The sequence below is a fragment of the Pseudomonas siliginis genome, from assembly GCF_019145195.1.
In the GTDB taxonomy this organism is placed as follows: domain Bacteria; phylum Pseudomonadota; class Gammaproteobacteria; order Pseudomonadales; family Pseudomonadaceae; genus Aquipseudomonas; species Aquipseudomonas siliginis.
Window position 1 is genome coordinate 172,616 of the sequence record NZ_JAHSTW010000006.1, and the last position, 209,156, is coordinate 381,771.

Consider the following 209,156-nt stretch of genomic DNA (forward strand, 5'->3'; position numbering starts at 1 on the left):
CAGGAAGAGGCCGAGAAACCATGGTCACTCGTCAGGGTCGACCCCAAAAAGAACATCCTTGAGAAAGAGGGCCTTACCGGCTTGCTTGAAAAGGCCGAAACCTTCATGCAGCACATTGAGGCGGGTAACTCCCCGACGTCTTCTGCAGCGCTGATTCATGCCAAATACACGCCCATGCATGGTCCATCCGGCTCAGCATCAAAGCCGATGCATCTCTATCTGTCGCAAGGAGACCGAATATATATGACCGAAAACGCCAAGGAGCGGATCGCGGTCATCAACCAGCTGGGTGGTCATTTAAAGGAAAAAAAGTAAGTCGGAGCACGCAACGAAACGATACAAGGCGAAAGCAGGAGCACTCAAGGTCCGGCTACGATTTGAACAGTGCGCTTGCCGGTTTTGCGAGCGCGCGGTGGGCGTGCTGTTCCAGTGCCCACTCGACATGTTCCCTGACCAACTCTGACGGATAATCACGTCGCGCCTTCAACGCTTCCAGCACAGGAATCGATGAAGGCGCATTTCCCAGTCCCACCGCCAGATTGCGTAACCAGCGCTCGTACCCGGCACGCCGCAACGGTGAACCTTCGGTGCTGCTCAAGAACTTTTCTTCATCCCACATGAACAGTTCAGCCAGCTCGGCATTATCGAGATTGTGCCGTGGCTTGAAATCGCTTTCTCCAGTCGGCCGGGCGAAGCGGTTCCATGGGCAGACGATCTGGCAGTCATCGCAGCCAAATACCCGATTGCCTATCAACGCCCGCAATTCTTCGGGAATCGCGGTTTTCAGTTCTATGGTCAGATAGGAAATGCAGCGCCGAGCGTCCAGCACGTATGGGCCGACAAAGGCGTTGGTCGGGCAGATATCCAGGCATGCGGTGCAACGCCCGCAATGTTCGCTGCTGTGCGGTTCGTCCACCGGTAGCGGCAGGTCGACGAACAGTTCGCTCAGGAAAAAATAACTCCCGGCCTTGCGGTTCAATACCAAGGTATTTTTACCGATCCAGCCCAATCCAGCCTGTTCGGCGATGGCTTTTTCCAGCACCGGTGCGCTGTCGACAAACGCACGAAAGCCGAACGGGCCGATCTGCGCCTGAATCCTGTCGGCCAATTGTTGAACACGTTTACGGATCAATTTGTGGTAATCGCGGCCCAAGGCATAACGCGACACGTAAGCCTTCTCCGGCTCAGCCAGGCGTTTGGCCATTTCCGTATCGCCTGGCAAGTAGTCCATGCGCAGGGAAACCACGCGCAACGTGCCCGGCACCAGCTCTTCCGGGTGCGAACGTTTGCTGCCATGGGCGCCCATGTAATCCATGTCGCCGTGGTAGCCGGCCTCGAGCCAGCGCTGCAGATGCTGCTCGTGTTCGGCCAGGTCCAGACCGCTGATGCCGACTTGCTGGAAGCCCAGCTCGCGGCCCCAATCCTTGATCGATTGGGCGAGGGCGGGCAGGTCTGTGGTGATGGCGGACATGAGGCGAGAGAAACCGGAGCTGAGGTGCGTATAATTCTGCCAGACATCGGAGCCCGAAGACGCATGCCGCAGACGAAAGATGAATTACCCGACGCGCTGTACCGCGCCGCGCAGGTGCGCGAAGTCGACGCGCGGCTGATCGCCGCCGGCACGCCGGGCTTCGAATTGATGCAACGTGCCGCCCGTGCGACATGGCGTGCACTGGTGCGCAAATGGCCGGGCGCGAACGAGCTGACCGTGCTCGCCGGCCATGGCAACAATGCCGGCGACGGTTATCTGGTGGCCGGGTTGGCGCTGCGGGCCGGCTGGACCGTGCGCGTTCTCGCCGTCGGCGAACCGCAGCGTTTGCAGGGCGATGCCGCACTGGCCCATGCCGAATCGGTGGCTGCTGGTGTTGTGGTGCAAGGCTGGCAGGCGCAAAGCGAGCTGCGTGGTGTCGTCCTCGATGCGTTGCTCGGCACTGGCCTGAGCGGCGAAGTGCGTGAGCCCTATGCATCGGCGATCAAGGCGATCAACGCCGGCGGTTTGCCGGTAGCAGCGGTCGATATTCCTTCCGGGCTGTGTGCCGATACCGGGTGTGAACTGGGTGTCGCGGTATGCGCCGATCTAACGGTGACCTTCATTGCTATGAAGGTCGGGCTGTTGACCGGTGATGCTGCGGATCATATCGGTGAGCTGGTCTTCAGCGACCTGCAAGCCCTCGACGAAATTTTCAGTGACATTCCTGTCTGCGCTCAGCGTCTGAGCGCCGCTAATCTTCCAGCACTTGCACCGCGTGCGCCGACCTCGCACAAGGGCCGCTTTGGCCATGTGTTGCTGATCGGCGGCGATCACGGTTTCGGCGGAGCGATTCTGCTCAGCACTGAAATGGCCTTGCGCGGCGGCGCAGGCATGGTTTCGCTGGCGACTCGCCCAGAGCATATGCCGGCAGCGCTGACTCGGGTGCCGGAGGCGATGGCGCTCGGCACCTCGTCAGCCAATCAACTGATGGGTCTGCTGGAAAAGGTTTCGGTATTGGTGGTCGGGCCGGGCCTCGGTCAGGCCAGTTGGGGTCGTGCCCTGTTGTCGGCGGCCGCCAATGCTGCGTTGCCGCAAGTGTGGGACGCTGATGCGTTGAACCTGCTGGCCAGCGATTTTGTCCAGTTGCCCAATGATTGCGTGATCACCCCGCATCCGGGTGAAGCGGCGCGCTTGCTTGGCATCAGTACCGCCGAAGTGCAGGCCGATCGCCCGGCCGCTGCTCTGGCGTTGAGCAAAAAGTATTCAGCGGTAGTGGTTCTGAAAGGGGCCGGCAGTCTGATCGCCCATCCAGACGGGCGTCTGGCCCTGTGTCATCAGGGCCATCCGGCGATGGCCACGGGCGGTTTGGGGGATGTGCTGGCCGGTCTCACCGGCGCATTGCTGGCCCAGGACATGGACGCGTTCGATGCGGCATGCCTGGCCGTCTGGCTGCACGCCAACGCGGGTATGCAACAAGGCAAATTCGGCCGTGGGCTGGCGGCCAGTGATCTGATTCCAGCCATTCGTCAGTTGTTGGAGGAGCAAGCACCGTGTCTGAAGTAACCCTGTACCTGGCCGATGAACAGGCAATGAGCGACTTTGGCGCACGGATCGCCCGCGTCACCCAGGGCCATGGCCTGATTTTTCTTGAAGGTAATCTGGGTATGGGCAAAACCACCCTGTCACGGGGCATCATTCGCGGTTTGGGCCATGTTGGCGCGGTAAAAAGTCCCACCTTCACTCTGGTCGAGCCCTACGAGATCGGTGACATACGTGCCTTCCACTTCGACCTCTATCGTCTGGTCGATCCCGAGGAGCTGGAGTTTCTCGGCATCCGCGACTACTTCGAAGACGATGCCCTGTGCCTGATCGAGTGGCCCGATAAAGGTGCAGGCTTTTTGCCAAAGCCTGACCTGACCATTACCATTAGCCCGCAAGACAGCGGGCGTTCGCTGAAAATTTTAGCCCAGGGCTCGCGTGGCGAGGCCTGGTGTGCCGCTTTGGCATTGGAATCCAATTAAATGATGGGGTTTGGTATGCGCTTTCGCGCGTTGGTGGCTGCCGCTGGACTGATGTTGATGGCAGTAACCGTCAACGCTGTGGCCGATTCAAAGGTCAACAGCGTGCGCCTGTGGCGGGCGCCGGACAACACGCGACTGGTCTTTGACCTCAGCGGCCCGGTGCAGCACAGCGTTTTCACCCTGACAGCCCCTGATCGGCTGGTGATCGACATCAACGGCGCCACCCTCGGCGCGCCGTTGAACGTGCAGACCGCGAACACGCCGATCACTGCGATGCGCTCGGCCCAGCGCACCCCGACCGACCTGCGGGTGGTCATCGACCTGAAAAAAGCCGTCACTCCGAAAAGCTTCTCGCTGGCGCCGAACGCGCAATACGGCAACCGTCTGGTGGTCGATCTGTTCGACAACCCGGCCGATGCCGCGCCGCCGCCAGCCCCGACGCCATCGGTGGCGACCGTGCCGGCGGTGCCGGTGACTCCGACTGAACCGGCGATCAAGTTGCCGCCAGCCCCGGCCGGCAAGCGCGACATTATCGTTGTCATCGACGCCGGCCACGGTGGCGAAGATCCGGGCGCGTCAGGCTCGCGCGGCCAGCGTGAAAAAGACGTGGTGCTGCAGATCGCCCGCGAATTGCAGCGTCAGGTCAACGGCATGAAAGGCTTCCGCGCCGAGCTGACCCGTACCGGCGACTACTTCATTCCATTGCGCGGGCGTACCGAAATCGCCCGCAAGAAGGGCGCCGACCTGTTCGTCTCGATCCACGCCGACGCTGCGCCGTCCGCGGCCGCTTTCGGTGCGTCGGTGTTCGCCCTGTCCGATCGTGGCGCTACGTCCGAGACCGCCCGTTGGCTGGCCGATAGTGAAAACCGATCCGACCTGATCGGTGGTGCCGGCAACGTCAGCCTCGACGACAAGGACCGCATGCTCGCCGGCGTGTTGCTCGACCTGTCGATGACCGCGTCGCTGACCTCCAGCCTCAACGTCGGGCAAAAGGTGCTGACCAACATCGGTCGCGTTACGCCGCTGCACAAACAGCGTGTGGAACAAGCCGGGTTCATGGTGCTGAAGTCGCCGGACATCCCGTCGATCTTGGTCGAAACCGGCTTTATCTCCAACGCCAACGAAGCGAACAAGCTGTCCGCATCGAGCCACCAGCAAGCGCTGGCCCGTTCGATCAGCAGCGGCGTGCGCCAGTTCTTCCAGCAGAATCCGCCGCCGGGCACCTACATCGCCTGGCTGCGTGACTCCGGCAAGATTGCCCAAGGCCCGCGCGACCACCGTGTCGGCCCGGGGGAAACCCTGGCGATGATCGGCGTGCGCTATCAGGTTTCGCCGGCCACCTTGCGCGCCGCCAACAATCTGAAAAGCGATGAGCTGAAAGTCGGTCAGCACCTGACCATTCCAGGCACCGAACTGGCGTCGAAAGAATGAGCCAGGTAATGAACACGGCGCGCATCGAGCTGCTCAGTCCACGGCTGGCGAACCAGATCGCTGCCGGTGAGGTGGTCGAGCGCCCGGCTTCGGTGATCAAGGAGTTGCTGGAAAACAGTCTCGACTCTGGCGCCAAGCGTATTGACGTCGATGTCGAGCAGGGCGGCGTCAAGTTGCTGCGCGTGCGCGATGACGGCAGCGGTATTTCCGCCGATGACCTGCCGCTCGCCCTGGCCCGTCACGCCACCAGCAAGATTCGCAATCTTGAGGATCTCGAACAGGTGATGAGCCTGGGTTTCCGTGGCGAGGCGCTGGCGTCGATCAGCTCCGTGGCGCGTCTGACCCTGACCTCGCGCACCCGCGATGCCGATCAGGCCTGGCAGGTCGAGACCGAAGGCCGGGACATGGCGCCGCGCGTGCAGCCGGCGGCGCATCCGGTCGGCACTTCGGTGGAAGTCCGCGACCTGTTCTTCAACACCCCGGCCCGGCGCAAATTTCTCAAGACCGAAAAAACCGAATTCGATCACCTGCAGGAAGTGATCAAGCGTCTGGCGCTGGCGCGCTTCGACGTGGCTTTTCATCTGCGCCACAACGGCAAGACCATCCTCAGCCTGCACGAGGCCCACGATGATGCGGCCCGTGCGCGGCGTGTGGCGGCGATTTGCGGTTCGGGTTTCCTTGAGCAGGCGTTGCCGATCGAGATCGAACGCAATGGCTTGCACCTGTGGGGCTGGGTCGGTTTGCCGACCTTCAACCGCAGTCAGGCGGATTTGCAGTATTTCTTCGTAAACGGCCGTGCGGTGCGCGACAAACTGGTGGCCCACGCGGTACGCCAGGCTTATCGCGACGTACTGTTCAACGGTCGGCACCCGACCTTCGCGCTGTTTTTCGAGGTCGATCCTGCAGCGGTAGATGTCAACGTGCACCCGACCAAGCACGAAGTGCGCTTCCGTGACGGGCGCATGGTCCACGATTTCCTGTACGGCACGCTGCACCGTGCGCTGGGCGATGTGCGTCCGGAAGATCAATTGGCCGGCTCGGTCACCACGGCGATCGTTCGGCCGAGCGGGATCGAGGCGGGCGAATTCGGCCCGCAAGGCGAGATGCGTCTGGCCGCCAATGCGCTGCTGGAGCAGCCGCAGGCGCAACCGGCGTTCAACAAGTCATCCGGGGCCAGCGCTGGCGGCGCTTATCAGTATCAATACACGCCGCGTCCGCAATCGGCGCTGCCTGCTGCCGAGGCGCAAGCCGCATACAAGGAATTTTTCGCGCCGCTGCCTGAAGCCAATGCCAGCGCACTGCCGACCGGTCAGGAAGATATTCCGCCGCTCGGCTATGCACTGGCGCAGCTAAAAGGCATCTATATCTTGTCCGAAAACGCCCATGGCCTGGTGCTGGTGGACATGCATGCCGCCCACGAGCGAATCATGTACGAGCGCCTGAAGATCGCCATGGCCAGCGAAGGTCTCAGTGGCCAGCCGTTGCTGGTGCCGGAGTCGCTGGCGGTCAGTCAGCGCGAGGCCGATTGTGCTGAAGAACACGCCGCTTGGTTTCAGCGTCTTGGTTTTGAATTGCAGCGGCTGGGGCCGGAAACCCTGGCGATCCGGCAGATTCCCGCTTTGCTCAAGCAGGCCGAAGCCAATCGACTGGTCGGCGACGTGCTTTCGGATTTGATGGAGTACGGCACCACCGACCGTATCCAGGCGCACCTCAACGAACTGCTCGGCACCATGGCCTGCCACGGCGCGATCCGCGCCAACCGGCGCTTGGCCCTGCCGGAAATGAACGGTCTGCTGCGCGACATGGAAAACACCGAGCGCAGCGGTCAATGCAACCATGGCCGACCGACCTGGACCCAATTGGGCCTGGACGATCTGGACAAACTGTTCCTGCGCGGTCGCTGATGAGCCAGCTTCCTCCAGCGATTTTCCTGATGGGCCCGACCGCTGCGGGCAAGACCGATCTGGCCATCGAGCTGACCAAGGTGCTGCCGTGCGAATTGATCAGTGTCGATTCGGCGCTGGTCTACCGCGGCATGGACATCGGCACGGCCAAACCTTCGAAAGAACTGCTCGCCGAATATCCGCACCGGCTGATCGACATTCTCGATCCTGCCGAAGCGTATTCCGCTGCTGATTTTCGTCGCGACGCGTTGCAGGCCATGGCCGAAATCACTGGGCGAGGAAAGATCCCGCTGCTGGTCGGCGGCACCATGCTCTATTACAAGGCTCTGGTCGAAGGTCTGGCGGACATGCCGGCGGCCGATCCCGAGGTGCGTGCGCAGATCGAGGAAGAAGCTGCACGCCTCGGCTGGCAAGCCCTGCACGATCAACTGGCGCAAATCGATCCGGTGTCGGCGGCGCGCATTCATCCCAATGATCCGCAGCGCTTGAGTCGGGCACTGGAAGTATATCGAGTCAGCGGGCAGAGCATGACCGCCCTGCGCGAGCAACAATCTGCGCTAAGTACTGAAGCAGCCGCTTCGGGACGCCAACAATTGCCCTATACTGTCGCGAACCTGGCCATTGCTCCGGCGAATCGTCAGGTTCTGCACCAGCGAATTGAACAAAGATTCACAAATATGTTGGAACAGGGATTCATCGACGAGGTCGTAGCCCTGCGTAAAAGAAGTGACCTGCATTCCGGGTTGCCGTCTATACGTGCGGTAGGCTACCGCCAAGTCTGGGATTACCTGGACGGCAAGCTGACATTGGCCCATATGCAGGAGCGGGGCATCATCGCCACGCGCCAATTGGCCAAACGCCAGTTTACCTGGCTGCGCAGCTGGGACGATTTGCACTGGCTGGACAGTCTTGATTGCGACAATCTGCCACGCGCCTTGAAATACCTTGGGACCATCTCCATATTGAGCTGAGTCCTTGCAATTGCCGTCTATCCTTGGGGGTGTGACGGCCGAAGCCATCTGAATTTACCTGTTTTTATTATTGAATCCTTAAAGGAGTGCGGCACATGTCAAAAGGGCATTCGCTACAAGACCCTTACCTGAACACTTTACGTAAAGAGAAAGTCGGGGTTTCCATCTATCTGGTCAACGGTATCAAGCTGCAAGGGACGATCGAGTCGTTCGACCAGTTCGTGATCCTGCTGAAAAACACCGTAAGCCAGATGGTCTACAAACACGCTATCTCGACCGTCGTGCCGGTTCGTCCAATTCGTCTGCCTAGCGCAACCGAAAACGAACAGGGCGATGCCGATGCAGCGCCGGGTAACGCCTGATAGGAGTCTCCTTTGTTCTTTGAGCGCCACGGTGGTGGTGAGCGAGTCATCCTCGTTCACTTGGATGGACAGGACCCTGAGGCGCGCGAAGATCCGCAGGAGTTTCAGGAGTTGGCAAATTCGGCTGGCGCCGAGACCGTCGCGTTTTTTAACGTGCCGCGTCATCGGCCAACCGCCAAATATCTGATCGGCAGCGGCAAGGTCGAGGAGCTGCGCGACCTGGTCAAGGCTGAAGAAGCCGATCTGGTGATTTTCAATCACATCCTCACGCCCAGTCAGGAACGCAACCTCGAACGTGTCTTCGAGTGTCGCGTGATCGACCGCACCGGGCTGATTCTCGATATTTTCGCCCAACGCGCACGCACCCATGAGGGCAAGCTGCAGGTCGAACTGGCCCAGCTTGACCACATGAGCACGCGGCTGGTTCGCGGCTGGACTCACCTTGAGCGTCAGGGTGGCGGTATCGGTATGCGCGGCCCGGGTGAAACCCAGCTGGAAACCGACCGCCGTCTGCTGCGGGTTCGCCTGCGCCAGATCAAGGGGCGGCTGGAGAAGGTGCGCAGTCAGCGCGAGCAGTCGCGCCGTGGCCGATCCCGTGCGGACATCCCTACCGTTTCGCTGGTGGGATACACCAACGCCGGCAAATCGACACTCTTCAACAACGTGACGAAGTCCGAGGTGTACGCGGCCGATCAGTTGTTCGCCACGCTCGACCCGACCCTGCGCCGGCTGGAGCTTGACGATCTCGGTCCGATTGTCCTAGCCGATACCGTGGGCTTCATTCGTCACCTGCCACACAAGCTGGTCGAGGCATTTCGGTCTACGCTCGAAGAGTCGAGCAATTCCGACCTGCTGTTGCACGTGATCGATGCGGCCGAACCGGATCGCATGTTGCAGATTGAGCAGGTGATGGTGGTGCTGGGCGAGATTGGTGCCCAGGACTTGCCGATCCTCGAGGTCTATAACAAACTCGATTTGCTCGAAGGCGTCGAGCCGCAGATCCAGCGCGATGCCGATGGCAAGCCGCAACGGGTCTGGCTCTCGGCGCGTGATGGCAGCGGTCTGGAATTGCTTGAACAGGCCATCGCCGAGTTGCTCGGCAGTGATCTGTTCGTCGGTACCTTGCGCTTGCCGCAACGCTTCGCTCGGCTGCGTGCGCAGTTCTTCGAACTCGGGGCGGTGCAGAAAGAAGAATACGATGATGAAGGTGTCAGCCTGCTGGCCGTTCGTTTGCCCCGGATCGAGCTGAATCGATTGGTAAGCCGCGAAGGATTGCAGCCGATGGAATTCATCGAGCAACACACTTTGCAATAAAAGCCTGACAAAGCGGTTGTGCCGCAACGGCAGGCATTCTGTAGCATTGGTCGGCGCGCCGTGGGTGCGTCTTTGCTTTATCAGATGGAGAGCGCTATGGCTTGGAATGAGCCGGGTGGCAACTCGAATAATCAGGATCCCTGGGGTGGCAAGCGCCGCAATAACGGCGACCGCAAGGGACCACCGGATCTCGACGAGGCCTTCCGAAAGCTGCAGGAAAGCCTGAACGGGTTGTTCGGTGGTGGTAAGAAACGCGGTGATGACGGCGGCGGGTCGGGGCGCAGCAGTGGCGGCTTCGGCGGTCTGCTCGGCATCGGCCTGGTCGTGCTGGCGGCTGTCTGGCTGTACAGCGCGGTCTACGTGGTGGACGAGCAGGAGCAAGCCGTGGTGCTGCGCTTCGGCAAGTACTACGAGACTGTCGGCCCGGGTCTGAACATCTACTTCCCGCCGATCGACAAGAAGTACATGGAGAACGTGACGCGTGAGCGTGCGTACACCAAGCAGGGCCAGATGCTGACTGAAGACGAGAACATCGTCGAAGTGCCGCTGACCGTGCAGTACAAGATCAGCAACCTGCAGGACTTCGTGCTGAACGTCGATCAGCCGGAAATCAGTCTGCAGCACGCGACCGAAAGTGCACTGCGTCACGTGGTCGGTTCCACCGCCATGGACCAGGTGCTGACCGAAGGTCGTGAATTGATGGCCAGCGAAATCAAGGAGCGTCTGCAACGTTTCCTCGATACCTATCGCACCGGTATCACCGTGACTCAGGTCAACGTACAGAGCGCAGCGGCACCGCGTGAAGTGCAGGAAGCCTTCGATGACGTGATCCGCGCCCGTGAAGACGAGCAGCGTTCGCGCAACCAGGCTGAAACATACGCCAACGGCGTTGTGCCGGAAGCCCGTGGTCAGGCCCAGCGCATCATCGAAGATGCCAACGGTTACCGCGACGAGACCATCTCGCGCGCCAAGGGTGAGGCCGATCGTTTCACCAAGCTGGTCGCCGAGTATCGCAAGGCACCTGAAGTCACCCGCGAGCGTCTGTACCTGGACACCATGCAGGAAGTCTTCAGCAATACCAGCAAGGTACTCGTGACCGGCAACAAGAACGGCCAGAGCAATCTGCTTTACCTGCCGTTGGACAAAATGATCCAGAACAGCTCGGGCAACGCACCGGTGACCGGTTCGGCCGCCAGCAACAACACGGACGTCACGCCGCATGTCACTGACGTGCCGCAGACGCGTACAAGGGAGACCCGCTGATGAGCAATAAATCGCTGATCGCCCTGATCGTTGGCGTCGTTGTGGTACTGGTGGGCTGGAATTGCTTCTACATCGTCGCTCAGACCGAGCGCGCGGTGCTGCTGCAATTCGGTCGCGTGGTTCAGGCCGATGTCCAGCCGGGTCTGCATGTGAAAGTGCCTTACGTCAACCAGGTGCGCAAATTCGACGCGCGTCTGCTGACGCTGGATGCACCGACGCAGCGCTTCCTGACCCTGGAAAAGAAAGCCGTGATGGTCGATGCCTACGCCAAGTGGCGGGTGAAAGATGCCGAGCGCTTCTACACCGCGACTTCGGGTCTGAAGCAGATTGCCGACGAACGTCTGTCCCGTCGTCTCGAATCGGGCCTGCGTGACCAGTTCGGCAAGCGCACCCTGCACGAAGTGGTGTCGGGTGAGCGTGATGCGCTGATGGCTGACATCACTGCATCGCTGAACAAAATGGCGGAAAAAGAGCTGGGTATCGAAGTGGTCGATGTCCGGGTCAAGGCCATCGATCTGCCGAAAGAAGTGAACCGCAGCGTGTTCGAGCGTATGAGCACCGAGCGTGAGCGTGAAGCTCGCGAGCACCGCGCCAAGGGTAACGAGCTGGCCGAAGGCATCCGTGCCGACGCCGATCGTCAACGCCGCGTGCTGCTGGCCGAAGCCTATCGTGAATCCGAAGAGGTTCGCGGTGACGGTGACGCCCAGGCTGCTGCGATCTACTCCAAGGCCTACGGTCAGGATCAGGAGTTCTACGGTTTCTACCGTAGCCTGCGTGCCTACCGTGAAAGCTTCGCGAACAAATCCGACGTCCTGGTCCTCGACCCAAGCAGCGACTTCTTCCGTTACCTGGAAAAAGCCAAACCTTGATACGACGTTGACCTGAATCATTCCGCCCGGCGGCTAAAACCTCGGGCGGGGTGATCCTTTCGGAAAACGTGTGTATGATGCGGCAGCCGGGAAATTCCCGGCTTTTTTGCGTCTGCACGTTTGATTGCTGTTTTTGTTGCAGGCATCGGGTTTGAATAGCCCGAGCGTTTTTCGAGGAAAGTGATGGGCGAAGCCGCCAGCCGGCCTTTCGCTGCGTCGTTCATGCGCGTGCGTTTTGAACGACCCGGTCATTTTCTGCTTCACTCAAGGCTCGCCCTCGTGCTGGCCGCCCGGATCAAAGGGGAATGGCGTAATGGCAACGGTAGACCGCTGGCTGCTGCCAGATGGCATCGAAGAAGTACTGCCACCGGAGGCGGCGCGCATTGAAGTCGCGCGTCGTCAGGTGTTGGATCTGTTCCAGAGCTGGGGTTACGAGTTCGTCGTGACTCCCCATATCGAGTACCTGGAATCCCTGCTGACCGGCGCGGGCCAGGACCTGGATCTGCGTACCTTCAAGGTCATCGACCCGCAATCGGGCCGGCAGATGGGTTTCCGTGCCGACATCACGCCGCAGGTCGCGCGCATCGATGCGCACACCCTGCGTCGCGAAGGCCCGAGCCGTCTGTGCTACGCCGGCAGCGTTCTGCACGCTCAGCCGCGTGCATTGTCGTCCTCGCGCAGCCCGATCCAGCTGGGCGCCGAGCTGTACGGCGACGCCAGCCCGAGCAGCGACGTCGAAGTCATCAGCCTGATGCTGGCCATGCTGCAACTGGCCGATGTGCCGGACGTGCACATGGACCTCGGCCATGTCGGCATCTATCGTGGTCTGGCTCGCGCCGCCGGTCTGTCCGGTGAAGTCGAACAGCAGTTGTTCGATGCCCTGCAGCGCAAGGCCATCGATGAAGTGATTACCCTCACCGAAGGCCTGCCGGCCGATCTGTCGGGCATGCTCCGCGCACTGGTTGATCTGTGCGGCGGCCGTGAAGTGTTGAGCGCTGCCCGCGAGCGTCTGGCCAATGCGCCGGCGCCGGTGCTGGCGGCGCTGGAAGACCTGCTGGCGATCGCCGAGCGTCTTTCCGTGCGCTTCCCGCAGCTGCCGCTGTATTTCGACCTCGGCGAGTTGCGCGGCTACCACTACCACACCGGTGTAGTGTTCGCGGTGTTCGTACCGGGCGTTGGCCAGTCCATCGCTCAGGGCGGTCGTTACGATGACATCGGCGCTGACTTCGGCCGCGCGCGTCCGGCGACCGGTTTCTCTACCGATTTGAAAACCCTGGTGACCCTGGGGCGTGCTGAGATCGAGCTACCGTCTGGCGGTATCTGGATGCCTGACAGTACGGATGCGGCACTCTGGCAGCAGGTTTGCCAGTTGCGCAGTGAGGGTCAGCGTGTCGTTCAGGCCTTGCCTGGACAACCTTTGGCCGCCGCCCGTGATGCGGACTGCGACCGGCAATTGATTCAGCAGAACGGGCTTTGGCAAGTATCGCCACTGGCTTCTTGAGTTTTCCTGCCGGCCATCGCCGGCACCAAGTTTGCGCGAATGAGGACAAGTGTTATGGGTAAGAATGTCGTAGTCCTGGGCACCCAGTGGGGTGATGAGGGCAAAGGCAAGATCGTTGATCTGCTGACCGAACATGCTGCCGCCGTAGTGCGCTACCAGGGTGGCCACAACGCGGGTCACACGCTGGTGATCGACGGCGAGAAAACCGTCTTGCACCTGATTCCGTCGGGCGTGCTGCGCGAAGGCGTGCAATGCCTGATCGGCAACGGCGTGGTGGTTGCACCTGACGCCCTGCTGCGCGAGATCACCAAGCTGGAAGAGAAAGGCGTACCAGTGCGCGAGCGCCTGCGTATCAGCCCGTCCTGCCCGCTGATCCTGTCCTTCCACGTTGCGCTGGACCAGGCCCGTGAAAAGGCCCGTGGCGAGCTGAAGATCGGCACCACCGGTCGCGGCATCGGCCCGGCTTACGAAGACAAGGTTGCCCGTCGTGGCTTGCGTGTCGGCGATCTGCTGAACATGCCGCGCTTCGAAGACAAGCTGCGTGAACTGGTGGATTACCACAACTTCATGCTGGTCGGTTACTACAAAGAGCCAGCCATCGAATTCGAAAAGACCCTGGCCGAGTGCAAGGAATACGCTGAGCTGCTCAAGCCGCTGATGCTCGACGTGACTGCCGAGCTGCACGATCTGCGTCGTGCCGGCAAGGACATCATGTTCGAAGGCGCGCAAGGTTCGTTGCTCGACATCGACCACGGCACCTACCCGTACGTGACCAGCTCCAACACCACCGCAGGTGGCGTGGCGACCGGTTCGGGCGTTGGTCCGATGTTCCTCGACTACATCCTGGGCATCACCAAGGCCTACACCACTCGCGTCGGTTCCGGCCCGTTCCCGACCGAGCTGTTTGACGAAGTCGGTGCGCACCTGGCCAAGCAAGGTCACGAGTTCGGCGCTACCACTGGCCGCGCCCGTCGTTGCGGCTGGTTCGACGCCGTCATCCTGCGTCGCGCTATCGATGTGAACAGCATCTCGGGCATCTGCCTGACCAAGCTGGACGTACTCGATGGTCTGGAAACCATCAACATCTGCGTCGGCTACAAAGACGCGCAAGGCAATGCCGTTGCCCCGACCGATGCTGACAGCTACGTCGGCCTGCAGCCGGTGTACGAAGAAGTGCCGGGCTGGAGCGAATCGACCGTGGGTGCCAAGACCCTGGAAGAGCTGCCGGCCAATGCTCGTGCCTACATCAAACGCGTTGAAGAGTTGATCGGCGCGCCGATCGACATTATTTCGACGGGCCCGGACCGCAACGAAACCATCGTTCTGCGTCATCCGTTCGCTTGATAAGTCGTTGATGTAAAAAACAAAGGCCCCTTAATCGGGGCCTTTGTCGTTTATGCCTGTTGGACGGCATGACCTTTGCTGTGAATCTGTCTACAAGAGTGCCATCAAATTAATGGCGTCAGAAGTAGAGGGATTTAAAGTGTCAGCCGTTCTCTCACTGTTACAAAGCCGTTTGTTGCGGCCGGTGTTCGTTACCCTTGGTATCGCCCTTTTGGTGCAGGTGTTGGTGGCGGTTGCCCTGACGCGGAGCACGGTCACGGCGCTGGAAGCCGATCTGGCCGTGCGCCTGGGTGCCGACAGCCAGAAACTCTCCGGTGAACTGGAGCAGGCCGGGCGTGAAGTCACTTCAAGTCTTGATGCGTTATCGGCCAGCACTCGTCAGCGCCTGACGGTCGGCCTGTCCGCGCGTCTGAAAGAAGAGCAGGCGCAGCTGCGAGCGACGCTGGAAAAGGACCTGAAGGATTCGGCCAACGACATGGCGCAGTTGCTTGCATCCGTAGCGCCGCGTGCGATGTGGGACAGCGACGTGCCGACGCTGTCGGAGTTCGCCCGCCGCGCCCAGCGCAATCCCAACGTGCTGTTCGTGGTGTATGACGACGCCACTGGCCAGCATCTGACCCGTTATCTCAACCGTGAAAACCCGATCAACAAGGCCTTGCTCGAAAAAGGTCAGGGTGAGCGTGCGCTGGATAAAGTGCTGGATGCGGCGAAGAACGATCCCTCAGTCTATTACCTCGAAGCCTCGATCAATCCCAATGGCGTGGAGATCGGCAAAGTGCTGATGGGCGTTTCCACAGCCTCGGTGGAAACCGATCTGGCCGAGCTCGACAAGCGCTTCCTGGCGCTGATTGCCAGCAGCGATCAATTGGTCGGTGACAGCCTCAAAGGCGCAGCGGCGGACAGTGCCAAAGCGATGCAGGCGCGTCTGCAATCGGCGCAGGGCACCGCTGGCGAAATGAAAGCCAACACCGCACAAACCGTTCAAGATGCTGCCGCGACACTGCGCTGGCGTATCGGCCTTGGCCTGGCACTGGTTGGTTGCGGCGTGCTGCTGTTGCTGGCCGTGGTGCTCGGTCATCGTGTGGTCAATCGTCTGAAAATGCTCAATGCGGCAATGGACGATCTGGCAGCGGGCGAGGGCGATCTGACCAAGCGTGTGCAGATCAACAGCAAGGATGAAATCGGCGACATGGCCTCGGCGGTCAATCGCTTTGTGGATAAATTGCAGCCGATCGTGCGCGAGGCGGGCGATGTCGCGCAGCGCACTGGTGTGGAAATCGGCGCGATGACTTTGCGCAACGCTGGCGCCGATGCGGCTGCCGGAATGCAGCGCGATGAAGTTGCAGAAAGCCTGCGCGCGCTGTCGCAAATGGCAGACGAGGCGCAGTCGGAAAGTCAGGCGATGCAGGCGGCGCTGAAGCAGGTTGTCGATATTCGTCAGGCCACCGATGAGAACACCCGGACTTCGGCGAAGGTTGGCAGCCTGATCGAAGCGCTGGCCGGGCAGGTCGATACCGGGGCGAAGGTTATCGAGCGACTGGCGCAGCAGAGCGAGCAGATCGAGGTGGTGCTGACGGTGATTCATGGCATCGCCGAACAGACCAACCTGCTGGCGTTGAACGCTGCGATCGAGGCGGCGCGGGCCGGTGAAACCGGGCGTGGGTTTGCCGTGGTGGCGGATGAAGTGCGTGCACTGGCGAGCAAAACGCAGAGCTCGACGGGTGATATCCAAGCGCACATCGTCGCTCTGCAGCAGGGCGCACGTGAGGCAGTCGAGGCGATTGGCCAGGCCGGACGGCAGGCCAGCGAAGGTTTGCTGGTCTTGCGCGACAGTGCGCGCTTGCAGCAATCAGTGCAGGCTTCGGTCGAGCAGGTGCATGCGGCGATAGGTCTGGCGACGCAAGCAGCAGCACATCAGGCGCAGGGTGCGCAGGCAGTGCGTGGGCGCGTCGAGACGATTCATGCACAGGCCGAGAAAGCGGCGCAGGCAGTGGTGGAAACCACGGCCAGTGGCAAGGTGCTGGATGGTCTGGCGGCGCAATTGAAAGCTAGCCTGGGGCAGTTCCGCGCTTAGTGGTATCCGGGCTGGCCTCTTCGCGAGCAGGCTCGCTCCCACAGGGAAACTCAATCCATCGTGGGAGCGAGCCTGCTCGCGAAAACGGTATCAGCGGCTCAGATACATCCGTGTCGTCAGCAAGTACACAGGCAGCCCGGACACTACAATCAACAACGCCGCATAAGGTGCCGCCGCCGCAAACTCGACATTCGCTGTATGCGCCCAGACCTCGGTCGCTAATGTATTGAGTCCGGTAGGGCTGAGCAGCAACGTTGCCGTCAGTTCCTTCATCGCATCAAGAAACACCAGCGCAAACGCCGCGCCCAGTGCCGGGAAAATGATCGGTAATGTCACCCGGCAAAACGCCGTGAACGACGATGCGCCCAAGGTCCGCGCCGCTTCTTCCAGCTGCGGTGCAGCCTTGTTCAGCGCCGTACGGATCGGCGCCTGCGCCAGTGGCAGAAACAGCAGCGCATAGGCGATCAGCAGCAAGCCCGACGTCTGATACAGCACCGGCACGTAATGCAGGGCGAAATACACCAGCGTCAACGCAATCACCAGCCCCGGCAGCGCGTGCAGCAGATAAGGCAGGCGTTCGGCCCAGATTGCCAATTGGCCTTTATAGCGCACTACCAGCAGTCCGACCGGGACGGCCAGCACCAGACACAGCGCCGCGCCGCCCAACGACAGTGCCAGCGAAGACAGCAGCGCCTCAGTGATCGCAGCTATCGGGAACGCCGCCGATGAGCCGACCGCCAGCCAGTAGGCCAACATGCCCAGCGGAACGCCGCTGCCGATAATCGCCAGCAACAGGCAATACAACTGACCGAGCGCCGCCCACGGTCCAAGCTTTACCTGTTCAGCCTGTCGCGCTGCACCCTGTCCGGTGCGCACATGCCGGCCCTTGCCACGCACCCGCAGTTCCAGCCACAACAGCAGCAGACACAGCGCCAGCAACACCGCCGAAAGCATCGCTGCGTTAGCGTTACTGAATTCCAGTTCGAATTGCTGGTAGATCGCCGTGGTAAAGGTCTGCAGGCCGATGATCGACAGCGCGCCGAATTCCACCAGCATGTGCAGGGCAATCAGCAGCGAACCGGCCAGCAGCGATGGCCACAGCAGCGGCAGGGTGACGCGGAAAAACACGCCCCAGCGATTCTGTCCCAGCGTGCGGGCGGATTCTTCGAGAGAGGGATCGAGATTGCGCAGGGTCGCCGCGACTGGCAGGAAGATCAGCGGATACTTCGACAGGCTCATCACCAGAATCGCTCCGCCGAGACCTTCGAACTGCGCACTCAGCGAGACCCAGGTGAAGCTGCTGACAAACGCCGGCACCGCAAACGGCAGGCACAGGATCACGCCCCACAGGCGTCGCCCCGGCAGATTGCTGCGCTCCAGCAGCCATGCCAGCGACAGACCGATCACGGCGCAGGTGATCGTCACGCCGACCATCAGTGCCAAGGTGTTGCGCAACAGGCCAAACACATACGGGCGCCACAGCAAATGCAGCGCCTCGGCCCAGCCGGCCTGCCAGGCTTTCAGTCCGACATAGGCCAGTGGCAGCAGGCTCAGTACCACCAGTAGCAATACCGGCAGCACCAGCCAGATTGACGGCCGTTTGCGTCTTGGTACGTAACCCCCGCGCGCGGCGGGGGCCGATAACGATGCTGCCATCAGTTCAGGCCAACTTCGCGTTCCAGTTCCAGCGCTTCTTCAGCGTTGCCCAGATCCGCCGGGGTGACGTTCGGCGCTTCCAGTTCGCTGAACGGCTTGAGGCCGCGATCCGATTCCATGCCTTTGTGCAGCGGGTATTCAGCGGTGGTCTGAGTGATCACGCGCTGACCTTCTTCGCTGGCCATGAAGGCGAGGAATTGCTGGGCTTCTTTTGGATGTTTGCTGGATTTCAGCACGGCAGCGCTGGACACGGTGATCAAGCCGCCAGCGTCGCCGCCGGTGAAGTAATGCAGTTTGGAATCGAGCTTGCCTTTCTCGCGTTGCAGGGCGAACCAGTAGTAGTTGTTCACCAGCACGGTAGCGACTTCGCCGTTTTCCACCGCTTTGAGCGCGACCATGTTGTTGCTGTAGGTCTTGCCGAACGCGCGCAGGCCGGTCAGCCATTCTTCGGCGGCGTCACGACCGTGCAGCTTGATGATCGCTACGGCCTGCTCCTGGAAGGCGCCGCTGGTCGGAACGAAGCCGACCTTGCCCTGCCACTGCGGCTCGGAGAATTCCATCACCGATTTCGGCAGGTCTTTTTCATCGATCAGTTTCGGATTGAACGCGACCACGCGGACGCGGGCGGTAACGCCGATCCAGGTGCCATTGGCGGCGACGTATTTTTCCGGCAGAACTGCCAGCGTGGCGTCATCGGCCTTGGCCAGCAGACCCTGTTCGCCGAGGTTATTCAGCGGCGGCGACTCTTCGGTGTAGATCACATCGGCGGGCGAGCGGTCGCCCTCTTCGATGATCTGGCTGGCGAGCTGGTTGCTGCTGCCTTTGCGCACGTTGACGTGGATGCCGGTCTTGGCTTCGAAAGCCTTGGCAATCGCGTCGCCGACTTCCTTGTGCTGGCCGTTGTAGAGAGTCAGGGAAACCGCATCGGCAGCCTGGGTGAGGGGAGTGGCGAGTGCCAGGCCGAGGAGGGTAAAGGTCAGGCCTCGGCGCAGGGTATTTCGAAACGTCATTCGCAGGGTTCCTCACTGTCGCATTGCAAAAACTTGCAACAATGATAAACGATATTGTTTCTCAAGTGCGCCTTGTGGGGCGACTGGCGATCCTGTAGGGATGGCGAAATTCAGGAAGCCAGAAACGCAAAAACCCGCTTTCGCGGGTTTTTGGGAAATCCAAGGCCTGAACCTTGAATTTGAATTGGTGCCCAGAAGAAGACTCGAACTTCCACGACCGTAAGGTCACCAGCACCTGAAGCTGGCGTGTCTACCAATTTCACCATCTGGGCAATCATCGCAAGCGTTGCCGCTGTTGATGTGGCGCACTATACGGAGGCCTTTTTGATCTGTAAACCCCTGATTTGGTTTTAATAAATCAGTGTGAGCAAAAGCTTTCCTGCAAACGCAAAAAACCCGCTTTCGCGGGTTTTGTGTGAGTCTTGAAACTGATCTAGTCTCAAACTCGAAATTGGTGCCCAGGAGAAGACTCGAACTTCCACGACCGTAAGGTCACCAGCACCTGAAGCTGGCGTGTCTACCAATTTCACCACCTGGGCATCATCGAAAGCGCTTGTGCGTCGTCGATGGCGCGCACTATACGGAGCGTCTTTTTAACTGTAAACCCCTGCCGCAGAAAAAACTGAATTTTTTTACCAGTGGCGTTCAAAACGGTATCGGAGCGTCGATACAGGGCCTTGTCAGGCCCTTATAGAGTCGGAAATTTCCCGTTTCCCGGCGCCTATGCCAAACTAACCCGCATATAGACAAGGTGAAAACTCTCTAATGGCCGATTGGCAGTCCCTCGATCCCGAGGCCGCTCGTGAAGCGGAAAAATACGAAAACCCTATTCCCAGCCGCGAACTGATCCTGGCGCACCTCGCCGATCGGGGTTCGCCTGCTGCCCGCGAGCAACTGGTCGAAGAGTTTGGTCTGACCACAGAAGACCAGATCGAGGCCCTGCGCCGCCGCTTGCGCGCCATGGAGCGCGACGCTCAACTGATCTACACCCGCCGTGGCACTTACGCGCCGGTAGACAAGCTCGACCTGATCCTCGGCCGCATCAGCGGTCACCGTGACGGTTTCGGCTTCCTGGTGCCGGACGACGGCAGCGACGACCTGTTCATGAGCCCGGCGCAAATGCGTCTGGTGTTCGACGGTGACCGTGCGCTGGCCCGGGTTTCCGGGCTCGACCGTCGTGGTCGCCGTGAAGGCGTGATCGTCGAAGTGGTTTCCCGCGCTCACGAAACCATCGTCGGCCGCTACTTCGAAGAAGGCGGCATCGGTTTCGTCGTTGCCGACAATCCGAAGATCCAGCAGGAAGTGCTGGTCACCCCGGGCCGCAACGCCAATGCGCAGATCGGTCAGTTCGTCGAGGTGAAAATCACCCACTGGCCAACGCCGCGCTTCCAGCCGCAAGGCGATGTGGTCGAAGTGGTCGGCAACTATATGGCGCCGGGCATGGAAATCGACGTTGCCCTGCGCACGTACGATATTCCGCACGTCTGGCCTGAGGCGGTTGTGAAAGAAGCCGCCAAGCTCAAGCCGGAAGTTGAAGAAAAAGACAAAGAAAAGCGCATCGACCTGCGTCATCTGCCGTTCGTCACCATCGACGGCGAAGACGCCCGCGACTTCGACGATGCGGTCTACTGCGAAGCCAAACCGGGCAAGCTGCGTCTGTTCTCCGGTGGCTGGAAGTTGTATGTGGCGATTGCCGACGTTTCCAGTTACGTGAAGATCGGCTCGGCGCTGGACAACGAAGCTCAGGTTCGCGGCAACTCGGTGTACTTCCCCGAGCGCGTGATTCCGATGCTGCCGGAGCAACTGTCCAACGGCCTGTGCTCGCTGAACCCGCAAGTCGATCGTCTGGCCATGGTTTGCGAGATGACCATCTCCAAGTCCGGCGAAATGACCGACTACTGCTTCTATGAGGCGGTGATCCATTCCCACGCTCGTCTGACCTATAACAAGGTCAGCGCGATGCTGGAAACGCCGAAGGCTACCGAAGCGCGCAAATTGCGCGGCGAGTACACCGACGTCGTGCCGCACCTCAAGCAGCTCTACGCGTTGTACAAGGTATTGCTGGCCGCCCGTCACGTGCGTGGCGCGATCGATTTCGAAACCCAGGAAACCCGGATCATCTTCGGCTCCGAGCGCAAGATCGCCGAAATCCGTCCGACGGTGCGCAACGATGCGCACAAGCTGATCGAAGAGTGCATGCTGGCGGCCAACGTGGCCACTGCCGAATTCCTCAAGAAGCACGAAATCCCTGCGCTGTATCGCGTTCACGCTGGTCCGCCGCCAGAGCGTCTGGAAAAACTGCGCGCGTTCCTCGGTGAGCTCGGCCTGTCCCTGCACAAAGGCAAGGACGGTCCGTCGCCGAAGGATTATCAGGCTTTGCTCGCGAGCATCAAGGATCGTCCGGATTTCCACCTGATCCAGACTGTGATGCTACGTTCGTTGAGTCAGGCGGTGTACAGCGCTGAAAACGATGGCCACTTCGGCCTGAATTACGAAGCCTATACCCACTTCACTTCGCCGATCCGTCGTTATCCGGACCTGCTCACGCACCGCGCGATCCGCAGCGTGATCCATTCGAAACAGGACACCCCGCACGTTCGTCGTGCCGGTGCGATGACCATTCCGAAAGCGCGCATCTATCCGTACGACGAGGCGGCGCTGGAGCAGCTTGGCGAGCAGTGCTCGATGAGCGAGCGTCGTGCCGACGAAGCGACCCGTGACGTGGTGAACTGGCTCAAGTGCGAGTTCATGAAGGATCGCGTCGGCGAATCGTTCCCGGGCGTGATTACCGCCGTTACCGGCTTTGGTCTGTTCGTCGAACTGACCGATATCTACGTCGAAGGCCTGGTGCATGTCACCGCGCTGCCGGGCGATTACTATCACTTCGATCCTGTGCATCACCGCTTGGCGGGCGAGCGCACCGGTCGCAGTTTCCGTCTTGGCGACACCGTTGAAGTGCGGGTCATGCGCGTCGACCTCGATGAGCGCAAGATCGACTTCGAGATGGCCGAGAAAACCATCAGCGCGCCGATCGGTCGCAAGAAACGTGGCGCCGAACCCGCTGCGCCTGCTGCCAAAGCTGCGGAAGAAAAGGCTCCAGCGAAAACCGCCAGCCGTCGTCCGGCCAAGGAAAAGGTCGCCGAAGCCTATCGCCCGAGCGATGCCGTGGCGAAAAACGCCGAGCTGCGCAAAAGCCGTGAATTGAAGAAGGCCTTGCTGGCCGATGCGAAAAACGGTGGTAAAGCGGCGTCCGGGGGAAAGACCGGACGGTCGGCGCCTGACAGGGCGACCGACGGCAAGCCAGCCAAGCCGAGCAAACACCGTAAGGGCCCGCCAAAAGCGGGTTCCGCTCCAGCCAAAAGTGGCGGGGCGCGTAAACCGAAGGCGAAGTCATGAGTCAGTTGGAAAAGATCTACGGCGTTCACGCGGTAGAAGCGTTGCTGCGTCACCACCCCAAGCGCGTCAAACAGATCTGGCTGGCGGAAAGCCGCAACGATCCGCGCGTGCAGACGCTGGTCGAGCTGGCCAACGAAAACCGTGTTCAGGTCGGCCAGGCCGAGCGTCGCGAAATGGACGCCTGGGTTGAAGGCGTGCATCAGGGCGTTGTCGCTGAAGTCAGCCCGAGTCAGGTCTGGGGCGAGGCAATGCTCGACGAGTTGCTCGATCGCACCGAAGGCGCGCCGCTGTTGCTGGTGCTCGACGGCGTGACCGATCCGCACAACCTCGGCGCCTGCCTGCGTTCGGCCGATGCGGCCGGTGCGCTGGCGGTGATCGTGCCGAAAGACAAGTCGGCCACGCTGACCCCGGTGGTGCGTAAAGTCGCCTGCGGCGCGGCGGAAGTGATTCCGCTTGTGGCCGTGACCAACCTGGCGCGCACGTTGGAAAAACTCCAGCAGCGCGGTTTGTGGGTAGTCGGCACCGCTGGTGAAGCCGAGGTCAGCATCTATGACCAGGACCTGACCGGCCCGACCATCCTGATCATGGGCGCCGAAGGCAAAGGCATGCGCCGCCTGACCCGCGAGCATTGCGACTATCTGGTGAACCTGCCGATGGCCGGCAGCGTCAGCAGCCTCAACGTATCGGTTGCCACTGGCGTGTGTCTGTTCGAAGCCCAGCGCCAGCGCGGTGCAAAAGCCAAGGCTGCCGCGAAGAAATAAGCTTCACGCAATCAACTGTGGGAGCGAGCCTGCTCGCGAAGAGGGAGTGTCAGTCGACGTCATTGTTGGCTGGCAGGCCGCATTCGCGAGCAGGCTCGCTCCCACATTCGTTTACGGTGTCTTGAAGATCGGTGATTGTTCAAATATTCACCAATTGCCTTGCGCGCCCGCAGTCCCTTCTCTACAATTGCGCCCCTTGCTGTGACGGCAGGCACGCATGTGCCCCGCGCCAGCAAGTCCATAAGTGTCATTCACTCCTTGTCTGACCGTTTTTGAGCGGCAGGCTACAACCCGTAAGGAGCATTCATGCGTCATTACGAAATCATCTTTCTGGTCCACCCGGATCAGAGCGAGCAAGTCGGCGGCATGGTTGAGCGTTACACCAAGCTGATCGAAGAAGACGGCGGCAAAATCCACCGTCTGGAAGACTGGGGCCGTCGTCAACTGGCCTACGCAATCAACAATGTTCACAAGGCTCACTACGTGATGCTGAACGTTGAGTGCACTGGCAAGGCCCTGGCCGAGCTGGAAGACAACTTCCGCTACAACGATGCAGTGATCCGTAACCTGGTCATCCGTCGCGACGAAGCCGTTACCGGCCAGTCCGAGATGCTCAAGGCTGAAGAAAACCGCAGTGAGCGCCGTGAGCGTCGCGACCGTCCTGAGCACGAAGGCGCCGAAGGCACCGACAGTGATGACAGCGACAACAGCGATAACGCTGACGAGTAATCCACGGACCTTATTAAGGAGCCTATCAAATGGCACGTTTCTTCCGTCGTCGTAAATTCTGCCGCTTCACCGCTGAAGACGTGAAAGAGATCGATTACAAAGATCTCAACACTCTGAAAGCCTACGTATCCGAGACCGGCAAAATCGTTCCAAGCCGCATCACCGGTACCAAAGCTCGTTATCAGCGTCAGCTGGCCACCGCTATCAAGCGCGCCCGCTTCCTGGCCCTGCTGGCCTACACCGACAGCCACGGCCGCTGAGACCGGGCAGTCGACAAGTAGCAAAGGATTGAATGCATGCGCGCCTTAGCTGAGTTCATCATGCGAGGCCGAATGCAGGCCACTCTCGTGGTGGCCGGATGTGCAACATTGCCGTTGTTGTATTGGTTGGGTGCTGCCGCCGGGAGCCTTGTGCTGCTGCGGCGCGGATTGACGGACGCCCTTGGCGTTCTGTCGCTGGGACTGCTGCCGGCCTTGATCTGGTGGCTGTATGCCGACGACCCACGGGCACTTCTGGTGCTGCTGGGGTCTTCGGGGCTCGCGTTGGTTTTGCGCGCAAGCGAATCCTGGGTCCGCACGCTGCTGGTCAGCGTAGTGATCGGAGTGGTGTTTTCAGTGGTGCTCGGGGTCGCGTTTGCGGCCCAGATCGAGATGCTTGCACAGGCCCTTATAAAGGTCATGCCGGCACTTCTCGGTGAGACCTACAAGCAATTGTCGGTCGATGAGCAAGCGCGTTTCGCGTCCCTGATTGCACCGGTCCTGACCGGACTGATTGCGGCCTTGTTGCAGATCGTCAGCGTGCTGAGCCTGATTGTCGGGCGGCATTGGCAGGCGTTGTTGTACAACCCGGGTGGTTTCGGTCGCGAGTTTCGCGCCATCCGCATCCCGCTGGGGCCGGCGATGTTACTGCTGGCGTTGATGCTTCTGGGCCCGAATCTCGGTGCACAGATGGCCATGTTGACGCCGTTGTGCAGTGTACCGCTGGTGTTCGCCGGGCTGGCCCTGATTCACGGGCTGGTCGGGCAGAAGCGACTGGCCGGTTTCTGGCTGGTGGGGTTGTACGTCACGCTGCTGTTGTTCATGCAGCTGATCTATCCGTTGCTCGTGGTTCTGGCCATTGTCGACAGCCTGATTGATTTTCGCGGTCGTCACGTGTCGAAAGACACCGACAGCGCGAACGGTGAAGGTTAAAAGTTAGAGGATTTTCACATGCAACTGATCCTTCTGGAAAAAATCGCCAACCTGGGCAACCTGGGCGACAAAGTAAACGTTAAGGCCGGTTACGGCCGTAACTACCTGCTGCCTTTCGGCAAGGCTACCGCTGCGACCGCTGCCAACCTGGCTGCGTTCGAAGAGCGTCGCGCCGAGCTGGAAAAAGCCGCCGCAGACCGTAAGGCATCGGCTGAAAGCCGTGCTGCCCAACTGGCCGAGCTGGAAGTGACCATCACTGCCACCGCTGGCGACGAAGGCAAGCTGTTCGGTTCGATCGGTACTCACGACATCGCTGACGCACTGACCGCCTCCGGCGTTGAAGTGCAGAAGAGCGAAGTTCGTCTGCCGAACGGCACCATCCGCAACGTGGGTGAATTCGACGTGGCCGTGCACCTGCACGCCGAAGTTGAAGCCACCGTACGCGTTGTCGTGGTAGCAGCTTAAGCAACACGGATCGGCTGGCGGCTTGTCCGTCAGACGGTTAACATCGGGCACGATCCTGTTTACAGGTCGTGCCCTTTGTCTTTCTGAATTCCCTGCTTTTCACTAATACTCAAGTGGCCATGAACGATATCTCCGCTCCCGAGCAATACGATCTGCAAACCGCTGCCCTGAAGGTGCCGCCGCATTCCATCGAGGCTGAACAGGCTGTACTCGGTGGTCTGATGCTGGACAACAACGCCTGGGAACGCGTGCTCGATCAAGTCTCCGATGGCGATTTCTATCGACATGACCACCGTCTGATCTTCCGAGCGATCGCCAAACTGGCCGATCAGAACTCGCCGATCGACGTCGTGACCCTTGCCGAACAGCTGGACAAGGAAGGTCAGACGTCGCAAGTCGGCGGCCTCGGCTATCTTGGCGAACTGGCGAAAAACACCCCGTCCGTCGCCAACATCAAGGCCTATGCGCAGATCGTCCGCCAGCGTGCGACGTTGCGCCAACTGATCGGCATCAGCACCGAGATCGCCGACAGCGCCTTCAACCCCGAAGGCCGCACCGCCGAAGAGATCCTCGATGAAGCTGAACGGCAGATCTTCCAGATCGCCGAAGCGCGGCCGAAGACCGGCGGCCCGGTCGGCGTCAACGAGCTGCTGACCAAGGCCATCGACCGGATCGATACCTTGTTCAACACCGCCGACGCCATCACCGGCCTGTCTACGGGTTACACCGACCTCGACGAGAAGACCAGCGGCTTGCAGCCGTCCGACCTGATTATCGTCGCCGGCCGTCCGTCGATGGGTAAAACCACCTTCGCGATGAACCTGGTGGAAAACGCCGTGTTGCGCAGCGAGAAGGCTGTTCTGGTTTACTCGCTTGAGATGCCAGGCGAATCGCTGATCATGCGTATGCTTTCTTCGCTCGGCCGAATCGACCAGACCAAGGTGCGTTCCGGCCAGCTCGAAGATGACGACTGGCCGCGCCTGACGTCAGCGGTCAACCTGCTCAATGATCGCAAACTGTTCATCGATGACACCGCCGGTATCAGCCCTTCGGAAATGCGCGCGCGGACCCGGCGTCTGGTGCGTGAGCACGGCGATGTAGGCTTGATCATGATCGACTACCTGCAACTGATGCAGATCCCCGGTTCCAGCGGTGACAACCGCACCAACGAGATTTCCGAGATCTCGCGATCGCTGAAAGCGCTGGCCAAGGAATTCAACTGCCCGGTAGTCGCCCTGTCGCAGCTCAACCGTTCCCTTGAACAACGCCCGAACAAACGCCCGGTCAACTCCGACTTGCGCGAATCCGGAGCGATCGAGCAGGACGCCGACGTGATCATGTTCGTTTATCGCGACGAGGTGTATCACCCGGAAACCGAGCACAAGGGCATCGCCGAAATCATCATCGGCAAGCAGCGTAACGGCCCGATCGGGTTTATTCGGCTGGCGTTCATCGGCAAGTACACGCGCTTCGAAAACCTCGCGCCGGGCAGTTACAACTTCGACGACGACGAGTAACAGCAGACCGGATCATCCGGCCTGCTGTCGTGGTCGGCTTCAATCGGCCAAAACTGCCGTCTCGCTGCTTGCGGTTGTTTCGACTCCGTCACCGGGGCGAATTTCCTCGCGGGTCAGTGCCTGGATCAGCGTCGCTTCGCTGATGGCCAGCTGTGCTGTGACGTCATTGGTTTGCGCCTCATATTCGATTTGGGTCAGGGCTTTTGTCGCAGACTGCGCGTCCAGTGCGGCCTGTTGCTGTTGATAGGGCTGACGTGCGACGTCGAACCGGGACGAGTATTTGTGCGTGATGAAGTCCTGCCAGAAGTCCATCGATACCAGAGCCTGAAACTCTTCAGGGGAGTCGTTCAAGGCGATGACCTTTCGGTAGGCCACTTCCAGCATCGGCGATGTAACTCTGGCCATGCCGATAAAGGACAGTGTCTGCGGCTGAAACGGTAACTGCAGCCGATCCTTGAGCCCAAAGCGGTAGGCCATCGTCATCTCGTGCGGGTCGCGCAAGCGCAGCTGATGGATATTGCGCTCGCTCGCTGAAGTTTGCGGATCGTCGACGATTGCCCTGCTCGCAGCGATTTCGGCTGCGGCCAGATCATCGACCTGTCTGAGTCTGAACAGGCTTCTGGACAGGTCCACCAATCGAGCACCATCGCCGTCTTGCCTCGCCTGCATGCGCGCCTTGTGCGTCATGGTCAGTACTTGCATGTCTGTAAACGTGGCTGCGGCAAGGTCAGTGCAGCCAGCCTCGCAGGCGCGATCAAAAACGTCTCTGCGCAGAGCGCGTGTCTGCACGCTGTTCTCGCTGATCGCATCGACCACGTCCCAGATCTGTCGGCGGAAATCGGCATGGTGGGCGAGCTTGGAAATGATGTTGAAAAAGCCATCTGAGCCCTCCTGTGCTTTAAGCCTGTTCAATTGCTCGGCGCGGATCATCGCCTCGTTTGCCGTCATGCCGACGGTCAACTGCGGATAGACCGAAACAGAGTTCGTTACCACTGCTTGCGGGCGGGCTGCCGAAACAGAAGTCGTCAGCAGGTTCAATGGATTGTAGAGCGATGCGGAGGAGCGGTTCAGCCATTCACCATAGACGGCCAGGCGTTCTCGTGTGTATGCGCTCAGGGGATTACCGCTTATCTGAGTGCCACTGTTGACCTGGATCGAATGCGTCAGGCGATCCGCTGCCGGTGCGACGACGAAGTCGGGCAGGCTGGTGATCCGGTTGTTGTTCAGATGGATCTTGCCCAGCAGAGGCTGATCGAACAGTCCGGTTGGCCAGCTTTCGATGCCGGTATTGGACATGTCGACCTCGCGCATGTCAGTGATCGCACTGAAATCCGGACTCACGCTCAAGTGCGGGTTGTCGTGAATCCACAAGGCCCTCAGAGTGGTTCTCCCGGCCAGTATCTGCGCGGTCTCGGCGGTGAGTTCCAGTTGATTACCCTGCAGGAACAACCGCGTCATCCCGTGCATCTCGCCGATCGCCGGAGGGAGATCCCTGAGTCGATTGTTCGCCATGTTCAGCCAGCGCAAATGCCGGAAGCGGGTCAGGAAACCTTCCGGGGATTCGGTGAGATTCATGTTGTTGAGTCTGAGTGAGCCGACATGGCTGAAGTCGCTGCTCAGATCCGGCAGGGTTGGCAGTGTCAAACCGCTCAAATCCAGTTCAAGACCTATCGGCGTGCCGTCGAAGGCGTGTTGCTCGGGCGTTTCACGTCGCCAGCAACTGATGATCCGGTCCCGTGCCTCGATGCGCTCATTGCGGGTTTGAGTGTTGGCGTGCAATTGATTGACGCGGATATAGCGCAGGCGATTGCTGCCTCCGGAAAATACCCAGTCATCCAACTGGTTTTTCAGCACGGCGAAATCCTGCTCGAGCACCAACAGCCTGGTCGCGACAGTGCCCTTGTCATGGCTCCAGATAAAATCCCGGCAGGCCTTGATGCTTTTGCCGGGAAACAGTCTTCGGTAGCGTTGCGCTCGCGAGTTCTCAGTATCGAATACGGCGGGGTGGGCTGGAGTCATCAACTCGGGATGCAGTTCATTGAGTCTTCGCCAGTAGCCATCGAACTTTCTCCAGTAAGGCGAAGGGAAGTCGTTGCCCTCAATCAGCGTGCGGTTGTTGATCCGCGCGACCACGGCCAATTGATCGGCAGGCGGGTTGATATGCGCGTCGGGGACGTTGCGCAGTTTATTGTTGCTGAGGTCGACGCCGGTCAAGTTGGTCTTGTCAGCCAGCCCGAGGGGCCATTCGCTGATTCCGGTGTTCCTCAGCTCCAGTGTCTGCAGCCCGGACATTGCGCTGAAATCGGGCGGTATCTGCAGTGGGTTGTCAGACAGTTTGACGGTAACCAGCTGATGCAATGCACTCAATGCACCAGCGCTGTGCTCATCGAGTTTTATCTGGTTTTCAGTCAGATTGAGGTGGGCGAGCCGGCTCATCCCGCTGATGGCTGCGGGCAATTTTTTCAGGCCGGAGCGGGTGATCGTCAGAATGTCCAGATCAGGCAACCGCGACAGGAACGTGTCGGCAGTGTCGGACCAGACGACGTTATTGAGGATGAGCATTTTCAACCGACTGAAGTCGGCAGTCAGTGACGGTAGCGGTCCGTTCACTGCTGGCAGCATGAGCGACGTCGATTCCTGGAGCCAGCAGTCCTTGATAGTCCGGGCAATGTTTTCTGCCCGAAGCTTTTCCTGGCCGGCGGCGCTGGATGCTGCCGACGTGCTGTCGGCGACGTAAGCCTGCAGCTGTGCGTCGAGCACTTTGAACTCCTCGAAACGCTGGCTGACCGTGGCTTGCGCACCATCCCCCAGACCGATCAGGTATTCCCGGGTAGTTTGCGGGGTTCTCTCTGGATGCATCTGCAGCAGCATGGCGACTTCTGGAATGTCGCCATCAATCCGGAATGCATCCGTGCGTGCGCCGGTATTCAGTGCCGGGTATTCGGCCGTAACCCGCTGCCAATAGACTTCCAGCCGCCGCCAATAATCGCTGGCGAAGGGATTGCCTTCGATCAGGGTGACGCGGTTGATATTGGCGATGGCGAGCAACTGATCACTCGCCGGATTGATGATCGCCTGCGGAATTTCGCGCAATCGGTTGTCGCGCAGATCGATTGACTCTATCGCTAGCTGATCTCGCAGCCCCGTTGGCCATTCATCCAGCCCGGTGTTGCGCAGATTCACGGTCTTGAGCTGGAGCATGCCGCTGAAGTCCAGGGTCTTGCCCAGCGGGTTGTCCGACAGATCAAGGTTTTCCAGTTGGCTGAGCGAAGCCAGCTCGCCGGCGGTTTGCTCGCTCAGTTCAATGCGGTTCGCTCGCAGGTTCAATTCCTTGAGGCCGGGCATCTGCGTGAGGTTCGCCGGCGGTGTATCGAGCGCCGAAGCGTTGATTTTCAAGCGCTCAAGGGCTGTGAACCGCTTGAGAAAAGTTTCGCACCCCGCCGACCATGCCACTGCCTGCAAGTGCAGCGTACGTACATGGCTGAAATCTGCCGAGAGCGCAGCGATGCCAGCGCCGCCAAGATCCAGCTGCAGCGTTGTTCCCGTCTGCCGTTTCCAGCAACGCTTGATCTCTTGCGCGGCGCGCTCCACCGAGGGATGGGCCGCCCCGCCGGCCAGCGTACTGGTCTTCAGCCACGTCGCGAGTTCCAGCTTCAAGGTCTTGTATTCAGTCTCGACACGGGTCAAGAAGCCTTGTACATCGTCGCTGTGGGGGCTCAGCAGCGTGCGGATCTGCTCGCTGTCCAGAGAGGGATAAAGTTTTCGCAGTCGCGATTGTGGCGTGCGCAGTCGGTTGATCGCGGTGTTGAGTCGTTCCCGCAGCCCCGGTGAAGCCGGTTGGTCGGGACTGCCACGCTGCATTCCGCCGGCTCCGCCGACTACGATGCCTTGCCAGCCCTGACGGGCATCGAACACCACAGGCTCTGATCTGCCAGGGCGCGTAGCGCTGTAGATGTTGTCGACGTCGGCGGCGACAGGATCTTGCGGGCGAACGATGCGCATCACGTCGGCCAGAGGCGTCGATGCATCGGAATCGTACAGGACCTGATAGCCGTGATTATCGATCACTGCATAGAGCTTGCCGTCATGGCGGTGCAGCCCGTCGCTGTCGGGTGAGCTGGTGCTGAAGTCGAGCGGCGTACGAAACGCCTGCAGACGCGCCCCCGATAAAGCGAAGGTGCTTGGTTGCGAAAACTCCAGCGCATGCCATCGCCCATTCTCGGGGTCGTGCAGCATCAGCGGTCCGGAGGGTGTCGATTCACTGGCCAGCCTGGCGCGCCAGAGGCCGCTCTGCGCATCCTTGCCCACCTGCACGAAGCCACCATCGGTCATTTCCACGTAATGGCGGCCCTTGAATGTTCTCAGGCCTTCAGCGTCGGCATCGGGCAAGCCGATCGTTGCACTGAGCCGGTAATGCTCAGGCGGATGGCCCACATGAGCGAAGGCGTCATGCATTGAAGCAATCGCCTGCACCGTGACATTGGGAGCAGGAACGATCGCATCAGGATCGATACCGTCTGTGAGCCTGTTCGCGCGGATTGACGGGCCGTTCAACGTGGTCGGATCCAGGCCGGGGCGCGGGGTCAGGTTGAGGCGTGGCGGGGGCGTATCCATGGATGTGTCCGGTCGAATATGTGAATGACCGGGAAGCGTCACTTTCGACGGCGGTTTGCTTGGCATGTCTTACATTCCTTGTAGTCGTTGCACGGTAGCTTCTTCAGCGGAAGCTGCCGGCCTGTTCGGCGTCATTGCCTGAGGCTGTGTCATCGGGTGAGCGGAGGCGGCGGCCAGGTCGAAGATTTTCTGCGCTGTGCGTCCATCGAGATATTCGCGCCAGACAGGTTGATGCGGCCGCTGCGCCAGTTCTTCCCTGCGCTGCGATTGAATACCCCTGCTGCTTTGTTCAAGGGTTTTCAGATGCGCGCCGCGCACGTTGAAATTCAAGTCCGGGGAATCCTGTCTCGCATAATGAAAATGTGCGTGCCAGAGGGGATCGTGGGTATGTGCATCGGTGACTAGATAGATGTCGAGATATTGCCGGTCCGAACCCTTGCCACGTTTCAATCGGCTCTCGATTTTCCGGGCATTCACGTGGCCCTTGTCGATCAGGTACAGCAGTCGGTCGACGTTCAGAACATGCTTGTCCTTATAGATTCGCAGGCGGATGTTTTCGCCCTCATTGCGCAGACGTTCACTGGCGTCCTGCAGGCGCCGAATCAGCGCGGCGTTCTCATCATGGGCCAGTTCCGCCCGCTGCAACTGCAATACGGTGTCATCCATTGCCCCGGCGCTGCTTTCGAGCATCTCGACAATGTTGTCCGGATGGTTTCTTTGTCGTTCTTCGTGGAGGGCAGCGCGGACATGCGCGTCGACACGGTCAAGGTGCCGAGTGGCTTCGGCAACCAATGACGGCAAGCTCCTCTGCGGCGTTGTCCGCGGCGAACGCCATTCACCGCGTCCTCGGTCATAGGTCTGTGACGGCTGCCTGGGATTGTGGAGGTTGCGAACCTCAATCACCTCTTCGTTTTGCGCGGTGCGTCGAGACTCGCCGACATTGAGCTTGTAGACGCCGTTTTTCTTTGCCCGAAAGATGAGCTTGGGCGGCGGTTGGAGACCGCTTCTGTCCTGGGCCGGAATGAACTCGAAATCAATGTTCTGCTGGTCGAACGTCAGCACCGGACGGTCAGCCTGATGGAGGAGCTGGTTCAAGCGGCCTACCAGCGTCTGCTCGAATATTTCGATTTCCGCAGTGATCTCCCTGCGTGAAGTGGCGTGCTGCTCCCCCGGTGCCAGATCAAGGCGTTCGAACCAGTGGCGGATGGCTGTGCATTCCTGGAACAGGTTATTCAATACGGCAGGGTGGGAAACCTCGGGAACTGCGCCAAGCGCTCCGTAAACAAAGGTCAACTGACCAAAGCGGGTGGCCAGTTCCGATGCCAGAGGGGCGTTGCCGGCCGATTGTGGGTTATCCAGCATCAGACTTTTGGTCAGGACCCAGGAGGCAACAACGTTATGGGTGTCCATTGGTGAAAGAACATCCGCGCTGAACTCGTCTGGAGAGACCCGCCATTTGTTCACCAGATTGTCGGCGATTTGCTGGCGCTCTTTCAGATGACTCAGCATCCTGCCCAGAACGTTGACTGTTCGCGGAAGCCGCTCCGGGTCGAGGTCGATCATCGGACCCTCCAGGGCGTGGCGCGTCAAGCCGCATTCGATCAGTTGCTGATAGGCGAGCATCTGTTTTTTTTGCAGCCTGATTATGTTTTCCAGATAAGCGTCCTGCTTCATGAAGCGCTTGATCGAGGATTTTTGCTCCTCGTAGTATTTCAGCGCCTTTCCAAGGTGTTTCAGTTCTTTGTGGCAGTGAACCTCGCGATCAAGCAGCGCAATTGTTTCGCGTCGAACGGTTTGCGCATGCTCTCCCTGCGCGTTACTCGCCTCCAGCCAAGCGTTTATCAGCTGTTCACGTTTATCCTGATCCTGCTTGATCCGCTTGTTGATACCCTCGAGTGCGACTGTCACCTCCAGGTGCAGCCATAAGTCTGAGGGTCGCGCCGCTGCGCCTCTCGGCATTCCGGCTACACCTGTCAAGGAGGTTCCGCGCCAGCCGGATTGAGCATTGAAAGTAATCGCTTCCGACCTGCCGGGACGTGATGCGACGTAAACGTTTGTCGCATCGGCAGCGATCGGATCTTCAGGACGAACGATGCGCATCACCGCTCTGTGCGGTGTCGAGGCGTCGAGATCATGCAGAACCTGATAGGCGTAGCTCTCGATCTGCACATAGAGTTTGCCGTTGAAGCGCAACAGGCCATCGCCGTCCGGCTCGACCGTGCTGAAATCCAGATCGGTGCGAAACGCCTCCAGCCGGGTCGTGGACAAGGGGTAGGTGGAGGGCGCCGAGGTGTCGATGGGCTGCCAGAGACGGCTGTCGGTATCGAAGCGCAATAGCGGTCCCGACGCGTGCAATTCGCTGGGCAATTTTGCCCGGTAGAAACCGCTGGCCGAGTCCAGACTCACCTGTACGGTGCCACCCTCCGGTACCTGGACATACTGGCGTCCATTGAGCGTCGACATGCCTTCGGCATCGGCCGCCGGCAGCACAACCAGCGAAGTGATCCAGTAATCCTTCAAAGGGCGGTCGTGCACAAATGCAACAGATTGCGCTACCGCCGCCGTTCTGACCGCCGCCCGCGCAGGCATGGGGATAATGTGGTTGAGCACGTGATCGATCGCTGTTGCGATCGTTGTCGTCGGGCGCGTGGGAATCCTGAGCCCCGACGTGCCATCGAAGGACAGGGGGAAACCAGGCCGGGTTAGCGAATAATCGGGTCGCGGATTATGGACCGAGACGGTAGTGATGCCTCTGATTGGCGGTTTGGGTGACATTGCCTGTCTTCCTTTACGTTGAATGCCCCGCTACTCCCGAGGGAGTGCTGCGGGCGGGCGGCTTCCTTGCCGTTTTGGTGCGTCGTACGCTCAGCGAAAACGCGTGATGTGTCGCGGGCTGGCTGCGCGAGACCAGCTCGCAGAGAAACCGACCACCGTCGTCGGAATTGGTCAAAATTTGTGCTATATTCCGCGCCCGCGATTTTTCACTTCAACACCGGTCGTCGACATGCAAGCAGCCAAGCCGTTATTTGACTATCCAAAATATTGGGCCGAATGTTTCGGGCCAGCGCCATTCCTGCCGATGAGCAGGGAGGAGATGGATCAGCTCGGCTGGGATTCTTGCGACATCATCATTGTTACCGGTGATGCCTACGTCGATCATCCGTCGTTCGGCATGGCGATCATCGGCCGGCTGCTGGAGTCGCAAGGCTTCCGCGTCGGGATCATCGCGCAGCCGAACTGGCAGTCCAAAGACGACTTCATGAAGCTCGGCGAGCCGAACCTGTTCTTCGGCGTCGCGGCGGGCAACATGGACTCGATGATCAATCGTTACACCGCGGACAAGAAAATCCGTTCCGATGACGCGTACACCCCCGGCGGCATGGCCGGCAAGCGTCCGGATCGCGCCAGCCTGGTTTACAGCCAGCGCTGCAAGGAAGCCTACAAGCACGTGCCGATCGTGCTCGGCGGCATCGAAGCCTCGCTGCGCCGCATCGCCCACTATGACTATTGGCAGGATCGTGTGCGCAACTCGATCCTGATCGACGCCAGCGCCGACATTCTGCTGTACGGCAACGCCGAGCGCGCGATTGTCGAAGTTGCCCAGCGCCTGTCGTGGGGCCACAAGATCGAAGACATCACCGATGTGCGCGGCACCGCGTTCATCCGTCGCGACACGCCACAGGGCTGGTACGAAGTCGACTCCACGCGCATCGACCGTCCGGGCAAGGTCGACAAAATCATCAACCCGTACGTGAATACCCAAGACACCCAGGCCTGCGCCATCGAGCAGGAAAAAGGCCCGGTCGAAGATCCGCAGGAAGCCAAGGTCGTGCAGATCCTGGCCAGCCCGCGCATGACCCGTGACAAGACCGTGATTCGTCTGCCGTCGATGGAGAAGGTGCGAAACGACCCGGTTCTGTACGCCCACGCCAACCGCGTGTTGCACCTTGAAACCAACCCGGGCAACGCCCGTGCGCTGGTGCAGAAGCATGGCGAGCTCGATGTCTGGTTCAACCCGCCGCCGATTCCGATGACCACCGAAGAAATGGACTACGTCTTCGGCATGCCTTACGCCCGTGTGCCGCACCCGGCGTACGGCAAGGAGAAGATCCCGGCGTACGACATGATCCGTTTCTCGGTGAACATCATGCGTGGCTGTTTTGGTGGCTGCACCTTCTGCTCGATCACCGAGCACGAAGGCCGCATCATCCAGAACCGTTCCGAAGAGTCGATCATTCGTGAAATCGAAGAGATCCGCGACAAGGTGCCGGGCTTCACCGGGGTCATTTCCGACCTCGGCGGCCCGACTGCGAACATGTACCGCATCGCCTGCAAGAGCCCGGAAATCGAATCCGCCTGCCGCAAGCCGTCGTGCGTGTTCCCCGGTATCTGCCCGAACCTGAACACCGACCACTCGTCGCTGATCCAGCTGTATCGCAGCGCCCGTGCCCTGCCGGGTGTGAAGAAGATTCTGATCGCTTCCGGCCTGCGTTACGACCTCGCCGTCGAGTCGCCGGAATACGTCAAGGAGCTGGTGACTCACCACGTCGGCGGTTATCTGAAGATCGCCCCGGAGCACACCGAGGAAGGTCCGCTCAACCAGATGATGAAGCCGGGCATCGGCAGCTATGATAAGTTCAAGCGCATGTTCGAGAAGTACACCAAGGAAGCGGGCAAGGAGCAGTACCTGATTCCGTACTTCATCGCCGCCCACCCGGGCACCACCGACGAAGACATGATGAACCTTGCTCTGTGGCTCAAGGGCAATGGCTTCCGCGCCGACCAGGTGCAGGCGTTCTACCCGTCGCCAATGGCCACCGCCACGGCGATGTACCATTCGGGCAAGAACCCGCTGCGCAAGGTGACGTACAAGAGCGACGGCGTGACCATCGTCAAGAGCGAAGATCAGCGTCGTCTGCACAAGGCGTTCTTGCGTTATCACGACCCGAAAGGCTGGCCGATGCTGCGTGAAGCGCTGATCCGCATGGGCCGCGCCGATCTGATCGGCCCGGGCAAGGATCAACTGATCCCGGCGCATCAGCCGGCCACCGACAGCTACCAGAGCGCCCGTCGCAAGAACTCGACGCCGGCCGGCAGCCACAAGGTCGCCAAAGAGAAAACCACCAAGATTCTCACCCAGCACACCGGTCTGCCGCCGCGTGCCAGTGATGGCGGTAATCCGTGGGACAAGCGTGAACAGGCCAAGGCTGCGGCATTCGCCCGCAACCAGCAGGCGGCCAAGGAGCGCAAGGATGCGGCGAAAGGCAAAGGGCCGAAGCCGACACGCAAGCCGGTCGTGCCGCGCTAAACACTGCTTGAGCTGAACAGAACGCCAACCTTCGGGTTGGCGTTTTGCTGATCGTTCCCACGCTCCGCGTGGGAATGCCTCTCGGGACGCTCCGCGTTCCAGCCGTTACTCGCAGTATTGTCGAACATGGTCGTGACGCGGAGCGTCACGGGCTGCATTCCCACGCAGAGCGTGGGAACGATCAAGTTGCTGCCGCTGGCCTCTTCGCGAGCAGGCTCGCTTCCACAGGGGGAACGCATTCCAAATGTGGGAGCGAGCCTGCTCGCGAAAGCATCCGATCAAACACAGCAAGAATCAGCGTCCGCAACATTTGCGTGCAACTGAGCCAAACCATTTCCTCGCATCGCCCGGTTTTGGTGCTGTACTGCCTTGAGCATTTCGCGAAAGCGCGCAAGCCTGTGCATGGCATAAGTCTTGCGCGCTTTCCCATACGCCCAAGGCTCGCAGGAGGCACGCCGTGTCGATTCATGTCGCATTGCATCACGTCACGCATTATCGCTACGACCGCGCTGTCGAACTCGGCCCGCAGATCGTCCGCCTGCGCCCGGCGCCCCACAGCCGCACGCGAATTCTTTCCTATGCGCTGAAAGTCTCGCCCGAGCAGCATTTCATCAACTGGCAGCAAGACCCCCAGGGCAATTACCTGGCACGTCTGGTGTTCCCGGAAAAAACCGCAGAGCTGCGCATCGAAGTCGATCTGGTCGCGGAAATGGCGGTGTTCAATCCGTTCGACTTCTTCCTCGAACCGTACGCCGAGAGAATTCCGTTCAGCTACGCCGCCGATGAACGCAAGGAGCTGGCGCCGTACCTCGAAACCCTGCCGCTGACGCCAACGTTCAAGGCTTACCTGGACAGCATCGACCGCACGCCGCTGCCTGCGGTGGATTTTCTGGTGGCGCTCAACCAGCGCCTCAGCGAAGACATCGGCTACCTGATCCGCATGGAGCCCGGCGTGCAGACTCCGGAGCACACACTGCAACACGCCTCCGGTTCTTGCCGTGATTCGGCATGGTTGCTGGTGCAGCTGTTGCGCAATCTCGGTCTGGCGGCGCGGTTTGTTTCCGGTTACCTGATTCAACTGACCGCCGACGTGAAAAGCCTCGACGGCCCGTCCGGCACCGAAGTCGACTTCACCGACCTGCATGCCTGGTGCGAGGTGTATTTGCCGGGTGCCGGCTGGATCGGCCTTGATGCCACGTCCGGGTTGTTCGCCGGGGAAGGGCATATCCCGCTGGCGTGCAGTCCCGATCCGTCCTCGGCGGCGCCGATCAGTGGTCTGGTCGAACCTTGCGAGACACAGTTCAGCCACGAAATGTCGGTCGAGCGAATCTGGGAAGCGCCACGTGTCACCAAGCCCTACAGCGATGAACAGTGGCGGGCGATCCAGGCGCTGGGCCGACAGATCGATGCCGACCTGCTCGAAGGCGATGTGCGCCTGACCATGGGCGGCGAACCGACCTTCGTGTCCATCGACGATCCCGATGGCGCCGAATGGAACACCGCCGCGCTGGGGCCGGACAAGCGCCGGCTGTCCGCCGAACTGTTTCAGCGCATGCGCAAGCAATACGCACCACAGGGGCTGGTGCATTTCGGCCAGGGCAAGTGGTATCCCGGCGAGCAGTTGCCGCGCTGGTCGCTCAATTGTTACTGGCGCCGCGACGGTCAGCCGATCTGGCACAACGACGCATTGATCGCCGACGAACAGCAGGACTATGGCGCCGACGGCGAACTGGCCGGACGCTTTCTCGCCAGCGTCGCCGAGCGCCTGAAGTTGCCGGCACGCTTCGTCTTCCCGGCTTACGAGGATCATCTCTATTACCTCTGGCGCGAGGGTGCGTTGCCCGGCAACGTCAGCGCCGAAGATTCGCGCCTGGAAGATCCGCTGGAGCGCGCGCGGTTGCGCACGGTCTTCAGTCAGGGCCTGAACAAGGTGGTCGGCCAGGTGCTGCCGCTGGCGCGCACGGCCAAGGGAGATCAATGGCAGAGCGGGCGCTGGTATCTGCGCGATGAGCTCTGTCGCTTGGTGCCCGGGGATTCGCCGCTGGGTTATCGCTTGCCGCTGGCGTCGCAGCCGTGGGTGAAAGCGGCGGAATATCCGTTCATCCATCCCAACGATCCGAATCAGGACTTCGCTGAACTGCCGGATCCTGCGCAGCTTGGTGTTCACGGCGAACCTGCTGCGCTGGATGAGCGGGTGCCGAAAATCGATGAGTCCGCCGACTGGCTGACCCGCACCGCATTCTGCGCCGAGGCCCGCGAAGGGCGGCTGTATCTGTTCATGCCGCCGCTGGAGCGGGTCGAGGATTATCTGGAACTGGTTTCGGCCATTGAGGCCACCGCTGAAGAACTGCATTGCCCGGTGCTGCTGGAAGGCTATGAACCACCAAGTGATCCGCGCCTGAGCAACTTCCGTGTCACTCCGGACCCCGGCGTGATCGAGGTCAACGTGCAGCCATCGGCAAGCTGGGACGAGTTGGTCGAGCGCACCGAGTTTCTCTATGAACAGGCACGGCAAACCCGCCTGACCACCGAAAAGTTCATGATCGACGGGCGCCACACCGGCACCGGCGGCGGCAACCATTTCGTCCTCGGCGGCGCGACACCGGCGGACTCACCGTTTCTGCGGCGGCCGGATCTGCTGCGCAGTCTGATCAGCTACTGGCACAACCATCCTTCGCTGTCGTACCTGTTTTCCGGGTTGTTCATTGGCCCTACTTCCCAGGCTCCACGGGTTGACGAGGCGCGCAATGACGCCTTGTATGAACTGGAAATCGCCTTTGCGCAAATGCCGGAACCGGGCGAGGAATGTGCACCGTGGCTGGTCGATCGACTGCTGCGCAATTTGCTGATCGATGTCACCGGCAATACTCATCGCGCCGAATTCTGCATCGACAAACTGTACTCACCGGACGGCGCCACCGGGCGTCTTGGCTTGCTGGAACTGCGCGCTTTTGAAATGCCGCCCCATGCGCGCATGAGTCTGGCTCAGCAGTTGTTGCTGCGGGCGCTGGTCGCGCGGTTCTGGCGCGAGCCTTACGCGCCGGCGAAACTGGCACGCTGGGGCACCGAGCTGCACGACCGCTTTCTGCTGCCGCACTTTATCGAGCAGGATGTCGCCGACGTTATCGTCGAACTCAACAACGCCGGCTACCCGTTGCGCGCGGAGTGGTTCGCGGCGCATCTGGAGTTTCGTTTTCCCAAGGTCGGCGACTACGCCGTCAATGGCATCGAGCTGGAACTGCGCCAAGCCCTCGAGCCCTGGCATGTGCTGGGCGAGGAGGGCTCGGCGGGCGGCACGGTGCGCTACGTCGATTCTTCGCTGGAGCGCTTGCAGGTCAAGCTCAACGGCCTGCCGCCACAGCGCTATCTGCTGACTTGCAATGGCGTCGCGGTACCGTTGCACTCGACCGGGCGGGTGGGTGAGTTTGTCGCCGGGGTGCGCTTTCGGGCCTGGCAACCAGCCAACTGTCTGCATCCGACCATAGCGGTGCACGCACCATTGGTATTCGACCTGCTCGATACCTGGATGGGGCGTTCGCTGGGCGGTTGCCAGTATCACGTGGCCCATCCCGGCGGGCGCAATTACGAGACCTTGCCGGTCAATGCCAATGAAGCGGAGAGCCGGCGCATGGCGCGGTTTTTCCGCCTCGGACACACGCCGGGGAAACTTCCCGTACCCAAAGTAGAAATCAATGACGAGCTACCGATGACCATCGATCTGCGCCGTTTCTAGAGCCTACGCAACACGCGGATTTTTCGTATATCCGCGTGTCATGTGCCTGCGTTAGTCTGACCGTTCCCTGCTGTCTGCCGAGCTTTCCATGCCTGACCTGCTAGACCGCTACCCGCTGACCGCGGGCACCTATCACGAACTGCTCGACGACAGCGGCGCGGTGCGCCCGCATTGGCAGCGCCTGTTCGATCAGTTGCAGCGCAGCAGTCCAGCGCAACTGGTGCAGCGCCAAGCCTTGCTGGCGCGGCAGATTCAGGAAAACGGCGTCACCTACAACGTCTATGCCGATCCCAAGGGCGCTGACCGGCCGTGGGAGCTGGATCTGCTGCCCCATGTGATCGCGGCAGATGAATGGCAGCAATTGTCCGCAGGCATCGCTCAGCGTGCGCGCTTGCTCAACGCAGTGCTGGCGGATCTGTACGGTCCGCAGCGGTTGATCAGCGAGGGCCTGCTACCCGCCGAGCTGGTATTCGGACACAACAATTTTCTCTGGCCCTGTCAGGGCATTGCCCCGCCCGAGTCAGCCTTTTTGCATTTGTATGCCGTGGATCTGGCGCGCACACCGGATGGTCGCTGGTGGGTCACTGCCGATCGCACCCAGGCGCCGTCCGGGGCCGGCTATGCGCTGGAAAACCGCACCATCGTCTCCCGCGCCTTTCCCGATTTGTACCGGGATCTTAAGGTCCAGCATCTGGCCGGTTTCTTCCGCACCTTGCAGGAAACTTTGGCCCGTCAGGCACCGGAGGGCGATGACGCACCGCTGGTGGTGCTGCTGACACCGGGGCGGTTCAATGAAAGTTATTTCGAGCACCTGTATCTGGCGCGCCAGCTCGGCTATCCGCTGGTCGAGGGCGGCGATCTGACGGTGCGCAATGCCACCGTTTACCTGAAAACCCTCAGTGGCCTGCGCCGGGTGCACGCGATTATGCGCCGCCTCGACGATGATTTCTGCGACCCGCTGGAACTGCGTACCGACTCGGCGCTTGGCGTCCCCGGTCTGCTTGAGGCGGTGCGGCAGGGGCGGGTGCTGGTCGCCAATGCGCTCGGCAGCGGCGTGCTGGAATCGCCGGGCCTGCTGGGGTTTCTGCCGAAGATCAATCAGTACCTGTTCGGCGAAGAACTGATCCTGCCGTCGATCGCCACCTGGTGGTGCGGTGAGGCGCCGGTGCTGGCGCAGGCGCTGGAAAAACTCCCGGAGCTGTTGATCAAACCGGCGTTCCCGTCGCAAAGCTTCGCCCCGGTGTTCGGCCGTGACTTGAATGAAAGCCAGCGCCTGGAACTGGCGCAGCGTATGCAGGCACGGCCTTATGCCTACGTCGCGCAAGAGCTTGCGCAATTGTCGCAGGCGCCGGTCTGGCAAGCCGAAGACGGTCATCTGCAACCCCGCGCGATCGGCATGCGCATGTATGCGGTGGCCAGCCACGATGGCTACCGCGTGTTGCCGGGTGGTCTGACCCGAGTGGCGGCCGACGCCGATGCCGAGGTGGTGTCGATGCAGCGTGGCGGGGCGAGCAAGGACACCTGGGTGCTCAGCGATCGTGCGCCAAGTGGCGAGCAGTGGAAGGCGCAACGCAGTGTCGGCGTGCACGATCTGGTCCGCCGCGATCCATATCTGCCGTCGCGGGTGGTGGAAAATCTGTTCTGGTTCGGTCGCTACTGCGAGCGCTGTGACGACAGCGCGCGGCTGCTGCGCATCATGCTCACGCGTTACGTCGATGGCGATGATCCGCAGGCGTTGCAGGCGGCGGTCGATCTCGGCGAGCGGCTGGCGCTGTTGCCGGATGAGGGCGAACTGCCGGAGCGCCTGCTCGCTGCGTTGCTGGGCGAGGATTGGTCGTTCAGCCTGCGCTCCAACTTGCAACGCCTGCAATGGGCCGCCTCGCAAGTGCGCGGCAAGCTGTCCCGGGAAAACTGGCAGGCGCTGGTCGAATTGCAGCGCGAGGCGCTGGAGCTGGAAGTCGATGAACCGGACTTCGGCGAACTGCTGGATTTCCTCAACCGTCTGGTGATGTCGCTGGCAGCGCTGTCGGGGTTTGCCCTGGATGACATGACCCGCGACGAAGGCTGGCGTTTTCTGATGATTGGCCGGCGCATCGAACGCCTGCAATTTCTCAGCAGCAGTCTGGCGGCGTTTCTGCGCGGCGCGGGTGCGTTCGATCAGGCGGGGCTGGAGTGGTTGCTGGAGTTGGGTAACAGCAGTATCACCTACCGCTCGCGCTATCTGGCGGTGGCGCAATTGATTCCGGTGCTGGATTTGCTGCTGCTGGATGAGCAGAACCCCCACGCGGTGCTGTTTCAGCTGAAACTGGTCACCCGCACGCTGAAACGTCTGAACGACGATTTCGCCGCGCCTCGGGAAACCGCGCTGCCGCAACTGGTCGAACGCCTGTCGCGGTTTGATCTCGGTTGTCTGGAAAATCCGTTGTTCGGCAAATCCAGCGTACGTGCCGCGCTGGATGGTCTGGCCGATCTGTTGCAGGAAATCGCCGAGGCCAGCGGCCAGGTATCGGATCGTCTGGCCCTGCGCCATTTCGCCCATGTCGATGATGTCAGCCAGCGAACGGTGTCCGTGTGATGAGCGCTCAATATCAGATCTTCCACGACACCTGTTATCACTACGACAGCCCGGTCTCCCTCGCGCAGCAACTGGCGCACTTGTGGCCGCGCGAATGCAGCTGGCAGCGCTGCACCGAGCAGCAGTTGCTGATCAGCCCCGAGCCGACCATGCGCCGTGATGAACTGGACGTATTCGGCAATCCGTTGACGCGTCTGGCATTTGAACGGCCCCATGACCAATTGCAGGTCAACGCCCGGCTGACGGTCGAGGTGCTGGCGCGGCCGGCGCTGGATTTCAACCAGTCGCCAGCGTGGGAGCAGACCCGCGATGCGCTGACCTACAGCAGTCAGCCGTTGTCCGCCGACTTGCTCGAAGCCTGTCGCTACCGGTTCCAGTCACCTTATGTGCATTTGAAGCGCAGCTTCGTCGAGTTCTCGCAAAGCTGTTTTCCGCCAGGGCGACCGTTGCTGCTCGGGGTGCAGGCGCTGATGCAGAAGATCTTCAGCGAATTCACCTTCGATGCCGAAGCCACCCAGGTGGCGACGCCGCTGGTGGAAGTGCTGGAGCGTCGACGCGGCGTGTGTCAGGACTTCGCTCATCTGATGCTGGCCTGTGTGCGCTCGCGCGGTCTGGCGGCGCGTTATGTCAGCGGCTACCTGCTGACCCAGCCGCCGCCGGGGCAGCCACGCCTGATTGGCGCCGACGCCTCGCACGCGTGGGTATCGGTGTTCTGTCCGGTATCGGGCTGGGTGGATTTCGATCCGACCAACAATGTGCAGCCGGCGCTGGAACACATCACGCTGGCGTGGGGAAGGGATTTCTCCGATGTGTCGCCGCTGCGTGGGGTGATTCTCGGTGGCGGTAATCACGACCCTGAAGTGCGGGTTACGGTGATGCCTCAGAATTGATGAGTCTTCAAATGTGGGAGCGAGCCTGCTCGCGAAAGCGTCAGGTCAGCCAATAGATTTGTAACAGATATATCGCATTCGCGAGCAGGCTCGCTCCCACAAGGGATTTTGGTGTGTCAGAGAAAGCAGGGCTGTGAGGGCCGGCAGCAAAACCGCCAGCCCCGTCACAAATCCGCAGGGTCTGATTCGATCATCAAACCCGGTGGGGCTCAGGCGTCGGGCGTCTGATCTTTCGGTGCATCGGATGCATCAACATCATCATCGGTCGCCACTTCACCGTCAGGGTTCAGTGCCGCTTCTTCAGCGGTTTGCTTCTTGCGCTGAAGCTTTTCCTCTTTCTTCTGTTCCTTTGCCAGGTCTCGTTGACGTTTGGCGAAGGAGTAATTGGGTTTGGCCATGGGCGATCCTCTGGGGTCGAAGGTGAGGTTGAGCGGCGCGTATTCTGCCCTGTATCGGTGTCCGGGGGTTAACCGGGTTTTTGGTCGACCCACTTGGGCGTGACGGTCGGCTGCCACTGATCGAGGGCGTCGAGCAGGGAATCTGGCGATTCGCTCACTTGCAGCATGTCACGGTGTGGCGCGCGAACGAAGCCTTCGCCGACGATATGATCGAGAAAAGCCGTGAGTTTGCTGTAGAAACCGTTCACTTCCAGCAGGCCCAAAGGCTTGCCGTGATAGCCGAGCTGGCCCCAGGTCCAGACTTCGAACAGCTCTTCCAGCGTGCCAAGGCCGCCGGGCAGGGCGATGAACGCGTCGCTTAGCTCAGCCATCCGCGCCTTGCGCGCATGCATGCCGTCGACCACTTCCAGGCGCGTCAGGCTCTTGTGGCCGATCTCCTTGTCCATCAGGCTTTGCGGAATGATGCCGATCACTTCGCCGCCAGCGGCCAGCGCGGCATCAGCCACAATCCCCATCAAGCCGACCGCGCCGCCGCCGTAGACCAGCGTCAGATTTCGCTCGGCCAATGCCCGGCCAAGGGCCACGGCAGCTTCAGTGTAGGCCGGCACGGTACCGGCGTTGGCACCGCAAAACACACAAACGGATTTCAGCGACATGCGTTACTCCTGAGTCGATCAGTCGCACAGGGTAACGGCTGGCACGCTGCGCTCCAAGGACTAGACTTCGCGTTCGGGTGATTCAAAAGTACCGCTGGCGCCACAGGCGTAGGCGGCGAGCAAGCTGCACAACAGACCGTTAAAGAACATGACTGGCACTCCGTTTCAGTAGGTGGGCCGATCATAGGGTTGGCCGTACAAAATGGCCGTTAGATTGTGTCGATGAGTGTCATAGCCTGAAAGTTGTATACAATTTTTGACTCAAGTCATATGAACTTGCGATGATTTCAGGCAGTCTTTCCACCACTAGTGTTTTTGTTAACCCTGCCTTGGAGATTCACCATGTTTTCCAAAGTTGTTGCGGTATCCCTGCTGGCGCTGGCCAGCAGCCAATTGATGGCTGCCGAGTGCAAAACCACCGTTGATTCCACCGATCAGATGACCTTCAACACCAAGGAAATCGTGATCGACAAGAGCTGCAAGACCTTCACCGTCGAACTGACCCACTCCGGCAGCCTGCCGAAGAACGTCATGGGCCATAACCTGGTGATCAGCAAAGAAGCTGACATGCAGCCGATCGCTACCGACGGCCTGGCGGCCGGTATCGACAAGAACTACCTGAAGGACGGCGACGCCCGCATCATCGCCCACACCAAGATCATCGGCGCCAAGGAAACCGATTCGGTAACCTTTGACGTTGCCAAGGTGGCTGACGGTGGCTACGGCTTCTTCTGCTCGTTCCCTGGCCACATCTCGATGATGAAAGGCACTATCGTCGTCAAGTAATCAGGGCCAATGTGGGAGCGAGCCTGCTCGCGAAGAGGCCATCTGCTTCACCGAAAGACTGATGGCCAAAGAAAAAGCCCGCTGAGGATCACTCCTCAGCGGGCTTTTTCATGCCTTTGAAAAATCAAGGCGCAAACGGCATGACCCGCTTGTGATGAGTCTTGTTGTACGTATCGACAATGATCTTCGCCGCCTCGTCCCGCACCGTTTCACCGTGCAGGAACGCATCGATCTCGGCATAGGTCACGCCGTGCGCCGCTTCGTCCGGCTTGCCCGGCGACAAGTCTTCCAGGTCTGCCGTCGGCACTTTCTCGACCAGCGATTCCGGCGCACCAAAGCTGCGGGCAATCGCACGCACCTGATTTTTCACCAGGCCACTGAGCGGGGCGAGGTCGCAGGCGCCATCGCCGAATTTGGTGAAGAAACCCATCACCGCTTCTGCCGCATGGTCGGTGCCAATCACCAGACCGCTTGCCACCCCGGCAATCGTGTACTGCGCCACCATGCGCATCCGCGCCTTGGTATTGCCCAGCACGAAATCCACCGACGCAGCCGGTTTGCCTTCGAACGCCGACACCTGAGCTGCCAGCGCCTTGACCGCCGGGCCGATGTTCACGGTGTGGATTTCGTCAGGGGCGATGCAGTCGAGCGAGGCCTTGGCGTCGTGCTCGTCGAACTGGGTTTCGTAGGGCAGGCGCACGGCGATGAATTTGTAGCGGTCGTCACCGGTTTTTTCGCGCAGTTCACGTACCGCGCGCTGGGCCAGGAGGCCGGCGGTCAGTGAATCGACGCCGCCGCTGATGCCCAACACCAGGGTCTTGAGCCCGGAATTGACCAGACAATCCTGAATGAACGTCAGGCGCCGGGCGACTTCGGCCTGCAGGGCCTGATCGTCGGCGAACGGTGGTTGCACCTTGAGCTGCTCAGCAATCTCACGCTGTACGGCTTGCATGAATTCACTCCTTGCTAGATAGACTGGATTCGGCAGGAACCTTGAACACATGTCGCAAATAGGCGACGAAATTCGGATCTTTGCAGTGGGTCTTGCCAGGCTCGTCGGAGATCTTCGCCACCGGCTGGCCGTTGCAGGCGGTCATTTTAAGCACGATGCTCATCGGTTCGACACCCGGGATATCACAAGTGAGGTTGGTACCGATGCCGAAGCTCACATTGATGCGACCGTGCAGCGCGCGGAAAATCTCCAGCGATTTGGGCAGGGTCAGACTGTCGGAAAACACCAGGGTCTTGCTCATCGGGTCGATGCCGAGCTTGTGATAGTGCGCGATGCACTTTTCACCCCACGCCACCGGGTCCCCGGAATCGTGGCGCAGGCCATCGAAGAGTTTGGCGAAGAACAGATCGAAATCGCCAAGAAACGCATCGGTGGTGATGCAATCGGTGAGGGCAATGCCGAGCAGGCCACGGTACTCGCGAACCCAGCAATCGAGCGCGGCGATCTGGCTGTCGATCAGGCGCGGGCCGAGTTGCTGATGGGCCATGATCCACTCGTGGGCCATGGTGCCCAGCGGTTTCATGTCCAGCTCGCGGGACAGGTGCACATTGCTGGTACCGACGAAACGACCCGGGAAGTCGTGCTTGAGCACGTTGACCACTTCGGCCTGCACGCCAAAGGAAAAGCGCCGGCGCGTGCCGAAATCGGCAACCTGCAATTGCGACAGCTCATCGGCCGAGGCATTGGCGGTCAGCCAGTCGAACTTGCGATACAGCTGTTCGCGTGCCTGCTCCAGCGAAGTCTCCCGGTAGCGATAGCGATTGCGCACTTCACTGACGATCGCCAGCAGCGGCACTTCGTAGAGGATTACGTGCAGCCAGGGTCCGCGCAGGCGGATAAACAACTCGCCGTTTTCGATGCCGGTGTGCAGGTAGCGCAGATTGAAGCGAAACAGGCCGAGGAAGCGCAGAAAATCCGGTTTCAGGAAGGTGATGCGCTCGAGAAAACTCAACTGATCGGCACTCAGGCTCAGCTCGGCCAGACGTTCGATCTGATGGCGGATTTCGGCCAGATAGGGACGCAGATCCTCGGCATTGCGGCAGCGGAACTCCCATTCGACTTCGACGTTGGGGTAGTTGTGCAGCACCGCCTGCATCATCGTCAGCTTGTAGAAGTCGGTGTCGAGCAGGTTCTGCACGATGCGATCGGCAAACACACTCTCGCTCATAAACGGGTCTCCAGTTGCGCCGCGCCTGGCGCGGTCTATATCGATGGCGCTAGTGGCGCATATCGGCGGTGGGGATTGCCAGCATTTTTTCAGAGCGCCGCAGATCCACTGTGGGAGCGAGCCTGCTCGCGAATGCGGTGTGTGTCAGTTAAAGATGATGTGGCTGACCCGACGCTTTCGCGAGCAGGCTCGCTCCCACAGGGATCCCGGTTGACCTCACACCGGACTATCGATTTGTTCAAGCATCCATTTGACAAAATCCCGCACCTTCGGCACTTCCGCCGCGTGCTCCGGGTAGGCCAGGTAATAGGCATCGCTGCTGGGCATCGCATGCTGCCAGGGTATGACCAGTTTGCCTTCGGCCAATTCCTCTTCCACCAGAAACCGCGGCAGCAGCGCCACGCCACAACCGACCTGGGCGGCGCGGATGCACATGTAAAAGGTTTCGAAACGCGGCCCGTGGTAGCTGTGTTCGGTGTGGTAGCCCTGGCTGTCGAACCAGTCGTGCCAGGCTTGCGGTCGCGAGGCATTTTGCAGCAGCACCAGGTCGGTGAGTTGCGTCGGGTCAGTGAATGGCGTGTCCGGCAGGCTGCCCGGGGCGCACACCGGCACCAGTTGTTCGCCGAACAATTTCAGGCATTCGGTGCCCGGTCGCGAAGCCTGGCCGAAATAGAAGGCTAGATCGCTGCGCCCCTGCAACAGATCGTCGGCCTCCTGCTCGTTGCACAGATCCAGATGAATCGACGGATGGCGCAGGCGCCAGCCTTTCAGGCGCGGCACCAGCCAACGGGCGCCGAAAGTCGAAGGGGTGGAGACACGCAGGACTTCGGTCTCGCCGCCGTAGGAACGCAGGTAATGCGTCGACATCTCCACTTGGCTGAGGATTTTTCTGACCTCGACCAGATACAAATCCCCGGCCGGCGTCATCTGCAAGCGCCGACGCACGCGGCGGAACAGCAAGTGCTGCAACAGCTCTTCAAGCTGTGCGACCTGTTTGCTCACTGCGCTCTGGGTCAGGTTCAGCTCTTCGGCGGCGCGGGTAAAACTCAGGTGCCGGGTCACGGCCTCGAAGCATTGCAGCGCGGTGATCGAGGGCAAGTGGCGTTTGTTCAGCATGGCCAGTCCTTTTTCTTGTCTTTCTCAAGGCAGCATGAATAAACGGAATGATATCTGGCGTAAAGGTCGTTTGTTGCATCGCCGCAGTGAGGCTACAACTAAAGGCCTGCCCGGCCATGCAAAGGATGGCCGCACACATTCTGTTTTTGCTTGAGGAGAGACCGATGGTAGCCGCATTGCTTGATCGTCTGGGAGTCAACCCGACCCTGTACCAGAACGGCAAAGTGCCGGTGCATTCGCCCATCGATGGCAGCGTAATTGCCTCGGTGAACTGGGAAGGCGCGGCCGAAGTCGAGCAGCACATCAGTCGCGCAGATCATGCATTCGAGCACTGGCGCAAGGTGCCGGCGCCGCGTCGCGGCGAACTGGTGCGCCAGTTCGGCGAAGTGTTGCGCGAGTACAAGGCCGACCTCGGCGAGCTGGTGTCGTGGGAGGCTGGCAAGATCACTCAGGAAGGTCTGGGTGAAGTGCAGGAGATGATCGACATCTGCGACTTCGCCGTCGGCCTGTCGCGCCAGTTGTACGGTCTGACCATCGCCTCCGAGCGCCCGGGCCACCATATGCGTGAAACCTGGCATCCGCTTGGCGTGGTCGGGGTGATCAGCGCGTTCAACTTCCCGGTCGCGGTGTGGGCGTGGAACACCACCCTGGCGCTGGTCTGCGGCAACCCGGTGGTGTGGAAGCCGTCGGAGAAAACCCCGTTGACTGCGCTGGCCTGTCAGGCGCTGTTTGATCGCGTAGTGAAAAATTTCAGTGATGCCCCACCGAGCCTGTGCCAGGTTGTGATCGGCGGTCGCGATGCCGGCGAAGCGCTGGTCGATGACCCGCGTGTTGCGCTGATCAGCGCCACCGGCAGCACGCGGATGGGGCGCGAAGTGGCGCCGAAAGTCGCCGCGCGTTTCGCCCGCAGCATTCTTGAGCTGGGCGGCAACAACGCGATGATCCTCGGCCCGAGCGCCGATCTGGACATGGCGGTGCGCGCGATTCTGTTCAGCGCCGTCGGCACCGCCGGGCAACGCTGCACGACTTTACGCCGTCTGATCGCCCATGAATCGGTCAAGGAAGAAATCGTCACTCGCCTCAAGGCTGCCTATTCGAAAGTACGCATCGGCCATCCGCTTGAAGGCAATCTGGTCGGCCCGCTGATCGACAAGCACAGCTTCGAAAACATGCAGGATGCGCTGGAACAGGCACTGAGCGAAGGCGGCCGGGTGTTCGGTGGCAAGCGCCAACTGGAAGAGCAATTCCCCAACGCCTACTACGTGTCGCCGGCCATCGTGGAAATGCCCGAGCAGAGCGACGTGGTCTGCAGCGAAACCTTCGCGCCGATTCTCTACGTGGTCGGCTACAGCGATTTCGAGGAAGCGCTGCGCCTGAACAATGCCGTGCCGCAAGGCCTGTCATCGTGCATCTTCACCACCGACGTGCGCGAGGCCGAGCGGTTCATGTCGGCGGTCGGCAGTGACTGCGGCATCGCCAACGTCAACATCGGCCCGAGCGGCGCGGAAATCGGCGGCGCGTTTGGTGGCGAGAAAGAAACCGGCGGCGGCCGTGAGTCCGGCTCCGATGCCTGGCGCGCGTACATGCGTCGGCAGACCAACACCGTCAACTACTCGCTGGAATTGCCGTTGGCGCAGGGCATTACATTCGATTAAGCAGCTACAAGCTTCAAGCTACAAGCGTCAAGCAGACCGGCTTGCAGCTTGTAGCTTGTGGCTTGCGGCTGCTCCGACAGGAGCTTGGCAATGCCGTTACGCGAAGAATGTCTGTGGGAAACGCTCACGCCACAACGCCCGGATAACGCCGCGCTCAGTGGCGAGGTCAAGGTCGATGTCTGTGTGATCGGCGCCGGGTTCACCGGGTTGTCAGCGGCGTTGCATCTGTTGGAAAAAGGCAAAAGCGTCTGCGTGCTGGAAGCGCATCGCGCAGGGCACGGTGGCTCCGGGCGCAATGTCGGGCTGGTCAACGCCGGCATGTGGATTCCTCCGGACGAGATCGAAGCCGGGTTCGGCGAGGCGGTCGGCAGTCAGCTCAACCGCATGCTTGGTGCAGCGCCGGCGCTGGTGTTCAGGCTTGTGGATAAATACAACATCGATTGCCAGTTGCGCCGCGAAGGCACTTTGCACATGGCCCATAACGCCAAGGGCGAGGCGGATTTGCGCAGTCGCGAGCAGCAATGGAAACGTCGTGGCGCGCCGGTCGAACTGCTGACAGGCAAGGCCTGCGAGCAAGCCACCGGCACGCAGAAAATCGCCGCCGCGTTGCTGGACCGCCGCGCCGGCACGCTCAATCCGATGGCCTATGTCACCGGGCTGGCCAATGCCGTGCGCGGGCTCGGCGGGCAGATGTTCGATCATTCGCCAGTGGCTCGCCTCGAGCGCATCGGGCAGAACTGGTCGGTGCAAACCGCCCAGGGTTCGGTACTCGCCGAACAAGTGGTCATCGCCTCCAACGCCTATACCGAAGGCGACTGGACCGAGCTCAAGCGCAATTTCTTTCCCGGTTATTACTACCAGGTCGCCTCGGTGCCACTTACCGAAGACGCTGCGCAAGAAATTCTCCCGGGCGGGCAGGGCTCGTGGGACACCCGTCAGGTATTGAGCAGCATCCGCCGTGACAAGGACGGGCGCCTGTTGCTCGGCAGCCTCGGCAATGGCAACCAGAAACCGACTTGGTTTCTCAAAGCCTGGGCTGATCGGGTGCAGCAGCATTACTTCCCCAATCTGAAGCCGGTCGAGTGGGAATGCACCTGGACCGGGCGCATCGCGTTTACCCCTGATCACCTGATGCGCCTGTTCGAACCGGCGCCGGGACTGGTGGCCGTCACCGGTTATAACGGTCGCGGCGTCACCACCGGCACGGTGGTCGGCAAAGCCTTTGCCGATTACCTGTGCAACGGCGATCCGCAGGCACTGCCGATTCCCTTCGCACCGATGCAGCCCCTGGCCGGTGTGGGCTTGCGCAGTTGCCTGTACGAGGCCGGATTTTCTCTGTATCACGCGGGCCAGTGCCTGCGCATCGTCATTTGAGTGTTGAAATTTGTTGCCGCAAGCGGCGCTTTTGCATCCAGCGACTAGCCTGTAATGGTGCGGGTTGTAGCAGTCCCGCACCAGCAGTGTGCAGTTCGGTGACGCGGGCTGTTACAGGCTGGTTGCACGTCGTTTGTCGCTGCGGTTGCAATGATGGCGCGTGCGGGTTGCGCCTGAAAAAACAAATGGTTTCACCTTCCGCGGTTTAGACGGTTGCACGCCCAATGAAAATGGGACCGAAACAGTCGAAATAACAACAACGCAGCGACTTTTTGAAGAATAAAAAACCGATGGCACGGGCCTTGCTCTGAGCTTTGAGTGAAGTGAAGTCGCAGTGCCAACTAAAAAAAACCTTGGAGCACCACCTCATGTCCCAGACGTTTTACAAGAAAGGCTTTCTGGCCCTCGCAGTCGCTACTGCGCTGGGTGTTTCTGCGTTTGCTCAAGCTGATATCAAGATCGGTGTAGCGGGTCCTATGACCGGTGCCAACGCGGCATTCGGCGAGCAGTACATGAAGGGTGCACAGGCGGCGGCCGATGCGGTCAACGCGGCGGGTGGCGTCAACGGGGAAAAAATCGTCCTGGTCAAAGGCGACGACGCCTGCGAACCGAAGCAGGCAGTGACGGTCGCCAAGGACCTCACCAACCAGAAAGTCGCCGGCGTGGTCGGTCACTTCTGCTCCTCGTCGACCATTCCAGCCTCGGAAATCTACGACGAAGCCGGGATCATCGCGATCACTCCGGGCTCGACCAACCCGCAAGTTACCGAACGCGGTCTCAGCGCCATGTTCCGTATGTGCGGACGTGACGACCAGCAAGGCATCGTTGCCGGCGACTACATCGTCGACATGCTCAAGGGCAAGAAAGTCGTCGTGCTGCACGACAAGGACACCTACGGCCAAGGCCTGGCGGACGCCACCAAGGCTCAGCTGGAAAAACGCGGCGTCAAGCCTGTGCTGTACGAAGGCCTGACCCGTGGCGAGAAAGACTTCAGCACCATCGTCACCAAGATCCGTGGCGCCGGCGCCGATGTCGTCTACTTCGGCGGCCTGCATCCGGAAGCCGGTCCACTGGTTCGCCAGCTGCGTGAACAAGGCCTGAAAGACGTCAAGTTCATGTCCGACGACGGCATCGTGACAGACGAGCTGGTGACCACCGCTGGCGGCCCACAATTCACTGACGGCGTGCTGATGACTTTCGGCGCCGACCCGCGCCTGTTGCCTGAAAGCAAGACCGTAGTGGACGCGTTCCGCAAGGCCGGCACCGAGCCTGAAGGCTACACCCTGTACGCCTACGCCTCGGTTCAGACCCTGGCGGCAGCGTTCAACGGTGCGAAGAAAAACGACGGCGAAGCCGCTGCCAAGTGGCTGAAAGCCAACCCGGTGAAAACCGTGATGGGCGAGAAGACCTGGGACGCCAAAGGCGACCTGAAAGTCTCCGACTACGTGGTTTACCAGTGGGACAAGGACGGCAAATACCACCAGCTGGAAAAGCAGAAGTAAGGGCTGAAGCGATCACTCGGCTCACTTGAAACCCTGTGGGAGCGGGCTTGCCCGCGATGGCGTCAGGTCAATCGACACACGAGTTGGCTGATCCACCGCTATCGCTGGCAAGCCAGCTCCCACAGGATTCAGTGGCGATCGGGCTGATCACGCTCCGACATTGCTCCGACGTACATCTGTATTTTTCCTAGAAGAACCGCGCGTCATGGGCGCGCAGGTTCTCACTGCGTGAGATTGCGTTATGGATGGTATTTTCCTGCAGCAACTGGTCAATGGCCTGACCCTCGGGTCGGTCTATGGCCTGATCGCCATCGGCTACACAATGGTCTACGGCATCATCGGCATGATCAACTTCGCCCACGGCGAGGTTTACATGATTTCCGCTTACCTGGCGGCAATCAGTCTGGCTCTGCTGGCTTACTTCGGTATCGAATCCTTCCCGCTGCTGATGCTCGGTACGCTGATCTTCACCATCGTCGTCACGGCGGTGTATGGCTGGGTCATCGAGCGTGTCGCCTACAAACCCCTGCGTAACTCGACCCGCCTGGCGCCGCTGATCAGCGCCATCGGTATTTCGCTGATTCTGCAGAACTACGCACAGATCGCTCAGGGCGCCAAACAACAGGGCGTGCCTACGCTGCTGACCGGTGCCTGGCGTGTTGAAGTCGGCACCGGCTTCGTGCAACTGACCTACACCAAAGTCTTCATCCTGATCGCCGCGTTTGTCGGCATGGGGCTGCTGACCTACATCATCAAATACACCAAGCTCGGCCGCATGTGCCGTGCGACCCAGCAAGACCGCAAGATGGCCTCGATCCTGGGGATCAACACCGACCGGGTGATTTCCTACGTGTTCATCATCGGTGCAGCCATGGCGGCACTGGCCGGTGTGCTGATCACCATGAACTACGGCACGTTCGACTTCTATGCCGGCTTCATCATCGGCATCAAGGCGTTCACCGCAGCGGTTCTGGGCGGCATCGGTTCACTGCCCGGCGCGATGCTCGGCGGGATCATCCTCGGCATCTCCGAGTCGCTGTTCTCCGGTCTGGTCAACTCCGACTACAAAGACGTGTTCAGTTTCTCGCTGCTCGTCCTCGTACTGGTCTTCCGGCCGCAGGGCCTGTTGGGCCGTCCTCTTGTGTCGAAGGTGTAAGCGATGTCTGCAACCACTGAAAAATCCATCGATATCAAAAAAAGTCTGGTCGAGGCGATTCTTGCCGGCCTGATCGCGCTGATCGTGTTCGGGCCGATTGTCGGCGTGGTCCTCGACGGCTACAGCTTCAACCTCGAAGCAACCCGCGTGGCGTGGATCATTGCCATCGTCATGGCCGGGCGCTTTGCCCTCAGCCTGTTCCTGCAAACACCCAAAGGCCTGAAGATCCTCGACGGGTTCGAGAGCAGCGGTTCCGGCGTGCACGTGCTGCCGGCGGACCACAAATCACGGCTGCGCTGGATCATCCCGCTGATTATCGTGCTGGCGATCATCGTGCCGTTTGTTTCCAACTCCTATCTGCTGGGCGTGGTCATCCTCGGTTTGATCTACGTGCTGCTGGGGCTGGGGCTGAACATTGTGGTCGGTCTGGCCGGGCTGCTCGATCTCGGTTACGTGGCGTTTTACGCCATCGGCGCCTACGGTCTGGCACTGGGTTATCAATATCTGGGTCTGGGTTTCTGGACCGTGCTGCCGCTGGCGGCGATCACCGCAGGCCTGGCTGGCTGCATTCTCGGTTTCCCGGTGTTGCGTCTGCACGGTGACTATCTGGCGATCGTGACCCTGGGCTTCGGCGAAATCATTCGTCTGGTGCTCAACAACTGGCTGTCGCTGACTGGCGGCCCGAACGGCATGCCGGCGCCACTGCCGACGTTCTTCGGTCTGGAGTTCGGCAAGCGGGCGAAGGATGGCGGGGTGCCGTTTCACGAGTTCTTCGGCCTGACCTACAACCCGGACGTGAAGTATTACTTCATCTACGCGGTGCTGTTCCTGGTGGTGCTGGCGGTGCTGTACGTCAAGCATCGGCTGGTGAAGATGCCGGTCGGTCGCGCCTGGGAAGCCCTGCGTGAAGATGAAATCGCCTGCCGTTCGATGGGCCTCAACCACGTACTGGTCAAGCTCTCGGCGTTCACCATCGGTGCGTCGACGGCGGGTCTGGCCGGGGTGTTCTTCGCCACCTATCAAGGCTTCGTCAACCCGACCTCGTTCACCTTCTTCGAATCGGCGCTGATCCTCGCCATCGTCGTGCTCGGCGGCATGGGCTCGACCATCGGCGTGGTCATCGCCGCATTCGTGCTCACCGTCGCCCCGGAACTGCTGCGTGGCTTCGCTGAATACCGCGTGCTGCTGTTCGGCATCCTGATGGTGTTGATGATGATCTGGCGACCACGCGGGCTGATCCGCATCAGCCGCACTGGGGTCAAACCACGCAAAGGTGCCATTCACTACGAGAGGACTGCGCCATGAGTGAAGTCGTACTCTCTGTTGAAAAACTGATGATGCATTTCGGTGGCATCAAGGCTTTGAGCGATGTCAGCCTGAAGGTCAAACGCAATTCGATCTTCGCCCTGATCGGCCCCAACGGTGCTGGCAAGACCACGGTGTTCAACTGCCTGACCGGTTTCTACAAGGCCACGGGCGGCAAGATCGAACTCAATGTGCGTGGCCAGCAGACGAACGTCATCCAGTTGCTGGGCGAGTCATTCAAACCGACCGATTTCGTCTCGCCGAAATCCTTCCTCAGCCGCATGTACTACAAAATGTTCGGCGGTACTCATCTGGTGAACCGTGCCGGTCTCGCCCGGACGTTCCAGAACATTCGCCTGTTCAAGGAAATGTCGGTGCTGGAAAACCTGCTGGTGGCGCAGCACATGTGGGTCAACCGCAACATGCTCGCCGGCATTCTCAACACCAAGGGCTATCGCAAGGCCGAGAGCGATGCGTTGGATGTCGCGTTCTACTGGCTGGAAGTGGTCGATCTGGTCGACTGCGCCAACCGTCTGGCCGGTGAACTCTCGTACGGCCAACAACGCCGTCTGGAGATCGCTCGGGCCATGTGCACGCGGCCGCAGATCATCTGCCTCGACGAACCGGCCGCCGGCCTCAATCCTCAGGAAACCGAAGCGCTCAGCGCGATGATCCGGCTGCTGCGTGACGAGCACGATCTGACCGTGGTGCTGATCGAACACGACATGGGCATGGTCATGAGCATTTCCGATCACATCGTGGTTCTCGACCACGGCATCGTCATCGCCGAAGGCGGGCCGGAAGCGATCCGCAACGATCCGAAAGTGATCGCGGCCTATCTGGGCGCCGACGAAGAGGAGCTGGTATGAGTCAACCGATCCTCGAACTACGCAATCTGGACGTGTTCTACGGCCCCATCCAGGCGCTCAAAGGCGTATCCCTGCAGATCAACGAAGGCGAGACCGTCAGCCTGATCGGCTCCAACGGCGCCGGCAAGTCGACCTTGCTGATGTCGATCTTCGGCCAGCCGAGAGCGGCGGGCGGGCAGATTCTCTATCAGGGCGTCGACATCACGCAGAAGTCCTCGCACTACATCGCCTCCAACGGCATCGCGCAGTCGCCGGAAGGGCGGCGGGTGTTCCCCGACATGACCGTCGAGGAGAACCTGCTGATGGGCACCATCCCGATTGGCGACAAGTACGCCAAAGAGGACATGCAGCGCATGTTCGAATTGTTCCCACGGCTTGAAGAGCGGCGCAATCAACGGGCGATGACCATGTCTGGCGGTGAACAGCAGATGCTCGCCATCGCCCGTGCGCTGATGAGCCGGCCGAAGCTGTTGCTGCTCGATGAGCCGAGCCTGGGTCTGGCACCGATCGTGGTGAAGCAGATTTTCGCCACGCTGCGCGAGCTGGCGAAAACCGGGATGACGATTTTCCTCGTCGAGCAGAACGCCAACCATGCGCTGAAGCTGTCGGACCGGGCGTATGTGATGGTCAACGGCGAAATCCGTCTGACCGGCACCGGTAAAGAGCTTTTGGTGAATGAGGAGGTGCGTAACGCCTATCTGGGCGGGCACTGATTCTTCTCGCGGTTGTACACAGCCCCGGCGACGAGAGTCCCGGGGCTTTTTTATTTTTTGGAATCCACCACAGGTAAGTTGGCTAATTCCCAAAATTGTGGAAAACAAATTCCCCAAGCTGCCAAAGCGCGACATATAGACGCTGCAAATGGCTGTTTTTCCACAGTTTTGACTTGTCCCCGGTTACTGTGGAGCTGGCTGTGAATAACGTGGGTGTATATGGTTGCAGGCCTTGTAAAACGTGGCCTCCAGGCTTGTGATTATTTTTTGATCAGTCAATTTCAGGCAGGCGTGAGGCGCCATTGTCAACCTTTTTATAGCGAATCCAGGTCGGGTAGTTTCTTGTGTAAAAGCCTGTGGATAAGTCTGTGACTAAACTCTGGAAAGACCTCGCGGAGCGCCGTAATTGCTGGCCTCGCGCAATCACCCGGTGACACCGCCCGTCGTGCAAAATGCCCTGTCCCGCACATCCCCCGCATCACGGTCAAGCAAAAAACTTTCCATTTCGCCCGCAAAGCCTTGTGTGGCGCGGCTTTGCGCGTTTGCACTTGCCCCCGGAAACTGTGGAGCAGACTGTGGATAACATGCGTGCACATGGCTACAGGCCACGCTGGCTGTGGTCTTGGCAGGTCTGGTTGTTTTTTGTACAGCTGGCAAGTGTTGCCCGTATTCGCGAGGGCGGGCATGCTGCCTGCTGATTTTCTATTCCAAGGGCTGCCGTGGCGGCCGAAGCAAGGAGAACACGATGTCCGACACCCTGTTTATCACCGGCGCGACGTCCGGTTTTGGTGAAGCCTGTGCCCGTCGTTTTGCCGAGGCTGGCTGGAAGCTGGTCCTGACCGGCCGTCGTGAAGAACGCCTCAATGCCCTGTGCGCTGAACTGTCGAAGCAGACCGAAGTGCATGGTCTGGTCCTCGATGTGCGCGATCGCAAAGCGATGGAGGAGGCGATCGCCAACCTGCCGCCGTCGTTCGCCAAACTCCGTGGCCTGATCAACAACGCTGGCCTGGCGCTCGGCGTCGACCCGGCGCCGAAGTGCGATCTGGATGACTGGGACACCATGGTCGACACCAACGTCAAAGGCCTGATGTACGCCACCCGCCTGCTGCTGCCACGGCTGATTGCTCACGGCCGTGGCGCCGGTATCGTCAACCTCGGTTCCATCGCCGGTAACTACCCGTACCCGGGCAGCCACGTGTACGGCGCGAGCAAAGCCTTCGTCAAACAGTTCTCGCTGAACCTGCGTTGCGACCTGCAGGGTACTGGCGTGCGGGTCAGCAACATCGAACCCGGCCTGTGCGAAAGCGAATTCTCGCTAGTACGTTTCGCCGGTGATCAGGAACGCTACAACGCCACTTACGCCGGCGCCGAGCCGATCCAGCCGCAGGACATCGCCGAGACCATTTTCTGGGTGATGAACACCCCGGCGCACATCAACATCAACAGCCTGGAACTGATGCCGGTGAGCCAGACCTGGGCTGGGTTTGCCATCGAGCGAAACAAGGCTTGATACCGCGCTGAGGCCATTCGCGAGCAGGCAAAACAGGACGATAAGCTAAACTCCGCACTCAACCAGCCCACTGCATTCGGCGGTGTGCAAGGTCTCATGAGGAGTTCAAGTGAGTAACCGAGGTGAGCAGGCACTGCTCAAACAGTCGACGCTGCTGATGCTGGCGGTGTCGATTGCCGGGATCGTCACCGGTTTTGTTTCAGGTTCGCAATCCATCCTGTTCGATGGCTTTTTTTCGCTGATCGCGACATTCATCAAAATTCTGATGCTGATCACCGCCCGGCTGATTGCCAAGCAAAGCAATCAGCGTTTCCAGTTCGGCTTCTGGCATCTGGAGCCGATGGTGCTGCTGATCGAAGGCAGCTTCCTGCTGTTGATCGCGATCTATGCGTTTCTCAACGGTGTGTTCGGCATCATCAATGGTGGCCGTGATATCGAGTTGGGTCTGGTGATCGTCTACGCGGCGGTATTCACCGTCGTCGAGTTCGCCTACTTCTTCTACGTGCGTCAGCGTAATCGCACGCTCAAATCCAGCCTGATCCAGTTCGACAACATCAGTTGGCTGGTCGACGCGATGCTCTCGGTGGGGTTGTTGATCAGTTTCCTCGCCGCGCTGCTGCTCAAGTCCCAGGGCTATGGCGAGTGGGCGGTGTATGTCGACCCGCTGATCCTGATCGTGCTGGCGCTGACCATGCTGCCCCCGGCGTTGAAGATCCTCGGCCCGGCATTGCGTGATGTGCTGGGAATCGCCCCGGATACTCTGGATGAGCAGGTCAGGCAGGTCATGGAGGTGGCGAAGGTCGAGCATGGTTTCGACGATTACGTGTCCTACGTGCAAAAGCACGGTCGGGCGCGGTTCATCGAAATTCATGTGGTGTTGCCGGCGGATTATCCGCTGCGCAATGTCGCGCAGCTGGACGCGCTACGTGAGCAGATATCGGCGCAGTTGGGCGAGCCGGATGCGGCGCGCTGGTTGACGATCAGCTTCACCGGGGACAAAAAGTGGATTGCCTGATGACCGCGTAACGGCCATTCGCGAGCAGGCTCGCTCCCACAGGAGAATGCATTCCAAAATGTGGGAGCGAGCCTGCTCGCGAAAGCAATTGTTCGGTCAACGCAGATATTCAGCCAAACCGTGATAACAAGTCGCCAAATGATAAGGCGTGGTCGAAGGCATGTCCTTGCGACTGACCTCTCCATTCTCATCGCGACACTCATGCCAGCCGCCGGCATGCAGAAACCGCTGCTGCAACGCCTGCAACTGGCGCAGTACTACCGCTTCGCTGTCCGCCCGCAAGGTCAGCGCGCGCAGGTATTCGGCCTGAGCCCAGATCCGTTGGGTGGAATCCCTGGGCCGACCATTACTTTCCAGATCAAGCATCGCCCGCACCGCGCCGCAGGACTCCAGCACGCCATACTGCTCGGTAAAAGCAAACGCCCGATCCAGCGCCCGGTGCAGTTTCGAATCGCGCAACAGCGCCGACGATTCGAGCAGGAAATACCATTCGAACTGGTGTCCCGGCTCGTACCAGTTATCCACAGCACCCAGCGGCTTCTCCATCAACACGCCGTATTGCGGATCGACGAACTGCTTGTGCATGGCTGTGCATAACTCAAGCAGGGCCTTCTGCGTTTGCGGGTCTTCACGCACGGCGAGGGTCGCCAGAAAAGCTTCGGCCAGATGCATCAGCGGATTTTGCAGTGGCCCGGTTTGCAGGGTGAGCCAATCACGCTCAAGGCAGGCTTCGTACAAACCGTCGCCGGTGGCGAATCGGCGGCCAATGATTTCCAGCGCGGCGTTCAATGTCGACTCGGCCAGCGAATCCCGGGACTTGTCCCAGTAATGCGCGCAGGCGAACAGGATGAAGGCGTGGGTGTAGAGATCCTTGCGCTGGTCCAGCGGCTTGCCTTGCGCATCGATGCTGTAAAACCAGCCGCCGTGCTCGGCATCATGGAAATGCCGTTGCAGCGAACGGAACAACGCGGCGGCGCGGACTTCGGCGTTATCCACAACCCCGATCAGGCTGGAGAACAGATACAGCTGCCGTGCGCAGGCCATCGCCCGATAGCGCTGCACTGGCAACGGCTGGTGTGTAGCGTCCAGCGCCTCATAGGGCAACGCCATGTCGGCATTCCAGCCCGGGCCTTGCCACAGCGGCACGATCACGTCGAGGAAGTGCTGCTGCACTTGGCCAAACAGGGCGGTCAATTCGGGCAGGGCGGTGGAGCGGGAAGCGTGGGGCATGGGCGGGCGTCACGGGCTGGGGCGATTGCGCGACATGGTAGCAGAGAGCACTGCTTGAGAGAGGCGGTGTCTGTCAGGCCGTCCTTCGCGAGCAGGCTCGCTCCCACAGTGGATTTGCAGCGTACACAAAACCTGTGGGAGCGAGCCTGCTCGCGAAGAGGCCAGTTCAGGCAATAAAAAATCAGCCTGCGAGCAACCACACCCCGGTCGCCGCCGAAGCCGCACCCGCCAACCGCACCAGCGGCGCCGCTGCCTGCGGAAGAACTCGCACCACGCCATAACCGAGTGCATGCAACACCGCCGTCGCGGCCACAAACCCGGCCGCATACGCCCACGGGCTGCTCATGTCCGGCAGCTCCAGTCCATGCGCCACGCCATGGAACAGCGCAAACAGCGCCGTCGCTGCCACCGCCATCACCAGCGGCGGGCGCACCGCCAGTGCCACGGCCAGGCCCAGCGCCAAGACCGAGGCGGCAATCCCGCTTTCCAGCGCCGGCAACTCCAGCCCTTCAAAACCGAGCAGGCCGCCCAGCAGCATGGTGCCGACAAACGTGCACGGCAGCGCCCAGCGCGCCACGCCTTGTTGCTGCGCCGCCCACAAACCAACGGCGAGCATTGCCAGCAAGTGGTCGAGCCCGCCGATCGGGTGGCTGATGCCCGCGACGAGGCCGCTGTCGCCATGCCCAGGGTGCGCGAAGGCCAGTGCCGGTGTCAGCAGCAGCGCCACGGCGCCAAGAATGCGTTTGAGTGTCATGGATAAGCTTCCTTGTTGATAAGTGGTTCAGGCGGCGCTCAGCAGGCCCTGGCGTTCGATGAAGGCGATGATTTCTTCAAGGCCCTGACCGGTTTTCTGGTTGCTGAAAACGAACGGCTTGCCGTTGCGCATGCGTTTGGTGTCGCTGTCCATCATTTCCAGCGAGGCGCCCACCAGTGGCGCGAGGTCGATCTTGTTGATCACCAGCAGGTCGGACTTGCAGATCCCCGGGCCGCCCTTGCGCGGCAGCTTGTCGCCGGCGGAGACGTCGATCACGTAGATGGTCAGATCCGACAGCTCCGGGCTGAAGGTCGCCGAGAGGTTGTCGCCGCCGGACTCCACCAGAATCAGATCCAGCCCGGGAAAGCGCCGGTTCAGTTGATCGACCGCTTCGAGGTTGATCGAGGCGTCTTCACGGATCGCCGTGTGCGGGCAGCCGCCGGTTTCCACGCCGATGATCCGCTCCGGCGCGAGGGCTTCGTTGCGTACCAGGAAATCGGCGTCTTCGCGGGTGTAGATATCGTTGGTGACCACGGCGAGGTTGTAACGCTCACGCAGGGCCAAGCACAGGGCCAGGGTCAACGCGGTCTTGCCGGACCCGACCGGGCCGCCGATGCCGACGCGCAGAGGTTGTGTATCCATTTCATTCTCCAAAATAAACAGCCCTAAGAGCGGAAGAGACGGCTGTACTGGCGCTCGTGGGCCATGCACGCCAGGGACAGGCCAAAGGCGGCGCTGCCGATGTGTTCGGGATTTATGCGGGTTGCATCGTGCTGCGCCTGTTGCAGCAGCGGCAGCAGTTCGCTGGTCAGGCGCTGGGCGGCTTGCTGGCCCAGCGGCAGGGTTTTCATCAACACGGCGAGCTGGTTTTCCAGCCAGCTCCACAGCCACGCGGCAAGAGCGTCCTGCGGGCTGATGCCCCAGGCGCGTGCCGCCAGTGCCCAGCACAGGGCGAGATGCGGTTCTGTGGTCTGTTCAAGAAAGTCGCGGGCGGGCGCATCGAGTTCCGGCAAACCGTTCAACAACTGCTGCAGGGAGTAGCCCATCTGCCGGCTCTCCAGATGCAGCTCACGGGTTTCGCGACTGGCGCGGTGGCTCTCGCAGAGTTGTCGTAATTCGGCCCAGTTTTCATTTGCTGCGGCTTGGCAATGCGCCAACAGCAGCGGCGCTTCGAAGCGGGCGAGATTGAGCAGCAGTTGATCGCTGATCCAGCGGCGGGCGGCGTCAGGGTTGTGGACCCGGCCGTTATCCACCGCCATTTCCAGACCCTGGGAATAGCTGTAGCCGCCAATCGGCAGTTGCGGACTGGCCAGACGCAGCAGCGCCCAGGCCGGATTCACAGGCGCACGCCGAACTGATGGAGTTTCGGCGCGTAGTTGAAGTCTTCGTCACCGTGCCGGGAATGATGATGGCCGCTGCCGTAGGCGCCGTGTTCCGGCTGAAACGGCGCTTCAATTGCTTCGACTTGTGCGCCGAGCTGTTCGAGCATGGCCTTGAGTACGTAATCGTCGAGCAGGCGCAGCCAGCCATCGCCGACTTGCAGGGCGACATGGCGGTTGCCGAGGTGATAGGCCGCGCGCGTCAGTTCGAACGCATTGGCGCACGTGACGTGGAGCAGTTGTTCGGGGCGGGCGCAGACGCGCACGACACGGCCGTCTTCGGCCTGCAGACATTCGCCGTCATACAGCGGTGGCTGGCCGCGCTCCAAAAACAACCCGACGTCTTCGCCTTCGGCACTGAAACAGCGCAAACGGCTTTTGCTGCGCGCTTCGAAGGTCAGGTGCAGCTCGGCGGCCCAGACGGGTTGAGGGTCGATTCTGCGATGAATCACCAGCATCGGAAAGCTTCCAGCAATGAACGTTGAATGGGCTAGAGCAAGCGCCGCGCCAATCGGGCGATCTGTAGGAAATAGCTGTCGGCGCGTGCCTGATCTTTCAACAGGCGCGGCGATTCTGGAAGGTTTTGGTGCATGAAGGATTTGTCATGCACCAAAGCGAGGCTGTGGCGGATGTTCAATGTGGGAGCGAGCCTGCTCGCGAATGCGCCGTGTCAGACAGATGTATTCAGCTGACCCAGCGCTTTCGCGAGCAGGCTCGCTCCCACAGGGGCTTTGCGCTGTGTCAGATGGAGAAGGGATTACTCAGTACTGCCCAGCCCTTGCCAGTGCTTGAGACCGATGAAGATGAAGCGCAGTTGCTGGGTGATCTTCGCCTGTGGGGTCAGATGCTCCGGCAAGGCTTCGGCGGGCGGGTCGATGATGTCGGGGAGGGTGGCGAACACCGATTTGACGATCAGGTCGGCGATCACGCTCAGACCGGCGATGTCCAGATGTTGCAGCTTGGGCATCAGCGCCAGGTCCGCCGCGAGGTCGGCGCTGATGTTCTCCCGCAGGCGTCCGATTGCCTGACGCACCGGCAGCGAGCCGCCATATTGTTCGCGGGCGAGAAACAGGAATTGCGAGCGGTTGGCGTTGACCACATCAAGGAAGATGCGCACCGAGGCGTCGATGATGCCGCCCATGACGAATTCATTGTGCCGCACCAGGCGGATGGTTTCGCGGAAGGTCTGGCCGACTTCGCTGACCAGCACCAGCCCCAACTCGTCCATATCGGCGAAGTGCCGGTAGAAACCGGTGGGCACGATGCCGGCGGTCTTGCTCACTTCGCGCAGGCTCAGGCTGCCGAATCCTCGGCCGCTTTCCATCAGGTGGCGGGCAGCGTCCATCAGGGCGTTGCGGGTCTGTTGTTTCTGTTCGGCGCGGGGCAGCATCGCAGGGTGTGTTCTTCGGCAGGACAAGCGCCGCACTCTAGCAAATCGGCTTTGTCGGCGTCGAACGGGGAGTCATGCAGCGAGGGATTCACAGAAGCTGAAAAGTCAAAAGCCCAATCCGCTGATTGGGCTTTTTCGCTGGGCCGTCATAGGCTCAGCTCACGGCGCTGTTGCGTTCGATCACACGATCACCACCACCTTCGGCGAGGGCTTGACCTTGGGGAGTCTTGTCGTAGCCGTCTTCCACCAGACCTTTTTCTTCAAGACGATTGCGGCCGTTTTCAGCCAGGGTCTGGCCCTGTGGGGTTTTGTCATAGCCATCTTCAGCCAGAGTCTGACCTTGAGGGGTTTTGTCATAGCCGTCTTCAGCCAGAGTCTGGCCTTGTGGGGTTTTGTCGTAGCCGTCTTCAGCGAGCGTCTGGCTGAACACCGAGTGGCTGTCTTTGACTTGCGGAGTGGCCTGATCGGCAGCGGGCAGGGCGAAAGCAGTGCTGGCTAGCATCGACAGGGTAAGGCTGAGCAGTAATTGGCGTTTCATGATAGTGGCTCCTTGGGAGGGCGATAAAGTGGGTACGAGGGCAATGCTACTCTCGATAAGTCGATATAAAAGTTCATAAACGCAATGGTAATAATCAACAGAATTGATTGTTCAGCGCGAAGGCTCTAGATCGGGCCTTTGCGGGCGACGGTTTTGCACCGTCGTGGGTATTTTCGACTCACTCGTGCCTCGCAAAAGTGCGGGTCGCGGTAACACTGCTCGACCGATCGGTCAGTTTTGCCGGGCTTTTTATGGCTTAAACTGCCTTTCGATTAAACCTGCGGGCCTTTCGCCAGTCACAGACTGCATAGGGGCCGCTTAGGTCTGCCGTTTCAGCTGTGCGTCGGGTAATCGGCGTGCGGTCGTGATCAGGAGCTTTGTGCATGACGCGCACTGGAAAAATCTTCAGCTGGACCTTCGCCATCCTCGCGCTGCTGCTGGCAGCCTTGATTCTGATCATCGTGTTCTTCGACTGGAACCGGATCAAACCCACGATCAACGCCAAAGTTTCGGAAGAATTGCACCGGGCGTTTGCCATCAATGGCAACCTCGCGGTGATCTGGCAGCGCGAGCCGGAAGAAGGCGGCTGGCGCTCTTGGGTGCCGTGGCCGCACGTGGTCGCCGAGGATCTGAGCCTGGGCAACCCGGACTGGTCGAAGCAGCCGCAGATGGTCACCCTCAAACGCGTCGAGCTGCGCATTTCGCCGCTGGCCCTGCTGGCCCAGCGCGTGGTGATTCCGCGCATCGACCTGACCGAGCCGAATGCCGAGCTGCAACGTCTGGCCGATGGCCGCGCCAACTGGACGTTCAAATTCGATCCCAAGGACCCGAACGCCGAGCCGTCGAGCTGGGTGGTCGATATCGGCTCGATCGGTTTCGACAAGGGCCACGTGACCCTCGACGACCAGACCCTGAAGACCAACCTCGATGTGTTGATCGACCCGCTCGGCAAGCCGATTCCCTTCAGCGAGATTGTCGGCGACAAAGCGGCGAAAACCGCTCAGGACAAGGGCGGCGCACCGCAGGACTATGCCTTTGCACTCAAGGTCAAAGGCCAGTACCACGCGCAGAACCTCACCGGGCAGGGCAAGATCGGCGGGCTGCTGGCCTTGCAGGACGCGAGCAAGCCGTTCCCGTTGCAGGCCCAGGCGAAGATCGGCGACACCCGTATCGAACTGGCCGGCACCCTGACTGACCCGCTGAATCTCGGCGCCCTGGACCTGCGCTTGAAGCTCGCTGGCGACAGCCTCGGCAATCTTTACCCGCTGACCGGCGTGACCCTGCCGGACACCCCACCGTATTCCACCGACGGCCACCTGATCGCCAAGCTGCATGACGAGGCCGGGGCGAAATTCACTTATGAAAAATTCAACGGCAAGATCGGCGACAGCGACATCCACGGCGACCTGACCTACGTGGCCAGTCAGCCACGGCCGAAACTCACGGGTGCGTTGCTCTCCAATCAACTGCTGTTCGCCGACCTTGCACCGTTGATCGGGGCTGATTCCAACACCGAGCAAAAGGCCCGTGGCGGCGCGAGCAAGCAGCCGGCCGATAAAGTCCTGCCGGTCGAAGAATTCAAGACTGATCGCTGGCGCGCCATGGACGCCGATGTCGAGTTCACCGGCAAGCGCATCGTCCATAGCGAGAAGCTGCCGTTCAACGACCTCTATACCCATCTGAAACTCAACGACGGCGAACTCAGCCTGGAACCGCTGCGCTTTGGCGTCGCCGGCGGCACCCTGGATGCGCTGATCCGCCTGAATGGCCGCACCGAGCCGCTGGAAGGCCGGGCGCGTTTGACCGCACGCAAATTCAAACTCAAAGAGCTGTTCCCGACCTTCGAACCGATGAAAACCAGTTTCGGTGAGCTCAATGGCGATGCCGACATCAGTGGCCGAGGCAACTCCGTGGCCAAGCTCCTCGGTGGCGCCAACGGCAATCTGAAGATGCTGATCAACGACGGTGCGATCAGCCGCGAGCTGATGGAACTGGCCGGGCTCAACGTCGGCAACTACGTGGTCGGCAAGATCTTTGGCGACAAGGAAGTGAAGATCAATTGCGCGGCGGCGGACTTCGACATCAAGACCGGCCTGGCCACGACACGGCTGTTTGTCTTCGATACCGAGAACGCAATCATCTACATCGATGGCACGGCGAACATGGCCACCGAGCAACTCGATCTGACCGTGACCCCGGAATCCAAAGGCTGGCGTCTGATCTCCCTGCGCTCGCCGCTATATGTGCGCGGCAAGTTCATCAAACCGGATGCCGGCGTCAAAGCCGTACCGTTGATGCTGCGCGGGGCGGGAATGGTTGCGCTGGGCGTGATAGCCGCACCGGCGGCGGGATTGCTGGCGCTGGTGGCGCCCAGCGGTGGCGAGCCGAATCAGTGCGCGCCGTTGTTGGAGCAGATGAAGCAGGGCAAGGCACCGGTGACCGTTAAACCCAGCAAGTAATGCGGCGTCTCTGAGGGCGCCTTCGCGAGCTGGCTCGCTCCCACATCCGAACGCATTCCTTCAATTGAAATGCGATCCGGTGGGAGCGAGCCTGCTCGCGAATGCGGCCTGACTGTGATTACAGGTCGTTGAGGATATCCGCCATGTCGTCGGCGTGTTCTTCTTCCTGGGCGAGGATGTCTTCGAAGATGCGGCGAGTGGTCGGGTCTTTGTCACCGATGTACTGGATGATTTCGCGGTAGCTGTCGATGGCGATGCGCTCGGCCACCAGATCTTCGTAAACCATTTCCTTGAGCGTATTGCCGGCCACGTATTGCGCGTGGGACATCTTGCTCAGCAGGTCGGGGTTGAATTCGGGCTCACCGCCCAGTTGCACGATGCGTTCGGCGAGGCGATCGGCGTGCTCGGCTTCCTGGTTGGCGTGCTCGAGAAATTCGTCGGCGGCGACGTTGGCTTTCAAGCCGTTGGCCATGAAGTAGTGGCGCTTGTAGCGCAAGGTGCACACCAGCTCGGTGGCCAGCGACTCATTGAGCAAACGCAGTATTTCCTCACGGTTGGCGTTGTAGCCCTCGGTGACCGCGCCGTTTTCCACGTGTTGCCGCGCGCGTTCGCGCAGGGTTTGAACATCAGACAAATGCACGTCACTCATTTCATTCTCCTGGAGGCTAATCCGATAGGCGCCACGTTCTGAAGACGCGGTCGCTACCCAGGTTGTGAGTCTTGAGCGAAGCGAAAAGTTTTATGCGATTTACGCCGGACGCGCTGCAGGAACTGCTGAAGACTGCGATGTCGGGAGAGTCAGACCGGTTCGGTGGAGCGGGTGCTGGCGGACTGGAATAGGCTTATCGTTGAGTTGTCATCGCCGAGGTGGATGCTTGGCGGGCGTCTTGCAGGTCTGGCATCCACTCACGCGCACAAGGAAGTAACCCATGTCGACACGTTATCCATTGCTGCTGGTGCCGGGCATGCTCGGCTTTATCCGGCTGGTGCTTTACCCGTATTGGTTCGGCATCATCAAGGCCTTGCGCCGTGGTGGTGCGACGGTGGTCGCGGTGCAGGTTTCGCCACTCAATTCCACGGAAGTGCGCGGCGAGCAATTGCTGGTGCGGATCGACGAAATTCTCCGCGAGACGGGGGCGCAGAAGGTCAACCTGTTCGGTCACAGCCAAGGCGCTTTGACCGCGCGGTATGCGGCGGCGAAGCGCCCGGATCTGGTCGCCTCGGTAACATCGGTGGCCGGGCCGAATCACGGCTCCGAACTGGCCGATTATCTGGAAAAGCACTATCCCGCCAACAGCGCCAAGGGGCGCTCGCTCGAAGCGTTGCTGCGCTTGATCGGCTGGGTCATGGCATTGCTCGACACGGGTTATCACGGGCCGAAACTGCCGGTGGATATCCACGCTTCCCACCAATCGCTGACGACGGCGGGCGTCGCATTATTCAATCAGCGTTATCCACAAGGGCTGCCGGAAGTCTGGGGCGGCCAAGGGCCGGAAGAGGTCAACGGTGTGCGCTATTACTCCTGGTCAGGGACGCTGCAACCGGGCAAGACTGATCGTGGCGGCAACCTTTTCGACGGCACCAATCGCAGTTGTCGCCTGTTCGCCAAGACCTTCGTCCGTGAGCCGGGGCAGTGCGATGGCATGGTCGGCCGTTACAGCTCGCATCTGGGCACGGTGATCGGTGATGACTATCCGCTGGATCATTTCGACATCGTCAATCAGTCGCTGGGACTGGTGGGCAAGGGCGCGGATCCGGTAAGGCTGTTTGTCGAGCATGCGGCGCGGCTGGAGGCTGCAGGGTTATAGCCAAACAGACCGCGTCATCGTTCTTCGCGAGCAGGCTCGCTCCCACAGGTGTCTGCATTTCAATGTGGGAGCGAGCCTGCTCGCGAAGGGGTCTTATCAGGCAACGCTGACCCGGCGGCCCAAAACGGTGGTCCAGCGCTCCGACAAAACCACCCCACCCAAGGTCAGCAAACCGCCCACCAGGTGATACATCGCCAACTGTTCCTTCAGCACCAGCGCTGCGATCAACGCGGTAATCAGCGGCAGCAGATTGAAGAACAACGTCGTCCGGCTCGGTCCCAGCCGCTGCACCGCTTGCATCCACGCCAGCGGCGCGACCATCGAAGCCAGCAGGCATGCATAGAGCACCAGCGGCACGTTCTGCGGATTCAAACCGGTCTTCGGCGAAACAGCGAACAACGGAAACAACACCACAATCGCCACCAGCACCTGCAAGTACAGCAGCACCAGCGGCGGCAGGCGCAGTTGCCACTTTTTCAGCAGCGTGCTGTAAACCGCATAAGCCAGCGTCGCGACCAGCATCATCGCATCGCCCAGATTGACCCCGTGTTGCAGCAGCGCACCGAGGCTGCCGGATGACACCACCACCAGCACGCCAGCGAACGACAGCACCGCACCGACCAGCGCACCAGCCGTCAGGCGCTGGCCGAGGCTGATGATCGCCATGGCCAGCGACATCAATGGCATCAACGACAGGATGATGCCCATGTTGGTCGCGGTGGTCAGTGTTGCAGCGAAATAGGCGAGGCTCTGATACACCGCCATGCCGAGTACGCCGAGGATGAAAATCCGCCCCAGGTTCGGCCGAATCTGCGGCCAGTGCGCGATCACTTTCGTAAGCATGAATGGCGTGAACAGCACGCCGGCGAGCAGCCAGCGATAGAAACCGATCTCGGCGGGGAAGATCGCGCCGACCGCCAGTTTGTTGATCACGGTGTTGCCGGCCCAGATGAAAATCGCCAGCAGGGGAAACGCGTATTGCATGGGACAAAACCAGAACGTTGATGAAGGGCGATTATCGCCTGTCTGGATGCAGGCCTATACTGCGAACCGGACAACCTGCCTCTGCATCCGGACAGCATGAACAGCAAACACATCGATCTGCTCGATTTCAGCGAACTGCCGTCAGCGGTGTATTTCCGCTACGCCGATTTCAATGCCCACGAATATGCCGCGCCGCATCGCCATCCGTGGGGCACGCTCGAGTATGCCGCCCATGGCGTGTTGCACATGGATGTCGACGGCAGCCGCTTCATGTCGCCGCCGCAGTACGCGGTGTGGGTGCCGCCCGAGGTCGAGCACAGTTTCTACAGCCATCAGCCGGTCAACTATCGCGCGGTGTGTCTTGATCCAAGTGTTTGCACACGGTTGCCGGCGCGGGCCTGCACCTTGGCGATCAGTGACATTCTCAAGGCGATTCTCAAGGACTTCGCCGCCCGCGATGTGAAGATTCCGGAGCATGAGGCCGATCAGCGTCTGGCCCAGGTATTGGTCGATCAACTGCAACAGGCACCGGTGCAGGAATGTTATCTGCCGTACGCAAGCAGCCCGGGCTTGCTGACGATTCTCGACGCCTTGCAGGCCGCGCCGGGCGACAACCAACCGTTGGCGCATTGGGCCGCGCAAGTGCATGTCAGCGAGCGCACTCTGGCGCGGCAGTTCGTTCGTGAGCTGGGCATGAGCTTTGGCGAGTGGCGTCAGCGCTTGCGTTATCTGGCGGCGATCGAGGCGCTGGAAACCTCGCGTTCGGTGCAGGAAATCGCTTTCGACCTCGGCTACAGCAGCGGCTCGGCCTTCATCGCCATGTTCGCCCGCCAGGCCGGGTGCACGCCGGAGCAGTATCGGCGCAGCCACCTCGAGGGCAGGAAGGTGTAACAAGCTTTGACTACACTGCGACAGAGGCCGCATCCATCGGTGCGGCAACAAGGAGAAAACTCCATGAAGATGTTGCGTGTGCCGTTGTTGATGATCGGGCTGCTTGTGTGTTCCCAGGGTTTCGCCGCCACGGCGCAACAGAACAAGATGACCACCTGCAATGCCGATGCGACCGCCAAAAGCCTGAAGGGCGACGAGCGCAAGGCGTTCATGAGCACCTGCCTGAAAGCGGCACCAGCGGCCAACGATGGCAAGGAGCTGACCCCGCAGCAGCAGAAGATGACCACCTGCAATGCCGATGCGAAAACCAAGGCGCTGACCGGCGATGCGCGCAAGGCGTTCATGAGTGAGTGTCTGAAGAAAAAGTGAAACGGTAAATAATGTGGTGAGCTTGCCGGCCTCTTCGCGAGCAGGCTCGCTCCCACATTTGAAATGCTTCCCCTGTGGGAGCGAGCCTGCTCGCGAAAGCGTCGCTGAATGCACCGCCATTCCCATGCCCCGCATATCCCTAGTGCTAACCCCGGATCGCTGGCAGACTGCCCGTCCTTTCACGCCGTTCGTTTTGAGGCTGTATGCCAACGTTTTCTCAGCGTCATGTTGTGTTCTGGGTCAGTTGCATCATCATTTTTGGCGGTTTGCTGTTGGTGCTGCCGCTGCGCCTGTTGCCGAGCCTGCTGGCCGGGTTGCTGGTGTTCGAGCTGGTCAACATGCTCACCCCGCAACTGCAACGGCTGATCGAAGGGCGGCGTGCGCGCTGGTTGGCGGTGGCGCTGCTCGGCACGCTGGTAGTAAGTGCGCTGGCGCTGATCTTCGCTGGCGCCATCAGTTTCCTCCTGCATGAAGCGGAAAACCCCGGCGCCTCGCTCGATAAATTCATGGGTGTGGTCGATCGCGCGCGCGGGCAGTTGCCGCCGTTCATCGATGCCTACCTGCCGGCGAGTGCGGCGGAATTTCGCGTGGCGATCGGCGAGTGGGCGAGCAAGCATCTGGCCGACCTGCAACTGGTCGGCAAGGACGCCGCGCACATGTTCGTCACCCTGCTGATTGGCATGGTGCTTGGCGCGATCATCGCCCTGCAGCGCATTCCCGACGTGACCAAGCGCAAGCCGCTGGCCGCCGCTTTGTTCGACCGTTTGCATCTGCTGGTGCAGGCGTTTCGCAATATCGTCTTCGCGCAGATCAAGATTTCCCTGCTCAACACCGTGTTCACCGGGATCTTCCTCGCGGTGATCCTGCCGATGTTCGGCATCAAGCTGCCGCTGACCAAAACCCTGATCGTGCTGACCTTCCTGCTCGGGCTGCTGCCGGTGATCGGCAACCTGATGTCGAACACGCTGATAACCATCGTCGGCCTGTCGCTGTCGATCTGGGTGGCGATCGCCGCGCTGGGCTATCTGATCGTTATCCACAAGCTCGAATACTTCCTCAACGCGCGCATCGTCGGCGGGCAGATCAGTGCCAAGTCGTGGGAGTTGCTCCTGGCGATGCTGGTGTTCGAAGCCGCGTTCGGCCTGCCGGGGGTGGTGGCGGGGCCGATTTATTACGCGTATCTGAAGAGTGAGTTGAAGCTGGGCGGGATGGTCTAAGGCCAGGCAACTAAATTGAATGCATCTGTGGCGAGGGGATTTATCCCCGTTGGCCTGCGCAGCAGGCCCCTGCTTTCATAAGGCGGGGGCCGCTTCGCGACCCAACGGGGATAAATCCCCTCGCCACAAAGGCTCTTCGCCACAGAGATTGTGATCAGGCCATCGAACCGTAACGCTTCATCGCTTCAATCGCCAAACCGCTACCAATGCTGCCGAAGATGTTCCCTTCCACATGCCGCGCGTTCGGCAGCATCGCCGAGACGCTGTTGCGCAGGGCCGGGATGCCGCTCGATCCACCAGTGAAGAACACCGTGTCGACCTGATCGACCGCCACGCCGGCGTCATTCAACAACTGCGTAACACTGCCACGCACGCGCTCGAGCAAGGCTTCGATCGCCGATTCGAACAGCGCGCGGCTCAGCTCGACGCTCAGCCCGGCTTCGATGCGGTCCAGCGGCACGTGGCGGCTGTCGGCGTGGGTCAGCTGGATCTTGGTTTCTTCCACTTCCATCGCCAGCCAGTGCCCGGCGCGCTGTTCGATCAGCTTGAACAGGCGATCGATGCCGCCGGTGTCTTCAATGTCGTAACGCATGCTGCCCAGCGCCAGCGTGGATTTCTGCGAGTACACCGAGTTGATCGTGTGCCAGGTCGCCAGGTTCATGTGGTGGCTGGTTGGCATGTAGGCGCCGCTCTTCATGCGGCTGCCGTAGCCGAACAGCGGCATCAGGCCTTGCAGACTCAGCTGTTTGTCGAAGTCGGTACCACCGATGTGCACACCGCCGGTGGCGAGGATGTCATCGTGACGGTTGTCGACACCGCGACGCTCGGGCGACAGGCGCACCAGCGAGAAGTCGGAGGTACCACCGCCGATGTCGACGATCAGTACCAGCTCTTCTTTCTCGATGGTCGACTCGTAGTCGAACGCTGCCGCGATCGGTTCGTACTGGAACGACACGTCCTTGAAACCGATTTTGCGCGCCACTTCGACCAGCGTGTCTTCGGCCTCCTGGTCGGCGAGCGGATCGTCGTCGACGAAGAACACCGGACGGCCCAGCACCACTTGCTCGAATTCCCGACCGGCGGCGGTTTCGGCGCGGCTCTTGAGCTGGCCGATGAACAGCCCGAGCAGGTCCTTGAACGGCATCGCCGTGCCGAGGACGCTGGTATCGTGTTTGATCAGCTTGGAGCCGAGCAGGCTTTTCAACGAGCGCATCAGCCGGCCTTCGTAGCCTTCCAGATACTCGTGCAGGGCCAGGCGACCGTAGACCGGGCGACGTTCCTCGATGTTGAAGAAGACCACCGACGGCAGGGTGATCTTGTCGTCTTCCAGCGCGATCATGGTGTCCATGCCGGGGCGCAGCCAGCCGACGGTGGAGTTGGACGTGCCGAAGTCGATGCCGCAGGCACGGGCTGGAGAGGCGTCTTTCATGTCTTTCGGTTTCCGGTCAAAAAAACGGCCGCGCAGTGTATGTCAGTGCGCGGCAGATTCGAAGGCCGGTCATCCGCTATTTCGCCCCCAGACAGTTGAAAACCACCGCATCGCCCCAAACTTGCTGGCATGGGCCGGCAGACACACCGGCGGTCGCAAGAACCGCCGTCCACTGCCGATAAACTTCTGCGGCGCCACCCGGTCACAAACTTGAGATCGGTCAACCCGGCACGTGCCAATCGGCGCATGCTGGTCTCGGCGCGAAATCGATAACGGATGGTGATCCTTCCATGGACTTCAAAGACTATTACAAGATACTCGGCGTGGAGCCGACAGCCGACGACAAGGCCATCAAGGCGGCCTATCGCAAGCTGGCGCGCAAATACCACCCCGATGTCAGCAAGGAAAAAGACGCCGAGGCCAAGTTCAAGGACGCCTCGGAAGCCTATGAAGCACTGAAAAGTGCCGACAAGCGCGCCGAATATGACGAACTGCGCCGTTATGGCCAGCACGGTCAGCCGTTCCAGGGCCCACCGGGCTGGCAGAGCCGTGGCGGCTTCGGTGGCGGCGGTGGCGACACAGGCGACTTCTCGGACTTCTTCAGTTCGATCTTCGGCAATCGCGGCCCCGGTTTCGGTGGCGCCGAGAGCCGCCAATCACGCGGACGCCGAGGGCAAGACGTGGAAATGGAACTGCCGGTCTTCCTCGAAGAAACCCTGTCGAACGAATCGAAAAAAGTCACCTTTCAGGTGCCGCAATACAACGCGCACGGCCAACACGTCAGCAACACCAGCAAGAGCCTGAACGTGAAGATTCCGGCCGGCGTGACCGATGGCGAGCGAATTCGCTTGAAGGGCCAGGGCGCACCGGGCATCGGTGGCGGGGCGAATGGCGACCTGTACCTGACCATTCGTTTTGCGCCGCACCCGAAATTCGATGTCGAAGGCGAAAACCTGATCATCACCTTGCCCCTGGCTCCGTGGGAATTGGCATTGGGCACTGAAGTGGCCGTGCCGACCCTGACCGGCAAGATCAACCTCAAGGTGCCGGCCGGCAGCCAGAATGGCCAGCGCATGCGCGCCAAGGGCCATGGCCTGCTGAACAAGGCCGGCGAACGCGGTTACCTGTTCGTGCAGCTCAAGGCCGTGATGCCCAAAGCGTCCGACGATGAGGTCAAGGCGCTGTGGCAGGAACTGGCGAAGAAAGCCGCCTTCAATCCGCGAGAGAACTTCTGAACCCGACGACGGAGTAGCCCATCATGAGCAGCCCCCTGATCGTTCAACTGGACCTGGCAGAATTCTGTGAGGCGGCCGACTTGTCGGACGTCTACGTGATCGAAATCGTCGAGCACGGCATCCTCGAACCTCAGGGCGCGCAGCCCCGGGAATGGCGTTTCACCGACTACGAATTGGCCTTGGCCAAGCGTGCGGCGAAGCTGCGCCGTGATCTGGAACTGGAGTGGGAAGGCGTGGCGCTGGCGCTGGATCTGCTGGATGAGGTGAAGCAGTTGCGCGCCGAGAACCGCATGTTGCGCCAGCGGTTGGGGCGGTTGGTGGTCGAATAAGTTGTTTGAGGCGATGAGGTCTGATCCGGCCTCATCGCGAGTCGGCCCGCTTGTGCCGGTTTAGTGTTTGCGAGTGTTTCACCCGGTATGAACCGGCAGGATGGTCTGATAGTTTTCCGGGCACATGTTGGCAATGGATGCCGACGGTCGTAGCGCCAGCCAGGCCGGCCAGCGCTGCGCAATCTTTGCAAGGAAGCCTGTCAATGCCAGTCAGACCCAAGCCGCCCAAGCCGGGCGCAGTCGATATCGCCACCCCTGGGCGCACATCCCGGGATTCCGCCACGCACGGTATCGAATCACCGCACCTGACCCCCGGTCCGTTCATTCGCAAGACCCCGCCCGATACCAGCGAACCCGGCAATAGCACGCAGCAAATGGAAACTGCAGTTGCCCCGCACAGCGTGCACGTCGACCCGACGCCGTCTACATCTGGTCCCGTCCCGAAGCTTAAAACCTCGGCTCTGGAGCGTTACCTGATTGCCTCGACAGCCCCTCTACCGCAAGCGGACATTGACGGGTTTCGCGTATTCAAAGGACGCCAATACGCGGACCTGCAGGGTGGTGGTACGGTGCTGATCGGCGTCGATGCCGAGACCGGTCTGCATCGGGCCAGATTGTCCAGCGAGCTGCAGCCGTCCGGCCCTGTGCTTGCCTACGATCCGTTGAACAAGCACTGGTACGCGCTTGAAGAGTCCAGCGCGTCGCCGGACGCTGCCGCTGTCCCGGGCAAAAGCCGCAGGGTGGCGCGCCAGAGCGATGAAGACTACGAGTCTGCCGTTGAAGAGCTGTCCGACGATGTCGGTGCGGCGCAGGAACATTTTTATCTGGCGTCCGAGTCGATGCCCGTCAAACCCTTCACCGCTGACGAATTGCGTGCGATGCGCAGCGAAACGCGGTTTTCGTTCCTTGCCAATCGGCCCGGGGTCTACGACCGTGCCAATAACGGCAAATACCCATTCCGGGACATGGCCGGCCGGCCTGTCAGGATAAAGAAGCTCCAGACCCTGGCGCGTTTCGAAGACGGCAGCCGTTATACCTCCGAGCAGATCAAGCCTTACATCAAGTTTGGCGCCTACGAGCATGTCGCGCGGTTGTATGAAGAAAAGCTGCAATGGCGATTGTTCACCGAGGCCGACATGACGGTGCCCGGAGAGCGGGCCCTGGTCGGCCAGTCAATGGTGGTCGCCAACCGGCGCATCACCCGAGGCGAGGTGGTCGGTGTCTATGCTGGCGCGATCATGCCGGGACGCCTTGTGCCGCTGCCCCAGCAGTCATACACCATGAAGGTCGGCGTCCGTTATCAGCCGGGACCTGGATATTTGATCCCCTACGAATTCGCGCTGGTCGGTGACACGATTATTTCCCGGATCAACACGCGCTTTTGGTATGACGCAACGGGCAAGCCGGTTCGTCAGGCTACGGAGGGTTACAACGTCGAGTTCGTACCGTTCGATGTCGAAGCGCAACAGTGGATAGGCAAGGAACTGGTCACCCGCGACTTCATTCTCAACGCCATCTTCGCTACTGAAGACATTCCGGCGGGAACCGAGTTACGCATCGATTACAACTACAGCGATGCGGACATCGCGAAACTGTTCCCGTGATTGCCTGAGCGATCGCGACTGAATACGGACCTGCGCGTCCGTATTCAGCGCACGCCTTCATCAGAACAGAAAATAGCGCTGCGCCATCGGCAGCGTTTCCGCCGGTTCGCACCACAGCAACACGCCATCGGCTTTGACCTGATAGGTCTGTGGATCGACATCGATGTTCGGCAGATAGTCGTTGTGGATCAGGTCGGTTTTCTGCACGTCGCGGCAGCCCTTCACCACAGCGATCTGCTTCTTCAATCCCAAGGCTTCTGGCAATCCGGCCTCCTGCGCCGCCTGGCTGATAAAGGTCAGGCTGGTGGCGTGCAGCGAGCCGCCGTAGCTGGCAAACATCGGGCGGTAATGCACCGGTTGCGGTGTTGGAATCGAAGCGTTGGCGTCGCCCATCAGGCTGGCGGCAATCGCGCCGCCCTTGAGAATCAGCGTCGGCTTGACACCAAAGAACGCCGGGCGCCAGAGCACCAGATCGGCCCACTTGCCGACTTCGATCGAGCCGACTTCATGGCTGATGCCATGGGTGATCGCCGGGTTGATGGTGTACTTGGCGATGTAGCGTTTGGCGCGGAAGTTATCGTTGCCTGCGCCGTCCTGTGGCAGCGGGCCGCGCTGTTTTTTCATCTTGTCGGCGGTCTGCCAGGTGCGCGTGATGACTTCGCCGACGCGGCCCATGGCCTGACTGTCGGAGCTGATCATCGAGAACGCGCCGAGGTCGTGGAGGATGTCTTCGGCGGCTATGGTTTCGCGGCGGATGCGGCTTTCGGCGAAGGCGACGTCTTCGGCAATGCTCGGGTCGAGGTGGTGGCAGACCATCAGCATGTCGAGGTGTTCGTCGATGGTGTTGCGGGTGAACGGCCGGGTCGGGTTGGTCGAACTCGGCAGCACGTTGGGGAAACCGCAGGCCTTGATGATGTCCGGCGCGTGGCCGCCACCGGCACCTTCGGTGTGATAGGTGTGGATGGTGCGGCCCTTGAACGCGCCGAGGGTGGTTTCGACGAAACCGGATTCGTTGAGGGTGTCGGTGTGGATCGCCACCTGCACATCGTACTGGTCGGCGACGTTGAGGCAGTTGTCGATGCTCGCCGGAGTGGTGCCCCAGTCCTCGTGCAGTTTGAGGCCGATGGCACCGGCCTTGACCTGTTCGATCAACGGCTCCGGCAGGCTGGCGTTGCCCTTGCCGGTCAGACCGATGTTCATCGGGAAAGCATCGGCGGCCTGGAGCATGCGCGCCAGATGCCACGGGCCGGAGGTGCAGGTGGTGGCGTTGGTGCCGGTGGCCGGCCCGGTGCCGCCGCCGATCATGGTGGTGACGCCGCTCATCAGCGCTTCTTCGATCTGCTGCGGGCAGATGAAGTGGATATGCGTGTCGATGCCGCCAGCGGTGAGGATCATGCCTTCACCGGCAATCACTTCGGTGCCGGCGCCGATGGCGATGGTCACATTGGGCTGCACGTCAGGGTTGCCGGCCTTGCCGATCGCGGCGATGCGCCCGTCCTTGAGGCCGACGTCGGCCTTGACGATGCCCCAGTGGTCGATGATCAGTGCGTTGGTGATCAGCGTGTCGACCACTTCGGCGGCGAGCAATTGGCTCTGGCCCTGGCCGTCGCGGATGACTTTGCCGCCACCGAATTTCACTTCCTCGCCGTAGGTGGTGAAGTCCTTCTCGACTTCGATCCACAGCTCGGTATCGGCCAGGCGCACCTTGTCGCCGACGGTGGGGCCGAACATGTCGGCGTAGGCTTGTCTGGAGATTTTCATGGGCATGCCTTGAGATTCAATTGGGTCTGAAATCGCTCGCATTACTCGCTTTCGCGAGCAGGCTCGCTCCCACATTTGATCGCGTTCTCATGTGGGAGCGAGCCTGCTCGCGAAGGGGCCAGAGCGGGCACCGTGTTGTTTAGAGATCACCCATGATGCGGCCGGCAAAGCCGAACACCCGGCGATGCCCGGCGTAATCGACCAGCTCGACTTCACGGCTTTGCCCTGGCTCGAAGCGCACCGCCGTGCCCGCCGGAATATTCAGGCGCATACCGCGACTGGCGGCGCGATCGAAGGTCAGCGCGTCGTTGGTTTCAAAAAAGTGGAAATGCGAGCCGACCTGAATCGGCCGGTCGCCGCTGTTGGCGACTTTCAGGCTGACGGTGCGACGGCCGACGTTGAGTTCGATGTCGCCGGGCTGGATCTGGTATTGGCCAGGAATCATCGCTGGGCTCCTTGCAGGACTTTGTAATAGAGAGCGGTCGGGCGATAGGTGCCGTTGGGATCGCAGGCGTAATCAGGGATTTCGCCGGCGCGCACGTAGCCCAGCGCCTTGTAGAAATCTTCCGCCGGCGAGCCGGCCTCGGTGTCGAGATAGAGCATGCCGCGCTTGTGCTTGGGCGCTTCGAGTTCCAGCGCCTGCATCAGTTGCTGACCGAGACCGCGCCGACGCGCGTGTTCGCGCACCAGCAGTTTCTGCACTTCGGCGCGGTTCAGACCATTGGCCTTCTGGCACAGGCCCAGTTGCACGCTGGCCAGCACCTGCTCGTCCTTCACCACCACCCAGAGCAGCGTGCTGCCCTTGTTGATGTTGTCCTGCACCTCATCGAAATACGCGCGCGCCTGCGCGGCATCGAGGTCGGCCATAAAACCGACGCTGGCGCCGTAACCGACGGCGTCGAGCAGCAGATCGATCAGGCCCTGGCGATAGTGGGCAAAGCTCTCAGCGTTGACGCGGCGCAACTGGGCGGCGTTCATCGACATCACTCCTTGTGGGCACCCGGCGGCTGTGCGCCGGGATTGAGGGTCAACTGCATGAAGGTCAGATCGAGCCAGCGGCCGAACTTGGTGCCCACTTGCGGCATCTGCCCGGTGACGCTGAAACCGGCGCGCTCGTGCAGGCCGATCGACGCGGCGTTGCCACTCTCGATGGCAGCGACCATGACGTGTTTACCGCAGGCGCGGGCGCGTTCGATCAACGCGGTCATCAGTTGCGGGCCGAGGCCGTTGCCGCGTTGATCGCTGCGCACGTACACCGAGTGCTCGACGGTGTGGCGGAAACCGTCGAACGGCCGCCAGTCGCCGAACGAGGCGTAACCCAGCACCGCGTTGTGGCTGTCGACGATCACCAGAATCGGATACGCCTGCAACTGACGCGCGTCGAACCATGCCTGGCGATTGCCGAGGTCGACCGCTTGTTCGTTCCAGATCGCCGTGGTGTTGAGCACGGCGTCGTTGTAGATGTCGCGGATCGCCGGCAGGTCGGCCCGGCTCGCATCGCGAATGCTGTAAGTCATGGCGCGGCCTCAGACGATCGGCTGGTGAACGGTGACCAGTTTGGTGCCGTCGGGGAACGTCGCCTCGACCTGGATCTCCGGGATCATTTCCGGGATGCCTTCCATCACTTGTTCGCGGCTGAGCAGGGTGGTGCCGTAATGCATCAGCTCGGCCACGGTCTGGCCGTCGCGGGCACCCTCCAGCAGCGCGGCGGAGATGTAGGCCATGGCTTCCGGGTAGTTGAGTTTCACGCCACGGGCCAGCCGCCGCTCGGCGACGAGGCCGGCGGTGAAGATCAGCAGCTTGTCTTTTTCGCGTGGGGTCAGGTCCATGGTTCGGGTTCCATCAGGGCAGATTGAAAAATTATCTGATTGCGCACATCCCCTGTGGGAGCGAGCCTGCTCGCGAATACGGTTTCATATTCAGCGTATGGGGTGGCTGACATGACGCTTTCGCGAGCAGGCTCGCTCCCACAGTTGGAATGCATTTCAGGTGTTCCAGATTCGGGGGGGCATAGCTTCGCGGCCCAGCATCACAGGTCTTAGCAGTCGCCATAAATCAATCAACCAGGCGCGCGCGAGCAACGCCTCGCTGGCCAGGCACCGCGCCACCAGCAACCCCGGCAACTGGGTCAAATCCCCACGTACCTCATGCCCCAGCGAGCGGCAACGCTCCAGCAACTCGGCATCTATCTCACCGGTCACCAGCATCGTCGCAAACACCGGTTGCCCGTCCAGGCCGATCGGCGAATCGAGTAAACCGTCCGCACCGACAATGCGCTGCCGTTCGTGCCAGAGCAACCGACCGTCGCGGCGGATGTCCAGGTGCGCCTGAAAATGCCCGAGGTCAAAACGCTCGCCGCTGGCCGGGCGGCCCAGCGCCACCACGTCCCAGTAGAACAGCCGCGCATCGCCTTCAAGCTCGATCGTTGTGGTCAACTCGGCTTGCGCGGCGCTGTAGACGATGGTTTCCTGCGGCAGCCATTCCAGAGTCGCGCCGGCAGCGACTTGCAAGTCGAGCTGTTGATACGCCGGCCCACCCGCGCGATACCACTTGGCGGCGCCGGGGCTGGTGATTTGCGCCCAGGCGTTGTGTTCGACGCGGGCGCTGATATCGAGCCGATCACCACCGGCAATTCCGCCCGGCGGATGGACGATGATGTGCTGGCAGACTTGCGGGCCTTCGGCGTACAGATGCTTTTGCACGCGCAGCGGGCCGAGGTGACGGCGCATGACCGGACGCGTGCAATCGCCGAAACGCGCGTACGCCAGTTCCAGCTCGGCGTGCCAGCTCGGGGTAAACAGGGCAGGTGCAACAATCGAATTCATGGTTTGTGATTATCGTTAGGAAGCTACAGATTAGACCGGCGCGTTAGATCGTGACCAGCCCGCGTACACCCTCGGCCTCCATATTTTCACCGCGACCCTGCTGAACGATCTCGCCCCGCGACATCACCAGGTATTGATCGGCCAGTTCTGCAGCAAAGTCGTAGAACTGCTCGACCAGCAGAATCGCCATGTCACCGCGCGCCGCGAGCTGCTTGATCACCGCGCCGATTTCCTTGATCACCGACGGTTGAATGCCTTCGGTGGGCTCATCAAGAATCAGCAGGCGCGGGCGGCTGGCCAATGCCCGGCCGATCGCCAGTTGCTGTTGCTGACCACCGGACAGATCGCCGCCACGGCGCTGCTTCATTTGTAGCAGCACCGGGAACAATTCGTAGATGAAACCTGGAACTTCCTTGGCTTCTGAGCCTGGAAAGCGCGACAGGCCCATCAGCAGATTTTCTTCTACCGTCAGGCGCCCGAAGATCTCACGGCCCTGCGGCACGTAGGCGATACCGGCATGCACACGCTGATGCGGTTTGAACGTGGTGATCGGTTTGCCTTCCCAGTTCACCGCGCCTTCCTTGGCCGGCAGCAGGCCCATCAGACATTTGAGCAGAGTGGTCTTGCCCACGCCGTTACGCCCGAGCAGGCACGTGACTTCGCCGACTTTCACCTCGAAGCTGAGGCCGCGCAGGATGTGGCTACCGCCGTAGTACTGATGCAGCTTGTCGACTTGCAGCATGTTCGAATTCTCCCCCGGTGATCGTTCCCACGCTCTGCGTGGGAACGCATCCCGTGACGCTCCGCGTCACATAACGGCGGACGCAGAGCGTCCATGGCGGCATTCCCACGCAGAGCGTGGGAACGATCTAGGTCTTCAGCGGCCGAGGTAGACCTCGATCACCCGCTCGTTGTCCTGCACTTGCTCAAGCGAGCCCTCGGCCAGCACGCTGCCCTGGTGCAGCACGGTGACGTGGTCGGCAATCGAGCCGACAAAGCCCATGTCGTGCTCGACCACCATCAACGAATGCTTGCCCGCCAGCGATTTGAACAGCTCGGCAGTGAACTCGGTTTCGGCGTCGGTCATGCCCGCCACCGGTTCGTCGAGCAGGAGCAGTTGTGGGTCCTGCATCAGCAGCATGCCGATCTCGAGGAACTGCTTCTGGCCGTGGGACAGTAGGCCGGCCTGGCGATTGACCGAGGTGGTCAGGCGAATCGTCTCGAGCACTTCGCTGATGCGGTCCTTCTGTTCGCCGCTCAGGCGTGCACGCAAACTGGCCCACACCGACTTGTCGGTCTTCTGCGCCAGCTCAAGGTTTTCGAACACGCTCAAGGCTTCGAACACCGTTGGCTTCTGAAACTTGCGGCCGATGCCGGACTGGGCAATCTGCACTTCGCTCATCTGCGTCAGGTCCAGGGTTTCGCCGAACCAGGCCTTGCCGTGGCTGGGCCGGGTCTTGCCGGTGATCACGTCCATCAGCGTGGTCTTGCCCGCGCCGTTGGGGCCGATGATGCAGCGCAGTTCGCCGACGCCGATGTACAGGTTGAGATTGTTCAGCGCACGGAAGCCGTCGAAGCTGACGCTGATGTCTTCCAAAGTCAGGATCGTGCCGTGACGCGTATCGAGGCCCGGGCCGACGCGCTGGCCGAGGCCGATCGAGTCGCGGCTGGTGCCTTCGTCCTTGTTCGGTTCCACGGGGAAAAACGCCGGCTCCAGCATGAATTCAGCACTCGCTGTGACTCTCATTGTTCACCTCGTTTCTTCAGCAGACCGATCACGCCCTTGGGCAGGTACAACGTCACGACGATGAACAGCGCGCCGAGGAAGAACAGCCAGTATTCCGGGAAGGCCACGGTGAACCAGCTCTTCATGCCGTTGACCACGCCGGCACCGAGCAGCGGCCCGATCAGCGTGCCGCGCCCGCCAAGGGCGACCCACACCGCCGCTTCGATCGAGTTGGTCGGCGACATTTCGCTGGGGTTGATGATGCCGACCTGCGGCACATAAAGCGCTCCGGCCAGACCGCACAGCACCGCACTCAGCACCCAGACGAACAGCTTGAAACCGCGCGGGTCGTAGCCGCAAAACATCAAACGGTTTTCCGCATCGCGCAACGCCGTCAGCACCCGACCGAACTTGCTTTGCGCCAGGCGCCAGCCGATGAACAGGCTCGCCACCAGCAGCAACACCGTGGCCAGAAACAGCACCGCGCGGGTGCCCGGTTCGGTGATGCCGAAGCCGAGGATCGTGCGGAAATTGGTGAAGCCGTTGTTGCCACCGAAACCGGTCTCGTTGCGGAAAAACAGGAGCATGCCGGCGAAGGTCAGGGCCTGAGTCATGATCGAGAAATACACGCCCTTGATCCGCGAACGGAAGGCGAAGAAGCCGAACACCAGCGCCAGCAATCCCGGCGCCAGCACCACCAGACACATGGCCCAGAGGAAGCTGCTGGTGCCGGTCCAGTACCACGGCAATTCGCTCCACGACAGGAAAGTCATGAACGCTGGCAAGCCATCGCCGGCCGCCTGGCGCATCAGGTACATGCCCATCGCGTACCCGCCGAGGGCGAAGAACAGGCCGTGGCCCAGCGACAGCAGGCCGGCATAGCCCCAAACCAGATCCAGCGCCAGGGCGACGATGGCGTAGCAGAGGATTTTGCCGACCAGGGTCAGCGTGTAGGCCGAGACGTGCAGGGCATTGTCTGGCGACAACAACGAGAGCAGCGGCAGAACGATCAGCAGCGCGAGGATCACCCCGCCGACCGCGAGCGTGACTTTTGGCCCGGCCTTTTGTGTGGCCGTGACTAACAGAGGCTGGTTCATCAGTCGATCACCCGTCCTTTCAGTGCGAAGAGGCCTTGCGGACGTTTCTGAATGAACAGAATGATCAGCGCGAGGATCAGGATCTTGCCGAGCACCGCACCGATCTGCGGTTCGAGAATCTTGTTGGCGATGCCTAAGCCAAATGCGGCGAGCACGCTACCGGCCAGTTGGCCGACGCCGCCGAGCACCACCACCAGGAACGAGTCGATGATGTAGCTCTGGCCAAGGTCGGGACCGACGTTGCCGATCTGGCTCAGCGCCACGCCGCCCAAGCCGGCGATGCCCGAACCGAGGCCGAAGGCGAGCATGTCGACGCGCCCGGTCGGCACGCCGCAGCAGGCGGCCATGTTGCGGTTCTGAGTGACGGCGCGGACGTTGAGGCCGAGGCGGGTCTTGTTCAGCAGCAGCCAGGTCAGCACCACCACGAACAATGCGAAAGCGATGATGACGATGCGGTTGTACGGCAGCACCAGATTGGGCAGCACTTGGATGCCGCCGGACAGCCACGCCGGGTTGGCCACTTCAACGTTCTGCGCGCCGAACACCAGACGAACAAGCTGAATCAGCATCAGGCTGATGCCCCAGGTCGCGAGCAGGGTTTCCAGCGGCCGCCCATAGAGATGGCGGATGACCGTACGCTCCAGCGCCATGCCGATGGCGGCAGTGACGAAAAACGCCACTGGCAGCGCAATCAGCGGATAGAACTCGATGGCCTGCGGCGCGTAGCGCTGGAACATCAACTGCACGACGTAGGTCGAGTAGGCACCGAGCATCAGCATCTCGCCGTGGGCCATGTTGATCACCCCGAGCAGGCCGAAGGTGATCGCCAGACCGAGGGCGGCGAGCAGCAGAATCGAGCCCAGCGACATGCCGCTGAACGCCTGGCCGAGCACTTCGCCGATCAGCAGTTTGCGTTTGACCTGAGCGAGGCTGGTTTCGGCGGCGGTGCGCACCCCGGCATCGCTTTCCACGCCCGGTTCGAGCAGACCTTCAAGGCGCGTGCGTGCCAGCGGGTCGCCGGTTTCACCGAGCAACCGCACCGCTGCAAGGCGCACCGCCGGGTCGCTGTCGACCAGTTGCAGATTGGCCAGCGCCAGGCTCAGGGCGGCATGCACGCTTTGATCTTTTTCCCCAGCGAGTTGCCGGTCGAGAAATTTCAGCTGCGCGGGTTTCGCGCTTTTCTGCAATTGCTGCGCGGCGCTCAGACGGATCTTGCTGTCAGCGGCGAGCAATTGATGGCTGGCCATTGCGGTGTCGATCAGACCCCGCAGGCGATTGTTCAGGCGCAGGGTTTTCACTTGGCCGTCGATCGTCAGCTCGCCTTGTTGCAAGGCGTTGAGCAATTCAATACGCGCCGGATCGGGCTGCGCGGCCCAGGCTTCCAGCAGTTTGGCCTGTTGCATCGGGTTGGCCGCGACAAAGTCTTCGGCGTCGCCGGCGTGGGCCAGGAGTGGCAAAAGCAGTGCAATGGCACAGATAAATCGGTAAAGGGCAGTGGGCATAGTCAGTCGCCTTGACGCGGACATTGTGGGAGCGAGCCTTTGTGGCGAGGGGATTTATCCCCGTTCGGCTGCGAAGCAGTCGTGATATCGGTCGACGCGATCGATCTGATACACCGCGACTGATGGCTTTGGGGCTGCTTCGCAACCCATCGGGGATAAATCCCCTCACCACAAAGGCTCGCTCCCACAGGGAATTGCATCAGCCTCACGCCAGGCGCGAGACTGACATCCGGTGACTCAGTTGCTCTTCACCGCATAATCCGGCTTCTTGTCGTTGCCCTGAATGTACGGGCTCCACGGTTGCGCGCGGATCGGGCCTTCGGTCTGCCACACGACGTTGAACTGCCCGTCGCTCTGGATTTCGCCGATCATCACTGGCTTGTGCAGGTGGTGATTGGTCTTGTCCATGGTCAGGGTGTAGCCCGATGGCGCAGCAAACGTCTGCCCGGCCAGCGCTTCACGCACCTTGTCGACGTCAGTTGATTTGGCTTTCTCGACCGCCTGCGCCCACATGTGGATACCGACGTAGGTGGCTTCCATCGGGTCGTTGGTCACGGCTTTATCGGCGCCCGGCAGGTTGTGTTTCTTCGCGTAGGCTTTCCAGTCCGCGACGAATTTCTTGTTCGCAGGGTTCTCCACCGACTCGAAGTAGTTCCACGCCGCGAGGTTGCCCACCAGCGGTTTGGTGTCGATGCCGCGCAGTTCTTCTTCGCCGACCGAGAACGCCACCACCGGTACATCGGTAGCCTTCAGGCCCTGGTTGGCCAGCTCTTTGTAGAACGGCACGTTGGAGTCGCCGTTGACGGTGGAGATGACGGCAGTCTTGCCACCGGCGGAGAATTTTTTGATGTTGGCAACGATGGTCTGGTAATCGCTGTGCCCGAACGGCGTGTAGACCTCTTCGATGTCCTTGTCGGCCACGCCTTTGGAGTGCAGGAACGCGCGCAGGATCTTGTTGGTGGTGCGCGGGTAGACGTAGTCGGTGCCGAGCAGGAAGTAGCGCTTGGCGCTGCCGCCTTCTTCGCTCATCAGGTATTCAACGGCGGGGATCGCTTGCTGGTTCGGCGCGGCGCCGGTGTAGAAGACGTTCGGCGACATCTCTTCGCCCTCGTACTGCACCGGGTAGAACAGCAGACCGTTGAGCTCTTCGAACACCGGCAATACCGATTTACGCGATACCGAGGTCCAGCAGCCGAACACCACCGCGACCTTGTCCTGGGTCAGCAGCTGCCGGCCTTTTTCGGCGAACAGCGGCCAGTTCGATGCAGGGTCAACGACGACAGGTTCAAGCATCTTGCCGTTCACGCCGCCCTTGGCGTTGATTTCGTCGATGGTCATCAGCGCCATGTCCTTGAGCGACGTTTCGGAGATCGCCATGGTCCCGGACAACGAATGCAGAATCCCGACCTTGATGGTCTCGGCGGCCTGGACAGTCCAGGTCATGCCCATCGCGGCAATGGATGCCGTGAGTGTGAAAGCCTTGATCAAACTGCGACGCTTCATTGTGCGATCTCCATGAACATTCGATTTTTTCTGGTTGGCAGATGCGGACGACTGAAGGTGTGTTTTGCAAAGGCTGTGCCCGGTCGCGTTCAGGCAAGAAAATGTCGTGCCAGAGCGCTTGCGCGCTGAATGCGTGCACCAGGAGGGGACGGCAGGTGGGCGATGGTGCGTGGAGTTGCGCCAGATTGGGGCGCCCGCTGGCGCTCAGATGCGGATACAAAAGCGATAACCCTGTACCACAGCTCGAGAAAACCGAAGGGCCACACTCAGTTGCTCATCCGATTCTCAGCGCAGGTTTTTATGAGTCATGTCTCAGGCCGATCCGGTCGTACCGCCAGTTCTTCAGCAACGTTCAAGCTGCCCCCACTGAGCCCGGCTTTTCTGACTGAAGAAGACGCCGCCTATTGGGTGCACACACGAATTCCACTCAACCCGGACAAAGAGTACGGCAGCGTGGTCCTGCTGCGACCGGACGGGAAATTCCTCGCCACCTCTCCCATCGCAGGTGAAGCCACCCACTTCGACTTCGGCACGATTGTGCAGACCGATGCCCTTGGCGGCATGCTCCATCCCTTGGGCTACCGATGTATCGCCAGCGTACACAGCCATCCGCCGATACATGACCAGTTCCGCAATGGCAATCGGCGTCAGGATGAAACCCTGCTCAGGCTGTTCATGAGCTTCTATTCAGGCGGCGACTTCATTGGCGATGTGTCGGCGCGGGATTTTTTCCGCAGCGCTTACCTTTCAGGCCCGGATGGCAGCTTGCTCAAATACGTCTCGAGCGGCTCGCCCGAGGAACGCGACTACTTCCTCTGGCAGCAGTCCGGCGGGCCGTCGGGCCATCCGGCTGGGGCCTATGACGTGATGGCGGTGATCAACAGGCTGGCGACCGTGGGTGAGCTCAAAGTCATTGTTTCGAATGCCGACTGGGGCTACTCGGTGGGGCGCGTACCCGCGGACTGGAAGGTCGGCGCGTCGTTCTCCGCGGGTGCGGTCACCGAACTGCCGCTGATGACCCGTGTATGCGTCAATGCCGAACGCGCCGTGCTTGCCGCCTTGAAATCAAGAGGCGCGCAGACGACAGGCCTGATCTTGAAAAAACTGACCGGCGAGGAGTATGTCGCCACCCATGCGCGCCCGGCCGGACTGGCGGCATGGGATCCTGAGCGACTATTTCCGGTTGATGCCCAGGGGCAATTGCAGCTGCCCAGGGGTTATTTGCTGGAGGGCTTTTACTTCGCCTCGCGGCCCGACCCTGCACAGTTTCCGCCCGCTCAGCCGTGGCTCTACGAGAACTTCTTCACGCCCCGAGAGATCGCCGTCGCTATCGAAGCGAATGCCCGCAGCAAACATCTGGCGAAAGCGGGACATGCGTTGTCGCTGTACATGCGGGCGCAGGATCATGCGATGTTGAAGTACCGCTTCAGCGGCGATTCGATCGAAGCGGCACTGAGCGTTACGCAGTCGGACGGCACGGTCGGTGACAATGGAGTGCAGGCAAGGCTGTTGGCCGGCACACTGGATACCCGCGCATTTGTCTCGATGCTGGTACTGGCTGGCACCCTGGAGGTCGTGCGCGGCAGTGCGCTGTGGGCGCATCTGGGGCCGGTGGATCTGCAATGGCAACCCTTCGCGAACTTCCCCTGGCCGCGATTGAGCGGCGCTTTTCTGTGCGCCGATGATGCCGCTCGTCATGCCCATGAACTCGCCGGCCTGCGCCGTGACAAACCGTACGCCGGGTATGTTTTTCAGCGCAGCGACAAGCGTTTCGTGGTGACCGAACCGTTGCCGGGAGATATCGACACGCTCAGTCAGGGCAGGCTTTATCCGATGGACAATCATGGGCGTCCGGTCTTTCCCGACGACCATGCGCTGCACGCCCGTTACGTCTCACACACGGCGCTGTCACAACTTTTGCCGGTGGATGCAGAGCTTTTTGGCTGGGCGTATCAGGAAGCGGCTGTGAGCTTGCAGATGTTGAGTGTGGCGGAGGTCAGGCAAGTCCTGCTCGACGAGATTGCCTTGTATGTCAGCGCGGCGCCGGACAGTCTCGTCAGGTATGAGGTCAACGGATCTGCGGGCTCCGCGGAATTGGCCCGGCGCCTGGGCACGCGCCAGCATCCTGGCACCCTGGCGCTGGAGTTGGACAGCGGCCGTAAACGCCCGCAGGACTTCATTCGTGAACAGGCAGCGGCCGGACGTTTAACGGTTCTGATCGATAATGAATTGTGGGGCTATCGCGGGCGGGTGCCGCCCGCCTGGTCGCTGCGCACCACGCCCGCGCCTTTGCCCGTGCCGCAGTTGCCGGTGGTGCAACTGCCGCCGCTTCTGTATCCCCAGCCGGACAGAGACAAGCCGATCCTGCCCAAACCCACGCCACTCCCGCAGCCGCAAGTCCCGTTGCCGCCGCTGACGTTGCCGTTGCCCTGGAAACGCTTGGAAGGCGTGGCATTCGGCGCGATTTTTCCCTCGGCGGATGAGGCTGCACGGGATCGATGCATGGGGGACTTTCGTCCACAGGGCGAAGCGCGCGCTTACTTCGGCTTTATTCTCAGGCACAAGAACCGGCCAGAGTATGTGGCTACCGAGCTGGTGCCCGTCAGTGATCAAGGCAAAAATCTGTTCAGGCTCGATGCGGTATTCGCCGACCTGCCCTCTGAGCCCTGGCATGCGTTGCCCGAGGGCTTTGAACTGCACGGCAATTTCTACGCATCGCACCGAGCCGGTGATCCGACGAAAAGCCCGGATGACTGGCTGGCGCATTACTTCATTTCGCCGGACCACCTGACAGCCTCGATGTATTACGGCGGCCGGCGCCCGGTCATGGTGCCGGACGTTCCCGCAGCGCTTTATCTCGCCGTGCGCGATGGTGCTTTGCTCAAATATGTGTGGAGCAAGTCCAGCAAACTGTTTCATGACGCCTCGTCAGAGCGCACGCTTGAACAGATCAAAAGCGATCTGGCCGCTGGAGTCCGCCGACCGACCGACTTTATCCATGAGGTCGCCAGCAGCGGCGAGCTGTCCGTCATGCGCACCGGTCTGTGCTGGGACCGAGCGGGGCTGGTGCCAGCCACTTGGCAACCGTACGCAAATCTCGAACGGCGCCGGCTCGGTCCGGTTTTTCTGACGGCTGACGACGCGGCCGTCCACGCCAGGACACTCGTGCCTCTGGTGACCGACAGGGTGCATGGCGGGCTGATTCTGGAGACGGTCGACAAGCGCTACGTTGCCACAGTGCCCGTTGAAGTCAGCCATGAGGATTTCGATTTCACCGATATCTGCCCTGAGGAAAGTCGCGCAGCCGGATTGTTTCCTGCGGGTTGTCGCATCGCAGCGCGATACCGATCGCGCGTTGCCCAAGAGGTATCGTTGGTCTTGGCGCCTGTGCAAAGGCAGGTGTACCAGAACGTGTTTTCGGTCGAGGTGCTGGAGTCGGCGTTCGACAAACGCGGCATCAAAGAGGAATACCGGGTGGCGGCGGACGGTTCGCTGGTTCGCTATACACCCGCCCCACGGGATGAGTACCTGTTCTGTCCGGATGGCGCGGTGATTGGCTATCGGCCGCAAGCCGAACTGCTTTCGCAACTGCTTGATCAGGGCGAGCGGCTGTCCGTCGTCGATGCAAAAGCGATAAGACAGCGCCTGCGCGATCGGCAATTGAAACCCGTCGAATGGGTGAACGATCTGGCCAGGGCCGGACGTCTGTGGGTGGTCGCCGCAAGCGCAATCTGGGGGCAACCGCGCCAGATAGTCCAGTGGGCACCTTATTCCGGGGATCTGTTGCCGGCCGCAGATTGTGACAAGGCGTTGAGCAGCCCGGTCTGCAGCCCGCTGTTCATCCAGGCAGACGCTGCCGCGCGTTACGCTCATCAACTCTCCTTGAGCAGGGGGACGCAGACCTTCGGTTACCTCTTGAACGGCCCCGAGGGCCTGTTCGTGTCCACTCTGCCAGTTGCGGTGCAGCGTTCGGGGTTGGCGCTGGATCGGGTTTTCGAGCAGGACAAGCTGCCGTCAGGTTTCAGTCTGAACGCCATTTACTTGCGAGCAGCGCTGCCACCGCTGGGCGCGCGGCCGGACGACGTACGGCACTTTTTTCTGCTGCCCAACGATGTCCAGGCAGCCTGCGCCTGGGCCAACACGCCCCAGGGTTACCGGCCGATCTACTTCTCCTGCGCCGATGGCGCGTTGTTGAAATTGCAACTGCATGCATTCGAGCCCGGCACTTTCTACGATCAGTTCGGGCAGGTGCAACTGCGCCCCAATGCCTTTGTGTCGAAGGTGGAAGCGGCGGTCGATGAGCGGGGCATTGCCAGCGGTACGTTCAGATTTGTCGACTATGTCCAACGGATGGCTCATGCCGGCCGACTTGAGGTAATTGAAACCAGTGAATACTGGTCGCGGCATGGTCAGGTGGATGAACACTGGCAGCCACGGCTGACCGAGGTGTCCAGTGAGCAACGCTGGCGCGAGCATCCGGCGCCAGCGCTGGGACCTGTCTTTCATCATCCCGATGATGCCGCCTGCCATGTTCATGGGCGGGTAGCCGGCCAGGCGGTAATAGGCACCGGTTATGAGAGTGCGATTCTGGCGAACCCGTCCAGCCTTCGATTCGTTCCGCTTGAGCCGATCGTGTATCTGGCCAACGAGGACAATCCGCTGTTGCGCATACTGCGTACCGCTGCAGATCCTGCTGTCAGTTGGCGCGATCCGGCGCCGCGTTATCCCGAGGGTTACTCGGTGATGGCCACCCATCAATTGCATGTCTCGGGCAACACCACGCTGGCGGCGGACGTGGATCAGGTCTATGCCAATTACGCTGCGCCTTCGCTGGTGCATGCGCACACCCATGCACCCACGGAAAAAGGCCTGCATATCCTGCACTACTACTATTCAACGCCGCACGATGTGCTGCTCAAGTACACACCTGTGTATTCAAGGGCGGAAAGAGATCTGTTGCTGACCCGCTCAGCCACTTTCGAGGGCGGACGCTGGATCAGCCTGCTGAGCCCTGGAGAGTTTCTTTCGCGGCTTATGGCGCTGGGTGAGTTTCGGGTGCTGATCGGCGGTTATTACTGGCGCCAGACCGGCCGCATGAACACTACCTGGCGAAGCCGTCGTCAGCAGTCCACGACACCCGGAACCGTGCGCTTGCGCGACGAGTTGTAAATGAAATGAATGAACAGGCGCGGGCCGCCGAAACGGCCCGCGCCCGTCACATCAACGCTGCACCTGCGCGGCGCGCTGGCCAAGTCGGGGCACGAGAAACCGGTCGAGCAACCAGACCACCACCAGCGACGCCCCCACCAGTGGAAACACCACCGCCAGCACCAGCATGATCGCCACGCCGGTTTTCCACTTCGGCAGGTCATGGCGCAGCGGCGGCACACCGAATTTGCCTTCAGGCCGACGCTTCCACCAGATCACCACGCCGCTGACGGCGCTGAGCAGAATCATCAGGCAGATCAGCAGCACGACAATCTGGTTGAAGGTGCCGAACATCTTGCCTTCGTGCAGCATCACGCCAATTTCCGTGGCGCGCGCGACGGTGCCGTAGTGCTCGAAGCGGACATCGGCGAGGACTTTGCCGGTGTACTGATCGACGTGCAGGGTGGCGTCGTTGCGCGGGTCATCGGCGAACACGGCAATGGTGAACACGCCGGTGGCGGTGGTCGGCAGGGTGATGCTGTAGCCCGGTTCAACCTTGCGTTCACTGGCGATGTTCTGCACGTCCTGCAGGCTGATCGCGGGTGCTGCGGGGCCGGCATGGGCATTGCCGTGATTCATGTGTTCGGCGTGGTCGCCGGACATCGGCATCGGCGTATTTTCCATCGCCCATGGCACGGTCTGGCGGGTGGCGCTGTTGAGGCTGCGTGCCTCGATGTCGGAGGTCGGTACGTTGTCCCACATCGCTGCCGGAAACACATTCCACACTTGCGCGTATTGCTTGCCCCAGAAACCGGTCCAGGTCATGCCACTGAGCAACATCACCAGCAACAATGTCGCGCCCCAGAACCCGGTGACCGCATGCAGGTCGCGCCACAACACTCGACCGCGACTGCTCAGGCGCGGCCATAGAATCCCCGCCGCCTGACCGCGCGGCCACCACAGAAACAGCCCCGAGACCACCAGCACCACGCCCCACCCGGCGGCCATTTCGATCAGGCGATCGCCGACCGTGCCGATCATCAATTCGCCGTGGATCGCACGGGCGATGGCTTGCAGGTTTTGCTTGGCATCCTGCTCGCCGAGAATGTCACCGTGATACGGATCGACGAATACGTTGAGTTCGTGACCGGCGTTTTTCACCACGAATTGCGCGCTGCGTTCGGCATTCACCGGCGGCAGGTACTGGGTGACCTGGCCTTGTGGGTAAGCGCTTTTCACCCGTTGCAGCAAGTCATCGGCCGGCACCGTGTGGTGCCCGGCCGGTACTTCGAGCAGGCTGCTGTACATCATCGAATCGAGCTGCGGTTTGAACAGATAAATGATCCCGGTCAGGGCCAGCATCACCATGAACGGCGCGACGAACAGCCCGGCATAGAAATGCCAGCGCCAGGCCAGGTTGTAGAAATTGGGTTGAGGCTTTTGCATCACGTGTGCTCCGCTTGGCTTGGTTCTTTTCGTTGTCTGTTTACCTGTGGGAGCGAGCCTGCTCGCGAAGCGGTTGTTCAGTCGATATCAATGCCGACCGTGGCGCCGTCTTCGCGAGCAGGCTCGCTCCCACATGGGTGGGTGTCAGAAACTCATATCCACTTCGGTCCAGAGCGTGCGCCCCGGTTCATTGAGCGCTTGCGGGTCGTTGGCCGGATAGCCGAACCCGGCATTGCCGGCCAGATTCAGGTGTTCGGCGTAGGCTTTGCCGAACAGGTTGTCGACGCCGCTGCTGACCTTCCAGTGCTGGTTGATGCGGTACGCGCCGTTGAGCGAGAACACGCCGAAGCCCGAGCTCTGGGCGTAGTCCTTGCCGACCACGTTGCCCTTGTTCGCGTCGATGCGGTGCTGCGCGGCGACCACTCGCCACAATGCGCCGGCGCTCCACTTGGCCTCGCTGTAGGTCAGGCCGAAGCGCGCATCCAGCGGCGGCATCTGCGGTAATGCCGAGCCGTCACTGCTGTTCTTGCCCCAGGCGTAGGCCAGGGTCGCATCGGCTTTCCAGTTGTCGGTCAGGTTGTAGGCAGCTCCGAGTTCGCCACCCATGATCCGCGCGTCGATGTTCTCCGCGCGTGAAGTGCTCATGCCCATCATTCCCGGCGTGTAGTCGAACAGGATGTAATCGCGTACCACACCGATGTAACCCGAGGCCCAGGCTTCGAGGTCGGCGCTCTTGTAGTTCACGCCGAAGTCGAACTGCGTGGTCTTTTCCGGTTTGATCGAGTCGAACGCATTGACCGATCCTGCCGGGCCGGACTTGGGCGAAAACAACTCCCAGTAATCCGGGAAGCGTTGCGCGTGGCCGAGGCCTGCATAGAGCGTGGTCGGGCTGTCGGCGAGGTCATGCTCGTAACGGATGAAGCCGCTGGGCAGGGTGTCGGCGCGGGTGTCGTCGGCGGTCGGGTTGGGGCGGGACATCATCCCCGACCCGGTGGTCTGCCGGTAATCCTTGGCCGAGGCGCGATCCACCCGTGCGCCAGTGATCAAGCGATCACGCTCGGCGGCGTACCAGGTCATTTCGCTGAACACGCCGTAATTGTGGAAATCGGCGTCCTTGCTGTACGGCAGGTCCTTGTAGGTATCGATGCCCATTGAGCTGCGCTGACGGTGCTCGTTGGTCTGTGCGTCGAGGCCGGTGATCAGCTGAACATCAACCCAGCGCCAGGTTGCTTTGATCCGTGCACCGAGGGTACGACGGTCGACGTTTGACGCCATCGGTCCCGCCATCATGCCGGTGCCGGACGGCGTGCGCAGGGTGTAGTTATCCATCACATGGTCGGCGTAGTTGTAGTAGACCTGTGCCTCGAGTTTTTCCAGCACCTCGCTGATGTTGGATTTCTCGAATCGCAGGCCGAGGCTTTCACGCAGGAATTGCGAACCGTCCATCCCGCGCCCGGCATACCGTGCCTCGCCATCGCCCTTGCCGGCGGTGAGTTCGATCAGAGTGTCGGCATCCGGCGTCCAGCCCAGTGCGACATCGCCGTTCCACTTGTCGTAGCGCGAGGCGACGAGGTCGTTGTTGCCATCGCGGTAATCATCCGAATGCGCGGTGTTGCCGATGACTCGCACGTAGCCCAGAGGGCCGCCGGCAGCGGCGTCGACAACCTTGTCGAAACGCCCATGCGAGCCGGCCAGGATGCTGGCGTTGACGCGCGTGCCGAGTTCGCCGAAGTTCTCCGGTTCTCGGTCGAACAGCACCGTACCGGCCGATGCGCCCGGCCCCCACAGGACAGTCTGCGGACCTTTGATCACCGTGAGCTTGTCGTAGGTTTCCGGCGATATGTACGAAGTCGGCGCGTCCATCCGGCCAGGGCAAGCGCCGAGCATCATGCTGCCGTTGGTGAGGATGTTCAGCCGCGAACCGAACATGCCGCGCAGCACCGGATCGCCATTGGTGCCGCCATTGCGCACCAGAGCGAAGCCGGGAATGGTCTTCAGGTAATCGCCGCCGTCACTGGCCGGCACCGGTTGGCGCGGATCCTTGGGGTTGGTGACGATCGTCAGTGGCGAGCTTGTGGCGACGGCAGTGATCACCGTCGGGCTCAGTTCATTTTCGTGGCCAGCGTGATCGTCGGCCAGCGCCAGCGGAGTCAGCAGTACGCCGCAAAGGACGGCAATAGCGTGCCTGCAACGAATCGGCCATTCGTTCAGGGCAAAGTGCGCGCGGGCAGATTCCGCGCAGGGGACAGCAGTAAACCTGGACATGACAATTTCCATCGAACAGTCGTAAACACCACGGTCGGCAGCGTGGAGCTGTCTTCTCAACCGTGTGCAATCAGAGGTGTGTGTTTACGCGGCGATGGGCGGGGCGCGGGTGCGGGCGCCGGGGAAGAAGGGTTGGCGGGCATGGCCCAGACGCGGCGAGGGTGGGGTGAAGGTGTTGGGTGGCGGGATGTTGAAAGCGACGAAATCGCCGCCGCCGGTCAGTGCCGGGCAATTGAACAGCAGGCTGCAATAGCCGCATTTTTCCCACAGCACGTGATGCGAAGATTGCGGCGGGCAATGCTCGGCAGCAGGCTGGGCGTCATGGCCGCTGTGATCCATGCCGGGCATGTCCATCGACATGTCCATGCTCATTGGCATCGACGTCGAGGCGTTTTGATCCATCGGCATCGACTGAGAAATCAGTGGACCGATGAAGATCATCAACATGGCGAACAGGGCGATCCAGCTGCCACGCGTCAGCGCTTGAGTCTGACGGTGATGCGGGACGGGCCTGGCGCGCAACGGACGCATGGGCGAAGTCAGCCGAAACGGTTACTGAGCGTGCACGTGGCCCTGGGCGGATTCCGGCGCTTTCTTCTGCACGGCAACTTCAACGCTGACGTCACCTGCTTTTTCGAAATGCAGGGTCATCGGGAAGCGCTTGCCGTCGCTGAGCAGACTGCGATCGCTCGGGTTGAGCAGCATCACGTGATAAGCCATCGGCGCGAAGGTCACGGTGCCGCCGGCGGGGATTTGCACGCTTGGCACTTGCTGCATCTTCATCAGATCGCCCTGCATGACGTGCTCGTGCAACTGCGCTTGTGCAGCGATGGGCGAGTCGACGCTGAGCAGGCGATCGGCGCTTTTGCCGGTGTTGTGAATGATGAAGTAGGCGGCGACGGTCGGCGCATTCGGCGGCAGTTCCTGCGACCACGGATGGGCGATTTCCAGCGCACCCACCTTGTATTCGTGGGCATGGGCGAAGCACGCCGGCAAAAGCAGCGCAGCTAGGACGAAGAGTTTCTTCAACATGGCAGTTCTCCAGAACGATTTGAAACGCGGATTCAGGGCGCGAACCAATCAGACCAGAGGGGAGGCACGGGGATTGAGACTCGGCCATTGCTGGCGCGGCGTCGGGGTTTGCAGGGAGACGGGCGCAACGCTGCGGTTGCTTTCAAATTGCGCGAAATACAGCTGCGGCGAATGCCCCGGCAGCGCCAGCAATGGCGCCCCGCCTGAGCAACACCAGCAGTGCTGCATGTTCGAATGGTTGTCGTTTTGCGGGGCCTTCTGATCCGTGGCACCGATGTCGATCGCCACCATCTTCATGCCGCTGCCGGTGCAGAAACTGCTCCACAGTATCTGCTCGGCCGGTGAACTGGCCGCCTGCGCCATCGCCCCGCTCAGCGGCATGGCGAGCATGTTGAACAGCACTGCAAAGCAGGCGATCCAGGCAAATGCTAACCGGCGTCGGTTCATGGGACAGGTCCGTTGGGTGGGCGATCAGGCGCGGCCCATTTAGCCTGATCAGGGCCGATAAGTAAAAAAGCGTCGTGCGGTTTGGTGTCGCAGTGAGCTGTTAAAGGAGTGTAGCTACTTGAATTTGCAGTGCCAGATCTGACGCCTTCGCGGGCAAGCCCGCTCCCACAAAGGGCTGTGCCGATTCAGCGGGAGAGGGCTGAGAGGATGTCGCCGACAGATCCAAATTCCCGATCAACCCCCGGCAACCCCGGCCGCTTCAACACCAGCACCGGCACGCCACGCTCGCGCGCCACTTCGAGCTTCGGCTCGGTGGCGCTGCTGCCGCTGTTCTTGCTGATCAGCACATCGATCTGCCTGCGCTCGAACAGCGCGCGCTCGTCGTCCAGCAAAAACGGCCCGCGTGCGCCGATCACTTCGCAGCGCGGGTTGCCGGGATAGACGTCGAGGGCGCGCAGGGTCCAGAACTGGTGTGCCGGGATTTCGTCGAGGTGTTGCAGCGGTTCGCGGCCGAGGGTGAACAGCGGGCGGTGAAACGGTTCGAGGGCTGTGATCAGTTCGGCCCAGTCACTGACCTCGCGCCAGTCATCGCCTGCTTGCGGCTGCCAGGCGGGGCGGCGCAAGGCCCAGCAGGGAATGCCGGCGAGCTGTGCTGCGCGGGCGGCGTTGGCGCTGATTTGTGCGGCGTACGGGTGCGTGGCGTCGAGCAGCAGATCGACACCTTCATTTGCGATGAACTGCGCCAGTCCCTCCGCGCCGCCATAGCCGCCGACCCGAACCTGGCAGCGCAAATCGCTCGGCACCCGGCCAACGCCAGCGAGGCTGTAAATATGTTGCGGCCCCAACGTGCGGGCAATCGCCAGCGCTTCAGTCACGCCGCCGAGCAACAGGATCCGCTTCATACAAAACCTCCGGCATGCCCGACAATCCCGCCTTGACGATCAATGGCAAACACCTCGACCTGCACCTGCGCCGGCACTACGCTGCGAGCGAAATTCAACGCATGGCGACAAACCTCATCCCCCAAAGCAATGCCCGCCGCACTGGCCATGGCCAGGGCTTGTTGGCTGGTATTGGCTTCGCGAATGCCTTGTTGCAATGCCGCATCCGCGCCAATCGCCGCCGCCCACTCGGCCAGTTGCGGCAAGTCGATGCTCGAATGCCGTGAGTGCAGATCCATATGCCCGGCGGCAAGTTTGCTGATCTTGCCGAAGCCGCCGCACAGGCTGAGTTTATCCACAGGTACTTTGCGCAGATGCTTGAGCACCGCGCCGACAAAGTCACCCATTTCGATCAAGGCGATTTCCGGCAGGTCATAGACCCGGCGCATGGTGTCTTCGCTGGCGTTGCCGGTGCACGCGGCGATGTGCAGATAACCGTTGGTTTTCGCCACGTCGATGCCCTGATGGATCGAGGCGATGTAGGCGGCGCAGGAAAACGGTCGGACGATGCCGCTGGTACCGAGGATCGACAGGCCGCCAAGAATGCCCAGCCGTGGATTCATGGTTTTCAGCGCCAGTTCTGCGCCGCCCTCGACATTGACTGTGACTTCGAAGCCGCCGCCGTAACCGGTTTCGGCGGCGAGCAAGGCCAGGTGATCGCTGATCATTTTGCGCGGCACCGGATTGATCGCCGGCTCGCCGACGGCCAATACCAGACCGGGTCGGGTCACCGTGCCGACGCCGACACCGGCGTTGAAGTGGATTCCCGGTTCGGCAGACAGTCGCACCTGTGAATAGAGCAGGGCGCCGTGAGTGACGTCAGGGTCATCTCCGGCATCCTTGATCGTACCGGCCTCGGCGCCGCCCTCGCTCAGGCGACAGAACTCCAGGCGCATCTGCACCTGTTTGCCCTTGGGCAGCGTGATCTGCACCGCGTCGGCGCTGATGCCGGTGAGCAACAGGCGCGCGGCGGCGAGGCTGGTGGCGGTGGCGCAGCTGCCGGTGGTGAGGCCGCTGCGCAGGGGCGCGGGTTGTTCGGCGGTTTCGTCACGCATCGATGGGTTTGACCAGTTCCAGCAGGGTGATCGGCAAGGCCTGACGCCAGGTGTCGAACTCGCCGAGCGGCTGCGCCTGGGCGACATGGATGCGCGTCAGCTCACCGCCGTATTGTTCGCGCCAGTGCATCAGGGTGACTTCGCTTTGCAGGGTCACGGCGTTGGCCACCAATCGGCCGCCGGGCTTGAGCTGTTCCCAGCAGGTCTCGAATACACCCTCACGGGTGACGCCGCCGCCGATGAAAATCGCTTCCGGACGTTCAAGGCCATTGAGCGCTTGCGGCGCCTTGCCACGAATCAGTTGCAGGCCGGGTACGCCCAGCGCATCGCGGTTGTGTTCGATCAATTGCTGACGGCCCTCGTCGGCCTCGACCGCCATGGCACGACAGCTCGGGTGCGCACGCATCCACTCGATGCCGATCGAGCCGCTGCCGGCGCCGACATCCCAGAGCAGTTCGCCGGGCTTCGGCGCCAGGCGGGCGAGGGTGATGGCGCGCACGTCGCGCTTGGTCAGCTGGCCGTCGTGACGGAACGCCGAATCGGGCAGACCAGCGAGGCGCGACAGGCCGGTAACACCGGGTTCGGCCAGACACTCGACAGCGATAACGTTGAGATCGGCAATCGGCGCATTTTCCCAGTCACTGGCGCGGCGCTCGATACGCCGTTCGGCGTCGCCGCCCAAATGCTCCAGAACAGTCATGCGACTTGGGCCGAAACCACGTTCGCAGAGCAATTGCGCAACGGCAGCCGGGCTGCTGCCGTCATTGCTCAGCAACAACAGACGCACGCCGCTGAACAGATGCGCATTGAGCGCCGCCAACGGACGCGCCACCAGCGACACAATCGTCACCTCCTGCAACGGCCAGCCCAGGCGCGCCGCCGCCAGTGCGCAGGACGAAGGGGCGGGGATGATCGCCATCTCGGCGCTCGGCACCTGACGCGCCAGACTGGCACCGACGCCGTAAAACATCGGATCACCGCTGGCCAGCACGCAGACCGGCTCGCCACGCGACTCGAGCACCGGCGCGAGGGAAAAAGGACTCGGCCACAATTGCCGCTCGCCGCCGATGCACGGCGGCAGCAGATCCAGCTGACGCTGGCCGCCGACGATCCGCGAAGCGCCCATCAGAGCACGCCGGGCGTTCTTGCCCAGGCCTTTGAAGCCGTCTTCACCAATACCCACAACGGTCAGCCAATCGCCCATTTCATACTCCAGATCCTGCGTCCAGCGAAGCGGGCGACATGATAACGCGACAATCGATAACTGGCTGCTGTCCTTTTTTGAGGAGCGCCGACATTGAATGTTTACATTGTCTTTTGTGATTTTTCGAGTTCTTCGCAAGTATTGAATTGGCGTTCCGCTGGAAGTGCTAGTGGCTATCCGGAAGGTGCTTTTTTAGTAAATTGAATAATCGAATGGATAATTGAAATGAGCGATGTTTTGAACAGTATCTCAGCACTGCCCAACCAAGGCAGTGCGACGGTGATGGGGAATAATCTGTTGTCCTACTTTTCCGGGTTGACTGCGGAAGACAAACGATTCGTCAAAGACAGTATGCGCTGGGCAGAATACAGAGCCGATTTGCGTCATAACAGAAACAGTGAGCCAGCTGCTTGGTTCGAATATTATTCTGGGGTGCTCTGGTCTGTCGGCTGGAGCCTTGAGCAAGCTCCGGTAATCCATGTTGACAAGAACTTTACCGGCAATGCGCTGGAAGTCTGGGCGCGATCCTTGTCGCAACAACTAAGTCGGGAGAAAGTCGGGCTAATGAAGGAGGCGTTCCATATGCTTGAGACACATTCGGACGCCATAGACGTATTTAGAGGCAGCGCTCGGGAATGGAGCGATTTTCGTTTTTCTCCTGCTCAGTACAATTTCAATAGGGAGTTGGAGATTGTCGTCAGTAATGTTCGCTTGCTTGATGCGAAGTGGTCCTCTACCTATTTGTTCTGGACTATTCAGCATACGGGTTCGGAGCTTGATATCCGCTCCAGGCGCTTTTTGATCAGGTCTGCCGCGATAAATGAAAATCGGCTTCAGTTGGCTGCTGCAGTACTTGATATGCGCACGCGTGAAATTGAGTTGGCTCAGGGCGCTTGATGTTAGTTGGAGAGCTTTGTTTGCTGGTTTGTATGATGGTCTGAAATTAAATGCATGGATTTTCGATTTGATTAACTTCGGTGCTGTGGTTAGTTTGTTTTCCACACCAAGTCGGTGTTTTAATCAAGAAAGGAATCCATTTATGACTGAGCTGAATAAAGATGTAGTCTCCGCTGTTGAGCGGTTTAGTTTGATTGCACAAACCAATGAGTTTATCGCTGCGCAGCCAGTGCTGCGCTCGCGTTCGGCAAGTGTTGGCAGTAGCTTGCCGATTGATAAAGATGAACTGAATGCTGCAATCATGGGCTCGGGTATTGCAGGCTTTGATGCAAGCATGTCCAAGCGCAGCAAGCGAATCGTTAAAAACACCTACATGTATGCCGATCTGGTTGCCTTGCTCAAATATCCGGCGGCCAACCAAAAAGAACAGCGCTATAACGAGTTTATGCGATTGATGAAACTGGCTGGCTGGTTTGCTTTCAGCCAGCCTTATAATCGATATACCGCTACTTCGCAAAAGCTGACCATGGACAATGTTGTCCTGTCTGTTCTGCATACCGCTGTTGGTGCTGCGGTCGGGCAGGGCCAGGCAGCCCTTAAAGTATTGTCCTCTGTGGCAGATGCGACCATGGATGCGCTGAAAAATGAACCACAGGCCCTGACGCTGTTCGAGAACAACTCGAAGAAAGCCGAAGGTGGCAACTTTTGCATGAGTGCGGCTTCGCAGGATGATGAGGGCGGTATCACGTTGGCAATCGCTGCTGTGCAATATCTGGCTTCGGCTCAACCTACCAAAGTACTGTTTGTAGAATGGGCAACATCTGCTGTGGAGATTTATAACGCCGGTGCCACGATGTATATGGATGAGGAAGACTATGCAATGGTTGAACCGTTGATTGTCAAGGCTCTGACTGAGCAGCGTGAGAAAGCGCTCAGCTACGAATTTGGCCAGTCGGTCTGAAAGTAATCAATGCCAGAGGCGCAAGCCTCTGGTTTTTTTGTGGGAGATGCAAATGTTCGCGATTTCGAAGATTTTCGTATGCGCAGGGGCATTAGTGCTGGTGAGTAAAGAGCTGTCGGCATCTGACATTGATGACAGTCTCGATGCGCTGCTTTATTCACAAACGGTCGCCTCGCATAAAGTTCCCGATGCTGTTGAATACGAGGCATGGAATGATGCCAATAAATCGGCTTTGAAGGTCACCGGTGCTTTGTTTTTTGACGATCCGGTTATCAGCGCGCCTGTCACTACGCCCGATACTTTTACTTTGCTGGAGTTGACTCAAGAACTCTTGCAAGGTTGGGCGCCGGCAGTTTTGAACCAACAGGTGATTGCCAATCTGACCTCGCAACTGGAGAGCAACGGTGCTGCCCTTGAGTTGCTTCAGCGAAATATTCTGCAAGAGGGCAAGTCGATTCGCTTCATGCTTGGCAGCGTATCTGCGGAATCAACGATTACGATGGTCGTCATTTCGTTTGCCGTCAAAGAGCCTGTTCCGGGCAATGTGCTTGAGCGACGCTTCAATGCTGATCAGATAGTGGGCAACCTTGCTGTTGATTGCTACAGGGCTCTTATAGATGCCGATGATTACTGTTTCTCGAGAGCCAGGATTATTGCGTTATTGGGTGAGCGGCGCGAAAAGCAGATTATCGCCCTGACCTGAGAGCGCGGCAGAGGCAACAACTGAAGCCTGCCTGCCCCACCGGTCGAGACAGAGGGCAGACTTTTCATACCGGTGGGCAAAGCAGGCATAATACTGCGCCTTCGCCCGCGAAACACTTCTGCCACACAACCGGTCAGCCCCTTGAACGAACGCCCGATGTCCACTGCCTTACGCCCCTCGGCCTGCCCGGGGTTGCTGCGTATCGTCCAGGCACTGGACGGCGGTATCTGTCGGATCAAGCTTGATGGCGGTTCGATCAATGCCGATCAGGCCGATGCGGTGGCCGCTGCCGCCGAAGCGTTTGCGAGCGGTGCGATCGAAGCGACCAATCGCGGCAACCTGCAGATTCGCGGCATCGGTGCGCAATCCGCAGCGCTGATCGCGCGCTTGCTGGCCGCCGGCCTTGGGCCGAAGAACGCCGCCGGCGACGATGTGCGCAATCTGATGCTCAGCCCGGCCGCCGGAATCGATCGGCAGATGCGTATCGATACACGCCCGCTCGCCGGGCAAATCCTCGACACGCTGCAATGCCATCCACGTTTCCATGAGTTGAGCGCCAAGTTCGCCGTGCAACTCGATGGTGGCGAAGCGCTGGTGATGCTCGAACATCCGCATGATCTGTGGCTGTCGGCATTCGAGCGTGACGGCGAAATCCTCTGGGCATTCGGTCTGGCCGGTTGCCCGACCGATCGCCCGCTCGGCGCTGTGAGCCTGGACAATGCTCACGCACTGGTGGTCGCCGCGCTGGAGTTGTTCCTCGACCTGGCCCGGCCAGAGCAAACACGGATGCGCCATCTGCTCGACGAGTTGCCCAGGCTCGCCTTTCTTGAAGCCTTGCGGGAGCGCGTATCGCTCAAGGCGATCAGCAATTGGCAGCGCCCGACGTCGGCAGACGCGCTGCACATCGGCGCTCATCAGCAAATCACGCAAGGTCGCTGCTACGTCGGCGCGGTGCCGCCACTGGGCCGACTTGATCCGGCGATGCTGCGTGGCGCGGCACAACTGGCCCGTCAATTTGGCGATGGCACTCTGCGCTTCACGCCGTGGCAGAGCCTGCTGCTGCCGAACGTGAAGGCCACTGATACCGACAACGTACTTGAGCAGTTACGGGCGTTGGGCCTGTTGACGACCGAGGCCGAACCACTGGCTCGACTGATCGCCTGCACCGGCGCCGATGGCTGCGGCAAAGGCCTTGCCGACACTAAACAGGATGCCCGGCAACTGGCACCTTTGCTGCCCGCAGGTCTCAGCGTGCACCTGTCGGGTTGCTCGCGCTCCTGCGCCGCCGCCCACTGCGCGCCAGCCACGCTGCTGGCCGTTGCTCCCGGTCATTACGACCTCTATTTTCGCGATGCAGCACAGCCCGGATTCGGCACGCTGCACGCCTGCAATCTTACTATTGAAGCGGCCGCGACCCTGCTCGACGCCCGCTCCCGGAGCCCCCTTGATGCTTGATTACATCCGCGACGGTCAGGAGATCTATCGCAACTCCTTCGCGATCATTCGCCGCGAGGCCAATCTGGCGCGCATTCCCGCCGATCTGGAAAAACTTGCGGTGCGAGTGATCCACGCCTGCGGCATGGTCGAGGCCGTCGACGGTCTGCAATTCTCCGAGGGCGCGGGCAAGGCCGGGCGCGATGCTCTGGCGGCCGGTGCGCCGATTCTCTGCGACGCGCGGATGGTCTCCGAAGGCGTGACCCGCACGCGCCTGCCAGCCAATAACAAAGTGATCTGCACTTTGCGCGACGACAGCGTGCCGGAGCTCGCCCGCGAGTTGGGCAACACCCGCTCGGCCGCCGCGCTGGAGCTGTGGCGCCCGCACCTCGAAGGCAGTGTGGTGGTGATCGGCAACGCACCGACCGCGCTGTTCTATTTGCTGGAAATGCTCGACGCCGGCGCGCCAAAACCGGCACTGATCCTCGGCTTCCCCGTGGGTTTTGTCGGCGCTGCCGAATCGAAAGCGGCGCTGGCCGCCGACAGTCGCGGCGTGCCGTTCGTGATCATGCAAGGCCGGCTGGGCGGCAGTGCCATGGCTGCCGCCGCCGTCAATGCCCTCGCCACGGAGATTGAATGATGCAGGCCAAAGGACGTCTGATCGGCCTCGGTGTCGGCCCCGGTGATCCGGAACTGATCACCGTCAAAGCCTTGCGCCTGCTGCGCGGATCGCCGGTGGTCGCGTATTTCGTGGCCAAGGGCAAGAAGGGCAATGCGTTCGGGATCATCGAGGCGCATCTGGTCGAGGCGCAGAATCTGCTGCCACTGGTGTACCCGGTGACCACCGAGGCGTTGCCGGCGCCGCTGTCGTATGAGCAGGTGATCAGCGATTTCTACGACGAAGCCGCTGTGGCGGTCGCCGAGCATCTGGATGCCGGCCGCGACGTGGCGGTGATCTGCGAAGGCGACCCGTTCTTCTACGGCTCCTACATGTATTTGCATGATCGTCTCGCCAGCCGTTACGAGGCCGAAGTCGTGCCCGGGGTGTGCTCGATGCTCGGCGGCGCTTCGGTGCTCGGCGCGCCGCTGGTGTATCGCAATCAGAGCCTGTCGGTGCTTTCCGGCGTGCTGCCCCACGAAGAACTGAGACGGCGTCTGGCCGATGCCGATGCGGCGGTGATCATGAAACTGGGGCGCAACTTTCCCAAGGTCCGTCAGGTGCTGGAAGAACTCGGCCTCGCCGAGCGTGCGTTGTATGTCGAGCGCGCGACCATGGCCAATCAGAAGATCGTGCCGATGGATCAGGTCGAGCCGATGTCCTCGCCGTACTTCTCGCTGATCATCGTCCCGGGCGAACGGTGGCAAGGTTGATGAGCCAAGCGACTCCCGCCATCGTCATTCTCGGCCAGGGCAGCCTCGCGACGGCGCGGCGCATTCAGCAGGTCTACCCGGCGGCGCAAATCCATGGCCTTGCCGGACGGGTTGAAGGCGCCGACAGCAGCTATCAGGAATTCGGCGCGACCCTGCGCGCGTTGTATCAACAGGACACGCCGATCATTGCCCTGTGCGCGGCCGGCATTGTCATTCGCACCTTGGCGCCGCTGTTGCTGGAGAAAGGCGCCGAACCGGCGGTGCTGGCGGTGGCCGAAGACGGCAGCGCGGTGGTGCCACTGCTCGGCGGCCTCGGCGGGGTCAACGTCATGGCCCGGGAGATCGCGGCGGCGCTGCAAGTGGCGCCGGCGATCACCACCAGCGGCGAATTGCGCTTTGGCACCTGCCTGCTCAATCCACCGAGCGGCTATGCGCTGGCGGATCTGGAATCGGGCAAACGCTTCGTTTCCGATCTGCTCGCCGGGCACAGCGTGCGCATCGAAGGCGCGGCGCCATGGCTGGATCAGGCGCAGTTGCCGCAGGATCCGCAGGCGCAGCGGTCGATTCATGTGAGCAGTGTGCAGCGGGTGGCCAGCGCCGATGAATTGCTGATTTACCCGCGCAGTGTGGCGGTGGCAGTGAGCGCTGACGTGGCAGATCTGCCGAACGCCATTCGCGCTGCGTTGCAACAGGCCAGCGTCGCCGTGCCGGCACTGGCGTGTCTGGTGGCAGCAGAGGCTGAAATGGCCTCATCGACTTTGCGCGAGGCTGCGCTCGAGTTGGGCGTGCCACTGCGCTTCGTGGCAGCACAAAGCGATCTTCAGACGTTGGCCCGGGTTGCAGTGCCTGCGGCGAAGGTGATCAGCGCAGAACATCTGGCGATCGCGATTGCCGAGCAACCGCTGGACGTCGCGCAGATCGGCCGTCCGCGTGGTCGCCTCGCGGTCATTGGTCTTGGCCCCGGCGCCGCTGAACTGATGGTGCCAGCGGTGAAAGCCGAACTGGCCCGCGCCACCGATGTGCTGGGCTATGAGACCTACGTGCGCATGGCCGGCCCGTTCCGCGACGATCAGGTGCAGCACTGCACCGACAATCGTGAAGAAATGCAGCGTGCCCGCCATGCCTTCAGGCTCGCCGCCGCAGGCCGCTCGGTGATCGTGGTTTCCTCGGGCGACCCGGGCGTATTCGCCATGGCCGCTGCGGTGCTCGAAGCCCTGCACGAATCGGACGATCCGGAGTGGCACAGCGTTGATCTGGAAATCCTCCCCGGCGTCTCCGCCTCGCTTGCCACTGCGGCTCAGGCCGGTGCGCCGCTGGGCCACGACTTCTGCGTGATGTCACTGTCGGACAACCTCAAGCCCTGGGCGATCATCGAGAAACGTCTGGATCTGGCCGCCGAAGCGGATCTGGCCCTGGCGTTCTACAACCCGATTTCCCGGGCGCGCCCGTGGCAACTGGGCCGCGCACTGGAGATCGTTGCGCAGCACCGCTCGCCTGAAACACCGGTGGTGCTCGGTCGGGACATCGGCCGGCCGGGGCAGACGCTGCGCACCACGACCCTGGGCGCATTGACACCGGAACAGGTGGACATGCGCACCATGGTGCTGATCGGTTCTTCGACCACCTGCACCTTCGCCCGTGCCGGAGGCGGTGAGTGGGTTTACACGCCGCGTTGGTATGGTGAAAAACCGCTGTCCTGAAAAAACTTCCGCTCATTCAATTTTCAGCCTTGGGAAAGTTTGAGCGGTTGTAAGTCCGATTGAAGTTTCAATTGTTTTCCACCAGCAATAAACAATGGTCATGCCCCACAGGGCAGGGCCATTTTTTATGCCCATCGGTCGCGCCGGTCCGCTAATTATTTCGCTGCCGTTACAGCGTAGTGCTCCGGTGTTATCAGATATTGCCGGGGACAAGCTTTGTATTCCTTGTTGTTTGTGTGGCGCGTATTCGCCCACTAGGGTGCTGTGTTCATAGCACTTGTCGAGTGTCGTTCAAATCAATCTACCGCTCTGCAGCGGCGCGAAAGTGCGCGCGGTCAACGAGCCATTTAATAAACAAGGAGTGTGTAATGGCTTTGAAAAACGATTATTCGTTCGGGCGAGCGTTCATATCTGCGCAAGAGTATTCCGTACTCTCAAAAGCATTGCGGGAGCTTTCTGCTACCCCCCAATATCAAGCGCTGAACGACTGTTACCAGCAAGCCGGTCAAACGACGGACCCGGTGTCGTTGCTGAGCCTGGCGAGCTTGTTTCAAGAGCAACTTGCAGCGCTGTTGAAACGCAAGAAAACCCCTGTTCCGGTGGCTGTCGATGACATTGCGCGCGGGCTGCAAAGTTATCTGGCACGGCTTTCGACGACTGTGGAAATGTTGTCGGGGCTGACCCGGCCGGTGCCGAAAGTCATCCATTTCGTCTGGGTTGGCGGAAGCGAAGTCGGGGTCAATCAGCGCGATTACATGAATATCTGGCGCCAGGTGATGGCGGCGGAGGGTTACCGCTTCAACCTTTGGTACGACAGCGATGCGTTGCTGGCTTTCGAGATGAACCGGGTCATCCTCGACAGTGCCAGGGCTGATGTCATGACGACCGGTGGCTCACAGCTCAACCATGCCGCGCAACTGGCGACGATGATTGAAGACCGCGCACGGGTGTTGAAACAGCAGATGTTCGACTACCTCAGCCAGCCGAGGTGGAAGGGGCGGACCGATGAAGCGCGCATCGATCTGATGGTGCGTGCTTATGGCAAGGACCGCGCGACGCTGCAGGATTTTCGTCAGCGCTGCCTCGACAGCCATCTGGCGATGGTGGGTCCGGATCTGCAATTGCGCGATGTCACTCACGCCTTTGCCGATGACTTGCTGGCGGACGTCTACCGCCGCGAAGTGTCGATGCGCGGCAACTTCGCTGCGGCGAGCGATGTGGTGCGTTTGCAGGCCGAACTTCGTGAGGGCGGGCGTTATACCGACATGGATTATCTGCCGCCATTGCTCGACAAGTTGGGCGGTGTCGATATCAGCGATTACAGCCAGACGCAGAAAATCGCAGTTCTGCAACTTCTGTTGAACAACAATCCGCAGTTGATGCCGGGGCGCGATCCGCAGCATTACCCCGACAGGACCGACAGTCTTTTAGAACAACATAAACAACTTCTCGAGGATTTTGCTCGCAGCAAACCGGACGTGCTTGAACTGTTCGTGCCGCCACAAACCGTGGAGGCCGGCGAGAACGGCTTTCGCATGGGGCTGCAAATCAATGAAGAAATGAACGCTCATTTCATCGCCCAGCCGGGCAGCGGCATGACGATGTCGATCATGCAAGTCATTCGGCTTAATTACGACGTGCTCGCTGAAGTTGAAAAGCGCATGGCCAACTCGGCATCTGGATGGGCCGACGGTGAGACCCTGACCACGGTCGCGGCGACAGTCATTGAAGAGATGTTGGTCAGGTCGAACTTCACCAGCTGGAATGAAGCTTATGCCTACCAATTGCTCAAAGCGGTTGTCACCTATTACCAGGATGGCATTCGTAATGACGCGGGGGGTACGGTAACGCTCACCGGCCCGGGCGCGGCCCTCGCCGGATTGCATGAATACGTCGAAGCCAATTGCGATCCGTTTTTCACTCGTCAGGTGTTGGCGCAACAGCGTTTGCGCGAGGGTTATAACGTCAATACCGAAGAAGAGACCATTTCCGGCTGGATCGTCAGGGGCACGGAAAAAGACTGGCTGGAGATGGAACACGCCCGCTGGGCCGAGGGCAAGCTCAAATCCCGTTATGCCGGACGCTTGTCCGACCTGCTCAGTGATCGAAGCCTGACCTTCGAACGCGGCTGGCCCGTTGTCGAAGGCAAACAGGTGCTGTTGACCGCGGTGCTGCAGCGCTTGATGGATGATCTGGGCGAGCCGTTCATTCGAGCGATGCGAGACAAGCTGAGCGGGGAGGTTACCTTCGATCAAGCCGTGGTCATCGACTTCGACACCCGCCAACAGGTGCTGGCGCAAGGGCCTGTCGTGGTGCCGAGTTCCCGTGGCGCGGATTCCGTCAGCCATCTCAACGAACTGTTCAGCCGCATCGCCCACGGTACGCTGCCGCTGGAACAACTGAGCCCCGCGATGCGAGTCGTGCTCGGGGGGATTTTCGGCGCGACGAGCGTGGACGATGGCGGGTTCGCCGATACCTGGCAACAGGTGCGCGACCTGGCCATCGCCACCGACCGCGACGGCACTTTTGCGCGCTACGATGCGATTGAAAAAGCCGTGCGCCAGCGCCGCTCGGCGGCGTTCGAGAACGGACTGGAACGCGACCTGCCGACGGCCACATCGACGACCCGCGAGCTCAAGGTTCAAGCCATGTCCGAGCCGCTGACGCTGCGCCAGTGGGGCGAACGTATCGGCCAGATCAAGCGCAGCGCCCGGCAGGAGTTTCGCACGCAGATCCTGCAGCGCAGCGGACAAGTGCGTGACACCTTTTTCAAGGCTGGCGCGGTGTCGGTCAAGCAGTTGCCGCAGGATCTGTTGCAGCACAACGCAGGCGACCCGGGGCGCCGCTGTTATCCGCTGGCGCTGCTGATGGGCGCCGCCATTGCCGCCGGCGAGACGGCGGAACGGGCGTTGGTCGGGCATGTCGCCAGCGCCAGCGTGAGTCCCGACGAACTTGGCTCGCGGGCGTTGCGCAGTGCGCTGGACGAACTGCGCGCCTTGCCCACCGGCAAGGTTGGCTGCGTTCGCGGCGTGCAACGCCTGGACGGCATCATGGCTGCGCTGGACGCTAGCGCCGTGCCTGCGGTGCTGCTGCTCGACACTGGCGACCACGCCCTGCTGCTGGCCAAAGTGCGAACCGGTGAGCACGCGGCCTATCGCTTCTACGACCCCAACTTTGCTCTCTATGGTTTTGCCGATGGTGCGCAGTTGCAGCGTGGCGTAGAGCGTTATCTGAGCGCGGACGATAACGCGCTGGCGAAGCTTTATGGTCTGGGTGAGATGGCCACGGCGCAGTTCACCGTCACTGAGCTGGACACTGCGGCGATCGCCGAACGCAGGCTGTCATCGGATCTGCGTGTGGACAGTTTTCTGCACAACGTTGCACTGGCCGATCCGCAGGGAGCCTCGATCTGGCAAAAGCAAGCGCTGGCCCGTACCCGATCTCTTGGGGAAAACGCTCGGCTGGGCACCAGCCTGGCGCAACTGGACGCACGCTACTGGGCCAGCGAGTTCGAGCAGGCGACCGAGCGCTTGCGCCGTGAGCACAAGGTGGCGCGTGATTACGTGCCGTTGCTCGATACCCTCGGCAACAACGCCGACGGCGGCCACAGCATTACCCTGATCGATCCGCGCAATGCGCAAAACACCCTGACGGTGATCACCCGCGATTCGCGCTTTCAGAAACTCAGGCAATACGTCGAACGAGTCGTGCAGGGCGGTGCGGCCAGGCCCGGGCAGACGGCTGATCACGACGGGGGCAGCCGGCTGAGTTTTGCCTTTGCGATCCAGACGCTGATCAGTGAAATGCGCCAGCGCGATTACCGCGCTGGCGATACCGTGCCGGCGCTGACCGTTGCTCTGCAGATCCAGGTGTACGTCAGTTATGCACAGCTGGGCTTTGGTGTCGCCAGCGATGCTGTGCAGATCGTCCAGCTGGTGCGTCAGGTAGCAGCGGCCGAGCGGGCGTTGCAGCAGGGCTCATTCGCCGCACGCCTGGCAGGACAGGCCGCCACGGGCGTTGGTGTGGCATTTTCCGTGGCCAATATCGGCTTCGACATCTCCAACCTGACGCAGGCAGAGAATTATGAGCAGCGAGCGCGGTTCTCCACGTCCCTGGCGTTCAACACGGCGGCCCTGAGTCTGGATATTGTCGCCCTGGCGGCGGGCGGAACGGTGGGCGCGTTCGCCGCAGCGCTATCCGTGCCGCTACTGGGCGTGGGTATCGGGGTGACCGCGATTGCCAGCAATCTCGGGCAGATAATGGACAAGGCTGCGGCCATCGGCGAGCACCTCTCGCAGATTCACGACGCTTATCAGCAGTCTTACGAAAGCGTTGGTGCGGTCTTGCAGTTCCCCGCTCTGGCCGTGATTACCGAGCTGGATCTGCACAGCAGAAGGGTGGCGTTCGAAGGGCAGAAGTTTTACCCCTGGAAGGGCAGTGCACTGGAATTGCCGCAGTACGACGATGATCCTGCCAGGCGGCATGCTGCGATCAATATCCCCATAGCCTTTCAACGGCCTGCTGTCGGCAGCGTCTGGGGGACCTTGCCCGAGGAGCTGGTGCTGCCCTGTTCACCCATCTGTTACTACGGCTACGAATATCAGCTCGGCAGCGCCGGGACTGCGCCTTTCTCCACGACCCGCTATCCGCAGTTGCATGACCGCCTGGCATATCAGCTGGAATATGACGCGCTCGGTAACCGGGTGTTTTACCTGTTCAGCACGCCGTTTGCGCCACACCTCCTCTACAAGCTGCATCCGGTATTCATGGCCACGACGATCAAGGTGCAGTTGAGCGTAGAGGTCAGCCAACTGGTGGTTCCGGACCTGCCACCAGAGTGGCGCGAGAAGATTGCCTACCGGATCACCGCACCGCAGGGGCAATACCGCATTCGGTTGGTACCGGGCCTGCTGGCGGTGAATTTCGAGCAAGCGCAGGGCTGGGAACGGGTGACGTGGACGGTGCAAGCGTCTTGGGCCCGGGTGGAACAGGTCAGCTTTCGGGAAAAGCCACGGGACAGCATCGACAGCGCACCTGACATGCTGGTCGATGGCCTGGTGTTGAATCGTTTCGATGGCGCCATCGAACTCGCCGAGGGGCTGTTCCGGATCGACTGGACGGGCCGCAGCCTGCATCTGATCGCCGTTGTCCTCGACTACGAAAACAACGCTGCGACTCAACTGCGTAGCGCCAACATGACCGCCAGCGGCATCCCGGCGCCGGTGCAGCGCTATTTGCGCGCTCAGGTCGCAAGCGGACAACTGACCGCAGCCTATTTGCCGTTGCGTAACTTCAGAGTGCCGTTCGATTCGCCGAACCGGCCAGTGGTGACTACCGGCTATTACGACACTGCGCGGGATCGGGTGCTGTTCGCACGTAACCTGCCGCAGGAGGTCAACGAGGGCGTGGTTCTGGCAGGCGTCAGCGCCCGCCATGCGTGGTTCTACCATCCCGATCATCCATCGCTATGGCGGGTCGATGTGCTGACCGGTACTGTCCAGCATCGCTACCGTCTGAAAAATCCGCGGATGGGATCGACCATCATCGGCTGCCGACAACAAGCCGATGGAGCGCTGCGGATTGCGCAGAAGCTGACGGCAGAAGCGTTGCATGGCACTACCACCATCGAGTATCGGATCACCGGTCAGCATGTGGAACTGACGGCTTGCCAGATTGCTTTTGCCGCCGAGGACTATCGGTTCGAGCCGCGTGAAGCGCTTCGACAAACCGATGCCCCGGACAAGGGCGTCTCGTCAGACATGGCCGCCAGCAGCAGTGATTGGTCTTGTGCTCCGTTCATTGTTGTCGAGGGCTATGCCGGGTCGCAGTTGCGCGACAGGGCTTGGCTGAACAAGACGACGGGCAAGTGCATTGAGGCCAGGCACGACCTGTCCTGGCCCGAAGACTTGTTGATGCTGATGCCGTCCAGCCCTGAAAACAACGCGGTGCTGTTCTATAGCCAGCAGGAGCGGACGATCAGCCGCGGCATCGAACCCCGTGTCGGTCATTGGCAGAATGTGGTGATCGAACACGATGTGGTCGAAATCAACCTGGCGGACCAGCGCTACCTTGCAACCAAGGATGACGGCCGTCTGTTCGAGGTCGATATCGTCGACGTGCCGGCAGCGGCAGCGATCGACGACATGATTGTGTTTCAGTACGGGGTACCTTCCCTTGCGCACAGAAGCGATGAGGCATGGCTCGATCAGGCCGATAAACCCTCGATTCTGCGGTTCGTCGGTGTCGGGCAGCGTTGGCTGCAGCGAAATCCCGATTGGTTGAGCGCATTGCATTCGCTGGCCACGGTCGCAGCGTTGCTGCCGTTGCCGGTCTTCGGTTTACGTGATGGGGCAGGTCAGGCTTTCCTGACGGCATGGTGTGTCGATGGCAAAGTCGCTGTGGCCGATATCGGTCAGGGCAGGGAGCTGGCGCTGCTCGGTCTGACCCCGGATCAAAGCGCTGTCTGGTTGCTTGAGGTCAGCGCCGGACAACTTTACCGCCAGCCGCTGATGGCGATCGAAGCACTGCGGGGAGCTTTTTCAGCCGAGCATCGTCTGGTGAAGCCGCAGTTGCTGGCCAAGGCGGAAAAAGTCTGGACGTCATGGGCCTTTAGCGAGGTGCGGCGCCAGGGCGAAGGGCTGGAGGCGCAGACCCTCGACGGGGTGCATCTGCAATTGCTGGATAACCAGCCGGCAATGATCGTAGGCGTGGAAAATCGCTGGTCTCATGTGCCGGGGCAGAGCGATCAACAGTTACGTGCACGCCTGCGAGCATTGTTGCACGGGCATGCCCACGCGCCTGTCATACAAGTGGCAAGTGCAACCGGACGCTATCTGTATTACCTGCCGCAACTTGACCGGCTGTTCGATCTGGCCGGTCGCAGTGACGGACAGTGGTCGGCATTCCTCGGTACGCGCGGGTCGAAGCAGCCGATGCTGTTCGACCCGGTCGACCAACTGATTTTCAGCGCCGGCCCGAACGACGGCGTCTGGCTGCCCGGCAGTTATGCCCATCGCGACGCCGAGGTCATGGTGCTTGAGGTGGGTGATGACATCACAGAGATCGAAACATTGTTGCCCGATGGCGTCACCAGGCTGCTGCTGGCTTCCGGTGCGCAGACCTCGGGTTATCGGCTGGCGCAAGCGTCCTTCCAGCGGTTGGACTGCATCGTGGTCGATGGACGACAGGCTTCGGATGCTGAAACGGCGGAACCTTGCCTGCTGGATCTGGATCTGGACGAATGCGGGCATTGGTGGATGTCACGGGTCGATGACGATGTGGTGCTGACCGATCCGGACTCCGGACACAGTCTGATCGTGCGCAATTTCGACGGACAACGCCCACTGCTACTGATGCTGCCCGTTGCCGGGCGGCCACATACCTTGACGCTGGCTCAAGGGCTGCAAGCCTATGCCACTGTGCGCGGCGCAGAGGCCACGGTGAGCCTGACAGCGGTGATCGCAGCGCTGCGCTGAGGTCGCTCCGCACAGCAAAACGCCGCGAACGGTGACCGTACGCGGCGTTTTGTTGTGGCGGTTGCGCTGCGACAATGCTCAAGGCACCAGATAACCCTTCACTCCGGTAAAGATGATTTGCGCTGCCAGCGCGCAAACGAACAATCCCATCAAGCGGCTGACAATCTGCAAGCCCTGATCGCCGAGAATCCGCTCGATGCGATTGGACAGATACAGCACCACTCCGACAGTAAAGCTGGCCAGGGCGATACTCATGATTGCAGTGAGCTTGTCGTCCCAGTGCGGCTGGCTGACACCCATCACCAGCAAGGCGCCGATGGTGCCGGGGCCGACCGTCAGCGGAATGGTCAGCGGCACGATGGTCACGTCCTGCTGCACATTGTCGGCCTGCACCGCCGGTTTGCCCTGAGCCATGCCCAGCGCGGAAATGAACAGCACGCTGCCGGCACCGATGCGGAAGGCGTCTACGGTGATGCCGAAGACATCGAAAATCACCCGCCCGAACAAATACAGCAGCACACTGGAAATCAGTGTGGCGAGGGCGACCTTCCACGCCAGACGCCGCTGTTCCTTGCGCGAATAGCCACGGGTCAGGCTGATAAAGCAGGACAACACGAAGAACGGGCTGTAGAGCACCAGCATCTTCAGATAAACGCTGAACAACACATGGAGCATGATGCAAGCTCACTGGCGATGGAGTCGGGGGGAGTCTATCAGGCACCGCAGATTCTGTCGGTTTACGACGGCTGGGTCGTGGCCCGGTTCTGCTGATCGCGTTGGGCAACCCAGTGTTCGATCAACTCGCGCAACTGGGAGAGCTCGACCGGTTTGGACATGTGCCCGTCCATGCCGGCCTGTCGGGCGCGCTCCTTGTGTTCGGCGAGAATGTGCGCGGTGAGGGCTACAACCGGTGTGCGGATGCGCTGATTGCTGACTTCCCAGGCGCGCAGTTGCTGAGTGGCGGAGAAGCCATCGAGGATCGGCATTTCACAATCCATCAGCACCAGGTCGTAACGCTGGGCCTTCATCGCTTGCAGCGCTTCTTCGCCATTGCTCGCGGTGTCCGGTTGCAGGTTGAGCTTGCCGAGCATGCCACGGATCACTTTGGTCGAAATGGTGTTGTCTTCGGCGACGAGGATGCGGAAGTCGCTGGGCACTTTGGCCGCTGTGGCCGCCGTAACGACCTGCGGCTGGAACGCGACCTGGCCCTTGTTGCGTTGATTGAGCTCGTCAGCCAGCGTGGTCTTGAGCGTATAGCCGGCCACCGGTTTGGCCAGTATTCGTTTGATCCCCGAATTGCGCGCAATGATCTTGCTCGGCGCGTTGCTGATGCCGGTGAGCATGATCAGCAGAATGTCGTGGTTCAGGCTCGGGTCTTCCTTGATCTTCGCTGCCAGTTGCATGCCGGTCATGCCGGGCATGTTCTGGTCGAGCAGAACCACATCGAAGTAATCGCGCAGGTGCGCCTTGGTGCGCAGCAGCGCCAACGCTTCCTTGCCCGACGGCACGGCGCTGACATTCAGGCCCCAGGCGCTGCACTGCTGCACCAGTACCTTGCGGCAGGTGTCGTTATCGTCGACCACCAGCACCCGCGCGCCTTGCAGCGGGCTGTCCAGATCGGAGGTCGGATGTTCGAGGCGATCCGGGTCCAGTGGCAAGGTCAGCCACAAAGTGCTGCCTTGGGTGGCGCCGCTCTTGATGCCGAACTCGCCTTGCATCAGACGGATCAGTTGGCGCGCAATCACCAGGCCGAGATTGCCGCCCAGGCGATTGGCCGAGAGGAAGTGCTTGCTGTGCAATTCGGCGTGCAACAGTGCTTCGCGCTCTTCCGGCTCCATCGGCACGCCACTGTCCTGCACGGCAATGCGCAGGCGCGGTTTGCTGCTGCGCTCATCCAGTGCAACGACGATCAACACTTCGCCTTCTTCGGTTTTCTTCAGGGCATTTTCCAGCAGGCTCAGCAAGGTCTGGCGCAGGCGCGTCGGATCGCCGCTGATCACCCGTGGCACTTGCGGCTGGATGAAGCTGATCAGCTCGACGTTCTGTTGTTCGGCCTTGGCCCGGTAGATGCTCAGGCAATCGTCGATCAGCGCGTTGAGGTCGAACTGCACGTCATCGAGTTCGATCTGCCCGGATTCGAGCTTGGAGATGTCGAGGATCTCGTTGATCAGCGTCAGCAGTTCGTTGCCGGCGCTGTGGATGGTCTGCACGTAATCGCGTTGCTTGACCGACAGCGGCGTGCCCAGCAGCAGCTCGGTCATGCCCAGTACACCGTTCATCGGTGTGCGGATTTCGTGGCTGATCTTGGCGAGGAATTCGGCTTTGGCGTTGATTTCGGCGTTGCTTGCCGCCAGGTCGCGGCTGATGCTGAAACGACTTTCAGTGATGCTGCGCTGTCGCTCGCCCAAGGCGACGCTCATCAGCAGACCGCTGATGCAGATGAACACCATCAGCGTCATGATCAGGCCTTGCGGCGTGACCAGGGTCAGCCCCAGTAGCGCCGGCAGGATAACCAGGGTGCCGATGTTGAACACGATCATGGCGGCGACGAACAGACGCGCCGGGCGATAGCCCTTCTGCCAGTGATAGAAACCCACCAGCAACATGCTCAGGCCGGCCAATGCGACCAATGCGTAGGTGATGATGTTCAGCGGCAAGGTGTTGACGAACAGCAGCAACAGGCTGCACGTGACGATCAACAGAATGTCGCCCCACAGCAGTTTGTTCAGCGGATGCTGGCCCAGTGGCGCAAAGAAGCGCAGGGCGAACATCAAACCGGCTGGGGCGGTCAGCAGCAGTGCCAGATAAGCGCCCGGCGTCTGGATCGCATGCCAGTTCGGCAGCCACGGCCCGGCGAGGTTGAGCAACAGAAACAGACTCAGCCCGAGCAGCCCTTCACAGATCGCCAGCCACAGACTGCTGCGCGAGCGCGAGTAGGCGTAGCGCACCAGGTTGTGCAGCAGGAGCATGGCGAGGCAGCCGAACAGCAGGCCGAAGATCAGCGTTTGCTTCTGATCGGCTGCGCCTTCGATTGCCGCTTGCAGGGTGATGTGCGGGCGTAGCTGATGGCCGGAGACCATGCGCACGTAGACGTCCAGCGGCTTGTCGGCCTGGGGCAGCGGCAGCATGAAATCGCTGCTTGGCAATGGATGCTCGGCCTGGGGCCGCTCGTTGCCGGTATTGCGTTGCTCGATCAGCCGGTCGCCGTCGAGCACGTAGAGATTGAGTTGGGACAGGTCGGGGGCAAAGATGCGCAGCACTTGTTCGTGCTTGCCCGGCGCCAGTTTGAAGCGCAGCCACAGGGCGCCCTCGGGTTCGGCCGCGGTCAGGCGGTCAAGCTCGATGGGACTGAATTGATTGGTGTAGCGAGCGGAGCGGATGTCGCTCAGTTGCAGGATGCCCTGATCGTCAAGCAATACCGACCAGCCACTGCCTTGCGCGGCCTGGGCCGGGAGCATGCAGAGCAAGGTCATCAGCGTGACGGTGAAGCTTATGGCAATCCTGAGCCAGCGCACGGCGAAATCCCTTCGTAGGTTGATGCCAGAATATAACGATGCGCGACGACCGAACAGCCCGGCGAGGAATGGCATCCCGCGCCGGGCCTGATGGATCGCTTACTCCTGGGTTTCGCCGCGTTCACGGGCAATGGCGCGGTAGCCGATGTCCTTGCGGTAGAAGCAGCCTTCCCAGTCGATGGCAGCGGCAAGTTTGTAGGCCTGCTGCTGAGCTTCACCCACGGTGGCGCCCATGGCCGTGGCACACAGTACACGACCACCGGCAGTAACGACCTGACCGTCCTTCAACGCGGTGCCGGCGTGGAAGACTTTGCCTTCCAGACCTGACGCTGCGTCCAGACCGTTGATCGCTGCGCCTTTGGCGTAGTCGCCCGGGTAGCCGCCTGCAGCCAGAACGATGCCAACGCTCGGACGCGGATCCCACTGTGCTTCGATCTTGTCCAGCGCTTGCGCCAATGCGGCTTCAACCAGCAGCACCAGGCTCGATTGCAGACGCAGCATCACCGGTTGGGTTTCCGGATCGCCGAAGCGGCAGTTGAACTCGATGACCTTCGGATTGCCGGCCTTGTCGATCATCAGACCGGCATAAAGGAAACCAGTGTAGACGTTGCCTTCCTCGGCCATGCCGCGCACGGTCGGCCAGATCACTTGGTCCATCACGCGCTGATGCACGTCGGCGGTGACCACCGGGGCAGGGGAGTAAGCACCCATGCCGCCAGTGTTCGGGCCGCTGTCGCCGTCGCCGACGCGTTTGTGATCCTGGCTGGTGGCCATCGGCAGCACGTTCTTGCCGTCGACCATGACGATGAACGAAGCTTCTTCGCCGTCGAGGAATTCTTCGATCACCACGCGTGAACCGGCGTCGCCAAACGAGTTGCCGGCGAGCATGTCACGCACGGCGTCTTCGGCTTCGGCCAGGGTCATGGCGACGATCACGCCTTTGCCGGCAGCCAGGCCATCGGCCTTGATCACGATCGGCGCGCCTTTTTCACGCAGATAAGCCAGGGCCGGCTCGATCTCGGTGAAATTCTGGTAATCGGCGGTCGGGATCTTGTGGCGGGCGAGGAAATCCTTGGTGAACGCTTTCGAGCCTTCCAGTTGCGCAGCACCGGCGGTCGGACCGAAGCAGTCCAGGCCACGGGAGCGGAACAGATCGACCACGCCAGCCACCAGCGGCACTTCCGGGCCGACGATGGTCAGGGAAACGTTCTTTTCCGCGAAGTCAGCCAGTTGCTCCAGGGCCAGCACGTCGATGGCGACGTTCTCGCACTTGGCTTCAATGGCGGTGCCAGCGTTGCCCGGTGCAACGAAAACCTTCTGCACACGCGGATCCTGAGCCACTTTCCAGGCCAGAGCGTGTTCACGGCCACCGCTGCCAATGATCAAAACATTCATTTCAAAAACCTCAAAAATCTGTCAGGCGCTGCTGGAGCGCTTTATGTGGGAGCGAGCCTGCTCGCGAAAGCGGTGTGTCAGTCAACGTCAACGTCGCTGGCAGATTGCATTCGCGAGCAGGCTCGCTCCCACATTTGAATCGGTGTATCAGTGACGGAAGTGGCGCATGCCGGTGAATACCATTGCGATGCCGGCTTCATCAGCAGCAGCAATCACTTCGTTGTCACGCATCGAGCCGCCCGGCTGGATCACCGCAGTGATGCCGACCTTGGCCGCATTGTCCAGACCGTCGCGGAACGGGAAGAATGCATCGGACGCCATGACCGAACCGGCCACCTGCAAACCGGCGTGTTCAGCCTTGATCGCAGCGATACGCGCCGAGTTGACGCGGCTCATCTGGCCGGCGCCGACACCGATGGTCTGGCGGTTCTTGGCATAGACGATGGCGTTGGATTTGACGTACTTGGCGACTTTCCAAGCGAAGATCAGATCGTGGATTTCCTGTTCGGTCGGCGCGCGTTTGGTCACCACTTTCAGGTCATCGGCGCTGATCATGCCGATATCGCGGCTCTGCACCAGCAGGCCACCGTTGACGCGCTTGTAATCCCAGGCAGCGGCGCGCTCAGCCGACCACTCGCCGCAGGCCAGCAGGCGTACGTTGGCTTTCGCGGCAACAATGGCACGGGCTTCTTCGCTGACCGATGGGGCGATGATCACTTCAACGAACTGGCGCTCGACGATCGCTTTGGCGGTCTCGGCATCCAGTTCACGGTTGAAGGCGATGATGCCGCCGAACGCCGACTCGGTGTCGGTGGCGTAGGCCAGTTCGTAAGCCTGACGGATGCCGCCTTCAGCGTCCGGGCTGACCGCCACGCCGCACGGGTTGGCGTGCTTGACGATCACGCAGGCTGGCTTGACGAAGCTCTTCACGCATTCCAGCGCGGCATCGGTGTCAGCGACGTTGTTGTACGACAGTTCCTTGCCTTGCAACTGGGTGGCGGTGGCGATGCCGACTTCGGCAGGCTTGGCTTCCACGTAGAACGCCGCGCTCTGGTGCGGGTTCTCGCCGTAGCGCATTTCCTGAGCCTTGATGAACTGGCTGTTGAAGGTGCGCGGGAATTCGCTGCGACCTTCAGTGCTCAACGTTTCAGCGGCCTGGTTCACGGTGCCCATGTAGTTGGCGATCATGCCGTCGTAGGCGGCGGTGTGTTCGAAGGCCTTGAGCATCAGGTCAAAACGCTGAGCGTAGGTCAGGCCGCCGGCCTTGAGGTTTTCCAGGACGTTGGCGTAATCGCTGGCATTCACCACGATGGCCACGTCTTTATGGTTTTTCGCTGCCGAACGGACCATGGTCGGCCCGCCGATATCGATGTTCTCGATGGCGGTCGGCAGGTCGCAGCCTGGCTTGTTGATGGTCGCTTCGAACGGGTACAGGTTGACCGCTACCAGATCGATCGGCTTGATGCCGTGCTCGTTCATGATCGCGTCGTCAGTACCGCGACGACCGAGGATGCCGCCGTGGATTTTCGGGTGCAGGGTTTTCACCCGACCGTCCATCATCTCGGCGAAACCGGTGTAGTCCGCGACTTCCACTGCGGCAACGCCGTTGTCGCGCAGCAGCTTGAACGTTCCGCCGGTGGAGAGGATCTCGACGCCCAGAGCTTCAAGCTCCTTGGCGAATTCGAGGATCCCGGTCTTGTCGGAAACGCTGATCAAGGCGCGGCGGATCGGCAGGCGGGTAGTCTGGTCGGTCATCTCAATTTCCATCAAAAGCAAAGGAAGTCAGCAAAAAAGGCGACCGTTTTTTACGCGGGCGCCTTTCTGGTTTGATTGAATGCTTACAGCAGATCGTACTGCTTGAGTTTCTTGCGCAGCGTGCCGCGGTTCAGTCCCAGCAGCTCACTGGCCTTGGTCTGGTTGCCCTTGACGTAGTTCATCACGCTTTCGAGCAGGGGCGCCTCGACTTCGGACAGCACCAGGTTGTACACATCCGTGACGGACGCGCCCTCAAGGTGGGCGAAATAATTGTGCAGCGCCTTCTCGACACTCCCGCGAAGGGTCTGGCCTTCTTCGCTCGGCGTGTTGAGGTGCTGTTTCAAATTCACGTTGTCGCTCACGGGTGTTGTTCCACTCACTAAAGTCTCGGTCATCATCGTCATGCGGCCACCCCTTCTTCGTCCCCTGTCAGGCTCTTGTAACGCTCGGCGAAGAACTCCCGAACGTCGGCGCATTGTGTTTCCGTACCATCCAAACGATTGAAACGGGCGCGAAACTCCTTGGCGCCCGGCAAGGTTGCGAGATACCAGCCCACATGCTTGCGGGCAATGCGCACGCCCATCACGTCACCATAAAAGGCGTGAAGGGCAGCCAGATGCTCCAGCAGGATGCGTTCCACTTCGCTCAGTTCCGGCGCCGGCAATTTCTCGCCGGTACGCAGGAAATGATCGATCTCGCGAAAAATCCATGGCCGCCCTTGAGCGGCACGGCCTATCAGCAGGCCATCGGCACCGGTCGCATCAAGCACGTATCGGGCCTTTTCCGGCGAATCGATATCGCCATTGGCAAACACCGGGATCGACACGGCCTGCTTGATCGCGGCAATCGTGTCGTACTCGGCTTCCCCTGTGTACAGATCGGCGCGCGTACGGCCATGCACGGCCAGCGCTGTGATCCCGGCCTGTTCGGCGATCTTCGCCACGTTCAGACCGTTCTTGTTCTCGCGATCCCAACCGGTGCGGATCTTCAGGGTGACCGGCACATCAACCGCGGCCACTACGGCCTGCAGGATCTCGGTCACCAGTGCTTCGTCTTTCAGCAACGCGGAGCCGGCGGCCTTGTTGCAGACCTTCTTGGCCGGGCAACCCATGTTGATATCGATAATCTGCGCGCCCAGCTCGACGTTGGCCCGTGCCGCATCGGCCAGCATCTGCGCGTCGCCACCGGCAATCTGCACCGAGCGCGGCTCGGGATCGCCTTCGTGGATCATGCGCATGCGCGACTTGCGGGTATTCCACAGGCTCATGTCACTGGTGACCATTTCCGAGACTACAAGCCCTGCGCCCAGACGCTTGCACAGCTGACGAAAGGGCTGGTCGGTGACGCCCGCCATCGGGGCGAGAATCAAACCGTTCTGCAATGTATATGGGCCGATGCGTACCGCCGACATAGGACTTCCCTGAAGTGGGGCCGGATCATGAGAGTTCGAAAAAGGGTGGGCATGATACCCGCTCTCGATGACTGGTTAAAGGCTGAATTGAACAAAATCTGAACAGTTATTCTGTTATCGCCAACGGTTTGGTCGGCTGCGATCAGTCAGAAAAATGCCGTCAATCCGGAAACGCTGAAGCGGTTCATTCCGGTGAGTGGAAGTTCAGGCTGTAATTCACCGCTTTCGGCCCCGGATCGAGAATATCCAGGGCGATGTGGATCGGCGTCTGCGGCGGCATTTCCGCGAGGCCTTCGAGATCGCCGCTCAGATACTCGCCGGGTTTGAAGCGACGACTGGCGATCAGATGACCGTTGAGGTCGGCGAAGCGCAGTTCGAGCAAAGGGAACGGCTGGGAAAACGTCGCCCGGTTGTAAATGATCGCATCGACCACCAGCGCCCCGCTGAACTCGGGATGGCTGCGCACCACCAGGTTGCTGCTCTTGATTTTGCCGATATCGACTTTCGACGGCACGGTGCAGCCGATCTGCGGGCAGATCTGCTGGAACCACGGTCGGTATTGATCCTGCCGCGCCAGTTCCTCGAAGTGATAGGCAACGTACTGAGCGGCAAGGCCGCCGGCCGCCAACACCACCAGCACCAGCCACAGCAGGCGCCGGCCCCAGGGCGAGCGGCGTTGCTGCCAGTCCAGTTGCAGCGGGTCGTCGGTCAGATCCTGCAGGACCTCGGCGCGCACGCCGGGCTCGGCCCGTTCGCGTTTTTTGCGCGGCGAAGTGATCAATGGCAGATCGTCGTCATCGTTATCGTCGCTGGCCGACAGGCGTTCGCGGCGGGCGTTGGGGTCGATCGGGTCATGCAGGCGCAATTGCGGAATCGGCGGCTCGTCGTCCAGGTCCACCGGCTCCAGTGTCAACGAGGGTTCGGTGCGCTCGGGTTCGAGGGTTTCGACGCCGTCAATATCCGGCTCGACATCCGGCGCTGCGCTGCGCTCATCCGCAGGCTCGCTGAACAGGCTGTCGGGCCATGTGCCTTCGTCCGGTTCCGGGCTGTCGCGCCGTGCGCTCAAGGATTCTTCGCGGGTACGGCCGAATTCGGCGGCCGGCTGGATTTCGCGCTGTTCGAGGCGGGCGAGTTCTTCGTCCAGATCGAGGCTGTCCAGATCCAGTTCCGACGCGCTCCATTGCTTCTGGCTGATGGCGCGCGGTGCGGGGATCTGTTCGACGACCGCAGAATCGCTGACAGGCGCGGACGCTTCAGGCAGCGCTGGTACGACCGGCGTCACCATGTCCTTGCCAGAATGTTGCTCGAGCAGCTGCTTGGCGGCATTGAACACTTGCAGGCAGGAGCCGCAACGAACCACGCCGCGCGCCACGCTCAACTGAGCATGGTTGACGCGGAAACTGGTCTGGCAATGCGGGCATTGGGTGACGAAACTGTCGGTCATGCGGCGATCCGGTTCAGGCAAGCGGTCATTTTAGCGCCGACGCCCGGTGATGCGCACCCAGCCATCGCGATTGGCGATCGGGTCGAGCTCGAAGTCCTGCGCATAAGCTGCCGCTACTTCTTCGCCCTGCTCGGCGAGGATGCCCGACAGCGCCAGACGCCCGCCGCTCTTGACCAGGCTGGACAGTTGCGGCGCCAGCGACACCAGCGGGCCGGCGAGAATGTTGGCCACCAGCACGTCGGCCTGAACCTGCGGCAGATCCTCGGGCAGGTACAGCGGGAACAGCTCATCGGCAATGTTGTTGCGCCCAGCGTTGTCGCGCGAGGCTTCCAGTGCCTGCACGTCGATGTCGGTGCCCACGGCTTCCTTGGCGCCGAGCAGCAGGGCGGCAATCGCCAGAATCCCCGAGCCACAGCCGAAGTCGAGCACGTGGCAGTCTTTCAGATCCTGGCCGTCGAGCCATTCCAGGCACAGCGCGGTGGTCGGGTGGGTGCCGGTGCCAAACGCCAGGCCCGGGTCCAGCAGCAGATTGACCGCGTCAGGCTCGGGTGCGGCGTGCCAGCTCGGCACGATCCACAGGCGCTGGCCGAAACGCATCGGCTCGAAGCCGTCCATCCAGCTGCGTTCCCAGTCCTGGTCTTCGATGACTTCGCTGTGGTGCTCGGGCAACGGGCTGCCGGTCAGCAATTCCAGATGGGCCAGCACCGGTTCCGGTTCGGTACCGCCTTCGAACAGCGCCAGCAAGTGGGTGTGCGACCACAGCGGCGTGGTGTTGAGTTCCGGTTCGAAGATCGGCTGGTCTTCGGCGTCCATGAAAGTCACCGACACGGCGCCGACTTCGAGGAATGCGTCCTCGTAGGTTTCGGCTTGTTCCGGGGTGATGGCGAGACGGACTTGCAGCCAAGGCATGGCGGGCACCTTTGAAAATCTGTGGGGCAGCCCGAAGCTGCAAAAGCGCGCAGTTTACGCCAGGTCGCCGGCAAAGTGGACACACCGCTTGGCTGTTACACATTCGTGGCCGCGATATACATATGTATGGCCTGAGCACTTTTGTCGGCAAATAGAGTGAGCGCTCATCTCTACGTAACAAAAGGCTGGACGACATGGCGGATCAACAAGGGACTGTAGAAGAAAAACCACCGATAGCCACTGCGTCTACGGGGTCGGTGCAGGAGATCCTCCTGCGCATCACGCGCTGGCAGGTGATGATCGACAAGCGCTTGAACAGCCAGATGACGTTGCTCGAGGCGCTGGAGCATTTCGCATTGACTGAACTGCGCAGGCATTACCCGGACGGCCATTTTGCCCCGGGCTTTGTGGTTGCCCTGCTTGACGCCATTTTGCAAAAGCTGATCGACGGCCGGCCAGTCATGTTCCTGGCGCTCCAGGACGCGCCATTTCGCTGGCCGGGGGGCGCTGACCCCGGTTTACCGTCCAGCCGTCATGAGCATGTGATCCGGACGGTGGATAGCGTTTCGTTGCACTTTCTCGACCAGTACAAAAAATACCTGCGAGAACATTGGGCGACAAAAGGGCGAGAGGCGTTGTTCGATCGCCTGATCAAACGCAAGCTGCGGCGCTATATCAAGGACATCGAGTTGCTGTTGCGCCGTGACCAACTGGCGGGCCTGACACTGGATCAATTGCGCAGCAAAATCGACCGGGTTCAGGCCCGCAGCACGCGGCGGTACCGATTGACCGCCCTGGCAACGGGTGCAGAAAAAAAGATTCTCGAGGCGCATTCCTTTGCGCAACTGCCGTTATGGATGAAGGCGCTGAAGGAGCCGGATCGCACCTTGTTGCGCGATTATCAGGAGCAGACCTCACTGGCGCAGGCAGCTCTCGATGACCTGCTGCAGGGCCACGGCTCGTTGCGCGACTTTGCCCGCCGGCAGGCCATCGAATACATTCAGCTCAAGCTCGACATGGCGGTTGAACCAGACCGGATCGACGTGCGGCTCAGATGGCGCTCGGCGGTCGGTGAGCCGACCCACAATCGCAGCCTCAGTGACCTGCTGGCATGCGGGCCGATCGGTCAGGACTTCGCAGCGGTACTGGAGATCAGCAGTCCTGCGCCATTGCGCAACCAGTCACTCAAACCGGCATTCATTGCCGACATGCTGGCGGAACAGGATTATCCGGCGGACTACCTGCGAGCCCTCGCCGAGCAGTACCAGCGCACCGACGTGCAAAAGGCACTCATCGACTGGTTCACCGTACGGCTCAAGCAGAGCGCATTCGTCGCGCGCTGCGCAGCTCATCTGTCGGACTCCGACCATGAGCGTCTCGAGCAGATGTGGTCTGGGCAAGCGGCAATGAAACCGTTGCAAGTGGCCGCTTTGACGCTGCCCAACGGCATGCAATGCGCCGATCTTCTGGTGTTCTACCAGGCAGAGACTGAGCAAACGTTGAATAACCTGGTGCTGTACGCGCCCAACAAGCCGGACGGTCAGGAGTGGGTCCGGTTGCCTTCGATCGCGGCGTTGACCGGCGAAGTATGGAGCTGGACGCAGAGCGAATCCGGTCGCGAGTACTTGTTGCAGCAGCTTTCGCCGACGGCACATCACCCTGCACGGGATTATCTGTTGGCCGCTGCGGCCAGCCCCGCTCTCTGGGGCATGCAGAGTGACCTTCGACGAACGCCCTTGCCGTTCGACGAGTGCGTCGAAGCCGCTGCAAAAATGGCCCTGGCAAACAACCTGCAGCGGGTCGAGCAGGACAACTCGCTGCGCTGGTACACGACGCTCGGGCTCGAGGCACGCCGGCGCATCAGCAGTCTGAATCAGGAACTGATCGTTCATCAGCAGGTTTTCAACGAGCTGCTGGGCGGTTTCGAGGTTTTTGTCGATTTCGCCAGGCGCACGGTAGCCGCAGCGATCACACCCTACATGCGCAGCAAGAACGTGCTGGAACCGGTCGATCCGGCCACTGTGTTGATCGATTACAACCCTGGCATCGCCGACCGCAGGAAGCAGCAGGTGGCCACGCTGCTCGACCTGGCCATTCACGGCTACGATGACAACTCCGGCATCGAACATCCGAAAAAAGGCGTGCAATCGTCGGTTGGCCAGGACCTGAGCCAGGTGCGCAGCGCCGATCTGGCGCTGTATCTGCGCCGGGCGTGGCTGGGTGAAAAATACGCCAGCGAGATCCGTGGCAAATATCTCGACCCGCGTGATGCTGCCTACGAACCGCGTCGTTTTGCCTACCGCAACGTGCTGCTGTCAAAGATGGACCGGGATTTACGCGTGGCCAGAAGTCAGGCGGGATTGAGCGACGCGGTGTATTCAGCGCTGGTCCGTCAGGTCTCTCTGTTGAGCGAGGTGCCAGCATCGGGTACGCATTTTCCGGGCGCGAGCATGGTTGAAAGTGACGGCGTGTTCAGGTTCACCGTGCGCCATCACGTCGTGCTCGGGGTGTATGTGCTGACCTCGTTCGACCCCGAGCCGTCCTGGTGGCTGTACACGCCTGATGCCCCCGACGGCATTGTCGTGCGTGCGTATCAGTCACTGTTCGGCGACATCGCGGGCGCGTTGCATGACTACTTGATGGCGCGTACGCCGGTTGCTGCGCGCAGCATCGTGTCGCGCACCCTGTATGCGATTGCGGCAAAAAAACAACGCGTCGATACGCTGCACGAAGCGCAGCGCTTGATTGACGCGCGCAGCGAGTTCAATGCGTACATCGAGCGCGCGGTCACGGATGTGCAGGACATCACCACCAGCCGCGCGCAAATGATCGAACGCCAAGTGGTCAAGGGGCTGATGTTTGCGGCTGCACCGTTTTGCATGGTGTTCCCTCCGTTTGCCTTGCTGCTTGACGTTGTGTTGATTGCCGTCAGCGCGGGTCAGGCGGTCGCGGCGCATCTGGAGGGTGACGTCGATGGCGCTCTCGGCCACTGGCTGGAGGCGTCGTGGGGGGCGCTGTTTGCCATGGTCGGCGCCGGCAGTGCGATCAAGTGGCTGGGCGGTGCGGCCAGAAGTCTGAAGCACACCATGAGGCCGGTCTCGTTGTTGTCAGAGCGTCTGAATACCGTGGCTCCGCTACGCAGGAAAGCGCTGCCGGCGATCCGCGAAGTACGCTTCCATGCCAGGCAGGCCGTCAGCAAGACGCCCGAACGTTTGCAAAGGGTGAGCGAAGAAGGCGTCTTTTTCGGCACCTGGCGCAGCCCGCCCAGCGCTGCACAGCCGCAACCGGCCTATTACATTCGCAACAAAGGCAAGTATTTCCTGGTCAGGGAAAATCCGCATTTCGGTGGGCTGAGCCTGGTCGATGCTCGTCGCCCGAGCGCCATCTATCAGCAACCGATACGTCTTAGTGCGGGCGGCAAGTGGACACACGCCAGGGTCGGACTCACGGGTGGCAACGTGCGCAACCTTGGGCGCGTGAATAATTTGAATGATGCTTTTCCTGGAGGTGTCGAGCCGGTGCTGAACCGCGGCGCGCTGCAGGGCGAAGCCGTGGTGGCGCATTTCCGTCCGGGATCGCGAGATAACTACCTGTTTTCCCTGAATGCGCAAAGTTGCGTCATCGCCTCGCTGTATAACCCGACGACAAGAGTGGGGGCGGTCATTCATTTTGATCACAATATTCGCCCCTTGATCGAGCGAAGTGTCACGCAGGTGCTGGAGCGTCTGGGGGGAACACCGCAGAACATTCGCGCCACGCTGGTGGGTGGCGACTGGCTGTCGGCGGGCGCTGACATCGGCGGTCCGGTCAGGCGCGTGTTGCGCGAACAGGGCCTGCAGCCGACCTGGGATTACTGGTCATACTCGTCGTGCCTGGGCAACAGCTATGGCGTGGTGCTGAATCTGAACAATGGAGTCTCGCGAGTGTTCAAGCATTCCTCTGGTCAGATTGGCAGGCTGTACAACCCGCTTATCGCCAGATCGAGCTATGCCACGGACGGGCTCTCGATACGTGCCCGAAACTTTACGAGGCGGTTCACCCGCAAACCGTTACATGAAAACGCAGCAGGAGCGGTGGTCGATGAGGCTGGCCTGCGGGCATCTGCCACAATGGTCGAGCAGCAGGCGTTCTCCACAGTGATGGTCTGATGGGTTTGTTGCAGGCATAAAAAAACCCGATCCGCAGGGATCGGGTTTTTCATACCGCTTCAGCCTTACGACTGTTTGGCGAGCTTGTGCTCGAGGTAGTGAATGTTCACACCGCCCTTGCAGAAGCCTTCGTCACGAACCAGATCACGATGCAGCGGGATGTTGGTCTTGATCCCGTCGACCACGATTTCGTCCAGGGCATTGCGCATGCGTGCCATGGCTTCGTCGCGGGTTGCGCCGTAAGTGATCAGCTTGCCGATCAGCGAGTCGTAGTTCGGTGGCACGGCATAACCGCTGTACAGGTGCGAATCGACGCGAACGCCGTTGCCGCCTGGGGCGTGGAAATGCTTGACCGTGCCCGGGCTCGGCATGAAGGTCTTCGGATCTTCAGCGTTGATCCGGCACTCCAGCGAGTGACCACGGATGACCACGTCATCCTGAGTGAACGACAGCTTGTTGCCAGCGGCGATGCTGAGCATCTCCTTGACGATGTCGATACCGGTGACCATCTCCGAAACCGGATGCTCCACCTGAACACGGGTGTTCATTTCGATGAAGTAGAAACGACCGTTTTCGTAGAGGAACTCGAAAGTACCGGCGCCACGGTAGCCGATGTCGATGCACGCCTTGACGCAGCGAGCCAATACTTCCTGGCGCGCTTTCTCGTCGATGCCCGGTGCCGGTGCTTCTTCGAGAACCTTCTGGTGACGACGCTGCAGCGAGCAGTCGCGGTCGCCCAGGTGGATGGCGTGGCCCTGGCCGTCGGACAGGACCTGCACTTCGACGTGGCGCGGGTTGGTGAGGAATTTTTCCAGATAGACCATCGGGTTGCCGAACGCCGCGCCTGCTTCGGAGCGGGTCAGTTTCGCCGAGGCGATCAGGTCTTCTTCCTTGTGCACCACGCGCATGCCGCGACCACCACCGCCACCGGCGGCCTTGATGATCACCGGGTAGCCGACTTCACGACCGATGCGCAGTGCCGTTTCTTCGTCTTCCGGCAGCGGGCCGTCGGAACCTGGAACGGTCGGTACGCCTGCTTCGATCATCGCGTGCTTGGCCGATACCTTGTCGCCCATCAGGCGGATGGTGTCGGCTTTCGGGCCGATGAAGGCGAAGCCGGAGTTCTCGACCTGCTCGGCAAAATCGGCGTTTTCCGCGAGGAAACCGTAGCCTGGGTGAATGGCGGTAGCGCCGGTCACTTCAGCGGCAGCGATGATGGCCGGAATGTGCAGGTAAGACTGAGCGGCGGACGCCGGGCCGATGCAGACGGATTCGTCTGCCAGACCCAGGTGCATCAGCTCTTTGTCGGCCTTGGAGTAAACGGCGACGGTCTTGATGCCCATCTCTTTGCAGGCACGCAGAATCCGCAGGGCGATCTCACCGCGGTTAGCGATCAGAACTTTTTCCAACTTCGCAGTCATCAAAGGCTCTCCGCGGTTCAAACGATGGTGAACAGCGGTTGGTCGTACTCAACCGGCTGGCCGTCTTCGACGAGGATGGATTCGATCACACCGCTGGTTTCAGCTTCGATGTGGTTCATCATCTTCATGGCTTCGACGATGCACAGGGTGTCGCCTTTCTTCACGGTCTGGCCGACTTCAACGAAGGCAGGCGAGGTTGGCGAAGATTTACGGTAGAAGGTGCCGACCATCGGCGAACGGGCCACGGTGCCGTTCAGCGCGGGTGCAGCAGCGGCAGCCGGAGCAGCGGCAGCGACTGGCGCGGCAGCAGGGGCAGCGGCCGGAGCCTGCATCGGGGCTGGCGCGTAGTACTGCTGCGCCGGGGTCTTGCTGTGACGGCTGATGCGTACGGACTCTTCGCCTTCCTTGATCTCGAGCTCGTCGATGCCGGACTCTTCCAGCAATTCGATCAGTTTCTTAACTTTACGGATATCCATGAATCATCAACTCCCAAGGGTCGGTCAGGGGCGTATAGCTTGGTGTTCAAGCTGCTCTAGTGCGGCCTCCAGGGCCAGTCGGTAACCGCTGGCGCCAAGGCCGCAGATCACTCCTACCGCTACATCGGAGAAGTAGGAGTGATGGCGGAAAGGTTCGCGCTTGTGCACGTTGGACAAATGCACTTCGATGAATGGGATGCTCACTCCCAGCAGCGCGTCACGTAATGCGACACTTGTGTGCGTAAAAGCCGCCGGATTGATCAGAATGAAGTCCACGCCTTCACCGCGTGCAGCGTGGATGCGATCGATCAATTCGTACTCGGCGTTGCTTTGCAGGTGCAGCAGATGATGGCCGGCTTCACGGGCGCGCCGCTCCAGATCCTGATTGATCTGCGCCAGGGTCGTCGACCCGTAGGTCCCCGGTTCCCGGGTGCCGAGCAGGTTCAGGTTGGGGCCATGCAGCACCAGTAGCGTTGCCATCTGCGTTGTCCTTGTTATCAATGAGCAGTCGTCAGAACCCGGCGACTATGCCGCAAAGCCTTTGTGACTGTCCAGTTCCATGCAATAGGCGGCACGATGGGCGATGTTTGCGCGAAATTTGTGACCGAGGATCAGGATCCGGTCACTTGTAATGACAGGGCCGCCGCCTTCGCGAGCAGGCTCGCTCCCACAGGGGTATGCATTCCAATGTGGGAGCGAGCCTGCTCGCGAAGGCGGTGTGTCAGACGCGAAAGGCCTGAACGGCCGTATGCAATTGGCCGCCGAGGACCAACAGGTTCACGCCCTGTTCGCGGCCCTGGCCGATGCGCAGCAGGTTATCCCCACCCAATTGATGAATGCGCTCGCTGTGATCGCGGATTTCGCTGACCGCGCCACTTTGCTGCGCGGTGACATCGGCGATGCGCACAGCGGTGTCGGCGATGGTCTGTATCGCGCCAACGATTTTGTCCAGTGCACCGTCCGCCGCTTGCGCCTGACTGGCCGTGGCTTCGGCGTGTTCGACCTGCGCGCGCATGCCTTCGACCGATTGCCGCGCGGCGGTCTGCAGGCCGGCGATCAGTGTCTGGATTTCCGCCGTGGCCCCGGCGGTGCGTTGTGCCAGCGAGCGCACTTCCTCGGCGACCACGGCAAAACCACGACCCATCTCCCCGGCGCGGGCGGCCTCGATCGCGGCGTTCAGGGCGAGCAGATTGGTCTGATCCGCAATCGAACGAATCACTGTCAGCACGCCGCCGATGGTTGCTGATTCTTCTGCCAGATGTTCGATCATCTGCGCATTGCCTTGAACCTCACCGACCAGCGCATGCAGTCCGGTCAGGCTCTGGCCGATTACAGCCTGCCCATGCTCGACGGCCAGTCCGGCGTGGCGGCTGGCGTCCGCAGCCTGGCGGGCATCGCCGGCCACCTGCTGAATGGTCGCCTCGAGTTCCCCCAGCGAATCGCGAATCAGCGCGGTATCGCCGGCCTGATGCTCGGCGCCGCTGTGCAGGTCATTGCTCAGTTCCGCAAGGGTGCGGCTGCTGCCCGCGACTTGTTCGGCGTTGCCGCGAATGGTGCCGACCAGATCCACCAGATAGGCGCGCAAGCGGTTGAGCGAGGCTTCGATGTCGTGCAGTTCACGGTTTGTCTTGCCCAGTTGGATGTCGCGACTGAAATCGCCTTCGGCCCAGGTCGACAGCGCTGGGGCGAGGTTGGTCAGGGTGCGGGCCAGGCGCCGCTGCAAGGTATCGATGAGCAGGGCGATCAGCAGAATCAGGCCGATCATCACGCCTTGCATCAGGCGCACTTCGCCCTGGATCTGCCCATGTTGCGCGCGTACCACCGGTTCGAGGCCGGCGATGGCGTGTTGCACGCTGGCGATTTTTTCGTGGGTCGCGGCGCTGAGCTCGGCGCGTTTCTGGATCTGCTCGCGGGTGCGCGCCAGTTCCGCCGGATAGCGGCCGAGCAAGCTGTTGAGTTCGCGTTTGAGGCCGACACCGGCATCTTCGGCGGCGGCTTTATCAGTGGTTTCGATGCCCATCAGCGCGGCGAAATCGTCACTGCTCGATTCGTTGCTGGTGACCACCCCCAGCAAGGGCAGGGCATCGATGGCCTCGGCTTGGGCGCGCATGTTGCTCACTTCACGCTCGACATCGGCGGCCAGCTCACTGCGCCCGCTGCTGACCAGTTTGTCCCGCGCCAGCGACAGTCTGCCCAGATGCTGCGATGCGGCGAGCAGTGGTGCGAGGTAGGCGGCGTTGCCATTGGCGTAGGTATTGAGCTGGTCGAGGCTGGCGCTGAGTTCGCGTTCGGCCTGCAACAGCAGCGCCTGCGGATCGCCAGCCAGTTTGCCGGCGGCGAGCAGGTCGGTTTTGCTGAATTCATCGAGGCTCGACAGGCTTGGCCGTACGGTGTCGGCCAGCGTCGGGGGCAGCTCACCCAGTTGCTTGTGCACGCTGTCGATGGCCTGGGCGGCGCTGCTCAAACGCAGCGCGTCACCGCTGGCGAGATAATCCTCAACGTTGCGCGCCACCTCGTTCTGAAATTGTTGCGACAGCCCGAGGTAACGCTCCATCAACAGATAGGGGCGTTCGAGGGCTTTTTGCGACCACCACAGCGTGGCGCCAAGGGCCACGCAGACGGCGACCAGCAGCAGAGTGTTGAGATTGGTGAGCAACTTCAGGCGCATGACGGCTACCAACGGCAGGAATGGTAAGCGCCTGAATTTATTGCGGTTCTATTACAGGGTTATGACCGAATCAGTGGATTCCGATGAAAAAGTGGCACTTTGCTTTGACTGGCGCGCGGTCTGCACCCGATTGCGTCCGGCACCTTTGGCACGGTACAGCGCTTCGTCGGCCTGGCTGGCCATCATCAGGCTGTCGGAGTCATCGCACATTTCCACCACGCCGGCGCTGAACGTGCACCAGAGGTCCTGCGGCTGCGCCGGATAATGAATCTCGGCGAAGCGCTGACGAATTTCGTCGAGGACTTTATGCGCCGCGTCGATATCGGTGTCGGGCATGACAATGGCGAACTCTTCGCCGCCGTAACGGCCGATGAAGTCGGTCTTGCGCAAACGCTGTTTGAGAAACAGCGCCAGGCTCTTGATCACCCGGTCACCCATCGGGTGGCCATGGCTGTCGTTGACCCGTTTGAAGTGATCGATGTCGAGCATGGCAAAGCTCAGCGGCTTGTTCTCGCGGCGGGCGCGGAACGAGCAGTCTTCGAGCAATTGCAGGATGTGCGTGTGGTTGTACAGGCCGGTAAGACTGTCGCGGACCATCCGCGCTTTCAGATTGCGCGCCCGCGCCGCCCGGTTGCGCACAGTGGTGATCAGGTGCCGCGGTTTGATCGGCTTGGTCAAGAAGTCATCGCCGCCCTCGCTCATGGCGTCGAGCTGCTTGTCCAGATCATCCTCGGCCGACAGGTAAATGATCGGCACGCTGACATAGCGGTCATTGTGACGGATGACTTTGGCCAGCTCGGTGCCGGTGCAGGCCGGCATGTACATGTCGAGGATGATCAGGTCCGGCTGGAAATCCGCCAGCTCGGCCATTGCCTGAATCGGTTCGATCAGGGTGCGGGTGACAATCCCGGCGCTGTTGAGCAGGCGCTCGGTGTGCAAGGCCTGGGCGCGCGAGTCGTCGATGATCAGCACCTTATAAGGCTCGTACTGAGCGACGCAGGTCAGCACTTCGATTTTTTCCAGCAGGCTCGAGGCTTCGAGCGTGCCGGTGAGAAATTCCTGGCCACCGGCGCGCACGGCGGCGAGGCGGGTCGGGGTGTCGGTTTCGTGCAGGCTGAAGAACAGCAGCGGCAGGGGTTCTTCGAGGCCGACCTGAGCTTCGGCGGCGAGTTTCAGGCCGATGCCGGGGCCACTGAAATCCACGTCCATGACAATCGCCGCGGGCAAGCGCTCAACCATCGACGAGCGAAACGCCGCGACACTGTCCAGTGCCTGCGCGCTGAGGCCAAAGAATTCGAGCTGCTTGGCCAGGCGTTCGGCGCGGTCGTGATCCTGCAGCATCACGTAGATCGGCTTGCGCAGCGGCGGCAGGAAGGTCTGATCGAGTTGATCACCATGGCGCAGGCCAGTGCGTGACAGACGCTGCATCAAACGATTGAGATCGGTGATCAGGCCGCTGCTGAGGCGCCCACGGTTGGCATCCACCGCTTGCAACGACTGGCTGATGTGGTGCGCCAACTGAGTGTGTTCCGGCTGTTCGAAACGCTCGGCAAAACGCAGCAGACGCAGATTCGCCTCGCTCAGTTCGGCAAGATCGACGGTGGACCACTCGCTACGTTGCAGGCGCTGCCATATCTCAAGAATCTGACGTGCCTGATGAATTACCCGCTGGGCAAAGTGGTGCTTGAGACGCTCACGGCTGGGGTCTTCTGGCTCGGTCATATCCTGACTACTAGTTAGGGTGCATGCTGAGATCGACTGGTGGCTCTATGCTAGCACCTCTTTTCCCTTAGACGAGTGTCGTACGTCAATAATCTGCTGGACGACACGATTCAGTTTCTGACCGGGTGGTTTTGCTTTTGTATCCGATTTTGGCCAAGTGCCCGCATGCTGGGGTTTTGCGAGCAATCCTGCCAGCGCTGTCGACATTTCACCGACCTTGATGGGCGGCGTCTGACAGCGCTTTCTGATTTTTCTTCTACGCGCTTTCACCGGCCCGGTTGGCTGGTACGGTTCAGGGATTCCCCTAGTTGCCGTCCATCCGCCATGAGCCAATGTTTCACCGAACTCGCCAGTGATGCCCAGCGCCTCAATCACAACATCACGCCCATCGACGACTGCGCCTGCGGCGAAGAGTTGTTGTATGGCGAGCGGGTGCAAGTGACAGAGGTGCCAGTGCTGACCTGCCAATGCCTCTGGCGGCGCTATCAGCGCGAGGCCGAAGCAATCGTCGCGCCGAACGGCGTGCTGATTGCCGATCCGGTCGCGCGCAACCGAGCGATCAACGCGGCTTATGCCCGGTTGTGGTTGCACGACTCACGTTTTCAATGGGCGGGCCTGGCGGCGTTTGCCTCCAAGCAGGTCGGCTGTGGCTTGCTGCATGCGGCACAGAGTATCGAACGCATCCGCGAGGAATACGAAGCGCGGCAGCGGCTGCGAGACAGCCGACGCGAATCCGGATTGCTCACGCCGGAAAAAATGCCGGGACAGGCCGAAGACCTGCGTGAATATCAACAGGCTCAGGCGCGTAATCCGCTGTCTGTCATGGATGCCCGGGTGCCAGGCGAAGAGCTGTCGGTGGCCGAGCAACAGTTCCGGCATGTCTACGAAATGATGGCGATGGGTAATACCACGCTGTTTCTGGATGTTTATCCGTTGCATCAGTTCTATGCGGTGCGGGGATTGGCGGAGTTGAAGAAATGTCTTCGCGACCGGGAGAAGATTCAAGGGCATGCGAAGTGGCCGGTGCTTTGGCCGGTCGGGCAAGACACCCTCAGGTTCGGGGATGCATATCCCGAGATAGAGGTGGCCTTTGAAGCAATAGAGGCCGGGAAAATCGCCGAAAGCGTGAAGCATTTGGCGTGGCACGAGCAGCAAAATATTCTCCAGCCGACCATTTACGAAAACAGCCACCTGGTTGCGCTTTTGCGCGGCAATCATTTTTCTTATGTCACCAACTTCCCTTCCGGCGTCGCTCAGGCCATCGAGCTGACGCTGACCAGCCAATGCCAGCGTGTCGATGATGGCCGCACCATTGATTTTGATAGCAACCCGCTGGCGGATTTGTCCGATATCGACCAGCGAATGAAGTTTGTGCTGCGGGCGGCAAGTCGTTTTGATCTGTTGCTCAACGACAGCAACAGAGAATTGTTGGCGCAGTCAATTCGCGAGATTGCAGTGCGGGAGGAGGGCTGATGAGCTTGCGCCTTGGGCAAATCGGCCTACGTCGGTGGGTGTGGATGGTGGTTTGTTCCGCTGCTGCACTGGCCGCTTTACGGCAACTGATGCAGCCGCTATGGACTGATCCAGTCATTACCTTGAGGATCGGCGAAACCTACGAGTACATGGAGGCACATTCAACCGCTCCGTTCAGTGTATGGGATCGCGGCAGCAAGACTGTTTCCGGTGGCATTCCGAAGACGGATGCACGTCTGCGCTTCGTTGATCCGCAGTACGGGTTCGAGACGCCGCTGGCTCGGTTTTTCACCGTGACGTTCGTCAACAATCTGACCGTGAGCATCCGCATGTCTCCGCAAATCGAACCTCTGCTGATTGAGGACGCCATGAAGGTTGTTACCGATCTGCAGAGCCAATGGTGCGCAAAAGGCTGGAAACCTATGGGTACGCAGGGCGACCCGACAATTACGGACACCCCCGAATGGCGCGCATACGTCAGACAAGGAGTGCTTTCTGGGCGGTCATTTTGGCAGGCCGGCGACAAATACCAGGCAATGCTGATTCTAGGACGCTTCAGAGATTCCAGGCATCTCGATCAGGAGCGCTACCTCATCACTCTCGCCGTGGCGAAACCCTGGATTCCTTTCGACAAAATCGAAGATCGCCGCCTCGAATCCCATCACTTCCTCCCACCCCTACCCGAAAAAGGAGCCATCCCATGCCCATCCCAGCCTTCATGACCATCCACGGCAGCCGCCAGGGCCTGATCACCGCCGGCGCTTTCACCGAGGCGTCGGTCGGTAACGGCTACCAGAGCGGTCGCGAAGACAAGATCATGGTGCAGGCCCTCAGCCATGGCATGTACATACCCAAGGATCAGGGCGCCGGGCGGCGGATGCACAGGCCATTGATCATCACCAAAACCCTCGACAAGGCTTCGCCCTTGCTGAATATGGCGCTGTCCAGTGGCGAGTTGCTGAGCGAATGCCGCGTGGAGTTTTATCGCACGTCGGCCAGCGGCGTGCAGGAGCACTTCTACACGGTGGAGCTGGAGGATGCGTTGGTCGTCGGCAGCGAACTATTGATGCCGAACTGTCTCGACACGGCCACGTCGCATCTCACCCAACTGGAGAAAGTCCACTTCAGCTACCGGCGCATCTACTGGCGCCACGAAATCAGCCGGACGATGGGTTCGGACGAGTGGCAAGGCGAGGGACTTCGGTGAGGCTGGTCCGTGAACTGAGCCTGACCGACCACGAGCGCCAGCATGTCTGTTGCGTGGAAGAGGCGCTGGAGCACGTCAGCAGTCTGTTGAGCATGCGCCAACCGCTCGAAGGTCTGGATCAACTGCGGGCCGGTTTGATGATCAATCTGGACCGCGAAGTCCTGGCGCAGATCAAACAGGGTGAATGGTGCCTGATCAAAGCCGAAGCCGACTACGGCTACTGGCAGGGCGTCGAAGCGGTGTTCCAACAGGCCGTGCTCGAGCTTATGAACAACCCTCCCGAGCAGCCAACCCGCACCGCGCGAATCTTTCGTCTGGTCGACAGTGTGACCGGTGAGCCTTTGCCTGCGCAGGCCTACATCGCCACGATTGATGGAATACCCAGTCAGCGCCGAACTGACGCCCAAGGCATTGCACATCTGTTTACCGACGACCAAGTGCGGCAGCTTTCGCTGCGCATCTTCAACGTCTGAAATCTGCGTCTATCCTTTCGTTCGCGACGTCCTTCGCTTGTTTTGCGCCAGTGCCGCGATAGCGGGTGCTAGGCCTTGGCACGTTGTTGTATGGTTGTGGTCGAACCGTTGAACCCAAGTGATTGAAAGGATATCGCCATGCTGGACTGGAAAAACCGCGCGGGCAGCGCGCCTGAACGTGCCGCCGAGCCAAAATCGGCGACCCGCAGCTATGTCGGCGGGCTGCTGTTCAGCCGGGCGCTGGCCACAGTGGTCGGTCTGTATTTGCTGGTCACCATTGCGCTGGGCTGGTACTGGAGCCAGGAACCGGAGCTGTTTCCGGTGGCGCAGAACGCCCAGGTCGCTGCCGAGAAAGAGGGCAAGCAAATGGTGGTCGGTTACACCACGGTCGAGACCCTGAAGACCGTTGCCGGCACCTTGCTCAACAAGCCGGGCGGTTACATTTCCAATGACCGTTTCCCGCCGGGCCTGTGGATGGACAACACGCCGAGCTGGGAATATGGCGTGCTGGTGCAGGTGCGTGACCTGACCCGCGCCCTGCGCAAGGATTTTGCCCGTTCGCAATCACAGTCCGCCGAAGACGCCGATCTGGCCAAGGCCGAACCACGCTTCAACTTCGATAACAAGAGCTGGGTGCTGCCGTCCAGCGAGTCGGAATACCAGGAAGGCATCAACTCCCTGAGCCGTTATCAGTCGCGCTTGTCGGATCCGAATCAGAAAAACGCGCTGTTCTACGCGCGCGCCGACAACCTCAACAACTGGCTGGGCGATGTCGGTACCCGTCTCGGTTCGCTGTCGCAACGCCTGTCGGCCAGTGTCGGCCGGGTCAAGCTCAATACTGCGCTGAAGACCGAAGTTCCGGCAGTCGGCGAAGTGCCGCAGGTTGACGAAGAAGTCGTGGAAACCCCGTGGATGCAAATCGACAACGTGTTCTACGAAGCGCGCGGTCAGGCCTGGGCGCTGTCGCATCTGCTGCGCGCCATCGAAGTCGACTTCGCCGATGTGCTGGCGAAGAAGAACGCCACCGTCAGCGTGCGCCAGATCATCCGTGAGCTGGAGGCTTCGCAAGAGCCGGTGTGGAGCCCGATGATTCTCAACGGCAGCGGTTTCGGCGTGTTGGCCAACCACTCGCTGGTCATGGCCAACTACATTTCCCGGGCCAACGCTGCGGTGATCGATTTGCGTCAACTGCTCAATCAGGGCTGATACGTGAGCCAGACTACAAGAGAGGCGGCCCATCGCGCCGCCTCGGACGCTGAACAGATCGCCTGGGTCGACGAGCAGGACAACCTGCTCGGCGCTCTGGTGCGCTCCGATTTGCGTGAGCGCGGGCTGATTGGCCGTGGCACTTACATCATGCTGTTCAACTCCGCCGGTGAGCTGTGCGTGCACCGGCGCACGTTGAGCAAGGCGATTTATCCCGGTTACTGGGATGTTGCCGCAGGCGGCATGGTCCAGGCCGACGAAAGTTATGCCGAGTCGGCGGCGCGCGAGCTGGAAGAAGAGTTGGGCGTCAGCGGCGTCGAACTCACCGCTCACGATCACTTCTACTTCGAAGACACCGGCAACCGCCTGTGGTGTTCGGCGTTTTCCGCCGTGTGGGACGGGCCGCTGAAACTGCAGCCGGAAGAAGTCCTCGAAGCGCGATTCATCCCCGTCGAACAGGTCATGCGCGAAATCAGCGAAAAGCCTTATTGCCCGGACTCTCTGGCCGCGTTAAGGCGCTATCTCAAGGCGCAGCAAAGCAACGTCGCAAAGAACACATGAATTGGCGCCGATTGGCACTTAGCAATCGCGATTTTTGCCGTTACACTGCGCGACCTTTTCAAGCTGCACCGAGCGCTTCCCAAAAAGCATCGATGCAGTAGCGCTGCCCCTGCCTGAGTGGGGCTTCGCGGTCGCTGACCTTGCCCAAGGTTGCGATCAGTCTTTGTCCTCCCGAGAGGATTGCCGGTGGCCAAGAAAGCCGCATCCTTCGCCGCCCTGGGCGGCCTGGTATTTTCCACCGACGCAGGTCGTCATTGCCCGGAATGCAGCAAGCCGGTGGACGCCTGTATCTGCAAACAAACCGTGATCCCGGCCGGTGACGGCATTGCCCGCGTGCGTCGCGAAAGCAAAGGGCGTGGCGGCAAGACGGTGACCACCATCACCGGCGTGCCTCTGGCCGAAGACGCGCTCAAGGAGCTGGCGACGACGTTGAAGAAACGTTGTGGCACCGGCGGGGCGTTGAAGGACGGCATCATCGAAATCCAGGGCGATCACGTCGAGCTACTCTTGGCAGAGCTGATCAAGCACGGTTTCAAAGCGAAGAAATCCGGCGGCTAGCAGCCTCTGTGAAACCCTCCGGCGGCTTGATCCGGCTTCGAGTGTTCTCGGATCCGGCGTCGTCGCCATGGTTTTCACAGAGCCTGTTCATGACCGGTTTCTAAACTCCACGCAGTCAGTGCGGTCTACCGCCGCACTGACGAACCGTCATTTTCATTCTTTAGACTGCGCCGGCCTGAACGTCAGGCGACGCACTCTGACTTCTTTATAGGGGACTTCGATGTCCGTACGACGCACACGTAAAGACGATGGCAGCCAATGGACAGTTGCGGACAGCCGCAGCGTTTACGGGATTCGCCATTGGGGGGCCGGGTATTTCGCGATCAATGAAGCCGGTCGCGTCGAAGTACGTCCGAACGGCCCGAGCAGCTCGCCTATCGATCTGTTCGAGCAAGTCGACCAACTGCGCAAGAGCGGTTTGTCTTTGCCGCTGCTGGTGCGGTTCCCCGACATCCTGCAAGACCGTGTCCGTCAGTTGACCGGTGCTTTCGATTCGAACATCGAACGCCTGGAATACCAGAGCAAATACACTGCGCTGTACCCGATCAAGGTCAACCAGCAGGAAGCGGTGATCGAGAACATCATCGCCACCCAGAACGTTTCCATCGGTCTGGAAGCCGGCTCCAAGCCTGAGCTGCTGGCCGTGCTGGCGCTGGCGCCGAAGGGCGGCACCATCGTCTGCAACGGTTACAAGGACCGCGAGTTCATTCGTCTGGCGCTGATGGGCCAGAAGCTCGGCCACAACGTGTTCATCGTCATCGAGAAAGAATCCGAAGTCGGCCTGGTGATCGAAGAAGCCGCCTCGCTGAAGGTCAAACCGCAGGTGGGGCTGCGCGTGCGCCTGTCGTCGCTGGCCTCGTCGAAATGGGCGGACACCGGTGGCGAGAAGTCCAAATTCGGCCTGTCGGCGGCGCAACTGCTGTCGGTGGTCGAGCGCTTCCGTGGCGCCGGTCTGGATCAGGGCATCCGCCTGCTGCACTTTCACATGGGGTCGCAGATCGCCAACCTCGCTGACTATCAGCACGGCTTCAAGGAAGCGATCCGTTATTACGGCGAATTGCGCAACCTCGGTCTGCCGGTGGATCACATCGACGTCGGCGGCGGCCTCGGTGTCGACTACGACGGTACCCACTCGCGCAACGCCAGTTCGATCAACTACGACATGGACGATTACGCCGGTGTCGTGGTCGGCATGCTCAAGGAATTCTGCGACGCGCAGAGCCTGCCGCATCCGCACATCTTCTCCGAGAGTGGCCGTTCGCTGACCGCGCACCACGCAATGCTGGTGGTGCAGGTCACCGACGTCGAGAAACACAACGACGAAATCCCGCTGATCGAAAACAAGGAAAGCCTGCCGGAAACCGTGCAGTGGCTGGTCGATCTGCTCGGCCCGACCGACATCGAAATGGTCACCGAAACTTACTGGCGCGCCACGCACTACATGAGCGACGTGGCCGCGCAGTATGCCGACGGCAAGCTGACCCTGGCGGAAAAAGCCCTCGCCGAGCAGTGCTACTTCGCCGTGTGCCGTCGCCTGCACAACTCGCTGAAAGCGCGTCAGCGTTCGCACCGCCAGGTGCTCGACGAACTCAACGACAAGCTGGCCGACAAGTACATCTGCAACTTCTCGGTATTCCAGAGCCTGCCGGACACCTGGGCGATCGATCAGGTGTTGCCGATCATCCCGCTGCATCGCCTCGACGAAGAGCCGCTGCGCCGTGCGGTGCTGCAGGATCTGACCTGCGACTCCGACGGCAAGATCAACCAGTACGTCGACGAGCAGAGCATCGAAACCAGCCTGCCGGTGCACGCGTTGAATGAAGGCGAAGATTACCTGCTGGGCGTGTTCCTGGTCGGCGCCTATCAGGAAATCCTCGGTGACATGCACAACCTGTTCGGTGACACCGACTCGGTGAACATCTACCAGAACGCCGATGGCAGCGTGTACCACGCCGGTATCGAGACCCACGACACCATCGAAGACATGCTGCGTTATGTGCACTTGTCGCCGGAAGAACTGATGACCCACTACCGCGACAAGTGCGCCAGTGCCCGCATCAGTGCCAGCGAGCGCACGCAGTTCCTCGATGCCTTGCGTCTGGGCCTGACCCGCTCCTCATATCTGTCTTCCTGAGACCTGATAGCGTTCCGCCCGGGTTGTCCGATTTTTTTCCGCAAGCTGTGGAAAAGTCGGACAACCCGGTGGGACATCTCCTGATTTTTTCACGAAAACCTGTGCGATCACGGTCAGCAAACTCATCTGGTCTGCTTTTCGCGTAGGTCATTTCCTAAGTTGTACTTCGCCTCTCTACTCGGCCATGCCTCTCGGCGAGAATCCCCGGCCGCCCCTCCTGTAGAGATCCGCCCATGTTCGATCCAGTCAACGAGCCGTCGTTTCGTCTCGATGTAGCGGGCCTGTCCGACCCCTTCGAAGTTCTCGCCTTTACCGGAAGGGAAGCGCTCAGCGAACCCTTTGCCTTCGAGATCGATGTGGTGATCGACGATCCGCATCTGGATCTTGCCAGCCTGCTGCATCGTTCTGCGTTCCTGTGCTTCGGCGCGCCCGGCCAGGGTGTGCACGGCCAGTTGCACAGCCTTGTCCAGCACGAGCACGGCCATGGCTTGCGTTTGTGTCGAGTGCGTCTCGGGCCGAGGCTCGACTGCCTCGACCTGCGTTTGAGTCAGCGCATCTTCAGTGGCCGCTGCGTGCCGCAGATCATCGAACAGGTTCTGCGCGAGCATGGCATCGTCGGCTTGCAACGACGTTTCGACCTGCACAGCGACTACCCGACCCGCACCTTCTGCACGCAATACCGCGAATCCGATCTGCAACTGCTCCAGCGCCTGTGCGCAGAGGCGCGCATTCACTTTTACTTCGAGCATCACCGCGACAGGCATTGCCTGGTGTTCGGTGATGACCCGACGCGGTTACCCCAGGCAGACGTCGCGCACTATCAGGGCGAGCATGACCAGCGTGGCGTCGCTCCAGCCGTCCGCCAATGGCAACTGCACGAAGACTCGCAGGCCAGCCAGCGAGGCCCCAATGCCGAAGGCCACAGCGATCTGCCCGCCTTGCGCAGCGGTCAGTGGTTGCCCCTGGACGACCATCCTTTCATCGAATGCAACCGCCCATGGTTGCTGACCCGCATCGAGCACCGTGCCGATCAGTCTCTCGAACCGCCCTATTGCAATCGGCTGTTCGCGGCCGCGCGGGTACCCGTCTGTGCGCCCGCCGCTGCGCAGTCCAAGCAGCGCATGCACAGCCTGCAGCGAGCCTGGGTGGTCAGCGTCGATGAGCCGCAGCCGGATCGCGCGCGGCCGGTGGCGGTGCAATTCGACTGGCTCTATCAGGGCGAAGGGGCTTCGCCGAGTCATTGCTGGCTGCCCCTCGCGCCTGACTTGAACGAGATGCCCTCGGCGGCACTTGCTGATGGTGTGGAAGTGGTGGTGAGTTTTCTTGAGGGCGACCCCGATCAGCCGGTGGTCAGTGGCGTGCTCCAGCCCTCGGTGTTGCCAGAGGCTGCGGTCGAGGAGGATGAACCGGTATCGCTCCCCGAGCTGCTGGTGAGCGATGGGTTGCAGCAACTGTTGCACTCTGGCGAGCCGTTGCTGTTGCTGTGCCTGATGCCGGGCGGTGGCAGCTTCAACCACTGCGCCGAGTCCGTGTGCAGTTGCCGGCTGCTCACCGCGCTCGATCAGAGCAGCGCACGATGAGCGGCGCGGCGCTTGAGCCCATGGCGCAATGGCTGTTGCTCGACACCCCGGACGCGGCACGCGCCCTGCTGACCTTGCGCCAGGGCTTTGCCGATGTGCAGCGTCACCGATTGTTAGACGGCACCGAATTTCAACCGGTCAGTGAGCACGGCCCGGTCCTCGTCGACTTGCGCGAGAGTCCGGCATTGACTGCCTTGTGCCTGCGCGATCCGGACACCTGGCGCGGCCTGTTGTTGAGCTGCGAGATACCGGCGCAGCAGCTGCTCAGCCATTTGCAGCGCATGCTTACCGTCTCGTTCGGTTTGAATCATCGGGCCTTGCTCAGCTATTACAACCGTCAGACCGCCAGCTACTTCTTCGACGCCTGCGACGCCACCCAACTGAGTCGCTGGCTCGGGCCAATCCGCCAGTTGCGCTGGTTTGGCGGCACCTGGGCCGACCGCGCCATCGGCAGTCAGGGCTGGCAACAGCTGCGCAATCCCGGCCTGCTCGTCGAACCTTTGGGCATCGAAGAAAGCCTGACCCGGCGCCAGCGCGAACGCTTGCAAACCTGTCTGCTGGAGCAGCACATCTGGCGCTGGTGCCAGTCTCTGAGCGTTGATTACCAGACGATCGCTGTGCATGTGCAACAAGGTCTGGCGCTGGGTTTCAGCGATCGTGCTGTGCTTGATGGCTGGCTGTGGCTGCGCCTGCTCAATCCGCGCGCCGTGCTGGTCGTGCCGCCGGCCGGACTGACGCAGCCGGAACGGCTCGATTTTTTGCGTCGGCAGTGGGGCGCGGGCTGACTGTCCGTCAGTGAGCCTTGCCGCTGAACCAGCCATCGCTGCGTTTCAGCCACAGGGCTTGCGCGCCAAGGGTCACGCTGCGCAAGACCATGAACAGCAGAAAAGATATCCACAGGCCGTGATTGCCCAATGTCTGCAAAAACCAGGCGAGCGGCAGCAACAGCAGCACCGTCAGCAGCATGCCGTTGCGCATTTCCCGCGCACGGGTGGCGCCGATGAACAGGCCGTCGAGCAGGTAACTCCACACCGCAATCAGCGGCAGCACGGCGAGGTAGGGCAGGTAGACGAATGCGGTGTCGCGCACGCTCTGAATGTCGGTTTGCATCTCGATGAACAGGTGCCCGGCCAGCAGAAACAGCACAGCGAATCCGAGGCTGGCGATCAGCGACCAGCCGCCGGCCACCACCAGCGATCGACGCAAGGCCAGGCGGTCCCGCGCGCCAATGGCATGGCCGCACAAGGCTTCGACTGCGTGTGCCAGGCCATCCAGTGCGTGGGCCGTCAGCAGCAGGCCGTTGAGCAGCAGCGCGTTGGCCGCTACGGTCGCATCGCCGAGCCGTGCGCCCTGCACGGTAATGAGGAAAAACACCGATTGCAGGGCGAGGCTGCGGATGAAAATGTCACGGTTGACCGCCAGCAGCGGCCGCCAGCTCTGCCAGACTCTCAGCGCCGACCAGATGATCTGCCCCGGATAGGCGCGCAACGCCGTGCGCGTCAGCCACAGGCCGAGCAGGGCGCCGCTCCATTCAGCGATTACCGAAGCGCGCGCCGAGCCGACCACGCCCCAGTCCAGGCCAATGACAAACCACAGATTGAGGACGATGTTGATCAGGTTGGTGCTCAGCAGAATCGCCAGCGGCGCCCGCGCGTTCTGCGTGCCGAGGAACCAGCCGACCAGCGCATACGTCGCCAGCGCGGCGGGCAGGCCAAACAGGCGCGTGTGGAAAAACTCCCGGGTCAGCTGATCCAGTTCAGCCGACGGTTGCATGAAGTGCAGGGCTACGCCGCTGAGCGGCACGCCGAGGCCGCCGAGCACGACGGCCAGCCCCATCGCCAGCAGCAGGCCCTGCAAGAGAATCTGCCGCAACGCCGCGCCATCGCTGCGCCCGGCAGCCTGCGCGGCAAAACCGGTGGTGCCCATGCGCAGAAAACCCATCGCCCAGGCGAGAAACGTGTACAGACTGGCGCCGACCGCCACCGCGCCCAATTGATGGGCATGGGGCAAGTGACCGATGACAGTGCTGTCGACCAGCGCCACCAGCGGCACGGAGATATTGGAAAGAATCATCGGCGCGGCGAGCGTCCAGACCTTGCGGTGAGTCGGGCGGTCGCGCCAGTCGGTAATCAGAGAGGACATGCAGGCTCCTTGGGGGAGCGGGGATTGTAGCGAGTCATGCCATTCAATGTGGGAGCGAGCCTGCTCGCGAAGACTGACCGACCGTGAAGATTTCGGCTGTGCCGGCCATTCGCGAGCAGGCTCGCTCCCACAGGGTGGCGGTGGCGTTAATGGATGATCCAGCTCAACAACCACAACCCGAGCAGCAGCCAGATGATCCCGGCAATGATCGACGCGTTCATGAACGCCCGGATCGCCGACCACAACAGCATCAGGCCTACGATCAGCGCGATGATGCTGATAATCGAGGTGTCCATCCCCAGCGTTTGCGCCAGGCCGTCGACAAAGTTGCTGCCGGCATTGCTGAGCATATTGAACAGGCCGCTGAGGCCATCGACGATAAAGCGGATGACCGAACCGAGTGCCTGGCCGAGCCATTCGAAAAAGCTTTCTACACGCATGTGTGCATCCCTGATGAAAGAGCTGAGCCTTGGGCCACGCCGAGGGTGGCCGAGTTCCCTGCATGATAGAAGGTTTGCCCGGATCATGTGTGGGAGCGAGCCTGCTCGCGAAGGGGGCGTGTCAGGCAAATCCGGTCTGGATGATCCACCGCCTTCGCGAGCAGGCTCGCTCCCACATTAGTTCACCTGCACCCTTGCCTTCGGTGGGTATCCCCCCGAAGCTATGCGTCTTCAGGAGAGCCCGATGAACCTTGTAGAACTGACCGAACGCCTGCACGCCATTCGTGACCGCAATGACTGGCGGCAATTTCACAGCCCGAAAAACCTCGCCATGGCCGCCAGCGTGGAAATGGCCGAGCTGGTGGAAATCTTCCAGTGGCTGACGGAAGACCAGTCACGCCAGTTGCCGGCGGACAAGCTCGCGCATGCCGGGCAGGAAGTCGGCGATATCGTCCTGTATCTGTTGCTGCTGTGCAGCGAACTGGGTCTGGACATGAATGAAGTGGTGCGCGCCAAGCTCGCCGACAGCGAACGGCGGTTCAGCTGATGAGCGACCGTCATTTCGACCAGTTGGCCACGCGCTTCGCCGAAAAAATCTACGGCGGCGCCAAAGGCGCGATTCGCCTCGCCGTGTTGCAGGCCGATCTGACCGAGGCCTTGCCGGATCGGCCGCTGCGCGTGCTGGATATCGGCGGGGGCCTGGGGCATATGTCGCTGTGGCTGGCCGAGCGCGGCCATGACGTCACCTTCACCGAGCCGGCGGAACCGATGCTCGAAGGCGCGCGCCAGCGTTTTGCCGAAGCCGGACACACCGCGACATTCATTCAGGCGCCGTGGCAGGAACTGCCCGGTCAGCTCACCGAGACCTACGATCTGGTGATCTGCCACGCCGTGCTGGAATGGCTCGCCGAGCCCCACGCGATCCTGCCGGTGCTGCACCAGTTGACCAAGCCCGGCGGCTGGCTGTCGCTGGCCTTCTACAACCGTGATGCGCTGATTTATCGCAATCTGCTCAAGGGCCATTTCAAGAAAATGCGCAAGAACGTCATGGCCGGCGAGAAGCAGAGCCTGACCCCGCAGCAGCCTCTCGACCCACGGGAATTGGCAACGCAACTCGCCGGTATGTGGCAGGTCGAAAGTCAGAGCGGCGTACGGGTATTTCACGATTACATGCCGGTGGAATTCCAGGCCCGCGCCGAACTGGCGGATTTGCTGGAAATGGAACTCGCGCACCGTCGTCACCCAGGCTTCGCCGGGCTTGGGCGTTACTTGCACTGGATCTGCCGGCCGATCTGAGCGGAGCGCGACATGAAAGCTCGATGCGGGTTATTGCTGATAAGTCTGGGGTTGGCCGCTTGCCAGGGCAGCAACCCCTACGTGGCTCAGTCACGGCCGTTGCCGCCGGCACCGCCGCAAGCCGCCGCCACCTTCGACCGCAGCGCCTACCCGGCGCCGCCGCGTGATTACGGGCGCTACCGCAACTGGGCCTGGCGCAACGGGCAGTTGCCGCCGGGCACGGCGTGGGCTGACTCGGCGCAGGTGGCCGAGGCGGTCAGCAACGCCCTCGACCAACGCGGCTTGCGGCCGATGCGCGACAACCGCCCGGCCGACCTGCTGGTCAGCGCCGATCTGCGTCTGGAAACCCGTTTGCGTCAGGTGCGCGATGATTACGGCTACTACGGCGGATACGGCGGCTATGATCGTTATGGTCGCGGTTACGGCATGTACAACAGCGTGCCGATCGTGCGCACCTATCAAGAGCAGGTCGTAGTGGTGCGAGTCGATCTGTTCGATGCCGGCAATGGTCAGCCAGTGTGGAGCGCCAGCGCCGAGACCGGCACCCAGGGCAATCAGATCGAACGCGCCGATGCGATCCGCGAGGCTGTGGAAAAAGCCATGGCGGCCTATCCTCCCAGCTGACGTCGTGTCAGCAGGTTCATGTCTTCACCCGGAGAAAAATCATGTTCCGCCGTCTCGCTCTACTCGCTGTTGCCGCGCTGCTCAGTGCCTGCGCTGCCAACCAGGTCAATCACGACTTCGACGCCAGCCGCGACTTTGCCGCTTATCGCAGCTGGAGCTGGAAAGACCCGGCCCTGCAATATCGCCCCGATGATCCGCGCATCAAAAGCGACCTGACCGAACAGCGCATCCGCCAGGCGGTGGCCGATCAGCTCGATCAGCGCGGTTTGCGCCCGGCTGCCGGCGGCGGCAAAGGTGACCTGAGCGTGCAGACCTACCTGATCGTCGAGGACCGGCAGCAGCAAGTGACGACCAATTACGGCGGCGGTTGGGGCGGCCCATGGAACGGCTACTGGGGCGCGCCGATGTACAACGAAACGCGCAACATCACCTACAAGGTCGCGACCATTCAGATTGATCTGCTCGACGGCAAGGACGGCAAACTGGTCTGGCGCGGCAGCGATGAACAAATGCTCAGCAACCGCCCGAATCCGGCCGATCGCAGCAATGCCATTCGCGAGACCGTCGCACGGATCCTGGCCAACTATCCACCGCGTTGAACCGCTTTGAACCGTCCCTGTGGGAGCGAGCCTGCTCGCGAAGGCGGTGTGTCATTCAGCATTGAATCCTCTGGCACGACGCTTTCGCGAGCAGGCTCGCTCCCACAGTGGCGGTGGTGACTGGAATGGCGTGACGCCAGCAGTCTCGACCGACCGCGTCTACACTCTTTTTCATCAACGGAGGTAGCGCTCGGCACTGCGCCGGCAAAGGAGTGCGCCATGTCGCCAGGATCGCAAGGCAACGGCCCGGCCCGGCAACGCGGGGCGATCGGCTTGATGGCGGCCGCCACCCTGAGTCTGGCGCTGGTGATGATGTTGCTGGTGGTCGACAGCGGTCGCTTGTACATGGAACAGCGCAAATTACAGCGGGTGGTGGATACCGCCGCCCTCGAAGCGGTCAGTCGCGGCGGCAATTGCCTGCCCGGGCTGAGCGCCGCCAGTTATGCCGGGCAAAGTGCGCTGCGCAATGGTTACGTGGCGGATGCCGCCAATACACTCGCGACCACCTGCGGCACACTGGCCACCGCTGCCAGCGGTATGCGCAGTTTCACTGTCGATGCCACGCAATCAAGCGCAGTCAAAGTCGCTGCCAGTCGTACGGTCACCAGCAGTTTTGCCGGCGGTGTGCAGGCGCTGTTCAGCGCCACGCCGGTCAGCCTCAACACCACACTCAATGCTTCGGCAGTCGCGGCCAAACCGCAGCCGACCGTCGCTCAACTGAATATTCGCAGCACCCTCGCCAGCATCGACACGGCGCAGTCGAACATCCTCAATCCGCTGTTTTCCGGGTTGCTTGGCGGCAACGTCAACCTCACGGCGGTGGGCTGGGACGGTTTGCTGCACACCGATATCAACCTGCTCAAATACCTCGATCAACTGGCCATCGACCTCAACGTCGGCGCCGGCAATTACACGCAGTTGCTCAATACCCAAGCGACCGTGACGCAATTGATTCAGGCCGCAGCGACGGTGGTGCAGCTCAACGGCGCGACTGCGCAAGTGGTCACCGCGCTGGGCCAGTTGCAGGCCGCCGCCATCAATGCGGCGCCGGTCAGACTCGGCGAGATCCTGCAGCTGCAAACCGGCACCACGGCGGCGGGGCTGGATGCCAATCTGCAATTGCTGCAACTGGTGCAGGGCGTGGTGCAACTGGCCAACAGCAAGAGCGCGGTGGCGGCGACCTTGCCCGTCAACGTGCTGGGGCTGGCCGGTGTCACGGTACGGGTGAAGGTGATCGAACCGCCGCAGTTCTCGGCGATTGGCGATCCGGCGCGGGCCAAGGCCGATCCGTTGGGACCGGACCGGATATATGTGCGCACCGCGCAGGTGCGCACGCTGCTGTCGGTGAATCTGCCGGTGCTCTCGGGGGTGACGGGGCTGACCAATGCGGTGCTGGGCCTGGTCGGTACGCTGACGCCGACGCTCAATGCGCTGTTGAGCCTGAATCTGGTGGACACGCTCAATTCAGTGTTCTGCCTGTTGGGTGCCGGCTGCCAACAGCTCGATCCGAAGCTGCTGCCCTCACCGCAAATCGACATCGCGCTGGATGCCGGCGGGGCGAAAAGCTATGTCACCGATTACCGCTGCCCGACCGACGACAGCGGCAGCAAAAGCCTGACTGCCGCCACCACGACCTCTCTGGCAGATCTCAAACTCGGCAAGATCGATCCTGTCGCGGCGTTCTCTTCAGTCGCCGAACCAACCGTGACGCCGTTGCCGCTGGTCGATCTCGGCATCATCACCTGCCACAAGATTCTCGGCATCGGCAGTTGCGATGCCGCCTCCCGGGTCCAGTACGGCGCGGGCGGCATCGCCCTCAAACTCGACACCAGCGTCGCGCAGACCACACAGAATCTGCTGTTCTCCAGCACCACACCCTTCGCCACCCCGGCCAATCTGAAACTGCCGCCGAGCCTGCTGCCCGCCGCGCCGAGCAGCAACATCGTCGGCAGCCTGGCGAACACGCTTTCCGGCATCAACCTGATCGTTTACAAACCCGTGGGCAGCAACCCGCTGGGCGCTATCGTCACCGGTGTGGCTTCGTTGATCAGCGACGTCAGCAACCGCTTGTTGCCAGTGGTCACCGGTTTGATCAGTCCCTTGCTCGACCCGTTGTTGAACAATTTGCTCAAAGGCCTGGGCATCAATCTGATGAACACCGAGGTGGGCGCCAACATGACTTGCGGGCAGACCGGCAAGGCTTATCTGGTGATCTGATCGTCGCTGGCGATCGGCAATTCGATACAAAAACGCGCGCCTTCTTCCGAGTTGCGCACACTCAACTGGCCGCCCATGTTGGCGATGATGCCGTAGCTCACCGACAGGCCCAGGCCGGTGCCGACGCCAATCGGCTTGGTGGTGAAGAACGGCTCGAAGATCCGCTCCAGCAAACGCGGATCGATACCGCCGCCATTGTCCTCGACCCACAGCCGCACGCTTTCCTCGTCGCGCTCGGCGTAGATCGAAATCCACGGCTTGAACGTTGAGTCGCCCTCGCGTTTGCCGAGCAGGGCGTCGCGGGCGTTGACCATCAGATTGATCAGCACCTGCTCCAACTGATCGACGTAACCACGCACCTGCGCCTCGAAACCGGTCTCACTTATGCGCAGATCGACACCTTTGCCGCGCATGCCTTCGGCCAGCAGTGACAGGGTGCCTTCGATGGCTTGGGCCGGGTTGAACAACTGTTGTTCGATTTCCGAGCGCCGGCCGAATACACGCATGTGGTCGACCACCTTCGCTGCGCGTTGAACCTGAGCGTCGATGCGGTTGAGTTTGTCGGTCAGGTAATCGACCTGCACATCACCGTTGCCGAGGCGCTTGAGCACGTTGACGATGGCCATGCGCATGACGTTGAGCGGTTGATTGATCTCGTGGGCAAGGCCGGTGGCCATTTCGCCGAGGGTGGCCATTTTCGCGCTTTGGGTGAGTTGCTGTTGCGAGCGGCGCACCTCGGTGTTGTCGCGGCCCACCGCTTGCACTTCGATCAACTGTCCCTGCTCATCGAACACGCCGCGATCCGACCAGACCCACCAGGCGTGTTCGCGTCCGGGCAGTTGCAGGCTGATTTCCGCTGTACTCACTGGCTGTTCCGGCGTCAGTTGGCTCAAGCGCTGAACGAACGCTGCGCGCTGTTCATCGGACATCCAGCCACCCAGATCAACCCCGGGCAGTTGTTCCGGGGTGCATTCCAGATAAGTCGCCAACGGTCGGTTGCCAAAGATCAGCGTCAGGTCCGGGCGATAACGGCAGATCATCGCCGGCGAGTCCTCGACCAGAATCCGGTAGCGTTCTTCGCTTTGCCGCACCTGCTCGGCGGCAAGCGTTGCGTCGGTGACGTCCAGCCACAGGCCCACCGCCTCGACCGGCAGGCCGAGATCGTTGCGCAGCAGTTTTGCCTCATCGAGCAGCCAGTGATACTCGCCACGGTTGTCGCGCAGGCGATAACGCGCGCGCACCGAGCCTTCGCGCAACAACTGGCGGTTGCGCTGGAAATACAGTTCGCGGTCGTCGGGATGGACGCGCTCGGCCAGTGTTGCTGCATCGCAATCTTCCAGCGTCCAGCCCAGCAAGGGTTGCAGGCTGGCGCTGAAAAACGCCGGGATCAGCGCGCCTTCTGCATAGCGCTGCACGTAGATCACCGCCGGTGAACTGGCAATCAGATTATCCAGCCGCGCATGGGCGGCAGCGGCGCGCTGTTGTTGATTCTGGATGTCGCTGATGTCGAGCATGAACCCGACCAGACGCCGATGCTCACCGGTGCCGCTGACCTGGCCCTGAATCCGATACCACGTCACTGCTGCGCCGACCTCCGCGCGGTGCAGACGCACGCTCAGGGTCAGCGCTTCTCCTTGCAGTTGCAGGGCGCGCAGGCGGCTGCGCAACTCGGCGCGATCGGCGGGATGAAACAGCGACAGCCAGTCTTCTACCGGCAGCAGGCGATCGCTGAGATTCAGTGCCGAGGCCAGCGTCGGCGCCAGCGCAATCTGCTCTTCGGCAGTGATTTCCCACCAGCCAGTGCCGAGCAGGTTTTGCAGCGAGTCCAGGCGCTCCATCGATTGCACATGGCGTCGCTCGCGCAAGCGGCTGAGCAGCGGCCCGGCCAGCGCGCCGGCCAGGGTCAGCCAGTCGCGATCGGTCAGCCATGGCGCCACGTTGTCGACCGTATAAAACCCGCAGAGCAGCCACGCGACCACGCCCTGGTCATTGCTGTAGGGCACAGCGAACCCGTTGGCGTTGCCGAACGTGGCCTGCAATCGCGAGTGTTCATAGCGGCCCTGCTGGCCCGCGAGGCGTTGCGGCGCGCTGCCGTTGAGGCTGTCCAGCGGCGTGCCCAATGGCTGGCCGTCCTCCCACAGTTGCGGGGCATCGTGGCCGCGAAACTGTTGATGAATCTGCCAGCCCTGGGCCTGTTCATCCAGTAACGCCACGGCGAGGCAGGGGATATGCCAGCGCTGGGCGATGGCCTGCAATTGTTCGCCAAGCACCGTCGGCAGACGCGTCAGGCTGCACGTGCGCAGGCGATCGCTGACCTGCGCGGCGAGGGTCTGGCAGGCGTCGCGATCGCGCGCTTGCTGACGTTCGAGCAACAGGTCGGCGATGTCGAGCATTTGCAACCGCCAGCCATCCTCCAGCGGCTGCACCCAGCCGCGCAGGTGCAGGGGCTGATCATTGAGCCCGGAAAAGTCGAGATCGAGGAGTTGCCCCTGCCAGTCTCTGGGCTGACCTTCGATAGTCAGCAGACTGTGCGGCAGCAGGTAGGCGCTGAGCGGCAGCGGCTGACCCTGAGGTTTGTGCTGGGCGAGCAAATGCCGCAGCGGGCCGGCGATCTGCAACACATCGCCGTTGCCATCCAGATAAAAATGCAGGCCGATGGGCGGCGCGCCGAGATGGTCCGGCAAGTCGTGAGCTGCGGTGGGGGCGCGCATGAGCAAGCGCCCGAAAAACTTATCGCCGGCGGTCAAAATTGCAGGCTCGAGCGGGCGGTGAGATGCGTGGGCAGATTGGGCACCGTGCCGATCCCGGGCAGCACCAGAAACGGCATGATCTGATTGAGCTTGCTCACCGGGTAATTGACGCTGACGGTCAGGGTGCCAGTCCCCGCGTCGTAGGCCGCACTGGTGTCGGTGCCGACCACCAGATTCAAGGCCGAGGGCAGCCATTGCAGTTGCTGGGTCAGCGCGGCATTGGCGGTGTTGACCACCACCGTCGAATAGTTCGGCGTGGTCGGGTCCACCGCAACGCTGCGGCGCACCGCCTCAGCGGTGGCCTGGTTGAACGATTGCATCATCACGAAGGGCAGGCCGTAGCTGACCAGCCCGTAAAACACTGCGAAAAAGATGATGAACACCAAGGCGAATTCGATCGCCACCGCACCTTTTTGCGACCTGCGAAAGCCGTTTTTCATGCGTGCGTCTACCCTGACAGTCACTGCGTAGTATCAGCATAGAATCAATCAGGCAAAACGGACGGCTTTCAGCGGATGCAGATTTCCCTTGTTCTGATCTGGCTGGCGATCTGCGCCGCGCAGGATGCCCGGCAGCGGCGAATTTCCAACATGTTGACCTTGGGCGTAGGTGCGCTGGCGTTGGTCTGGTTGTTGGCGACTGGCACTACTTGGCTGGGCGCCGACGCGGGGCAGGGCGGCTGGGCCTGCCTGATCGCTCTGCTGCTGACGCTGCCGGGTTATTTCTTGGGCCGCATGGGCGCCGGCGATGTGAAATTAATGACAGCCCTGGGTCTTGCGACGAACGGCATATTCGTTCTTGGCGCGTTTATCGGCGCGGGCGTGGCCAGCGTGCTGTGGCTGCTGCTCGCGCCAAAAGTTTGGCCTCATATGGCTCAAGGAGTTAGAGAGCATGTGCGTCATCTGGCCCCGGACAAGTCAAAAAAGCTGCCATTTGCGCCGTTCGTGTTGGTAGGTGTAGTGCTTTCGCTGTACTGGATCACCTGATCGCGGGGTGCCACTAGTCCTATGTACATAGTCGGAAAGTGGGTCTACTTTCAATTCAGGCGAATACGCCACCAAAGTGCAGGAACCGTCAGCGTTGGCCGAGCAAATGGAGTGGTTCGTGAACAAGCCTAATTCGGTAAAAATCCTCGTGGTCGATGATCAGCCGCTGATCGTTGAAGAACTCTGTGAGTTTCTCGAGAGCAGTGGCTACCGTTGCGTGCCGTGCGACTCGAGTCTTGAAGCCATCGAGCTGTTCAGGGCGGACCCGGACATCGGTCTGGTGCTGAGTGACTTGCATATGCCGGACATGGACGGCATCGAGTTGATCCAGGCGTTGCAGCGGCTGGCCGGCAAGCAGCGGGTGTTCGAGGCGATCATGCTCACCGGGCGCGCCGACAAGCAGGATGTGATCAAGGCGTTGCGTGCGGGGATTGCCGATTACTATCAGAAGCCGATCGATCTGGCAGAGTTGCTTGAGGGTGTGCAGCGCCAGGAACTGGCTTTGCAGGAGCGGCAGAAGAATCTGCATCTGGGGCATTTGAATCAGAAGTTGCAGTTTTTGTCCGAGTCGATTGATGACCTTTATCAGGATCTGGACAAGGTACGGCGCTCGCCCTTGCCGGTGGTGAGTGATGGTGAGCCTGAGTCTGTGGAGATGCCGGCGGTGTTCAATCAGTTGTCGCCCCGGCAGTTGGATGTAGCGCGGTTGGTGGGCAAGGGGCAGACCAATTATCAGATTGCCTGTGAGTTGGGGATTACCGAGAACACGGTGAAGTTATATGTGTCGCAGGTGTTGCGGTTGACGCATATGCATAATCGGACGCAGTTGGCTTTGGCGCTTTCTCCTGGTAGTTCGGCGGGGCGGCAGCGGGTTACGGCGCATTGACTTGGCGGCCTTTGGGCCGACCATGCTTTGGGTGGTTGGGGTGAATATCCGTTTTTTTGGGTGTCGCTGATTACGGTTCCGCCCTTACGGCGGGTCACTTTTGGCAAACGCCCCAAAAGTAACCAAAAGGTCTTCGCCCTGACGTTCGGCCCGCTCGCTGGGGCTCGGGGTTCCTTCGCTGCGGGATCGATCCTGGCGCAGCGGCTCCGGTTTGCTTCGCTGCACCTCCTTCCGCTGTGTCTGGCTGCGCCAGACGGTCGCTGCGCTCCCACGCCCGGATCAATCCCTCCACTCAGCCTGCCGACGGGCTCCCAGATCAAGATCAAAAGCGGTACTCGAGCTTGCGCTCATTGTTGAGTGGTGCGGCTTCGCCGCGGGCAGCTGTGCTGCTTTTGCTTTCTGTGGGAGCGAGCCTGCTCGCGATGAGGCCAGTCGGTCCGCCGATAACTCGAAGTCGTTTAAATCTGTTTCAAAATAACCAGAACCTTCCCACAAGGTTTTCAGGTTGTCCGTCGGACGTCGGGTCACTAGTCTCTGGCTGTCGTCGAACCTTCGGCGATCGGGTGTGAGAACCCTGCTACTTATGGTCATCCAGTATCTGTGCACGCATAATCGCCGCCAGCTTGTCCGCTGTCTGCAATGTGTCATGGCGGCTGTGTGCGGGCAGACTTCGGTCTGGCCGGGTGTCCATAACCGGTATTCTCACCCCGCATACAGTTGCCACCTTTTGCCCCGTGAGAATGGCATTGGGTCGCACCGCAGATTTTGGAGAGCCGTTTCAATGGACAAACTGATCCCAGACCCACCCCCATCCCCCACCACCCCGCTCGAAGACGCCATGCGCGCCGACGATCTGGTGAAAAACCGCGAAGCGATAAAACGCGCGCTCGATTTCTATCTCTGCCCCGAACCTGCCAAACCGCACCCGCCCAGCACGCTGTTCATGGTGGTGCCCAATGTCGATACCGAAAGCCTGTTGGCGCATGCCTGTGAGTCGCTGGCGTCAGCGAGTGCGATGGCGAGTAATTTCGCTGGTGAGTTGAGCGGGTTTCAGCGCAGCACGGCGTTGGCGATTCAGCAGATTGTCATGCTGGCCGAGCTAGCCGTGAATCGGGCGCTGGATCGGGTTGATCCGCAGAGCTGACCTGCGACCGCGTTATCGTTCTTCGCGAGCAGGCTCGCTCCCACAGGGGAAATGCATTGCAAACTGTGGGAGCGAGCCTGCTCGCGAAGGGGCCTTTAAGGGCACCACCAGACTAATTCTTGCTCTCGATCTTCCCGCCCGCATCCGGATCGTAAAAATCCGGGATCTCGTACTGGTATTTCTTCAGCCAGCGCTGCATCGCCAGTTCGCGTTCGGTGGCGGTGGCGCTTTGCGGTTTGGGCGAGGCGGCTTTGTTGCGGCTTTGCAGGACCAGCCAGCCTTCGGTTTCCTGTTGTTGCGCTGAAGCAGGGCCGGTGTCGATGGCGTGGGCGCTGAGGGGCAGGGTGAGCAGGGTCAGGTAGCACAGGCCTTTGCGGAGGGTCATGGCTGTCTCCTATTCGAGCGTCGGCGGTAGCGGGTCGATGAAGGCGGCGACGCGGTCGCCGGGTGTGGCTTTGGCGTGGGTCGGGGCTTTGAGTTTTTCCGCGCGTTGCTGCGCTTCGGTGAATTGTTCCGGGGTCAGTTTCGAGCGGCTGACGATTTCCGCGGCTTGTGGCCAGTCGTTCTGGTAGAGCAGCAGGGTGACCATGTTCAGCGTCGCCAACTGATTGTTCTGGCTCAGTTCGATGGCGGTGAGGAATTCGAATTTCGCTTCGTTGAGGCGCAGTTGGTTGAGGTAGACCACGCCGAGGTCATTGCGGATTTTTTCGTCGGTGGGCGCCAGGCGCGCGGCGCGTTGCAGGTGGGCCTGGGCCTGGCCGTTGTCGCCACGGGCGGCGTAAACCTGGCCCAGGCCATGTTCGGCTTGGGCGGTGAGGCAGCCGCCGAGCAGGCTGCGGTAGAGCGGCTCGGCTTCGCTGCGGCCGAGCAGGCGATAGACCTTGGCTTTGCGCAGGCGCACTTCGCTGAGGTTGTCCGGCAGGCTTTGCAGGTTGGCGAGGCTGGCGTGGAGCTTGCCGTCGCTGGCCAGGTCATCGGCGAGGTTCAGCGACAGCTCCTGCTCCGAGGTCAGTTTGCTGCAGCTGGACGGCGACAGCAGCGAGGTCCACGGCGCCTGGCCATCCGTGGCGCAGCCGCTGAGCAGCAACAGACTTGCCATGACTATCAGTACTTTCATCAAACGCTCTCCATGAGCCAAGGTCAGTTTGCGAACGCGCGGGCAATGGCGGTGAAGCCCGGGCCGGCCAGTACGATCAGCAGGGCCGGAAACAGAAACAGCATCATCACCACCGACATCTTCGCGGACATTTTCGAGATGTATTCCTGCAGCCGGGTCAGGCGTCGGTCATCGAGCAATTGCTTGAGCGCCAACAGCGATTTCATCGCGCCGCCGCCCTGGTGGATCAGTTGCTGGAGGATCACGCAGGTGTCGGTGAATTCGTCCACCGCGAGCATCACTGCGGTCTTGTTCAGCTCCTGACCCAGCTCCAGACCGGAGTCGACGCGGCTGAGGATCAGGCGCAGTTCGCTGGTCAGTTCCGGCAGCAGTTTCTGTGCTTCGACGCTGAGCACGCGCAGCGCTTGTTCAACGGCCATGCCGGATTCGAAGAGGATGCGCAGCAGCGGAATGAACGTGGAGATTTCCACGGCGATGGTTTTCTGTCGGCGGGCGGCGGCGTAGGCGAGCAGGCGTTTGGGCAAGAGATAGCCGCCGCCCGCAGCGAACATCGGCGCCATCCAGCGGTGGCTGGTCTGCGGGAAAAACACTTCCTGCAAAAAGATCGCCAGCCCCAGAGCGAGCAGCGGCGTGCCGATCTGGCAGGCGGCGAAGAGCGCGCGCTCGTTGGCGCGGCGCCAGCCGAGGCGGCCGAGCAGGGTCTGGGTTTCGCTGTCGATGCTCACCGAGCCTCGGCCGAAACGGCTGTTGCCCAGCGCGCGCAGCCAGTGGCCGAAACGGTTCTCCCGGACCAATTGGCCGTGCAAGCGCTGATGCACCTGTCGCACGCGGCGGCGCTCGGTGAGCAGGTGATTGCCCAGCAATAACAGCGAGCCAAGGAGCAACAACAACGCCGCGAGCCAGACCATCTCAAACGCTCCGCAACATGCGCCACAGCGCCAGACTGCCCAGCACCTGCAACACGGCGGCGCTGAGCAGCATGGTCTGGCCGCTTTCGTCGTGCCACATGCCGAGCATGTAGCCGGGGTTGGTCAGCATGAAGTAGCTCACCAGAATCAGCGGCAGCAAACCCAAAACCCAAGCGGTCATGCGCGTTTCCCCGGTAAGGGCGCGCAACTGCCGCGCGCCCTGGTCGCGCTCGCGGATCAGTTTGATCAGATTCTCCAGCAGCTCACTGGCATTGCCGCCGTAGCGGTGATTGACCTTCAGGCCGAGGGCGAACATGCGCAGTTCGTCCTGCTCGTAGAGTTCGGCAAAATCGCTGACCGCATCGGGCAGGTTCACCCCCAGTTGCACGTTGCGCTGCACCCGGCCCATGGCCGCTTTCAAAGGGTCTTCACTGGCCTCGATGCCGCCCAGCACCGCATCGCTCAGCGTGCGCCCGGATTTGAGACTGCGTACGGTGTGGTCGAGCAATTGCGGCAGTTGTTCGATCATGCGGCGGATCCGCCGTCGGTAGCGAATGGCGATGTACAGCCGCAACGCCACGGGCGGGACGAGCAACATGATCAGCAAACCAACCCAGTTCCCGAGCAGAAATCCCAGGCCCATGGCCGCCGCCCACAGGCTCAGCCACAGACCGAAACGCTCGCTCGGCCGACCCAGTCCAGCACGCAGAAACATGCGTTCCAGTCCCACCCACCTGGTCTGCTCGACGGCCAGTTGCGGTTGCCCGGCGGCGAGTCGATTGAGGACTTTCTCCGTCGCGGTCTTGCGCAGGCCTTGCAGGAACAGATAGATCGACAGCCCCAGCAGCATCAGGCAAATGGCGATGAGAATGATCGGTCCCAGCATCTGCGTGCTCCTCGCCGTCAGCCCTGGTGAGCGTCGTGGCGCAGCTTGTCGCCGGCCGGGTTGACCGCTTCGCGCACAAAGCCGAACCCCGTGCGGCGGTCGAGGCGGAACAGGGTGTTGGTGACGTAGACGTCCTCGCGAATCCCGACCACTTCCACCACTTCACTGACGCAGCGCCGGCCATCGGGCATGCGTGTCAGTTGAATGATCACGTCGAGGGCGGCGCAGATCATCTGACGCAGGGTGCGTTCGGCAATCGAGCGCCCGGTCAGGCCGACCAGCGTCTCCAGACGCAGCAGCGCGTCCTGGGCATTGTTGGCGTGCACGGTGCTCATCGAACCGTCGTGGCCGGTGTTCATCGCGGTGAGCACGTCGACCACTTCGACGCCACGGATTTCGCCGAGAATGATCCGGTCGGGACGCATGCGCAGGGCGTTGCGAATCAGGTCGCTGGCCTTGACCTCGCCATGCCCCTCAGCGTTGGGTGGACGGGTTTCCAGACGCACCACATGCGGATGGCCGAGTTGCAGTTCGGCGACGTCTTCGATGGTCACCAGCCGTTCGTGCGGGTTGATCAACTGGCTGAGGATGTTCAACAGCGTGGTCTTGCCGGTGCCGGTGCCGCCACTGATCAGGATGTTGCAGCGCCTGCCCACGGCGTTCTGCAGGAACTCGAAAATCGCCAGATCGATGGTCTGCATCGCCATCAGGTCGGTGCTCTTGAGCATGTCCTTGCGGAACTTGCGGATCGACAGGCACGGGCCGTCGAGGGCAATCGGGGGGATGATCGCGTTGACCCGGCTGCCGTCCGGCAGGCGCGCATCGACCATCGGCGAGGACTCATCGAGGCGGCGCCCGAGCGGCGCAAGAATGCGCTGCATGACCCGCTCGACGTGATGCGCATCGATAAAACGCAGATCGCTCTGATGCAGTACGCCGTCGCGCTCGATGAACACCCGGTGCGGGCCGTTGACCAGAATCTCCGTCACCGACGGGTCGCGCAGCAGGACTTCCAGTGGGCCGAATCCGGTGAGTTCGTCGACGATTTCTTCGCCGAGGCGCTCCATCTCGTAGCGCGAGATCGCCAGGTGCAAACGCGCGATGTATTCGGCGACCTTGTCGGTGACGAACTGCGCCAGTTGCTGGCGTGAACCTTCCAGCAGGTTTTTCCCCGACTCCTCGATGGCGTCGATGATGTAGCGGTGCAGCACCAGTTTCAGGCCTTCGTGATCGCTGTTGCCGATCGCTCCGTGCGACGTTGAGCCAAAGAGTTTTTCTGCGCTCATGAGTGGCCTCGCAGGCGGTCGAACCAGGTGACTTTCGGTTTGCTCAGGCCTTCGGAGCGTTTCGCCAAGCGCTCTCCGAGGGTGCGCAGGCTCTGGGTGAGTTTCTCCCGGGGCGCCAGTTCGAACAGACTCACGCCCTGGTTTTTCGCGTTCAGGCGCACGTCGGGACTGAACGCCAGCACGGCGATGACTTCCAGATTGAAGGTCTTGGCCAGGGTCTCGGCATCCGGCGCGACGTTGCTCAGGTAGCGATCGATCAGCAAGCGCCCGTGCTCGAGTTTCATGCCTTTCTCACGCCATTGATTGAGCACGGCGAGGTTGCGTCGGCAGTTGAGGACGTTCTGGTCGGTGTACCAGAGCAGTTTGTCGCAATGGCTGACGAAGGTGCGCAACGCTTCACTGTCGGCCTGCCCGGTGAGGTTCACGACAATGTGCTGGAAGTGCTGGCGCAAGGCGCTGAGCAGCATGTACAGCTCGGCGGCGCTGGTGGTTTCCAGCGGCTCGTCAGTGTTGGCGTAGGCAAGAATGCGCAGGCCGTGGTCGGCGCTGGTGAAAGCGCTGTCGATCAGCGTCGCGTCGAGGCGGCGCAAATGACGCAGGGCATCGCCGAAGTGAAACGAACTCTCCAGCCCCAACAACGCGAGGCTGTCGCCACGGGGCAGGCCGAGATCGAGCAGCAAGGTTTGCTGGCCGCTCTTCTGCACCACCATGGCCATGTGATTGGCGAGCAAGGCACCGTCGGAACTGCTCTGCACGCCGTACATCACCGTAAGCCCGCCAAGCTGGGTGTTGGGCGCAACGGCCGGCAAGCGCTTACTCAGGCGCCGCACCAGCCCGGCAACTTCGCTGGAACGCGAGCCATAGGCGACAAAATCCCGCGCACCGGCGCGCATCGCATTCAGCACAAGCTGATTGTCCATGCCGTCGCCGAGAGCAACGATCGCCAGCATCGGCTTGGCTTCCAGCGCACCTTCGATCAGCGCGCTCTGCGCCACGACATGCTCGCGGTCGAGACCGACGAAGACCAGATTGGCGAACGTTACATCGACCAGCGCGAGCAGTTCGTCGAGGCTGCCGGCACCGGCGCTGATGACCTGGCCGAGTGGCGCGAGGGCGCTTTGCAGCCATTCCAGATCGGTGCTGTTGCGGGTGATGGCGAGGAAGGTCTGACTGAGGTTCTGGTTCATTGCGACAACCCGCTGCGCTTGTCGAAGTTGCCGTTTTCGAGGAAGAACATGCGATAGAAATTCGGGTCGTAATTGCGCAGTTTCTCTCCCGGCAACGACGGCAGTCGCGCGTCCGCCGCCAGTGGCTGGACCAGGTGCGGGGTGACGATCATCAGCAGCTCGCGCTCTTCGCGTTTGATCTGCGAACCTTTGAAAAACGCGCCGAGGATGGGAATGTCACCCAGGCCGGGAAACTTGTTCACTTGCGAGCTGTTGGTGGTGCTGATCAAACCGCTGATGACAAAACTTTCGCCATCACCCAGCGACACGCTGGTGTCGGTCCGGCGGATGGTCAGCGCCGGAACGGTGGTGCCGGCGATGTTCACCGCGTTGGCAAAATCCAGTTCGCTGACCTCCGGGGCGACCTTCAGCGCGATGCGGTCGCGGCCGATGATGGTTGGCGTCAGGGTCAGGCGGATGCCGAATTCCTTGTACTCGATCGACACGCTGTCGCTGCCGGAACTGGGCACCGGAATCGGGATTTCCCCGCCGGCCAGGAAGCTCGCACTCTGCCCGTTCAACGCCACCAGACTCGGCCGCGCCAAGGTGTAGGCGAAGCCGCTGGTTTCCAGGGCGTTGATGATCGCCATGGTCTTGCCGCCGACCCAGGAGAAATTGAACAGCGAGTTATCCACCGGCAGGCGCGGCTGCGGCACGCCGTCGATCGGTGGCAGCGTGCCGGGCGAACCGAACAGGAAATTGCCGCGCGTGCCGATCAGCGACGCCGTGGCTTCCTTGAGTTTGGTGCGGCTGACTTCAACGAAGCGGATGTCGGTCTGCACTTGCGACGGCAGGGTCGCATCGTCGGACGGCACGCTGCTGGTCAGCGCCGTGGTCGCCGCGCCCTGGACAAAGACCATGGCTTGCTGCGGCTGCGCCGAGCAGGCCGTCCAGACCATCAGGCTGGTTGCGCCGGGGCCGACGCCCGTGAGCAAAAAGGACGAACCGCCATTGGCATGCACGTCGGCAATTTTCGGGTCGCCCACTGCCAGCCGAGTGATTGCCACCGGTGACTGCATGTCCTGCTGGAAGCCTTCACCGATTTCGATCACCGAGGGCAGGCGCGGCAGTGCCGAGCAATTGCCCACCGCCGCGAGGGCGGTATCCATCGTCAATCCCAACAACAGCAAGGCCCGGAGCGCCGGTTTCAATGTCGGTCTGAGTCGACTCTGCATGCACGTGAATCCTTGCGCAGTCATGGGGTTTGTTGGCTGATCTGGTTGCCGCGAATGATTTCCACCGCAGGCCTGGGCGCCGCGCCGGCACTGGCGGTGGCAGGTGTTTTTTGCGCGCTGCCCAGGGCGAGTTGAGTGAACTGGAAGAGCTGGCTGTTGGCGCGGTCCAGATGCGCGGGCGATTGCGCTTCGCCGGCCCAGTATTTCGCCAGCCGTTGTTCTTCGCTGCTGCGCACCGCGAGACGCAACGTGCCGACTTGAGTGGCGAGCATCAGGCGGCTGAGCAGTTTTTCCGGCACCGCCAGCACCACGGTGCGTGCGGCGATGCGGCGCTGGTCCTGTTTGACTTTTTCTTCGGCGCTGAGGCTGGGCGTCGCCGGTTGGCCGTCGTTGGTCAGGCCGTAATGATCGCCAATTCCGAGCACGCGCAGGGCCGGAACGGCGATCTGCGCCGACTGCTGCAGATTGCTCGCGTCCTCGCGCAGATACAGCAGCACATCGACGTAATCGCCCGGCAGCAACTGCCCGGCGGCACCGATCACTTCATCGACGGCCACGGTCAGCGCGCGCTCGTCGCGGCGAATCATCCGCGCCAACGCACCGCCAGCCTGGAAGCTTTCGTCATTGAGCCAGGTGCCGGCGCTGAGGTGGCGCCAAGGTGTGCGGCCGACTGCTTGTTCGATGCTGGTCAGGCTGCCGGCCGGCGCGCTGCGCAGTTTTTCCACGGTCACATCGGCGGCGGTCAACGGCGTGAACGGCGCTACATCGTGGAGCAGCACCACCACCGGTTGGCGGGTCTGGTCTTCGGCAATCGCGACAGTCTGTTCAATGCTGACCGCTGGGGCGACGGGCGCCTCGGCGACCGGGGCCGGCTGACGACTGAGCACCAGCCCCCAGTAACCGACAAAAACCGCGCCGAGCAACAGTAACGCGGCAAGGCCCATGGTGACGCGACTGTTCATGACGGCTCTCCCTTTCCTGCTGCACAACCGACTGCATTTGCTTGCGAAAGGCGGACTGAATCGGCAGCTATGAACATGCAACTATTTCGCTATTTCCAAGCTAGCTGATCCAAGCAAAAGCGCCATTAGTGACAGGCGAAATAACCGTACCAAAGTATGACGTTGGCCAGTTAACAGCCGGAAACGGCGGAAAAACGATGGGATTAATGCTTTGTGATTAATGCGTTCTTACAGTTGTTGGGCGGGGGTTTGTTGACAATGCTCAGGTGGCACGGTGGAACCTTGCCGCGGTGGTGATGTCGGCGCCAGAGGCGCGAAGGAGTGGAGCTATGTTTCGTATGACTTTTGATTATGTGATCGCCAAGGCTCGCGCGTTTTCCCGCAGTGAAGAGGGTGCTTCGGCGATTGAGTATGCGATTGTGGTGGCGATGGTGGCGGTGGTGGTTGTGGCGTTCGTCACTCCGCTTGGAGACAGGGTATTGGCGATCTTCAACAATATTCTGACCTCGCTCGATGGTACGGCTGTGACTCGGCCAACGCCTTGATCTTGTGAATACTGCACCTGGCTGATATCGCACTACACTGGATTTACCTTTCAGTATTCAGGTATTGCCTATGAACGCGTCTTCGTCGCCCCGCCAACAACTGCTTCTGGTTGATGATGAAGAAGACGCGTTGCTGGAGTTGGCGGAGTTGCTGGAGGGGGAGGGGTTTGTCTGTCATACCGCGACGTCGGTGAAGCTCGCGCTGCATCATCTGACCCGGCATCCGGATATTGCGTTGGTGATTACTGATCTGCGTATGCCCGAGGAGTCGGGCATGTCGTTGATCAGGCGGTTGCGTGAGCATACGTCGCGGGCGCATTTGCCGGTGATTGTGATGTCGGGGCATGCGGATATGGAGGATGTCAGCGATATGTTGCGGTTGCAGGTGCTGGATCTGTTTCGCAAGCCGATTTATCACGTGAGGTTGTTGGAGACTCTCGATAATCTTTTTCCCAAGCCTAAGGTTCAGGGTGGGTGAACTCGGCGGCCTTTGGGCCGACCGTGTTGGTGGGGTTTTGGGTGAATATCCGTTGCTGCGGGTGTTGCGGCTGGCGGTTTCGCCCTTACGGCGACTCACTTTTTTTACAAACGCCTAAAAAAAGTAAGCAAAAAAACGCTTGCTCCTACGTTCGGCCCTCGCAGGCTCGGGTTCCTTCGCTCCGGGACTGATCCGGGCGCAGCGGCTCCGGTTTGCTTCGCTGCACCTCCTTCCGCTGTGTCTGGCTGCGCCAGACGGTCGCTGCGCTCCCACGCCCGGATCAATCCCTCCACTCAGCCTTCCGACGTCGCCGGTGGATCAAGATCAAGAGCACTCGAGCTTGCGCTCATTGTTGAGTGGGGCGGCTTCGCCGCGGGCAGCTTCGCTGCTTTGCTTTTGCTTTTGTGGGAGCGAGCCTGCTCGCGAAGGCGGCCTGACAGCCTACCTGTTTCTCACTGAACGCACCCGATCAAACTGTGGGAGCTGGCTTGCCAGCGAAGGCGGCCTGACAGCCGACCTGTTTCTCGCTGATGTACTCGATTCAAACTGTGGGAGCGAGCCTGCTCGCGAAGGCGGTCTGCCTGCCGACCTGTTTCTCGCTGATGTACTCGATTCAAACTGTGGGAGCGAGCCTGCTCGCGAAGGCGGTCTGACAGCCGACCTGTTTCTCACTGAAAACCCACGATCAAAACTGTAGGAGTGAGCCTGCTCGCGATAGCGGCCTGCCAGCCAACCCATTCCTGCCTGATGTACATCAATCCTGTGGGAGCTGGCTTGCCAGCGAAGGCGGCCAGTCAGCCAACAACACTCTGCCTGTCTCACCACCTGCGCAACCAGCCTCTAGCTCTTGTCACTCCGGCACAAGCCTGTCCAGTACGCGGTTGACCGCCAGTTCGCCCAGCATGATCACCTGTTGTATCCCCAACAGGGAGCTGCGCTGCGGTCCATCGATAAATCCGGCGAGGTCGCTGGCCATGATGCTCGCCGAGGCCAGTGATTCGCAGGCATGGACCAACAGGGTTTCGTTGTCCGCAGCCGGGTCGACGATGAATAGGGTGCTGGGTTTTCGCGGTGCGGCGGGGTCTTTGATGAGGCGGGGGTTGAGGTAGTAATCGATGGCGCGGTCGGCGGCTTCCTTGAGTTTTTGCGCTTCGACGAGCGGGTCGGCGAAAGTCGGATCGGCAAGGGGTGGATCGGGCGTTATCTTTTTCACGGGCTCAGTCTCCTGATGGAGTAGGGCCGCAACCCGTTCGCGACTAAACGAAAGGGAGGCAGCTGCACGCAGGTTAGTCGACCGATGAGCCACGAAATCGGCGCGCCCGTAGGCGCCCTGCGCACAGCCACCATCAAGTGCAGGTATGCAATACCTGGCTGACAGGAACCTGTGCGTCGTGGACAAGCGGGCGACTAAACCCGACCACTGATGAGCAGTGGCAGGCAAACGATAGAACCCGCGCCCCAGGCGCACAAGCCGGCGGATTCTGGCGTAGCCGTAGGCAACGGCGCAAGGATTTGTGGGCTGTTGCGAGGTAACGGGGCGTGTGTTTAAACGGCTGGTTTAAAGCGCTGCGATAAATCGGTTGAATAGCCGAACCCTTTCGCGAGCAGGCTCGCTCACACAGGGACGGCGGTTGTACTCAGCAACCATGAACACCGCCGAATCTGTGGGAGCGAGCCTGCTCGCGAAGGCGGTGCGTCAGTCAAAAAAAATCCTGACTGACACACCGCTCGGCCCTTACAACTGATAACTGAAACTGATGCTGTACCGAGGCTTGCGATTCAACGTGTCCAGCGCTTCATCCGACATGGCCTTCGCCACTTCCAGAGCGACGTTGTAGTACTTGGCATCGCCGAACCTCAGTCCGAGCGCGGTGGATGACAGGTTGTTGGCCGGCACCGGCAGTTGGTTGAACCAGCTGCGCGAGCGGTCGACGACGACGTAGGGTTGCAGGATGCGCACCCAGTTGCCGTCGCGGTTGAAGCTGTAGTTGACCTCGTAAGCCACGCCCCATCCCTTGTCGCCCGAGGCCTGGTCGTCGGGGTAGCCACGGCCGAAGTTTTGCCCGCCGAATACGGCGCGTTCGCTGTCGGGCAAGGTGTCGTCGCTCCAGTACAGCGCCGCCGAGAGCACGCCTTGCCAGTTGTCGAGAAACTTGTCGCTCTGCACGCCGGACAGTCTGACGCGGAAGAAATCCAGGTCGATGTCGTCATAGTTGGTGCTCGCGCCGAGGCTGTCGAAGCCCTGGTAGACGCCGGCACTGAGGATGCGCAGTTGGCGGGCGTCGGCCTTGCGCCAGTCGCCTTCGAAAGCCAGGGCGCGGACGTCGGTGCGCAGTTCGGTGCTGAAGGGAAAGTTGATGCCGTCATAGCGCGTCTTGTCGTCGACCGCATACAAGCGCGAGCCGGCGGTCAGCAGTTCGTTGGCGGAGGCGATCAGGGGCGTGCTGAAGCCGATCGAGTAGCGATCGTTTTCGCGGTGGGTACTCAGGCGTCCGCCACCGCCGACCAGCACTTCGGTGTCCGGGTCGGCGCGGTAACGCGAGGCCGAGACGTTGAGTTGCGTGCCTTCGGTATCGAGGAACTGGCTGTAGTCGAGACGGTAGTAATGCTCTTTGTCGTCGCCCGGTGGGAACAGGCCGCTGAGGCTCAACTGTTCGCCCATCGACGTCTGCGAATTGCTGCTGACACCGAGCAACGCCTGCGGGCCGTTACGGTTGTCTTCGGTGGTGCTCAGAGTGCTGGTGAACGGTTTGCGACTGGCCTGGGCAACCAGGGTGGTCGCGCCATCGGTGGTGCCCGGCGGTGGCACTTGCGCTTGAATCGTCACGCCGGGAATGCGGCTCATCAGCGTGGTGTAGCGCTCGAAGGTTTTGCGCGTCAGCGGGCGTTCGGCCTGGATTTTCGCGGCGAGTTTGTCGAGCAGGCCTTTGACCCGGCCGATGTCGCCCTGCATCTGAATATCGCGCACGTAGCCTTCGACCAGCACTACCCGCGCCACGCCGTCATCGAAGTTCTGTTGCGGCAGGAACGCATAGGACAACAGGTAGCCGTCCTGCTGATAACGACGGGTGATGTTGCGCGTGGCTTCGATCAGCTCGGCAAGGCTGGCCTGACGGCCGATCAGGGGCTTGTAGATTTCCGCGAGTTCGTTGAGCGGGTAAATCGTGCCGCCTTCGATCTGCACGGTCTTGAGGTTGACCTTGGTTTCCATCAGCAATGGCTGCGCGGCGGTCGCACCCGGGTCTGGCACTTGCAGCGGCGCCGCGCTCGGCCGATAGGCGTCGGCGGGCAGGTTGGGTACGGGGAGGTTGCGGATGGTTTCGTTGCTGTTGAGAAAGCTGGGCAAGGTGTCGGCGAGGGCAGCGGAACTGAGGCTCAGGCACAGCAGGGATGCCAGTACGCGCATAGGACACTCCATGGTCAGAACACAGCACAGGGCAGATTTTTCCTTAGAAAAAAGGCGGAAGACTCGTGGGAATCTTCCGCCCTCAACCAAGCGTAGGCGCTGTAGGTAAGGCCGTCGAATCGGCCAGGTGCAATTTAGCGTTTGTTGCCGCCCAGCGCGCCGGTCAGGCCGCCGAGTACCCCGCCCAAGCCACCGGTTGCCGTGCCGCCGCCAGTGGCAGTGCCGCTGTTGACCAGACCACCGACCGCTGCCACGGTGCCGCCGACGTTGGTAACCAGACCGCCGACAGCAGTGGTGACCGGATTGTTGGTGGCGGCAATCGCTCCGCCGAGATTGCCGACGGCGGCGCCCACCTGATTTGTAAGACCAGCGACCGGAGTGCCGAGACCGGTAGCGGCGCCGACCTGTTGAGTGACAGTGGTGACCGCGCTGGTGACCGGATTGAGGCCCGCACCGACTGCGGCGCCGACACTGGCCAGCGGCGACGTGGTTGCAGTGATCGGCGTGCCTGAACCACCGAGTACGGTGTTGATCGACGCAATCGTGGTGCCCAGCCCGCCAGCGGTGACGCCGCCGGCACTGACCACGCCGCTGGTGCTGCCGGCATTCAGACCGCTGCCGACGTTGACCACGGCGCCACCCACGGTTTGCAGCAGACCGGTGCCGCCCAGCCCGCCACCGATGCCGCCGATGCCGCCAGTACCCGAGCCAGTGCCATTGGACACCAGGCCACCCGCTTTGCCGACCGCCGTGCCGGTGTTGCTCAGGGCGCCGCCGAGGGTGTTGGTCAGGGCATTGCCGCTGCCTGCGCCGGTGACTTTGCCGCCAAGGCTGTTCACCGTGCCGCCCACTTTCGAGATCACCCCTTTGAGCGGATCACCCAGACCGGTGGCATCGCCGAGCTTGTCGGTGGTGCTTTCGACCATGGCGATCACCGGCACCAGGCCGCTGCCGACCTTGTTGGTCAACTGGCTGGTCGGGCCGCTGGTCAGTGAGGTGTTGAGGGTGTCGCCAAGCATGGTGACTTTTTCACCGATGCCATCGACCAGCGGCGCCACGCGGGTGACTACACCGCCAACGACGGGAACGCTACGGGTCGCGGTGTTGAGTTTGACGCTGAGGTCCGACACGCCGTCGCCAACATCGGAAACCACGCCGCCAACCGAGGCCACGGTGGTGGTCAGGCCGTTGGGGTCAGTGGCCAGTTTGCCGATGCCATCAGTGACGCCATCGCCCAAGGTGCTGACCACGTTGCCGGTGGTGTTGGCCACGCTTTGCACGATGCCGCCAGCGACCGGAACAGTACTCAGTGAATCGCCGATCTGGCCGACGCCATCGCCGACACCGCTGACGGTTTTGCCGACATCCTGAACAAGTGTTGTGGTCACCAGCGAAGGTGCAGCGGGATTGGTCGGGTTGGTGGGATCGGTCGGGTCTGTCGGATTGGTTGGGTTGGTCGGATCGGTGCCACCGCCGGTACCGCCAGTGCCGCCAGTGCCACCGGTTCCACCAGTGCCTGCGGTATCGCCGCCGGTGCCACCTGTACCGCCGGTGCCGGCAGTATCGCCGCCGGTTCCGCCGCCCGCGCCACCGCTGCCATCGGTGCCCGCCGTGCCGTCCGCCGTCGAGCTGCCCGAACTGCTGCGATGACCGCCACCGCCGCTGCTGCAGCCGACGAGGCCGACCGAAAGAATCAGTGCCAGCGCGATTGCCGATTTGGACCACATCACTTGAGTTTTCATGATTGAGATTCCTGCACCTGTCACAACGTTACGTTGCCTTCGATGGCTCGCCGATCTGTCGTCGGCGATGCCTCGTCCGTGGCTGTAATCTCAGTCGAGGGCAGGTTTTTCACCATTCTCAAGTTGGTATTAACCCGTTTATATAGAGGGCTCGGCGCTATGCCGAAGGACTAATACCCCGGTAATAAACGGGCAAAAAAAAGCCTTGATATTCAAGGCTCGGTTTTTTGCAAAGCGGCGGGCAGGGCGCGGAAAAACTTAAGTGATATATACACAATTAACGGGTTTTTCCGCCCCGCCAGATCAGGCGATCGGTTGCCACTGACCGACCATATGTTCCAGGTCGCCGGCACCGATCAGACGCAACTCACCGCTGGAGCCCGCGGCACTGGCCAGCAATATCACTTCACTGGGCAGGCGCACCGGTTTGCGAAAGTGCACGGCGATTTCCAGGTTGGCTTTGGGCAGGTGATCGGAGAGTGCCGCCAGTGTCCGCGCCTTGTTCCCGAGTCCATGGGCAATCGCGGTGGGAAAACCGAACAGTTTGGCGCTCGCTGCACTGAGGTGAATCGGGTTGTAGTCGCCGGAGACTTTCGCATACTGGCGACCGATATCAGCAGGTGCAGTCCAGCGCGCCACTTCGAGCAAATCCTGTGACGGCTGCCAATCCTGAGCCAGCGCCTCGCCCTCGAGTTTCACCCCGCGACAGAGCATCTGGCTTTCGGCTTCCCACAGCGGCCCAAGCTGATCGTCGAGGGTGGTCAACAGATCGAACGTCGCGCCCTTGGCATGTGGTTGCAGGTTGTGCACACGCACGCTGACTTGCGCGCGACTGATCGCGCCCATTGGCCGCAACACGCGGATGCGGTTGCTCAGGTGAATCAGCCCCAGCAGCGGGAACGGAAAGTCCCTGGCCGTGAGCAATTGCATCTGCAAGGCGAAGGCGAGGATGTGTGGATAGGTCGGCGGCAGCAGGCCGTCATCGACGAAACCGCAGACCTTGCGATAGGCCGTCAGCCGTTTGCTGTCGATATCGACCCAGCAGCGCAGGCCGCTGTCGGGCAGTTGCGTACCGGTGATTTTGCGTCGCGTCGCTGCGCGCGAGTACAGCGCGGGCAGACTCGGTTCGCGATCCAGCGTGTGCCATTCGATGCTCATGCTCAAGCCCCCAGAACGCTTTGCCCACAGACCCGCAACGCCTGCCCGGTGAACGCGCCCGTGCCCGGTTGCGCCAGCCACGCCACGGCTTCGGCGACGTCTTGCGGCAAGCCGCCCTGGCCCAGCGAACTCATGCGCCGCCCGGCTTCGCGCAGGCCGAACGGAATGTGCGCAGTCATTTGCGTTTCGATGAAACCGGGGGCGACGGCGTTAATGCTGATGCCGCGTTCCAGCAGCGTCGGCGCCCAGGCCTGGGCCAGACCGATCAGGCCAGCCTTGCTCGCCGCGTAATTGGTCTGCCCGCGATTGCCGGCGATGCCGCTGATCGAGGCAAGCAGGACCACCCGTGCGTTGTCGCGCAGGGTGCCGCTGTCGAGCAGCGCCTTGGTCAGCACCTGCGGCGCGTTGAGGTTGACGGCCAGCACCGCGTCCCAGAATTCCGGGGTCATGTTGGCCAGGGTTTTGTCACGGGTGATGCCGGCGTTGTGCACGAGGATGTCGAGGCCGTCGGGCAGCTGCTCAATCAATTGCGCGGCGGCGTCATCGGCGCAGATATCGAGGGTGATCGCCCGGCCGCCGAGGCGCGCGGCGAGGGCCTCAAGGTCGGTCTTGGCTGGCGGTACGTCGAGGAGGATCACCTCGGCGCCATCACGGGCCAGGGTTTCGGCAATCGACGCGCCGATGCCGCGCGCGGCACCGGTGACCAGCGCCTTGCGCCCGGCCAGCGGGCGGGTCCAGTCAGTGACTGGCGTAGCGCACGCGGTCAGGCGAATTACCTGACCGGACACGAATGCACTTTTCGGCGAGAGGAAGAATCGCAGCGGGCCTTCCAGTTGATCTTCGGCACCTTCGCCGACGTAGATCAGCTGCAAGGTGCCACCGCCGCGCAGCTCTTTGGCCAGCGAGCGCGAGAAGCCTTCGAGTGCTCGCTGCGCACTGGAGGCGAACGGATCACCCAGGCTTTCCGGCGCGCGGCCGAGGATGACCAGATGCGCGCTATGGTCGAGGTTCTTCATCAATGGCTGAAAGAATTCGCGCAGTTGCTTGAGCTGGTCGGTGTGTTGCAGAGCGCTGGCGTCGAACACCACCGCTTTGAGTTTCGGCCCGTGGCCGGGGATCCATGCAGTGGCCAGCGAGGGCTCGGTGCCGTAGCTGTAGATTGCATCGGTCAAGCGGTTGGCAAACCCGCTGATCCGTTCGGCCAGCGGCCCGCCACCGATCAACAGGGCGCCCTCGATCGGCCGCAGACGCCCCGCCTGCCAGCGTTCCAGCCGCACCGGCGACGGCAGGCCCAAGGCCCCGACCAGACGATGGCCGAAGGATGAGTTGGCGAAGTCGATATAGCGGTCAGACATGGAACGCTCTCCAGAAGTTGGGGTTCAAAGTGTGGACTGTCCACGGCAATCAATCGTTCGATCGGCGCAATAAGGCCTACGCTGGTTTAGCAGAGTAGACCACTGACCCTGTGGGAGCGGGCTTGCCCGCGATGGCGGAGTGTCAGCCGCTGAAGGGTTGGAAATGCCGCCCCCATCGCTGGCAAGCCAGCTCCCACAGGTTTCCATGTGAATCCGCAAATTCCACAGGAGTTATCCATGACCCAGCTGCGCCGCGTCGCGATCATCGGCGGTAACCGCATCCCTTTCGCCCGCTCCAACGGGCCGTACGCCTCGGCCAGCAATCAGGCGATGCTCACCGCCGCGCTGGAAGGCCTGATCGAGCGCTACAACCTGCACGGCCAGCGCATCGGCGAGGTGGTGGCAGGCGCGGTGCTTAAATTGTCACGGGATATGAACCTGACCCGCGAATGTGTGCTCGGCTCGCGCTTGTCTCCGACGACGCCGGCCTATGACATCCAGCAAGCCTGCGGCACCGGTCTGGAAGCGGCGCTGCTGGTGGCGAATAAAATCGCGCTCGGCCAGATCGACTGCGGCATCGCTGGCGGCGTCGACACCACTTCCGATGCGCCGATCAGCGTCAGCGAAGGCCTGCGCAGGATTCTTCTACAGGCCAACCGCGCCAAGAGCACCGGCGACAAACTGAAAACCCTTTTGCAGTTGCGCGCCCGGCATCTGATTCCCGAATTCCCGCGCAACGGCGAGCCACGTACTGGCCTGTCCATGGGCGAGCACTGTGAGCTGATGGCGCAGACCTGGAATATTCCCCGCGAAGAACAGGATCAACTGGCCCTCGAAAGCCACCACAAACTCGCCGCTTCCTACGGCGAAGGCTGGCACAACGATCTGATGACGCCATTCCTCGGCCTGACCCGCGACAACAATCTGCGCCCGGACCTTACCCTGGAAAAACTCGCCACGCTGAAACCGGCCTTCGAGAAAAGCGCCAAGGGCACGCTGACGGCCGGCAATTCCACGCCGCTCACCGATGGCGCTTCGGTGGTGTTGCTGGGAAGTGAGGAATGGGCCAAAGCGCGCGGCTTGCCGATCCTCGCTTATCTGCGCGACGGCGAGGCGGCGGCGGTGGATTTCGTCAACGGTGCCGAGGGCCTGCTGATGGCGCCGGTGTATGCCGTGCCACGCTTGCTGGCGCGCAATGGGCTGACGTTGCAGGATTTTGATTACTACGAAATTCACGAAGCCTTCGCCGCGCAAGTGCTGTGCACGCTCAAGGCCTGGGAAGATCCCGAATACTGCAAAACCCGCTTGGGGCTCGACGCACCGCTGGGTTCGATTGATCGCAGTCGGCTTAACGTCAAAGGCAGTTCGCTGGCGGCGGGGCATCCGTTCGCCGCGACGGGCGGGCGCATTGTCGCGAACCTGGCCAAACTGCTGGATGCGGCGGGCAAGGGGCGAGGGTTGATTTCGATCTGTGCGGCGGGCGGGCAGGGTGTCACCGCGATCATTGAACGCTAAGCAGTATTCCAATGTGGGAGCGAGCCTGCTCGCGAAGGCGCCGTGTCAGTCGCCATCATTCTCTGCTGACAGAGCGCTTTCGCGAGCAGGCTCGCTCCCACAGGGGCTCCGGTGCATGTGTATGTCAGATTCTGTCGCAAATGCCCTTGCCGACCGATACCAATCAATGCCACGGTCTCGGCTATGATTCGCCCGGGTCGCTGCGATTGATCCGGCACAGTGTGTGCATCCTCAAGGTTCACAGGTCGGCAACCCCTCCCCGTCGGGCGAGGATTGCCGTATAACGAGTGACATTCGCGTGTTTGGTAATAAAGGACCCACAATAAAAGCTGATGAAGACTCCAAAACGCATTGAACCCCTGATCGAGGACGGTCTGGTCGACGAAGTGCTGCGCCCACTGATGAGTGGCAAAGAGGCAGCTGTTTATGTAGTGCGCTGCGGCAATCAGTTACGTTGCGCCAAGGTCTACAAGGAGGCGAATAAACGCAGTTTCCGCCAGGCGGCCGAGTATCAGGAAGGCCGCAAGGTTCGTAACAGCCGTCAGGCGCGGGCCATGGCGAAGGGGTCCAAGTTCGGTCGCAAAGAGACCGAAGACGCCTGGCAGAACGCCGAAGTGGCGGCGCTGTTCCGTCTGGCCGGCGCCGGTGTGCGAGTGCCCAAACCCTATGACTTCCTCGACGGCGTGCTGTTGATGGAGCTGGTGGCCGACGAATTCGGCGACGCCGCGCCGCGTCTGAACGACGTGGTACTGGAGCCGGATCAGGCGCGCGAGTATCACGCGTTCCTGATTTCGCAGATCGTGCTGATGTTGTGTACCGGTCTGGTGCACGGTGACCTCTCCGAGTTCAACGTGCTGCTGACCCCGACCGGCCCGGTCATCATCGACCTGCCCCAGGCAGTCGACGCTGCGGGCAACAACCACGCGTTCAGCATGCTCGAGCGTGACGTTGGCAACATGGCTTCGTACTTCGGCCGTTTCGCGCCGGAATTGAAGAAGACCAAGTACGCCAAGGAAATGTGGGCGTTGTACGAAGCCGGCACCTTGCACCCGAACAGTGTGCTGACCGGCGAGTTCGACGATCCGGAAGACCTGGCCGATGTTGGCGGGGTGTTGCGCGAAATCGAAGCGGCGCGCCTCGACGAGGAACGCAAGCAAGCCATTCGCGCGGCGGACGACGCGCCGAAAGGCAAACCCGAAGAACCGCCTCCACCGCCGTGGATGCAGTGATCGCGTGATGAAAAACCCGGCTTCGGCCGGGTTTTTTGTGCCTGCGCATTCCAGAACCAGCGAAACACCTGTGGGAGCGAGCCTGCTCGCGAAGGCGGTATGTCAGTCACCGATAACGGTGGTTCAAATGCCTTTCGCAAGCAGGCTCGCTCCCACAAGAGATATTGGTGTTGCTGAAAGTTGTATGGGAATCTGGCCTGCCTTCGCACACTCAAGGACTGAATGTGACCACCCCACGCAACATCCACCTGATCGTAACCGCCCGGCTGATCTCCGATTTCGGCGCCTTCCTCAACATGGTCGCGCTGGCCACTTACGTTTATTTGCTGAGCAACAGCGCCATGAGCGTCGGCATCTTCCTTGCCAGCCGCGTCGTTGGCGGAATTTTCGCCAGCCTGATCGGCACGCGCTTCTACCGGCGCTGGCAGGGCCGCGCGCCGCTGATTGCTTTCGATCTGTTGCGCGCTGCACTGCTGGGGCTGCTGTTGATTACTCCGGCGAGTCAGCAGGCATGGCTGTTGCCGTTGATTGCCTTCGGCCTCGGCTTGGGCAATTCGATGTTCGCCATCGGCCTCAACAGCCAGTTGCCGCGTTTGATTGAGCCGGCGCAGCTGCTCAAGGCCAATGCCTGGATCACCTCAGCCTCTTCAGCAGCCATGGTCGGCGGCAGTCTGGTGTCGGGGTTGCTGGTGGCTGCTTTTGGTTTTGAAACGGTCTTCGTCCTCAATGCGCTGACCTATGTGCTCGCGGCGCTGCTGATCATGCCGCTGCGTTTCGAAAAAACCGATGTCAGCGAACAGCCGGAGCGCGGTGAATGGTTTGCGCTGCGGCAGGGCCTGCGTTCGGCGCCAGTGGTCGCGGCCATGCTTGCGGTGACCATGGCCGACACCTTGGGCAGCGCTGCGCACAACGTCGGCTTCCCGATCATTTCGAAACTGCTCACGCCCGAGGCGGCGAGTACGACCTTGGGCCTGGCGCTTGCGGTATGGGCCAGCGGCAAGCTGCTCGGCGCACGCATCGCCAGTCACCTCAAGGGCTCGGAGAACAGCCACCTTGAAAGACGATTTTTCTGCGGCGTGGCGCTGATGTCCTGCGGTTTCATTCTGATGTTCCAGCAGCACAGCCTCTACGGTCTGCTGCTGTTTGCATTGCCGGCCGGGCTTGGTGATGGAGTCTCCGAAGTCAGCCTGATGTCACGTTTGCAACGGGAACCTGCGGCGTTGCGCCTGCCGATTTTCAGCGTGCTGACCTTGCTGCAGATGAGCGGTTTCGGCATCGGCATGTTGGTCGCTGCGCCGTTCTATGCGTGGTGGACGCCGGGGGCCGTGGTCATGCTGTTCCACGGCATTCCCCTCGGCACCTTGGGCGTGGTGACGCTGTTGCGGATCAGGCGCGAGCGGGTTGCGCGCAGCAGCCCGACGCCAGCTCCTTGAGGATCGGGCAGTCCGGGCGATGGTCGCCGCTGCAATGCTCGACCAGGTCCTGCAGGGTGTCGCGCAACTCGCCGAGCTCGCGGATCTTCTGATTCAGCTCGTCGATGTGCTGGCGCGCCAGGGCCTTCACGTCGGCGCTGGCGCGCTGGCGATCCTGCCAGAGGGTCAGCAGCTTGCCGACCTCTTCCAGGGAAAAGCCCAGATCCCGCGAGCGCTTGATAAACGCCAGCGTGTGCAGGTCATCGCTGCCGTATACGCGGTAACCGCTGTCGGTGCGATTGGCCGCTTTGAGCAAACCGATCGACTCGTAGTAACGAATCATTTTTGCACTCAGGCCACTTTGTCGGGCCGCTTGGCCGATGTTCATCGGTGTTCCTCCAGGTCCTTGGGCTTCCAGGTTTTCAACAGTAGCGCATTGCTCACCACGCTGACGCTCGACAGCGCCATCGCCGCGCCGGCCAGCACCGGATTGAGGAAACCGAATACCGCCAGCGGAATGCCGATCAGGTTGTAGACAAAGGCCCAGAACAGGTTCTGGCGAATCTTTGCGTAGGTCTTGCGACTGATCTCCAGCGCCGCCGGCACCAGTCGCGGATCGCCGCGCATCAGGGTGATACCGGCCGCGTGCATGGCAACGTCGGTGCCGCCGCCCATGGCGATGCCGATGTCGGCAGCGGCGAGGGCCGGGGCGTCGTTGATGCCGTCGCCGACCATGGCGACTACGCCGGTTTTCTTCAGCTCGGCGACGGTCGCGGCCTTGTCGGCAGGCAGCACTTCGGCGTGGACATTTTGGATGCCCAGAGCCTCGGCCACCACCCGTGCGCTGCCGCGATTGTCGCCGGTCAGCAGGTGGCTCTGGATATCCCGCGCGGCGAGTTGTTGCACCGCTTGCAGTGCGCCGGGTTTCAGCGTGTCACCGAAGGCGAACAGACCCAGCACCTTCGGCTCAGGACTTTGTTCGATCAGCCACGACAATGTGCGTCCTTCGCGTTCCCACGCTTCGGCGGATGTGCTCAATTCACCGGCACTCAAGGCGCTTTCGTCGAGCATCCGCCGATTGCCCAGCGCCAGGCGCCGGCCATCCAGCGTGCCGGCGATGCCGCGTCCGGTCAGCGCCTGGCTGTCGCTGACATCGGGCACGTTCAAGCCGCGTTCGGCGGCGGCATCCAGCACCGCTTTGGCCAACGGATGCTCGCTGCCGCGCTGCAACGCACCGGCCAAGGTCAGCAGATTGTTTTCGTCGCCATCGACCGCGCTGAAGTGCGCGATACGCGGCGTACCCGAGGTCAGCGTGCCGGTCTTGTCGAACACCACACTGCTGACTTCATGGGCGCGCTCCAGCGCTTCGGCGTCCTTGATCAGAATGCCGTGGCGTGCGGCGACGCCGGTGCCGGCCATGATCGCCGTCGGGGTGGCGAGGCCGAGGGCGCACGGGCAGGCGATCACCAGCACGGCGACGGCATTGATCACCGCAGTTTCCAGCGGTGCGCCGTACAGCCACCAGCCGATCAGCGTGGCAAGGGCGATCAGCAACACAGTCGGCACGAAAATCTGGCTGACCTTGTCCACCAATTTCTGGATCGGCGCTTTCGCCGCTTGCGCGTCCTCGACCAGACGAATGATCCGCGCCAGCACGGTTTCCGCGCCGAGCGCCTGGGTGCGCACCAGCAAACGACCTTCGCCATTGATCGCGCCGCCGGTGACCTTGTCGCCCGGCTGTTTCGGCACTGGCAGGCTTTCGCCGCTGATCAGCGCTTCGTCGGCGTGGCTCTGGCCTTCGACGACTTCGCCATCCACCGGGAAGCGTTCGCCGGGTTTGACTAGCACCAGATCGTCGAGGCGCAGGGCGCTGATCGCGACGTCCTGCTCACGCCCCTCGATGACTTGAATCGCACGCTCCGGCCGCAATGCTTCGAGGGCGCGGATGGCGCTGGCGGTCTGGCGTTTGGCGCGGCTCTCGAGATACTTGCCGAGCAACACCAAAGCGATGACCACCGCCGAGGCCTCGAAATACAGATGCGGCATGCGTCCGGCCGCGCTGCCCCATTCATAGACACTCAGGCCATAACCGGCGCTGGTGCCGAGGGCGACGAGCAGGTCCATGTTGCCGGCGCCGGCGCGCACGGCTTTCCACGCCGCCACATAAAAGCGTGCGCCGAAGATGAATTGCACGGGGGTGGCGAGGGCGAATTGCGCCCAGGCCGGGAGCATCCAGTGAATGCCGAACGGCTGCAGCAACATCGGCAACACCAGCGGCAGAGCGAGGGCGATCGCGCAGATCAATGCCCAGCGCTCGCGATGCAGGCGTTTTTGCTGGTCATCGGACTGTGGCCGTTCAGCTTGCCAGACGCTGGCCGAGTAACCGGCCTTGCTCACCGCGTCGAGCAGGGTTTGCGTATCGACCTGGCCGAGCAATTCGATGTGCGCACGTTCGTTGGCCAGATTGACACTGACGCTGCTCACGCTTGGGACTTTGCTCAGGGCGCGTTCGACGCGACCGACGCAGGACGCGCAGGTCATGCCGTCGATGCTCAATTCGACGGTTTGCCGGGGCACGCTGTAACCGGCGCGCTCCACGGCTTGCATCAGCGCCGGCAGGCTGTCGCCGGGCGCCTGTACCCGCGCCTGTTCGGTGGCCAGGTTGACGCTGACGGCACTGGCGCCGCTGACCTTGCGCAGCGCCCGCTCGACACGCCCGGCGCAACTGGCGCAGGTCATGCCGGCAATCGGCAGATCGAAAGTGGTGGATTCGGACATCGGTCGCGCTCCCTGTAGTGGATGTCTACAGGATCAACCTTGCCATGCGGGCAAGGTCAAGCACCATTCTTGTGGGAGCGAGCGTGTTGATCGTTCCCACGCTCCGCGTGGGAATGCCTCCTGTGACGCTCCGCGTCACACTTCGGGACGCAGAGCGTCCATGGCTGCATTCCCACGCAGAGCGTGGGAACGATCGGCGACGGATCGGCGATTGGCTCAGTAACCGAGGCCAGCCGGCTTGAGGTACACGCCTTCGGCATTCATCGCCAGGCGGAACTTCAGCACATCCCCCGCGTGCAGCACGACTTCCTGCGAGCCCGGTGCGAGCATGCCGGGATTGCAACCCGGCGCCTGGCCCGGCAGCAGTTTCAAGCGCAGCGAAACCTTGCCCGGTGGCAGGTTGAACGACGTGCTCTGCTCCTGGAACAGGCGTGCCGAGAGCTGGTCCTGGATGTACACGCCGATTTCGCACGAGGTCGCCACTTCGAGGCGCTCGCGGGAAATGATCAGTACCGCGTAATCCTCGCCGGCGGCTTGCACCTGCGGGACGGCGGCGAAAAGGCTGAGCAAGCCAAACAGGCCCAAAGCTGACCAGCGCATGGCTGAATCTCCTGAATTCCAGTCATTGATGCATGCAGCTTGGCCGAGCGCGACGCCGAATGCCAGCCCGGCAGTTTTTCGCAGAACTTGACCTTGCCATCGTGGCAAGCTCGAGACTGCCGGCAACCTCACTCAAAGGAGTTTTCCCATGCAAGTGTTCAACGTTCAAGGCATGTCCTGCGGTCATTGTGTCAAAGCCATCACCACTGCGGTGCAGGCGCTGGATCCGGCGGCCAGCGTGCGCGTCGATCTGGCGGCCAAGGAAGTCGGCGTCGAGAGCGCGCTGAGTGCCGATCAGGTCATCGCAGCGATCCGCGAAGAGGGTTATGAGGTGAAGCTCGTCTGAAATTGATCGTTAGCGAGCTATCGGAATGTTCAAGGCGTCCGGGCGCGGCTAGACTGTCGGGCTGCGACTTGCCCACCTGGATGCCTGATGAATTTCCGCACGATTTTGATACTCGGCGCCTTGAGCGCTTTCGGTCCTTTGGCGATCGACTTCTATTTACCTGCGTTCCCGGCGATGGCGCTGGCGTTCGGCACCGATGAGCAGCACGTTCAACTGACGCTGGCGGCTTACTTCCTCGGTCTGTCTCTGGGCCAACTGGCTTACGGGCCGATTTCCGATCGTTTCGGCCGGCGGCTTCCGCTGCTCAGCGGTGTCGCCCTGTTTACCCTGGCGTCATTGGCCTGCGCCTACGCGCCGAGCCTGGAATGGCTGATCGGCGCGCGTTTCGTCCAGGCACTCGGTGGCTGTGCGGGGATGGTGATTTCCCGTGCGGTGGTTGCTGACAAGTGCGACGCGGTGGGCTCGGCGAAGGTGTTTTCCCAGTTGATGCTGGTGATGGGCCTGGCGCCGATTCTGGCGCCGATGCTCGGTGGGCTGCTGGTCAACACCACGGGTTGGCAGTCGATCTTTCTGGTCCTCACCGGGTTCAGTGCGGCGGCGGGTCTGGCGGTGGCGTTGGGGCTGCCGGAAAGCATGCCGGCCCACGTGCCGCGCCAGCCGTTGTCCGGTGCGTTGCGCCAGTACGCACGACTGGTCAAGGATTCGGTCTACCTCGGCCACGCCCTGACCGGCGGCATCGCCATCGCCGGGATGTTCGCCTACATCGCCGGCTCCCCGTTTGTGTTCATCAAGCTCTACGGTGTACCCGCCGAGCACTTCGGCTGGTTGTTCGGCACCAATGCGGCGGGGTTCATTCTGGTGGCGCAGGTCAATGCGCGTCTGCTGGCCAAGCGTGGCCCGGCGTTCTTGCTGGTACGCGCGGTGTGGGTGTACTTCCTCGCCGGGCTGACGTTGCTGGCGGTGAGCGCGATGCGTCCAGAGGCGTTGTGGCCGTTGCTGATTCCGCTGTTCATCTGCATTGCCAGCCTCGGCTGCATCATTCCCAACGCCTCGGCTTGCGCAATGAACGGTCAGGGCGCCCGCGCCGGCAGTGCGTCGGCGATGCTCGGTTGCCTGCAGTTCAGCATCGCCGCCGGTGCCGCCGCGTTGGTGGGGGTGTTGCACGATGGCAGCGCCGTGCCGATGGCCATGGTCATCAGCCTGTGTGGTTTGCTGGTGGTGAGCGTCGCGCTGCTCACCCGGCGCTTGCAGAATGCCCGGGCGCTGGCGCAAGCCCAGGTCTGAACGCTCGACTTTGGAGCTCAGCCGGCGGCGCGCTGCTGGCTGGGTTCGGGAATCCGGTGGGGCGCGCAGAGTCGCGCTTCGAGGGTACGAGTGAAGGCCAGAGCCTCGGCTTCACTGCGAAAGGTCACGACGTGCTGGTCCAGGCGCACCTGCCATTGAGACTTTGCCACTTCTTTTATCAGGATCTTCATTGCTGACCTCCCTTGCGTAAAAGATGTATCGCAGAGGCTTCGATTGTAGACCTCGATACCCGCGTAATTGTGACAAGGGTCAAGCAACCGACTGACGGCAAAAAGCCCCGCAACCGCTCTGGCATCACGAGCGGTTGCGGGGTTTTATTTTTTTAGAAACCTTCTAAAACAATTTTCCCCTTGGCCTTGCCGCTTTCCAGCAGCTCATGGGCACGGCGCAAGTTGGCCGCGTTGATCACACCGAAGTGCTCGCCCAAAGTCGTCTTCAAAGTGCCGGCGTCGATCAGTTCGGCGACGCGGTTGAGCAGCTTGTGCTGTTCGATCATGTCCGGCGTTTCGAACAGCGAGCGGGTGTACATGAACTCCCAGTGCAGCGACAGGCTCTTGCGCTTGAGCAGGCTGATGTCGAGGGACTTCGGATCGTCGATCAGCGCCAATTTGCCTTGCGGCGCGAGGGCTTCGACCAGTTGCGCCAGATGCTGATCGGTCTGGGTCAGGCTGGCGACGTGGGTCACGCTGTCGATGCCTGCGCGTTTCAATTCTTCGCTCAGCGGCTGGCTGTGATCGATGACCAGATCGGCACCGAGTGCGCTGACCCAGTCACGGGTTTGCGCACGGGAGGCAGTGCCGATGACTTTCAGGCCGGTCAACTGCTTGGCCAATTGAGTGAGGATCGAGCCCACTCCGCCCGCCGCGCCAACGATCAGCAGGCTCTGGCCTTCATCGCTGCTGCCCTCGCTGATTTGCAGGCGCTCGAAGAGCAATTCCCACGCAGTGATGGCGGTCAGCGGTAGCGCGGCGGCTTCGGCAAAACCGAGGGACTTGGGCATGTGACCGACGATGCGCTCATCGACCACGTGCAACTCGCTGTTGCCACCGGCCCGGGCAATCGAACCGGCGTAAAACACCTTGTCACCGGCCTTGAACAGGGTGACTTCGCTGCCGACAGCCTTGACCACACCGGCAACGTCCCAGCCCAGCACTTTCGCCGCGCCGTTTTCCGGTGCCACGTTTTGCCGCACTTTGGTGTCGACCGGGTTGACCGAGATGGCTTTGACCTCCACCAAGAGGTCGCGCGGACCGGCGATCGGTTCTGGCAGTTCAATGTCTTGCAGGGACTTGGTGTCGCTGATCGGCAGGGACGCGTAATAGGCAATGGCTTTCATGGATGACTCCGTACAGTTTATAGAAGAAGGATTCAGGCAATCTTGCCGAGGCGTTTGAGCTGGAAGTGTTCGATGGTGTGGCCGGCGCTGGCCTGAAACTTCTGAAAATGCGCGCTGGCGTTGTGCGTCTCAAGAATCTCGTCACTGGCCCACTGTTCGATGACATAAAAAACCTGCGGATCGGCAAGGTCGCGGTGCAGGTCGTACTGGCCACAACCGGGCTCGGCGCGGCTCGGTTCGACGAGGGCGCGCAGCGCCTGTTCGAGAACGTCCTGCTGGCCGGATTTAGCGGTCAGGGTGGCGATAGCGGTAAAGGGCTGGGACATGCGCGGACTCCAGAATCGGGGTGAATTCGATGGAAGCCATCATTGGCTATTTCTCTGCGCGATAAAACCGGCTAAAAGAGCAGTCTCTTTCAATATTTTTTTGATAATCGAGGCTGCGCATGTTGCGTTTTGATGACCTGCAGTTGTTTGTCCGCGCGGCGGATCTGGGCAGCCTGTCGGCGGCGGCGCGGGTGATGGACATGTCTGCGGCGGTGGCCAGCGCGGCGTTGAAGCGCATCGAGCAGCAACTCGGCGCACGGCTGCTGGCGCGGTCGACCCGCAGCCTGCGCCTGACCGCCGAGGGTGAAGGTTTTCTCGAATATGCGCGCGCCGCCCTGAGCAATCTCGACGAAGGGCGTCGCCTGCTCGCCAGCGGTCAGGATCAGGTCAGCGGGATTTTGCAGCTTTCGGCGCCCTCGGACTTCGGCCGCAATCTGCTGCTGCCGTGGCTCGACGCGTTCCAGCGTGAACACCCGAAACTGACGGTGCGCCTGCTGCTTGGCGACCGCATTGCCGACCTGTTCCGGCAGCCGGTGGACATCGCCCTGCGCTACGGCGAGCCGGAAGATTCCAGCCTGATCGCCTTGCCCATCGCGCCACACAATCGCCGCGTGTTGTGCGCATCTCCCGATTACCTGGCCCGGCATGGCGAACCGCGCCAGCTCGAGCAACTGGCCCAGCACAATTGCCTGCTCTACATGCTCGGCAGCCGCGTTCATGACCACTGGAGTTTTCACGATGGCAAGCGTGAAGTCGGCCTGACCGTGAGTGGTGACCGCTTCAGTGATGACGCCGACGTCGTGCGGCTATGGGCGCTGGCCGGTGCCGGTATCGCCTACAAATCCTGGCTCGACGTCGGCGCCGATGTGCTCGCCGGACGCCTCAAAGTGCTGATGCCGGAACTGCTGTGTGAGCGCGCACCGCTGAATCTGTTGTGCGCCCATCGCGCACAATTGAGTAAGCCGGTGAACCTGCTGAGGGAGATGCTCGCCAGCCGATGCGCCGAATTGAGTAGCCAATTTCCCGGTTTCCTCAAAGTTGATCATTAGTCGCAGGCAATTAGAGAAATTTCTGTCAGGAACAATCGCCACCTGCCCAGGCCCAGGCGCAGGACGTCTGGCTTAACCCGCTTATACTAGCGCCCGCCTCATGCCTGCACTGACACCCGGCGCGCAGACCCCGTAACGCGTTGCCGGCTTTTGGTGACGGTTGCTACTTCTGCTGCCAGGTTGTGTGCCGGAGCAGCTGGTGTCGATGGCATCCCTTGCCACCGATCCCGGGCGATTTTCGCGTGTTGGCCGATGCCCCATAACCGGCCAGGATGTCTCCGAGCGGTAGACGATACGATTCAACAGGGAGTGAACATATGGAACATGCACCGTGCATCAGCCAGATCGCGACATTGCTGGCCGACCCCAAGCGCAGCGCGATGATGTGGGCGTTGATGGATGGCTCGGCGCGGCAAGCCGAAGAGCTGGCGCTGCTGGCCGGGCTCTCGCCGTCGTCGGCCAGTGCGCATCTGGGACGCCTGTCCGCAGGGGGGCTGTTGAACATCGAAATGCGTGGGCGCAAACGCTTCTTTCGCCTGGCGGCCCCGGAAGTCGGCGCGGCGATCGAAGCACTGGCCAGCGCCACCATTGCCAGCGCGCCACGGCAAATCCCTGATGCGCTGAAACGCACGGCTCCCATGGTCAGGCCGCAGGCGGCGCCGTCTTCGCTGTTGCGCGCGCGGTTCTGCGACGATCATCTGGGCGGTACCCTGGCGGCCGACCTGTATCAGCGCCTGCTCGACGCCGGCTGGATCGAACAGCTTGAGCAGCGGGTGGTGGTGACGCACAAGGGCTCCACCCGACTGGCGCAGCGCGGAGTGTTCATCCAGGCCCTGGCCCACCGCAACGTGCAGGTCGCCTGCGCCTGCCCGGACTGGAGCGAGCGCCGTCCGCACATGGGCGGCTCACTGGGCGCGGCGCTGTTGCAGTTGTTCATGCAGTCCGGCTGGCTGACCTTGCCCAACGATTCCCGCGCCTTGCAGTTGACCGCGACGGGCCAGCGCGAAATCCATCGCTTTGCCAAGGAAACCGAGCTGGAAACAGCGTTCTAGAGCGTTGCTCGGCGATGAGCTGAAGGCTGACGTCGTCCACGGCTGTGAACAGGTCGCATCCAGTACGACCTCTGAATGACCATCGCGCACACTCGATCCGGGGATTTTCCGGATGGGGGAGCACAACATGAATACACAACGCTTTAGTGCGGCTGAACGCCTGGAACGGCTGCCGCTCAGCGGCTATCACCGCGTCATTTTCATCATCATCGCCTTGGCGTTTTTCTTCGATTCCATGGATCTGGCGATGATGACTTTCCTGCTCGGCTCGATCAAAGCCGAGTTCGGCCTGAGCAGTGCACAGGCAGGGTTGCTGGCCAGCTCAAGCTTTTTCGGCATGGTGCTCGGGGCGTCGTTGTCAGGGATGCTCGCCGACCGCTTCGGGCGCAAACCGGTGTTTCAGTGGAGCATCGTGTTGTGGGGCGTGGCCAGTTACCTGTGTTCGACGGCGCAGACGGTGGAGACGCTGACGCTGTTTCGCATCCTGCTCGGAATCGGCATGGGCATGGAGTTTCCCATCGCGCAATCGATGCTCTCGGAGCTGATTCCGGCACAACGACGCGGGCGCTACATCGCCCTGATGGACGGCTTCTGGCCGCTGGGGTTTGTCGCAGCGGGCGTGCTCTCGTACTTCCTGCTGCCGCTGATTGGCTGGCGCGATATCTTCCTGGTACTGGCGGTGCCGGCGGTGTTCGTTCTGGCGATCCGCTTTTTCATCCCTGAGTCGCCGCGCTGGCTGGAACAGGCCGGGCGCGACGTTGACGCGGACAAGGTGTTGAATGGCATCGAAGCGCGAGTGCGTGCTTCGCTGGGCGGTGCAGCCTTGCCGGAACCGGTTCGTTTGCCACGCACGGTGACGCCACCGGGCAATTTCTTCTCGGCGCTCAAGCAGATCTGGTCGCCGCAATATCGCCAGCGCACAACGATGATCTGGAGTCTGTGGTTCTTCGCATTGCTGGGTTTCTACGGGCTGACTTCCTGGCTCAGCGCATTGCTGCAGCAGTCGGGTTTCGCCGTGACGCAGTCGGTGTACTACACGGTGCTGATCTCGCTCGGCGGGATTCCCGGCTTCCTCATGGCGGCATGGTTGGTCGAGCGTTGGGGGCGTAAACCGGTGTGCATCGTCACCCTGCTCGGCGGCGGGGTGATGGCGTTTCTGTATGGGCAGAGCGCGGTGTTCGGCGGCAACGTCGCGTTGCTGATCGGCACCGGATTGTTGATGCAGTTTTTCCTGTTCGGCATGTGGGCGGTGCTCTACACCTACACGCCAGAGCTGTATCCGACTTCAGCGCGGGCAACCGGCTCGGGATTCGCCTCGGCCATCGGCCGCGTCGGCTCACTGCTCGGGCCACTGGTGACCGGGCTGGTGTTCCCGATTACCGGGCAGGGCGGAGTGTTCGCGCTGGGCGCGGCGTGCTTCGCGATCGCGGCGGGCGTGGTGTGGCTGTTCGGGATGGAGACGCGGGGCAAGACCCTGGAAGAGCTTACCGAGTGAACATCGATATGAATGTGGGAGCGAGCCTGCTCGCGAAAGCGGTGTTTCATCCAACGAAAATGTTGACTGATACTCCCTCTTCGCGAGCAGGCTCGCTCCCACATTGGTTTTGCGGTGTTGCTTACGGTTTTACCAACCGCGCATCCAGGCTGTTCTGCGCCAAGCGCTTGGCCTGATCCTGAGTCATGCCCAGATGCTCGTGCAGCGCATGGAAGTTCTCCGTCACGTACCCACCGAAATACGCCGGGTCATCGGAGTTGACCGTGACCTTCACGCCGCGCTCGAGCATGTCGAGGATGTTGTGCTGTGACATGTGATCGAACACGCAGAGCTTGGTGTTCGACAGCGGGCATACGGTCAGCGGGATCTGCTCGTCGATGATCCGCTGCATCAGGCGCTCGTCTTCGATCGCGCGTACGCCATGGTCGATGCGCTGGATTTTCAGCAGGTCGATGGCTTCCCAGATGTACTCCGGCGGGCCTTCTTCACCGGCATGGGCGACGGTGAGGAAACCTTCGTCGCGGGCGCGATCGAAGACGCGTTTGAATTTGCTCGGCGGGTGGCCCATCTCGGAACTGTCGAGCCCGACCGCGACAAACGCATCACGAAACGGCAGCGCCTGATCCAGGGTTTTCTGCGCTTCGTCTTCGCTGAGGTGGCGCAGGAAGCTGAGGATCAAACCGCTGCTGATGCCCAGTTGCGTCTCGCCATCCTTGAGGGCGGCGGCGATGCCGTTGAGCACCACTTCGAACGGGATGCCCCGGTCGGTGTGGGTCTGCGGGTCGAAGAACGGTTCGGTGTGAATCACGTTCTGTGCTTTGCAGCGCAGCAGGTAGGCCCAGGTCAGGTCGTAGAAATCCTGCGAGGTGCGCAGCACATCGGCGCCCTGGTAATACAGGTCGAGAAATTCCTGCAGGTTGTTGAAGGCGTAGGCCTTGCGCAGGGTTTCGACGTCGCTCCACGGCAGGGCGATCTTGTTGCGCTCGGCCAGGGCGAACAGCAGTTCAGGCTCCAGCGAACCTTCCAGATGCAGGTGCAGTTCGGCTTTGGGCAGGGCGTTGAGCCAGTCGTACATAGTCTTTTCTCATCAGGTGCAATGCCGGCATTCTACAGAGGCTGGCCGCAACAATTGGCAAAACCTGACCAGGTGATCGCTCAAACCGCCTCTTGCTCACGTCGATACGCGTAAGTATCGGCGAAACGCGACAGCAGGAATTGCGCGCAGGTGGTGGTCGGATATTTCGCCGGATGCTGCGCGTCCTGGCAGCCGGGCAGGCATTCGATGCGCGTGTCCGGGTGCGGTTCGGCGAAGAACGGCATCGAATAGCGATCCACGCCCAGCGGGCTGATCACCCGGTGCGGGGTCGAGCGATAACGGTCGTTGCTCCAGCGCGCCATCATGTCGCCGAGGTTGACCACGAACGTGCCGTCAATCGGTGGCGCGTCGATCCATTCACCTTTGACGTTCTTCACCTGCAAACCGCCGGCGCTGTCCTGATAGAGCAGGGTGATGCAGCCGTAATCGGTATGGGCGCCGGCGCCTTGCTGCTCGGCGGAACTGGCGGTGTGACGCGGCGGATAATGGATCATGCGCAACACGCTGACGGGTTCGACAAAGCGCGAATCGAAGAAGTCGCGCTCGATGCCCAGCGCAATGGTCATTGCTCGAAGCAGGGTTTGCGCCAGCGCCTGCATGTCGAGGTAATGCTGCTCCATCAGCGTTTCCCAGCCGGGTTGCGCCGGGTGCCGATTGGGGCCGCGCAAGGGTTTTTCCGCGAGCACCTCGGGATGTTCGTCCGGCAGGTGCAGGCCCATGTCGAAGGTTTCTTTGAGGTCACTGGGTTTGTCCGGGTCCAGTTGCTCGGTGGCAATCGCACCGTAGCCGCGATGATGGCGGGTCTGGGTAATGTCGATCTTGAGTTTTTCTGCGGCTGGCAGGGCGAAGAAGCGCTGGGCGTGATCGAGCAGGGCGTCGATGCGTTGCGCCGAGATCGGATGGCCCTTGATGTAGAAAAAGCCCCACTCGCGACAGGCTTGGTCGATTTGTTCTGCCACCGCAGGCCAGGCGTTTTCGTCGTCGCCATAGAGCGGGCTGATATCAATGATCGGAAGCTGATCCATACACAATCCTTGAATACGCTGTGTTTCCAATGTGGGAGCGAGCCTGCTCGCGAAGAGGGAGTGTCAGACAACATTTTTGTTTAATGACACACCACTTTCGCGAGCAGGCTCGCTCCCACAGGGTTTTGTGTGGTGAATCGGGGGACTACTTCGGCATCTCGGCCTTCATGCCCTCAACGTAGTAATTCATCGAAGCCAGTTCCGCATTGGTCGCGCTCACGCCCGCCGGGATTTTTTCTACACCGGCCTGATCTTTGATCGGCCCGGTAAACGGCTGCAATGCGCCGCTCTTGATGTCGGCGATCAACTGCTCGGCTTCGGCTTTCACCGGTGCCGGCACCAGATCGCTGATCGGCAGTTCCACCGTGCCTTCCTTCAACCCGCCCCAGTAATCCTGAGATTTCCAAGTGTGGTCGATCACGCTCTGCGTCGCCTGAATGTAGTGTGGCGCCCAGTCGTTGACGATCGAGGTCAGCACTGCTTTCGGGCCGAAGTGGGCCATGTCCGAGGCGTAGCCCACGGCATACACGCCGCGCCGTTCGGCAGCCTGGATCGGCGCCGGGCTGTCGGTGTGCTGGAACACCACGTCGACGCCCTGATCGATCAGCGCGTTGGCGGCGTCGGCTTCCTTGCCCGGATCGAACCAGGAGTTGACCCACACCACTTTGATTTCGGTGCCAGGGTTGTACTTGTTCAGGGCCAGCTGGATGGCGTTGATGTCGCGGATCACTTCCGGAATCGGGAACGAGGCGACGTAGCCGATCTTCTTGGTCTTGGTCATCTTCGCCGCGAGGAAACCGCCGACGTAACGGCCCTCGTAAGTGCGCGCCAGGTAGGTGCCGAGGTTCTTGTCCTGCTTGTAACCGGTGGCGTGTTCGAAAGTGACCTTGGGAAATTGCTTGGCGACTTTCACTGTCGGGTTCATGTAGCCGAAAGACGTGGTGAAGATCAGGTCGTATTTGTCCTTGGCCATGTTGCGGATCACCCGCTCGGCGTCGGCGCCCTCGGCGACGTTTTCCACGTAGTTGGTGGTGATCTGCGTGCCGAGTTTTTCCGCCAGGGCCTTGCGCCCCTGTTCGTGCTGATACGTCCAGCCGTGGTCACCGATCGGGCCGATGTAGACGAAGCCGACCTTCAGCGGATCGGCAGCGCTGGCGCTCAGGCTGATTCCCAGACCGATGGCGGCGTACAGCAGTTTGTGCAGCGGACGTATTGGCATGAACCCGAACTCCATTTTGTTGTGTGTGCTCAGGGCTAATGCAAATTGCTGACCAACAGGACAACAAACGCATTCGAAAACGCGGCGCGGCCTTCGCGAGCAGGCTCGCTCCCACAGGGGACGCATTTGAATGTGGGAGCGAGCCTGCTCGCGAAGAGGCCGGCAAGGCCAATAAAAGTGCATGCCTGAATCCAGCTGCCATCGCGTGGTGCGCAAAGATGTAACGAAACGTTAGCGGCGCGCGGCAGTCAGTAGCTTCATCAGCTCTTTTCGGCAAAAGGCCCGTCATGCTCTCGATCCTCAAACAAGAAAGCTTCCTGCTGCTGGCAGTCCTTGCCGCGTGCGTCGCTTATCCACTGGAACACTGGCTGCTGCACAACGGCCAGATCGTCGCGCTGGTCGGCGGTCTGCTGCTGATCGCCTTTATTGTCGCCGCTTCGATGCGTGTTGCTCATCATGCCGAACTGCTGGCGGAAAAGGTCGGCGACCCCTACGGCACGATGATCCTCACGCTCTCGGCGGTGCTGGTCGAAGTGGTGATCCTGGCGATCATGATGAGCAACGAAGCCTCGGCAACACTGGTGCGCGACACGATTTATTCAGCGGTGATGCTCGACATCAACGGCATCCTCGGCCTCGCCGCCCTGATGGGCGGGATCAAACACGGCGAACAGTCCTACAACGACGATTCGGCGCGCAGCTACAGCGTGATGATTCTCACCGCGATGGGCGTGTCGATGGTGGTCCCGGAGTTTATTCCCGAGGCCAACTGGAAGATCTATTCGGCATTCACCATCGGCGCGATGATGGTGCTTTACGCGCTGTTCCTGCGCATGCAAGTCGGCCCGCACAGTTACTTTTTCAGCTACAGCTACCCGGACAAACGTCGCAAGAAGGAGCCGGTCGAGCAGGAGCCGAAGCCGGTCAGCCTGGCGCTGTCGATCGGCATTCTGGTGTCGGGGGTGGTGATCATCGGCGCACTGGCCGAGGTGATGTCCAAGACCCTCGATCTGGGCCTGGAAGGCACGGGTGCACCGCCAGTGATCACGGCGATTCTGGTGGCAGCGATTTCCGCCGCGCCGGAGATTCTCACCGCACTGCGTGCAGCACTGGCCAATCGCATGCAGTCGGTGGTCAACATTGCGATGGGGGCGTCACTGTCGACGGTGATTCTGACCGTACCGGTGATGGAAGCGATGGCGCTGTACACCGGCCAGCCGTTTCAAATGGCGATGACCCCGGTGCAAACGGTGATGATCTTCATCACCCTGATCGTCAGCGCAATCAACCTCAATGACGGCGAAACCAACGCCATTGAGGGCATGACGCACTTTGTGCTGTTTGCGACCTTTATCATGCTGTCGCTACTGGGCCTTTAGGGCTGGCAGATACTCATGTGGGAGCGAGCCTGCTCGCGAAAGCGGTGGGTCATCCGACAAACATGTTGTCTGACACTCCCTCTTCGCGAGCAGGCTCGCTCCCACAGTTTTGAACGGCGGTGAGTCAGGTGCCGGCGATCAGCTGCCGGGCCGCCTGGCTGTGATCGGCGATCAAACCTTTCAGATCCAGCCCTTCAACCTGACCATCAACCACACGCCACTTGCCGCCAATCATCACCCGATCCGCCCGATCCGCGCCGCACAGCAGCAATGCCGAAATCGGATCATGGCTACCGGAGAAGCGCAGTTCATCGAGCTTGAACAACGCCAGATCCGCCTGTTTGCCCACGCCAATTTCGCCGATGTCGCTGCGACCGAGCAGGCTCGCCGAACCTTTGGTCGCCCAGCCCAGCACGCGCTCCGGGGTGATCTTTTCGGCGCCGTAACGCAGGCGCTGGATGTACAGAGCCTGACGCGCTTCGAGGATCATGTTCGAGGCATCGTTGGACGCCGAACCGTCGACGCCAAGACCGAACAGCGCGCCGGCGTCGGTCAGCTCGATGCTCGGGCAGATGCCGGACGCCAGGCGCATGTTCGAGCTTGGGCAGTGGCAGATGCCTGTGCCGGCCTGGCCGAGGCGGGCGATTTCGTCGGGGTTGAAATGGATGCCGTGGGCCAGCCAGGTTCGCGGGCCGAGCCAGCCGACGCTGTCCAGATAATCGACGGTGCGCAGACCGAAGCGTTGCAGACAGAAGTCTTCTTCATCGAGAGTTTCAGCAAGGTGGGTGTGCAGACGCACATCGAGCTTGTTCGCCAGATCAGCGCTGGCCGACATGATTTCCGGGGTCACCGAGAATGGCGAGCATGGCGCCAGAGCGATCTGGATCTGTGCACCATCGCCACGCTCGTGATACTCGCGAATCAGCCGCTGACTGTCGTCGAGAATCACCTGACCTTCCTGCACCGTTTGTTGCGGAGGCAGACCGCCGTCCTTCTCGCCAAGGCTCATCGAGCCGCGCGTGAGCATGGCGCGCATGCCCAGTTCACGCACCGTTTCGACCTGCACGTCGATGGCGTTTTCCAGACCGTCCGGGAACAGATAGTGATGGTCGGCAGCGGTGGTGCAACCCGAGAGCAGCAATTCGGCCAGCGCCACTTTGGTGGCGAGGGCGAGTTTTTCAGGCGTCAGCCGCGCCCATACCGGGTACAGGGTTTTCAACCACGGAAACAGCGGCTGATTGACCACCGGCGCCCAGGCGCGGGTCAGGGTTTGATAGAAGTGGTGGTGAGTGTTGATCAGGCCCGGCAGGATCACATGCTCGCGGGCATCGAACACTTCATTGCACGGCGCCGACGGCTGCTGACCGGCAGCGAGCACTTCGACGATGACACCATCTTGCACGACAAGACCGCCACGGGCATCAAGCTCGTTGGAGGTGAAAATGGCGAGGGGATTTTTTAACCAGATACGGATCGCAGGCATTGTGGCCGGCTCCTCTGAAAGTTGGGTTCAGGGTTGCCAGCTCAGTGTTGCCCTGTCTGCTGATCCAGGGTCGCCGCGAAGGACGAGGCGCGCAGTTTCAAACAAATCGCCGCGCCGGGCAAGCGCCACCCGACCATTCACCATCACTCCCTGTGGGAGCGAGCCTGCTCGCGAAGGCGTCATGTCAGTCGATACAGATTTACCTGACAGATCGTATTCGCGAGCAGGCTCGCTCCCACATCGGGATTTTCAGTGCTTACCAGGCAATCGTTTCACCCTTGTAATTGACGAAGTGATGCCCGCCCTTGCCGGTGAACGCATTGACCTGATCAATCAGCCCGCGAGTGCTGGTCTCGACGTCGAGATCGGCGCCTTCGCCGCCCATGTCGGTCTTCACCCAGCCCGGGTGCAACGACAGTACGGTGAGTTTCTGTTCGCCCAGTTGCGTGACAAAACTGTTGGTCATCGAATTCAGCGCCGCCTTGCTCGCCTTGTACAGCGCCAGTTCCGGCGCGTCGGGCATGGTCACGCTGCCGAGTACCGAACTCATGAACGCCAGCACGCCGCTGCCGTCGCGAATCTGCCCGACGAAACGCTGGGCGAGATTGATCGGCGCCACTGCGTTGGTGAAAAACAGTTGCCCGACCTCGGCCAGGGTCGCACCGCCCGGCGTCTGCACGTCCGGGCCTTTGACCCCGGCGTTGACGAACAACAGATCGAAGGTTTCGCCCTTGAGTTTCTGGCTCAGAGCGATCACCGCTTGCTGATCGTCCATGTCGAGCTTCTCGATGCGCACGTCACCCAGCGCTTGCAGCGCCTCGGCCTTCTGCGGATTGCGCACTGTCGCGGTCACTTGCCAGCCATCGCCCAGCAGGGTCTTCACCAGACCGAGGCCCAAGCCCCGGGAGGCGCCGATGATCAGTGCGTTTTTTGCCTGAGACATGATGGGTTTCCTTGAAAGTCAGCATTCAGGATTCAATGGACACGCCTGACCGAGCCACAGTTGCAGCGCTTGGCGAAAACAGGCTTTGACCCCGGAGCATACTCCAGGCTTCTTGAGTTTCTCGAGGGTGTTTGATCAGAAACAATCATGAGGCGTGGTTCAAGTGTTGCCTGTGCGGACGCTTTCGCGAGCAGGCTCGCTCCCACATATGCCCGTGTTCACTCAGATCCCCTGTGGGAGCGAGCCTGCTCGCGAAGAGGCCCGCTCTGACAACGATCAGTGTCCTGACTGCCACGGTTGCCCCAACGAAACCGGCGCATACAATCGAGTGCGCACGGCGTCGCGGGACAGCAGCACCAGCACCAAAATCGTCGCCACATACGGCAGCATCGCCAGCAGGCTCGAAGGTATCGCCAGTCCCAATCCCTGTGCCACCAAGTGCAGGATGCTGGCGAGGCCGAACAGATACGCCCCGAGCAACAACCGCCACACCCGCCAACTGGCAAACACCACCAGTGCCAGGGCAATCCAGCCGCGCCCTGCGGTCATGTTTTCCGCCCACATCGGCGTGTAGGCCAGCGACAGATAAGCCCCGGCCAGCCCGGCCATTGCTCCGCCGAACAACACCGCCAGAGTGCGTACGGTCAGCACCGGCAAGCCCATCGCGCTGGCCGCATCCGGGTTTTCACCGACCGCCTGAATGATCAGGCCGATACGGCTTTTGATGATCACCCACGCCACCAGCGCAAACAGCGCAAACGACAGATACACCAACAAATCCTGAGCAAACAGCATCCGCCCGATCAGCGGGATCTCACTCAGATACGGAATCGCCAAAGGCTCGAAACCTGCCAGCGGCTTACCCACCCAGGCCGCGCCGACAAATGTCGACAGGCCCACGCCGAAGATCGTCAGCGCCAGCCCGGTGGCGACCTGATTGGCGTTGAACACCAGCGCGACCAGGGCAAACAGTGACGACAACAACATCCCGGCCAGCATCGCCAACAGCACACCCAGCCACAGGTTGCCGCTGTTCAGCGCGACGATAAAACCGATCACCGCACCGAACAGCATCATGCCTTCCTGGCCGAGGTTGAGGACGCCGCTTTTCTCGCAGATCAACTCACCCAATGCCACCAGCAACAGCGGCGTGCCGCAGCGGACCATGGCATAGAAAATATTGCTCAACAGATCGATATCCATCACAGCGCTCCGGCGGTTACGGCAGGGGTCGAGGCGCGCCGGCTCCAGCGCAGTTTCAGGCGTGGCCGATAGAGAATCAGCACGTCGCAGGCGAGCAGGAAAAACAGCATCATGCCCTGGAACAATTGGGTGATCGCTTGCGGCAGATTGAGCGACATCTGCGCGCTCTCGCCGCCGATGTACAGCAGTGCCATCAGCAGACTGGAGAACAGAATGCCGAGCGGATTCAACCGTCCCAGAAACGCCACGGTGATCGCCGCGTAGCCATAGCCCGGCGACACCTGGGGCACCAGTTGGCCGATCGGCCCGGTCACTTCGCAGACCCCGGCGAGCCCGGCCAGACCACCGCTGATCAACAGCGCCAGCCAGATCAGGCGCTTCTCGCGAAAGCCGACGAAACCTGCCGCACGCTTGTCCAGCCCGAGCACTTTGATCTGGAAGCCGATGAAGCTTTTCTGCAACAACACCCACACCGCAACCAGCGCGAGCAGGGCGAAATACACGCCGGCATGCACGCGGCCGTCCTCCAGCAGCAGCGGCAGACGGCTGGCGTCGCCGAACATCGCCGACTCGGGAAAATTGAAGCCCGCCGGATCCTTCAACGGCCCGTGCACGCAGAACAGCAGCAGGTTCAGCGCGATGTAGTTGAGCATGATGCTGGTGAGGATTTCGTTGGCGTTGAAGCGCGTGCGCAGCCATGCGGTGAGCCCGGCCCATGCGGCGCCCGCCAGCGTGCCGGTCAGCAGAATCAGCACCAGCGCCCAGCGACTTTGCATGTCGATAACGTTCACTGCCAGAGCACTGCCGGCCAAGGCGCCAAGTAGAAGTTGGCCTTCGGCGCCGATGTTCCAGATCCGCGCCTGATAGGCCACGGCCAGGCCCAGTGCGCAGAGCAGAATCGGCAGCGCCTTGACCAGCAATTCAGACACGCCATACAAATCGCTGACGGGCGCGATCAGCAGTGTGTGCAAGGTTTGCAGTGGGTCGTGGCCCAGAGCGATGAACAACAGCGAGCCGCAGCCGAGGGTCAGCGCCGCCGCCAATAACGGCGAGCACCACAGCATCAGGCGCGATTGCTGGCCACGGGGTTCGAGAGAAAGCAGCATGTTGAAACTCCGTTAAACCGAGGCGGTGCGAGGTGAGTGATCGAACTGGCCGGCCATCCACGCGCCGACATCGCTCAGTTGTGTAGCGCCGGTATCTTGCAGCGCCGACAGACGCCCGCCGCACAGCGCGCCGAGGCGATCGCTGATCTGGAACAATTCATCGAGGTCTTCGGAAATCACCAGAATCGCCGCGCCGGCATCGCGCAGGGCGATCAAGGCGCGATGGATGGTGGCGGCGGCACCGACGTCTACGCCCCAGGTCGGGTGCGCGGCGATCAGCAGTTTCGGTTGCTGAAGAATTTCCCGGCCGAGGATGAATTTCTGCAAGTTGCCGCCGGACAGGCTGCGCGCAGCGGTTTGCGTGTCCGGGGTTTTCACGCCGAAGCGCTGGATGATCTGTTGCGCGAGGGCTTCGACTTTGCTTCGTTGAATCAACCCGTGGCTGACCAGTTCTTGCTGAAAAGCACTGAGCAGGGCGTTATCGGCCAGACTCAACTCCGGCACCGCGCCGTGGCCAAGGCGTTCGGCCGGCACGAAGGCCAAACCCAGTTTGCGCCGCGCATCCGGGCGCAGGTCAGCGACGTTTCTATCTGCGAAGCGCAGGGTCGCCGCCTGCGCGCGCGGCAAGGGCTGTTCGCCACTGAGCAGGGCGAGCAGCTCATCCTGACCATTGCCCGCGACCCCGGCGATGCCGACGATTTCACCGCTGCGCACTTGCAGGTCGATGTCTGTCAGCGAGCAACCGAACGGATCCGGGTTGTGCCAGCTCAAACCCTTCACCTGCAGAAACGCCGCGCCACCGCTGACTTTCGGATACTCGCCAATCAATCCCGCCGCTTCGCCGACCATCAGTTGTGCCAGTTGCTGATCCGTACATTGCGCCGGCAGGCAATGCCCGGCTACCCGACCGCCGCGCAGCACCGTGGCGCTGTGGCACAAGGCGCGCACTTCACCGAGCTTGTGGCTGATAAACAGAATGCTGCAGCCCTCATCGGCAAGGCGTCGCAGGGTGATGAACAATTCGTCAGCCTCTTGCGGGGTCAGCACCGAGGTCGGCTCATCGAGAATCAGCAGGCGGATGTCCTGCATCAGGCAACGGATGATTTCCACCCGCTGGCGCTCGCCGATCGACAGGCTGTGGACAAGTCGCTCCGGCTCCAGCGCCATGCCGTAACGCCGCGATACTTCGCGAATCTTCGGTTCCAGTTGCTTTGGCGTGCCGGCCGCCGCGCCCATCGCCAGGGCAATGTTCTGCGCCACGCTGAGGGTTTCGAACAGGGAGAAATGCTGGAACACCATGCCAATGCCCAACTGCCGCGCCTGCGCCGGATTGCGGATCTGCACGCGCTGACCCTCCCAGAGCATTTCACCGCTGTCGCACTGGGTGACCCCGTAAATGATCTTCATCAACGTACTTTTGCCCGCGCCGTTTTCCCCGAGCAGGGCATGGATTTCACCCGGCGCGATGCTCAGGTCGATGGCGTCGTTGGCCAGACAACCGGGGTAGCGTTTGCTGATCTGGCGCAGCTGCAGGCGCGGTGGGGAAGGGGCGATGGACATGACAGGCTCGACTGACTTGGAGTTGTGCCTGTGGATAAAGCAATTTCCTGGCCATTGAGTCAGGAACGCTTGCGGAGCCAGTCCGCAAGTGCCGACATCAGCGCATCGGCGGGCATTTTATCGTTCTCTCGAGCACCAATTCAGCGCAAAGCCATTGAACAGGCTCCAGTTTTGCCCGCTTGCAGTTGGTTAAAAAACGAGCAACTGCCTGGGAGCCAGACAGATCCAGCGGCTGCGGCGGTCATGAACGGCTTATCCACAGGTTGCTCCACAGTAATTGTGCGCAAGCGCCGAGGCTGGGCATAAGCACTGCGATGCTTTGTTCTAATGGTGATAAACGAAGGTAACTGTTTGTTTTTACGCTGGATTTCCCTTTCGTCGGGTCATTTGAACGAAAATTGAACAAATCGCGCAAAGCCGCATGACAGAAGGGTTACAGCGGTGTGTGCTCAGGTTATCCACAGTCGGGTGCACAGCAGGTGTGGGCAAGTCTGTGGAATAAGGAAAACGAGCAATGCCCTAAAAGATCGCAGCCTACCGCTGCAACAAAATCCGCCCCCGGCTCAGATCCGCCAACTGACTCTGCAACACTTCGATCTGCGCTTCCCCCACCGCCAACTTCAACTCAACACCATTGGCCGTGAAGTTTTCCTCCACCACCAATCCACCGAGATCGGCCACGCGCAACTTCACCAGCGCCAACTCGGCAAATCCGCAGGCGCAACTCAGCGGCACGCGGCTGATCAGCTCGATTTTGTCCGCCGCTTGCAGGCACTTGTTGGCGCCACCGCCATAGGCCCGGGCCAAGCCGCCAGTGCCCAGTTGAATGCCGCCGTACCAGCGAATCACCAGCACCGCGACCTGATCGCAGTCCTGCGCCTCGATCGCCGCCAGAATAGGGCGCCCGGCCGTGCCGCCCGGCTCGCCGTCGTCAGTGCTGCGGTATTGCGCGCCGAGTTTCCACGCCCAGCAATTGTGCGTGGCATTCAAATCGCTGTGCTGCTCGAAAAACGCCTGCGCATCGGCGGGGCTGCTGATCGGCGTCGCCAGAGTGATGAAGCGGCTTTTGCGAATCTCTTCGCGGTACTCGCAAAAACCGCTGAGGGTGAAAGGCATAAACGTCTTATAGAGAAGGAGTGAGGCCGCAGCCTTTGAGAATGATGCGGATCAGGTTGTTGCCGGCGTCTTCCATGTCTTGCTTGGTCAACTTGCTGCGCCCGGTGACGCGGCAGATCTGCGTGGCGAAGTCGGCGTAATGCTGGGTGCTGCCCCACAGCAGGAAGATCAGATGCACCGGGTCGACCGGGTCCATTTTGCCCGCATCGATCCACGCCTGAAACACCGCCGCGCGCCCGGTGAACCAGGTGCGGTAATCCTGATTGAAATATTCGCTCAGGCATTCGCCGCCGCTGATCACTTCCATGGCGAAGATCCGCGAGGCCTGTGGCTGGCGCCGCGAGAACTCCATCTTCGCGCGGATGTAGCGGGTCAGCGCTTCGGCCGGATCATCCTCGGCGGTGAGGGTGTTGAAGGTGCTGTCCCACAACTCGATGATGTTGCTCAGCACCGCCACATACAAACCGAGCTTGTTGGTGAAGTAGTAATGCAGGTTGGCCTTGGGCAGCCCGGCATTCTGCGCGATGGTGTTCATGCTGGTGCCTTTGAACCCGTGACGGGCGAACTCGTCTTCGGCGGCTTTGAGAATGGTCTCTTCGTTCTTCTGACGAATGCGGCTGGCGGGTTTGCCGCCGTGGGCTGGGACTTCAAAGGTCATAGGCACTTCCGGGATTGTCTGTGGGTGCAACCAGTTGCGTTGATAGCGCACCCACAGGCATACGACAAGTCCTGGCGCGGAAAAACAGTTACGCCTGTTCGATCTTGTTCAATGACGCGGGGCTTTTTGTCTCAGCAGTTTCGCCTTCCGGCAACAACAGACACAGGACGATTGCCGTCAACCCGCCGCTGGTGATCGCCGAGTCGAACAGGTTCTGCACCAGTTTCGGCAGCAGGTGCAGCAGGTTCGGTTGCGCGGCGATGCCGAGGCCGACGCCGAACGAAGTGGCGATGATCAACATGCTGCGCCGGTCCAGCGGCGACTGCGCGAGAATGCGCACGCCCGCCGCGGCCACAGCGCCGAACATCACCAGCGTTGCGCCGCCCAGCACCGGTTTCGGGATTTGTTGCAGCACCGCACCGATCATCGGGAACAGGCCGAGGCAGAACAGGATCGCGCCGATGTACAGACCGACGTAGCGGCTGGCAACGCCGGTCAATTGGATCACGCCGTTGTTCTGCGCGAACGTTGTGTTGGGGAAAGCGCTGAAAGTCGCCGCGATCATGCAACTGACACCATCACCGAGCACGCCACCGCGCAAGCGGCTTATATAAGAAGGGCCGCTGATCGGTTGGCGGGCGAGCATGCAGTTGGCGGTGAGGTCGCCGACGGTTTCGATGGTGCTGATCAGGTAAATCAGCGCGACCGGCAGGAAAGCGGTCCAGTCGAAGCTGAAACCGAATTTGAAAGGTGTAGGAAAACTCACCAGTGGCAAGTCAGGCAACGGCTGCGGGACCAGTTTCCCGCTGAACCAAGCGGCGAGACTGCCGAGCACCAGTCCGGTGATGATCGCCGACAGTCGCACCCACGGCGTGTTCGAGCGGTTGAGCAGAATGATTGTCAGCAGCACGAACACGCCCAAGGCCAGATTGCCCGGCGCGCCGAAGTCCGGGGCATTGAAGCCGCCACCGAGATCGGTGATGCCGACCTTGATCAGACTGATGCCGATCAGCGTGATGACGATGCCGGTCACCAGCGGTGTGACCACTCGGCGCAACTGACCGATGAAACGGCTGAGCACGATCTGCACGATTGCGCCGAAAAAGCACACGCCGAAAATCATCGCCAGAATATCTTCCGGGCTGCCGCCGCGCTGCTTGACCAGAAACCCGGCCGACAGCACCGCACCGAGAAACGCGAAACTGGTGCCTTGCAGACAGATCATCCCCGCGCCAATGCCGAACGGTCGCCGCGCCTGGATAAAAGTGCCGACGCCCGAGACCATCAGCGCCATGCTGATCAGGTAAGGTAGATGCGCGGTCAGCCCGAGCGCGGAACCGATCACCAGTGGCGGGGTGATGATGCCGACGAAACTGGCGAGCACGTGTTGCAGTGCGGCGAGAATGGCGGCGAGTGGTTTGGGGCGGTCGTTGAGGCCGTAGATCAGTTCACTGGACGAATCGGAATCTGGCTGCATGGATTTGGCTTCTTGAAGGAGAGTTATCCCTTCTGTGCAAAAACCTGTCCACTTGCTCAGGTTATTCCTGGATTCTATCGATGAGACCCAGCCGGGCTGGGCTCTGCGCGCTTATCTATCGCGTCGCGGCCAGACTCTCCAGGAAACTTTCCAGCACCAAATGAGGGCGCCGCCCCTTGCGCGTGACCGATGCCAGACTCAAATCGTAAAAACGCGTGCCGGCCTTGAGCGCACGCAAACGCCCCTGCTGCACCCAAAGGCTGGCGTAGTGATCCGGCAGATAACCGATATAGCGCCCGGTCAGAATCAGAAACGCCATGCCCTCACGGTCAGAGGCACTGGCGGTGCAGTTGAGCGCTTGATAATGCGCCTGAATCTCCGCCGGCAAACGAAAGGTTGGCGCAATCGCGTCCTGACTGTCTAGGCGTTGATCATCGAGTTGTTTGTCGTCGACATAAAACAGCGGATGACCCACCGCGCAATACAGCAGCGAACGCTCGCTATATAACGGCTGATATTCCAGTCCCGACAAGGCGCTGGCCTGCGGTACCACGCCAACGTGCAGGCGCCCGTCGAGCACGCCTTGCTCGACTTCATTCGGCGCAATCATGCGGATCTGAATCTGCACATCCGGGCCGCGTTCCTTCAATTGCGCGAGGGCGTGGGTGATGCGCATGTGCGGCAGGGTGACGAGGTTATCGGTCAGGCCGATGATCAGCTCGCCGCGCAGGTGTTGGTGCAGACCGTTGACCTCGGTGCGAAAACTCTCCAGTGCACTCAACAGCCGTAGTGCCGACTGATACACCTCACGACCTTCCTCGGTCAGGGAAAATCCGGCCCGGCCACGCTGACACAAGCGCAAGCCGAGGCGCTGCTCCAGATCGCTCATCTGCTGGCTAATCGCCGAGCGGCCGATGCCGAGCACGGTTTCCGCTGCGGAGAAGCCGCCACACTCCACGACACTGCGAAAAATCCGCAGCAGGCGAATATCAAAATCACTGACCTGGGCCAGCGGATCGGCGCGGCGGCTGCTCATTTTTTGTTCTCTTTGTTTAGCAATGATCTAACTGAAGGTTAGAAGAGTTGGATTTCACCGACTTTATCGCCGTGGCAATTTAGCTGCAACAACGCTTTCCATCTCTCTGACGCTTATGCCCTGCGAGGTTTTGCCCGATGAACATGCCTGAAAACGCGCCGTCGCCACTGGCCAGCCAACTGAAGCTGGACGCGCACTGGATGCCGTACACCGCCAACCGCAACTTTCAGCGCGACCCGCGTCTGATCGTCGGTGCCGAAGGCAGCTGGCTGTTCGATGACAAGGGCCGCAAGATCTACGACTCGCTGTCCGGTCTGTGGACCTGCGGCGCCGGGCACACCCGCAAGGAAATTCAGGAAGCCGTTTCGAAACAGCTGGGCACTCTCGATTACTCGCCGGGTTTCCAGTACGGCCATCCGTTGTCGTTCCAGTTGGCAGAGAAAATCACCGAACTGACCCCGGGCAATCTGAACCACGTGTTCTTCACCGACTCTGGTTCCGAGTGCGCCGATACTGCGGTGAAAATGGTCCGTGCCTATTGGCGTCTGAAAGGTCAGGCGACCAAGACCAAAATGATCGGCCGCGCCCGTGGCTACCACGGTGTGAACATCGCCGGCACCAGCCTCGGCGGCGTCAACGGCAACCGCAAGCTGTTCGGTCAGGCGATGATGGATGTCGATCACCTGCCGCACACACTGCTGGCGAGCAATGCGTTTTCCCGTGGCATGCCGGAGCAGGGCGGTATCGCTTTGGCCGATGAACTGCTCAAGTTGATCGAACTGCACGACGCTTCCAATATCGCTGCGGTGTTCGTTGAACCGATGGCCGGCTCTGCCGGGGTATTGGTTCCGCCGCAGGGTTACCTCAAGCGTCTGCGCGAGATCTGCGATCAGCACAACATCCTGCTGGTGTTTGACGAAGTGATCACCGGATTCGGTCGCACCGGTTCGATGTTCGGCGCCGAGAGCTTCGGCGTAACACCGGACCTGATGTGCATCGCCAAGCAAGTCACCAACGGCGCGATTCCGATGGGCGCGGTGATTGCCAGCTCCGAGATCTACCAGACCTTCATGAACCAGCCGACGCCGGAATACGCCGTGGAATTCCCCCATGGCTACACCTATTCGGCGCACCCGGTGGCCTGCGCCGCCGGTCTTGCGGCACTCGATCTGCTGCAAAAGGAAAACCTGGTGCAGAGCGTCGCCGAAGTCGCGCCGCATTTCGAGAACGCGTTGCACGGCCTGAAAGGCTCGAAGAACGTCATCGACATCCGTAACTACGGCTTGGCCGGCGCGATCCAGATTGCCGGGCGTGACGGCGACGCCATCGTGCGTCCGTTCGAAGCGGGCATGGCCTTGTGGAAAGCCGGGTTCTACGTACGCTTCGGCGGCGACACCCTGCAGTTCGGCCCAACCTTCAACAGCAAGCCGCAAGACCTCGATCGTCTGTTCGACGCGGTCGGCGAAGTGCTGAACAAGCTCGACTGATTTTTCCTTCTATATAGCTATGCAAATAGCAGGCGTCTGTAGCGGGCGTCTGCGCACAAGAATTCAGGAGTGTTCGATGAGCGTTATCCCGCATTTGATCAATGGCGAACTGGTGACCGAAACCGGTCGCGCGGTAGATGTGTTCAACCCGTCTACCGGTCAGGCAATTCACAAACTGCCACTGGCCAGCCAGGCCACCATTCAGAAGGCCATCGATGCCGCCAAGGCTGCGTTTCCTGCGTGGCGTAATACGCCACCGGCCAAACGCGCCCAGGTGATGTTCCGTTTCAAGCAACTGCTGGAGCAGAACGAGGCGCGCATCTCGCAACTGATCAGCGAAGAGCACGGCAAGACCCTGGAAGACGCTGCCGGTGAATTGAAGCGCGGTATCGAGAACGTCGAGTTCGCCTGCGCCGCCCCGGAAATCCTCAAGGGTGAGTACAGCCGCAACGTCGGCCCGAACATCGATGCCTGGTCGGACTTCCAGCCGTTGGGGATTGTTGCCGGTATCACTCCGTTTAACTTCCCGGCCATGGTCCCGCTGTGGATGTACCCGCTGGCGATCGTCTGCGGCAACTGCTTCATCCTCAAGCCATCCGAGCGCGATCCAAGCTCGACGCTGCTGATCGCTCAGTTGCTGCTGGAAGCGGGCTTGCCGAAAGGCGTGATGAGTGTGGTCCATGGTGACAAGACGGCGGTGGACGCGCTGATCGAAGCGCCGGAAGTCAAAGCGCTGAGCTTCGTCGGTTCGACACCGATTGCCGAATACATCTACGCCGAAGGCACCAAGCGCGGCAAACGCGTGCAGGCACTGGGCGGCGCGAAGAACCACGCGGTACTGATGCCGGATGCCGATCTCGACAACGCGGTCAGCGCTTTGATGGGGGCGGCATACGGTTCTTGCGGCGAGCGCTGCATGGCGATTTCGGTTGCCGTGTGTGTTGGCGATCAAGTTGCCGACGCGCTGGTGGCGAAACTGGTTCCACAGATCAAAGCGCTGAAAATCGGCGCGGGTACCTCGTGCGGTCTGGACATGGGGCCGTTGGTTACCGGTCAGGCGCGTGACAAGGTCAGCGGTTATGTGGATGACGGTGTGGCGGCGGGCGCGACCCTGGTGGTCGATGGTCGTGGTCTGAGCGTCGCCGGTCATGAAGACGGCTTCTTCCTCGGTGGCTGCCTGTTCGACAACGTCACCCCTGAGATGCGCATCTATAAAGAAGAGATCTTCGGCCCGGTGCTGTGCGTGGTGCGGGTGAACAGCCTGGAAGAGGCGATGCAACTGATCAATGATCACGAATACGGCAACGGCACCTGCATCTTCACCCGTGACGGCGAAGCGGCGCGGCTGTTCTGCGACGAGATTGAAGTCGGCATGGTCGGCGTCAACGTGCCGCTGCCGGTGCCAGTGGCTTATCACAGCTTCGGCGGCTGGAAGCGTTCGCTGTTTGGCGACCTGCATGCGTATGGTCCGGACGGCGTGCGCTTCTATACTCGTCGCAAGGCAATCACCCAGCGCTGGCCGCAGCGTGCAAGCCATGAAGCTTCGCAGTTCGCATTCCCTAGCTTATAAGTAGCTGGATGTGCAGAAGGCCGACCTTTCAGGTCGGCCTTCGCGTTTTCGGGGCTTTTTGACCGATATGACAGAAATATGAAAATAGGTGTTGACGGCAGATTCCAGAGGTCTATAATTCGCCCCACTTCCGGCGCAGTCGAAACGGAAAACTCCTTGAAATTCAAAGAGTTAAGCGGTTTTCGGTGGCGGCTTGCTTCAGGTCATCGAGGCCTGGAGGGAGTTGAGAGAGCAGTGATGTATAGCTCTTTTAACGGT

At 61.2% G+C, this 209,156-nt stretch carries 171 protein-coding genes and 2 tRNA genes (1 of these 173 cut by a window edge); 83 read left to right on the forward strand and 90 right to left on the reverse strand.

Features of this window, described 5'->3' with window-relative positions; translation table 11 throughout:
- Positions 1-315, forward strand: partial view of an RHS repeat domain-containing protein gene (locus tag KVG87_RS13840; RefSeq protein ID WP_217851180.1) — the end only. The gene continues 4,428 nt to the left of window position 1, outside the view; 315 of the gene's 4,743 nt are visible here — the last part of the coding sequence; the start codon falls outside the window, past its left edge; the stop codon is at positions 313-315.
- A 55-nt stretch (positions 316-370) separates the two neighbouring features.
- Here the strand turns inward: KVG87_RS13840 and queG are convergent, their stop codons facing one another.
- Positions 371-1,471, reverse strand: a complete 1,101-nt coding sequence (gene queG, locus KVG87_RS13845) for a tRNA epoxyqueuosine(34) reductase QueG (RefSeq protein ID WP_217851182.1) — start codon at positions 1,469-1,471, stop codon at positions 371-373.
- 63 nt (positions 1,472-1,534) lie between these two features.
- On the opposite strand from queG, the gene KVG87_RS13850 reads away from it, so the two are divergent.
- From KVG87_RS13850 to hflC, 9 genes are all read left to right on the forward strand, one after another.
- On the forward strand, positions 1,535-3,034 hold the full coding sequence (locus tag KVG87_RS13850; RefSeq protein ID WP_217851184.1) for an NAD(P)H-hydrate dehydratase: 1,500 nt from the start codon (positions 1,535-1,537) through the stop codon (positions 3,032-3,034).
- Positions 3,022-3,492 carry a tRNA (adenosine(37)-N6)-threonylcarbamoyltransferase complex ATPase subunit type 1 TsaE gene (tsaE, locus tag KVG87_RS13855; protein WP_016771950.1) on the forward strand — a complete coding sequence of 157 codons (471 nt, stop codon included), beginning with the start codon at positions 3,022-3,024 and terminating at the stop codon, positions 3,490-3,492. Before KVG87_RS13850 ends, tsaE begins: the two co-directional genes overlap by 13 nt.
- 51 nt (positions 3,493-3,543) lie before the next feature.
- The gene (locus KVG87_RS13860; RefSeq protein ID WP_370593506.1) at positions 3,544-4,923 is read left to right on the forward strand and encodes an N-acetylmuramoyl-L-alanine amidase; all 1,380 of its coding nucleotides are present in this window, start codon (positions 3,544-3,546) and stop codon (positions 4,921-4,923) included.
- Complete coding sequence (gene mutL / locus KVG87_RS13865) at positions 4,920-6,827, forward strand: DNA mismatch repair endonuclease MutL (RefSeq protein WP_217851186.1); 1,908 nt, start codon at positions 4,920-4,922, stop codon at positions 6,825-6,827. Before KVG87_RS13860 ends, mutL begins: the two co-directional genes overlap by 4 nt.
- A complete protein-coding gene (gene miaA / locus KVG87_RS13870; protein WP_076565401.1) occupies positions 6,827-7,798 on the forward strand; it encodes a tRNA (adenosine(37)-N6)-dimethylallyltransferase MiaA in 972 nt (323 codons plus the stop codon). The genes mutL and miaA overlap by 1 nt, the downstream gene beginning before the upstream one ends.
- Before the next feature lie 95 nt (positions 7,799-7,893).
- A complete protein-coding gene (hfq, locus tag KVG87_RS13875) occupies positions 7,894-8,160 on the forward strand; it encodes an RNA chaperone Hfq (RefSeq protein WP_016771947.1) in 267 nt (88 codons plus the stop codon).
- Positions 8,161-8,172: 12 nt separating this feature from the next.
- The gene (gene hflX / locus KVG87_RS13880) at positions 8,173-9,474 is read left to right on the forward strand and encodes a ribosome rescue GTPase HflX (RefSeq protein ID WP_041480728.1); all 1,302 of its coding nucleotides are present in this window, start codon (positions 8,173-8,175) and stop codon (positions 9,472-9,474) included.
- A gap of 96 nt (positions 9,475-9,570) precedes the next feature.
- Positions 9,571-10,737, forward strand: a complete 1,167-nt coding sequence (hflK, locus tag KVG87_RS13885) for an FtsH protease activity modulator HflK (RefSeq protein ID WP_024011368.1) — start codon at positions 9,571-9,573, stop codon at positions 10,735-10,737.
- A complete protein-coding gene (gene hflC / locus KVG87_RS13890; protein ID WP_016771945.1) occupies positions 10,737-11,606 on the forward strand; it encodes a protease modulator HflC in 870 nt (289 codons plus the stop codon). The genes hflK and hflC overlap by 1 nt, the downstream gene beginning before the upstream one ends.
- A 17-nt stretch (positions 11,607-11,623) precedes the next feature.
- Here the strand turns inward: hflC and KVG87_RS13895 are convergent, their stop codons facing one another.
- Positions 11,624-11,830 (reverse strand): hypothetical protein, encoded by a 207-nt coding sequence (locus KVG87_RS13895; protein ID WP_143497950.1) that lies wholly within the window; start codon positions 11,828-11,830, stop codon positions 11,624-11,626.
- 89 nt (positions 11,831-11,919) lie between these two features.
- Between KVG87_RS13895 and KVG87_RS13900 the strand changes: the two genes are divergently transcribed.
- The 3 genes from KVG87_RS13900 to KVG87_RS13910 all read left to right on the forward strand — a co-directional run bounded on the left by KVG87_RS13900 (position 11,920) and on the right by KVG87_RS13910 (position 16,525).
- Positions 11,920-13,107 carry an ATP phosphoribosyltransferase regulatory subunit gene (locus tag KVG87_RS13900; protein ID WP_016771944.1) on the forward strand — a complete coding sequence of 396 codons (1,188 nt, stop codon included), beginning with the start codon at positions 11,920-11,922 and terminating at the stop codon, positions 13,105-13,107.
- 54 nt (positions 13,108-13,161) lie between these two features.
- On the forward strand, positions 13,162-14,451 hold the full coding sequence (locus KVG87_RS13905) for an adenylosuccinate synthase (protein WP_016771943.1): 1,290 nt from the start codon (positions 13,162-13,164) through the stop codon (positions 14,449-14,451).
- Between the two features lie 139 nt (positions 14,452-14,590).
- On the forward strand, positions 14,591-16,525 hold the full coding sequence (locus tag KVG87_RS13910; protein WP_217851188.1) for a methyl-accepting chemotaxis protein: 1,935 nt from the start codon (positions 14,591-14,593) through the stop codon (positions 16,523-16,525).
- Between the two features lie 90 nt (positions 16,526-16,615).
- Here KVG87_RS13910 and KVG87_RS13915 read toward each other — a convergent pair whose 3' ends face one another.
- From KVG87_RS13915 to KVG87_RS13930, 4 genes are all read right to left on the reverse strand, one after another.
- Positions 16,616-18,181, reverse strand: coding sequence for an ABC transporter permease (locus KVG87_RS13915; RefSeq protein ID WP_217851191.1), 1,566 nt, complete (start codon positions 18,179-18,181; stop codon positions 16,616-16,618).
- On the reverse strand, positions 18,181-19,191 hold the full coding sequence (locus KVG87_RS13920; protein WP_016771941.1) for an extracellular solute-binding protein: 1,011 nt from the start codon (positions 19,189-19,191) through the stop codon (positions 18,181-18,183). Before KVG87_RS13920 ends, KVG87_RS13915 begins: the two co-directional genes overlap by 1 nt.
- A gap of 185 nt (positions 19,192-19,376) precedes the next feature.
- Positions 19,377-19,463: transfer RNA gene (locus tag KVG87_RS13925), tRNA-Leu, on the reverse strand.
- 180 nt (positions 19,464-19,643) lie between these two features.
- Positions 19,644-19,730 (reverse strand) — tRNA-Leu (locus tag KVG87_RS13930).
- 226 nt (positions 19,731-19,956) lie between these two features.
- On the opposite strand from KVG87_RS13930, the gene rnr reads away from it, so the two are divergent.
- The 7 genes from rnr to dnaB all read left to right on the forward strand — a co-directional run bounded on the left by rnr (position 19,957) and on the right by dnaB (position 27,249).
- Complete coding sequence (gene rnr / locus KVG87_RS13935; protein WP_217851193.1) at positions 19,957-22,587, forward strand: ribonuclease R; 2,631 nt, start codon at positions 19,957-19,959, stop codon at positions 22,585-22,587.
- Positions 22,584-23,348, forward strand: coding sequence for a 23S rRNA (guanosine(2251)-2'-O)-methyltransferase RlmB (gene rlmB, locus KVG87_RS13940; protein WP_024011372.1), 765 nt, complete (start codon positions 22,584-22,586; stop codon positions 23,346-23,348). The genes rnr and rlmB overlap by 4 nt, the downstream gene beginning before the upstream one ends.
- Before the next feature lie 306 nt (positions 23,349-23,654).
- The gene (gene rpsF / locus KVG87_RS13945; RefSeq protein WP_016771938.1) at positions 23,655-24,077 is read left to right on the forward strand and encodes a 30S ribosomal protein S6; all 423 of its coding nucleotides are present in this window, start codon (positions 23,655-23,657) and stop codon (positions 24,075-24,077) included.
- Between the two features lie 29 nt (positions 24,078-24,106).
- Positions 24,107-24,337, forward strand: coding sequence for a 30S ribosomal protein S18 (gene rpsR / locus KVG87_RS13950; protein WP_002551829.1), 231 nt, complete (start codon positions 24,107-24,109; stop codon positions 24,335-24,337).
- 36 nt (positions 24,338-24,373) lie between these two features.
- Positions 24,374-25,267: a hypothetical protein gene (locus KVG87_RS13955; RefSeq protein ID WP_016771937.1), complete on the forward strand. Its 894-nt coding sequence runs from the start codon at positions 24,374-24,376 to the stop codon at positions 25,265-25,267.
- Between the two features lie 18 nt (positions 25,268-25,285).
- Positions 25,286-25,732: a 50S ribosomal protein L9 gene (gene rplI, locus KVG87_RS13960; RefSeq protein WP_003221136.1), complete on the forward strand. Its 447-nt coding sequence runs from the start codon at positions 25,286-25,288 to the stop codon at positions 25,730-25,732.
- A 119-nt stretch (positions 25,733-25,851) separates the two neighbouring features.
- Positions 25,852-27,249: a replicative DNA helicase gene (gene dnaB / locus KVG87_RS13965; RefSeq protein ID WP_016771936.1), complete on the forward strand. Its 1,398-nt coding sequence runs from the start codon at positions 25,852-25,854 to the stop codon at positions 27,247-27,249.
- A gap of 39 nt (positions 27,250-27,288) precedes the next feature.
- Here dnaB and KVG87_RS13970 read toward each other — a convergent pair whose 3' ends face one another.
- Both KVG87_RS13970 and KVG87_RS13975 read right to left on the reverse strand, forming a co-directional pair.
- Positions 27,289-31,929, reverse strand: coding sequence for an NEL-type E3 ubiquitin ligase domain-containing protein (locus KVG87_RS13970; protein WP_225930880.1), 4,641 nt, complete (start codon positions 31,927-31,929; stop codon positions 27,289-27,291).
- Between the two features lie 3 nt (positions 31,930-31,932).
- Positions 31,933-34,638 carry a hypothetical protein gene (locus KVG87_RS13975; protein ID WP_217851195.1) on the reverse strand — a complete coding sequence of 902 codons (2,706 nt, stop codon included), beginning with the start codon at positions 34,636-34,638 and terminating at the stop codon, positions 31,933-31,935.
- A 229-nt stretch (positions 34,639-34,867) separates the two neighbouring features.
- Between KVG87_RS13975 and KVG87_RS13980 the strand changes: the two genes are divergently transcribed.
- From KVG87_RS13980 to KVG87_RS13995, 4 genes are all read left to right on the forward strand, one after another.
- Entirely contained in the window at positions 34,868-37,171 is a 2,304-nt protein-coding gene (locus KVG87_RS13980; RefSeq protein ID WP_016771932.1) for a YgiQ family radical SAM protein, read from the forward strand.
- A gap of 457 nt (positions 37,172-37,628) precedes the next feature.
- Positions 37,629-40,904, forward strand: a complete 3,276-nt coding sequence (locus KVG87_RS13985) for a transglutaminase family protein (RefSeq protein ID WP_217851197.1) — start codon at positions 37,629-37,631, stop codon at positions 40,902-40,904.
- Between the two features lie 88 nt (positions 40,905-40,992).
- A complete protein-coding gene (locus KVG87_RS13990) occupies positions 40,993-43,479 on the forward strand; it encodes a circularly permuted type 2 ATP-grasp protein (RefSeq protein ID WP_217851199.1) in 2,487 nt (828 codons plus the stop codon).
- Positions 43,479-44,369, forward strand: a complete 891-nt coding sequence (locus KVG87_RS13995) for a transglutaminase family protein (RefSeq protein WP_056787573.1) — start codon at positions 43,479-43,481, stop codon at positions 44,367-44,369. The genes KVG87_RS13990 and KVG87_RS13995 overlap by 1 nt, the downstream gene beginning before the upstream one ends.
- A 209-nt stretch (positions 44,370-44,578) precedes the next feature.
- Here KVG87_RS13995 and KVG87_RS14000 read toward each other — a convergent pair whose 3' ends face one another.
- Both KVG87_RS14000 and KVG87_RS14005 read right to left on the reverse strand, forming a co-directional pair.
- Positions 44,579-44,767, reverse strand: coding sequence for a hypothetical protein (locus tag KVG87_RS14000; protein WP_016771927.1), 189 nt, complete (start codon positions 44,765-44,767; stop codon positions 44,579-44,581).
- Between the two features lie 68 nt (positions 44,768-44,835).
- A complete protein-coding gene (locus KVG87_RS14005; protein ID WP_024011379.1) occupies positions 44,836-45,423 on the reverse strand; it encodes a cytokinin riboside 5'-monophosphate phosphoribohydrolase in 588 nt (195 codons plus the stop codon).
- A 342-nt stretch (positions 45,424-45,765) separates the two neighbouring features.
- Here KVG87_RS14005 and azu point away from each other — a divergent pair, with 342 nt between their 5' ends.
- Positions 45,766-46,209: an azurin gene (gene azu, locus KVG87_RS14010; protein WP_076565430.1), complete on the forward strand. Its 444-nt coding sequence runs from the start codon at positions 45,766-45,768 to the stop codon at positions 46,207-46,209.
- 124 nt (positions 46,210-46,333) lie between these two features.
- Here the strand turns inward: azu and nadE are convergent, their stop codons facing one another.
- The 3 genes from nadE to KVG87_RS14025 all read right to left on the reverse strand — a co-directional run bounded on the left by nadE (position 46,334) and on the right by KVG87_RS14025 (position 49,505).
- Positions 46,334-47,161, reverse strand: a complete 828-nt coding sequence (gene nadE / locus KVG87_RS14015; RefSeq protein WP_076565432.1) for an NAD(+) synthase — start codon at positions 47,159-47,161, stop codon at positions 46,334-46,336.
- 4 nt (positions 47,162-47,165) lie between these two features.
- Positions 47,166-48,389 (reverse strand): nicotinate phosphoribosyltransferase, encoded by a 1,224-nt coding sequence (gene pncB, locus KVG87_RS14020; RefSeq protein ID WP_076565435.1) that lies wholly within the window; start codon positions 48,387-48,389, stop codon positions 47,166-47,168.
- 216 nt (positions 48,390-48,605) lie between these two features.
- Complete coding sequence (locus tag KVG87_RS14025; protein WP_071174249.1) at positions 48,606-49,505, reverse strand: LysR family transcriptional regulator; 900 nt, start codon at positions 49,503-49,505, stop codon at positions 48,606-48,608.
- A 164-nt stretch (positions 49,506-49,669) separates the two neighbouring features.
- Here KVG87_RS14025 and amaB point away from each other — a divergent pair, with 164 nt between their 5' ends.
- The 9 genes from amaB (at position 49,670) to KVG87_RS14070 (ending at position 60,604) form a co-directional block, all read left to right on the forward strand.
- The gene (gene amaB, locus KVG87_RS14030; protein WP_217851201.1) at positions 49,670-51,160 is read left to right on the forward strand and encodes an L-piperidine-6-carboxylate dehydrogenase; all 1,491 of its coding nucleotides are present in this window, start codon (positions 49,670-49,672) and stop codon (positions 51,158-51,160) included.
- A 90-nt stretch (positions 51,161-51,250) separates the two neighbouring features.
- The gene (gene amaA / locus KVG87_RS14035) at positions 51,251-52,534 is read left to right on the forward strand and encodes an L-pipecolate oxidase (protein WP_217851203.1); all 1,284 of its coding nucleotides are present in this window, start codon (positions 51,251-51,253) and stop codon (positions 52,532-52,534) included.
- A 368-nt stretch (positions 52,535-52,902) separates the two neighbouring features.
- Positions 52,903-54,036: an ABC transporter substrate-binding protein gene (locus KVG87_RS14040; RefSeq protein WP_041480713.1), complete on the forward strand. Its 1,134-nt coding sequence runs from the start codon at positions 52,903-52,905 to the stop codon at positions 54,034-54,036.
- A 241-nt stretch (positions 54,037-54,277) separates the two neighbouring features.
- Complete coding sequence (locus KVG87_RS14045; protein ID WP_041480712.1) at positions 54,278-55,192, forward strand: ABC transporter permease subunit; 915 nt, start codon at positions 54,278-54,280, stop codon at positions 55,190-55,192.
- Positions 55,193-55,195: 3 nt separating this feature from the next.
- Complete coding sequence (gene livM, locus KVG87_RS14050; protein ID WP_076565446.1) at positions 55,196-56,497, forward strand: high-affinity branched-chain amino acid ABC transporter permease LivM; 1,302 nt, start codon at positions 55,196-55,198, stop codon at positions 56,495-56,497.
- Complete coding sequence (locus KVG87_RS14055) at positions 56,494-57,366, forward strand: ABC transporter ATP-binding protein (RefSeq protein WP_016771916.1); 873 nt, start codon at positions 56,494-56,496, stop codon at positions 57,364-57,366. The genes livM and KVG87_RS14055 overlap by 4 nt, the downstream gene beginning before the upstream one ends.
- Complete coding sequence (locus KVG87_RS14060; RefSeq protein WP_016771915.1) at positions 57,363-58,079, forward strand: ABC transporter ATP-binding protein; 717 nt, start codon at positions 57,363-57,365, stop codon at positions 58,077-58,079. The genes KVG87_RS14055 and KVG87_RS14060 overlap by 4 nt, the downstream gene beginning before the upstream one ends.
- 745 nt (positions 58,080-58,824) lie before the next feature.
- A complete protein-coding gene (locus tag KVG87_RS14065) occupies positions 58,825-59,589 on the forward strand; it encodes an SDR family oxidoreductase (protein ID WP_016771914.1) in 765 nt (254 codons plus the stop codon).
- 109 nt (positions 59,590-59,698) lie between these two features.
- Complete coding sequence (locus KVG87_RS14070) at positions 59,699-60,604, forward strand: cation diffusion facilitator family transporter (RefSeq protein WP_073471716.1); 906 nt, start codon at positions 59,699-59,701, stop codon at positions 60,602-60,604.
- 96 nt (positions 60,605-60,700) lie between these two features.
- Here KVG87_RS14070 and KVG87_RS14075 read toward each other — a convergent pair whose 3' ends face one another.
- The 7 genes from KVG87_RS14075 to KVG87_RS14105 form a co-directional block, all read right to left on the reverse strand.
- Positions 60,701-61,834, reverse strand: coding sequence for an AGE family epimerase/isomerase (locus KVG87_RS14075; RefSeq protein WP_217851206.1), 1,134 nt, complete (start codon positions 61,832-61,834; stop codon positions 60,701-60,703).
- Positions 61,835-62,015: 181 nt separating this feature from the next.
- Positions 62,016-62,588, reverse strand: coding sequence for a HupE/UreJ family protein (locus KVG87_RS14080; RefSeq protein WP_217851208.1), 573 nt, complete (start codon positions 62,586-62,588; stop codon positions 62,016-62,018).
- A gap of 27 nt (positions 62,589-62,615) precedes the next feature.
- Positions 62,616-63,230 carry an urease accessory protein UreG gene (gene ureG / locus KVG87_RS14085; RefSeq protein WP_217851210.1) on the reverse strand — a complete coding sequence of 205 codons (615 nt, stop codon included), beginning with the start codon at positions 63,228-63,230 and terminating at the stop codon, positions 62,616-62,618.
- A gap of 23 nt (positions 63,231-63,253) precedes the next feature.
- Positions 63,254-63,928 carry an urease accessory protein UreF gene (locus KVG87_RS14090; protein WP_076565463.1) on the reverse strand — a complete coding sequence of 225 codons (675 nt, stop codon included), beginning with the start codon at positions 63,926-63,928 and terminating at the stop codon, positions 63,254-63,256.
- Complete coding sequence (gene ureE / locus KVG87_RS14095; protein WP_217851212.1) at positions 63,925-64,425, reverse strand: urease accessory protein UreE; 501 nt, start codon at positions 64,423-64,425, stop codon at positions 63,925-63,927. The genes KVG87_RS14090 and ureE overlap by 4 nt, the downstream gene beginning before the upstream one ends.
- 299 nt (positions 64,426-64,724) lie before the next feature.
- Positions 64,725-65,357 (reverse strand): TetR family transcriptional regulator, encoded by a 633-nt coding sequence (locus tag KVG87_RS14100; RefSeq protein WP_056787610.1) that lies wholly within the window; start codon positions 65,355-65,357, stop codon positions 64,725-64,727.
- Between the two features lie 154 nt (positions 65,358-65,511).
- The gene (locus KVG87_RS14105; RefSeq protein WP_041480705.1) at positions 65,512-65,895 is read right to left on the reverse strand and encodes a DUF2790 domain-containing protein; all 384 of its coding nucleotides are present in this window, start codon (positions 65,893-65,895) and stop codon (positions 65,512-65,514) included.
- Positions 65,896-66,278: 383 nt separating this feature from the next.
- Between KVG87_RS14105 and KVG87_RS14110 the strand changes: the two genes are divergently transcribed.
- Complete coding sequence (locus KVG87_RS14110) at positions 66,279-68,354, forward strand: AsmA family protein (RefSeq protein ID WP_217851213.1); 2,076 nt, start codon at positions 66,279-66,281, stop codon at positions 68,352-68,354.
- Between the two features lie 118 nt (positions 68,355-68,472).
- On the opposite strand, the gene KVG87_RS14115 is transcribed toward KVG87_RS14110, so the two are convergent.
- On the reverse strand, positions 68,473-69,003 hold the full coding sequence (locus tag KVG87_RS14115; protein ID WP_016771904.1) for a ferritin-like domain-containing protein: 531 nt from the start codon (positions 69,001-69,003) through the stop codon (positions 68,473-68,475).
- A 280-nt stretch (positions 69,004-69,283) separates the two neighbouring features.
- On the opposite strand from KVG87_RS14115, the gene KVG87_RS14120 reads away from it, so the two are divergent.
- The gene (locus KVG87_RS14120; protein ID WP_217851214.1) at positions 69,284-70,162 is read left to right on the forward strand and encodes an esterase/lipase family protein; all 879 of its coding nucleotides are present in this window, start codon (positions 69,284-69,286) and stop codon (positions 70,160-70,162) included.
- 96 nt (positions 70,163-70,258) lie between these two features.
- On the opposite strand, the gene KVG87_RS14125 is transcribed toward KVG87_RS14120, so the two are convergent.
- A complete protein-coding gene (locus KVG87_RS14125; RefSeq protein ID WP_217851215.1) occupies positions 70,259-71,146 on the reverse strand; it encodes a DMT family transporter in 888 nt (295 codons plus the stop codon).
- Positions 71,147-71,242: 96 nt separating this feature from the next.
- On the opposite strand from KVG87_RS14125, the gene KVG87_RS14130 reads away from it, so the two are divergent.
- The 3 genes from KVG87_RS14130 to KVG87_RS14140 all read left to right on the forward strand — a co-directional run bounded on the left by KVG87_RS14130 (position 71,243) and on the right by KVG87_RS14140 (position 73,623).
- Entirely contained in the window at positions 71,243-72,037 is a 795-nt protein-coding gene (locus tag KVG87_RS14130; RefSeq protein WP_016771901.1) for an AraC family transcriptional regulator, read from the forward strand.
- Positions 72,038-72,100: 63 nt separating this feature from the next.
- Positions 72,101-72,406, forward strand: coding sequence for a PsiF family protein (locus KVG87_RS14135; protein ID WP_016771900.1), 306 nt, complete (start codon positions 72,101-72,103; stop codon positions 72,404-72,406).
- A gap of 203 nt (positions 72,407-72,609) precedes the next feature.
- Positions 72,610-73,623 (forward strand): AI-2E family transporter, encoded by a 1,014-nt coding sequence (locus KVG87_RS14140; protein WP_016771899.1) that lies wholly within the window; start codon positions 72,610-72,612, stop codon positions 73,621-73,623.
- A gap of 154 nt (positions 73,624-73,777) precedes the next feature.
- Here the strand turns inward: KVG87_RS14140 and KVG87_RS14145 are convergent, their stop codons facing one another.
- Entirely contained in the window at positions 73,778-75,052 is a 1,275-nt protein-coding gene (locus KVG87_RS14145; RefSeq protein ID WP_130929365.1) for an Hsp70 family protein, read from the reverse strand.
- Positions 75,053-75,342: 290 nt separating this feature from the next.
- Here KVG87_RS14145 and KVG87_RS14150 point away from each other — a divergent pair, with 290 nt between their 5' ends.
- From KVG87_RS14150 to KVG87_RS14160, 3 genes are all read left to right on the forward strand, one after another.
- On the forward strand, positions 75,343-76,287 hold the full coding sequence (locus tag KVG87_RS14150; protein ID WP_024011397.1) for a DnaJ C-terminal domain-containing protein: 945 nt from the start codon (positions 75,343-75,345) through the stop codon (positions 76,285-76,287).
- Between the two features lie 23 nt (positions 76,288-76,310).
- Positions 76,311-76,616 (forward strand): chaperone modulator CbpM, encoded by a 306-nt coding sequence (locus KVG87_RS14155; protein WP_016771896.1) that lies wholly within the window; start codon positions 76,311-76,313, stop codon positions 76,614-76,616.
- Between the two features lie 203 nt (positions 76,617-76,819).
- Positions 76,820-78,220: an SET domain-containing protein gene (locus KVG87_RS14160; protein WP_225930881.1), complete on the forward strand. Its 1,401-nt coding sequence runs from the start codon at positions 76,820-76,822 to the stop codon at positions 78,218-78,220.
- A 60-nt stretch (positions 78,221-78,280) separates the two neighbouring features.
- On the opposite strand, the gene ureC is transcribed toward KVG87_RS14160, so the two are convergent.
- The 11 genes from ureC to urtA form a co-directional block, all read right to left on the reverse strand.
- Positions 78,281-79,981, reverse strand: coding sequence for an urease subunit alpha (gene ureC / locus KVG87_RS14165; RefSeq protein ID WP_056787624.1), 1,701 nt, complete (start codon positions 79,979-79,981; stop codon positions 78,281-78,283).
- 139 nt (positions 79,982-80,120) lie between these two features.
- Entirely contained in the window at positions 80,121-80,426 is a 306-nt protein-coding gene (locus KVG87_RS14170) for an urease subunit beta (protein WP_024011400.1), read from the reverse strand.
- Positions 80,423-80,959 (reverse strand): GNAT family N-acetyltransferase, encoded by a 537-nt coding sequence (locus tag KVG87_RS14175; protein WP_073471741.1) that lies wholly within the window; start codon positions 80,957-80,959, stop codon positions 80,423-80,425. Before KVG87_RS14175 ends, KVG87_RS14170 begins: the two co-directional genes overlap by 4 nt.
- A 5-nt stretch (positions 80,960-80,964) precedes the next feature.
- The gene (locus tag KVG87_RS14180; RefSeq protein WP_217851216.1) at positions 80,965-81,498 is read right to left on the reverse strand and encodes a GNAT family N-acetyltransferase; all 534 of its coding nucleotides are present in this window, start codon (positions 81,496-81,498) and stop codon (positions 80,965-80,967) included.
- A 9-nt stretch (positions 81,499-81,507) separates the two neighbouring features.
- A complete protein-coding gene (gene ureA / locus KVG87_RS14185; protein WP_003221215.1) occupies positions 81,508-81,810 on the reverse strand; it encodes an urease subunit gamma in 303 nt (100 codons plus the stop codon).
- Positions 81,811-81,966: 156 nt separating this feature from the next.
- Positions 81,967-82,806: an urease accessory protein UreD gene (locus KVG87_RS14190; protein ID WP_217851218.1), complete on the reverse strand. Its 840-nt coding sequence runs from the start codon at positions 82,804-82,806 to the stop codon at positions 81,967-81,969.
- A 43-nt stretch (positions 82,807-82,849) separates the two neighbouring features.
- The gene (urtE, locus tag KVG87_RS14195; RefSeq protein WP_150741644.1) at positions 82,850-83,548 is read right to left on the reverse strand and encodes an urea ABC transporter ATP-binding subunit UrtE; all 699 of its coding nucleotides are present in this window, start codon (positions 83,546-83,548) and stop codon (positions 82,850-82,852) included.
- A gap of 135 nt (positions 83,549-83,683) precedes the next feature.
- A complete protein-coding gene (gene urtD / locus KVG87_RS14200; protein WP_370695112.1) occupies positions 83,684-84,553 on the reverse strand; it encodes an urea ABC transporter ATP-binding protein UrtD in 870 nt (289 codons plus the stop codon).
- Positions 84,550-85,629, reverse strand: coding sequence for an urea ABC transporter permease subunit UrtC (gene urtC / locus KVG87_RS14205; RefSeq protein WP_056787639.1), 1,080 nt, complete (start codon positions 85,627-85,629; stop codon positions 84,550-84,552). The genes urtD and urtC overlap by 4 nt, the downstream gene beginning before the upstream one ends.
- Positions 85,629-87,131, reverse strand: a complete 1,503-nt coding sequence (gene urtB, locus KVG87_RS14210; protein WP_217851220.1) for an urea ABC transporter permease subunit UrtB — start codon at positions 87,129-87,131, stop codon at positions 85,629-85,631. Before urtB ends, urtC begins: the two co-directional genes overlap by 1 nt.
- A 237-nt stretch (positions 87,132-87,368) precedes the next feature.
- Positions 87,369-88,634 carry an urea ABC transporter substrate-binding protein gene (gene urtA / locus KVG87_RS14215; protein ID WP_016771886.1) on the reverse strand — a complete coding sequence of 422 codons (1,266 nt, stop codon included), beginning with the start codon at positions 88,632-88,634 and terminating at the stop codon, positions 87,369-87,371.
- A gap of 300 nt (positions 88,635-88,934) precedes the next feature.
- Here urtA and KVG87_RS14220 point away from each other — a divergent pair, with 300 nt between their 5' ends.
- Complete coding sequence (locus KVG87_RS14220; protein ID WP_217851222.1) at positions 88,935-93,803, forward strand: DUF4329 domain-containing protein; 4,869 nt, start codon at positions 88,935-88,937, stop codon at positions 93,801-93,803.
- A gap of 51 nt (positions 93,804-93,854) precedes the next feature.
- Here the strand turns inward: KVG87_RS14220 and KVG87_RS14225 are convergent, their stop codons facing one another.
- From KVG87_RS14225 to cbiE, 8 genes are all read right to left on the reverse strand, one after another.
- Complete coding sequence (locus tag KVG87_RS14225; RefSeq protein WP_217851224.1) at positions 93,855-95,228, reverse strand: PepSY-associated TM helix domain-containing protein; 1,374 nt, start codon at positions 95,226-95,228, stop codon at positions 93,855-93,857.
- Between the two features lie 144 nt (positions 95,229-95,372).
- Positions 95,373-97,493: a TonB-dependent copper receptor gene (locus KVG87_RS14230; protein WP_217851226.1), complete on the reverse strand. Its 2,121-nt coding sequence runs from the start codon at positions 97,491-97,493 to the stop codon at positions 95,373-95,375.
- Between the two features lie 84 nt (positions 97,494-97,577).
- Complete coding sequence (locus KVG87_RS14235) at positions 97,578-98,024, reverse strand: DUF2946 domain-containing protein (RefSeq protein WP_217851228.1); 447 nt, start codon at positions 98,022-98,024, stop codon at positions 97,578-97,580.
- A 21-nt stretch (positions 98,025-98,045) separates the two neighbouring features.
- The gene (locus KVG87_RS14240) at positions 98,046-98,525 is read right to left on the reverse strand and encodes a copper chaperone PCu(A)C (RefSeq protein ID WP_217851230.1); all 480 of its coding nucleotides are present in this window, start codon (positions 98,523-98,525) and stop codon (positions 98,046-98,048) included.
- Between the two features lie 48 nt (positions 98,526-98,573).
- Positions 98,574-98,972, reverse strand: coding sequence for a DUF2946 domain-containing protein (locus KVG87_RS14245; protein WP_024011410.1), 399 nt, complete (start codon positions 98,970-98,972; stop codon positions 98,574-98,576).
- Positions 98,973-99,157: 185 nt separating this feature from the next.
- Complete coding sequence (locus tag KVG87_RS14250; RefSeq protein ID WP_217851232.1) at positions 99,158-99,874, reverse strand: cobalt-precorrin-6A reductase; 717 nt, start codon at positions 99,872-99,874, stop codon at positions 99,158-99,160.
- Complete coding sequence (locus KVG87_RS14255) at positions 99,871-100,968, reverse strand: cobalt-precorrin-5B (C(1))-methyltransferase (RefSeq protein WP_217851234.1); 1,098 nt, start codon at positions 100,966-100,968, stop codon at positions 99,871-99,873. Before KVG87_RS14255 ends, KVG87_RS14250 begins: the two co-directional genes overlap by 4 nt.
- Complete coding sequence (gene cbiE / locus KVG87_RS14260; RefSeq protein WP_076565509.1) at positions 100,961-102,172, reverse strand: precorrin-6y C5,15-methyltransferase (decarboxylating) subunit CbiE; 1,212 nt, start codon at positions 102,170-102,172, stop codon at positions 100,961-100,963. The genes KVG87_RS14255 and cbiE overlap by 8 nt, the downstream gene beginning before the upstream one ends.
- A gap of 225 nt (positions 102,173-102,397) precedes the next feature.
- Here cbiE and KVG87_RS14265 point away from each other — a divergent pair, with 225 nt between their 5' ends.
- From KVG87_RS14265 to KVG87_RS14300, 8 genes are all read left to right on the forward strand, one after another.
- Positions 102,398-103,069: a hypothetical protein gene (locus KVG87_RS14265; RefSeq protein ID WP_217851236.1), complete on the forward strand. Its 672-nt coding sequence runs from the start codon at positions 102,398-102,400 to the stop codon at positions 103,067-103,069.
- Positions 102,993-104,030 (forward strand): hypothetical protein, encoded by a 1,038-nt coding sequence (locus KVG87_RS14270; RefSeq protein ID WP_217851238.1) that lies wholly within the window; start codon positions 102,993-102,995, stop codon positions 104,028-104,030. Before KVG87_RS14265 ends, KVG87_RS14270 begins: the two co-directional genes overlap by 77 nt.
- A 52-nt stretch (positions 104,031-104,082) precedes the next feature.
- Entirely contained in the window at positions 104,083-104,733 is a 651-nt protein-coding gene (locus KVG87_RS14275; protein WP_217851240.1) for a hypothetical protein, read from the forward strand.
- Positions 104,734-104,889: 156 nt separating this feature from the next.
- The gene (gene cobG, locus KVG87_RS14280; protein WP_225930882.1) at positions 104,890-106,188 is read left to right on the forward strand and encodes a precorrin-3B synthase; all 1,299 of its coding nucleotides are present in this window, start codon (positions 104,890-104,892) and stop codon (positions 106,186-106,188) included.
- Entirely contained in the window at positions 106,181-106,807 is a 627-nt protein-coding gene (locus tag KVG87_RS14285) for a precorrin-8X methylmutase (protein WP_217851242.1), read from the forward strand. The genes cobG and KVG87_RS14285 overlap by 8 nt, the downstream gene beginning before the upstream one ends.
- Positions 106,804-107,538: a precorrin-2 C(20)-methyltransferase gene (locus KVG87_RS14290; protein WP_437180900.1), complete on the forward strand. Its 735-nt coding sequence runs from the start codon at positions 106,804-106,806 to the stop codon at positions 107,536-107,538. The genes KVG87_RS14285 and KVG87_RS14290 overlap by 4 nt, the downstream gene beginning before the upstream one ends.
- Complete coding sequence (cobJ, locus tag KVG87_RS14295) at positions 107,538-109,238, forward strand: precorrin-3B C(17)-methyltransferase (protein WP_217851244.1); 1,701 nt, start codon at positions 107,538-107,540, stop codon at positions 109,236-109,238. Before KVG87_RS14290 ends, cobJ begins: the two co-directional genes overlap by 1 nt.
- Before the next feature lie 521 nt (positions 109,239-109,759).
- Positions 109,760-116,713, forward strand: a complete 6,954-nt coding sequence (locus KVG87_RS14300) for a TcdA/TcdB pore-forming domain-containing protein (RefSeq protein WP_367616683.1) — start codon at positions 109,760-109,762, stop codon at positions 116,711-116,713.
- A gap of 78 nt (positions 116,714-116,791) precedes the next feature.
- Here KVG87_RS14300 and KVG87_RS14305 read toward each other — a convergent pair whose 3' ends face one another.
- The 8 genes from KVG87_RS14305 to prmA all read right to left on the reverse strand — a co-directional run bounded on the left by KVG87_RS14305 (position 116,792) and on the right by prmA (position 127,142).
- A complete protein-coding gene (locus tag KVG87_RS14305) occupies positions 116,792-117,388 on the reverse strand; it encodes a MarC family protein (protein WP_016771870.1) in 597 nt (198 codons plus the stop codon).
- A 62-nt stretch (positions 117,389-117,450) separates the two neighbouring features.
- Entirely contained in the window at positions 117,451-120,228 is a 2,778-nt protein-coding gene (locus tag KVG87_RS14310; protein WP_217851248.1) for a hybrid sensor histidine kinase/response regulator, read from the reverse strand.
- Positions 120,229-120,327: 99 nt separating this feature from the next.
- The gene (gene purD, locus KVG87_RS14315; protein ID WP_041480674.1) at positions 120,328-121,623 is read right to left on the reverse strand and encodes a phosphoribosylamine--glycine ligase; all 1,296 of its coding nucleotides are present in this window, start codon (positions 121,621-121,623) and stop codon (positions 120,328-120,330) included.
- A 147-nt stretch (positions 121,624-121,770) separates the two neighbouring features.
- On the reverse strand, positions 121,771-123,378 hold the full coding sequence (gene purH, locus KVG87_RS14320; RefSeq protein WP_071174281.1) for a bifunctional phosphoribosylaminoimidazolecarboxamide formyltransferase/IMP cyclohydrolase: 1,608 nt from the start codon (positions 123,376-123,378) through the stop codon (positions 121,771-121,773).
- 83 nt (positions 123,379-123,461) lie between these two features.
- A complete protein-coding gene (gene fis / locus KVG87_RS14325; protein WP_002555375.1) occupies positions 123,462-123,782 on the reverse strand; it encodes a DNA-binding transcriptional regulator Fis in 321 nt (106 codons plus the stop codon).
- Complete coding sequence (gene dusB, locus KVG87_RS14330) at positions 123,779-124,789, reverse strand: tRNA dihydrouridine synthase DusB (RefSeq protein WP_217851250.1); 1,011 nt, start codon at positions 124,787-124,789, stop codon at positions 123,779-123,781. Before dusB ends, fis begins: the two co-directional genes overlap by 4 nt.
- A 184-nt stretch (positions 124,790-124,973) precedes the next feature.
- Complete coding sequence (locus tag KVG87_RS14335) at positions 124,974-126,233, reverse strand: DUF3426 domain-containing protein (protein WP_217851252.1); 1,260 nt, start codon at positions 126,231-126,233, stop codon at positions 124,974-124,976.
- A gap of 30 nt (positions 126,234-126,263) precedes the next feature.
- Positions 126,264-127,142 carry a 50S ribosomal protein L11 methyltransferase gene (prmA, locus tag KVG87_RS14340; protein ID WP_217851255.1) on the reverse strand — a complete coding sequence of 293 codons (879 nt, stop codon included), beginning with the start codon at positions 127,140-127,142 and terminating at the stop codon, positions 126,264-126,266.
- 194 nt (positions 127,143-127,336) lie between these two features.
- On the opposite strand from prmA, the gene KVG87_RS14345 reads away from it, so the two are divergent.
- Positions 127,337-131,290 (forward strand): type III effector 1, encoded by a 3,954-nt coding sequence (locus KVG87_RS14345; protein WP_217851258.1) that lies wholly within the window; start codon positions 127,337-127,339, stop codon positions 131,288-131,290.
- A gap of 65 nt (positions 131,291-131,355) precedes the next feature.
- Here the strand turns inward: KVG87_RS14345 and accC are convergent, their stop codons facing one another.
- The 5 genes from accC to gcbA form a co-directional block, all read right to left on the reverse strand.
- Positions 131,356-132,711, reverse strand: coding sequence for an acetyl-CoA carboxylase biotin carboxylase subunit (accC, locus tag KVG87_RS14350; protein WP_024011424.1), 1,356 nt, complete (start codon positions 132,709-132,711; stop codon positions 131,356-131,358).
- Positions 132,712-132,728: 17 nt separating this feature from the next.
- Complete coding sequence (accB, locus tag KVG87_RS14355) at positions 132,729-133,187, reverse strand: acetyl-CoA carboxylase biotin carboxyl carrier protein (RefSeq protein WP_016771862.1); 459 nt, start codon at positions 133,185-133,187, stop codon at positions 132,729-132,731.
- 24 nt (positions 133,188-133,211) lie between these two features.
- Positions 133,212-133,667 (reverse strand): type II 3-dehydroquinate dehydratase, encoded by a 456-nt coding sequence (gene aroQ / locus KVG87_RS14360; protein WP_016771861.1) that lies wholly within the window; start codon positions 133,665-133,667, stop codon positions 133,212-133,214.
- A 241-nt stretch (positions 133,668-133,908) separates the two neighbouring features.
- The gene (locus KVG87_RS14365; protein ID WP_217851261.1) at positions 133,909-135,855 is read right to left on the reverse strand and encodes a methyl-accepting chemotaxis protein; all 1,947 of its coding nucleotides are present in this window, start codon (positions 135,853-135,855) and stop codon (positions 133,909-133,911) included.
- A 51-nt stretch (positions 135,856-135,906) separates the two neighbouring features.
- Positions 135,907-137,577: a diguanylate cyclase GcbA gene (gene gcbA / locus KVG87_RS14370; RefSeq protein WP_016771860.1), complete on the reverse strand. Its 1,671-nt coding sequence runs from the start codon at positions 137,575-137,577 to the stop codon at positions 135,907-135,909.
- 324 nt (positions 137,578-137,901) lie between these two features.
- Here gcbA and KVG87_RS14375 point away from each other — a divergent pair, with 324 nt between their 5' ends.
- The 10 genes from KVG87_RS14375 to KVG87_RS14420 all read left to right on the forward strand — a co-directional run bounded on the left by KVG87_RS14375 (position 137,902) and on the right by KVG87_RS14420 (position 147,554).
- Positions 137,902-139,050: a DUF2515 family protein gene (locus tag KVG87_RS14375; RefSeq protein WP_217851263.1), complete on the forward strand. Its 1,149-nt coding sequence runs from the start codon at positions 137,902-137,904 to the stop codon at positions 139,048-139,050.
- Positions 139,050-139,772, forward strand: a complete 723-nt coding sequence (locus KVG87_RS14380) for a hypothetical protein (protein WP_225930883.1) — start codon at positions 139,050-139,052, stop codon at positions 139,770-139,772. The genes KVG87_RS14375 and KVG87_RS14380 overlap by 1 nt, the downstream gene beginning before the upstream one ends.
- Positions 139,751-140,257 carry an Hcp family type VI secretion system effector gene (locus KVG87_RS14385; RefSeq protein WP_217851265.1) on the forward strand — a complete coding sequence of 169 codons (507 nt, stop codon included), beginning with the start codon at positions 139,751-139,753 and terminating at the stop codon, positions 140,255-140,257. Before KVG87_RS14380 ends, KVG87_RS14385 begins: the two co-directional genes overlap by 22 nt.
- A complete protein-coding gene (locus KVG87_RS14390) occupies positions 140,254-140,730 on the forward strand; it encodes a hypothetical protein (RefSeq protein ID WP_217851267.1) in 477 nt (158 codons plus the stop codon). The genes KVG87_RS14385 and KVG87_RS14390 overlap by 4 nt, the downstream gene beginning before the upstream one ends.
- A gap of 138 nt (positions 140,731-140,868) precedes the next feature.
- Positions 140,869-141,936, forward strand: coding sequence for a DUF2333 family protein (locus KVG87_RS14395; RefSeq protein ID WP_016771859.1), 1,068 nt, complete (start codon positions 140,869-140,871; stop codon positions 141,934-141,936).
- A 3-nt stretch (positions 141,937-141,939) separates the two neighbouring features.
- Complete coding sequence (locus KVG87_RS14400; RefSeq protein ID WP_041480663.1) at positions 141,940-142,497, forward strand: NUDIX hydrolase; 558 nt, start codon at positions 141,940-141,942, stop codon at positions 142,495-142,497.
- A gap of 186 nt (positions 142,498-142,683) precedes the next feature.
- Positions 142,684-143,055 carry a translation initiation factor Sui1 gene (locus KVG87_RS14405; RefSeq protein WP_007914613.1) on the forward strand — a complete coding sequence of 124 codons (372 nt, stop codon included), beginning with the start codon at positions 142,684-142,686 and terminating at the stop codon, positions 143,053-143,055.
- A 220-nt stretch (positions 143,056-143,275) separates the two neighbouring features.
- Entirely contained in the window at positions 143,276-145,189 is a 1,914-nt protein-coding gene (gene speA / locus KVG87_RS14410; RefSeq protein WP_016771856.1) for an arginine decarboxylase, read from the forward strand.
- 233 nt (positions 145,190-145,422) lie between these two features.
- A complete protein-coding gene (locus KVG87_RS14415; RefSeq protein ID WP_217851269.1) occupies positions 145,423-146,769 on the forward strand; it encodes a type VI secretion system Vgr family protein in 1,347 nt (448 codons plus the stop codon).
- Positions 146,766-147,554: a DUF4123 domain-containing protein gene (locus KVG87_RS14420; RefSeq protein WP_217851271.1), complete on the forward strand. Its 789-nt coding sequence runs from the start codon at positions 146,766-146,768 to the stop codon at positions 147,552-147,554. Before KVG87_RS14415 ends, KVG87_RS14420 begins: the two co-directional genes overlap by 4 nt.
- A gap of 7 nt (positions 147,555-147,561) precedes the next feature.
- On the opposite strand, the gene KVG87_RS14425 is transcribed toward KVG87_RS14420, so the two are convergent.
- Both KVG87_RS14425 and KVG87_RS14430 read right to left on the reverse strand, forming a co-directional pair.
- On the reverse strand, positions 147,562-148,911 hold the full coding sequence (locus KVG87_RS14425; RefSeq protein ID WP_217851273.1) for an MATE family efflux transporter: 1,350 nt from the start codon (positions 148,909-148,911) through the stop codon (positions 147,562-147,564).
- Positions 148,912-149,057: 146 nt separating this feature from the next.
- Positions 149,058-149,351, reverse strand: coding sequence for a hypothetical protein (locus tag KVG87_RS14430; RefSeq protein ID WP_016771853.1), 294 nt, complete (start codon positions 149,349-149,351; stop codon positions 149,058-149,060).
- 244 nt (positions 149,352-149,595) lie between these two features.
- Between KVG87_RS14430 and KVG87_RS14435 the strand changes: the two genes are divergently transcribed.
- From KVG87_RS14435 to KVG87_RS14455, 5 genes are all read left to right on the forward strand, one after another.
- Positions 149,596-149,898 (forward strand): MazG-like family protein, encoded by a 303-nt coding sequence (locus tag KVG87_RS14435; RefSeq protein ID WP_016771852.1) that lies wholly within the window; start codon positions 149,596-149,598, stop codon positions 149,896-149,898.
- Complete coding sequence (locus KVG87_RS14440; protein WP_217851275.1) at positions 149,898-150,647, forward strand: methyltransferase domain-containing protein; 750 nt, start codon at positions 149,898-149,900, stop codon at positions 150,645-150,647. Before KVG87_RS14435 ends, KVG87_RS14440 begins: the two co-directional genes overlap by 1 nt.
- Before the next feature lie 12 nt (positions 150,648-150,659).
- Complete coding sequence (locus KVG87_RS14445) at positions 150,660-151,271, forward strand: DUF4136 domain-containing protein (protein ID WP_123443891.1); 612 nt, start codon at positions 150,660-150,662, stop codon at positions 151,269-151,271.
- Positions 151,272-151,312: 41 nt separating this feature from the next.
- Positions 151,313-151,870, forward strand: a complete 558-nt coding sequence (locus KVG87_RS14450) for a DUF4136 domain-containing protein (protein ID WP_016771849.1) — start codon at positions 151,313-151,315, stop codon at positions 151,868-151,870.
- Between the two features lie 219 nt (positions 151,871-152,089).
- Positions 152,090-154,087 carry a pilus assembly protein TadG-related protein gene (locus KVG87_RS14455; protein WP_217851277.1) on the forward strand — a complete coding sequence of 666 codons (1,998 nt, stop codon included), beginning with the start codon at positions 152,090-152,092 and terminating at the stop codon, positions 154,085-154,087.
- Here KVG87_RS14455 and KVG87_RS14460 read toward each other — a convergent pair.
- Together KVG87_RS14460 and KVG87_RS14465 are read right to left on the reverse strand one after the other, a co-directional pair.
- Entirely contained in the window at positions 154,072-156,834 is a 2,763-nt protein-coding gene (locus KVG87_RS14460; protein ID WP_217851279.1) for a PAS domain-containing sensor histidine kinase, read from the reverse strand. The genes KVG87_RS14455 and KVG87_RS14460 overlap by 16 nt on opposite strands.
- A complete protein-coding gene (locus KVG87_RS14465) occupies positions 156,831-157,277 on the reverse strand; it encodes a TadE/TadG family type IV pilus assembly protein (RefSeq protein ID WP_024011435.1) in 447 nt (148 codons plus the stop codon). Before KVG87_RS14465 ends, KVG87_RS14460 begins: the two co-directional genes overlap by 4 nt.
- Before the next feature lie 75 nt (positions 157,278-157,352).
- Here KVG87_RS14465 and KVG87_RS14470 point away from each other — a divergent pair, with 75 nt between their 5' ends.
- From KVG87_RS14470 to KVG87_RS14480, 3 genes are all read left to right on the forward strand, one after another.
- A complete protein-coding gene (locus KVG87_RS14470; protein ID WP_217851280.1) occupies positions 157,353-157,823 on the forward strand; it encodes an A24 family peptidase in 471 nt (156 codons plus the stop codon).
- 106 nt (positions 157,824-157,929) lie between these two features.
- Positions 157,930-158,709, forward strand: a complete 780-nt coding sequence (locus tag KVG87_RS14475; protein ID WP_225930898.1) for a response regulator transcription factor — start codon at positions 157,930-157,932, stop codon at positions 158,707-158,709.
- A gap of 781 nt (positions 158,710-159,490) precedes the next feature.
- Entirely contained in the window at positions 159,491-159,853 is a 363-nt protein-coding gene (locus KVG87_RS14480; RefSeq protein WP_024011438.1) for a DUF6124 family protein, read from the forward strand.
- Positions 159,854-159,965: 112 nt separating this feature from the next.
- Here the strand turns inward: KVG87_RS14480 and KVG87_RS14485 are convergent, their stop codons facing one another.
- From KVG87_RS14485 to cpaB, 8 genes are read right to left on the reverse strand one after another with little or no spacing between them, the layout of a single operon-like run.
- On the reverse strand, positions 159,966-160,238 hold the full coding sequence (locus tag KVG87_RS14485) for a DUF3613 domain-containing protein (RefSeq protein WP_122751744.1): 273 nt from the start codon (positions 160,236-160,238) through the stop codon (positions 159,966-159,968).
- Between the two features lie 9 nt (positions 160,239-160,247).
- Positions 160,248-160,970, reverse strand: a complete 723-nt coding sequence (locus KVG87_RS14490; protein ID WP_186567268.1) for a tetratricopeptide repeat protein — start codon at positions 160,968-160,970, stop codon at positions 160,248-160,250.
- A 23-nt stretch (positions 160,971-160,993) separates the two neighbouring features.
- Positions 160,994-161,878: a type II secretion system F family protein gene (locus KVG87_RS14495; RefSeq protein WP_110647081.1), complete on the reverse strand. Its 885-nt coding sequence runs from the start codon at positions 161,876-161,878 to the stop codon at positions 160,994-160,996.
- A 1-nt stretch (position 161,879) separates the two neighbouring features.
- Positions 161,880-162,764: a type II secretion system F family protein gene (locus KVG87_RS14500; RefSeq protein WP_076565577.1), complete on the reverse strand. Its 885-nt coding sequence runs from the start codon at positions 162,762-162,764 to the stop codon at positions 161,880-161,882.
- A 17-nt stretch (positions 162,765-162,781) separates the two neighbouring features.
- Positions 162,782-164,050, reverse strand: a complete 1,269-nt coding sequence (locus KVG87_RS14505; RefSeq protein ID WP_217851282.1) for a TadA family conjugal transfer-associated ATPase — start codon at positions 164,048-164,050, stop codon at positions 162,782-162,784.
- Positions 164,047-165,237: a CpaE/TadZ family protein gene (locus KVG87_RS14510; RefSeq protein WP_217851283.1), complete on the reverse strand. Its 1,191-nt coding sequence runs from the start codon at positions 165,235-165,237 to the stop codon at positions 164,047-164,049. Before KVG87_RS14510 ends, KVG87_RS14505 begins: the two co-directional genes overlap by 4 nt.
- Complete coding sequence (locus KVG87_RS14515; protein ID WP_217851284.1) at positions 165,234-166,451, reverse strand: type II and III secretion system protein family protein; 1,218 nt, start codon at positions 166,449-166,451, stop codon at positions 165,234-165,236. Before KVG87_RS14515 ends, KVG87_RS14510 begins: the two co-directional genes overlap by 4 nt.
- 20 nt (positions 166,452-166,471) lie before the next feature.
- Entirely contained in the window at positions 166,472-167,413 is a 942-nt protein-coding gene (gene cpaB, locus KVG87_RS14520) for a Flp pilus assembly protein CpaB (protein ID WP_217851286.1), read from the reverse strand.
- Positions 167,414-167,742: 329 nt separating this feature from the next.
- Here cpaB and KVG87_RS14525 point away from each other — a divergent pair, with 329 nt between their 5' ends.
- Positions 167,743-167,958: a Flp family type IVb pilin gene (locus KVG87_RS14525; RefSeq protein ID WP_437180901.1), complete on the forward strand. Its 216-nt coding sequence runs from the start codon at positions 167,743-167,745 to the stop codon at positions 167,956-167,958.
- 70 nt (positions 167,959-168,028) lie between these two features.
- A complete protein-coding gene (locus KVG87_RS14530; protein ID WP_041480644.1) occupies positions 168,029-168,436 on the forward strand; it encodes a response regulator in 408 nt (135 codons plus the stop codon).
- An 850-nt stretch (positions 168,437-169,286) separates the two neighbouring features.
- Here the strand turns inward: KVG87_RS14530 and KVG87_RS14535 are convergent.
- From KVG87_RS14535 to KVG87_RS14555, 5 genes are all read right to left on the reverse strand, one after another.
- A complete protein-coding gene (locus KVG87_RS14535) occupies positions 169,287-169,649 on the reverse strand; it encodes a DUF6124 family protein (protein WP_041479635.1) in 363 nt (120 codons plus the stop codon).
- A 522-nt stretch (positions 169,650-170,171) separates the two neighbouring features.
- On the reverse strand, positions 170,172-171,842 hold the full coding sequence (locus KVG87_RS14540; RefSeq protein WP_217851288.1) for a ShlB/FhaC/HecB family hemolysin secretion/activation protein: 1,671 nt from the start codon (positions 171,840-171,842) through the stop codon (positions 170,172-170,174).
- Positions 171,843-171,976: 134 nt separating this feature from the next.
- Complete coding sequence (locus KVG87_RS14545; RefSeq protein WP_217851290.1) at positions 171,977-173,584, reverse strand: collagen-like triple helix repeat-containing protein; 1,608 nt, start codon at positions 173,582-173,584, stop codon at positions 171,977-171,979.
- A 303-nt stretch (positions 173,585-173,887) separates the two neighbouring features.
- Positions 173,888-174,742: a MaoC/PaaZ C-terminal domain-containing protein gene (locus tag KVG87_RS14550; RefSeq protein ID WP_217851293.1), complete on the reverse strand. Its 855-nt coding sequence runs from the start codon at positions 174,740-174,742 to the stop codon at positions 173,888-173,890.
- 2 nt (positions 174,743-174,744) lie between these two features.
- A complete protein-coding gene (locus tag KVG87_RS14555; RefSeq protein WP_217851295.1) occupies positions 174,745-176,097 on the reverse strand; it encodes a 3-oxoacyl-ACP reductase in 1,353 nt (450 codons plus the stop codon).
- 237 nt (positions 176,098-176,334) lie between these two features.
- Between KVG87_RS14555 and KVG87_RS14560 the strand changes: the two genes are divergently transcribed.
- The 3 genes from KVG87_RS14560 to KVG87_RS14570 all read left to right on the forward strand — a co-directional run bounded on the left by KVG87_RS14560 (position 176,335) and on the right by KVG87_RS14570 (position 180,274).
- The gene (locus KVG87_RS14560) at positions 176,335-177,612 is read left to right on the forward strand and encodes an acetyl-CoA C-acetyltransferase (RefSeq protein ID WP_217851297.1); all 1,278 of its coding nucleotides are present in this window, start codon (positions 176,335-176,337) and stop codon (positions 177,610-177,612) included.
- Between the two features lie 332 nt (positions 177,613-177,944).
- Complete coding sequence (locus tag KVG87_RS14565) at positions 177,945-178,841, forward strand: PA4780 family RIO1-like protein kinase (protein ID WP_016771829.1); 897 nt, start codon at positions 177,945-177,947, stop codon at positions 178,839-178,841.
- Between the two features lie 224 nt (positions 178,842-179,065).
- Positions 179,066-180,274 (forward strand): MFS transporter, encoded by a 1,209-nt coding sequence (locus KVG87_RS14570; RefSeq protein WP_217851300.1) that lies wholly within the window; start codon positions 179,066-179,068, stop codon positions 180,272-180,274.
- On the opposite strand, the gene cueR is transcribed toward KVG87_RS14570, so the two are convergent.
- The 3 genes from cueR to KVG87_RS14585 all read right to left on the reverse strand — a co-directional run bounded on the left by cueR (position 180,228) and on the right by KVG87_RS14585 (position 183,631).
- The gene (cueR, locus tag KVG87_RS14575; RefSeq protein WP_016771827.1) at positions 180,228-180,641 is read right to left on the reverse strand and encodes a Cu(I)-responsive transcriptional regulator; all 414 of its coding nucleotides are present in this window, start codon (positions 180,639-180,641) and stop codon (positions 180,228-180,230) included. The genes KVG87_RS14570 and cueR overlap by 47 nt on opposite strands.
- A complete protein-coding gene (gene cueA, locus KVG87_RS14580; RefSeq protein ID WP_217851302.1) occupies positions 180,638-183,031 on the reverse strand; it encodes a copper resistance metal-translocating P1-type ATPase CueA in 2,394 nt (797 codons plus the stop codon). The genes cueR and cueA overlap by 4 nt, the downstream gene beginning before the upstream one ends.
- A gap of 216 nt (positions 183,032-183,247) precedes the next feature.
- Positions 183,248-183,631: a hypothetical protein gene (locus KVG87_RS14585; RefSeq protein ID WP_024011458.1), complete on the reverse strand. Its 384-nt coding sequence runs from the start codon at positions 183,629-183,631 to the stop codon at positions 183,248-183,250.
- A gap of 148 nt (positions 183,632-183,779) precedes the next feature.
- Between KVG87_RS14585 and KVG87_RS14590 the strand changes: the two genes are divergently transcribed.
- Both KVG87_RS14590 and KVG87_RS14595 read left to right on the forward strand, forming a co-directional pair.
- Positions 183,780-183,977, forward strand: coding sequence for a cation transporter (locus tag KVG87_RS14590; protein ID WP_041479643.1), 198 nt, complete (start codon positions 183,780-183,782; stop codon positions 183,975-183,977).
- Positions 183,978-184,064: 87 nt separating this feature from the next.
- Entirely contained in the window at positions 184,065-185,261 is a 1,197-nt protein-coding gene (locus KVG87_RS14595; RefSeq protein WP_024011460.1) for a multidrug effflux MFS transporter, read from the forward strand.
- A gap of 17 nt (positions 185,262-185,278) precedes the next feature.
- Here KVG87_RS14595 and KVG87_RS14600 read toward each other — a convergent pair whose 3' ends face one another.
- The 3 genes from KVG87_RS14600 to KVG87_RS14610 form a co-directional block, all read right to left on the reverse strand.
- A complete protein-coding gene (locus tag KVG87_RS14600; protein WP_016771823.1) occupies positions 185,279-185,452 on the reverse strand; it encodes a hypothetical protein in 174 nt (57 codons plus the stop codon).
- Positions 185,453-185,604: 152 nt separating this feature from the next.
- The gene (locus KVG87_RS14605) at positions 185,605-186,618 is read right to left on the reverse strand and encodes a zinc-binding alcohol dehydrogenase family protein (protein WP_217851305.1); all 1,014 of its coding nucleotides are present in this window, start codon (positions 186,616-186,618) and stop codon (positions 185,605-185,607) included.
- Positions 186,619-186,650: 32 nt separating this feature from the next.
- Positions 186,651-186,944 (reverse strand): putative quinol monooxygenase, encoded by a 294-nt coding sequence (locus tag KVG87_RS14610; protein WP_122601535.1) that lies wholly within the window; start codon positions 186,942-186,944, stop codon positions 186,651-186,653.
- 119 nt (positions 186,945-187,063) lie between these two features.
- Between KVG87_RS14610 and vimR the strand changes: the two genes are divergently transcribed.
- From vimR to KVG87_RS14625, 3 genes are all read left to right on the forward strand, one after another.
- Positions 187,064-187,993: a transcription regulator VimR gene (gene vimR, locus KVG87_RS14615; protein ID WP_016771820.1), complete on the forward strand. Its 930-nt coding sequence runs from the start codon at positions 187,064-187,066 to the stop codon at positions 187,991-187,993.
- 317 nt (positions 187,994-188,310) lie between these two features.
- Positions 188,311-189,045: an ArsR/SmtB family transcription factor gene (locus tag KVG87_RS14620; protein WP_122601536.1), complete on the forward strand. Its 735-nt coding sequence runs from the start codon at positions 188,311-188,313 to the stop codon at positions 189,043-189,045.
- Positions 189,046-189,172: 127 nt separating this feature from the next.
- Positions 189,173-190,540, forward strand: a complete 1,368-nt coding sequence (locus KVG87_RS14625) for an MFS transporter (RefSeq protein ID WP_217851307.1) — start codon at positions 189,173-189,175, stop codon at positions 190,538-190,540.
- Positions 190,541-190,661: 121 nt separating this feature from the next.
- Here KVG87_RS14625 and KVG87_RS14630 read toward each other — a convergent pair whose 3' ends face one another.
- From KVG87_RS14630 to KVG87_RS14640, 3 genes are all read right to left on the reverse strand, one after another.
- Complete coding sequence (locus KVG87_RS14630) at positions 190,662-191,615, reverse strand: adenosine deaminase (protein ID WP_024011466.1); 954 nt, start codon at positions 191,613-191,615, stop codon at positions 190,662-190,664.
- An 80-nt stretch (positions 191,616-191,695) separates the two neighbouring features.
- On the reverse strand, positions 191,696-192,661 hold the full coding sequence (locus tag KVG87_RS14635; protein WP_217851309.1) for a 2-oxoglutarate and iron-dependent oxygenase domain-containing protein: 966 nt from the start codon (positions 192,659-192,661) through the stop codon (positions 191,696-191,698).
- A 145-nt stretch (positions 192,662-192,806) separates the two neighbouring features.
- Complete coding sequence (locus KVG87_RS14640) at positions 192,807-193,880, reverse strand: BMP family ABC transporter substrate-binding protein (protein WP_016771815.1); 1,074 nt, start codon at positions 193,878-193,880, stop codon at positions 192,807-192,809.
- A gap of 287 nt (positions 193,881-194,167) precedes the next feature.
- On the opposite strand from KVG87_RS14640, the gene KVG87_RS14645 reads away from it, so the two are divergent.
- Entirely contained in the window at positions 194,168-195,259 is a 1,092-nt protein-coding gene (locus KVG87_RS14645) for a calcium:cation antiporter (RefSeq protein ID WP_217851312.1), read from the forward strand.
- A 124-nt stretch (positions 195,260-195,383) separates the two neighbouring features.
- On the opposite strand, the gene KVG87_RS14650 is transcribed toward KVG87_RS14645, so the two are convergent.
- The 9 genes from KVG87_RS14650 to KVG87_RS14690 form a co-directional block, all read right to left on the reverse strand.
- Positions 195,384-196,742: an 8-oxoguanine deaminase gene (locus KVG87_RS14650; protein WP_217851314.1), complete on the reverse strand. Its 1,359-nt coding sequence runs from the start codon at positions 196,740-196,742 to the stop codon at positions 195,384-195,386.
- A gap of 256 nt (positions 196,743-196,998) precedes the next feature.
- Positions 196,999-197,685 carry an SDR family oxidoreductase gene (locus KVG87_RS14655; protein ID WP_039764086.1) on the reverse strand — a complete coding sequence of 229 codons (687 nt, stop codon included), beginning with the start codon at positions 197,683-197,685 and terminating at the stop codon, positions 196,999-197,001.
- A gap of 276 nt (positions 197,686-197,961) precedes the next feature.
- A complete protein-coding gene (locus KVG87_RS14660; RefSeq protein ID WP_217851316.1) occupies positions 197,962-198,888 on the reverse strand; it encodes an ABC transporter permease in 927 nt (308 codons plus the stop codon).
- On the reverse strand, positions 198,888-199,994 hold the full coding sequence (locus KVG87_RS14665) for an ABC transporter permease (RefSeq protein ID WP_217851317.1): 1,107 nt from the start codon (positions 199,992-199,994) through the stop codon (positions 198,888-198,890). The genes KVG87_RS14660 and KVG87_RS14665 overlap by 1 nt, the downstream gene beginning before the upstream one ends.
- Before the next feature lie 12 nt (positions 199,995-200,006).
- Complete coding sequence (locus KVG87_RS14670; RefSeq protein ID WP_217851318.1) at positions 200,007-201,554, reverse strand: ABC transporter ATP-binding protein; 1,548 nt, start codon at positions 201,552-201,554, stop codon at positions 200,007-200,009.
- Between the two features lie 534 nt (positions 201,555-202,088).
- Complete coding sequence (locus KVG87_RS14675) at positions 202,089-202,670, reverse strand: IMPACT family protein (RefSeq protein WP_076565607.1); 582 nt, start codon at positions 202,668-202,670, stop codon at positions 202,089-202,091.
- 7 nt (positions 202,671-202,677) lie between these two features.
- Complete coding sequence (locus tag KVG87_RS14680; protein ID WP_016771809.1) at positions 202,678-203,328, reverse strand: TetR/AcrR family transcriptional regulator; 651 nt, start codon at positions 203,326-203,328, stop codon at positions 202,678-202,680.
- Positions 203,329-203,416: 88 nt separating this feature from the next.
- Positions 203,417-204,805 carry a uracil-xanthine permease family protein gene (locus KVG87_RS14685; protein ID WP_217851319.1) on the reverse strand — a complete coding sequence of 463 codons (1,389 nt, stop codon included), beginning with the start codon at positions 204,803-204,805 and terminating at the stop codon, positions 203,417-203,419.
- 115 nt (positions 204,806-204,920) lie between these two features.
- Positions 204,921-205,841: a LysR family transcriptional regulator gene (locus KVG87_RS14690; RefSeq protein ID WP_217851320.1), complete on the reverse strand. Its 921-nt coding sequence runs from the start codon at positions 205,839-205,841 to the stop codon at positions 204,921-204,923.
- A gap of 137 nt (positions 205,842-205,978) precedes the next feature.
- On the opposite strand from KVG87_RS14690, the gene aptA reads away from it, so the two are divergent.
- Both aptA and KVG87_RS14700 read left to right on the forward strand, forming a co-directional pair.
- Complete coding sequence (gene aptA / locus KVG87_RS14695; protein ID WP_064362892.1) at positions 205,979-207,328, forward strand: omega-aminotransferase AptA; 1,350 nt, start codon at positions 205,979-205,981, stop codon at positions 207,326-207,328.
- Between the two features lie 76 nt (positions 207,329-207,404).
- Positions 207,405-208,898 carry a CoA-acylating methylmalonate-semialdehyde dehydrogenase gene (locus KVG87_RS14700; RefSeq protein WP_071174323.1) on the forward strand — a complete coding sequence of 498 codons (1,494 nt, stop codon included), beginning with the start codon at positions 207,405-207,407 and terminating at the stop codon, positions 208,896-208,898.
- Positions 208,899-209,156: the final 258 nt, after the last annotated feature.

Bases quoted from the DNA above. Each gene is read 5' to 3' on its own strand.
- queG (WP_217851182.1), bottom strand. From the start codon at position 1,471: ATGTCCGCCATCACCACAGACCTGCCCGCCCTCGCCCAATCGATCAAG.
- KVG87_RS13850 (WP_217851184.1), top strand. From the start codon at position 1,535: ATGCCGCAGACGAAAGATGAATTACCCGACGCGCTGTACCGCGCCGCG.
- KVG87_RS13860 (WP_370593506.1), top strand. From the start codon at position 3,544: ATGTTGATGGCAGTAACCGTCAACGCTGTGGCCGATTCAAAGGTCAAC.
- mutL (WP_217851186.1), top strand. From the start codon at position 4,920: ATGAGCCAGGTAATGAACACGGCGCGCATCGAGCTGCTCAGTCCACGG.
- miaA (WP_076565401.1), top strand. From the start codon at position 6,827: ATGAGCCAGCTTCCTCCAGCGATTTTCCTGATGGGCCCGACCGCTGCG.
- hfq (WP_016771947.1), top strand. From the start codon at position 7,894: ATGTCAAAAGGGCATTCGCTACAAGACCCTTACCTGAACACTTTACGT.
- hflK (WP_024011368.1), top strand. From the start codon at position 9,571: ATGGCTTGGAATGAGCCGGGTGGCAACTCGAATAATCAGGATCCCTGG.
- hflC (WP_016771945.1), top strand. From the start codon at position 10,737: ATGAGCAATAAATCGCTGATCGCCCTGATCGTTGGCGTCGTTGTGGTA.
- KVG87_RS13895 (WP_143497950.1), bottom strand. From the start codon at position 11,830: ATGAACGACGCAGCGAAAGGCCGGCTGGCGGCTTCGCCCATCACTTTC.
- KVG87_RS13900 (WP_016771944.1), top strand. From the start codon at position 11,920: ATGGCAACGGTAGACCGCTGGCTGCTGCCAGATGGCATCGAAGAAGTA.
- KVG87_RS13905 (WP_016771943.1), top strand. From the start codon at position 13,162: ATGGGTAAGAATGTCGTAGTCCTGGGCACCCAGTGGGGTGATGAGGGC.
- KVG87_RS13915 (WP_217851191.1), bottom strand. From the start codon at position 18,181: ATGGCAGCATCGTTATCGGCCCCCGCCGCGCGCGGGGGTTACGTACCA.
- KVG87_RS13920 (WP_016771941.1), bottom strand. From the start codon at position 19,191: ATGACGTTTCGAAATACCCTGCGCCGAGGCCTGACCTTTACCCTCCTC.
- rnr (WP_217851193.1), top strand. From the start codon at position 19,957: ATGGCCGATTGGCAGTCCCTCGATCCCGAGGCCGCTCGTGAAGCGGAA.
- rlmB (WP_024011372.1), top strand. From the start codon at position 22,584: ATGAGTCAGTTGGAAAAGATCTACGGCGTTCACGCGGTAGAAGCGTTG.
- rpsF (WP_016771938.1), top strand. From the start codon at position 23,655: ATGCGTCATTACGAAATCATCTTTCTGGTCCACCCGGATCAGAGCGAG.
- rpsR (WP_002551829.1), top strand. From the start codon at position 24,107: ATGGCACGTTTCTTCCGTCGTCGTAAATTCTGCCGCTTCACCGCTGAA.
- KVG87_RS13955 (WP_016771937.1), top strand. From the start codon at position 24,374: ATGCGCGCCTTAGCTGAGTTCATCATGCGAGGCCGAATGCAGGCCACT.
- rplI (WP_003221136.1), top strand. From the start codon at position 25,286: ATGCAACTGATCCTTCTGGAAAAAATCGCCAACCTGGGCAACCTGGGC.
- dnaB (WP_016771936.1), top strand. From the start codon at position 25,852: ATGAACGATATCTCCGCTCCCGAGCAATACGATCTGCAAACCGCTGCC.
- KVG87_RS13970 (WP_225930880.1), bottom strand. From the start codon at position 31,929: ATGCCAAGCAAACCGCCGTCGAAAGTGACGCTTCCCGGTCATTCACAT.
- KVG87_RS13975 (WP_217851195.1), bottom strand. From the start codon at position 34,638: ATGTCACCCAAACCGCCAATCAGAGGCATCACTACCGTCTCGGTCCAT.
- KVG87_RS13980 (WP_016771932.1), top strand. From the start codon at position 34,868: ATGCAAGCAGCCAAGCCGTTATTTGACTATCCAAAATATTGGGCCGAA.
- KVG87_RS13990 (WP_217851199.1), top strand. From the start codon at position 40,993: ATGCCTGACCTGCTAGACCGCTACCCGCTGACCGCGGGCACCTATCAC.
- KVG87_RS13995 (WP_056787573.1), top strand. From the start codon at position 43,479: ATGAGCGCTCAATATCAGATCTTCCACGACACCTGTTATCACTACGAC.
- KVG87_RS14000 (WP_016771927.1), bottom strand. From the start codon at position 44,767: ATGGCCAAACCCAATTACTCCTTCGCCAAACGTCAACGAGACCTGGCA.
- KVG87_RS14005 (WP_024011379.1), bottom strand. From the start codon at position 45,423: ATGTCGCTGAAATCCGTTTGTGTGTTTTGCGGTGCCAACGCCGGTACC.
- azu (WP_076565430.1), top strand. From the start codon at position 45,766: ATGTTTTCCAAAGTTGTTGCGGTATCCCTGCTGGCGCTGGCCAGCAGC.
- nadE (WP_076565432.1), bottom strand. From the start codon at position 47,161: ATGCAAGCCGTACAGCGTGAGATTGCTGAGCAGCTCAAGGTGCAACCA.
- pncB (WP_076565435.1), bottom strand. From the start codon at position 48,389: ATGAGCGAGAGTGTGTTTGCCGATCGCATCGTGCAGAACCTGCTCGAC.
- KVG87_RS14025 (WP_071174249.1), bottom strand. From the start codon at position 49,505: ATGCTGAACAAACGCCACTTGCCCTCGATCACCGCGCTGCAATGCTTC.
- amaB (WP_217851201.1), top strand. From the start codon at position 49,670: ATGGTAGCCGCATTGCTTGATCGTCTGGGAGTCAACCCGACCCTGTAC.
- amaA (WP_217851203.1), top strand. From the start codon at position 51,251: ATGCCGTTACGCGAAGAATGTCTGTGGGAAACGCTCACGCCACAACGC.
- KVG87_RS14040 (WP_041480713.1), top strand. From the start codon at position 52,903: ATGTCCCAGACGTTTTACAAGAAAGGCTTTCTGGCCCTCGCAGTCGCT.
- KVG87_RS14045 (WP_041480712.1), top strand. From the start codon at position 54,278: ATGGATGGTATTTTCCTGCAGCAACTGGTCAATGGCCTGACCCTCGGG.
- livM (WP_076565446.1), top strand. From the start codon at position 55,196: ATGTCTGCAACCACTGAAAAATCCATCGATATCAAAAAAAGTCTGGTC.
- KVG87_RS14055 (WP_016771916.1), top strand. From the start codon at position 56,494: ATGAGTGAAGTCGTACTCTCTGTTGAAAAACTGATGATGCATTTCGGT.
- KVG87_RS14060 (WP_016771915.1), top strand. From the start codon at position 57,363: ATGAGTCAACCGATCCTCGAACTACGCAATCTGGACGTGTTCTACGGC.
- KVG87_RS14065 (WP_016771914.1), top strand. From the start codon at position 58,825: ATGTCCGACACCCTGTTTATCACCGGCGCGACGTCCGGTTTTGGTGAA.
- KVG87_RS14075 (WP_217851206.1), bottom strand. From the start codon at position 61,834: ATGCCCCACGCTTCCCGCTCCACCGCCCTGCCCGAATTGACCGCCCTG.
- KVG87_RS14080 (WP_217851208.1), bottom strand. From the start codon at position 62,588: ATGACACTCAAACGCATTCTTGGCGCCGTGGCGCTGCTGCTGACACCG.
- ureG (WP_217851210.1), bottom strand. From the start codon at position 63,230: ATGGATACACAACCTCTGCGCGTCGGCATCGGCGGCCCGGTCGGGTCC.
- ureE (WP_217851212.1), bottom strand. From the start codon at position 64,425: ATGCTGGTGATTCATCGCAGAATCGACCCTCAACCCGTCTGGGCCGCC.
- KVG87_RS14100 (WP_056787610.1), bottom strand. From the start codon at position 65,357: ATGCTGCCCCGCGCCGAACAGAAACAACAGACCCGCAACGCCCTGATG.
- KVG87_RS14105 (WP_041480705.1), bottom strand. From the start codon at position 65,895: ATGAAACGCCAATTACTGCTCAGCCTTACCCTGTCGATGCTAGCCAGC.
- KVG87_RS14110 (WP_217851213.1), top strand. From the start codon at position 66,279: ATGACGCGCACTGGAAAAATCTTCAGCTGGACCTTCGCCATCCTCGCG.
- KVG87_RS14115 (WP_016771904.1), bottom strand. From the start codon at position 69,003: ATGAGTGACGTGCATTTGTCTGATGTTCAAACCCTGCGCGAACGCGCG.
- KVG87_RS14120 (WP_217851214.1), top strand. From the start codon at position 69,284: ATGTCGACACGTTATCCATTGCTGCTGGTGCCGGGCATGCTCGGCTTT.
- KVG87_RS14125 (WP_217851215.1), bottom strand. From the start codon at position 71,146: ATGCAATACGCGTTTCCCCTGCTGGCGATTTTCATCTGGGCCGGCAAC.
- KVG87_RS14130 (WP_016771901.1), top strand. From the start codon at position 71,243: ATGAACAGCAAACACATCGATCTGCTCGATTTCAGCGAACTGCCGTCA.
- KVG87_RS14135 (WP_016771900.1), top strand. From the start codon at position 72,101: ATGAAGATGTTGCGTGTGCCGTTGTTGATGATCGGGCTGCTTGTGTGT.
- KVG87_RS14140 (WP_016771899.1), top strand. From the start codon at position 72,610: ATGCCAACGTTTTCTCAGCGTCATGTTGTGTTCTGGGTCAGTTGCATC.
- KVG87_RS14145 (WP_130929365.1), bottom strand. From the start codon at position 75,052: ATGAAAGACGCCTCTCCAGCCCGTGCCTGCGGCATCGACTTCGGCACG.
- KVG87_RS14150 (WP_024011397.1), top strand. From the start codon at position 75,343: ATGGACTTCAAAGACTATTACAAGATACTCGGCGTGGAGCCGACAGCC.
- KVG87_RS14155 (WP_016771896.1), top strand. From the start codon at position 76,311: ATGAGCAGCCCCCTGATCGTTCAACTGGACCTGGCAGAATTCTGTGAG.
- KVG87_RS14160 (WP_225930881.1), top strand. From the start codon at position 76,820: ATGCCAGTCAGACCCAAGCCGCCCAAGCCGGGCGCAGTCGATATCGCC.
- ureC (WP_056787624.1), bottom strand. From the start codon at position 79,981: ATGAAAATCTCCAGACAAGCCTACGCCGACATGTTCGGCCCCACCGTC.
- KVG87_RS14170 (WP_024011400.1), bottom strand. From the start codon at position 80,426: ATGATTCCTGGCCAATACCAGATCCAGCCCGGCGACATCGAACTCAAC.
- KVG87_RS14175 (WP_073471741.1), bottom strand. From the start codon at position 80,959: ATGAACGCCGCCCAGTTGCGCCGCGTCAACGCTGAGAGCTTTGCCCAC.
- KVG87_RS14180 (WP_217851216.1), bottom strand. From the start codon at position 81,498: ATGACTTACAGCATTCGCGATGCGAGCCGGGCCGACCTGCCGGCGATC.
- ureA (WP_003221215.1), bottom strand. From the start codon at position 81,810: ATGGACCTGACCCCACGCGAAAAAGACAAGCTGCTGATCTTCACCGCC.
- KVG87_RS14190 (WP_217851218.1), bottom strand. From the start codon at position 82,806: ATGAATTCGATTGTTGCACCTGCCCTGTTTACCCCGAGCTGGCACGCC.
- urtE (WP_150741644.1), bottom strand. From the start codon at position 83,548: ATGCTGCAAGTCGACAAGCTGCATCAGTACTACGGCGGTAGCCACATC.
- urtD (WP_370695112.1), bottom strand. From the start codon at position 84,553: ATGAGAGTCACAGCGAGTGCTGAATTCATGCTGGAGCCGGCGTTTTTC.
- urtC (WP_056787639.1), bottom strand. From the start codon at position 85,629: ATGAACCAGCCTCTGTTAGTCACGGCCACACAAAAGGCCGGGCCAAAA.
- urtB (WP_217851220.1), bottom strand. From the start codon at position 87,131: ATGCCCACTGCCCTTTACCGATTTATCTGTGCCATTGCACTGCTTTTG.
- urtA (WP_016771886.1), bottom strand. From the start codon at position 88,634: ATGAAGCGTCGCAGTTTGATCAAGGCTTTCACACTCACGGCATCCATT.
- KVG87_RS14220 (WP_217851222.1), top strand. From the start codon at position 88,935: ATGAGTCATGTCTCAGGCCGATCCGGTCGTACCGCCAGTTCTTCAGCA.
- KVG87_RS14225 (WP_217851224.1), bottom strand. From the start codon at position 95,228: ATGCAAAAGCCTCAACCCAATTTCTACAACCTGGCCTGGCGCTGGCAT.
- KVG87_RS14230 (WP_217851226.1), bottom strand. From the start codon at position 97,493: ATGTCCAGGTTTACTGCTGTCCCCTGCGCGGAATCTGCCCGCGCGCAC.
- KVG87_RS14235 (WP_217851228.1), bottom strand. From the start codon at position 98,024: ATGCGTCCGTTGCGCGCCAGGCCCGTCCCGCATCACCGTCAGACTCAA.
- KVG87_RS14240 (WP_217851230.1), bottom strand. From the start codon at position 98,525: ATGTTGAAGAAACTCTTCGTCCTAGCTGCGCTGCTTTTGCCGGCGTGC.
- KVG87_RS14245 (WP_024011410.1), bottom strand. From the start codon at position 98,972: ATGAACCGACGCCGGTTAGCATTTGCCTGGATCGCCTGCTTTGCAGTG.
- KVG87_RS14250 (WP_217851232.1), bottom strand. From the start codon at position 99,874: ATGAAGCGGATCCTGTTGCTCGGCGGCGTGACTGAAGCGCTGGCGATT.
- KVG87_RS14255 (WP_217851234.1), bottom strand. From the start codon at position 100,968: ATGCGTGACGAAACCGCCGAACAACCCGCGCCCCTGCGCAGCGGCCTC.
- cbiE (WP_076565509.1), bottom strand. From the start codon at position 102,172: ATGGGCGATTGGCTGACCGTTGTGGGTATTGGTGAAGACGGCTTCAAA.
- KVG87_RS14265 (WP_217851236.1), top strand. From the start codon at position 102,398: ATGAGCGATGTTTTGAACAGTATCTCAGCACTGCCCAACCAAGGCAGT.
- KVG87_RS14270 (WP_217851238.1), top strand. From the start codon at position 102,993: ATGAAAATCGGCTTCAGTTGGCTGCTGCAGTACTTGATATGCGCACGC.
- KVG87_RS14275 (WP_217851240.1), top strand. From the start codon at position 104,083: ATGTTCGCGATTTCGAAGATTTTCGTATGCGCAGGGGCATTAGTGCTG.
- cobG (WP_225930882.1), top strand. From the start codon at position 104,890: ATGTCCACTGCCTTACGCCCCTCGGCCTGCCCGGGGTTGCTGCGTATC.
- KVG87_RS14285 (WP_217851242.1), top strand. From the start codon at position 106,181: ATGCTTGATTACATCCGCGACGGTCAGGAGATCTATCGCAACTCCTTC.
- KVG87_RS14290 (WP_437180900.1), top strand. From the start codon at position 106,804: ATGATGCAGGCCAAAGGACGTCTGATCGGCCTCGGTGTCGGCCCCGGT.
- cobJ (WP_217851244.1), top strand. From the start codon at position 107,538: ATGAGCCAAGCGACTCCCGCCATCGTCATTCTCGGCCAGGGCAGCCTC.
- KVG87_RS14305 (WP_016771870.1), bottom strand. From the start codon at position 117,388: ATGCTCCATGTGTTGTTCAGCGTTTATCTGAAGATGCTGGTGCTCTAC.
- purD (WP_041480674.1), bottom strand. From the start codon at position 121,623: ATGAATGTTTTGATCATTGGCAGCGGTGGCCGTGAACACGCTCTGGCC.
- purH (WP_071174281.1), bottom strand. From the start codon at position 123,378: ATGACCGACCAGACTACCCGCCTGCCGATCCGCCGCGCCTTGATCAGC.
- fis (WP_002555375.1), bottom strand. From the start codon at position 123,782: ATGACGATGATGACCGAGACTTTAGTGAGTGGAACAACACCCGTGAGC.
- dusB (WP_217851250.1), bottom strand. From the start codon at position 124,789: ATGTCGGCGGTACGCATCGGCCCATATACATTGCAGAACGGTTTGATT.
- KVG87_RS14335 (WP_217851252.1), bottom strand. From the start codon at position 126,233: ATGACCGACAGTTTCGTCACCCAATGCCCGCATTGCCAGACCAGTTTC.
- prmA (WP_217851255.1), bottom strand. From the start codon at position 127,142: ATGCCTTGGCTGCAAGTCCGTCTCGCCATCACCCCGGAACAAGCCGAA.
- KVG87_RS14345 (WP_217851258.1), top strand. From the start codon at position 127,337: ATGGCGGATCAACAAGGGACTGTAGAAGAAAAACCACCGATAGCCACT.
- accC (WP_024011424.1), bottom strand. From the start codon at position 132,711: ATGACTGCGAAGTTGGAAAAAGTTCTGATCGCTAACCGCGGTGAGATC.
- accB (WP_016771862.1), bottom strand. From the start codon at position 133,187: ATGGATATCCGTAAAGTTAAGAAACTGATCGAATTGCTGGAAGAGTCC.
- aroQ (WP_016771861.1), bottom strand. From the start codon at position 133,667: ATGGCAACGCTACTGGTGCTGCATGGCCCCAACCTGAACCTGCTCGGC.
- KVG87_RS14365 (WP_217851261.1), bottom strand. From the start codon at position 135,855: ATGCGCCTGAAGTTGCTCACCAATCTCAACACTCTGCTGCTGGTCGCC.
- gcbA (WP_016771860.1), bottom strand. From the start codon at position 137,577: ATGACCGAGCCAGAAGACCCCAGCCGTGAGCGTCTCAAGCACCACTTT.
- KVG87_RS14375 (WP_217851263.1), top strand. From the start codon at position 137,902: ATGAGCCAATGTTTCACCGAACTCGCCAGTGATGCCCAGCGCCTCAAT.
- KVG87_RS14380 (WP_225930883.1), top strand. From the start codon at position 139,050: ATGAGCTTGCGCCTTGGGCAAATCGGCCTACGTCGGTGGGTGTGGATG.
- KVG87_RS14385 (WP_217851265.1), top strand. From the start codon at position 139,751: ATGCCCATCCCAGCCTTCATGACCATCCACGGCAGCCGCCAGGGCCTG.
- KVG87_RS14395 (WP_016771859.1), top strand. From the start codon at position 140,869: ATGCTGGACTGGAAAAACCGCGCGGGCAGCGCGCCTGAACGTGCCGCC.
- speA (WP_016771856.1), top strand. From the start codon at position 143,276: ATGTCCGTACGACGCACACGTAAAGACGATGGCAGCCAATGGACAGTT.
- KVG87_RS14415 (WP_217851269.1), top strand. From the start codon at position 145,423: ATGTTCGATCCAGTCAACGAGCCGTCGTTTCGTCTCGATGTAGCGGGC.
- KVG87_RS14420 (WP_217851271.1), top strand. From the start codon at position 146,766: ATGAGCGGCGCGGCGCTTGAGCCCATGGCGCAATGGCTGTTGCTCGAC.
- KVG87_RS14425 (WP_217851273.1), bottom strand. From the start codon at position 148,911: ATGTCCTCTCTGATTACCGACTGGCGCGACCGCCCGACTCACCGCAAG.
- KVG87_RS14430 (WP_016771853.1), bottom strand. From the start codon at position 149,351: ATGCGTGTAGAAAGCTTTTTCGAATGGCTCGGCCAGGCACTCGGTTCG.
- KVG87_RS14435 (WP_016771852.1), top strand. From the start codon at position 149,596: ATGAACCTTGTAGAACTGACCGAACGCCTGCACGCCATTCGTGACCGC.
- KVG87_RS14440 (WP_217851275.1), top strand. From the start codon at position 149,898: ATGAGCGACCGTCATTTCGACCAGTTGGCCACGCGCTTCGCCGAAAAA.
- KVG87_RS14445 (WP_123443891.1), top strand. From the start codon at position 150,660: ATGAAAGCTCGATGCGGGTTATTGCTGATAAGTCTGGGGTTGGCCGCT.
- KVG87_RS14450 (WP_016771849.1), top strand. From the start codon at position 151,313: ATGTTCCGCCGTCTCGCTCTACTCGCTGTTGCCGCGCTGCTCAGTGCC.
- KVG87_RS14455 (WP_217851277.1), top strand. From the start codon at position 152,090: ATGTCGCCAGGATCGCAAGGCAACGGCCCGGCCCGGCAACGCGGGGCG.
- KVG87_RS14465 (WP_024011435.1), bottom strand. From the start codon at position 157,277: ATGAAAAACGGCTTTCGCAGGTCGCAAAAAGGTGCGGTGGCGATCGAA.
- KVG87_RS14470 (WP_217851280.1), top strand. From the start codon at position 157,353: ATGCAGATTTCCCTTGTTCTGATCTGGCTGGCGATCTGCGCCGCGCAG.
- KVG87_RS14475 (WP_225930898.1), top strand. From the start codon at position 157,930: ATGGAGTGGTTCGTGAACAAGCCTAATTCGGTAAAAATCCTCGTGGTC.
- KVG87_RS14480 (WP_024011438.1), top strand. From the start codon at position 159,491: ATGGACAAACTGATCCCAGACCCACCCCCATCCCCCACCACCCCGCTC.
- KVG87_RS14485 (WP_122751744.1), bottom strand. From the start codon at position 160,238: ATGACCCTCCGCAAAGGCCTGTGCTACCTGACCCTGCTCACCCTGCCC.
- KVG87_RS14490 (WP_186567268.1), bottom strand. From the start codon at position 160,970: ATGAAAGTACTGATAGTCATGGCAAGTCTGTTGCTGCTCAGCGGCTGC.
- KVG87_RS14495 (WP_110647081.1), bottom strand. From the start codon at position 161,878: ATGGTCTGGCTCGCGGCGTTGTTGTTGCTCCTTGGCTCGCTGTTATTG.
- KVG87_RS14500 (WP_076565577.1), bottom strand. From the start codon at position 162,764: ATGCTGGGACCGATCATTCTCATCGCCATTTGCCTGATGCTGCTGGGG.
- KVG87_RS14505 (WP_217851282.1), bottom strand. From the start codon at position 164,050: ATGAGCGCAGAAAAACTCTTTGGCTCAACGTCGCACGGAGCGATCGGC.
- KVG87_RS14510 (WP_217851283.1), bottom strand. From the start codon at position 165,237: ATGAACCAGAACCTCAGTCAGACCTTCCTCGCCATCACCCGCAACAGC.
- KVG87_RS14515 (WP_217851284.1), bottom strand. From the start codon at position 166,451: ATGCAGAGTCGACTCAGACCGACATTGAAACCGGCGCTCCGGGCCTTG.
- cpaB (WP_217851286.1), bottom strand. From the start codon at position 167,413: ATGAACAGTCGCGTCACCATGGGCCTTGCCGCGTTACTGTTGCTCGGC.
- KVG87_RS14525 (WP_437180901.1), top strand. From the start codon at position 167,743: ATGTTTCGTATGACTTTTGATTATGTGATCGCCAAGGCTCGCGCGTTT.
- KVG87_RS14530 (WP_041480644.1), top strand. From the start codon at position 168,029: ATGAACGCGTCTTCGTCGCCCCGCCAACAACTGCTTCTGGTTGATGAT.
- KVG87_RS14540 (WP_217851288.1), bottom strand. From the start codon at position 171,842: ATGCGCGTACTGGCATCCCTGCTGTGCCTGAGCCTCAGTTCCGCTGCC.
- KVG87_RS14545 (WP_217851290.1), bottom strand. From the start codon at position 173,584: ATGAAAACTCAAGTGATGTGGTCCAAATCGGCAATCGCGCTGGCACTG.
- KVG87_RS14550 (WP_217851293.1), bottom strand. From the start codon at position 174,742: ATGAGCATCGAATGGCACACGCTGGATCGCGAACCGAGTCTGCCCGCG.
- KVG87_RS14555 (WP_217851295.1), bottom strand. From the start codon at position 176,097: ATGTCTGACCGCTATATCGACTTCGCCAACTCATCCTTCGGCCATCGT.
- KVG87_RS14560 (WP_217851297.1), top strand. From the start codon at position 176,335: ATGACCCAGCTGCGCCGCGTCGCGATCATCGGCGGTAACCGCATCCCT.
- KVG87_RS14565 (WP_016771829.1), top strand. From the start codon at position 177,945: ATGAAGACTCCAAAACGCATTGAACCCCTGATCGAGGACGGTCTGGTC.
- cueR (WP_016771827.1), bottom strand. From the start codon at position 180,641: ATGAACATCGGCCAAGCGGCCCGACAAAGTGGCCTGAGTGCAAAAATG.
- cueA (WP_217851302.1), bottom strand. From the start codon at position 183,031: ATGTCCGAATCCACCACTTTCGATCTGCCGATTGCCGGCATGACCTGC.
- KVG87_RS14585 (WP_024011458.1), bottom strand. From the start codon at position 183,631: ATGCGCTGGTCAGCTTTGGGCCTGTTTGGCTTGCTCAGCCTTTTCGCC.
- KVG87_RS14590 (WP_041479643.1), top strand. From the start codon at position 183,780: ATGCAAGTGTTCAACGTTCAAGGCATGTCCTGCGGTCATTGTGTCAAA.
- KVG87_RS14595 (WP_024011460.1), top strand. From the start codon at position 184,065: ATGAATTTCCGCACGATTTTGATACTCGGCGCCTTGAGCGCTTTCGGT.
- KVG87_RS14600 (WP_016771823.1), bottom strand. From the start codon at position 185,452: ATGAAGATCCTGATAAAAGAAGTGGCAAAGTCTCAATGGCAGGTGCGC.
- KVG87_RS14605 (WP_217851305.1), bottom strand. From the start codon at position 186,618: ATGAAAGCCATTGCCTATTACGCGTCCCTGCCGATCAGCGACACCAAG.
- KVG87_RS14610 (WP_122601535.1), bottom strand. From the start codon at position 186,944: ATGTCCCAGCCCTTTACCGCTATCGCCACCCTGACCGCTAAATCCGGC.
- vimR (WP_016771820.1), top strand. From the start codon at position 187,064: ATGTTGCGTTTTGATGACCTGCAGTTGTTTGTCCGCGCGGCGGATCTG.
- KVG87_RS14620 (WP_122601536.1), top strand. From the start codon at position 188,311: ATGGAACATGCACCGTGCATCAGCCAGATCGCGACATTGCTGGCCGAC.
- KVG87_RS14625 (WP_217851307.1), top strand. From the start codon at position 189,173: ATGAATACACAACGCTTTAGTGCGGCTGAACGCCTGGAACGGCTGCCG.
- KVG87_RS14630 (WP_024011466.1), bottom strand. From the start codon at position 191,615: ATGTACGACTGGCTCAACGCCCTGCCCAAAGCCGAACTGCACCTGCAT.
- KVG87_RS14635 (WP_217851309.1), bottom strand. From the start codon at position 192,661: ATGGATCAGCTTCCGATCATTGATATCAGCCCGCTCTATGGCGACGAC.
- KVG87_RS14640 (WP_016771815.1), bottom strand. From the start codon at position 193,880: ATGCCAATACGTCCGCTGCACAAACTGCTGTACGCCGCCATCGGTCTG.
- KVG87_RS14645 (WP_217851312.1), top strand. From the start codon at position 194,168: ATGCTCTCGATCCTCAAACAAGAAAGCTTCCTGCTGCTGGCAGTCCTT.
- KVG87_RS14650 (WP_217851314.1), bottom strand. From the start codon at position 196,742: ATGCCTGCGATCCGTATCTGGTTAAAAAATCCCCTCGCCATTTTCACC.
- KVG87_RS14655 (WP_039764086.1), bottom strand. From the start codon at position 197,685: ATGTCTCAGGCAAAAAACGCACTGATCATCGGCGCCTCCCGGGGCTTG.
- KVG87_RS14660 (WP_217851316.1), bottom strand. From the start codon at position 198,888: ATGGATATCGATCTGTTGAGCAATATTTTCTATGCCATGGTCCGCTGC.
- KVG87_RS14665 (WP_217851317.1), bottom strand. From the start codon at position 199,994: ATGCTGCTTTCTCTCGAACCCCGTGGCCAGCAATCGCGCCTGATGCTG.
- KVG87_RS14670 (WP_217851318.1), bottom strand. From the start codon at position 201,554: ATGTCCATCGCCCCTTCCCCACCGCGCCTGCAGCTGCGCCAGATCAGC.
- KVG87_RS14675 (WP_076565607.1), bottom strand. From the start codon at position 202,670: ATGCCTTTCACCCTCAGCGGTTTTTGCGAGTACCGCGAAGAGATTCGC.
- KVG87_RS14680 (WP_016771809.1), bottom strand. From the start codon at position 203,328: ATGACCTTTGAAGTCCCAGCCCACGGCGGCAAACCCGCCAGCCGCATT.
- KVG87_RS14685 (WP_217851319.1), bottom strand. From the start codon at position 204,805: ATGCAGCCAGATTCCGATTCGTCCAGTGAACTGATCTACGGCCTCAAC.
- KVG87_RS14690 (WP_217851320.1), bottom strand. From the start codon at position 205,841: ATGAGCAGCCGCCGCGCCGATCCGCTGGCCCAGGTCAGTGATTTTGAT.
- aptA (WP_064362892.1), top strand. From the start codon at position 205,979: ATGAACATGCCTGAAAACGCGCCGTCGCCACTGGCCAGCCAACTGAAG.
- KVG87_RS14700 (WP_071174323.1), top strand. From the start codon at position 207,405: ATGAGCGTTATCCCGCATTTGATCAATGGCGAACTGGTGACCGAAACC.